Annotated in this window: 209 protein-coding genes, 5 pseudogenes, 1 riboswitch and 1 other annotated feature (1 of these 216 running past the window's edge); of the genes and pseudogenes, 52 read left to right on the forward strand and 162 right to left on the reverse strand. The window is 48.6% G+C overall.

Translation table 11 applies throughout. The annotated features are described in order from the left end of the window. The first annotated feature begins 443 nt into the window (after window positions 1-443). Window positions 444-1472, forward strand: a complete 1029-nt coding sequence (locus NYE70_RS16665) for a CdaR family transcriptional regulator (protein ID WP_341046963.1) — start codon at window positions 444-446, stop codon at window positions 1470-1472. 76 nt (window positions 1473-1548) lie between these two features. Here the strand turns inward: NYE70_RS16665 and NYE70_RS16670 are convergent, their stop codons facing one another. Both NYE70_RS16670 and NYE70_RS16675 read right to left on the reverse strand, forming a co-directional pair. After that, the gene (locus NYE70_RS16670; RefSeq protein WP_341046964.1) at window positions 1549-2691 is read right to left on the reverse strand and encodes a glycerate kinase; all 1143 of its coding nucleotides are present in this window, start codon (window positions 2689-2691) and stop codon (window positions 1549-1551) included. A gap of 39 nt (window positions 2692-2730) precedes the next feature. Further along, the gene (locus NYE70_RS16675; RefSeq protein ID WP_290406789.1) at window positions 2731-4026 is read right to left on the reverse strand and encodes a GntP family permease; all 1296 of its coding nucleotides are present in this window, start codon (window positions 4024-4026) and stop codon (window positions 2731-2733) included. Window positions 4027-4222: 196 nt separating this feature from the next. Between NYE70_RS16675 and NYE70_RS16680 the strand changes: the two genes are divergently transcribed. Beyond that, entirely contained in the window at window positions 4223-5140 is a 918-nt protein-coding gene (locus NYE70_RS16680) for an aldo/keto reductase (protein WP_211024895.1), read from the forward strand. Between the two features lie 63 nt (window positions 5141-5203). Here the strand turns inward: NYE70_RS16680 and NYE70_RS16685 are convergent, their stop codons facing one another. Continuing rightward, a complete protein-coding gene (locus NYE70_RS16685; protein ID WP_211024893.1) occupies window positions 5204-6220 on the reverse strand; it encodes an SDR family oxidoreductase in 1017 nt (338 codons plus the stop codon). A 552-nt stretch (window positions 6221-6772) separates the two neighbouring features. On the opposite strand from NYE70_RS16685, the gene NYE70_RS16690 reads away from it, so the two are divergent. Next, window positions 6773-10720: a glycosyl hydrolase family 18 protein gene (locus tag NYE70_RS16690; protein WP_341046968.1), complete on the forward strand. Its 3948-nt coding sequence runs from the start codon at window positions 6773-6775 to the stop codon at window positions 10718-10720. Between the two features lie 54 nt (window positions 10721-10774). Here NYE70_RS16690 and NYE70_RS16695 read toward each other — a convergent pair whose 3' ends face one another. From NYE70_RS16695 to NYE70_RS16740, 10 genes are all read right to left on the reverse strand, one after another. After that, window positions 10775-11116: a DUF1801 domain-containing protein gene (locus NYE70_RS16695; protein WP_213653520.1), complete on the reverse strand. Its 342-nt coding sequence runs from the start codon at window positions 11114-11116 to the stop codon at window positions 10775-10777. Window positions 11117-11163: 47 nt separating this feature from the next. Then, a complete protein-coding gene (locus NYE70_RS16700) occupies window positions 11164-11562 on the reverse strand; it encodes a VOC family protein (RefSeq protein ID WP_341046970.1) in 399 nt (132 codons plus the stop codon). A gap of 149 nt (window positions 11563-11711) precedes the next feature. Continuing rightward, the gene (locus NYE70_RS16705; RefSeq protein ID WP_341046971.1) at window positions 11712-12995 is read right to left on the reverse strand and encodes an RNA polymerase sigma factor; all 1284 of its coding nucleotides are present in this window, start codon (window positions 12993-12995) and stop codon (window positions 11712-11714) included. Next, window positions 12995-13423 (reverse strand): YciI family protein, encoded by a 429-nt coding sequence (locus tag NYE70_RS16710; RefSeq protein WP_211024882.1) that lies wholly within the window; start codon window positions 13421-13423, stop codon window positions 12995-12997. The genes NYE70_RS16705 and NYE70_RS16710 overlap by 1 nt, the downstream gene beginning before the upstream one ends. Window positions 13424-13548: 125 nt before the next feature. Then, window positions 13549-14280, reverse strand: coding sequence for a hypothetical protein (locus tag NYE70_RS16715; protein ID WP_341046974.1), 732 nt, complete (start codon window positions 14278-14280; stop codon window positions 13549-13551). Window positions 14281-14354: 74 nt separating this feature from the next. Further along, a complete protein-coding gene (locus NYE70_RS16720; protein ID WP_341046977.1) occupies window positions 14355-16739 on the reverse strand; it encodes a GH36-type glycosyl hydrolase domain-containing protein in 2385 nt (794 codons plus the stop codon). A gap of 171 nt (window positions 16740-16910) precedes the next feature. Next, a complete protein-coding gene (locus NYE70_RS16725) occupies window positions 16911-18374 on the reverse strand; it encodes a protein adenylyltransferase SelO (RefSeq protein ID WP_341046980.1) in 1464 nt (487 codons plus the stop codon). Between the two features lie 147 nt (window positions 18375-18521). Continuing rightward, entirely contained in the window at window positions 18522-20600 is a 2079-nt protein-coding gene (locus NYE70_RS16730; RefSeq protein WP_341046981.1) for a carbohydrate-binding domain-containing protein, read from the reverse strand. A 25-nt stretch (window positions 20601-20625) separates the two neighbouring features. Further along, window positions 20626-21309, reverse strand: a complete 684-nt coding sequence (locus NYE70_RS16735) for a DUF4956 domain-containing protein (RefSeq protein WP_341046983.1) — start codon at window positions 21307-21309, stop codon at window positions 20626-20628. Beyond that, entirely contained in the window at window positions 21306-22055 is a 750-nt protein-coding gene (locus tag NYE70_RS16740) for a polyphosphate polymerase domain-containing protein (protein ID WP_341046985.1), read from the reverse strand. The genes NYE70_RS16735 and NYE70_RS16740 overlap by 4 nt, the downstream gene beginning before the upstream one ends. Window positions 22056-22352: 297 nt before the next feature. Here NYE70_RS16740 and NYE70_RS16745 point away from each other — a divergent pair, with 297 nt between their 5' ends. The 3 genes from NYE70_RS16745 to infC all read left to right on the forward strand — a co-directional run bounded on the left by NYE70_RS16745 (window position 22353) and on the right by infC (window position 25009). Beyond that, on the forward strand, window positions 22353-23030 hold the full coding sequence (locus NYE70_RS16745) for a response regulator transcription factor (protein WP_211024868.1): 678 nt from the start codon (window positions 22353-22355) through the stop codon (window positions 23028-23030). Further along, window positions 23030-24367, forward strand: coding sequence for a sensor histidine kinase (locus NYE70_RS16750; RefSeq protein WP_341046986.1), 1338 nt, complete (start codon window positions 23030-23032; stop codon window positions 24365-24367). The genes NYE70_RS16745 and NYE70_RS16750 overlap by 1 nt, the downstream gene beginning before the upstream one ends. Window positions 24368-24493: 126 nt before the next feature. Then, window positions 24494-25009 carry a translation initiation factor IF-3 gene (gene infC, locus NYE70_RS16755; protein ID WP_341046987.1) on the forward strand — a complete coding sequence of 172 codons (516 nt, stop codon included), beginning with the start codon at window positions 24494-24496 and terminating at the stop codon, window positions 25007-25009. An 86-nt stretch (window positions 25010-25095) separates the two neighbouring features. Here the strand turns inward: infC and NYE70_RS16760 are convergent, their stop codons facing one another. From NYE70_RS16760 to NYE70_RS16775, 4 genes are all read right to left on the reverse strand, one after another. Next, window positions 25096-25668: a hypothetical protein gene (locus NYE70_RS16760; RefSeq protein WP_211024860.1), complete on the reverse strand. Its 573-nt coding sequence runs from the start codon at window positions 25666-25668 to the stop codon at window positions 25096-25098. Beyond that, window positions 25649-26161, reverse strand: coding sequence for a hypothetical protein (locus NYE70_RS16765; RefSeq protein WP_211024858.1), 513 nt, complete (start codon window positions 26159-26161; stop codon window positions 25649-25651). Before NYE70_RS16765 ends, NYE70_RS16760 begins: the two co-directional genes overlap by 20 nt. 159 nt (window positions 26162-26320) lie before the next feature. Further along, window positions 26321-27097 (reverse strand): TerC family protein, encoded by a 777-nt coding sequence (locus NYE70_RS16770; RefSeq protein ID WP_341046990.1) that lies wholly within the window; start codon window positions 27095-27097, stop codon window positions 26321-26323. Window positions 27098-27422: 325 nt separating this feature from the next. Next, window positions 27423-27980, reverse strand: a complete 558-nt coding sequence (locus NYE70_RS16775) for a hypothetical protein (RefSeq protein ID WP_290406776.1) — start codon at window positions 27978-27980, stop codon at window positions 27423-27425. A gap of 99 nt (window positions 27981-28079) precedes the next feature. Between NYE70_RS16775 and NYE70_RS16780 the strand changes: the two genes are divergently transcribed. Then, window positions 28080-28994, forward strand: coding sequence for a phosphatidate cytidylyltransferase (locus tag NYE70_RS16780; RefSeq protein ID WP_290406775.1), 915 nt, complete (start codon window positions 28080-28082; stop codon window positions 28992-28994). Window positions 28995-29099: 105 nt separating this feature from the next. Continuing rightward, on the forward strand, window positions 29100-30965 hold the full coding sequence (locus NYE70_RS16785; RefSeq protein WP_341046992.1) for a sialate O-acetylesterase: 1866 nt from the start codon (window positions 29100-29102) through the stop codon (window positions 30963-30965). A 363-nt stretch (window positions 30966-31328) separates the two neighbouring features. On the opposite strand, the gene NYE70_RS16790 is transcribed toward NYE70_RS16785, so the two are convergent. The 10 genes from NYE70_RS16790 to NYE70_RS16835 all read right to left on the reverse strand — a co-directional run bounded on the left by NYE70_RS16790 (window position 31329) and on the right by NYE70_RS16835 (window position 38769). Then, window positions 31329-31814, reverse strand: coding sequence for a pyridoxamine 5'-phosphate oxidase family protein (locus tag NYE70_RS16790; RefSeq protein ID WP_211024849.1), 486 nt, complete (start codon window positions 31812-31814; stop codon window positions 31329-31331). An 89-nt stretch (window positions 31815-31903) separates the two neighbouring features. Then, window positions 31904-32299: a tetratricopeptide repeat protein gene (locus NYE70_RS16795; protein WP_211024847.1), complete on the reverse strand. Its 396-nt coding sequence runs from the start codon at window positions 32297-32299 to the stop codon at window positions 31904-31906. Window positions 32300-32491: 192 nt separating this feature from the next. Continuing rightward, on the reverse strand, window positions 32492-33124 hold the full coding sequence (locus NYE70_RS16800) for a hypothetical protein (RefSeq protein WP_290406772.1): 633 nt from the start codon (window positions 33122-33124) through the stop codon (window positions 32492-32494). 11 nt (window positions 33125-33135) lie between these two features. Beyond that, a complete protein-coding gene (locus NYE70_RS16805; protein ID WP_341046997.1) occupies window positions 33136-33702 on the reverse strand; it encodes a matrixin family metalloprotease in 567 nt (188 codons plus the stop codon). Between the two features lie 180 nt (window positions 33703-33882). Continuing rightward, window positions 33883-34914, reverse strand: a complete 1032-nt coding sequence (locus NYE70_RS16810; protein ID WP_341047000.1) for an NADH:flavin oxidoreductase/NADH oxidase — start codon at window positions 34912-34914, stop codon at window positions 33883-33885. A 74-nt stretch (window positions 34915-34988) separates the two neighbouring features. Continuing rightward, window positions 34989-35417 carry a MarR family winged helix-turn-helix transcriptional regulator gene (locus NYE70_RS16815; protein WP_341047001.1) on the reverse strand — a complete coding sequence of 143 codons (429 nt, stop codon included), beginning with the start codon at window positions 35415-35417 and terminating at the stop codon, window positions 34989-34991. Window positions 35418-35615: 198 nt separating this feature from the next. After that, a complete protein-coding gene (locus NYE70_RS16820; RefSeq protein WP_341047003.1) occupies window positions 35616-36383 on the reverse strand; it encodes an AAC(3) family N-acetyltransferase in 768 nt (255 codons plus the stop codon). A gap of 108 nt (window positions 36384-36491) precedes the next feature. Beyond that, window positions 36492-37622, reverse strand: coding sequence for an SGNH/GDSL hydrolase family protein (locus NYE70_RS16825; RefSeq protein ID WP_341047005.1), 1131 nt, complete (start codon window positions 37620-37622; stop codon window positions 36492-36494). Window positions 37623-37751: 129 nt separating this feature from the next. Beyond that, window positions 37752-38174 carry a YugN family protein gene (locus NYE70_RS16830; RefSeq protein WP_213653483.1) on the reverse strand — a complete coding sequence of 141 codons (423 nt, stop codon included), beginning with the start codon at window positions 38172-38174 and terminating at the stop codon, window positions 37752-37754. A gap of 109 nt (window positions 38175-38283) precedes the next feature. Continuing rightward, the gene (locus NYE70_RS16835; protein ID WP_341047008.1) at window positions 38284-38769 is read right to left on the reverse strand and encodes a hypothetical protein; all 486 of its coding nucleotides are present in this window, start codon (window positions 38767-38769) and stop codon (window positions 38284-38286) included. A gap of 449 nt (window positions 38770-39218) precedes the next feature. Here NYE70_RS16835 and NYE70_RS16840 point away from each other — a divergent pair, with 449 nt between their 5' ends. Then, window positions 39219-40607 (forward strand): glycine--tRNA ligase, encoded by a 1389-nt coding sequence (locus NYE70_RS16840; RefSeq protein ID WP_341047010.1) that lies wholly within the window; start codon window positions 39219-39221, stop codon window positions 40605-40607. Between the two features lie 84 nt (window positions 40608-40691). Here the strand turns inward: NYE70_RS16840 and NYE70_RS16845 are convergent, their stop codons facing one another. Next, on the reverse strand, window positions 40692-41033 hold the full coding sequence (locus NYE70_RS16845) for a hypothetical protein (RefSeq protein ID WP_341047011.1): 342 nt from the start codon (window positions 41031-41033) through the stop codon (window positions 40692-40694). Between the two features lie 656 nt (window positions 41034-41689). Here NYE70_RS16845 and NYE70_RS16850 point away from each other — a divergent pair. Both NYE70_RS16850 and NYE70_RS16855 read left to right on the forward strand, forming a co-directional pair. Further along, window positions 41690-42130: a carbohydrate deacetylase gene (locus NYE70_RS16850; protein ID WP_341047012.1), complete on the forward strand. Its 441-nt coding sequence runs from the start codon at window positions 41690-41692 to the stop codon at window positions 42128-42130. Beyond that, window positions 42033-42461 (forward strand): ChbG/HpnK family deacetylase, encoded by a 429-nt coding sequence (locus NYE70_RS16855; protein WP_341047013.1) that lies wholly within the window; start codon window positions 42033-42035, stop codon window positions 42459-42461. Before NYE70_RS16850 ends, NYE70_RS16855 begins: the two co-directional genes overlap by 98 nt. A 256-nt stretch (window positions 42462-42717) precedes the next feature. On the opposite strand, the gene NYE70_RS16860 is transcribed toward NYE70_RS16855, so the two are convergent. Together NYE70_RS16860 and NYE70_RS16865 are read right to left on the reverse strand one after the other, a co-directional pair. Next, a complete protein-coding gene (locus NYE70_RS16860; protein WP_341047617.1) occupies window positions 42718-43803 on the reverse strand; it encodes an L-dopachrome tautomerase-related protein in 1086 nt (361 codons plus the stop codon). A gap of 253 nt (window positions 43804-44056) precedes the next feature. Beyond that, a complete protein-coding gene (locus tag NYE70_RS16865; protein ID WP_341047015.1) occupies window positions 44057-44338 on the reverse strand; it encodes a hypothetical protein in 282 nt (93 codons plus the stop codon). 183 nt (window positions 44339-44521) lie between these two features. Here NYE70_RS16865 and NYE70_RS16870 point away from each other — a divergent pair, with 183 nt between their 5' ends. Genes NYE70_RS16870 through NYE70_RS16890 form a run of 5 tightly spaced genes read left to right on the forward strand, consistent with a single transcriptional unit; the run spans window position 44522 to window position 46831 of the window. Then, window positions 44522-44764, forward strand: coding sequence for a spore gernimation protein GerQ (locus tag NYE70_RS16870; protein ID WP_341047016.1), 243 nt, complete (start codon window positions 44522-44524; stop codon window positions 44762-44764). Window positions 44765-44775: 11 nt separating this feature from the next. Then, window positions 44776-45162 carry a spore coat protein gene (locus NYE70_RS16875; RefSeq protein ID WP_341047017.1) on the forward strand — a complete coding sequence of 129 codons (387 nt, stop codon included), beginning with the start codon at window positions 44776-44778 and terminating at the stop codon, window positions 45160-45162. After that, window positions 45159-46295, forward strand: coding sequence for a zinc-dependent alcohol dehydrogenase (locus NYE70_RS16880; protein ID WP_341047019.1), 1137 nt, complete (start codon window positions 45159-45161; stop codon window positions 46293-46295). The genes NYE70_RS16875 and NYE70_RS16880 overlap by 4 nt, the downstream gene beginning before the upstream one ends. Window positions 46296-46323: 28 nt before the next feature. Further along, entirely contained in the window at window positions 46324-46524 is a 201-nt protein-coding gene (locus NYE70_RS16885; protein WP_213653478.1) for a hypothetical protein, read from the forward strand. Between the two features lie 10 nt (window positions 46525-46534). Next, window positions 46535-46831: a spore coat protein gene (locus NYE70_RS16890; RefSeq protein WP_341047022.1), complete on the forward strand. Its 297-nt coding sequence runs from the start codon at window positions 46535-46537 to the stop codon at window positions 46829-46831. A 118-nt stretch (window positions 46832-46949) separates the two neighbouring features. Here the strand turns inward: NYE70_RS16890 and NYE70_RS26030 are convergent, their stop codons facing one another. From NYE70_RS26030 to NYE70_RS16900, 3 genes are all read right to left on the reverse strand, one after another. Then, a complete protein-coding gene (locus NYE70_RS26030) occupies window positions 46950-47195 on the reverse strand; it encodes a TetR-like C-terminal domain-containing protein (protein WP_213653476.1) in 246 nt (81 codons plus the stop codon). Window positions 47196-47216: 21 nt separating this feature from the next. Further along, complete coding sequence (locus tag NYE70_RS16895; RefSeq protein ID WP_341047023.1) at window positions 47217-48320, reverse strand: amidohydrolase family protein; 1104 nt, start codon at window positions 48318-48320, stop codon at window positions 47217-47219. Between the two features lie 152 nt (window positions 48321-48472). After that, complete coding sequence (locus NYE70_RS16900; protein WP_341047025.1) at window positions 48473-49354, reverse strand: MerR family transcriptional regulator; 882 nt, start codon at window positions 49352-49354, stop codon at window positions 48473-48475. A 226-nt stretch (window positions 49355-49580) separates the two neighbouring features. Between NYE70_RS16900 and NYE70_RS16905 the strand changes: the two genes are divergently transcribed. After that, complete coding sequence (locus NYE70_RS16905; RefSeq protein WP_213653473.1) at window positions 49581-49955, forward strand: hypothetical protein; 375 nt, start codon at window positions 49581-49583, stop codon at window positions 49953-49955. A gap of 71 nt (window positions 49956-50026) precedes the next feature. Here the strand turns inward: NYE70_RS16905 and NYE70_RS16910 are convergent, their stop codons facing one another. From NYE70_RS16910 to NYE70_RS16920, 3 genes are all read right to left on the reverse strand, one after another. Beyond that, the gene (locus NYE70_RS16910; protein ID WP_213653472.1) at window positions 50027-50656 is read right to left on the reverse strand and encodes a hypothetical protein; all 630 of its coding nucleotides are present in this window, start codon (window positions 50654-50656) and stop codon (window positions 50027-50029) included. Between the two features lie 45 nt (window positions 50657-50701). Then, complete coding sequence (locus NYE70_RS16915; protein WP_341047028.1) at window positions 50702-51466, reverse strand: SMI1/KNR4 family protein; 765 nt, start codon at window positions 51464-51466, stop codon at window positions 50702-50704. 161 nt (window positions 51467-51627) lie between these two features. Beyond that, a complete protein-coding gene (locus NYE70_RS16920; RefSeq protein ID WP_211024810.1) occupies window positions 51628-52395 on the reverse strand; it encodes an SDR family oxidoreductase in 768 nt (255 codons plus the stop codon). Window positions 52396-53050: 655 nt separating this feature from the next. Between NYE70_RS16920 and NYE70_RS16925 the strand changes: the two genes are divergently transcribed. Together NYE70_RS16925 and nspC are read left to right on the forward strand one after the other, a co-directional pair. Then, window positions 53051-54289: a saccharopine dehydrogenase family protein gene (locus NYE70_RS16925; protein ID WP_290406756.1), complete on the forward strand. Its 1239-nt coding sequence runs from the start codon at window positions 53051-53053 to the stop codon at window positions 54287-54289. 1 nt (window position 54290) lies between these two features. Then, the gene (nspC, locus tag NYE70_RS16930) at window positions 54291-55418 is read left to right on the forward strand and encodes a carboxynorspermidine decarboxylase (RefSeq protein ID WP_213653468.1); all 1128 of its coding nucleotides are present in this window, start codon (window positions 54291-54293) and stop codon (window positions 55416-55418) included. Window positions 55419-55498: 80 nt separating this feature from the next. On the opposite strand, the gene NYE70_RS16935 is transcribed toward nspC, so the two are convergent. After that, a complete protein-coding gene (locus NYE70_RS16935) occupies window positions 55499-56398 on the reverse strand; it encodes a 3-hydroxyacyl-CoA dehydrogenase (protein ID WP_341047031.1) in 900 nt (299 codons plus the stop codon). 173 nt (window positions 56399-56571) lie between these two features. Here NYE70_RS16935 and NYE70_RS16940 point away from each other — a divergent pair, with 173 nt between their 5' ends. Further along, window positions 56572-56787 (forward strand): hypothetical protein, encoded by a 216-nt coding sequence (locus NYE70_RS16940; protein ID WP_211024802.1) that lies wholly within the window; start codon window positions 56572-56574, stop codon window positions 56785-56787. A gap of 15 nt (window positions 56788-56802) precedes the next feature. Here NYE70_RS16940 and NYE70_RS16945 read toward each other — a convergent pair whose 3' ends face one another. From NYE70_RS16945 to NYE70_RS16970, 6 genes are all read right to left on the reverse strand, one after another. Further along, window positions 56803-58206: an enhanced serine sensitivity protein SseB gene (locus NYE70_RS16945; protein WP_341047034.1), complete on the reverse strand. Its 1404-nt coding sequence runs from the start codon at window positions 58204-58206 to the stop codon at window positions 56803-56805. A 176-nt stretch (window positions 58207-58382) separates the two neighbouring features. Beyond that, on the reverse strand, window positions 58383-59099 hold the full coding sequence (locus tag NYE70_RS16950) for an ABC transporter ATP-binding protein (RefSeq protein WP_341047036.1): 717 nt from the start codon (window positions 59097-59099) through the stop codon (window positions 58383-58385). After that, window positions 59099-60220: an ABC transporter permease gene (locus NYE70_RS16955; protein ID WP_341047038.1), complete on the reverse strand. Its 1122-nt coding sequence runs from the start codon at window positions 60218-60220 to the stop codon at window positions 59099-59101. Before NYE70_RS16955 ends, NYE70_RS16950 begins: the two co-directional genes overlap by 1 nt. A 124-nt stretch (window positions 60221-60344) precedes the next feature. Further along, complete coding sequence (locus NYE70_RS16960) at window positions 60345-60911, reverse strand: TetR/AcrR family transcriptional regulator (RefSeq protein WP_341047040.1); 567 nt, start codon at window positions 60909-60911, stop codon at window positions 60345-60347. Window positions 60912-61142: 231 nt separating this feature from the next. After that, on the reverse strand, window positions 61143-62561 hold the full coding sequence (gene aspA / locus NYE70_RS16965; RefSeq protein WP_445323802.1) for an aspartate ammonia-lyase: 1419 nt from the start codon (window positions 62559-62561) through the stop codon (window positions 61143-61145). A 2-nt stretch (window positions 62562-62563) separates the two neighbouring features. Beyond that, a complete protein-coding gene (locus NYE70_RS16970) occupies window positions 62564-63568 on the reverse strand; it encodes an asparaginase (protein ID WP_211024792.1) in 1005 nt (334 codons plus the stop codon). A gap of 185 nt (window positions 63569-63753) precedes the next feature. Here NYE70_RS16970 and NYE70_RS16975 point away from each other — a divergent pair, with 185 nt between their 5' ends. Then, window positions 63754-64107: a helix-turn-helix domain-containing protein gene (locus NYE70_RS16975; RefSeq protein WP_211024790.1), complete on the forward strand. Its 354-nt coding sequence runs from the start codon at window positions 63754-63756 to the stop codon at window positions 64105-64107. An 86-nt stretch (window positions 64108-64193) separates the two neighbouring features. After that, window positions 64194-64580, forward strand: coding sequence for a DUF3221 domain-containing protein (locus tag NYE70_RS16980; RefSeq protein WP_211024788.1), 387 nt, complete (start codon window positions 64194-64196; stop codon window positions 64578-64580). A gap of 74 nt (window positions 64581-64654) precedes the next feature. On the opposite strand, the gene NYE70_RS16985 is transcribed toward NYE70_RS16980, so the two are convergent. The 6 genes from NYE70_RS16985 to NYE70_RS17010 form a co-directional block, all read right to left on the reverse strand. Continuing rightward, on the reverse strand, window positions 64655-66094 hold the full coding sequence (locus tag NYE70_RS16985; protein ID WP_211024786.1) for a S1 family peptidase: 1440 nt from the start codon (window positions 66092-66094) through the stop codon (window positions 64655-64657). Window positions 66095-67196: 1102 nt separating this feature from the next. Next, the gene (locus NYE70_RS16990) at window positions 67197-67673 is read right to left on the reverse strand and encodes a nucleoside deaminase (protein WP_211024784.1); all 477 of its coding nucleotides are present in this window, start codon (window positions 67671-67673) and stop codon (window positions 67197-67199) included. A 15-nt stretch (window positions 67674-67688) separates the two neighbouring features. Further along, a complete protein-coding gene (gene mqo / locus NYE70_RS16995) occupies window positions 67689-69206 on the reverse strand; it encodes a malate dehydrogenase (quinone) (RefSeq protein WP_341047043.1) in 1518 nt (505 codons plus the stop codon). Window positions 69207-69405: 199 nt separating this feature from the next. Further along, the gene (locus NYE70_RS17000; RefSeq protein ID WP_341047045.1) at window positions 69406-70059 is read right to left on the reverse strand and encodes a hypothetical protein; all 654 of its coding nucleotides are present in this window, start codon (window positions 70057-70059) and stop codon (window positions 69406-69408) included. Between the two features lie 131 nt (window positions 70060-70190). Beyond that, the gene (locus NYE70_RS17005) at window positions 70191-71759 is read right to left on the reverse strand and encodes a stalk domain-containing protein (protein WP_341047047.1); all 1569 of its coding nucleotides are present in this window, start codon (window positions 71757-71759) and stop codon (window positions 70191-70193) included. 163 nt (window positions 71760-71922) lie between these two features. Continuing rightward, window positions 71923-74829, reverse strand: coding sequence for a glycoside hydrolase family 3 C-terminal domain-containing protein (locus tag NYE70_RS17010; RefSeq protein WP_341047049.1), 2907 nt, complete (start codon window positions 74827-74829; stop codon window positions 71923-71925). A gap of 209 nt (window positions 74830-75038) precedes the next feature. On the opposite strand from NYE70_RS17010, the gene NYE70_RS17015 reads away from it, so the two are divergent. Further along, window positions 75039-75899 (forward strand): hypothetical protein, encoded by an 861-nt coding sequence (locus NYE70_RS17015; RefSeq protein ID WP_290406749.1) that lies wholly within the window; start codon window positions 75039-75041, stop codon window positions 75897-75899. Between the two features lie 84 nt (window positions 75900-75983). Here NYE70_RS17015 and NYE70_RS17020 read toward each other — a convergent pair whose 3' ends face one another. The 7 genes from NYE70_RS17020 to NYE70_RS17050 form a co-directional block, all read right to left on the reverse strand. After that, window positions 75984-76811, reverse strand: coding sequence for a TIGR02452 family protein (locus NYE70_RS17020; protein WP_341047051.1), 828 nt, complete (start codon window positions 76809-76811; stop codon window positions 75984-75986). Between the two features lie 40 nt (window positions 76812-76851). Next, window positions 76852-77403, reverse strand: coding sequence for an NADAR family protein (locus NYE70_RS17025; RefSeq protein WP_211024770.1), 552 nt, complete (start codon window positions 77401-77403; stop codon window positions 76852-76854). Then, window positions 77400-78293 carry an NUDIX hydrolase gene (locus NYE70_RS17030; protein ID WP_290406747.1) on the reverse strand — a complete coding sequence of 298 codons (894 nt, stop codon included), beginning with the start codon at window positions 78291-78293 and terminating at the stop codon, window positions 77400-77402. The genes NYE70_RS17025 and NYE70_RS17030 overlap by 4 nt, the downstream gene beginning before the upstream one ends. A gap of 215 nt (window positions 78294-78508) precedes the next feature. Next, the gene (locus NYE70_RS17035) at window positions 78509-79519 is read right to left on the reverse strand and encodes an AAA family ATPase (RefSeq protein WP_341047054.1); all 1011 of its coding nucleotides are present in this window, start codon (window positions 79517-79519) and stop codon (window positions 78509-78511) included. Beyond that, window positions 79516-80196 (reverse strand): nicotinamide riboside transporter PnuC, encoded by a 681-nt coding sequence (gene pnuC / locus NYE70_RS17040; RefSeq protein ID WP_341047056.1) that lies wholly within the window; start codon window positions 80194-80196, stop codon window positions 79516-79518. The genes NYE70_RS17035 and pnuC overlap by 4 nt, the downstream gene beginning before the upstream one ends. A 112-nt stretch (window positions 80197-80308) precedes the next feature. After that, window positions 80309-80965: a deoxynucleoside kinase gene (locus NYE70_RS17045; protein WP_247682009.1), complete on the reverse strand. Its 657-nt coding sequence runs from the start codon at window positions 80963-80965 to the stop codon at window positions 80309-80311. A 63-nt stretch (window positions 80966-81028) separates the two neighbouring features. After that, a complete protein-coding gene (locus tag NYE70_RS17050; RefSeq protein WP_290406744.1) occupies window positions 81029-81784 on the reverse strand; it encodes a spermidine synthase in 756 nt (251 codons plus the stop codon). A 142-nt stretch (window positions 81785-81926) separates the two neighbouring features. On the opposite strand from NYE70_RS17050, the gene NYE70_RS17055 reads away from it, so the two are divergent. Further along, entirely contained in the window at window positions 81927-82871 is a 945-nt protein-coding gene (locus tag NYE70_RS17055) for a copper amine oxidase N-terminal domain-containing protein (protein ID WP_290406743.1), read from the forward strand. 86 nt (window positions 82872-82957) lie between these two features. Here NYE70_RS17055 and NYE70_RS17060 read toward each other — a convergent pair whose 3' ends face one another. The 3 genes from NYE70_RS17060 to NYE70_RS17070 form a co-directional block, all read right to left on the reverse strand. After that, entirely contained in the window at window positions 82958-84286 is a 1329-nt protein-coding gene (locus tag NYE70_RS17060; protein WP_211026252.1) for an IS3 family transposase, read from the reverse strand. A 117-nt stretch (window positions 84287-84403) separates the two neighbouring features. Continuing rightward, a complete protein-coding gene (hprK, locus tag NYE70_RS17065; RefSeq protein WP_211024925.1) occupies window positions 84404-85318 on the reverse strand; it encodes an HPr(Ser) kinase/phosphatase in 915 nt (304 codons plus the stop codon). Window positions 85319-85384: 66 nt separating this feature from the next. Continuing rightward, on the reverse strand, window positions 85385-86059 hold the full coding sequence (locus NYE70_RS17070; protein WP_341047059.1) for an HAD family hydrolase: 675 nt from the start codon (window positions 86057-86059) through the stop codon (window positions 85385-85387). A gap of 297 nt (window positions 86060-86356) precedes the next feature. Between NYE70_RS17070 and NYE70_RS17075 the strand changes: the two genes are divergently transcribed. Genes NYE70_RS17075 through NYE70_RS17090 form a run of 4 tightly spaced genes read left to right on the forward strand, consistent with a single transcriptional unit; the run spans window position 86357 to window position 90297 of the window. Next, on the forward strand, window positions 86357-87451 hold the full coding sequence (locus tag NYE70_RS17075) for an iron-siderophore ABC transporter substrate-binding protein (RefSeq protein ID WP_341047061.1): 1095 nt from the start codon (window positions 86357-86359) through the stop codon (window positions 87449-87451). Continuing rightward, the gene (locus NYE70_RS17080) at window positions 87444-88460 is read left to right on the forward strand and encodes a FecCD family ABC transporter permease (RefSeq protein ID WP_341047063.1); all 1017 of its coding nucleotides are present in this window, start codon (window positions 87444-87446) and stop codon (window positions 88458-88460) included. The genes NYE70_RS17075 and NYE70_RS17080 overlap by 8 nt, the downstream gene beginning before the upstream one ends. Beyond that, entirely contained in the window at window positions 88457-89488 is a 1032-nt protein-coding gene (locus NYE70_RS17085) for a FecCD family ABC transporter permease (RefSeq protein WP_290408704.1), read from the forward strand. Before NYE70_RS17080 ends, NYE70_RS17085 begins: the two co-directional genes overlap by 4 nt. After that, the gene (locus tag NYE70_RS17090; RefSeq protein ID WP_341047066.1) at window positions 89488-90297 is read left to right on the forward strand and encodes an ABC transporter ATP-binding protein; all 810 of its coding nucleotides are present in this window, start codon (window positions 89488-89490) and stop codon (window positions 90295-90297) included. The genes NYE70_RS17085 and NYE70_RS17090 overlap by 1 nt, the downstream gene beginning before the upstream one ends. Window positions 90298-90411: 114 nt before the next feature. Here the strand turns inward: NYE70_RS17090 and NYE70_RS17095 are convergent, their stop codons facing one another. The 13 genes from NYE70_RS17095 to NYE70_RS17155 form a co-directional block, all read right to left on the reverse strand. Then, window positions 90412-91806: an MATE family efflux transporter gene (locus NYE70_RS17095; RefSeq protein ID WP_445323803.1), complete on the reverse strand. Its 1395-nt coding sequence runs from the start codon at window positions 91804-91806 to the stop codon at window positions 90412-90414. 149 nt (window positions 91807-91955) lie between these two features. Continuing rightward, window positions 91956-92339, reverse strand: coding sequence for a RidA family protein (locus tag NYE70_RS17100; RefSeq protein WP_211024947.1), 384 nt, complete (start codon window positions 92337-92339; stop codon window positions 91956-91958). 47 nt (window positions 92340-92386) lie between these two features. After that, the gene (gene nhaC, locus NYE70_RS17105; protein ID WP_213653442.1) at window positions 92387-93877 is read right to left on the reverse strand and encodes a Na+/H+ antiporter NhaC; all 1491 of its coding nucleotides are present in this window, start codon (window positions 93875-93877) and stop codon (window positions 92387-92389) included. Between the two features lie 33 nt (window positions 93878-93910). Then, complete coding sequence (locus NYE70_RS17110) at window positions 93911-95089, reverse strand: MalY/PatB family protein (protein WP_341047069.1); 1179 nt, start codon at window positions 95087-95089, stop codon at window positions 93911-93913. A gap of 35 nt (window positions 95090-95124) precedes the next feature. Then, on the reverse strand, window positions 95125-95802 hold the full coding sequence (locus NYE70_RS17115) for a helix-turn-helix transcriptional regulator (RefSeq protein WP_341047070.1): 678 nt from the start codon (window positions 95800-95802) through the stop codon (window positions 95125-95127). A 244-nt stretch (window positions 95803-96046) separates the two neighbouring features. Next, window positions 96047-97723 (reverse strand): 2-isopropylmalate synthase, encoded by a 1677-nt coding sequence (locus NYE70_RS17120; protein ID WP_341047071.1) that lies wholly within the window; start codon window positions 97721-97723, stop codon window positions 96047-96049. Window positions 97724-97787: 64 nt separating this feature from the next. Then, window positions 97788-98053, reverse strand: a binding site (T-box leader). A 290-nt stretch (window positions 98054-98343) separates the two neighbouring features. Beyond that, window positions 98344-99063, reverse strand: a complete 720-nt coding sequence (locus NYE70_RS17125) for a Crp/Fnr family transcriptional regulator (protein WP_211024957.1) — start codon at window positions 99061-99063, stop codon at window positions 98344-98346. A gap of 222 nt (window positions 99064-99285) precedes the next feature. Then, entirely contained in the window at window positions 99286-99453 is a 168-nt protein-coding gene (gene rd, locus NYE70_RS17130; protein WP_211025080.1) for a rubredoxin, read from the reverse strand. Between the two features lie 32 nt (window positions 99454-99485). Continuing rightward, entirely contained in the window at window positions 99486-100718 is a 1233-nt protein-coding gene (locus tag NYE70_RS17135; protein WP_211024960.1) for an NAD(P)/FAD-dependent oxidoreductase, read from the reverse strand. 16 nt (window positions 100719-100734) lie between these two features. Beyond that, window positions 100735-101967: an FprA family A-type flavoprotein gene (locus NYE70_RS17140; RefSeq protein WP_211024962.1), complete on the reverse strand. Its 1233-nt coding sequence runs from the start codon at window positions 101965-101967 to the stop codon at window positions 100735-100737. Between the two features lie 190 nt (window positions 101968-102157). Next, the gene (locus NYE70_RS17145) at window positions 102158-103537 is read right to left on the reverse strand and encodes an amino acid permease (RefSeq protein WP_341047072.1); all 1380 of its coding nucleotides are present in this window, start codon (window positions 103535-103537) and stop codon (window positions 102158-102160) included. Window positions 103538-103681: 144 nt separating this feature from the next. After that, window positions 103682-103762: riboswitch (glycine riboswitch) on the reverse strand. A 144-nt stretch (window positions 103763-103906) separates the two neighbouring features. Then, window positions 103907-104404, reverse strand: coding sequence for a DinB family protein (locus NYE70_RS17150; protein WP_213653436.1), 498 nt, complete (start codon window positions 104402-104404; stop codon window positions 103907-103909). Between the two features lie 76 nt (window positions 104405-104480). Next, a complete protein-coding gene (locus tag NYE70_RS17155) occupies window positions 104481-105035 on the reverse strand; it encodes a TetR/AcrR family transcriptional regulator (protein WP_290408699.1) in 555 nt (184 codons plus the stop codon). A 125-nt stretch (window positions 105036-105160) separates the two neighbouring features. Between NYE70_RS17155 and NYE70_RS17160 the strand changes: the two genes are divergently transcribed. Continuing rightward, a complete protein-coding gene (locus tag NYE70_RS17160) occupies window positions 105161-106663 on the forward strand; it encodes a DHA2 family efflux MFS transporter permease subunit (protein WP_341047074.1) in 1503 nt (500 codons plus the stop codon). 52 nt (window positions 106664-106715) lie between these two features. On the opposite strand, the gene NYE70_RS17165 is transcribed toward NYE70_RS17160, so the two are convergent. From NYE70_RS17165 to NYE70_RS17235, 15 genes are all read right to left on the reverse strand, one after another. Then, window positions 106716-107081, reverse strand: coding sequence for a GntR family transcriptional regulator (locus tag NYE70_RS17165; RefSeq protein WP_341047076.1), 366 nt, complete (start codon window positions 107079-107081; stop codon window positions 106716-106718). 1 nt (window position 107082) lies between these two features. Further along, a complete protein-coding gene (locus NYE70_RS17170; RefSeq protein WP_341047077.1) occupies window positions 107083-107739 on the reverse strand; it encodes an ABC-2 transporter permease in 657 nt (218 codons plus the stop codon). After that, entirely contained in the window at window positions 107732-108586 is an 855-nt protein-coding gene (locus tag NYE70_RS17175; RefSeq protein ID WP_341047078.1) for an ABC transporter ATP-binding protein, read from the reverse strand. Before NYE70_RS17175 ends, NYE70_RS17170 begins: the two co-directional genes overlap by 8 nt. A 163-nt stretch (window positions 108587-108749) precedes the next feature. Further along, window positions 108750-109682 (reverse strand): alpha/beta hydrolase, encoded by a 933-nt coding sequence (locus NYE70_RS17180; RefSeq protein WP_341047079.1) that lies wholly within the window; start codon window positions 109680-109682, stop codon window positions 108750-108752. 179 nt (window positions 109683-109861) lie between these two features. Continuing rightward, a complete protein-coding gene (locus NYE70_RS17185) occupies window positions 109862-110827 on the reverse strand; it encodes a carbohydrate kinase family protein (protein ID WP_341047080.1) in 966 nt (321 codons plus the stop codon). 45 nt (window positions 110828-110872) lie between these two features. Further along, window positions 110873-112351, reverse strand: coding sequence for a glycoside hydrolase family 32 protein (locus NYE70_RS17190; RefSeq protein ID WP_341047081.1), 1479 nt, complete (start codon window positions 112349-112351; stop codon window positions 110873-110875). A gap of 28 nt (window positions 112352-112379) precedes the next feature. Continuing rightward, the gene (locus NYE70_RS17195) at window positions 112380-113222 is read right to left on the reverse strand and encodes a carbohydrate ABC transporter permease (protein WP_445323805.1); all 843 of its coding nucleotides are present in this window, start codon (window positions 113220-113222) and stop codon (window positions 112380-112382) included. Further along, entirely contained in the window at window positions 113222-114106 is an 885-nt protein-coding gene (locus NYE70_RS17200; protein WP_211024984.1) for a carbohydrate ABC transporter permease, read from the reverse strand. Before NYE70_RS17200 ends, NYE70_RS17195 begins: the two co-directional genes overlap by 1 nt. Before the next feature lie 104 nt (window positions 114107-114210). Further along, window positions 114211-114927: an extracellular solute-binding protein gene (locus NYE70_RS17205; RefSeq protein WP_341047083.1), complete on the reverse strand. Its 717-nt coding sequence runs from the start codon at window positions 114925-114927 to the stop codon at window positions 114211-114213. Window positions 114928-114961: 34 nt separating this feature from the next. Then, complete coding sequence (locus NYE70_RS17210) at window positions 114962-115522, reverse strand: extracellular solute-binding protein (RefSeq protein ID WP_341047085.1); 561 nt, start codon at window positions 115520-115522, stop codon at window positions 114962-114964. A 114-nt stretch (window positions 115523-115636) separates the two neighbouring features. Beyond that, window positions 115637-116611 carry a LacI family DNA-binding transcriptional regulator gene (locus NYE70_RS17215; protein WP_211024988.1) on the reverse strand — a complete coding sequence of 325 codons (975 nt, stop codon included), beginning with the start codon at window positions 116609-116611 and terminating at the stop codon, window positions 115637-115639. A gap of 175 nt (window positions 116612-116786) precedes the next feature. Further along, window positions 116787-118208: an MFS transporter gene (locus tag NYE70_RS17220; RefSeq protein ID WP_341047087.1), complete on the reverse strand. Its 1422-nt coding sequence runs from the start codon at window positions 118206-118208 to the stop codon at window positions 116787-116789. Window positions 118209-118400: 192 nt separating this feature from the next. Next, complete coding sequence (locus NYE70_RS17225) at window positions 118401-118940, reverse strand: TetR/AcrR family transcriptional regulator (RefSeq protein WP_341047088.1); 540 nt, start codon at window positions 118938-118940, stop codon at window positions 118401-118403. 121 nt (window positions 118941-119061) lie between these two features. After that, complete coding sequence (locus NYE70_RS17230) at window positions 119062-119856, reverse strand: SDR family NAD(P)-dependent oxidoreductase (protein WP_341047090.1); 795 nt, start codon at window positions 119854-119856, stop codon at window positions 119062-119064. A gap of 101 nt (window positions 119857-119957) precedes the next feature. After that, on the reverse strand, window positions 119958-120758 hold the full coding sequence (locus NYE70_RS17235; RefSeq protein WP_341047092.1) for a hypothetical protein: 801 nt from the start codon (window positions 120756-120758) through the stop codon (window positions 119958-119960). 275 nt (window positions 120759-121033) lie between these two features. On the opposite strand from NYE70_RS17235, the gene NYE70_RS17240 reads away from it, so the two are divergent. Then, on the forward strand, window positions 121034-122527 hold the full coding sequence (locus tag NYE70_RS17240) for a peptide MFS transporter (protein WP_341047094.1): 1494 nt from the start codon (window positions 121034-121036) through the stop codon (window positions 122525-122527). 140 nt (window positions 122528-122667) lie between these two features. On the opposite strand, the gene NYE70_RS17245 is transcribed toward NYE70_RS17240, so the two are convergent. Together NYE70_RS17245 and NYE70_RS17250 are read right to left on the reverse strand one after the other, a co-directional pair. Then, window positions 122668-123516, reverse strand: coding sequence for an AraC family transcriptional regulator (locus tag NYE70_RS17245; RefSeq protein ID WP_341047096.1), 849 nt, complete (start codon window positions 123514-123516; stop codon window positions 122668-122670). Between the two features lie 97 nt (window positions 123517-123613). Next, window positions 123614-124300, reverse strand: a complete 687-nt coding sequence (locus NYE70_RS17250) for a TetR/AcrR family transcriptional regulator (RefSeq protein ID WP_341047099.1) — start codon at window positions 124298-124300, stop codon at window positions 123614-123616. A 137-nt stretch (window positions 124301-124437) separates the two neighbouring features. On the opposite strand from NYE70_RS17250, the gene NYE70_RS17255 reads away from it, so the two are divergent. Further along, window positions 124438-125793 carry an MATE family efflux transporter gene (locus NYE70_RS17255; protein WP_341047622.1) on the forward strand — a complete coding sequence of 452 codons (1356 nt, stop codon included), beginning with the start codon at window positions 124438-124440 and terminating at the stop codon, window positions 125791-125793. 104 nt (window positions 125794-125897) lie between these two features. On the opposite strand, the gene trpB is transcribed toward NYE70_RS17255, so the two are convergent. The 13 genes from trpB to NYE70_RS17320 form a co-directional block, all read right to left on the reverse strand. After that, window positions 125898-127058 carry a tryptophan synthase subunit beta gene (trpB, locus tag NYE70_RS17260; RefSeq protein ID WP_341047101.1) on the reverse strand — a complete coding sequence of 387 codons (1161 nt, stop codon included), beginning with the start codon at window positions 127056-127058 and terminating at the stop codon, window positions 125898-125900. Window positions 127059-127246: 188 nt separating this feature from the next. After that, the gene (gene sigJ, locus NYE70_RS17265) at window positions 127247-128155 is read right to left on the reverse strand and encodes an RNA polymerase sigma factor SigJ (RefSeq protein ID WP_341047102.1); all 909 of its coding nucleotides are present in this window, start codon (window positions 128153-128155) and stop codon (window positions 127247-127249) included. Window positions 128156-128179: 24 nt separating this feature from the next. Beyond that, window positions 128180-129475 carry a phytoene desaturase family protein gene (locus tag NYE70_RS17270; RefSeq protein ID WP_341047103.1) on the reverse strand — a complete coding sequence of 432 codons (1296 nt, stop codon included), beginning with the start codon at window positions 129473-129475 and terminating at the stop codon, window positions 128180-128182. 134 nt (window positions 129476-129609) lie between these two features. Further along, on the reverse strand, window positions 129610-130068 hold the full coding sequence (locus NYE70_RS17275) for an OsmC family protein (RefSeq protein WP_341047105.1): 459 nt from the start codon (window positions 130066-130068) through the stop codon (window positions 129610-129612). A 101-nt stretch (window positions 130069-130169) separates the two neighbouring features. Then, on the reverse strand, window positions 130170-130511 hold the full coding sequence (locus NYE70_RS17280) for an antibiotic biosynthesis monooxygenase family protein (RefSeq protein ID WP_290406512.1): 342 nt from the start codon (window positions 130509-130511) through the stop codon (window positions 130170-130172). 47 nt (window positions 130512-130558) lie between these two features. Then, window positions 130559-131635: an ankyrin repeat domain-containing protein gene (locus tag NYE70_RS17285; protein ID WP_341047108.1), complete on the reverse strand. Its 1077-nt coding sequence runs from the start codon at window positions 131633-131635 to the stop codon at window positions 130559-130561. Window positions 131636-131659: 24 nt separating this feature from the next. Next, window positions 131660-132400 carry a hypothetical protein gene (locus NYE70_RS17290; protein WP_341047109.1) on the reverse strand — a complete coding sequence of 247 codons (741 nt, stop codon included), beginning with the start codon at window positions 132398-132400 and terminating at the stop codon, window positions 131660-131662. Window positions 132401-132430: 30 nt separating this feature from the next. Then, a complete protein-coding gene (locus tag NYE70_RS17295; protein ID WP_341047624.1) occupies window positions 132431-133645 on the reverse strand; it encodes a hypothetical protein in 1215 nt (404 codons plus the stop codon). Between the two features lie 18 nt (window positions 133646-133663). Further along, a complete protein-coding gene (locus NYE70_RS17300; RefSeq protein ID WP_341047112.1) occupies window positions 133664-134689 on the reverse strand; it encodes a hypothetical protein in 1026 nt (341 codons plus the stop codon). 14 nt (window positions 134690-134703) lie between these two features. Then, complete coding sequence (locus tag NYE70_RS17305; RefSeq protein ID WP_290406508.1) at window positions 134704-135318, reverse strand: hypothetical protein; 615 nt, start codon at window positions 135316-135318, stop codon at window positions 134704-134706. A 62-nt stretch (window positions 135319-135380) separates the two neighbouring features. After that, entirely contained in the window at window positions 135381-135947 is a 567-nt protein-coding gene (locus NYE70_RS17310) for a hypothetical protein (RefSeq protein ID WP_341047115.1), read from the reverse strand. Between the two features lie 52 nt (window positions 135948-135999). Next, window positions 136000-136566, reverse strand: a complete 567-nt coding sequence (locus NYE70_RS17315; protein WP_341047116.1) for a hypothetical protein — start codon at window positions 136564-136566, stop codon at window positions 136000-136002. Window positions 136567-136804: 238 nt separating this feature from the next. After that, window positions 136805-137290, reverse strand: a complete 486-nt coding sequence (locus NYE70_RS17320; RefSeq protein ID WP_290406505.1) for a DUF6022 family protein — start codon at window positions 137288-137290, stop codon at window positions 136805-136807. A gap of 154 nt (window positions 137291-137444) precedes the next feature. Here NYE70_RS17320 and NYE70_RS17325 point away from each other — a divergent pair, with 154 nt between their 5' ends. Continuing rightward, window positions 137445-138149: a MerR family transcriptional regulator gene (locus NYE70_RS17325; RefSeq protein WP_341047121.1), complete on the forward strand. Its 705-nt coding sequence runs from the start codon at window positions 137445-137447 to the stop codon at window positions 138147-138149. Here NYE70_RS17325 and NYE70_RS17330 read toward each other — a convergent pair. The 29 genes and pseudogenes from NYE70_RS17330 to NYE70_RS17470 form a co-directional block, all read right to left on the reverse strand. Beyond that, window positions 138128-138463: a thioredoxin family protein gene (locus NYE70_RS17330; RefSeq protein WP_341047123.1), complete on the reverse strand. Its 336-nt coding sequence runs from the start codon at window positions 138461-138463 to the stop codon at window positions 138128-138130. The two genes, NYE70_RS17325 and NYE70_RS17330, sit on opposite strands and share 22 nt — an antisense overlap. 76 nt (window positions 138464-138539) lie before the next feature. Further along, window positions 138540-138956, reverse strand: coding sequence for a VOC family protein (locus NYE70_RS17335; protein ID WP_341047125.1), 417 nt, complete (start codon window positions 138954-138956; stop codon window positions 138540-138542). A gap of 20 nt (window positions 138957-138976) precedes the next feature. Further along, window positions 138977-139402: an SRPBCC family protein gene (locus NYE70_RS17340; RefSeq protein WP_211025035.1), complete on the reverse strand. Its 426-nt coding sequence runs from the start codon at window positions 139400-139402 to the stop codon at window positions 138977-138979. A gap of 71 nt (window positions 139403-139473) precedes the next feature. After that, entirely contained in the window at window positions 139474-140478 is a 1005-nt protein-coding gene (locus NYE70_RS17345; RefSeq protein ID WP_211025036.1) for a sigma-70 family RNA polymerase sigma factor, read from the reverse strand. Window positions 140479-140546: 68 nt separating this feature from the next. After that, window positions 140547-142166, reverse strand: a complete 1620-nt coding sequence (locus NYE70_RS17350) for a xylulokinase (RefSeq protein WP_341047127.1) — start codon at window positions 142164-142166, stop codon at window positions 140547-140549. 97 nt (window positions 142167-142263) lie between these two features. Beyond that, entirely contained in the window at window positions 142264-143457 is a 1194-nt protein-coding gene (locus NYE70_RS17355) for a sugar ABC transporter permease (RefSeq protein WP_341047129.1), read from the reverse strand. 1 nt (window position 143458) lies between these two features. After that, window positions 143459-144970, reverse strand: coding sequence for a xylose ABC transporter ATP-binding protein (locus NYE70_RS17360; RefSeq protein WP_282103193.1), 1512 nt, complete (start codon window positions 144968-144970; stop codon window positions 143459-143461). 71 nt (window positions 144971-145041) lie between these two features. Then, complete coding sequence (xylF, locus tag NYE70_RS17365; RefSeq protein ID WP_211025044.1) at window positions 145042-146145, reverse strand: D-xylose ABC transporter substrate-binding protein; 1104 nt, start codon at window positions 146143-146145, stop codon at window positions 145042-145044. A 185-nt stretch (window positions 146146-146330) separates the two neighbouring features. Continuing rightward, the gene (locus tag NYE70_RS17370; RefSeq protein ID WP_211025046.1) at window positions 146331-147911 is read right to left on the reverse strand and encodes a helix-turn-helix domain-containing protein; all 1581 of its coding nucleotides are present in this window, start codon (window positions 147909-147911) and stop codon (window positions 146331-146333) included. A gap of 19 nt (window positions 147912-147930) precedes the next feature. Next, window positions 147931-149367 (reverse strand): sensor histidine kinase, encoded by a 1437-nt coding sequence (locus NYE70_RS17375; protein ID WP_211025048.1) that lies wholly within the window; start codon window positions 149365-149367, stop codon window positions 147931-147933. Then, the gene (locus NYE70_RS17380) at window positions 149364-150260 is read right to left on the reverse strand and encodes a sugar-binding protein (protein ID WP_341047134.1); all 897 of its coding nucleotides are present in this window, start codon (window positions 150258-150260) and stop codon (window positions 149364-149366) included. The genes NYE70_RS17375 and NYE70_RS17380 overlap by 4 nt, the downstream gene beginning before the upstream one ends. 485 nt (window positions 150261-150745) lie before the next feature. After that, window positions 150746-151723, reverse strand: coding sequence for an NAD(P)H-dependent flavin oxidoreductase (locus NYE70_RS17385; RefSeq protein ID WP_341047135.1), 978 nt, complete (start codon window positions 151721-151723; stop codon window positions 150746-150748). A 31-nt stretch (window positions 151724-151754) separates the two neighbouring features. Next, complete coding sequence (locus NYE70_RS17390) at window positions 151755-152555, reverse strand: energy-coupling factor transporter transmembrane component T family protein (protein WP_341047137.1); 801 nt, start codon at window positions 152553-152555, stop codon at window positions 151755-151757. Beyond that, a complete protein-coding gene (locus tag NYE70_RS17395) occupies window positions 152545-153405 on the reverse strand; it encodes an ATP-binding cassette domain-containing protein (protein WP_341047138.1) in 861 nt (286 codons plus the stop codon). The genes NYE70_RS17390 and NYE70_RS17395 overlap by 11 nt, the downstream gene beginning before the upstream one ends. Continuing rightward, entirely contained in the window at window positions 153390-154190 is an 801-nt protein-coding gene (locus NYE70_RS17400) for an energy-coupling factor transporter ATPase (protein WP_341047140.1), read from the reverse strand. Before NYE70_RS17400 ends, NYE70_RS17395 begins: the two co-directional genes overlap by 16 nt. Beyond that, window positions 154191-155012, reverse strand: coding sequence for an SDR family NAD(P)-dependent oxidoreductase (locus NYE70_RS17405; RefSeq protein ID WP_341047142.1), 822 nt, complete (start codon window positions 155010-155012; stop codon window positions 154191-154193). It abuts the gene before it with no gap. Beyond that, window positions 155009-155368 carry a MaoC family dehydratase gene (locus tag NYE70_RS17410; protein WP_341047144.1) on the reverse strand — a complete coding sequence of 120 codons (360 nt, stop codon included), beginning with the start codon at window positions 155366-155368 and terminating at the stop codon, window positions 155009-155011. Before NYE70_RS17410 ends, NYE70_RS17405 begins: the two co-directional genes overlap by 4 nt. Further along, complete coding sequence (locus NYE70_RS17415; RefSeq protein ID WP_341047146.1) at window positions 155365-155742, reverse strand: FAS1-like dehydratase domain-containing protein; 378 nt, start codon at window positions 155740-155742, stop codon at window positions 155365-155367. Before NYE70_RS17415 ends, NYE70_RS17410 begins: the two co-directional genes overlap by 4 nt. Next, window positions 155739-156890: a thiolase family protein gene (locus NYE70_RS17420; RefSeq protein ID WP_341047148.1), complete on the reverse strand. Its 1152-nt coding sequence runs from the start codon at window positions 156888-156890 to the stop codon at window positions 155739-155741. The genes NYE70_RS17415 and NYE70_RS17420 overlap by 4 nt, the downstream gene beginning before the upstream one ends. Continuing rightward, window positions 156887-158377, reverse strand: a complete 1491-nt coding sequence (locus NYE70_RS17425) for a class I adenylate-forming enzyme family protein (RefSeq protein WP_341047150.1) — start codon at window positions 158375-158377, stop codon at window positions 156887-156889. Before NYE70_RS17425 ends, NYE70_RS17420 begins: the two co-directional genes overlap by 4 nt. 37 nt (window positions 158378-158414) lie before the next feature. Next, complete coding sequence (locus NYE70_RS17430; RefSeq protein ID WP_341047151.1) at window positions 158415-158963, reverse strand: biotin transporter BioY; 549 nt, start codon at window positions 158961-158963, stop codon at window positions 158415-158417. Window positions 158964-159166: 203 nt separating this feature from the next. Beyond that, the gene (locus tag NYE70_RS17435; protein ID WP_341047152.1) at window positions 159167-162070 is read right to left on the reverse strand and encodes a glycosyl hydrolase 115 family protein; all 2904 of its coding nucleotides are present in this window, start codon (window positions 162068-162070) and stop codon (window positions 159167-159169) included. A gap of 274 nt (window positions 162071-162344) precedes the next feature. Continuing rightward, window positions 162345-162719, reverse strand: coding sequence for a collagen-like protein (locus tag NYE70_RS17440; RefSeq protein WP_211025073.1), 375 nt, complete (start codon window positions 162717-162719; stop codon window positions 162345-162347). A 130-nt stretch (window positions 162720-162849) separates the two neighbouring features. Beyond that, a complete protein-coding gene (locus tag NYE70_RS17445) occupies window positions 162850-169314 on the reverse strand; it encodes an Ig-like domain-containing protein (RefSeq protein ID WP_341047154.1) in 6465 nt (2154 codons plus the stop codon). Between the two features lie 257 nt (window positions 169315-169571). Further along, on the reverse strand, window positions 169572-172865 hold the full coding sequence (locus tag NYE70_RS17450; protein ID WP_341047157.1) for an Ig-like domain-containing protein: 3294 nt from the start codon (window positions 172863-172865) through the stop codon (window positions 169572-169574). Between the two features lie 196 nt (window positions 172866-173061). Next, a pseudogene (locus tag NYE70_RS17455) lies at window positions 173062-175356 on the reverse strand (preprotein translocase subunit SecA). 19 nt (window positions 175357-175375) lie between these two features. Further along, window positions 175376-176086 carry an ABC transporter permease gene (locus NYE70_RS17460; RefSeq protein WP_341047159.1) on the reverse strand — a complete coding sequence of 237 codons (711 nt, stop codon included), beginning with the start codon at window positions 176084-176086 and terminating at the stop codon, window positions 175376-175378. Then, window positions 176083-176928: an ABC transporter ATP-binding protein gene (locus tag NYE70_RS17465; protein WP_341047160.1), complete on the reverse strand. Its 846-nt coding sequence runs from the start codon at window positions 176926-176928 to the stop codon at window positions 176083-176085. The genes NYE70_RS17460 and NYE70_RS17465 overlap by 4 nt, the downstream gene beginning before the upstream one ends. Window positions 176929-177087: 159 nt before the next feature. Further along, window positions 177088-177963 (reverse strand): LytTR family transcriptional regulator DNA-binding domain-containing protein, encoded by an 876-nt coding sequence (locus tag NYE70_RS17470; protein WP_341047162.1) that lies wholly within the window; start codon window positions 177961-177963, stop codon window positions 177088-177090. Window positions 177964-178252: 289 nt separating this feature from the next. Between NYE70_RS17470 and NYE70_RS17475 the strand changes: the two genes are divergently transcribed. From NYE70_RS17475 to NYE70_RS17495, 5 genes are all read left to right on the forward strand, one after another. Continuing rightward, on the forward strand, window positions 178253-179233 hold the full coding sequence (locus NYE70_RS17475) for an ABC transporter permease (protein ID WP_341047165.1): 981 nt from the start codon (window positions 178253-178255) through the stop codon (window positions 179231-179233). 14 nt (window positions 179234-179247) lie between these two features. Next, complete coding sequence (locus tag NYE70_RS17480; protein ID WP_211024570.1) at window positions 179248-180162, forward strand: carbohydrate ABC transporter permease; 915 nt, start codon at window positions 179248-179250, stop codon at window positions 180160-180162. 66 nt (window positions 180163-180228) lie between these two features. Next, window positions 180229-181830 (forward strand): ABC transporter substrate-binding protein, encoded by a 1602-nt coding sequence (locus tag NYE70_RS17485; protein ID WP_341047166.1) that lies wholly within the window; start codon window positions 180229-180231, stop codon window positions 181828-181830. Window positions 181831-181909: 79 nt separating this feature from the next. Continuing rightward, window positions 181910-183646: a sensor histidine kinase gene (locus NYE70_RS17490; protein ID WP_341047168.1), complete on the forward strand. Its 1737-nt coding sequence runs from the start codon at window positions 181910-181912 to the stop codon at window positions 183644-183646. 8 nt (window positions 183647-183654) lie between these two features. Then, window positions 183655-185277: a response regulator gene (locus tag NYE70_RS17495; RefSeq protein WP_341047170.1), complete on the forward strand. Its 1623-nt coding sequence runs from the start codon at window positions 183655-183657 to the stop codon at window positions 185275-185277. 65 nt (window positions 185278-185342) lie between these two features. Here the strand turns inward: NYE70_RS17495 and NYE70_RS17500 are convergent, their stop codons facing one another. The 3 genes from NYE70_RS17500 to NYE70_RS17510 form a co-directional block, all read right to left on the reverse strand. Next, window positions 185343-185735 carry a VOC family protein gene (locus NYE70_RS17500; RefSeq protein WP_341047172.1) on the reverse strand — a complete coding sequence of 131 codons (393 nt, stop codon included), beginning with the start codon at window positions 185733-185735 and terminating at the stop codon, window positions 185343-185345. A 145-nt stretch (window positions 185736-185880) separates the two neighbouring features. Then, window positions 185881-186546: a DUF4386 domain-containing protein gene (locus tag NYE70_RS17505; protein WP_341047175.1), complete on the reverse strand. Its 666-nt coding sequence runs from the start codon at window positions 186544-186546 to the stop codon at window positions 185881-185883. Window positions 186547-186612: 66 nt separating this feature from the next. Then, complete coding sequence (locus tag NYE70_RS17510) at window positions 186613-188673, reverse strand: LuxR C-terminal-related transcriptional regulator (protein ID WP_341047176.1); 2061 nt, start codon at window positions 188671-188673, stop codon at window positions 186613-186615. Between the two features lie 235 nt (window positions 188674-188908). On the opposite strand from NYE70_RS17510, the gene NYE70_RS17515 reads away from it, so the two are divergent. Further along, window positions 188909-189601, forward strand: a complete 693-nt coding sequence (locus NYE70_RS17515) for a DUF421 domain-containing protein (protein ID WP_341047627.1) — start codon at window positions 188909-188911, stop codon at window positions 189599-189601. Between the two features lie 112 nt (window positions 189602-189713). Here NYE70_RS17515 and NYE70_RS17520 read toward each other — a convergent pair whose 3' ends face one another. Continuing rightward, window positions 189714-190565: an aldo/keto reductase gene (locus NYE70_RS17520; RefSeq protein WP_211024557.1), complete on the reverse strand. Its 852-nt coding sequence runs from the start codon at window positions 190563-190565 to the stop codon at window positions 189714-189716. Window positions 190566-190716: 151 nt separating this feature from the next. Between NYE70_RS17520 and NYE70_RS17525 the strand changes: the two are divergent. Continuing rightward, window positions 190717-191167 (forward strand): annotated as a pseudogene (locus NYE70_RS17525) (MerR family transcriptional regulator). Window positions 191168-191319: 152 nt separating this feature from the next. On the opposite strand, the gene NYE70_RS17530 reads toward NYE70_RS17525, so the two are convergent. The 3 genes and pseudogenes from NYE70_RS17530 to NYE70_RS17540 all read right to left on the reverse strand — a co-directional run. After that, window positions 191320-191643 carry an AzlD domain-containing protein gene (locus NYE70_RS17530; protein ID WP_341047177.1) on the reverse strand — a complete coding sequence of 108 codons (324 nt, stop codon included), beginning with the start codon at window positions 191641-191643 and terminating at the stop codon, window positions 191320-191322. Next, window positions 191634-192368 (reverse strand): AzlC family ABC transporter permease, encoded by a 735-nt coding sequence (locus NYE70_RS17535; protein ID WP_290406467.1) that lies wholly within the window; start codon window positions 192366-192368, stop codon window positions 191634-191636. The genes NYE70_RS17530 and NYE70_RS17535 overlap by 10 nt, the downstream gene beginning before the upstream one ends. Before the next feature lie 100 nt (window positions 192369-192468). After that, window positions 192469-193197, reverse strand: a pseudogene (locus NYE70_RS17540) (AraC family transcriptional regulator); the annotation flags it as partial. Window positions 193198-193359: 162 nt separating this feature from the next. Between NYE70_RS17540 and NYE70_RS17545 the strand changes: the two are divergent. Further along, window positions 193360-194417, forward strand: a pseudogene (locus tag NYE70_RS17545) (bifunctional transcriptional activator/DNA repair enzyme AdaA). Window positions 194418-194449: 32 nt separating this feature from the next. Here the strand turns inward: NYE70_RS17545 and NYE70_RS17550 are convergent. Then, a pseudogene (locus NYE70_RS17550) lies at window positions 194450-195202 on the reverse strand (NADP-dependent oxidoreductase); the annotation flags it as partial. Window positions 195203-195259: 57 nt separating this feature from the next. On the opposite strand from NYE70_RS17550, the gene NYE70_RS17555 reads away from it, so the two are divergent. Together NYE70_RS17555 and NYE70_RS17560 are read left to right on the forward strand one after the other, a co-directional pair. After that, window positions 195260-195868 carry a CPBP family intramembrane glutamic endopeptidase gene (locus NYE70_RS17555; RefSeq protein WP_341047179.1) on the forward strand — a complete coding sequence of 203 codons (609 nt, stop codon included), beginning with the start codon at window positions 195260-195262 and terminating at the stop codon, window positions 195866-195868. Continuing rightward, window positions 195861-196343, forward strand: coding sequence for an anthrone oxygenase family protein (locus NYE70_RS17560; protein ID WP_213653378.1), 483 nt, complete (start codon window positions 195861-195863; stop codon window positions 196341-196343). The genes NYE70_RS17555 and NYE70_RS17560 overlap by 8 nt, the downstream gene beginning before the upstream one ends. Before the next feature lie 91 nt (window positions 196344-196434). On the opposite strand, the gene NYE70_RS17565 is transcribed toward NYE70_RS17560, so the two are convergent. After that, window positions 196435-197628, reverse strand: a complete 1194-nt coding sequence (locus NYE70_RS17565; RefSeq protein ID WP_341047181.1) for an MFS transporter — start codon at window positions 197626-197628, stop codon at window positions 196435-196437. A 181-nt stretch (window positions 197629-197809) separates the two neighbouring features. On the opposite strand from NYE70_RS17565, the gene NYE70_RS17570 reads away from it, so the two are divergent. Further along, window positions 197810-198403, forward strand: coding sequence for a TetR/AcrR family transcriptional regulator (locus tag NYE70_RS17570; protein WP_341047182.1), 594 nt, complete (start codon window positions 197810-197812; stop codon window positions 198401-198403). A 44-nt stretch (window positions 198404-198447) separates the two neighbouring features. On the opposite strand, the gene NYE70_RS17575 is transcribed toward NYE70_RS17570, so the two are convergent. Both NYE70_RS17575 and NYE70_RS17580 read right to left on the reverse strand, forming a co-directional pair. Further along, window positions 198448-199026 (reverse strand): TMEM175 family protein, encoded by a 579-nt coding sequence (locus tag NYE70_RS17575; protein WP_213653375.1) that lies wholly within the window; start codon window positions 199024-199026, stop codon window positions 198448-198450. A 191-nt stretch (window positions 199027-199217) separates the two neighbouring features. Then, entirely contained in the window at window positions 199218-199790 is a 573-nt protein-coding gene (locus NYE70_RS17580) for a Crp/Fnr family transcriptional regulator (RefSeq protein WP_211024526.1), read from the reverse strand. A gap of 115 nt (window positions 199791-199905) precedes the next feature. Here NYE70_RS17580 and NYE70_RS17585 point away from each other — a divergent pair, with 115 nt between their 5' ends. Further along, window positions 199906-200868 (forward strand): NAD(P)-dependent alcohol dehydrogenase, encoded by a 963-nt coding sequence (locus tag NYE70_RS17585; protein WP_341047186.1) that lies wholly within the window; start codon window positions 199906-199908, stop codon window positions 200866-200868. A 73-nt stretch (window positions 200869-200941) separates the two neighbouring features. Here the strand turns inward: NYE70_RS17585 and NYE70_RS17590 are convergent, their stop codons facing one another. The 7 genes from NYE70_RS17590 to NYE70_RS17620 all read right to left on the reverse strand — a co-directional run bounded on the left by NYE70_RS17590 (window position 200942) and on the right by NYE70_RS17620 (window position 204995). Then, window positions 200942-201055 carry a zinc-binding dehydrogenase gene (locus NYE70_RS17590; protein ID WP_290406529.1) on the reverse strand — a complete coding sequence of 38 codons (114 nt, stop codon included), beginning with the start codon at window positions 201053-201055 and terminating at the stop codon, window positions 200942-200944. A gap of 33 nt (window positions 201056-201088) precedes the next feature. Beyond that, window positions 201089-201799: a DUF4386 domain-containing protein gene (locus NYE70_RS17595; protein WP_341047188.1), complete on the reverse strand. Its 711-nt coding sequence runs from the start codon at window positions 201797-201799 to the stop codon at window positions 201089-201091. 5 nt (window positions 201800-201804) lie between these two features. Next, the gene (locus NYE70_RS17600) at window positions 201805-202032 is read right to left on the reverse strand and encodes a helix-turn-helix transcriptional regulator (protein ID WP_290406455.1); all 228 of its coding nucleotides are present in this window, start codon (window positions 202030-202032) and stop codon (window positions 201805-201807) included. Window position 202033: 1 nt separating this feature from the next. After that, window positions 202034-202480 carry a hypothetical protein gene (locus tag NYE70_RS17605; protein ID WP_290406454.1) on the reverse strand — a complete coding sequence of 149 codons (447 nt, stop codon included), beginning with the start codon at window positions 202478-202480 and terminating at the stop codon, window positions 202034-202036. Window positions 202481-202632: 152 nt separating this feature from the next. Further along, window positions 202633-203064 carry a rhodanese-like domain-containing protein gene (locus NYE70_RS17610; protein ID WP_290406453.1) on the reverse strand — a complete coding sequence of 144 codons (432 nt, stop codon included), beginning with the start codon at window positions 203062-203064 and terminating at the stop codon, window positions 202633-202635. A 92-nt stretch (window positions 203065-203156) separates the two neighbouring features. Continuing rightward, window positions 203157-204044 carry a LysR family transcriptional regulator gene (locus tag NYE70_RS17615; RefSeq protein WP_290406452.1) on the reverse strand — a complete coding sequence of 296 codons (888 nt, stop codon included), beginning with the start codon at window positions 204042-204044 and terminating at the stop codon, window positions 203157-203159. A 63-nt stretch (window positions 204045-204107) separates the two neighbouring features. Continuing rightward, window positions 204108-204995 carry a LysR family transcriptional regulator gene (locus NYE70_RS17620; RefSeq protein WP_290406451.1) on the reverse strand — a complete coding sequence of 296 codons (888 nt, stop codon included), beginning with the start codon at window positions 204993-204995 and terminating at the stop codon, window positions 204108-204110. Window positions 204996-205138: 143 nt separating this feature from the next. Between NYE70_RS17620 and NYE70_RS17625 the strand changes: the two genes are divergently transcribed. The 4 genes from NYE70_RS17625 (at window position 205139) to NYE70_RS17640 (ending at window position 207713) form a co-directional block, all read left to right on the forward strand. After that, entirely contained in the window at window positions 205139-206158 is a 1020-nt protein-coding gene (locus NYE70_RS17625; RefSeq protein WP_290406450.1) for an alpha/beta fold hydrolase, read from the forward strand. A 214-nt stretch (window positions 206159-206372) separates the two neighbouring features. Beyond that, on the forward strand, window positions 206373-206714 hold the full coding sequence (locus NYE70_RS17630) for a PadR family transcriptional regulator (protein WP_213653365.1): 342 nt from the start codon (window positions 206373-206375) through the stop codon (window positions 206712-206714). Next, window positions 206707-207189: a hypothetical protein gene (locus NYE70_RS17635; RefSeq protein WP_290406448.1), complete on the forward strand. Its 483-nt coding sequence runs from the start codon at window positions 206707-206709 to the stop codon at window positions 207187-207189. The genes NYE70_RS17630 and NYE70_RS17635 overlap by 8 nt, the downstream gene beginning before the upstream one ends. Further along, entirely contained in the window at window positions 207186-207713 is a 528-nt protein-coding gene (locus tag NYE70_RS17640; RefSeq protein WP_213653363.1) for a permease, read from the forward strand. Before NYE70_RS17635 ends, NYE70_RS17640 begins: the two co-directional genes overlap by 4 nt. 145 nt (window positions 207714-207858) lie before the next feature. Here the strand turns inward: NYE70_RS17640 and NYE70_RS17645 are convergent, their stop codons facing one another. Beyond that, the gene (locus tag NYE70_RS17645) at window positions 207859-208095 is read right to left on the reverse strand and encodes a DUF6953 family protein (protein WP_114498669.1); all 237 of its coding nucleotides are present in this window, start codon (window positions 208093-208095) and stop codon (window positions 207859-207861) included. A 163-nt stretch (window positions 208096-208258) separates the two neighbouring features. On the opposite strand from NYE70_RS17645, the gene NYE70_RS17650 reads away from it, so the two are divergent. Beyond that, window positions 208259-208729: a pyridoxamine 5'-phosphate oxidase family protein gene (locus tag NYE70_RS17650; RefSeq protein ID WP_213653361.1), complete on the forward strand. Its 471-nt coding sequence runs from the start codon at window positions 208259-208261 to the stop codon at window positions 208727-208729. A 53-nt stretch (window positions 208730-208782) separates the two neighbouring features. Here the strand turns inward: NYE70_RS17650 and NYE70_RS17655 are convergent, their stop codons facing one another. The 11 genes from NYE70_RS17655 to NYE70_RS17705 all read right to left on the reverse strand — a co-directional run bounded on the left by NYE70_RS17655 (window position 208783) and on the right by NYE70_RS17705 (window position 223981). Further along, window positions 208783-208947, reverse strand: coding sequence for a hypothetical protein (locus NYE70_RS17655; protein WP_341047194.1), 165 nt, complete (start codon window positions 208945-208947; stop codon window positions 208783-208785). A gap of 83 nt (window positions 208948-209030) precedes the next feature. Beyond that, window positions 209031-209648, reverse strand: a complete 618-nt coding sequence (locus NYE70_RS17660) for a hypothetical protein (protein WP_341047196.1) — start codon at window positions 209646-209648, stop codon at window positions 209031-209033. 84 nt (window positions 209649-209732) lie between these two features. Then, on the reverse strand, window positions 209733-210608 hold the full coding sequence (locus NYE70_RS17665) for a DUF4261 domain-containing protein (protein WP_290406447.1): 876 nt from the start codon (window positions 210606-210608) through the stop codon (window positions 209733-209735). 130 nt (window positions 210609-210738) lie between these two features. Continuing rightward, on the reverse strand, window positions 210739-211932 hold the full coding sequence (locus tag NYE70_RS17670) for a winged helix-turn-helix domain-containing protein (protein WP_341047197.1): 1194 nt from the start codon (window positions 211930-211932) through the stop codon (window positions 210739-210741). Between the two features lie 136 nt (window positions 211933-212068). Continuing rightward, entirely contained in the window at window positions 212069-212452 is a 384-nt protein-coding gene (locus NYE70_RS17675; RefSeq protein ID WP_341047198.1) for a hypothetical protein, read from the reverse strand. A 271-nt stretch (window positions 212453-212723) separates the two neighbouring features. After that, complete coding sequence (locus tag NYE70_RS17680) at window positions 212724-213146, reverse strand: DoxX family protein (RefSeq protein WP_341047199.1); 423 nt, start codon at window positions 213144-213146, stop codon at window positions 212724-212726. Window positions 213147-213327: 181 nt separating this feature from the next. Then, window positions 213328-213732 carry a VOC family protein gene (locus tag NYE70_RS17685; RefSeq protein ID WP_290406443.1) on the reverse strand — a complete coding sequence of 135 codons (405 nt, stop codon included), beginning with the start codon at window positions 213730-213732 and terminating at the stop codon, window positions 213328-213330. 140 nt (window positions 213733-213872) lie between these two features. After that, window positions 213873-215417, reverse strand: coding sequence for a tetratricopeptide repeat protein (locus tag NYE70_RS17690; protein WP_290406442.1), 1545 nt, complete (start codon window positions 215415-215417; stop codon window positions 213873-213875). Then, window positions 215418-215780, reverse strand: coding sequence for a nucleotide excision repair endonuclease (locus NYE70_RS17695; RefSeq protein ID WP_290406441.1), 363 nt, complete (start codon window positions 215778-215780; stop codon window positions 215418-215420). Between the two features lie 176 nt (window positions 215781-215956). After that, entirely contained in the window at window positions 215957-219439 is a 3483-nt protein-coding gene (locus tag NYE70_RS17700; protein WP_341047201.1) for a stalk domain-containing protein, read from the reverse strand. A 237-nt stretch (window positions 219440-219676) separates the two neighbouring features. Then, window positions 219677-223981 (reverse strand): AAA family ATPase, encoded by a 4305-nt coding sequence (locus NYE70_RS17705; RefSeq protein WP_341047202.1) that lies wholly within the window; start codon window positions 223979-223981, stop codon window positions 219677-219679. 340 nt (window positions 223982-224321) lie between these two features. Between NYE70_RS17705 and NYE70_RS17710 the strand changes: the two genes are divergently transcribed. Further along, window positions 224322-224678, forward strand: a complete 357-nt coding sequence (locus tag NYE70_RS17710) for a DUF4190 domain-containing protein (RefSeq protein WP_290406438.1) — start codon at window positions 224322-224324, stop codon at window positions 224676-224678. Window positions 224679-224765: 87 nt separating this feature from the next. On the opposite strand, the gene NYE70_RS17715 is transcribed toward NYE70_RS17710, so the two are convergent. Continuing rightward, complete coding sequence (locus tag NYE70_RS17715; protein ID WP_341047203.1) at window positions 224766-225485, reverse strand: formylglycine-generating enzyme family protein; 720 nt, start codon at window positions 225483-225485, stop codon at window positions 224766-224768. Window positions 225486-225967: 482 nt separating this feature from the next. On the opposite strand from NYE70_RS17715, the gene NYE70_RS17720 reads away from it, so the two are divergent. After that, complete coding sequence (locus tag NYE70_RS17720) at window positions 225968-229543, forward strand: S-layer homology domain-containing protein (RefSeq protein ID WP_341047205.1); 3576 nt, start codon at window positions 225968-225970, stop codon at window positions 229541-229543. A 314-nt stretch (window positions 229544-229857) separates the two neighbouring features. Further along, window positions 229858-230686: the 5' portion of a coenzyme F420-0:L-glutamate ligase gene (locus tag NYE70_RS17725; protein WP_290406436.1), read on the forward strand. 362 nt of this gene lie beyond the right edge of the window; 829 of the gene's 1191 nt are visible here — the first part of the coding sequence; the start codon lies at window positions 229858-229860; its stop codon lies beyond the right edge, outside the window.

Below are 230686 nucleotides of genomic sequence, written 5' to 3' on the forward strand. Positions count from 1 at the left end.
CTAACGGACACCAGAGCCGTTATCTCCTCCAAATTCGCTGTTTTGAAAATCTAACGGACACAGCAGACCTTATTCGGAGAAAAAGAGACTCTGCGTGGCAATAATTACCCTAATAAGAGCTGTGGTGTCCGTTAGAAATCAAAACCGGCTTAAATCGCCCAAATAACGGCCGCTTTGTCCGTTAGAATAGATAAAAACCCGGCGAGACCGATGCGGAGGCCTTCCCGCCATCCGTTCACAATGACGCCCCTCCTCTCATCTCCATAAAGCATGCTGCACTCGCCCGCACCGCCTTCAAATACTCGGACAATCCAATCGCTCCCAAGTCACCATCTGATATACTTCTCCTAAATCGGCTATAATTTAGTTCAGATGAACAATATAAATGGCAGGTTATCCATTCCGAACCAGCATGACTAATTCAAACAGAAGGAGGGCCTCCGTTGTTTCAACTTTCCGAGAAACAGGCTCAGGAAATCGTGGATAAGATGATGAAAGACATCCCATATAGCATTAATATTATGAACGATCAAGGCGTCATCGTCGGCAGCGGTAAAAAGGAGAGGATCGGCACGGTCCATCCCGGAGCGGTAAAGGCTTTGTCTACGGGGAAAATGGTCGAGGTATGGAAAGACGGGCGTTTTGAAAAGAAGGGCACCAACGAGCCCATCGTCATTGACGAGGAGCGCGTGGGCGTAATCGGTATCTCCGGCAACCCGGACGAAGTACGCCCGTTTTGCAATATTGTAAGAACCACAGTGGCGCTTCTGATCGAGCAAAAGACCGCCCTTGAGAATTTGGCTCACGAGGCTAATCGTAAAAAAGCTTTCCTGGAACTGCTGCTGAGCCATCACGGCGCCTATTCCCAAAAGTTAAAAAAGGAAGCCGCCGCTTATAAAATCGACTTGCTGCTAAAAACCGCCGTGCTTTGCCTGAAGCACCTTGATTTGAACAACGAAGCCTCCAGGCTATTGCTGCCGTATCCTTCTTTTCGCATGGAACAGGATTATGATCTGCTTCTAATCCAAAATCCGGCCGAGGTGGACAAGCTCATCAAGCAATTGACCAAAAGCCAACCAGGCCTGCTGATTTCCATCGGCAACGTGGAGGCGAGCATTTCGGAAAGTTTCCGCCAGGCCAAATCCGCCATGAATGTAATGCTCGCCTTAAAGCCGCCCTCACAGGTTATCCGTTACGAAGAGGCGGCCTTCCTGGTCAGACTGAGTCAAGCCAATCTGGCCCCGAATCAGAACGTTGTCGGCAAATTGGAGGATGCATTTGACCTGATGGAAACGTTAAGAAGCTTTATTCATAATAACTGCAGTATCTCCACTACGGCCGATGAATTGAATATCCACCGCAATACGTTGCAATACCGCCTTAAGCGGATTCAGGTGCTGACCGGCAAAGATCCCCGGAACCTGCTGCAGCTATTCGAACTCACCCACGGCTTGCTATCGCTGTACAAATAAAGGGGCTCCGAAGAGGGCCCAAAGAGACACCAAAGCGGACCCGGGAAAAAGCTCCCCCGGGTCCGCATCCCAATCTCTATTCGTTAAACTTAAGCACTCTGGCAATATTCTCGCAGGTGCGCTCCACATTTTCCGGCCCTTCGGCCAACAGCTTATCGAGCTCAGCCGCTCCGGGGACTATGCCGAATACCGCATCGATCCCTTCCGCATAAAGCGTATCAATTCCCTCGCCGATATAACCGGCTACAGCTATGACCTTCTTGCCTTCCTCTTTTGCCGCCTTGGCTACTCCATAAGGGGTTTTGCCGAACTTCGTCTGGAAGTCGATGCCGCCTTCTCCGGTGAACACTAGATCCGCCTCAGCCACTTTTTGCTTTAAGCCAGTATACTCGATGACAATTTCGATGCCCTTCTGGAGCACGGCCTGCGTAAAGATCAGCAGCCCTGCGCCCAAACCGCCGGCAGCCCCTGCACCTGGGACGTCCCTCACATCTTTGCCCAGCTGCCGCTTCACGATATCGGCGTAATGCCCGAGCGCCGCGTCCAGATGCAACACCATTTCCGGCGTGGCTCCTTTTTGCGGACCGAACACATGGGATGCTCCGGTTTCACCGCAGAGCGGGTTCGTCACATCGCAGGCCACAATCAGGTCTACCTGCTGCAGCCGTGGATCAAGGGAAGATACATCGATCCGCGCCAGTTGATCCAGGCTGCCTCCGCCGCGGGGAAGCGTATTCCCCTCCGCATCGAGGAATTTAGCGCCAAGCGCCTCGGCCATCCCTGTGCCTCCATCATTCGTAGCACTTCCGCCGATACCGATAATGATCTTCTTGATACCCTTGTCCATACATGCCCGAATTAATTCCCCCGTGCCGTAGGTCGTTGTAATGAGCGGATTTTTGGTCTCCTTCGTCACGTAATGAATCCCGCTGGCCGAAGCCATTTCGATCGCCGCGGTCGTCCCGTCACCGAGAATGCCGTACTTTGCCGTGACCGGCTGGCCCAGCGGGCCCATGACCTCCTGTTCGAAGAGCTGTCCGCCGGACGCATCCACCAGCGATTGTACCGTCCCCTCTCCACCGTCCGCCATCGGCACATGAATATAGTTTGCAGACGGGTATACCCGGCGCAGACCCTTTTCCATAGCTACGCACACTTCTTTGGCCGTCATGCTCTCTTTAAAAGAATCCGGTGCCAGCACAAATGTCTTCTCTCCCATGTTCTCACCCCATATAGAATCTATGATCTATTAATATATTTAGAAGAAAAATCCGTAGATTAACGTCGCAACAATCGCCATCGTTCCGCCGACTATAGCCTCGTAAGGAATGAGGCCCATCCGCTGCTTAATGGTCATTTTCATGGCGCCCGCCGTCACGTGGAAGTAGTTGCCTTGCGGCAAGGAGTCAATCACGGTAGCACCTGTGTGAACCATGACGGCCGCTGCCAGCGGAGCCGTTCCCATGTCCAGAATGGCCTGACCAAATGAGCCTGTTGCCAAAATAACGCCTGTCGAGGTTGAAGCTGTGGCCGCTGCCATCAAGATACCGGCAATCGGTGCCAGGAATGTGCCGGAAATCCCGGATGCTTCGATCAGACCCACCACCTGCGTGGACAGGTCGGAAGCGGAAATCAGCCCGGCAATCCCGCCCGCACCGATCAGGATCAATACAGTGGCCGTCATTTTATTCAAACCGGAAGCGGTATACTCCAGAAACTTCTTGCTTTGACCCATGGCTAGCATGCCTACGATACCGGCGATCGGCAGAATGTACATGGCATCCACTTTGAACTTGGCCAAAGCGTCGATGCCGGAGATTGAACCGATCGGGTTGATCATGAGCAGGATAACCGCTACGAGCGGAGCGACGATCGCTTTCCCGAGCGACGGATATTTCGAAGTGTCGGTCTCATGGTCTACTGCTTCTTCGTCCGTCACCTTCACTCCTTTATTTTTCAGGAGAGAAGCGACGATCACTGTGACGATAAGTCCGCAAATTGCCGGAATGACACCGGCCAGCATGACATTGCTCAAATCCAGATTAAATCCCCGTGCCGCCGCAATCGTATTCGGATTGGGAGATATAATATTCCCCGCCTTACCGCCGCCGGACAATGCCAGAAGCAGAGCAACCTTGGAGATTCCCATCTTGTTCCCTACCGAGAGCGCAATCGGCGCTACGATCAACACGGCGACTGGAATGAACACGCCCACCGCAGTAATGATCATGGTTGCCAAGGCCAGCGCGAGAATCGCTTTGCTGCCGCCGAATTTTTTAACGATGGCCTGGGCAATCGTCTCAGCCGCCCCCGATTCCATCATCACCCCGGCCAGCACACCCGCTGCCAGAACCCGCAGAACCGTCCCCATCACGCTTTGCGTCCCGCTGACCAGTACGCTAACAGTTTGTTCCAAATTGGCGCCGCCAATTAAAGCGCCTACAATTGCTCCAAGAAATAAAGCGTATACAGGATTTAATTTTCTTAATATCAGAATGATTGCAATCGCCAGACCCGCCAACGCGCCAATCCAACTAATCGTTAATCCTTCCATCTGTCTTACCCCCCAAGCTAATGTTGAATACGCTTTCATTATATAATCCGTCCCGTTAAAAAAATATTGATAGAGGGACGAAATGTATTGTGCACTTGCACAAAGCCTCGTGGGGTGCCGTTGAAATCGGATACATAAATGTGGGACAATAAGGGCGGAACGCACTTGATTCTCACTATTGGGAGGTTTACATACGATGAAGACCCAGAAACTCGGAACCAGCAATCTGGAAGTGCCTGTAGTCGCAGTCGGCTGCATGCGGCTGAACTCATTGGATACAACGGAGGCCGAGCGCTTCGTTCAAACTGCACTTGAGGAAGGTGCCAACTTCTTCGATCATGCGGATATCTATGGCGGAGGCTCTTGCGAGGAGATCTTTGCCGAAGCGATTCATATGAACAGCTCGATCCGCGAAAAGATCATGCTTCAATCCAAATGCGGTATTCGCCAAGGCATGTTTGATTTCTCCAAGGAGCATATCCTGAATTCGGTCGACGGAATTTTGAAGCGCCTGAACACGGAATACCTGGATGTCCTCTTGCTGCACCGCCCGGATGCCCTCGTCGAACCGGAGGAAGTCGCGGAAGCGTTCGATCAGCTTGAGGCTTCGGGGAAAGTCCGCCACTTCGGCGTATCCAACCAAAACCCGATGCAAATTCAATTGCTGCAAAAATACGTGAAGCAGCCGCTCGTTGCGAACCAACTGCAATTGAGCATCACCAACGCCAACATGATTTCCGCAGGCATCAACGTCAACATGGAGAATGAAGCCGCCGTGAACCGCGATGGAAGCATCCTCGATTTCTGCCGCCTGCACGACATCACGATTCAGCCATGGTCGCCTTTCCAATACGGCTTCTTCGAAGGCGTCTTCCTCGGCAGCGAGAAATTCCCTGAGCTGAACCAGGTTATCGACGAGATTGCAGCCGCCTACGGCGTCAGCAACACGACCATTGCCATCGCCTGGCTCTTGAGACACCCTGCGCATATGCAGCCGATCATCGGCACAATGAATATCGATCGGCTCAAGGACTGCATTCGCGCCGGAGAGATTTCACTCACCCGGGAAGAGTGGTACGGCATTTATCGTGCCGCGGGAAATGTACTGCCGTAAATTGCTATATATAATGTACAGAAGAAGGGGCCTGATTATTCAGGCCCCTTCTTTATTACTATCCTATTCCAGTATAGATTTCTTCGCCGTCTCCAGTGCGGAGATCACTTTATCGCACCAGGCGTCGAACTCCGGATCCTCTACTTGATGCTCCTTGTGGGCGAGAATGTACTGAATCGTTTGCTTGATCCCTTGATCTACCCGTGTAGTTGCGACAAAATCCGGCACCAGACGCTTCAGCTTTGAATTGTCGAATACAACGGTGTTGGATTTATCCCCCAGCAATCCTCCCTCCAGATCGTCCTTGCTGCAAGCCGCCAGGAATTCGGATGAAACATGAACCGCGTTTAGCTTCACGCCGAGGGCGTCCGCAATCACTTCATAGATCTGGTTCCAGGTTACACTCTCATCCGACGTGATATGAATCGATTCGCCGATGGCGTGAATATTGCCCATTAATCCGATGAAGCCCTTGGCAAAGTCGCTGTTGTGCGTCAGGGTCCACAAGGAGGTTCCATCACCATGAATAATGACCGGTTTATTCTCCAGCATTCGTTTGGCCACCTGCCAGGATCCCTTGCTCCCGTGAACGCCCAGTGGAATGGACCGCTCGTCATACGTATGGCTCGGTCTGATGATCGTAACCGGAAAACCGTGCTCCCGATACTGTTTCATCAAATATTCTTCACAGGCGATTTTATTCCGGGAATATCCCCAGTATGGATTTGAGAGAGGAGTTCCCTCTGTAATTCTATAATCGGTCAAAGGAGTCTGATAAGCCGACGCCGAGCTGATGAACATGAACTGCTTCGTTTTTCCGTTAAACAACCGGTAATCCCGTTCCAGCTGCGCCGGTTCAAAAGCGATGAAGTCGGCAACCACATCGAACGTATGGTTCTCAAGAAGCTTGGCTACTTTCGCCTCGTCATTAATATCCGCTTGAATCGTTTGAACCCCGGCCGGCAAGCTTTTGTTCCGGTTCCCCCGGTTCAGTAGATAAAGCTCGCAGCCACTCTCCGCCAGCTGTCTTGTTATGGCTGAACTGATAATTCCCGTTCCCCCGATAAATAGCGCTTTCATTTTATCCGCCTCCTAGTCGTTAGAACTCTAAGTAATCCTGATATAGGCCGTCATGCTAATGATAATACGGGAGTTCGGATAAGACAAATGCAGCTTCTTTTCATTCCAAATTGTAAGAATTGTAAAATATTATCCCTATTTTAGTTAAATTTTCCCCTTCTCAATTAACTATATTACTTCCATGATTAAATTGGTGAACTTTATGTGAATATTCACCAGTCCGTAGAAAAGGAGGATGATGATACTTCGATTCGAAGCTTTAAAGAATAAATGCGGGGGGATTGATACTCTACGCCACTAAAGAAACGCATCCCTGATAACTTTGATTTCGAGTAAGCTGGTTGCTGCAAGTCATCCATACCGTTTTTGAAAGATTGCGATTGACGTAAGCAGAGTCGTTACGGTCAACACATCATTTCATAACCCGATGACCCCTATTCAACGGCATTTTGAAGAGCTATCGAAATTTATAATTATACAGAGGTGAAAACGTTGAATCCATGGATCCCCAGGAAATGTCCGAAATGGATACTTTATTTTCTTATATTTGCAATGATTATTACACCGCTGTTTTCTTCATCCGCCAATGCGGCAGAGGATGCCACGCCTCCTCATTCAACCTCCATAGATCTCCCTGCAACTGTAACCGCTTCAACTTATGAAAACCAAGACCCTTTAGCTCCGCAAAACTTAAGGGTAGTGCCATCTTCGATTACATCGACTGAAGCCACAATAGAATGGGATTACGATCCCGAAAATCCGAATCACAAGCTTGATATCGATGTTTGGTACGCCAATAACGACGCCTATTATACTTGGGGAAACAGCGGCAGCCGGACCCTGGATAAATTGACCCCCAACACTACCTACCAACTTTATATTACGTGGCTGGAAAGACCTGCTCCGGAAGCTGAATTAAGACATAAAAGCAATGTTATAGAGTTTACGACTCTCGATGGACCGGAAGCACCCGTGAAAACTACAGGGCCTGCCAATCTCCGGCTTGTTGAAGCCACACATAACAAAGCAACGATAGAATGGGATTATCTCCCCGGTGATAAAAATAATATCGACATCTGGAATGCAGATACAGACGCCTGGATTACATGGGGAAATTTGACCACTCGTGTAGTCACCGGTCTGCAGCCGGAAACCACCTACAGAATTTATATTACCTGGGATGATCACAGACCTTCCAAAGAACTTAAGAGCAATATTCTCGAATTTAAAACTACCGCCGATTTGACCGAATACAAAGATGCTCCGCTGGCACCTCCAAGCTATCTCAAAATAACGGAGGTTACGGAAGATACGGTGACCCTGAACTGGGGATCCAGCCCTCGTGCGACCGGATACGATATTTATGTAAACGGAGCCTGGAAAGGCGGCACTTGGAGCAATACCGATACTACCAAAACCTATGGTCCACTGGAAACGGGCGAAACCTATACTTTCGAAGTTGGAGCACAAAATCCGGGAGTGGAGGATGTCTCCAAAAACAGCAATTCCGTTACGATTAAATGGGGAGAGCTTGCACAGCCTGAGGGCCTCCAAATTGTGACGTCAACCCGATCATCCGCCGCTTTAGGGTGGGCACCGGTCCCTGGCGCCACGAGCTATGACATTTACCAAGACGGCGTTAAAATCGGAACCAGTAATGAAAACCGCTATGTGGCCACAGGACTTACGGAGGGCACATCCTACCGTTATACCATCGTAGCCAACAACAGCTTATGGTCGTCTCCGGAAAGCGGAGAAATCACCGTAGTCCCAGGCAGTAATTATAATAACATTACCTATTACACTTCCTGGTCCGCCAGCACGACCGCACGGAATTTCCATCCGTCGGATATCGACGTATCCCAAATCACGCACATCAATTATGCGTTCGCGGATATTTGCTGGAAGAAATCCGGAAGTGCCGCAAGAGAGTGCCAAGATCCCGAAATCCCTTCCCAAGACCGTTACGTTTATGACGGTGAAATGATTATTGGCGACCCGGAATTTGACTTTACAAATTTCGCATCCCTGGTATCCATCCGGGAACAGAACCCGCATCTCAAACTGCTCATCTCCGTGGGCGGCTGGTCCTGGTCCAACAATTTCTCCAATATAGCGAAGACGGAAGAAACCCGGCGCACCTTTGCCGACTCCGCAGTGGAATTCCTGCGGGAGCATCAGTTGGATGGCCTCGATATCGACTGGGAATACCCGGTTGAGGGCGGAGAAGACGATAACGCAAGAGGACCGGAAGATACGGAGAACTTCCCGCTGCTGATGAAGACTGTCCGCGAAGCGCTGGATGCGGCAGGATCCGAGGACGGCAAGTACTATTTGCTGACGATCGCATCGGGCCAAGGAGACAACTTTGTCAAAAATGCGGATCTCGGAAACTCCGTGAGATATATCGATTTCATCAACATCATGACTTACGATTACAGCGGAAGCTGGGAAACCCTGGGCCATCACAATTCGCCTTTATTCTTTGATAAAGACCACCCTAGAGCTTCCACAACAGCACCAAGAAACAATGTGCTCGGCGGCTTGCTGGGTCATTTGAACGGCGGAGTCCCTCAGCAAAAACTGGTTGTAGGCGTACCGTTCTACGGTAAAGCCTGGGGCGGATGCCCGCCGAATGGCGAGTATCAAACCTGTGCCCGCGCCATCCCGGGAACTTGGGAGACCGGCATATTTGATTACACGGATATTGAGGATAATCTTCTGAATAAAGAAGGCTATGTCCGTTACTGGAACGAAGCGGCCAAAGTTGCTTATCTGTATAACGAAGAAACTCAGGACTTCATCACCTACAATGACAAAACTACGATGATGTATACCGCTTCCTTGGTGAAATCACTGGACATCGCAGGCGTAATGAGCTGGGATATTAGCGGCGACCGAAATCGGACGTTGACCACCCAGTTGGCGCAGGACCTGCCGACCGACGGGAGCATAAACCCATTGGCACTAGACGCGCCTGGTAACCTTACTTCCGGTTCCAAAACCGCGAACTCCATTCAAATCGGGTGGGATGCGGTTGCAGAGGCGGAAGAATATGAAGTCTATGTAAATGACGCTATGGCGGGAGTTACAACCGATACCAAGTACACAATTACTTCACTCGCTCCTAGTACGACGTACAAAATCCATCTGCTGGCGATCGATAAAGCGGAAGACGAAATCGTACAGGTATCCCCGGCATCGAGTAAACTGAGCGTTCAAACCTCGGCCGCTCCGAGTCCGGGCGGAAACGGTGGCGGATCGGGTGGATCGGGCGGTTCCGGAGGGTCTGGCGGTTCAAGTACGCCTGCTCCAACTCCGCAGCCTCCTAAGCCCGAAGGCCAGTTAGAGGCGAAAGTGACGCTGAGCGGAAATAAAGCCGTCGTCACCTTGCCTGCCGGCCCGGCTGCCATCCAGGCAATCAACAATTCAACTACGTTGAACTTCCAAATCTCTGCCGGAGACCAAGCGCAGCAAGCAGAGGTAGAAGTTCCGCAGGAAATCATAGCGGCTATTGCCAAAAAAGGCGCGGAGGCCAGCTTATCCATCCTTGTCGGCGGGAAAGAATACCGGATCCCGGCGGCATTGATTACCGGAGGCAAAGTCAAAATATCGATCCTTGCTCCGGCTGAAGCCGATCAGGCAGCCTTCTCGAAATTGCTGGGAAGCAAAAACGTATTGGCTGAACCGACCGTATTTAAAGTCGAAATTTCAAAACCGGATCAACCGGCAGAAGTCCTCGGGTCATTCGGAGCTTCTCCGGTAAGTGAATTTATTACCTTTGACGCTGGTAAGGTCAATGTGAAAAATCTGGCCGTCATCGTCTATATCCCGGGTACAAATGAAATCCGCCCTGTCCCTGTGCTGACTCGTGTGAATTCCGACGAGACGATCACCGTGGAAATCAAGAAAACAGGCAGCGGAATCTACGCCCTGATCGAATCCCCGGCTCCGGCCTTATCTGACGCCTGGTCTGCTTGGGCTAAAGAAGATGCTGCTCTGGCTGCAGCCAAAGGAATCATCAGCGGAGATAACGGAGGCAAGCTGAACACGACTCGTGCCGAGATCATTTCCATGATCGTGAGAGGCTTAGGCATCCTTCCGGATCCGGAGCATCCTTCCGCATTCTCGGATGTGGATCCAGGGTCGAAATTCGCCTCTGACATTAACGCCGCTTCCGCTCTGGGTCTTATCAATGGCAGAACGGACGGTACATTCGATCCTAATGGATTCGTCACCCGCCAGGAACTGGCCGTGATGCTGGCCCATGCCATGGAATATGCCGGACAGAAGAATGAGGCAGCCAGTTCCGTGCTGAATTCATTCAAAGACCAGTCTGCCGTAGCTTCCTTCGCTAAGGATGCCGTAGCTTGGATGGTGGATCAAAAGATCCTTCGCGGCATGTCGGGCAACGAGCTGGCACCGCAAGGAAACGTGACTCGCGAGCAAATCATCGTTACCGTGATGAGAATGCTCCGCGCACTGGAACTATCCAATTAATGCAGAAACAGCAAGCCCCGGTTGGGGCTTGCTGTTTTTACTTCCGCTATGAATTTATATAGCTTCTGCCGCCTGACTAACCAGCGAGGATAGTACCTCGTAATCAACCGGTTGGCCTTCGCGAATTTTGATCGTTTTTCTTTCGGGCGGACCCTCGAACACCGTTCCCTCCGGCAATGTAAGCTCGCTTGCATTAAAGATCGTAAAGCTGACTGCGTCCTTGGAGGTGGAGATCACGGCTGCATATTTTCCGTTTTTTAAAAAGTGAGGCTTCTTATACTGTATGCGCTCCTGTACCTCCGGTACAGACCGGTGAACCATCTCATACAGCCGGGTGCACACCTCGGCCTGCCAGGGTACTTTTACCTCGCTAATAAAATCCTTAACTTCGCTCATCGTCTAACCTCCGATTTTTAGTCTGTATAGGCTCTATGCATAACCAACTACGGTTGCGAAACGATTTGCCAGGTAATGCCGAACCGGTCCTCGATTTCTCCGTAGTAGGCTCCCCAAGGCTGCAATTCAAAAGGATACTTGTTAGTCCCGCCTTGACCCAATTGGGCATACGCTTCTCTTGCCTGCGTTTCATCCCCGAATGAAAGCCCAAGGGCAATACTGCGGTTCGAGCTCAAGGATTCGAAGGCATCGCTCAAAAACAAAAGATTCCCGCCCGCTACCGACAGAGTCATATGCATTACTTTATCCCTGATTGCTTCCGGTGCACCCGGAAGTTGACCGTGTGTCATGATCGATACGATCTCACCGCCAAGCGCCCGGATATAAAACTCCGCTTGCGCTCTCGCATCCTTCGAGGAAATGTAAGGGGTCAGTTTGGCTGTCATATTCATATTCAACATCCTTCCAAATGGTTGTTTTTGCCGAAGTTCCGGGACCCGGATTTGCGGCTTATATAAATACGACGAACACCGAAATGCCAAATCGACATGTTCTCAAAAAAAATTAAAAAAGTTTTTTTGCACGAATTAACCCCTTACTCCGTTCCCATTTCCGACTCCGATTCGGTAACGCAATCGGAAGCCCGTTTAAGCAGCATGACCCGTTCGCGGGCGTTGCTTGTAAGAGAGGCGGCACGTTTAAACTCTTCGCATGCTTCTTGGACTCGCCCCAACTTCATCAGAAAATCGCCGCGCACGCTCGGCAGGAGATGATACTCCTTCAAGGCCGGTTCCAAGGCTAGCGCATCGACAATCTCCAAGCCTACCTCCGGGCCGAACGCCATCGCGAGCGAAACGGCGCGATTCAGCTCCACGACGGGCGAAGGAGCAGCTTGCGCCAATGCCTCATAGAGCGCCGCGATACGAATCCAATTCGTTTCCGACGGAGTTCGGGCCCGGGCATGGCAAGCCGATATCGAAGCCTGCAGCGAATACGGGCCCAGCGCGCCGGGAATTCGCCCCGCACGTTCCAGGGCTGCAAAGCCGCGGCGAATGAGCAGTTGATCCCATTGCGCCCGATTCTGATCCATAAGAAGGATCGGCTCGCCGGAGGAATCTACCCGCGTTCTTAGCCGCGAAGATTGAAATTCCATCAGCGCTACCAAGCCGTGGACCTCCGATTCGGACGGGACGATTTCCGCGAGAATGCGCCCGAGACGAAGCGCCTCCTTGCAAAGCAGGGGGCGCGTCCAGTTCTCGCCCGAGCTCGCGGAATATCCCTCATTAAACATGAGGTAGATGACCTCGTACACCGACGAGAGGCGACCCTTTAACTCCGGCGCCTGAGGAACCTCGAAGGGAACCCGGGCCTCCGCCAGCGTCCGCTTGGCCCGGACGATCCGCTGGGCGACGGTAGGCTCCGGCACAAGGTACGCATGCGCGATTTCCACGGTGGTCAGCCCGCCGAGCAGCCGCAGGGTAAGCGCGACGCGCGCCTGCGAGGACAGAAGCGGATGACAGGTCATGAAGATCAAGCGCAGCAGATCATCACCGATATCCTCTTCAACCACGGCGTCATATTCCTGATCCTGCTGCCGCATATCCATCTCCCGGCCAATTTCCTCGTACTTGCGCCCAAGTACCCGGTCTCGCCGGAGATAGTCCAGCGCCCGGCGTTTTGCGGCCGTCATGAGCCATGCGCCCGGGTTGTCCGGAATCCCCGTCTCCGGCCACTTCTCCAGAGCCACGATAAGCGTATCCTGCGCCAGATCCTCAGCGATTCCGACATCTCGAACCATCCGGGTAAGTACGGCGATGATTTTTGCCGCTTCCATTCTCCAGATGGCGTCGACCGTGCGATGGATGGAGGACGCCATCACTAACTCTTCGGCCGTCCCAGATCTCGAAGCTGGGCATGCAATGCCAGAGAATCGGGGTTTGAGGTCAACTCGGGCGTTTCAATCACTTCACGAAGCTCAATGACACCCTCTCCTCTGCCATGCGGATCCGGCATACGCATAGCCCACTCGATCGCCTCTTCCCTGGAGTTCACCTCGATGAGCGTAAAGCCCGCAATCAGCTCCTTCGATTCCGTAAAGGGCCCGTCCATAATTTGCGGCTTACCTCCGGGTTCCGGGTACGAGATGCGGATTCCGCCCGAGCTTGCATGAAGCCCCTCCGCGGCCAGCATAACGCCGGCTTTCACCAGTTCCTCGTTATATTTCATCATAGCGTCGACGAGTTCCTGGCTGGGCATGATTCCCTCCTCCGAATCCTGCGTAGCCTTGACAATCATCATAAATCTCATAGCTCATTCCCCTTTCTTGCTCATATATGTATACGACGAACAAACTACGGCAAAATCGACAGGCATATGGGAGAAGCGGCTGCAGAACCCAAGATTCTACAGCCGCTTTTGTATTTCGCATTTCTTTACGGAGTCCATTGATCGTGGATAATGCCCACAAGCGAATGGTCTTCCCCGAAAGCCTTGAATACCAAACGCAGTGTGCGCCAATCCTTGCTTTCAGCGTCGTCCGGATCGCTAGCCTCGATATAATATTCAACAAAATCATATTGGTCTTTGGGATAGACATCATATAAATTGCTGATCTTTTCTGGACCGTTGCCCTCGTTTTCCGAGATCTTGGCTTCTTTGATAAAGTCCGCATCGTAGACAAACCGCTCATGATACTCCGCGTAAGTCAACTCGATTTTGTCTCCGGTGCCGGGGAACTCCCGCCAAATGCGCTTCGTTGTATCCTTCATTAACCCCTTCAGTTCGTCGCGCGAGAACACGAGGTCCTTCTCCTGGTCAACATTTCCGTAGGGGGAGAATCGAACCCCTTCCTCCGCATCCGCCCAGTTTGATACGGTGTTCATATTGCCAGATTTAAGGGCTCTGATCACCGTTGATGCCGCTTCAAGCGCAGTCGGCGGAGTCCCCTCCTCCGGAATCTCGCTTGGTTCCTGGTTCGGTGCGGAATTGTCCGGAGTATTCCCTTCCGCCTCATTTTGAGGTTGATTTTGCATTTGATTTTGTGGCTGGTCTTGTACCGGTCCCTTTGGTTCCGGCGCCTTATTGGAATTTCCGCTGCAAGCTGCAAGCATAACCACCATTAGGGCACCGATCACCATCCATCCTATCCTTCTTGGTGAGTACATGATCTCTCTCCTCTCTTTGTCATCACCCTTTCAGACGATTATAGTTACGCAAAAGTTTCTATTTAATGGAATTTTTATTCCAATACCGGTATTTTTACGGACACTTTATATTCCGTACCCGGCTTTAAATCGCTAAGAACACCATTTTCTAAATAGACGCCGTTATCGTAAACCTCTGTTGCCGTTACGCCCGGCTCCCGCTTAATTTCAATCTGCAGCGTAGCGCCTCTGAATTCACGCCGGACCTTAGCCTCACTCCATTCGGAAGGAAGCTGCGGACGAATGGCGATGCCCTCGGGAGTTCCCTGCACTCCGAACAAGCCGTCGATCAGACAGCGATACACCCAAGGAACCGTCCCCGTATTGAACAAATGGCTGGAGCGTCCCGCCGTACGCGGAAATTGACGGTAGGCGCCGCGGTAATAATTCGGGATAAAGACCGGCAGCTGGCCGCGTTGAACGATATCCTCCATCGTCGGTCCCGGCAGCATTTTTCGCAGCAAACGGTACGCATCCTCCCGCTCTCCCACGGAGTAAAGCGCATAAATATAGAATGCCGCGGCATGATTGTAGACGGCGCCGTTTTCCGCCGAGCCCGGATGCTTCTGGGTAACGCGGCCCACATCCTCCCGCATGGAGGTGTAAGACGGAGCAAGCTTTTCAACCCCATACGGCGTCTCCAATTGCTCTCTTACGGCACGCATCAGCTTCTCCCGCTTCTCTTCATCGGCAGCCCCGCTGAGCAGCGACCATCCTTGCGGATTGATGAATATCCGGCCTTCCTGATCCGTGCTGATCCCGAACACCACATTGTCATCCGTGATCCCCCGGGCATACCATTCGCCATCCCATAGATATCGATTGATAACCTCGTTCGTCTCTTCAGCCGCTCTCCGGTAATCCTTAGCAATCTCCGCCTGCCCGCCGTGTTCGCAAATATCCGCCCAAACCTTAAAGGCGTACGCTGTCGCAATGGTCAGCCACCCGGAGACTCCTTTGCCTTTGTAACCCACCATATTCATCGGATCGCACCAATCGCCCTGATTGATATAGTTCAGTCCGCGCTCATCCCGGTCACCCGCAAGCCATTTCATGGCCTTATGGATATGCTCCAATACGGTTTCCGTCCCGGATCCGTCGGCATAAGGAACCTGTTCCTCCAGAATCGAATAATCGTTGCTCTCATCTAAATAAGTGCTGAGGCATATAGGCAGCCAAACGCAATGATCCGTATGGGGAACCTGATTGATATATTTCAGCTCGGCATCCTTATGGAGAATGATACCGTCTGGCATAGACCCGTCCGGTTTTTGCTGGCTCAATGCAAGGAGAAAAGACTCCCTGGCCACCTGCGGTTTGATATAGCTCATCCCCATATGATCCTGCAGAAAGTTCCGGGTTTGCGGATCGGTCGTCAAACGGTTCGTTTGCCCGTGATAGTACACCTGCCGCGGCAGCCAATGATTCACGAATTGATCAAGGTCGGGATCCGGGGTCGAGATTTCGATACAGCCTCTGCCTTCTCTAATGTACTGGTCATATTCCCGCTCAGCCGCTTCGAATCCGTCCTCACCGTTCACGTCAATTTTTATAAAATAATCTTCGCGGATTTGAGCAACTTGCTCCTCATTCTTGGCCGGGCCGAAAATAAACCGGTAGGCCTCCTCCTCGCCCGGAGCCAGCTTAATCCGGTACTGCAGAACGCCGACAGGCGTTTCATACCGAGCGTCTCCTTTGGACAGCTCCTCCTCTTGAAGAGCCGACGGCCCCGTAATGCCACCTTCTCCCTCGAAGGCTTCCTGGTTCACTTCCCAGGCGACCGGTTTGCGGTCCGCAAGCAAGAAGGTTTTATCGCTGAATTCCTTGATCTTGGCGTAATCCTGATATTTCTGATAAGGCGTAACCGAAGAACAGACAATGGCCTGCAGCTCTTCATGATATTCTCCGGACTGATTCATCCAGGACATATAACCGACCGTAAAATACGGATAGATGCTCAATTTTCTTTGTTTTTGCGAAAGGTTGGTTACCTTCACGCGCCACAGCTCCATGGCCTCCTCTTTGGGCAGGCTCAAGCTCATTTCGACGAGTACGCCGCCGCACTCCACCTTCCATACGATGCTGCTTTTCCCTACGGCAAACGTATAACGATCCGCCGGAACCCGGACAGGCTCATAAGGCGCTGAAAAAATCTCCCCAGTCTCCTCGTCCTTTACGTACACAAAACGGCCGGGGTGATGAGCGTAGTAAGGCTGCTCAGGCTGCATAAACGTCTTTGCTTCCAGATTCGGCGCATACGAATATTTTGCCGGTTCCGGCTGCATGAACTGTGCCACCGCATATCCGCGGCAGTTCATATGAATCATCATCTTCTCGTTCCATAGAAACCCGGAAGCCTTCGGGAGAAGGGTCGGGCTCGACAGTTCATAAAATTCATTATCCTCAGACGCTCTGATCATCGTATACCTCTTTTCCATATAGTCTTCATAGTCTTCAAAACGAAGCTTGCAGATTGGAAGCAGGGTGTGCCGGTATGTTTCCTATCAATCTACCTTGGATACTTTTGGTATACATTATAAATGAAAGAGCACCCAGTCGGGTGCTCTTTTTGCTATGAGGCATATTCTTTATCAGGTTCCGCAAAAGGTACGGTAAGCACAGTTCGATTCCGGTGGCAATTCGGCGTACTCGGCTTGCTCAGGGGAATGCGCGTAGGGGTGGGAAAGCACTTGGAGCAACCGCTCCATCAAGCTGTAGTCCCCTTGCTTCTCAGCAGCCGCAAGCGCTTCTTCTACCCGGTGATTGCGGGGAATGACCGCCGGATTGCTGTTACGCATTAGTTGCTGCCGGGCGGCTTCATCCTCCGGCTGGCGACCGATCCTCGCTTCCCAGCGCTCCCGCCAGTGGGAGAAGTCCTCGGTGCCAAACAGGCCTTCGCCCTTCATTTTGCCAAGCGTCAGTACCACAAATGTGTTGGTGTAGTCCGCCTGGTGTTCCTTCATCAGGCTGAGGAGGTCCGTGATCAGCGTCTCATCCTCCGGCTCTTCATGGAACAGGCCCAGCTTCGATCTCATTCCCGCCAGCCATTTCCGGTGAAACGCTTCGGCAAATCCCTCTATCGCATCCTCGGCGGCTTTGACAGCCTTCTCCTCGTCGTTATCCAGCAGGGGTAACAGACTTTCAGCCAATCTCGCCAGGTTCCACGCGGCGATCTTCGGTTGATTGCCATAGGCGTAACGGCCATGGCGGTCAATGGAGCTGAACACCGTTGCCGGTTCATAAGTATCCATGAAAGCGCACGGACCATAATCGATGGTCTCTCCACTAAGGGTCATGTTATCGGTGTTCATTACGCCGTGCACGAATCCCACGAGCTGCCATTGGGCGATTAACCCGGCTTGGCGCTCGATTACCATTTTGAGCAGGGCAAGATAACGGTGTTCCTCTTTCCCCGCCTCGGGATAATGCCTTTGAATTGTATAATCAGCCAAGGCCCGGAGGTCGTCGATTCCCCGCTGCCGGGCGTACTGAAACGTGCCGACCCGAATATGGCTGGCTGCCACGCGGGTAAGGATCGCGCCGGGAAGATCCTGCTCCCGGATCACGGGCTGCCCGGTCGATACCACAGCCAGGCTTCGCGTTGTGGGAATGCCCAGCGCGTGCATCGCTTCGCTGATCAGATATTCGCGCAGCATCGGCCCCAGCGCTGCCCGGCCGTCGCCCGAACGGGAATAAGGCGTTCTTCCCGCGCCCTTTAACTGAATATCGACCCGCTCGCCTGAGGGTGTGATCTGCTCACCCAGCAGTATGGCCCGGCCGTCGCCCAGCATCGTGAAGTAGCCGTATTGGTGCCCGGCATAGGCCTGGGCCAGCGACAACGCTCCCTCCGGCACCTTATTGCCCGCCAGCGCCGCCACGCCGTCTTCGCCTTGCAGCGCCTCTGCATCCAGGCCGAGCGATTCGGCCAATGGGCGATTTAACATCGCCATTTTCGGTGACCGCACCGGGGTTGGAGAAAGCTTGGCAAAAAAAGATTCCGGCAAAGTAGCGTAACTGTTATCGAATTTCCAGCCTGCATCCGTTATTTTTTGCATTCTAGATTCTCCTTCTCTTTGTCCATCATTATCTTATATTTTAGTTTTTTCCAAGGCATAAAACAAAATGCAATATCCAAGGCAGAAAATACAAACAAGGAAAGGGTCTGTTCAGGACCCTCTCCTTGTGTTTCAACAGCGTCTCGGTCAGCTTTGGCTCTGGTCCGTCGTCCCGGTACCGGACGGCGCCTTCACCCCTTGGCCGCCTCGCGGTCCTCCGCCGCCTTGGCCTCGACCGCCTCCGCCTCCGCCAAACCCGCCTCCGCCGGTGGTAACGCCCGACTCGTTGACGTAAGTGACGGCGTCACCCAGCGTAAAGCTGACAATTTTCGTTCCATTCTCCAGCTTGCCGCCTTGGACCAGCCCATTTTTGACTTGTCCCGTTGACGTTCCGCCCGTGTAAATCGTATAGGTCTCGCCGGACTTCAGTTCCGGCGCGGAAATCACGATGCTCTGGATCGATTTCTCCGGAGTAAAGCTCAGCAAGGGCGTGCCTTTGCTATCTGCCAGCGTAACCAAAGTGCCTGCCTCCAGGGTGCCCGGGAACGTCATCAGTACGGAACGCTGGGAGGAAGACTCCGACGGCGCTTGCGCCATGCCCGAGCTGCCTGCGGCTACAAGTAAGCCTCCGGTTTGTTCAAACGTGCCGTCATAGTCGAGACTGCCGTTGCCGCCGTTCGTCGGTCCGTTCACGATTGCGGTCCCGCCGGACATGGTGATGGAACCGTTGGAATCCAGTCCGTCGCCAGCCGCGTTCACGGTGAGATATCCGCCGCTGATGGCCAGCTTCGCATTACCTGCAGCCCCTGGACCTCTGCCTCCCGCTTCCGTAGTGGTCGTCGCGTCATTACCCTCGGTAGCATTCACGCCATCATCACTGGCCACGACATGAACCTCGCCGCCGGAAATGGCGATATCCGCGCCCTCAATCCCTTCATAGCTCTTCGTGATGTCCACCGTTCCGCCGGAAATTGCAATCGATGTTTCGGCGTGCAGGGCGTCGTCGCCGGTCGCCAGGCTCAATGCTCCGCCGGAGATGGCGAGACTTCCGTTGCTGTGGACCGCGTCATCCGCAGAGTCGATCGTTATCGTGCCGTTATTAATGGCAATAGCTGTCGCCGCTTTAATTCCCTTAGCGCTAGTCGATTCGCTTTCTTCAGTTGTTGAAGCAGCATCGGTTTCCGTTTGGTCCGTGTCCGTGGTTGCAGCCTCAGGCTTAGAAGAACCGGCCTGCGCTTGCGCTTGATCTTGGGCTCCGAAGCCAGGGCGCTGCATCCGCTCTTCCTGATGCGGTTCGGCTTTGGCGCTTCCTCCGCCCGTCACCAGGCTAAAGGTGCCGCCCTCGATCAGCATCGAGGCTGCCGTTTGGAGCCCGTCATTGCCGGATTCGATTTTGAACGTGCCGCCTTCAATGACGAGATTGCCCTTGCCATCCTCACCGTCATTGGTCGTCTTGATCCCGTCCCCGCCGGCTTGAATGGTGATGTCACCTTCCTTGAAGGCAGCCACATCCCGTCCAAGGAGACCGTCATCGGCAGCCGTAACCTTGAGCGTGCCGCTAACGATTTTCAAATCATCCTTACTGACGATCCCATCCTTGTAATTGCCTTGAACGCTTAGCTTGCCCGTACCATTGATTGTTAAATCGTCTTTGCTGTAAATGGCCGCCGTCAGCTCTTCTTCCGAAGCAGCATACGTCTTGCCATCGGAAACTTCATTTTCCGTTCCGTCGGCCAGCGTCAAAATCGTCTTGTCCGCACTCTTCACCACGATCGCCGAGCTGGCGGAATTGTGGACTTGAGCCCCGTTCAACACCAGATGCAAGACATCGTCGTCTCCGGCATCGACCACAACGCTGCCCTCATCCAGCTTGCCGCTCAGCACGTAGGTACCGGCTGCGGAGATGGTGACGGTCCCGCCTTGCGCTTTGGCCCCCGAACCGCTTACCGTAGCGGATGAACCGTTCATGTTAATGGATGTCGCCTTATCCGCGCTCCAATCGGCATTCGTATCGTTCTCATCGTATTTCACCAGATCGTCCAGCTTCAGGCTGGCCAATTGTACGTTTGCCGTGTTGCCTGTACCTGTCGTCGTTGTATTTACATCGATGGAAGATTCGTTTGCATCGTTCGTAGAACCTGCAAGCGTGGTCGTGCTGCATCCCGACGCCAGCAGGGCGGACAGGAGCAGAAATGCGGCGGCTTTAACGTTATAGGAATTTTTCATGGTCTTAACCTCTTTTCTCTTCTCATTAATATTCCTGCATAGCAGGATTCATCGTAAGCGTGATATCCAGATTGCCGTTGCGAGTCCGGATCGCGTCCAAAAACGCCTTCTGATTCGTAGCCGGTCCCAGGTTGACGGAGTAAACGAGTTCATACAGACTGCCCAATTCGGTGGTTTTGACCTTTTTCAGCTCATAAGCGACGCTATGCTGGCGGAATACCTCGTCGAAGGCTTCCTCGTACCCCAGATTTTCCGGGATGGTTACTTTCAAGGTTTTTTGCGAGTCTTTTCTCATGCCGAATTTAATCACCTTCAGAACATACATCAGCACGCAAAGTACCACTGTGAACAGCACGGCGTAACCAAAAGCGCCAACCCCGGCGGACAATCCGGCCGCCATGGAGAACAGGACGTAGGAAATATCCTTGGAATCGCCCGGCGCGCTTCGGAACCGGATGATGGAGAAGGCCCCTGCCAAGCTAAAGGCCCTTGCAATGTTGCTGCCGATCAACAGAATGATGATCGCCACGATCGCGGGGAGAATCATCATGGTGAGCGTGAAGCTTTGAGAGTAGGCCGGCTGGGTTTTCATATAAGTAAAGCTGATTATTGCGCCCAGCACGATGGCAATCGCCAAGGTGATCAGGGCATGCGATAAAGATAGGGTTGTATCCGTAGCAGCGGTTGAACCAAAAATGGACTCGATCATAAAACAACTCTCTCCCTTTCCGTAACAGGTGCATTATTATTGCGTATCGATTTTTTGTACTCATTGCCATATTTCGAGAAGCTTGTACGGTACATCTGGTGCTCGGACAGCATCCTGGACAGCCACACCGGTATGGTCTTCTCGGCTTTGACCTCCATTAGCCATTGGCCCCGTTCCAGCAGCTGCTCGCCGTAATCCCCTGCTTCCAGCTTCAGATCATGACGACGTGACCGGATGTTCGTATCAAACGTAATCCGCAAATCCCGGTTTCCCTTGCAAAAGAGTGCGATCCGGTCATAAGCCAGGTATACCATCGGCTGCAGCTCGTACCGGCTCAGGAAATATTCGATCTCCTGCATGACCTGCCGGTTCATGCCTTTCCGATAAGCGGGCGCCTGGCCCGTCCGGACAAATTCGTAAGCCTCATTCAGCTTGAGCGCCGTTCTTCTTTTGTTGACCAGGCCGAACACCTTTTTTTTCAGCTCCAGATAAACCTTGTCCTCGCACCCCGGCACTCCATAAGAACGGATCCTCAGCTTTTCCCGGTATTTGGGCTTGGCCAGGCTGGTGCGGATGAGGGAGTGATGCTCCGAGTCATAATATAAATTGCTGATCGTGTAGAACTTGTCATCCTTGTTGTTCTCATCCGGTTCCATATATGCCATCAGATCATTGTAGATGTTGTAGAATGCCTTGGTATCCATCAGATATTTGTTCTCGTAACGGTTGAATACTTCAATCGCCATTCTTTATGCTCCTTTCCTTCGCTTTGGCTCTCGCTTGCTTCCATGTCTGTATCTTACAACCCCAACCTTTAACGAAACTTAAAAAGGTTGTTCAAAAAGTCATCTTTCCACGACGAAGCAGATCATGCAAAAAAATTGCCGGGCCCCGGCCGGTTGATGCTATCATTAAGTACATGTTCAAAGGGTCACTGTTGGAGTGACTTTTGGACAACTTCATTAAGATTGATTAAAGGTTTCCTTCCTATAATGAACTTACATAGCCACACAAAATGAAGGAACGAAGGAGAACAACATCCCATGCGCATCTTAATCGTCGAAGATGAAGTGCATCTTGCCGAGGCACTGACTCAAATATTGAAGAAGAACAATTACTCCGTCGACACCGTCCATGACGGCCGGTCCGGATTGGACAATGCCCTCAGCGGAATCTATGATTTGCTGCTGCTGGACATCATGCTGCCCGAGATGGACGGAATCACTTTGTTGAAGACGATCCGCTCCGAGGGAATCGCCACACCCGTCATCATGCTCACCGCCAAGGGCGAAATTTCGGACAAAATCTCCGGCCTGGATTACGGCGCCGACGACTACGTCGCCAAGCCGTTCTCGACCGGCGAGCTGCTGGCCCGCATCCGGGCAGCCTTAAGACGTAAAGGCGAGGTCGTTCCCGACGACAGCCTCAAGTTTGGAGACATCGAATTGAATACCTCAACCTTGAAGCTGAGCTGTAACGGGAAAGAGCTGAAGCTGATTTTGAAGGAAAGCGAGCTGCTGGAACTGCTGATGACGAGAAAACAGGCGGTAACGTCCAAGGAGCAGATCATCGAAAAATTGTGGGGGTTCGATTCCGAAGCGGAGTATAACAACGTGGAAGTGTATATTTCGTTTTTGCGGAAAAAGCTGACCTTTCTGAACGCCTCCGTCAAAATCCATACGATCCGGGGCGTAGGCTACGTGCTGGAGGTGATCTCCTGATGTTCAAGAAACTGCGTAACCGGTTCCTGCTCATGAATATGGTCATCATCTCGATTATCATGCTCGTCGCCTTTACGGCCATTTACACGATTACGTATCAAGACGTGCGCCGGGATATCGGGATAGAGCTTCAGCAGGTTTCAGAGTTCTACCGGAAACCCGGCGGAAATATCGACAAGGGCGGCATGGGCATGGGAAGCGGCATGTCCGGTGGAATGGGCGACATCCTCACCGATAAAGAAGAAACCGTCCAAAGCATGCAGCAAATGCCGGGAGACCGGGCCCGCCGCTCGTCGCGGGGACAGAATCCTCCCCCCGAGCTCTCCGTCTCGTTTGCGCTGCAAACGGACCGGGACTGGAACCTGTTATCGGTCAATTCCCGCTTCGATATGGATGAAGAATTCTACGAGCTCGCCAAGGAGAAGGCCGATCTCCATCCGGCCCTAAACGGCCGGTTCACCTTGGACGGGAAGCAGTGGGCATACACCGTGCAGCAGAGCAAGGACGGGTACTCCGTCGTCTATCTGGATGTTTCCGCCCAGCTCAAAATCCTTACCAATCTGATCTACACCTTTTCCGCAGTGGCTCTGATCATGCTGGTAGTCATCTACTTGACGAGCCGTTATTTTGCCAACCGTTCCATCGCACCCGTCAAAGAAGCCTTCGACAAACAAAAGCGGTTTATCGCCGACGCCTCGCATGAGCTGAAGACGCCGCTTGCGGTCATTAACACCAACGCCGACGTTCTGCTGGCGAACAGCGAAGATACGATAGAGGAACAGGCCAAATGGCTGCATCATATCAAATCGGAAACCGAGCGTATGAAGACGCTGACGAACGACCTGCTATACCTTACGCAAATGGATGATGCCCGCGAGCAAATGATTCATGTCCCGTTCAACCTGAGCGAAGCCGTCGAGAGTATCATTCTTACGATGGAAGCCGTCATATTTGAAAAGGAAATCGATCTTGCCTATGAAATCGAACCCGGCCAGACGTTGACGGGTAACAGCGAGCAGATCAAACAGGTAGTCATGATCCTGCTGGATAATGCGATTAAATACACTCATTCGAAGGGCACCATTGAGCTGTCATTGAAGAAACAGCATAATCATCTGCTGCTAAAGGTGAGCAACACGGGCGAAGGCATCGCCCCCGAGCATCTGGGCAAAATCTTCGACCGCTTCTACCGGGCGGATACCTCCCGCTCCCGCAAGCACGGCGGCTACGGACTCGGACTTGCGATCGCCAAGTCGATCGTGGAGCAGCATAAGGGGAAAATTTACGTGAAAAGCGTACCGGGGGAAACAACGAGTTTTTACGTACAATTGGGCTGAGGATCGGTCGATTATGATTATTCACGGAATTCCCAGCCATGAGGATGACCATTTGATATAATAGCGGCATCGCCGCCAGTGTGCAGACCGGTATAACAAGATGATGGTATAGGAGGATTCGCAAAAGTGGCCGTACTAATCAATCAACAAATTAGAGCATCCGAAGTGGTTCTCACCGGGTTGCGGGGGGAAAATATCGGCATCGTATCCAGATCAGAGGCGCTCGCCATGGCCCGTTCCGCAGGAGCGGACCTGGTCTGCACCTCCCTGATGAGCAGCCCGCCGCCCTGCAGCCTGATGGCGAAAGGCAAGGCAAAAGCGGCCGCCCAGAAGGAATCGGCCGCACGTAAGGGTGATGCCGGCCGGTCAGCCGGTCGCGGCAGCAAGGAAAAAGTGAAGGAGCTTCGCTTCACCGCTCATATCGAGGAACATGATTACGACACGAAGCTGCGCCAGGCGGACAAGCTTCTCCTCTCCGGCAAGCCGGTCCAATGCGTCGTCAAGGCCTCCGGCGCGAAGGAATCCGCCGCAGCCAAAGCAGTCCTGGAGCGGCTGTTGGCCGACCTGAAGGAAGTCGGCGTGAAGGAAACCGGCATCCAAACGAGCGGCAAAGGCTCGCAGGTGAAGGTGAATCCGCGCTAAGGTACGCGCAGCTAGTCATCTAGTCATCTAGTCAGCTAGTCATATAGGCGCAACACCACACAGTGCCGGACCCGGCCGGAATCTCTCTATCCAAGCTTAATCGCTTGATACAGATCCTCCGGCCGGGCACGGTATACTTGAAACTTCTGTCCGAAGAAGTCGACCTTCTCCGCGGCGGTAAAACCGATGCGCTTCAAAACCCTTCGTCCGTCATCCGTAATCGCAATAGCGCCAATCTCATCGACGATGATACCTTCGCTCTCCAGACGCCGCAGTTCGTCGGGAATGGCTTGGATCAGCGCTTTGGCATATGCTTTTCGCAACGGATCATGAATGTCGACGATGAAGGATATCAGATAAAGGCAAACATGCCTGGGGGCATCATACGGTAACAGGTGCCGGGGCAATTCTTCTTCCTCCAGCGTACCGCACAGCATGGATTCATAATCATCGCGGGTCAGCGGAAACAGGCTGAAAATCCCCTTGATTCCGCCCGATGCCGGCAGCACGTTATAGACCTCATCGTTTATCTGCATATTTCGCTCCACATAGCCTTTATCCACATGCCACTCTTCCGGGTATATTGCATAATTGAGTGCCAGCATACCGTTAATATCGGAGCTCACAGCTTTCCGGACCTTATACAACGAGCTTTCCATGGCTCTCCTCCGTCTCCTTGCCCGGTTCGTACTTCTCAATGATGGAACGATAGAAATTCGATAAATCATTTTCATACAGATTATACGACCGCTTAATAATCTCCCGTGCTTGTGACGACCGCCCTATAAAATATTCTATGTATTCCTTCCAAGCATCCCAAGTCTGCTTATCGGTCTTGTTCTTGATGATATGTTTGTTGTAAAATTCGCACACCACGTCGAAATAATTTAGGTAATAGTAGATCAGCGCTTCTTTCTTGGCCTTAAGTTCCGGAGTCTCCTCGATCTGATCCGTCAAGGGATGATCATCGTAAATCGTCCACAGCAGAGGATCGGCAATCATCATTTTGTTTACTTCCAGCAGCATCTTCTGATGTTCCTGCTTCGCTGTATTACGGATAGTAATCCGGTTGAAGCGGTAGGTAAAAATCACCGTCAACGCGGTCAAAAAGAATGAAATCATGGATATGGCAAACGATACGGACGAAAGCAATGAAACTCCTCCCTAGCAAAGCTAAAATGGTTAGACATGAAACCCGGCTCCTCGGGTGCATGAGCTAATCTATTCTACCAAAAAAAAGACACCCCTTGGGTGCCTTTTCAACTTTATTTTCCGTATAGCCTTTCCGAGCCCGGAATCCTTTGCATTACATTATTGCTCTGCCGGGGAGTGCTCTTTAGCCTGCTCCTTCGTCAAGAACCATCCCGCTACGCCGATCACGATCAGAACGATATAGAAGATCAGTTTCCACAGCGTAGAATGGGCAAATTCATAAGGGATAATTCCTACGTCTTCATGCCCTAAAGTCAACACGGCCAGCTTCACGCCGACCCAGCCCACGATGGCGAAGGCGGCAATCTCAAGGCCCGGTCTGGAATGAAGCAGCTTAACGAACAGATTGGCGGCAAACCGCATAATAATGAGTCCAATCAACCCTCCGAGAAATACGACGATGAATTTCCCTCCGTCCATGCCGCCGATCGCCGGAAGCGTGGTGTTCGGAAGTGTCATGGCGAGCGCTACGGCGGCAAGAATGGAGTCTACCGCAAAAGCGATGTCCGCCAGTTCCACTTTAAGCACGGTGGCCCAGAATCCCGACTGCTTCTTTTCTTTCTTTTTCTTACCGGTATCTTTGTTCTTGAACGCCAACTTTCTCACAATATGGTTGATCGAAATAAACAACAGGTATAATGCGCCGATCGCTTGGATCTGCCACACGTCGACCAGGAATGAAATGATGAACAAGGAGGCCAAACGAAATACAAAGGCTCCTACAAGTCCGTAAAATAGCGCCTTCTTCCGGTCCGCTTCGGGAAGATGTTTTACCATGATCGCAAGGACCAGGGCATTATCCGCTGCCAGCAAGCCTTCAAGCGCGACTAACAATAACAGAACCCATCCATACTCGAACAATATCGATAACTCCATATAGTTCCCTCTCTCCTTTTAAATGCCTGTCTTTGGTTTATAATCCCCATAATTCTAAATTTCAAATTCCAAGGTCTGCATTTTGGACTTGATGGTTCCTCCCTTCATGATCATGTAATCAGGGAAACAAAAAAACCTTCACCGCACGCTCGGCAAAGGTTTCTATAAACAGAAAAGACCTTCGCCAGTAACAGGCAAAGGTCTTGCTAACAACGAAATTCGTCGCCAACAAAGCCGGGAGATGAATACCTCCGAAATGACGACTTTGTTGTAAAAGCTACTCCCCTTTAGGAAGACTATTAAATTTATTTTAAATATAAGCTATCTACTGGGGATTTGTCAAAGGATCCGGGTCATATTCGCTTAACTTTCCTTCATAGATCAAATCGAGGCGTTCGCTCTGCCTGAAATCATCCGGTGTAACCAGTGCGGGCAGCTTGTTCCACAGTTTGATACCTGACCGTTCCAAAATTTCCGCGACGAATTGCGAGCAGAAGTAGGAGTTGCTGAATTCGACCGGTTCTTTGAGCGCAATCCCGATCACGCCGAGAATATTGTATAGATACTTCTTATCCTTACGGATAAAGAGTTGAAGAACCCGCTTCATCTTTTCAACCTCGCGGTCAGTGACACGAAGCTCGTAAATCACGCACGTCGTATTCGGATATTTGCTGAATGTACCCGTTTTGAGATCCTCCTTTACGAACCCGCCGTTCAATGGATTGTTCGGATTCTTTCTACCGAAGCTGTAGAGCTCGGATAGCTCCCGGTTAAAGGAGATCGAGGCGTGATTATAGGGCGCTCTTGTGTAGCCTTGAATCATCTTCGTAAAGAGCGTCCCCGTATTCGTAAGCAAAATAAACACCGACCGATCAGCTACCATTACGAAATTTCCCCTTATCAAGATTAGACTATTCCTTCATAATAACATAGGATGCCTCTCAAGGAATCCTACCTGGCAACAAGGAGTGATGAATTGCGCATGAGCAGCTTGCTGATAACGCTGGTCGTGATTTTTATTAGCTTAACGGCCATCCACTCGATTTACTACGGACTGCGCCGGAGTCAGCCGGATAAGGACTACTCCGCCTTTGGCGTCCGACTTAGGACTTGGTGGGGCATGTTCCTGATCTTGTGTCTGGCGACCCTGTTCAATCCGGTCGTGTCCCTTCTGGCTATTATGATCCTTTCTTTCTTCGCTCTAAAAGAGTATTTCGCCATGATCCGGTCCAGAAAGGCCGACCGCCGGCTGTTCCTTTGGGCCTATCTGACGATTCCCGTGCAATTTTACTGGATCTATATCGAATGGTACGGCATGTTTATTATCTTCATCCCGGTTTATGTCTTCCTGCTCCTGCCGCTCCCGCGCATGATTAACAAAGGAACGGTGGGCTTTCTGCGCAGCGTCAGCAGAGTTCAATGGGGACTCATGCTGATGGTGTTCGGCCTTAGCCACCTCGCCTACTACCCTTTCGCCACTCCGAAGTACGGGGCGGGGCTGGTACTCTTTTTGGTCGTGTTGACGACGTTGAATGATATCGTACATTATGTGGCCTCTCTCTACTTCGGGAAGCACAAAATCGTCCCGACCGCCAATCCGTCCCTGACGTGGGAAGGGTTTGCCTTCGCTTTCCCTGTAACGACAGCGGTATCGTATCTGATCTACCCTTACCTGACTCCGCTGGACCCGGCGTTCGGGCTGTTTTCCGGCATGCTGATCAGCTTGAGCGGCTTTTTCGGCAGTCTCACCGTTTCCGTGCTGAAACGGGATTTGCTGATCGGTGATGATGATAAATCCCAGACGCTAGGTAAAGGCTACTTAAGCCTGGTCGACACTTTAACTTATACGTCGCCCGTACTTTTCCATGTGATCCGTTATTTCTTTGATTTTATGTAGCCATCGGATTATCCATCGACTCTGGATGAAACGGCAGGAAGGAAATCGGCTGCGCCCAACGAATGGAATATAAGATTAATGAAATCATACTTTAAGAGGTGGACCATGAGACTATCCAGCATTTTAAGCGACGGCATGGTACTGCAAAGAAATTCAGCCGTACCCCTATGGGGAATGACCGGTGCCGACCAGACCGTGCAGATCTTTTTTAACGAAAAAGAATACAGCATTCAGAGTGATTCGGGCGGCGTATGGCGGACGACCCTGAAAGAGATGGAAGCGGGCGGCCCGTATGAAATGAGACTCTTATCCGGTGATCAGGAGGTCGTCATTCGGGATATTCTGATAGGCGATGTGTGGGTGCTGGGCGGGCAGTCCAACATGGAGCTGCCGATCCGCAGAACGCTCGATTTGCTGGCGGATGAAGTAAAGCAGGTCAACCTGCCGCTGATTCGCCAATTCGCTGTACCTCAAACTTATAATTTCCATGCTCCGCAGCAGGAGTTATCGGGTGGGCAATGGATCGCGGCAACGCAGGAGCATATTCTGAATTTCAGCGCGGCCGGCTTCTTCTTTGCGCGGGAGATCCAGGAGCGTTATGGCGTGCCGGTGGGACTGATTCACGCCGCGGTAGGCGGAACGCCGGTCGAAGCCTGGATCAGCGAGCCAACGCTGCGAGGCCTCGGCGGCTATGAAGACATATTGGATCAATGTAAGGACGACAACTATGTAACCGGTACCAAAGTGAAAGAAGAGGAACGTAACCAAGCCTGGTACGGCCGACTTAACGAGACCGACTTGGGCCTTAAAGAAGGTTGGTTCCGCGACGCGTGGGATACTTCGGATTGGGAAGACTTTGTAGTGCCCGGTTCCTGGTCAGGCAGTGAACTGGAATCGCTGCGCGGCACAGTCTGGTTCCGAAAGGAATTCGAAGTCCCTGCCTCCCTGGCGGAAAGCGAGGTTCTGCTGAAGCTGGGAACGATCGTGGACGCGGATGATACGTATATTAACGGGGTTTGTATCGGTAATACGGGATACATGTACCCGCCCAGACGCTACCCTGTTCCCGAAGGGCTGTTGAAGCCTGGCGTTAATTCCATTGCCGTTCGCGTGATCAGCACCCACAGCACCGGGGCCTTCATCAAAGACATGCCTTACAAGCTGGTGGCCGACGGACAGGAGCTGGATTTGGAGGGCGTATGGAAGTACCGGATCGGCACGGTGACCGAGGCGATGCAGCCCCAAACCTTCTTTCAATATATGCCTTCCGGCGTTTACAACAGCATGATTTCGCCTTTGCGAAACTATGTGATCAAGGGAGCCTTGTGGTATCAGGGAGAATCCAATGCCGGGCAGCCTGCCGGGTACAGCGAGAAGTTTGCCGCCATGGTTGGCGATTGGCGCCGCAACTGGGATATCGGCGAATTTCCGTTTATCTTTACGCAACTCGCCAATTTAGGCGAGGCGGACGGCCCTCAAACCGATTGGGCCGAGCTTCGGGAGGAGCAAAGAAAGGGCTTGCGAATTCCGGGCACCGCGATGGCAGTGACTTACGATATCGGGGAATATAACGATCTGCATCCCCAGGATAAGAAATCAGTGGGACAGCGGCTTGCGCTTGGCGCCAGAAAAGTCGCTTATGGCGAGGAAAGCCTGGTGTACAGCGGCCCGTTGTTTCATTTGATGGAACGCAGCGGGAATTCCCTGATTCTTCATTTCGATCAGACCGGGACTGGGCTTACTGTTCGTAATGGAGACAGCGAACTTCGGGGATTCGAGGTGTGTGGTCCGGACGGCACCTTCGTCCCTGCCAAGGCCGCGATCTCCGGCAATACCGTTATCGTTACACACGACAAGATCGACCAGCCGTCCCATGCCCGGTATGCCTGGTCGAATAATCCGGCCAAAGCCAATTTATATAATCGGGAGGGTTTACCGGCCTCGCCGTTCACTACGGAAACTCCGGTATAACTAGAGGCCCCGCCACAGGCAGTGATAGGGCCAACTTCTAACGGACACAGAAGCCGTTAAACCGCGCAAAAATGTAAGTTTGGAATTTTAACGGACATAGGAGCCGCTAAAATGTAGAAATTCGCCCGAAATCTAATGACCAAGCCCCGTTAAGGGCTGTGGCGTCCGTTAGAATATATAAAGAGCCAAATTTGAGGAAATAGCGTTCCTGGTGTCCGTTAAAAGAACTTGGCCGCCTGGAGAACAAGTTCGGTGTCAAATGGCAGATCAGCACGGAAGCTCCAGGAGCTCCAGGGTAAGGTTAAGCAAAAAATAAAGGCCGTCCCGGAGATGTTTCTCCCGGACGGCCCTTTTCATCTTATTTTAAAGATCGACGGTTTTGTTAATCTCCGTATCGGAATGTTTTCCCGTCAATTTGGAGAACAGACGCTTCACCATTTTGGTTTTGCTGCCTGTTTCCCAGTACTCCGCCGTATCGGCTTTGACCTTGATCAATACCAGGTTCGGGTCGTCGCTGGTGGTTTCCAGCAGTTTCTCGTACGCCATATTCCAGAATTCCTTGATCTTGGCACGATCCCTCACCAGCTCCGCCGTCCCGCGTATGGACACGTAAGATTTACCCACGTAAGCCACATTTACGTTCGGGTTGTGCTGGATTTCCTCGTATTTGTCTGTGTCAGCCATCGTCAGGAACCACAGGTCGCCGTCAAATTCAACCTCCTGAGTTTTCAGCGGACGCGATACCAGCCCTTCTTCCGTGACCGTTGTCAGCATGGCGGTATCGATCCCTTTAATCAAATCCCGGACCGTTTCGATTGCTTCCTGGTTAGCTGTCGGTATATTCGACATGGTTTATCACCTCTCTAGGTTTTATCCATCACATGCTTCACTGTTATCATAAACAGAATGCCGCAGGACTAACCATAAGCGTCTCGGATTTACGATTCGGACTCTTCCGTTTCCTCTTCTTCATTAGCCTGAGCCGCTTCTTTCCGGCTCCATTCCAGAAACTCGAGGGTATCCTCATCTTCCGGATCCATTTGGTGCGCGATTTCGAATGCTTTGACCGCTTCCTCATTCTGATCCAGATAATAATGGGCATACCCGACACGGAAATGCCAGAGCGGGTTATTCCGCCCCTCTTCGTCTATCTTGTTGAACCATTTGAGCGCATCTTTATAACGTCCCAGGTTATTCAGAGCACGCCCCAAATGAACGGCCAACTCGTCATCGACCAATGGGGTTGGAATCGTTATAATTTCATCCACGATTTTTTGGTATTCGTCGTTCTCATGCCACTTATTCAATTGCGCGATCAGTTCTTCTCTTGTCATTACTCTAACGCCTCCCGGATAACATCCTAACTGTTCTCTAACCATTACTTTACCATTTTCAGGACAGGTTTCCCAATGGCGCTGAGGCGATTCATCCAAATTAACCGGTTCTTGAGGACAAGGGTCACGTAAATGTAAAAAAAACCGCCCCGGAAATAGGAGCGGTTTGGGTACGGACTCATTGTCTATTTGCTATTTATCTCCATATTTGTTTAGTGCATCTTTGAAGATTTGCTTTAGTTTATCAGTAGGTTCACCTTTATACTGTAAATCAAATGAATTAGCTTCATTGATGTTTTGTATCTTACTCTTGTTTGGCTCTTCAAGAGGTACCTTCCCATAGTAAACACCTTTAACAAAGTAAATATTGGGGTCAGTTAGACTCTTGTCTAAAAAGAGTAAATATTCCTCGTTTTCATTCATCATTTGGTATCCCTCTACACCATAGATAGCTATACCGTCTTCTGTTTTTTCAGTTGCTCCATTTTCTTGAATAACGACTTCTGAACCCTCAGTAATATTTTCATTATTAGTTTTAAAAACTTTATTTACTTTTATAGCTGATTTAGTTCCGTAACTTATAACATCTCCCATTGAGTCCTTATCAAGGATTGTTTCTATCACACGATCCTTGGCTCCTTTGATAATTAGCTCTGCAGTAGTATCTAAATTATTAAAATCGCTGTAACTGATGATTTTAGCTGAAGAGTTAATATATTTCACCCTATCATGGGCTTTCTCATCCTTATTATTTAAAAGTCCAATTGATGAAATAGCTATTATGGTGATTAAGCTTATAGCAAGAAATATATTGCGCCGTTTCATAGTTTACCTCCTTAATCAATATATATATGATAAATACCATCTTTATCATCTTGTACAGGATAGACACTATTTTCCCATCCGGATGATACCATTATCGCAGGAACATCGTCTTCGTGGTCTAAGCCTAGAGCATGCCCCATTTCATGAGCGGTAGTTTCCTTTTGTTGGTCAGTATCTATATTCTTAAATCTTGCAGTGTTGATACTAATTACTGATCTTGAAGCCAGCCCGCCCGACCACTCACAATGCGCGTAAAACTGTCCAAGGTCATTATTTGCACTAGCTGCATACCATTTAACATCAGCAGAAGATGCTGATGTTGTAGCAGTCGCATTAATCTTTAAGTTCACACCAGGGACTCCATTCCATGCTGTGCTACCATGAGTAGCCGCAGAGGTGTATCCAATTTGTGAAATTGAACTATCGAACCAATACTTAATTTGGTTTGGCCTATCCACTCTTGAACCATTTAAGTGATAAGCATCTACCTGGCTATTTAATAAAGTAGTACTTAATAACGGAAGTAATAAACTTAGAGGCTTCCAAATTTTATAAAACGGTTTCTTTGATAACTGCATTTTTTATTTACCTCCTTCTATTTTTATATATTAAAACTCATATTTTACCAAAAAAGTTTCGTTATGGTTAGGAAATAATTCCAAAAATTCAACCTTCTCCCGTGGACAAGGGTCACGTAAATGTAAAAAAAACGCCCCCGAATCAGGAGCGGTTTCTATATAAAGGGTCTTCGTTTCTTTTTACGATCTAGGGAATCCGGTAATAAGTTGTTGAGGAATCACGTTGCCCTGTCCGAGCTTCACGGAAGCCTCCAGTGTCCAGAACGGATTTCTCAGCATGCCTCTTCCCACGGCAACCAAATCGGCATCTTCGTTTCCGATGACGGCATTGGCCAGGACCGGCTCATCCAGTCTGCCGACGGCGATCACCGGCACATCCAGCGCCTGCTTGATGTCTCTAGCCAGCGGAACCTGGTACGCAGCATGGGTACCCGGTCTGCCCCAAGCGGCGATCGGGCCTTCTCCCCCTGCGCTGATGTGGAACATGTCCACACCAGCCTCTTGATAGGCCTTCGAAATGGCGATGCTCTCTTGAATGCCATATCCGCCTTCCACGTATTCTTGCGCGGAAATCCGCATAATGAGCGGCATGTCGGCAGGCATCTCACTCTTCGCGGCCTGAATAACTTCTCTTCCGAACAAGGTCAAATCTTTCCCGAATTCATCGGTTCTTTGGTTCGTCAGCGGCGAATGGAACTGATGAATCAGGTAGCCATGAGCGCCATGAAGCTCAATCGTATCAAACCCGGCTTGAACGGCACGTCTTACGGCCAGGCGGAATTTCTCCACCATTTCCTTCACTTCATCCGTGGAAAGGGCTCTAGGCGTCTTCGATTTCTCGTCAAAAGGAATGGCCGAAGGCGCAACCGGAACGGCGGCATCCTCCGCTTTACGTCCGGCATGGGCGATTTGAATACCTATTTTTGCCCCATGCTGATGAACAGCATCCACAATGCGGGCCAGGGCCGGAACTTGCTCATCGGACCACAAGCCCAAGTCGTAGTCGGAAATGCGCCCGTCGGGCTCCACGTCCGTCATTTCTATGATGATAAGACCCGTGCCGCCAATGGCCCGGCTCACATAATGATTATAGTGCCAGTCGTTGGCGATTCCGTCTTTTTCGGTTACGGAGTATTGACACATCGGGGGCATAACGACGCGATTCTTTAATTCTAATCCCTTCAAACTGTAGGGGCTAAACAGCTGGTTCATCGTATTATCTCCTCCAATATTAAAATGCATGCGCATGCATATAAATTAGCATGCCTGAGTCTCAACGTCAAGCATCAAGGTTTTGTTATGAATTGCTGCAGCAGGTTTTGAAACTTCACCCCGGACAACTCTTCGGTAAGTACCGCCTGAAAGGTAGGCAGCGCCTTCTCCAGCTTGGCTTCCCCTATAGGTGTTATCGAAGTGTACACGGCTCTGCGGTCCTCTTCGCAAATCGTTCTTTGCAGAGCTCCGCAGCCTTTGGCTTCAAAGCGGCTCACCAGCCTGGATACCGCACTTTGGCTCAAGCCCACCATATCCTCCAATTGTTGCAGCTTCAGCTTTTTCTCAGGGGCCTCCGAAAGAAACAACAGCAAATAAAATTCGTTGAGCGGTAACTGGTGCTTCTCTTGCAAGGCAGCCTCCAGCTTGCTGGTAATGCCCATTTGCATCTGAGTTAAAGATAGCCAATTCCCGAGAAGACTATTCATCGGTTCTTTACCCATATAACAATCACCCATTTTCCGGTTATATAGCGGCTATACGCGCTTATTGTCGTTATTATTGTAACATTGTATCCAAAGCAATAACTATATACAAGAACTGCTGTAGCTCCCTAAAAATATTTATATATGAAAAAGGGGAGCCCCAAAAGGTCATGCGGAGAAGACCGGGACGCCCCTTTTATGGATTAAAGTGTATTATTATGCCAAGGTCTCCAACGGCTCATTATCCGAGAATAAATCCGGATTGGCCCGCAGCATATCGCTAAGAATCTCCGTAGTCTTGACCGTATCGCATACCAGCACTTCCGCATCTCCCAAACGAGCACGGCTTAGCGCGCCTTGCTCTTCTAGCACGCTCTCGACTTTCCAAAAATGCTCCGACCAGGGCAGTCCAGAGTGGCGTCGCGAAGGTACAGAAATTTCAGTGCCGTCTCCCAGCACGGTATATAGCTGTTCCTGTTCGTCCGTCATTCTTCCCGGGATGTCCACCCATTCCTCGATGCCGTGGATGAACGTATTTCTGCGCAGGTCGACACCCACGAGTATAATTGTAGCCTGCCTGTCGAGCAGTCTTCCCCAAGCGGACTGACGGTGACAAGGCGTATCCCAGCGTTCATCCCCCGTCGTAAACTCAGCCGCGTCCTTGCCGAGCGCAGCTACCGAGTGGGTCGGGTGAAGCGAGCGAATCACGCCCGGACGCTTGCGGAACAGCTCCGGAAGAATGCCGACGCAGACTTCGGACGTTTTGACGTAAAATTTGGGATTATCGGCATTAATCGTAGACCAGGTATGGGTGGGCAATACCAGTAATCCGTCTTTCATATACTCCGAAAGCGCATCCAATACAGTGTCTGCTCCTCCATCCACTTCCCCGATCTTCTTCATTGACGAATGCATAAGCAAGGTGCCTTGACGACGGATCCCCGCATCCTCCAGTTGCTTCATCAAGGATAACTTCGTGTGCATGACAAACCTCCGGCTGTACGTATTTTTATTCTTTTTGATGGTGCTGCATCCATTCTATCATGTTCCGGAAGGGGAATGTCCGACTACAAGATTTCCTTCGATGATTTGTCAAACCTGCCGCAAAATCTCCTGCAGATACCCGGACAGCTCCTTGGCTGCCTTGTGGTGAGCCTCTACGCCCGGATGGCTCCGGGAACCGACAGTTTCCTCCGTCATGTTGGGGAGCTGAAATACGGATACCCGCTTGTCTCCCGTTTCGCGGACATAAGCATCCACGCCCCGGTAGATCGCCGGCAGCATCGGGATCCCCAACATGCCATAAGCCCAGACTAGATGTGCCTGTTTGTTATAAGTTCTGAGTTTCGCAAGAAATCCGGAGACGGCCTGCTCAAAAGATTTTAAATCCTCTTCATGATAGGTTCCGTCTTCCAATAACCTCTGCTTGCGGGTTTCTCCCGTTACGGCGTCCCTCCATTCCGGGGATTGAAAGGCGCCCCCATCGTTCGTTCCAAGATTGATAACTACAACATCCGGCTGCCAGGCGTCAAAATCATGGGCTTGAAAGGCTCCGAGAGCTTCATTCTTCGGTCCGGCAAGAAGACCGCAGACCTGCTCATAATGGTCGGGAAGATTACAATTCGGATTGTTATCCCAACCGGTAAGCACGCCCCAACCGCTTTGGGAAATGACCCGGTACTCGGCATTCAAGGCGTCAGCCGTCATAGCCGTATAATTGTCCAGGGCGCTAAACCACATCGGAATCCAGTCTTCTTCGGCTTTACCCCCGACGGTTCCTTCGCCCGAGGTGATGCTGTCCCCTATGAATTCCAGCTTGTAGGGCTTGTCTTCCACGGGGAGAAATTCTCCGTCAAACTTCACCGCATGGATTTGCAACATGCAGCCGGGATCCCCGCTCATGGCTTGCAGTTCTTTTACAATGCGCACGTTCTTTACTGCATCCGGATTCATGCCCCTGAACACGCAGACCCAGTATCTTCCCGCTACAAGCATTTGCCGGCTTACCTTCGTACCGTTGATTACGATGCCGATCCAGGGTTCGTACACCTCATAGTCAACCTCGAATTCAATCCAAAGCTCCGATCCTCTGGCATTAAACTCCACGGCGCTCCCTGTCCAGAACAGGGTTAAGGGCGAACGACTTCCCGTGGTTCTGCCGTGTACCTTAAAATGCTCAATATCTAATAATCCCTGCTGTTTTAAGTTCTTATTAGGCTGCATGGTTATTTTCCATCTCCTTCGGCGCTATTCACTAAGTTATATATAGTTTAATGCATTAGCGGCAAAAGGGCTGTACTAAACCGATCTTTCAATTTCTATTTCCAATAAAAAAGAGAAGCCGAAGGCTCCTCATATCTTCTCGTGGACGTATCCGCTGATTCGGTTGATGGCTTGCTCACCGATCTGCCGCCATTTCGCTTCCTGTTCAATCCGGTCATCGGGGTCGATCGGCTTTTGGAATTGGTTTAACCCGACCGCGGCCAACGCTCCGAAATCCGTCTCGGTATCGATCCCCGTATGGACGATATGCTTGATTAAGAAGGGACGGTCAAATTCCAGCAAGGCATTGTCCCGGTCCAAACGGCCTTCAATGACTCTTGTCGGCAGCCTCAAATAGATAGTAATGCCTTCATTCTGATAGAGAATGGAATCGAAAAAGGCGGAATAATACTCCCAGCTCCCGCAAATATGGAAGCCCTCCCTCTCTACATTTCTACAAAAGTCACCGTAAAATGCGCGTTTTCCTTCAATACTGGACGGGATACTTAACATGACAGCTTCCTCCTGAATCGGATGTTATAACATCTATTCATTCCCAGGATGCCGCGCTTTAAAACACAAAAAGCCGGAAGCAGCTCCGGCCTTTTCGACTTAACTCCCCTTATTCAAGCCCCGCTTGGGCCTTGGTCAACAGCTTCCCCTTGTGAAACGAGAACACGGCGTTCGCGCCAATATCTCCGGCGCCCTGGTAAGAGTAAATCACCATATCCTCCGCCTCGCTGACCGCCTCTCCGTCTCCGCCTAGAATCTCAGCCACTTCTTTGTAGGTCATGCCTACTTCCGTTTTTTCATACTGCGCCAGGGTAATCAGAACGCCGTCCCCTTTACCGGTCGGAACCTCGACTACCGGAGTGAGCGTAGAGGTGTCTTCACCTTCCGGGACATCGACACTCGCCGAGGCCGCGTTCGACTTCATGCCTTCCAAGTCCTTCTCCAGCTCGGCCAACTGCTGCTCCAACCCGGCGACCTTTTCGTTCAAGCTGTTATATTCAGCCTGGGACGGGCCCGAAGAACCGCATGCCGCAAGCATAAATATCAGAATCAACAAAATTGGAAGTCCAAACCATAACCTCAGTCCTTGTTTCACAGAAACACCCCATTATGAAAATTTTAACATTAACAATTTTAATAATTTTATCATAAGGGGTTTCGGGCTGTAACTGAGACTTTGGCTCTGGGCATATATGCTTAAGCCAAAATTTATTGCCGCTTGAGTATTGCTTCACTTTGATATAATATTACTGCAAATAATGATACTGGCTATGATGGACCAATAGTACTTGATTGACTTGCACATTCAGCGATCCGGGGATGGTGAAAGCCCGGGGGCGGCATCAAGGAAAAGGCAGTCCGGAGCCGGAGTCTCGGAAAAAGAGGGCGATCCCGCAGGGATCGTCAACTAGGGTGGAACCGCGGGTGCATACAGCTCTCGTCCCTGGGCATCGGTCGTAGGATGCCTTTGTGACGGGGGCTTTTTTTAACGTTTCCGATTAGCGGGCATCTGAAGCAACTTAATAATCGAAGGAGAGATCAACTATGAGCAGTACCAAAACTATGGATCAAGTCGTCGCGCTGGCCAAGCATCGCGGATTTATTTTTCCGGGGTCGGAAATTTACGGCGGTCTGGCGAACACTTGGGATTACGGTCCGCTCGGCGTCGAGCTGAAGAACAACATCAAACGCGCCTGGTGGAAAAAATTCATTCAAGAGTCCCCTTACAACGTCGGTCTGGATGCAGCGATTTTGATGAATCCGCGGGCTTGGGTGGCCTCGGGCCACGTCGGCAACTTCAACGATCCGATGATCGACTGCAAGCAGTGCAAAGCGCGCCACCGCGCGGATAAAATTATCGAGAATGCCCTTGATGCTAAAGGCATTGAGATGGTCGTCGACGGCCTGTCGTTCGACCAGATGAAAGCCCTGATCGATGAGCACCAAATCGTCTGTCCGGATTGCGGCAGCCGCGACTTCACGGATATCCGCCAGTTCAACCTCATGTTCAAAACGTTCCAAGGGGTTACGGAGTCCAGCACCAACGAGATCTATCTTCGTCCGGAAACGGCGCAGGGCATCTTCGTCAACTTTAAAAACGCACAGCGCACCATGCGGAAGAAAATGCCATTCGGCATCGGCCAAATCGGCAAGAGCTTCCGGAACGAGATCACCCCGGGGAACTTTACGTTCCGTACGCGGGAGTTCGAGCAAATGGAGTTGGAGTTCTTCTGCAAGCCTGGCGAGGATCTCAAATGGTTCGAATTCTGGCGCGGCTTCTGCCGCGATTGGCTTTTGTCGCTCGGCATGAACGAAGAAAACATGCGCCTGCGCGATCACTCGGAAGACGAGCTGTCCCACTACAGTAACGCTACGACCGACATCGAGTACCGCTTCCCGTTCGGCTGGGGCGAGCTGTGGGGCATCGCCGACCGGACCGATTATGACCTGAAGCAGCATGCGGAGCATTCCGGCGAGGACTTCAACTACATCGATCAAGAGTCGAACGAGCGCTATGTTCCTTACTGTATCGAGCCATCGCTCGGAGCCGATCGCGTAACGTTGGCCTTCCTCGTCGATGCCTATGAAGAGCAGCAACTGGAAGGCGACGACAGCCGGACCGTGCTCCGCCTTCATCCTGCGCTCGCGCCGTTCAAAGCGGCCATCTTCCCACTGTCGAAGAAGCTTAACGACGGAGCTCAGCGCGTGTTTGCGGAATTGACCTCCGATTTCATGGTCGACTATGACGATACCGGCTCCATTGGTAAACGGTACCGCCGCCACGACGAAATCGGTACGCCGTACTGCATCACCTACGACTTCGAATCCGAAACCGACGGCCAAGTCACCGTACGCGAACGCGACTCCATGACGCAGGTGCGGATGCCAATCGCGGACTTGAAGCAATTCTTAAGCGATCGGATCAAGTTCTAAAGCCCTCCCCCCTCTCGCCGAATAAGCGGAGGGGGATTTTTTTACCGCCAATCGTACGATACGAACACTCGCAAATTTTTAAGTTCAGATTTGCATCAGGAGGGTAGCTGCTGCACCCGCCTGCAGAGCATTCGGAGCTGTTACAAAAACATTGATTAAGTCGCATTCCGCCACTGGAACACTTCCCGTGACACTTCGGCAAGATTGCCCTTCATTGATCGTTACAGTAAGAGAAGTTGGATTGAAGTTAGCCCCATTATCGGTACTGATGAATACAGTCGCTGTAATCGGCCTAGCAACCTCTGTTCGGACTGTAAACACCAAAGTCGTGATTGTACCGCTTCGGGGAATAACCACATTGTTTGATTCTGCCCCTTGGGCACCTTGGCCAGCTGTTCCTAAACCCAAAAAGTTATTTGGGCTCAAGTTGTCCGAGGCAAGAAATATGGGCCATATTCCTGGGCCTGGAACACCCTGCTCTCCCCGAGGTCCTTGGGGCCCCGTTTCTCCCTGAGGCCCTTGGAGTCCTGTTGCTCCCTGAGGCCCCTGGGGTCCGATTGGCCCTGTATTCCCGTTCGCCCCGGCAGGTCCTTGAGGTCCTTGAGACCCAGGTATGCCCTGAGGTCCAGCGGCTGCCGTAACATTTACTTTTGGCGGGGGACACTTAACAATGAGCTTTGTGAAGTGACGCTTTCTTTTCTTTAAAACACAGTGCCGTTGCAATTTTCTTTTTGAAATTTCCGGTTTTTTTACACATCTAGATTCTATTATGAGAAACACCTCCTGTTTGGGTATATATTATGATTTCAATTATTTTTAGATTGGATTTCTACCTAGAGCCCTTCATTAAGTGCCTATTCCTAACTAGATGAAAAGGCCTTGCGGTAAATGCCCCTGTAATCGATCAGTGAATTGTAATGTCCAGTAGAATTTGTTCGTATGCCTATAACAAGGAATCATTAACGATACAAATTAAGCACACAAAACAAAACAAATAAAAAAGACAGGCATACGCCTCAACCCGTCGACCGATCCGCTGCATTCAATATTGTAAATGGATAAGAGAACGGAGCGAATGCCCTATGAAACATTTAATCATCAATGCCGACGATTTCGGCCTGTCTCCGGGCGTAAACCAGGGGATTGTCGAGGCTTATCAAGCCGGAGGAATCAGCAGCACGACGGTAATGGTGAACATGCCCGGCTTTACGGATGCGGTTCGGCTTGCAAGCCTGCACCCGGGCCTCGGGGTGGGCCTGCATTTTAACCTGACCTACGGCCGCCCCGTATCCGATCCGAGGCTCATCCCATCACTCATTCAAGCCGACGGTCGATTTCATTCTATCGGCGGAAATTGTAACAGAGAGCTGCGCGATATCGAGATCGAATTATCGGCCCAGTGGGGTCGGCTAGTGGGGTCGGCTCATGGCCTTTGGCTTGCGTCCGACTCACCTGGATGGGCATCACCATCTGCAGCAGGATTTTCCGAACGCGTACGAAGCTATGGCACGGTTGGCAGCTAAAGAGAACGTCCCTATGCGGCGGCCTCAGATATCACATTGGGAGAGAGAAAATGCCGCTCCGTTGCCGCTTACTACGAATCAGATTCTATTGGACACTTATGAAGCGGGTAATGGGTTACAGAAGCTACTCTCCTATCTCCACAATCTACCGGAAGGATCGACCGAGATCATGTGTCACCCCGGATATGTCGACGAGACTTTACGGGGAAGCTCCAACCTGACCAAAGAACGAGTGTCAGAGTTGGCCGTGTTTCGCAACCCGGTAGTCCGCGAAACCATCCGGGCGCTCGGCATTCAGCTGATCCATTATGGGATGCTTGGGTCCGTCTAGAACGGACCCCATCTCGCACAGTGGGAGCGAGGAATTCATTGGATTATGTACTCTGGGCCTGCTAAAGAAGGAATTCAAACCTCCGATTTGAATTCCGCAATGCGCCGAGGAGGAAAATTGACGATTCCTATAATTTGCTTCCCTGCAAATTCCCTCAACCTTGTAACGCTCCCGTTAAGCTAAACAGGCTGCCGAACGGCAGCCTACAATTTCTTAATAACTATAAGTCATAAAAACATTTTCAGTGAAGTATTTTCTAAAAGGTAGGAGCAGGTGGTTGGTCTATTTTCATACGGAGTAAACTATAAGGCTTCTGCCGCAGGTCATTTCCATAATGGAATCTCGACTGCCGATGTAATTGGTTCACGATGAAATATAAGTATTGATCTGGACCAATAGAAAAAGTATCCGGCCATAAAATTCTCGGGTCATGTGCAATGGTTTCCATTATTCCATTCGGCAATATCTTTCGAATACTATTGTTTTCATAGTCTCCAGCATAAATGTTTCCTTTTGCATCGGTGATCATTCCATCTGAAGCGCCTTTTTCCCCCCAATATTTCACGTGATACTGTAAATTCGTTTCCGGTATCGTTCGGTCTCTTAGGGCTTCCGTTGAAATCGAGTACAGATGACGACTGGAGAGAGGACAAAAATACAACATCTTGCCGTCCGGGGAAATCGCTATACCATCGGATGCCAATCTAAAGGGTGAAGTAGATCCGTCTTGGTTTCGATTCATCAGGATTTTACCTTCAACTTTTGGTAAGAAAAAGAGATCGGGCGAAGTTGCATAAGCCCCGTTTAACCTTCTCCAGGCATAACCGGTTTCTAAATCAACGACAATAATAGCTCCTGGTCCTCGGGAAGAGGAATCCGTTATATAAGCATAACCTGCTTTACCGACACGAAAATCAACTCGGACATCATTCAAATAAGTGGTTGGCAGGACAACATCTTCCGCAAATGTATACACCCTTTTTATAGTATTTGAATTTAAATCAACAGCGACTAACTTGGCCCCCCCTTTAATGGGTTCTGAGAAATTAGGCGCTCCTGTATCCAGTACCCAAAGCGTACCTTTTCCATCGGCAACGACACTTTGGACACTAATGAATGACGTTGTGATATTCGATGGGCTTACCACATTGGCTTCTAAACTAGGATAAGGCTGTAATGAACCATGAACAATTTCAGCCACCGTAAATCTAACGTCGTCTCCCCATTTTGGAAAGCAAATGAAAATACGCCCGGTTTCAGAAACAGTAACGCCTGTAGGCATGGCTCCGTAAAATAAAAAAACCGCCTCAAATTTACCAAAATACTTTTCACTCGGTAACATCACTTGTATAAAGTCCTCCTCAACAGGTTCGAACTTCTATCACTTATTTATATGACGGAACAGGGTTCAATTGCCCGGATAAAAAATAAAAAAATTTACAGGAACCCTGCAAGTTCGTATCGAAGACGGCTAGTACGACGCGTCCTAAATATGGGGGAATAGTGCAGAGCCCAGACCTGGAAATATATTGAAAAAGCCTTCAAAACCACTGCTAAAGTGGAATTGAAGGCTTTTGAAAAAATCTACCGGCGTTTTATTGTTGGTCCGGCAGACGTAATGCATTTGCTGAAGTCTGCGCTTGGTCTAAAAATTCCTCTGCTCGGGTCAATTGCTGCCGGGCCGTCTCCAGAGCTTGTGAATTTGTTGCCGCATTAGATTCACTTATCGAGCTTATCGCCTGATTTAAAGCCGCTTGCACCTCAGAAACCGCGTTAGATGCATGCAGCTCCAGCGTATTGCCGCTCGAGTGAAGTGTGCCTTCTGCCGGTTTTTTTGCATTTTCAGTGGCTAAATCAACTTTGTTTTCATTGGGCAAGGTGAGTCCCCCTTCCGCGAAGATCAATAATTATAACAGAAATAAATATGCGGTTGATATTTTGTTTGTATTCTTACGACTGCATGGGAATATACGGATCCCCCATTTCCGGCAATAGTTTAGTATAAGATCCATTGCGTAGGAGAAGATAATTTTGATGAAAAAAGGAGGGATCATTTCTTAATGAATATGCAACCGCTAGCGCCGCACGAATCGATGGAACTGCATGAAGCGTTAAACTTCAAAACGCTCTGCCTCGCTAAGTCAAAGCTTATGCAAGGCTTGGTCTTTGACCAAGAGCTAAAAGCGTTAATGCAGAAAGACGTAATTCAATCCACCCAACAGATTGCCGAGCTGCAAGCACTCTACGCAAGAGCTCCTTTCCAAGCACCTGTTCCGAATAGCCCGACACCTATAACACATTAAAGGGGACGCCAATGAATACCGATTATTTAGATCCGATTAATTCGTTAAATATGCCGGAGATGGCGGATATGACTTTTGCAATGGACTTCCTTCTTCGTGCCAAGGAGGGTGTGCGAAATTTGTCCATCGCCCTGACGGAAACGGCTTCTCCCGATGTAAGAGCGCGGCTGCGCAATCATCTTAAGCAGGGGATTGCAATGCACCAAGAAATCACGGAGCTTATGATTCGCAAAAAATGGTTCCATCCTTACGAGCTGAACGAACAGTACCAACTCGACCAGCTTTCGGCGAAAAATACATTAATGATCGGGCAGATGAATTTGTTCCCGGATGATACCTCCCGTAAAGGGATGTTTGATCGGACCCCGGATGAACATATTGGAGGACACAAAGCATGAAGGCGGTAACGTATCAAGGAATTAAAAATGTCGTGGTCAAAGAGGTGCCGGATCCAAAGATTGAGAAACCGGACGATATGATTGTAAGAGTCACCAGTTCCGCCATTTGCGGTTCGGACCTTCACCTGATTCACGGGATGATCCCTAACCTTCAGGAAAACTATGTTATCGGGCATGAACCGATGGGGATTGTAGAAGAAGTAGGCCCTGGTGTGACCAAGGTAAAGAAAGGCGACAGGGTGATCATCCCTTTCAACATCGCTTGTGGAGAATGCTTTTATTGTAAGAATCAGCTGGAAAGCCAATGCGACAATTCAAACGAACATGGCGATATGGGTGCATATTTCGGCTACTCCGGAACAACCGGTGGTTACCCTGGCGGGCAAGCCGAGTATTTACGAGTTCCGTTTGCTAATTTCACCCACTTCAAGATTCCAGAAAACTGCGAGCAACCAGACGAAAAGCTAAGCTTGATCGCCGATGCCATGACGACGGCATTCTGGAGTGTAGATAATGCGGGCGTCAAGAATGGAGATACGGTCATCGTGCTGGGATGCGGACCGGTCGGACTTCTGGCCCAAAAATTCTGCTGGCTGAAGGGAGCAAAGCGGGTCATCGCCGTTGACTATGTTGATTACCGCTTACAGCATGCGAAACGAACGAACAATGTTGAAATCGTAAACTTCGAAAAGGATATGAATATTGGCAACAATCTCAAGGAAATGACCAAAGGCGGCGCAGATGTTGTGATTGATGCGGTAGGAATGGACGGCAAGATGAGCGATCTCGAATTTCTAGCCAGCGGTTTGAAACTGCAAGGTGGGACCCTGAGCGCATTTATCATTGCAACTCAGGCTGTCCGTAAAGGCGGGACCATCCAAATTACTGGGGTATACGGAGGACGCTATAACGGATTCCCGCTCGGCGACATCATGCAGCGTAATGTGAATATACGGTCCGGACAAGCTCCAGTAGTTCACTATATGCCATATATGTACGAGTTGGTAACGTCGGGCAAAGTTGACCCTGGAGACATTGTTACGCACGTCATTCCGCTCAGCGAGGCTAAGCGCGGCTATGAAGTGTTTGATACGAAAACAGATAATTGCATCAAAGTCATCTTAAAACCTTAAAATATGGATACATGGGAGGACAAAACGAATGAATTCCAATTACGCTTTGCATGAGATGCTGGAGGTTCATGAAATAACCGCGTTCAAGACCGTTTGCATGACCAAATCAAAAACGATGCAAGCTCTGGTAACCGATCCGGAACTCATGCAAATTTTGCAGCAAGATGTTCAATTATCACAACAGCAACTTCAGGAGCTTGGTGGAGTGCTGTCCAAAGTGACTGTATAGGAGATAAAAAATGAACTCATTATTAGAACACCTGACAGGTCTTCATATGCTGACCGATGACGTGATCGCAATGGATTTTTTGATGAATGCCAAGAGCGGAGTAAGAAACTACGCCATGGCTGTGACCGAATGTACTTCCCCCGAAATCAAACAAATTTTGATGAAACAGCTCGATGAAGCCATAGACTCTCATGAAAAGATTTCAAATTACATGGTGCAGCATGGCTTATACCATCCTTACCATATTCCAGAGCAAATTCAGCTTGATCTGAAAAATATTCAGACCGCTATGAACATTTCGTCCTGACACTGTATTCATTCCAACAAAACGCGCAAACCACAATGGTTCAGGCGCGTTTTTTGATTTTAGCCGAATTAAGAGTACCACTTGCGCCACTACCTGCACAGCGCATATGCAAAATAGATTAGTGTGATACAAGGTGCCTGGTGTATGGTTCCAGCAAAAACATAAGTTGCTCAGTAGTTTCCTGCACATTGCAAGGCATAGAGTTATTGATCCACCATTCCAATACTCCAATAAACCCCGAAGTCAAAAAATGAGTGGTTACACTATTTGAAAATGCGCTGTTTTCTGACTTTACACCGATAACCTCGGTTACTGTCTGCGCAATGATATCATATAAGCGGTTGCGAAGCGCGCCATTCCCCAATGACGCGCCCCATTCAAATGCTTACTCTTCCTTTTTCCCCTCCAACTCAAAAATCAACTCATTCGCCATCCGTTTATTCAGTTCATATGTCTTGAACTTCCCGGCTTCGGCAGACAGCTTCTTAATGGTCTCGATCTGCGTTTCGGTCGGAGGCTGGCGCTCGATCAGTCCCTCGTAGTTCTGATAAGCGACCTTCAGGGCGGTTTCCGGGGAGAGCAGGTCGATCATTTCATAGATGGCTTTGGCCGCCTGATCCCTCGACAGGTCGAATCCCGCATCGGTGGACAGCATGAATTTGTCCGGGTACTTTTCCATTAGGGGCACGTAATCTTCTAATTTGTTGGTGCTGCCTGGGTTGTAGGCTGTGAATCCGGCAAAAAAATCGATGTATAAGTTAGGATGTTTGCTTAAGAGCGGTTCGATATTCTCCGGAGAATTATAGGCGTTGGCATGTCCGAAAATGATAGTCGCATCCGGATGTGCCTCCAGGGCTTCCTCCAGCTTCGCGATGGGCTCGCCGTTAGGAGGGTCGATATGCAGAAGGATGGGCACTTGATACTGGGCCGCAAGCTCATAAATTTCAGGAAGGTTACCGTCATTCGGATGCTCGGCCTTCCAAGGCAATCTGGACACGACTTCAGAGTACATAGAAGCGGCAGCCACTTCTCCGATGTTTAAATAACCCTTCTCCAGCTTGTTTCGGACGATTTCTAAGCCCTCCTCCTCATAAATCGGAAACCCCGCAAAAGAGGGATACACGTTTCCGGGTGCTTTTTGATATTCCTCCCAGGCTAATTGATCCGTGTACTTGGCGGTCGGTTCCGCAATACTTCCGAACAAAACGAGGCGGTCGATGCCAGCTTTTCTCCAGTTCTCAATGGCAACCGGATTGGGCGCATCGTGGTTATGTATATCGATCACTGTAAGATCGCGGTAAACCTCCTGCAGCTCCTTGTTAGAGTCCTTGTCTTTGCGGAGCTTCTCTATGAGGGCAACTTCATCTTTTGGGGTGTACTCGGTCAAAGGGTTGACGATCACTTCCGTTTGCTTCGGCGCGCATCCTGATAGTGTGACTGCTGCGAGAGCCAGCGCGCAAATTCCAAAATACCGCAGCTTGGCGGGCATAGGCGTTTCCTCCATCCTTAAATTCTTAATTCTTATAACTATTTTGAATATATAACAGTATGGAAAAAAGATACATTAGAAAATGACAAAAAGAGCGCCAACCTAAATAGGTTAAGCGCCCTCAGAATGAATACAAAACGAAGCTTGCGCATTTATACTGCCTTTACGGGTTCTAACAGATTCAAGTAATATTCGTTCCCGCATCCATCCGGTCTGTCATTACGAATATGTTCTTCCAGACATAATCTTGACTGGTCGGATTTGTACCTTTTGTCCTTCGCCAACTCATTCATTAGTGTTTTCCATGATAGACTCACATCCTCACTGCTCGCAAGCAGTGCAAAAAGACCTCCGGGCAGCACCATTTCTTTTAGATGCTCGGGAACAGAAATTCCATCAGGGATGGTGGCGCACATCCCATAGCCGTAAGGAGTTCCGGTACGGGTGGGCATCGGTTTTACGTTTCCTCCAAAGAATCGAGCCGTACTGAGCAAATTGGACGACTTGATCCATTCCAGCACGGGGCCCATCGCCTCATCTTCCGGGGATGTCCCTACAGCGATACTATAAGCTACCCTCATAGGAGGAAGGGTAATTATTTTGATTAAACTGTTTTCTTGCAAACTGCTCATCCATATATCCTCCATTTCGTTAAGGATCCTATCTAAATTTAAAAAACCATCTTCGGGTTGCTGTTTAAAGAACTTTAGGACCTGATCCAGCTGCTGTTGAAAAGAGACAACTTCAGCATTCCGCTGCTTCACTTCCGCGATTTTATTCTCAATAACCTTGCGTAATTGCGCCAAAGAAGGGTTTGCAATCACGGATTTAATATCCTTGATCGGGATATCGATTTTTCGCAATATCGCAGTAATTCGGATACATGACAGCGCATGCTCATCATATACTCTCCATCCGGAGGACGTATCCCGTTCACTCTTAAATAGTCCCTCAGATTCCCAGTGGCGCAAGGTGCGGCTCGTCAGCCCCATTTGCTCCGCCAATCTATGGATGGAAACAACAGATCTGTTCATTTTCGATCTCCTTTCCGAGCTCTAGGTTTATTGTAGCAGTTGACGCCGCGACAACTTCAAGCGTTTTCTTAAGCCGCTAATCTTTTTTATAAATCCTGATGCGGCCGCCATAACCTTTAATTTTCAATAAAAACATAGACTTCTCTTAACCGCTAATTTAAAATTCGAGATAAGTACAGGAACATTTTACCATCCCCGTCAGGGACGGACAGCGAGGTGTTTATCATTGAATAAAATAATTTGGATCATCGGCATTTTCTCTTTTATTACGATGGTAGTAACCATTATTCTGGTCACAAAGACGATCGGTACCCAGAGGAAGCGTTTCTCCGAACGCAAAGAGATTCTCGCGGAAGGCACCACCGCGCAAGCCGTGATTAACTCAATCCGGCAAACGAATCGGACAGTTGGCGATCAGCCGGAGGTCCTGCTTGACCTGACCGTCACAAAGCCGGATGGCGAAGTCGTTCATACTGTCTTAAAGACTGTCATTCAGATCGTGAACATCCCCGCGTTTCAAAAAGGCAAGGTAGTTGAAGTAAAGTACAAGACGATAGGCAACGAGCAAAAGTTCGAGGTCGTAGACGCCTATTTACCTTAAAAAAAAATAGCCCGAGCGTTGTCTTTTAACGCCGGGCCACTCTTATTTATCTTAAACCTCCGCGCACGGGCTCATGAAAACTGCCAAAAGCCGGCTACAGGTGTTTGAATTTTCTCCGTACCAAAGTTCGCGATAATATATAAGGCTCCAAACCCGAAAGGATAACTCCAGTCCTCCTGAAGCAGAGTATCGGGATAACCGTCTTCGTCTACCTGAAAGAAGAAAGACAACGATTCTTCATTCAAATCCTTGAAGTAATAGTCCTCTTCTTGAATCAGTCTCGGGTTCCCGCCCAGCTTGATGAAAAAGGACTGATCCCTAGCTGTCTTATCATCGTTCAATACCCCATCTGAAATGGCATGTCTGACCAGCCCGGGGTGAGTAAAGCGGTCTTTGGCGCTCTCTGCTGAAGCCGGATGCTCGAACACCTTGATCGAACAATGGGGATACATATTGTTGTCCAAATAATCCTCATATTCAGCGGGAATAAAGATGGAAATCATGCTGCCAGGCTTGAAGGGATTCAATAAACTTAGGTAAAAGTAATAGGTTTGGTCCCCTTCATGAATGTCTTGATCATCAAAATAGGCAGGCGCATTTCCGCCGACCCAGCTTGCACTATTTTCCGATACCGGACCCGGAATCGCTTGATACAGCATACACGCTGTTCTCTTTGCAAACATGTCCGTGAAGTAGTCCATAACCTTCTCCTTCCCAAGTCAATGAGTGTCCGTAACCGTGAAATGTTACGCTAAAAACTCGGCCAAATCGATTTCGCGCTTCTCATATTCCGCACCAATATTTTTCAATTGGGCCTCCACGTTTGCGGCACCCTGTTCAATCCCTTTATACACTAACAAAGGCACGTCCGATAAATAGGATCTCGCTTGCGGAATGTCGCAGGAGAAAGCTTTTTTGATGAACAACAAGGTTTTAAGCTTGTCCTTGCCTTCCCCTGTAATGAATACTTTGCAGTAATTGTATGATACTTCTTCATCAAGATCGCCATCGAAGCCTCGCGGTAATAAGGTGCTGCGAAGAAACTCCGCCAAACTGTCATATGCAATTTCAAAGTCCCATCGGCCCGTACCGTGCATCGCCGTATAAACGACGGTATCGCCTCTGGACAAATCGAGACAGTAGGGGTCGCCCTCATCCGAAGCAATGACAAGATGATGCTCAGGCCAATCCGAAATGGGTTCCTTCGTAACGGGATTATAGTTGTACCCCCATTGCCCCCCTGGCAGTTCCTTTGCCCCATAAATATCCAAATTAATATATTCGTCCGTGCTCCAGCCTACCGATTCGGGAATATAATTTCGTAAGAAGTAGGCATATTCCTCAGGCAAGCGCCATGTGTCGAAAACGGTGCGCAGGTCTTCTGCCTCGGCTTCCGTCCCAAGCTGCATGGGGTACTTCGCGTAAAATTCGGGATCTTGCTTGCGCATAGCTTCTAAAGTTGTCCGCATCTTCTCGATGACGTCATCGATTTCCTGGTATTTCTTCTCCAAAACTCATCCTCCTTTTCGGCAGATTCATTTGCACTATTCCGCAGTTGAATCATTCATATTCCGGTCCATAATTGTCGTTATTCTCATACCTAGGATACATCGATTTAGCAATCTTTTACAACTGCCTATCGACTCTATGGACCGGAATACAAAATCACAAATCAGAGATGAGATCCGCCGCTGGCATCTATGCATTGGCCGGTTACCCAGCGGCTGTCCGGTGAGGCAAGGAATGCAGCAATGTCCGCGACATCTTCGGGTTCTCCCCATCGATTAAAGACGGAAAGACCGGCCGCAAACTGTTGTCCCTGAGGATCTTGCAGCGTACCTGCATTCATTTCCGTGTTAATGATCCCGGGCTGAATGGCATTGACCGTAATATGGCGGCTTCCCAACTGTTTGGCCAGAAGAAGCGTAAACGTATCGATCGCCCCTTTTGACATACTGTAGGTGAATACGCTTGGAGATGCCGCCCTTGTCACGAAAGAGGAAATATTAATAATGCGTCCTCCGTCATTTAATCGCGGTAAAGCTTGCTGCGTAACGAAAAGCGGGGCTTTGACGTTAATCTTCATAACCTCGTCGAAAGATTGTTCCGTCGCCTCCTCCAGGCCCATGATTTGGCCGATTCCGGCATTGTTGACAAGAATGTCGAACCGGTGATCTTGGCCCCTATGTTCCTTGACGGCATGATCGAATGCTGCAAACAGCTCATGTACGCCTTCCAGCGTACTCAGATCAGCACCGATTGCGCACGCCTGCCCTCCGTTTGACTCAATCTGACGAACGACGTCCTCTGCTTCGTGTATTCTTGTTCCATAGTGAACGGCGACAAAGGCGCCCTCCGCGGCCAGACGCAATGCGATGCTGCGGCCAATTCCCCGGCTTGCTCCGGTGACCAGAGCGATTTTACCCTTCAAAATACTCATTGATTCAACTCCTTTGCTGGATTTGAATATAGGTATACCACGGGGTAAGATTTGAAATGTTGCTGTCTAATTCCGTTAAGAATGCCCGCAAAAAAAATATGCATTTGCTTAAAAAAAATTCTTGCTCATTAATCCCTATCCTGCTATTATGAAGGAGCATTAATTTTGGAAAGCTAATATTCAAGGTATGTAGGATCTTTCCAAGCAGATAATTTTGACCACTTCCCAAAGAAGTTAAGGCCATACGGACAGCCGGGTCAAATGCCGATTGGCAACTTTCGTTGCCTTATTGATTGAGTTAAAAGCTCAAATTTTATAAGTTGGTTACTTTACAACCAGTGCATATGCACATCAACTTGTGAAACGGTCAATAAGAGTGGTAAAAGTGATTATTTGCTATATAGACTCTGATCCTAACATGATATATCTGAATATTAAGTCCTTTCCATGAAACTATAAGTTTTATGGCTGACTGACGAGCGCACAAGTAGTTTGTCCAGTCATGCTTAAATGCTTATTGGGACTGTCTTAATATCTGACTATATCAAAGCAAGTGTGATGCGCATGGAATGCGTATTTCGCTTGCTTTTTTTGTTGCCGTTTTTACATTGAACCAAATCCAAGACAAAATCCAATTGAGTTAGGAGATCGAGAAATGGGAAAAGCACTTATCATTGGCGCCGGCGGCGTAGCATCTGTAGCAGTTCATAAATGCGTTCAAAACAGCGAGGTATTCGAAGAGATCTGTATTGCGAGCCGTACAAAGTCCAAATGCGACGACTTGAAGGCGAAGCTCGACGGCGGCAAAACGAAAATCACAACTGCCCAGGTCGATGCAGACAACGTGGATGAGCTGATTGCTCTGATTAACGAATACAAACCGGATATCGTCATGAATTTGGCTCTCCCTTACCAGGATTTGACGATCATGGACGCTTGCCTCGCGACCAAAACACATTACATGGATACGGCGAACTACGAGCCGGAAGATACGGCAAAATTCGAATATAAATGGCAATGGGAATACCGCGAGCGCTTTGAAAAAGCCGGCATCACGGCACTTTTGGGCAGCGGGTTCGACCCGGGCGTTACCGGCGTATTCTCCGCTTATGCGCTGAAGCACTATTTTGACGAAATCGAATATATCGACATTCTGGATTGCAACGGCGGCGATCACGGCTATCCGTTCGCAACCAACTTCAACCCGGAAATCAACATCCGTGAAGTGTCCGCCAACGGACGCTACTGGGAAAACGGGCAATGGATCGAAACAAAGCCGATGGAAATCAAGCGCGAGTACAACTTCGCCGAAGTCGGCCAAAAAGATATGTACCTGCTGTACCATGAAGAACTCGAATCCCTTGCACAAAATATCCCTGGACTGAAGCGCATCCGCTTCTTCATGACTTTCGGCCAAAGCTACCTCATGCACCTGAAGGCGCTTGAGAACGTAGGCATGACTTCCATCGAGCCGATCGAATACGAAGGAAAGCAAATTATTCCGCTTCAATTCCTGAAGGCCGTGCTTCCGGATCCGGCATCCCTTGGACCTCGTACCGTGGGCAAAACGAACATCGGCTGCATTTTCAAAGGCAAAAAAGACGGCCAAGACAAGACTTACTATGTCTACAATGTTTGCGACCACCAAGAGTGCTATAGAGAAGTAGGCTCTCAAGCTATCTCTTATACGACGGGCGTTCCTGCCATGATCGGTGCGGCCATGGTCATGACCGGCAAATGGAACAAACCGGGCGTATTCAATATCGAAGAGTTCGATCCGGATCCATTCATGGAAGAGCTGAACAAATGGGGACTTCCTTGGGTAGAAGACTTCAATCCGGTGCTTGTCGACGCCTTGCCTGAAGAAGCTAGAAAGCCGGAGCTCGTTCGCTAAGATGCGGTTCGAGGAATTACCGACACCCTGCTTTGTAGTCGATGAGGCGCTCATCGAGAAAAACCTGAAAATCCTGAACGGGGTTATGCAGCGTACCGGAGCCAAGATCGTGCTGGCACAAAAGGCTTTCTCCATGACCGCCATGTACCCCCTCATCGGACAATACCTGAGCGGCACGACCGCAAGCGGTTTGTTCGAAGCACGTCTGGGTCACGAGGAAATGGGCAAAGAAACCCACGTCTTTGCCCCAGCCTATCGGGAAGATGAAATCGATGAAATTGTATCCATTTGCGATCATATTATCTTCAATTCCTTCTCCCAGCTGGAGAAGTATAAATCCAAAGCGTTGGCTGCCGGCAGAAAAGTGGGAGTGCGCATCAACCCGGAATGCTCCACGCAAGAGGGTCATGAAATTTATGACCCTTGTTCGCCGGGATCCAGATTTGGCGTAAAGCGGGATGATTTCCGTCCGGAACTGCTTGAAGGCGTCTCGGGGCTGCACTTCCATACGCTTTGCCAGCAAAACTCGGACGATTTGGAGACCACGCTGAATGCGGTGGAGGAAAAGTTCGGGGAATGGCTGCCGCAGATGGAATGGATCAATTTTGGCGGCGGTCACCATATCACAAGAGAAGACTATGATATTCCGAGACTGGAAGCTTGCATTAAGCGCATGCAGGACAAATACGGTCTGGAAGTCTACCTTGAACCCGGTGAAGCCATCGCGCTCAATGCGGGCTATATGGTCACCTCGGTATTGGATATCCATAAGAACGGCATCGAGATTGCCATCGTGGACACTTCGGCCACATGCCATATGCCGGATGTCCTGGAAATGCCGTATCGTCCGCCGCTGTTCGGCTCGGGCGAAGCCGGCGAGAAGCCATACACCTATCGGCTTGGCGGTCCGACCTGCCTGACGGGCGATGTGATCGGGGATTATTCCTTCGATCAGCCCCTCAAGAACGGCGACCGGTTGGTGTTTGGGGACATGGCCATCTACTCCATGGTCAAAACCAACACCTTCAACGGAATGCCGCTGCCGGCTATCGCTGTGCAGGAGAAAGACGGCAATTGCCGCATCGTTCGCCAATTCGGCTATGAAGATTTCAAAGTAAGACTGGCGTAATGCCGTTGCAGAGAAAGACTCCCGCTATGGAACCAACATAGCGGGAGTCTTTTTGAATTAGAGAGAGGATCAGGCTATTGCTATGCTTTTAAGAAATCGGGCTTCAAGAAACTCGGATTCGGATATTTATAGAATCCTTCCCCTGCTGCTGCTCCGAGTTTTCCCTTATCGACGTACTCCGATTTGAGCATTTCTGCAATTTTCTTGAACTCGGGATCCCCGGAGGCCTCCGCTTTGGCCAAACCGATATTATATGCCGTGTTAATCCCTACCACATCCAAAATCGCAAATGGCCCCTGCGGGGCGCCCGTCGCTACCATCCACGTTTTATCGATCGTTTCGACGTCCGCTACCTCCCGGATTAAGAGCTGCTGGGCCGCTTCCAGCAAAGGAACCAGCAAGGAATTCAGAATATAGCCAGGTTGTTCCTTATGCAGCGGCAATGCTACCATGCCGATCGCCTTGGCAAAAGCGACGACATCCTGAAACACCGCCATATCCGTTCCCGGATGCTTCATAATTTCCGCCGTGTTGTTCTTCCAAATCTCGTTGGCGAAGTGCAAAGCGAGAAATTTCTGCGGCCGCCCTGTCGCCTCCGCAAATTGGCTCGGTAATAACGTAGAGGAATTCGTTGCAAATACCGTCTTCTCCGGAGCTACTTTTCCCAGATCCGTATAAAAATCGGTTTTAATCTGCACCACTTCGGGAACCGCCTCAATGACGAGGTCCGCCTCCGTAACTGCCTTGGACAGGTCACTGCTGAATGAAATACGATTATATGCCTCGTCCACTTCTTGCCCGGTCGCGTTCAAGTCCTGCCGATAATGAGACTTCAAGTCCGAAATTCTTTCTTTCGCACGTTCCAGGGCCGGGTCATTGATATCGTATACCGTTACATTGAAGCCTTTAAAGGCGGTTTGATAAGCGATTTGACTGCCCAGTACGCCGCTTCCGGCAACCGTAATATTTTTATAATTCATGACGGATTCTCCTGTTCGTTATTCTAAAATTCGCGTGAATCCCCCCTAGTTTCCTCGTTAGAGGCTGCGAATATTCCTCATCCTTTTTTATAAGCGCGTGGGACCTTCCATCTATTGACAAACTGGTTAAATAAATTATATTTAGATCATTCCATCGGGTCAGGAGGATGACTGTGAAGAAGCCTTTGTTAAACCTTATCGCCGGGATCTTATTCATCATCGTTGCGTTTCTCTCCGGAGCCTATGTTCTTGGCAATCTCATTATGAAAATGTTATTTGATGCCTACACAGATTTGTTATTTGTAATGCTTCTCGCCTTCGTTGCGTCTATCGCAGCTTCCGCTTATTTCTTAACGCAATATAGCAAAAAAGCCCGCAAAGCGGGCTAATAGCAGGCGGACCTTTTACAGCAGGCCGAACCGTTTCTTCTTATAAAATGGGGTGAGATCCTTCACCTCATTGTTGGCCCAGTCGTTCAGTTCGACCAAATCCAGAAGGTGTCCCTTCAGATGCGGGGAGGCTGCGGCGGCAATCCCGCCAAATACTTCTTCTTTATTTCCCTCAAAGTCCACGATCAGGAGATAGCCTTGTTCGTTACCCTTGACCATCCATCTTAAATAAGCCTTTTTTATAGCTTTCTGAGTTTTCATGTAAGCCTTCACCGCATCGATCATTTCCGTGGGGTACGCCTTAGGTTCCCCAAGCAATACCTCGGTATCTTTCGGCACGGTGATCTCTTGAATCGTTTCGCTCGGCGTCTCATCTTCAGCCTCGCTTGAAGTCTCGCTTGGTACTGTATTTGGAGCCTCACTTGGAGCCGCGCTTTGGGCCTCGCGTCGCTCCTCTTTATATGCTTCAATTCGCTGCTTATTCTTGTCATCGATCTGAAGCGGAATGCCCCGGTAATTGACCACGATGCCGTCCATGCTCTCGGATAAGGCGATCATATCTTCGTAAGTCACGATATTGCTGCTCCATACCGTCTTGTCGTATGCCTTTTCGAATTCAAGCCAGTCCGTAAATACCGGCAGCCAAGATGAATCCTCTTTTCCTCCCAGGACCGCAAAATGAAGGATGGTCCCTTCCTTCAATGTGGTCATGCCTTGCTCGTTAGGGGTCGATGGAGATTGTTCCTTCAATTGCATAGGCAGCAAATACTTCGCCTGAATGACCTCGTCGAGCATTCGGCCCTCCAGGTGTTGAAGAAGCTGCTGTTTGCCCTCAAAGGATTGTCCGGAACTCATCGTCTGAAAAAAGGAAATCAGCGCATGCTGCAAGCCCGGGTTCGTTACGGGAATGCTGATCTCAGGTGTATCGCTAAAATCCGGGGGCGGTAAAAGCTCGTCCCTGTCCAATTCGATCATGTACTGTCCATTATCCATGATGATTCTACGGATCCCTAAGATATGAAACTCTCCGAGCGTCTTCATGATTTCTTCTCTTTCGAGCTTCTTCATTTCAAGCATCAGGAGCTGCTGCCTGAAATAATCCTCCGCATTAGCGGCATACTCCTCCTTCGAAAACATCCAAACCCGGCCCTCGGGATCCAGGTAGGGATAGCCCGTTCTCTTTTCGTAGGCGATAAATAGCGATTCGGCGTCTTTAATCTTATCTTTCAGCACACCGAGGAATAGCTTGATTCTTTCATCCACTTGATCGCCGGGAAGGGCACCCTTCTCTTTGAAATATTTTGCGGAATGAATTAAGAAGATCAGCTCTTGAATCTCTAACTCGCCGCACTCCTCCAGTAATATATAAGGACTTAACAGAAACTTCTTCCCAATCTCGTCTTTTCTTGCTTCGTTCATCGAAAACGTCCCTTCCTATTTACTGATGATTAATCGAATACGGGCCTTGTTGCAATTCAATCTTCCCATGTATAAACCACTTCTTCAAGCAGTAAACATAATCCTGGTTTTCAGTGTATGATTTGTTCAGCTAAACAAAAAGCGCCACCTCGCGGTAGGCGCTTTAAAGCTATAAGCTAAACTTTAACCAAAGTACTTGTTTCTCTTCCATTCGTTTGGAACAAAGACAATGTGCCATCTTCCATCCGGTATATCTTGTCGCAGTATTCAAGCATACGCTCATCATGGGTAACCATGATTGCCGCCTTATGGCGTGATTTTACTTCATTCGCGATAAGCTCGACGACTTCATGGGCCCGCTTGGTGTCCAAACTGGCTGTCGGCTCATCCGCCAAGATGACGTTGGGGTTATTGCTTAAGGCACGTGCGATTGCCGTTCGCTGTTTCTCACCGCCGGATAGTTCTTCCGGATAGCTCTTCAGCTTCGATCCAAGCCCCAGTTCCTCCAGCAACTGAATGGCGAAGGCCTTATCCTCCTTACTTACACGTCCGGACATTCTCTTCACGATCAGTACTTGATCCAGGACGTTTAAATAGGGAACCAAATTGGATGATTGCATAATGAATCCGATTTCTTGCAACCGGATTTTTGACAGTTCCCGATCCGGTAGTTTGGAGATAAGTTGACCATTCACCGTTACTTCTCCCTCGGAGGGCCGGAGCAGCGCTCCAGCGATAGATAAAAAAGTGCTCTTGCCCGAACCGGACGGTCCGACTACAGCCACGAACTCACCTGGTTCCACCTTTAAGGATACATGATCGAGTGCGGCTATACGGCCGCTGCCTTCAGCATAATACTTAGTGACCCCACTAATCTGCAATCCCTTTGTCATTATTCGACCCTCCCAAGCGCCTTTAGCGGATCAATCTTCGTAATTTTGCGAACTGATACCAACGAACTTAATACAGCGATAATCAGCAAGATAACGGAATATATAATAACGAGGTTCGTTTCGAGTTTGAATGGCATCCCCTTGGGCATAATCGCCGCCGTCCCGTAGGTGAGCAAGATACCAACTACGATACTAATTAACGATAGCACGAACACTTGGGATACAATTGCCTTACTTAAGAATCCGTTTCTTGCGCCGATCGCTTTCATGATGCCGAACTGGTTCGTCTTCTGCATTGTAATTACATAGAAGAACACACCCAAAACAAATGCAGAAATGACCAGCAAAAAGCCGAGCATCATCATAATCGACCCGTTCTCTTCTTTGTAACCCGGCATTCCTTGCACTGCTTCTGCACGAGTAACCGTGTCCGTACCAGGGAGCTTATCATTTATGGCACTTGAATCGATATCTTTCCCCTGCAGCATTATTGCATTAACGGGACCCGCTATGCCTTTATCCGAGCCCGGCGCAGCAAAGGTGATCTTTCGCCATTCTTCCATCGGAGTAAATACCGCGGTAACGTGGTTATACGTCTGATTTTCCACAAAACCGACAATCGTTAGTGACTCCGTCGAGCCATCCAATTGGAACGTATCCCCAAGTTTGAAACCGTCATCCTTCATCGTCACATTCACGATAACATGATTCGGATTCTCTGCAGATAACCCGCTCCCTTCTACAATGGCTGGCTCCAGGAAGCTGCCGGGGTTAATTCCTATGATCGCAATATCAACCTTATCCTCATTCTTCGTGCTCTGTCCTTTAAGTGCCGTCGCCATCGTACTTCCCATAGGGGATGCCGCATTCACCTGAGGCAACTGCTCCACCTGCTCAACTAATTGATCGGACAACAGAGATTTACCCATTGCATTCTGCGATCCTTGTTCAAACAAGACATAATCGGCCTTCATGTTCTTGAATGTTGACGCAGCGAGCGTCGATAATCCATTGCCCAAACCCGATAGGATGAATACCAACCAAGCCAGGAGCACGAAAATAATGACGATCATTAAAAATCGCATTTTACTATGCATTAATTCCTTCATGGCTAAAAACATGATCTGTTCCACTCCCCCATTTTTATATCTGACACATGTGTCAAATTTGATATGCAGATACATTTGTCACTCTTATTAAACAACATTTTTGACACATGTGTCAAATTAAACTCGGGGTTCCACACTAACTGCGGGCCCCTCCAATCCACATTTGGAATAAGAGCTCACTCCACTGGGGAGTAGGGATATTCAGCATATTAGGAGTATTTATCAGGTTAAAGAAGACGCCAACAAGTACCGGAAGCGGAATATCATTCCTTAGCTTTTTGTCCTGTTGCGCTCGTTCAAATAATCGGGTCAATTGCAATTTAAGGGTTAGGTGCGCTTGCTCCACAAATTCCAGGTCATTTGCAGCTGCTGGGGAGTTCGCCGTATTGATTTTATAGGCATCTCCAAGAAGCTGATGAAGCTGTGATTCTCCTACGTAGATAAGAAGCAGCTGTTGGAGGGCGCTCATCGCATCGGTTTCATCAACGGCTGACGCTTGTTCTAATACAGTGACTATTACGTGCTTCATGCATGCGGCAACGATCTCTTCTTTATTGGAATAGTATTGGTAAATCGTGCTTCGTGCGCCAGGCAGATGCTCCGACAACAACTTGAGGTGAAAACCGTCATAGCCATGTTCAAGAACTAATCTCTTTGTCGTATCAAGCAGCTCAGTTGCTGTAAAAGATTGTTTTCTTCCCATGGTATCGCCTCCTTTCCATCTATTCCATGCCCTAGATAACTCGCCGACGCTTAGTATCATGTCCACAGTTTAGCATATAATCTACCTTATCGAGTACTTGCTCTATACAAATTACTCAGCCAGACTCGATACAATGCCGAAGAACCCGCTTCAGAAGATCCTGAATCGGGTTCATGCATAGACAAAAACTCATATAGCCCTTCATCCGGCCCCTGGGCCAGTTGCCACGGACTACTTTATCTTCGGTAATCCCGAGCCCGCGACCCCCGGATGGGTCATCTCATAAGGGTCCAGGATCAAACTCAGCTGCTCTTCGGTCAGCACCTTATATTTCAAGCAGAGTTCCCGGATCGACGCCCCGCTGGCGATGGCTTCCTTGGCAATTTGAGCCGCTACCTCATACCCGATATGGGGATTCACCGCGGTAATGATTCCGACGCTTTTTTCTACGTACTCTTTCAATCTGGCTTCGTTGGCCTGGATCCCGTTCAAGCAATAGTTGGTAAATACGCGGAACGCATGATTCATCATGTTGATCGACTGCAGCAAATTAAACACCAGTACCGGCTCCATCACGTTCAATTCGAGCTGCCCGGCTTCCGAGGCCAGACAAATCGTATGATCGTTGCCGATAACCTGGAATGCGACCTGATTAATAAGCTCAGGCATCACGGGATTCACCTTGCCGGGCATGATCGACGATCCCGGCTGGCGGGCCGGCAGCGTAATCTCGCCCAGTCCGGCTCTTGGACCCGAGGCCATTAAACGCAAGTCATTGGCAATCTTCGACATGTTGACCATGCAAATCTTTAAGGCCCCGGATACTTCGGTGTAGGCATCCGTGTTTTGGGTGGCATCGACAAGGTGATCTGTCCCCTTCAGCGGTAAGCCGCTGATTTCTTTGAGATGCAGCAGGACAGATTCGATATATTTCGGCTCGGCATTCAGGCCGGTTCCAACGGCAGTGGCCCCCATATTCAGCTCATATAGCTGCCCCCGAGATTGCTGGATTCGCCGGATATCCCGTTCGATGACCCGGCTGTAGGCCTCGAATTCCTGGCCAAGCCGAATCGGCACGGCATCCTGCAGATGGGTACGTCCCATCTTGATTACCCCGCAGAATTCCTGGGCTTTTTGCTGAAAGCCAATATGCATTTGTTCCATCGAGGTCAACAGTTTATCGAGCAGCTTCAAAGAAGCGATATGAATCGCCGTCGGAAAAGCGTCGTTCGTGGATTGAGACATATTAACGTGGGAATTGGGGCTGCAAAGTACATAATCCCCTTTTTCTCCACCCAGCAATTCAATGGCACGGTTAGCGATGACTTCATTCACATTCATGTTAATCGAGGTTCCGGCTCCGCCCTGAATCGGGTCAACGATAATCTGATCATGCCACTGGCCGGCTATCATTTCCTCCGCAGCTTCAACGATCTTGTCTCCAAGGGAAGCATCCAGCCGCTGCACTTCGACATTCGCAAGCGCCGCAGCCTTCTTGACCATCGCCATCGCCCGGATCAGTTCCTCATGGATACGGTATCCCGTAATCGGGAAGTTCTCCACCGCCCGCAGCGTCTGCACGCCGTAATAAGCGTCCGCGGGAACTTCTTTTGAACCTAAGAAATCATGCTCGATTCTCATCTTATTCATGATTAGTCCTCTTTTTCCGAATGAATTGTTAAATCTCCCGCAATCGGTGTTTCAACGATTCCCTTGACCTCTTCCAAGCTCTCGCTTTGTCCAAGCGCCCACATCAATTTGGCAACAAGCGCCTCCGTATTCATATCGCCGGATAGAATCACGTCGTATTGCGCTACCTTGTGCCCCACCTCATACAGAAGCAAGTCTTCTCCTTCTTCCAGGCACTGTGTCGTGATGACGACAGCCATTCCCATTTCCGTCAGTTCCTGAACCTTCGGGAGCAGATTTCTCCCTGCAAAAGGCAAGCCGCCGTTTCCAAAGCTCTCGATGATAACTCCTTTATACAACCCTTTCAGACAATCGAATATCTCCGGCTTCATGCCCGGGTACAACTTCATCAGAAACACATCGCTGCACAGGTTCGTATTCAGGGAGAAAGGCGCTTCAGCCTTCGCAGGCTTCCATTGGTATTTAACCTCATTCTTATTTATATAGGCGACATAAGGATGATTAATGCTCTCAAATGCATCATAGCTTTTGGTCCGCATTTTGACTGCCCGGGTCCCGAGAATCACCCTTCCGTCAAATACGATATACACCCCGCCGATCTCTTCGGAAGCGAAGCGGAGAGCGTCGGAGACATTTTTCCGTGCATCGGTTTTCTGGAAGCTGATCGGAACCTGCGATCCGGTAAGGACGACCGGCTTATCCAATCCCTGGAGCATATAAGATAGCGCCGACGAGGTATAAGCAAGCGTATCCGTCCCATGGGTGATAACAAATCCGTCGTAGTCGTCATAATATTTATAAACCGCCTCAGCAATAGTTACCCAATCTTCGGGCTGAAGATTGGTACTATCCTGGTTCATTAAGATTTTTCCGTCAATATGGAGGCCGCTGGACAGCTCGGGTAAGTAGTCAAGCAACTCCTCGACCGACAGCCCCGGCACAAGTCCTTCGTTTCCTTCCACCGATGCAATGGTTCCGCCCGTAGCCAGTAATAATATATTTTTCATTCGCAACCTCTCCATTACGGGATAATGATCAACTTCCGCAAAACGCGTATTTATACTAGTAATTATAGATTTAATTTTGTAGAAATCAAGATAATGTACTCGTTTCGCGCACTTTTTCTGGTCTAGCGTATCAAGCTTATGCTATGATAATGATGCCAAAATTTTAAATCATGGGGTTTGAGAGCATGCTAGAACATTTATCGGAGTTAAGAAAAAAGAGAAAATGGTCCTTGCAAGAGACCGCCGACCAACTCGGAATTGCAAAAAGTACTTACGCCGGATACGAAACCGGGTACCGTGAGCCTTCGCTTCAATCGCTGCTGCAAATGGCCGATTTATTTGAGACTACAGTAGATTATATTCTCGGAAGAACGGAAGAGGAACAAGCCGCCGCGGAATTAACGGAACTCCTCACCCGCCCGGAGCCAATGATCTCGGTTGACGGGGAACCTTTATCCGCCGATGAAATGATAGAGTTCGTGGCTTTTGTGAGGATGAAGAGAATGCTTCAGATGGAAAGCGGTCATCAAGGGGTGTAACCCTCCTTATACCTGAAAGGCGATCTGTGTTGAGTTGCAACCTTTTGACCAACATATTCGTCTTGATTGCTAAGGAGGTGTGAAGATTGAAGTATATTGTATTAACTTTAATTTCCATTTTATTGATTACTGGATGCGGTAGTAATACTACTATAAATAAAATTGAGCATGCTCCGGAAGAAGTTACCCTCGAAGCAATTATATTAGGAATACACGAAGGACGACAAAAATTACTACTTACTACGGACGTACAAAAAAGCAACTTAAATGAACTTACCCAACATTCAATTGAGGATATCTTGCGCACTAACGATGCAAGCTTGATTTGGCTGGACATAAGCAAAATTCCTGAAGAACAACTTCAAAGAGATGAGTTGAAAATTGGCTCTAAAATTCGCTATAGCAGCGAAAATGAACAATTAGACACTATGCCTCCTACTCGCATTGCCAAGAAAATCGAGCTAATCTCATAATGACATCATAAATAAAGCGGCAAATTCTAACATTGAATTTGCCGCTTTATTTTACATTGGAGCTACTGAAAATATTACTCTGCTGTATTGGATGTAAATGGTGTCCAAGCGCCACCATATGCTATTGCATTTGCAATATGAGTAAATCTCGTAAAAGGTGTTCCACTTACTTCTCCTGCAGTATGAATACCTATTAGTACATTATTATACCAATAAGTCCCCCCACTATCTCCTCCAGCAGAATCTATATCAGTCTGTATAAACCCAATATTACCAGATGAGTTGGCATTCAGCGCTGTAATTTCCCCACAACTAAAACCTGTGGTTGCCCCTGATAAACAAACATTGTCTCCTATATCAAGCGAGCTTACATTAGACTGATAGGATGTCACCTTTCCATCAGTCCAAGAATATTTATATACGTAATTTGAAATTTTCTTATTTGCAGTTACTTTAATTACTCCTACATCGGCGTAATCACCGTCATACTGATAATGCTCTGTTCCAACCTTCTCCCCACCTTGATATATATTACTTGACCATGACTCCAAACAATGGCCTGCCGTAATAATGAACCTATCACCATTCTTCTTTGCTGATGTACCTATAGAACAATAACCTAAGCTATTAGTAGAATTACTTGCACTGTCAGCAATTAACAAACCTCCAACCATGGTATCCAGTTTAGTTGTTCTCGCTTCAGGCTGCTCATTAGACTTACCAATTTCAAATTTATAAATTCCTGGGGAGGAAAACTTTAGTGAGTTTATCGAAATCCGGTTTGCATTCATCTTATCTTCAACCTGAACCTCTACGATATTATTCTTAATGTCCACTATTACATTCTCTAAGGTGATACTTAGCTCTTTACTTTCTGTTGTGATGTCTTCATATGCCTTCACCAACTCTGCTTCTGAGAAGTCTACATCTCTGAACTCCAAATATTCTGGGGGTACTATTTCCTCAATAGCTTTTCTAATTTGATCTGTCTGTTCACTTTGTATGGAAAAACTCACTACAAATTTCAAACCATTAGCTTTCTCTTGATAGAAGGTCCCAACATTGCTGTATCTTTCAGTAATCTCATTATTTGGACCTTTGAAAACAGTAACACCATTTTCTTTCATCATACTTGAAATTAGTTTCCCATACTTCTCCATAAGCCCATCTCTCTCTTGAATGTACTTTTCTTCTTCCTCTGTAAGGGCAATACTGTATTTAGTTATAGTCTCCCGCGCATTCGTAGAGGTTAGAGCATTCTTTATAGCCTCATCAGAAGAATCCAAGTTGTTAGCTTCACGATATCTCTTATGCTTTCGAATAACCTCCTCGCTAAATTCAAGTTGACGATTGATCTCTTCCTCAGAAAGAATATTAGCGTTGTAGAAATCTGGTAGTGTGACTTGCTTGTCGCTATTACCATAAGCTGACCCAGTAGCAAAGAAAATAGTTATTGAAAGAAAAAGTACAGACACAAAAAGTACACCTGCCGATTTCCAACCCTTTTTAATCAATGTTTACCCTCTCCCTTTTTATATAGTAGAAATGAAGTATAATTGCCCATGGTGAACTTATTCCTTAGTACTTTTCAAGAATTACCACCCCCTTTAAAATAAAAATTTTGTACTTTCAATATAATTGAGTAAAATCTTAATTACTTCCTTTTGTTCAGGACTTTACCTTAGGGTAATGGATGGACTAGGAAACGTTCCTTCAAAGCCACCGCTCAGAGCAAAAGGTGGTAGATAACTTAAGTAGAGGTTAGAAGCACGGGAAAACTTATAACTTAATGAAAATATGGCAAGTCAATTGGTACAAGTGTGTAACTCTATGTCTATAAAAAGCCCGCCCAAGATAACCAGTATTATTTAAAAGTTCCTTAAAATGGAATTAACCTTGTTCACCAAGCAAGAAACAGTCATTTAGAAGTATTTTTGTATTTATAAGCAAAATAGATCCCCTGGTTAATCACCGTAAGTAGTACATACATAGATGAAGTCATAACTCCCTTCCTGCAGAACGCTCACTTTATCTCTTTGGCCTATAAAGTAATCACTTACAAAATGTTGGCTTAGACAGGTATTGGCTAGTCGGATACACGATATAGTTTTCATGTATGGGACTTGCTTTTTCCTAAGATTGGACTTTCACCGGATAGAGTTTTGCACTTCCGAATAAATTGAAAACAAAACAAGCGCTCAGAACGTGATAGTTCCGAACGCTTTATTCAAACCAGCATTTATTGGTGACTCGGCTTTTTGATGAATAAGGACAAGATTAAGTTAGCAACAGACAACACTAATCCGATTTTAAAACTAAAGTAGATCCCAAAGCTACTGCTTGTGTTGACTCGTTTGCAAAACGGCTAAGTTTGCTGCCCTGTTTTGTTGAAAATATGGAGAATATAACCACGATCCCGATCACCCCTGCCACTTGCTGAACGGTTTGGTTAATGCAGGCCATCCGAATAGTACTGTTTCGGAAGACTACCAAAGCCTGCCCGGGGTAATCACCGCTATGTTTCTAAGTATTCCCCAACCTCCCCTCCTCATTTCAGGCCATAAAAAAGAGCGTTAATCCGAGTTGGATTAACGCTCAAACACGGCGGTTTCGCCGTTACTTTGCATGTAACTGACGGTGAAGCTCCCGTACCTGCTCTGCCAGTTCGGGAACCGGGCCGGCAAGGTCAGCATCGCGAATGACATCCTGAATCGGAAGATTCCGAACGCGCGACGCGGGAACCCCCATTTCACTCAACCATTGCGCCAGTTGTTCGGACGAGCTTGCATAAACAATCCGCCCTAAACCAACCCAGCCGTGGGCCGCCGCGCACATCGGACAATGCTCTCCCGAGGTATATACCGTCGCCTGTGCCCGCTCTTCCACCGTCATGTTGTTGGCCGCCCAACGGGCCAATGCAAATTCCGGATGCTGAGTATGATCGCCACCGGCTACATGGTTGTGATCTTCCATCAGAACATCTCCGTCCGCAGAGACCAGGATCGAACCGAAGGGCTCATCCCCTGCCTCCAGTGCAGTCTTGGCAAGTTCTACGCACCGGCGCAGATATTTCATATCGATCTCATTGATCATGGATAACCCTCCCGATTAATTAACGTTGACGCGGCTCTTATCCGCCAAACCAAGCGTAAGTGCCGTAGAAGCTTGAAGCTCGTGGAACAGTTTCGGGTTTTCCGCCAGGGATACGCCATACGAAGGGATCATTTCCTTGATCTTCGGCTCCCAGGCTTTGAGATGCTGCGGGAAGCATTTCCGGATGACTTCCAGCATGACGTGAACGGCAGTGGACGCACCCGGAGAAGCGCCGAGCAATGCAGCAACCGAGCCGTCCGCGGCACTGACCACCTCCGTACCGAATTGAAGCGTCCCTTTGCCTCCAGTAATCGTATCTTTGATAACCTGCACGCGTTGGCCCGCAACCACGATATCCCAATCCTCGCTCTTGGCGTTCGGAACGAACTCCCTTAACTCTGCGATCCGCTTTTCCTTCGATAACATCACTTGTTGAATCAAGTATCTGGTTAGCGCAACACTTTTTACGCCTGCCGCTAACATCGTAAGAACATTATTCAATTTCACGGAACTAACCAAGTCCAAATTGGATCCCGTTTTCAGAAATTTTGGCGAAAATCCGGCAAAAGGCCCGAACAGTAACGATTTTTTGTTATCGATATATCGGGTATCCAGATGCGGAACAGACATAGGCGGGGCACCGACAGCCGCTTTGCCGTATACTTTGGCATGATGCTGCGCTACGATCTCCGGATTGTTGCATACCAGGAAAAGACCGCTTACCGGGAAGCCCCCGATATTCTTGCTTTCGGGTATGCCCGTTTTTTGCAGCAACGACAGACTTCCCCCGCCGCCGCCGATAAAGACGAATTTCGCTGTATGATATTCAAGCTGACCTTGATCATTACGCACTTTCAGTCTCCATAAGCCGTCTTTGGTCCGCTTAATATCACTCACCATATGTTTGTATTTAATATCGACATGTTTATTGTTCAAGTGGTCAAATAACATACGCGTTAAAGCGCCAAAGTTGACGTCCGTGCCGGAGTCGATCTTCGTGGCCGCAATCGGTACATTCGCTGCACGGTCCTGCATAATGAGCGGAATCCATTCCTTCAGCTTATTTGAATCGTCCGAAAATTCCATGCCCTGAAACAAAGGACTCTTCGTAAGCGCTTCAAATCTTCTTCTTAAAAAGGATACATTATTCTCCCCTTGCACTAAGCTCATGTGGGGTAAAGGCATAATAAAATCCTGCGGATTGCGGATCAAATCTTGGCTTACAAGATAAGACCAAAACTGTCTGGACACCTGAAACTGTTCATTAATTTGCACCGCTTTGCTAATATCTACTGAGCCATCCGGCTTTTCTACGGTGTAATTCAACTCGCACAGAGCTGCATGTCCGGTTCCTGCATTGTTCCACTCGTTCGAGCTTTCCTCGCCTGCTTTGTCGAGCTTCTCAAACACGGTCATTTTCCAATCCGGCGCCAATTCCTTCAGAATCGTACCCAAAGTCGCGCTCATGATGCCGGCACCAATTAGAATAACATCACTTTCCCTTTTACTTTCCATGTGGCTCATTTTTAACATCCTTCTATTTAAAATTTGCACCACTACTTGTCATTGCCGCCTAACGATTTTATAAAAAATTATAGCATAAATTTTAATAGTTAGAAGCTTATCGGAGAAAATTGAGAGGGATTGGAAGCTTAAAGCGGAAAAGGGGTCTCCCAAAAGGGAACCCCCGTCTTCTTGCCATCGTGCAAGAGCTTTCAGAAATGGTTTATTCTTAGCGAGGCAACAATCTTCGCATTGAAATCCACAAAGAGGCAATGAGCACAAGCTCGAATACATTCGTCGTCGCTTTACTGTCAATCGGAATTGGGATGGCCGTTCCGGCTACCATCAGCAAAGTTCCCCAGAACAAAACGGACGTGATCTTGCGCTTCCACAAAATAAAGCCTGCCACAAATAAAAAGACCGTAATAATGATGATCATAATAGGGGGCCCCGAGTGCTCACCGGCCGGAACATAACGCAAGGCACCGAATTCCTGTACCGGTTTCATTTTTAGTCCGATGGTCTCTGTCACCAATTGCATAATGATAAGTGCTGCCGTCACAATCCAGGCTCCCCATTGGACAACCGTACTCCTCGCCCACGGGCTTCCAGCCCTTCGTATCAAATCGAACGCAACGACTACGAGTAACGGTGTGCAAAAGGCATGCAGCCAAAAACGCGCCAGATTCAACCCCTTAAGCAGTTCTCCCTCACCAATCCAATTACCGGCGGCCATTACGCCATTATCCCATACCAGCGCCGCCGTCACTAAAAACAGGAAATAGCGGGGCTCACGCTTGGCGTCTTTTCTCCATAAGACAACCCCATACCCGAGCAATAGAATGTACAACACCGTTACTATTCCATAGATGAACGTATCCAAAACTATCCCTCCTTACGTGGATAATAACCTCAATTTAAATAGTTAGAAGCTTATTCGTTGCAAAAGAGTTTCAAGTCGTAATGCAGAAAGGCACCGGCGATAAGCCGGTGCCGAAATGGGCAACATGTCTTCTATTTATCCTTATAAATGACAGGGGCTCCGCCCGCATTTGAGAAATATTCAATTTCTTTTCGCCCGGTTCCATCTTTTTTGACCGCATAGACGCGGCCTTCCAACCAGTAATACACATAGTCCCCCAAGGCACTTACGTTTTCGATTCGCTCCCAGTGGCTATTAAAATTGAGGTCTGTGAAGACCAGACGCTTTTTCACTCCAGTTGCGATGTCCATCTTCCACAAGGATTGCGTCCACTTTTTCGATTGATTATCTTCCGTGTAATAAATTGTTCCTCCGCTAATATCAAAAATCTCTACTGCGGATTCACTCATCTTGCCAACCGCCCTTTTTCCTGAACCGTCCAAATTCATCTCTCTCATCGTCTTGGTTTTAGCATCCATGTAGTAAATTTTGTTGTCGGAAATCCTAGAGTCCGCTACATCGGCATCACCGGTCAGCTTCTTTTTGCCGCTTCCGTCCATCTTCATCCGGTACAGTGTCCAGCGGTTGTTTTCATAGTAATTGTAGTAAATCCAATTGTTCTGAACATACTTCAAGAAGCAATCCGCCTGTGACAGCTTCGTTTTCTTCCCATTCTGAAGCTTGAAAATAGCATAATTGCCTTCATTGGAATAATCGGTGAACCAGATGACGTCATTATCGATATAAGCTGCTTCCTTAAATAAGTTGCCCTTGCCAATCACACGCTGCGAACTCTCACCGTAATTGATTTTAGCGATTTTACCGTCCACACTATTAAAATACATATCTCCTTCATGACCTATCGCCAAATAGTACCTCTCTGAATCCGAAATTTCAAATTTCTCAACCTCGCCCTGAACGGTGGTTCGATAATATTCATTCGTTGACCCATAAATATGTCCTATGTAATAGAAACGTCCATCCGTATTGACGAGACGCAGTGCAGACTGATCTCCAACCTCAAACTTGTGATAGCTCCCGTCACCATACAAATACATAAAAGAAAGATCGGAGGCGTAAATTATTTTCGGCCTCAACTCTTGTTCCAGTGAAGCCAGCTTCTCTTCCGTGATTTGATGATCCCCATCGCTGATAATGATCATTCCGTTGTTAAATGTCAGCTTCTTTTGAAACAGATCCTCGACCACGTTCCGCAAAGGCAGGTACGTCGTGCCGTTCACTACTTTGGCTGTAGTGCTCATTACGATCTTTTGATTATTTATGTAGAGAGCTGTATCGCCAACCCGCGTTTTGCCGGTCCGGCCATTTACCGTAATCGTGATTTCCCCCGTTTTCGAATTAAAAGACAACTGTGCACCCAGCTTGTCCGATAAAAAACGCAGAGGTACAAAAGTATTGCCTTGATCAACAAAGGGCGTTATCTCCGGATTAGCCATGTCGATCTTGGTCAACTGTCCATTGACATAGGCTTTGGAGCTGTCGACGTACAATAGGATAGCTTGATTCAAAGCTGTCTCGGAACCGGCGTCAGACTGTTCCACTGACGAGCTGTCCGTGACGGCAGATTCCTGTGCGGCAACGAGACTGTTCCCCATGCAGCCAACCAGTAAACTCACTGTAATTAACACTTTTTTAAACATCCTGTATTTCTTCCCTCTATGAACCATTCCTCAATCCCCTTCCCAGTCTTGTTATTACTTCCAAACTTTAGGATACAACAGCTTGCAAAACGATTCTATCCTCTTCTTGTCCCAAAACAAAAAAAGAGCCCCTTAAAGGGACTCCATTTCTTTCGAATATCGTTTATGAGAATTGAACTGTGCTCAGCGATACTTTGCCATTCAGAACGAGGTATACGTCCTGGCGTCCGCTTACACCGCTCACTTCGGTGCTGTAATCCCGCCATTCCTGCGCTCCGCCGGCTTTCAGCTCGGCCCGGCCAGCTAGCGGACCGTCCGGACTCTGCAGCCGGATCTCGATAGAGCCCGCCGTCTGACTGGCAGCGCGCAGCTTCACCGTGTTCGCGCCTGCGCCAAACTCGGCGTCTTCAAAAGCTATCCAGCCGGATTGCCCCGACACCTCGGCGGCGCTGCCGCCTTCCCGGCATTCGCCGATCAGCACGCCTTCGTAGGCGTCATAGTTGATCGCCTTCACCGGCTGCGTCAGGTCACGCGGTGGGATGGTCTCTCCTTGCACCTCAAGACCCGCACTCACCGGCAAGTTCGCCGACGAGGCCCCTGCCATGAAGGTATACGTGCCGTTCTCGATGCAGAAGCGTTCGCGGGTAACGTCCCACATAGCTATCTCGGACAGCGGCAAAGTAAAGCTCACGTCTGCCGACTCTCCCGATTGCAGCAGCACCCGGCGGAACGCAAGCAGCTGCTTCAGCGGACGCTTCACGCGAGACTCCTCCGCATGCCCGTACAGCTGCACTACTTCTTCGCCTGGCCGATCTCCGGTATTGGTCACGGTAATCGTAAGGCCGATTTCGCGATCTTGCTCCGCGGACACCTTCTTCTTATCCAGGCTCAGACCGTCATAGCGGAAAGAGCTGTAGGACAGCCCGTATCCGAACGGATACAGCGCTTCGCCTTCAAAATACCGGTAGGTTCTTCCGCCCTTAATGACGTCGTAGTCCATAAACTCCGGCAACTGATCGACCGATTTGTACCAGGTCATATTCAGGCGTCCGGCCGGGTTCACGTCCCCAAAGAGGACGTCGGCTACGGCATGTCCCAGCTCCTGGCCGGCATGCGTGGTATATACGATGGCCGGTACATGCTCATCCGCCCAGTTCAAAGCATACGGGTAACTGCCCACCACGACCACAACCGTGTTCGGGTTCACGGAGAGAACCTCTTTGATCAGTTGTTCTTGGGATGCCGGCAATGTAATATCCGGACGGTCGACCGTTTCCTTACCGTTAATCAGCGGATGGTTGCCGACGAATACGACGGCCAGATCCGCATCGGCCGCAACATCCTTCGCGGCCTGGAATTTGTCCGTCACCGTCTCCACTTCAAAGACATCAGCGGTAATCGGTTCTTCTTCCCCGCCTGCCACGGACGCAGCGCCCGCCACGTTGATCTCGTTTGCCGTTTCCTCCGCGCTGCCGCTTCCGACGAGCAGTTCGCCGCTGTCGCCCTTCACCGTTACCGGCGTATCGTTCCAGGTCGAGAAGGTTACATTGCCTGCTCCCTCTTGCGCAGAACGAACGAGGAATACCTCTTTCGTGAACCACTCCCAGATTTGATCGGCTGAAGCCTTCACGATCCGGTCATCCGTTGTCAGGTAACGGCTGTTCGATTCTGCGATGATCGTATGGCTGTTCCAGCCCCAATCGGTCACTTCAAAGACCGCCGCCTGTTCGGAAGCCTCGCCGGTTGCAGCCAGACCAGCCGCCTCGCCGTCCTGCACCTGCACGTAACGTCCATTGCGTTTTGCCTTCAGTTTGACGCGATCCGTGCCGCCGGAGAAGGCCGTTTTGCCGCCATGCGCATCCAGCTTCTCCTGAATGCCTTGCAGCGGCGTGATTGCGTAAGGAAGTGAACCACTGTACCAATCGCGGTATACCGTTCCGCCAAGCGGCCCGATCACTGCGACCTTCTTCAGCTTGTCGGCCTGCAGCGGCAGCATGCCGCCTTCATTCTTCAGGAGCACGGCCGCCTTGCCCGCCGCTTCGCGCGCCAGCTTCGCATGCTCCGGCTGCAGAATCGCCGACTCGTCAATCGCCGCATACGGATTGTCTTCCTCCGGATCGAACTCGCCGAGGCGGAAACGGACGCGGAACGTGTTGCGCAGCGCAACATCCAAGTCGCTCTCCGCAAGCAGCCCTTCCTCCAGCGCTTCGCGCAACGCCTGCTTGATCAGTTCGCCATCGTCAGTGATGCTGTCGATGCCGCCTTCCTTCACCGAACGGGCAACCGCCTCCTTGTGCGTCTCCAGGTAACCGTGGTCACGCACCGTACCGGATACGTCGAAAGCGTCGCTGACGACAAAGCCGTCCATGCCCCATTCTTTCTTAACGATCTCTCCCACTTCAGGCAACAGGTTGGCAGGCACGCCATTCACTGCGTTATACGCCGTCATCATGGACTGGGCGCCGCCTTCTTTGAACGGAATTTCGAACGCTTTTAAATAATACTCGCGCATATTCCGTGGGTCGATGCTGACCGATTGGTCGCCGCGGCCCACTTCATTATTGTTCGCAATGAAATGCTTTAGCGTAGCAACCGCTTTCAAATATTTCGGATGATCACCCTGAATTCCCTTAACGAGCGCTGCTGCCAGCTTGCCCGCCAGCACCGGATCTTCGCCGTAAGCCTCTTCGGTCCGGCCCCAGCGCGGGTCACGTTCCATATCCACGGTTGGCGCCCAAAGCGTCAGGCCGTTAATCTCCGGATTTCTTTTATAAAAACCTCTGGCCTCATCACCGATCGCGCTGCCAATTCGCTGCATCAAATCGGTGTCCCAGGTACATCCAAGGCCGATCGGCTGCGGATATCCCGTGGCTTCGCCAAGCCAGGCCATGCCATGAGCCGCTTCCGTGCCATGCTTATACGCTTTCACGCCAAGGCGTTCTACAGCGGTTTGATATTGAATCATGAGCCCCACTTTTTCTTCCAGCGTGAAGCGGGAAACCAGGTCGTTTACCCGTTCCTCCAGCGGAAGGGAAGTGTTCTGAAATGGATAATTGTTAGTTGTAGACATATTGAACCTCCTTAGTGTCAGTCCCTTACGCGTCATTCTACCTAAGATTGACCCCTCAGGCTACCCGACAAATTAGAGGCGTTTTCATAGACATTTAGGGATGGGGGACATTCAAAATTGACGAGCATTAAGGAATTGGAATAATATTCCGATACATCAGGTATAGGAAGTAATCCAAATTCGCTAGAAACGAAAAGGTGGAGGATTCTATGAAAATTAATAGCTCGACGCATTACGGCTTAAATTTATATGAACATTTGAAACAGCGCTCCGATCAACCGGCGGCCTTGGTCGAAGGCCATATTCAGGGGCTGTCCCATGACACCGATACCTTGGAAATCAGTCCGGCAGCCCGGCAGTTAGCCGAGTCCGATATCGTGGATCATCCGTTAAAATATTTTGGAACCGCTCAGATCAATGATTCTTTGAATCGCGTGCTGCAAAATCAGCCGTCCGAAGTGAAGGAAGCCGTGTACGGCATCATTCAATCCAATTTCATTAATGACATAACCGGGGAAGAGACAAGAACTGCTTTGTTGGAACTGGGACTCACTCAAGCGGAGTATATTGCGAAAAGTTACATGAATGAGGACGAAGCCGCTGAATTTATGGATACGATGACGTTTATCGGAGCAATCTCCAAAACGAGAAGCGTTGATCCTGAAACGAATAAGGTGCATTACGTAACCCCTCCGCAAAGACCCGTTGGGGCACCGGACGATTACATAGATTTGAACGACATGATGCGGAAGTTCGAACCGGAAACGTTGAGCAAGCTGCAGGAAGCGATTGCGAACGGAAAAGAAGATTGGAACCATATCCTCCAGTCTTTCGCCAAGAAAGTGGCGGGGCGTGAGGATTGGGTGAAGGAGTACAGAGAGGGGTCGGCCAAATTGCTTGAGGAGATGAAGCAAGGCATCGGCGAAAGCAGGTTCGGCAATACTTCCACGGCCGGCTTGACTGAGTTTGCCAAAGGGATCAAGGATATCATAGCCAATGAAGGACTTCGAAATAAGGAGTTTCTTGAGGACAGTTTAGGGGCTTTTCTTCGAAGATTAGGAGCAAAGTAGATGCGCAAAAAAAGAAACCTGGTCGTGGGTGAAATTGACCCGGCCAGGTTTCTTTTAATTTATCAGGCACACACTATATTCCGGTCAGCTACCGAACTCCTCTTCAAAAGCCTTCATGCACTTGCCGTCTTTTGAAGTGTCCAAGACCGCAAACCGGATTTCCTTAAACAGGGATCCGAAGCCTTCCTCCTCCAAAAGCTCGCGCCACCATCTCGCCACCTTCACCGGGTCGTTCCGGAATACGCCGCAACCGTAGGCTCCCAGGATAAGCTGCTTATCGCCTTTGTGGGCGAAGATCGCTAACGCTAAGCGCATTCGGTCTTTCATGACGCGTTCCGCCTCAAGCGGATCCTCACCCTTAAGCAGAACCTGCCCGTAGTTCACGGCGGGAAGCGTCAATACCGAAGCGATCACCGGCTCTTCCAGAAGTCCAAATCGCGGGTCTCGGAAGAACACCACGTCCGGCGAATAGATGGCATGATCGGTGTACATCATTGATTTACAAGCCCGATTCGCTTTATAGTAGCCTTCATTTCGCAGCTGCGTTTCGTACAGCCCGCTGGATGCCGCGAGGCTTTCTTCCTGAGCCATCGCTCCGTTCAGAAATCCGCCGCCCGGATTTTTGGCGCTGGCAAAGTTCAGCACGCCCACATGTTCTTTCCCGGACTCCGCAAAATCTAAAATGGCCTTTACCGTTGCCTCGTTAGCGACGGAACAGGCGGCCGCCTGCGACAACCGGGGCAGCCCGGCACTTTCGCGTACCAGCTCTTCCCCCCGCTCCGGCGTGATCAGCTCGCTGTGGTCCTCAGAATGCTTCTGGGCCGAGGCGAAGTCTATCCGCCGCCCTTCAACTTCATAGAAGCCTTGCCGCTGGATCATCAAAGTTTCCTCGGCAATTTCTTTTCGATTCATTTATCTTCCCTTCTTTCTTCATCAACTGTTTCTGCAAAAGCTAACTCCGCAGCAACTCGTCCCGCGCCTCGGTCAGCGCGAAGCCGAGCAGGTTTCTGCCCCGCCATTTCACTGGATTCTCTGCGTCCGGATTGGACTGGCCCATGCCGATTCCCCAGATGCGGTCCCGCGGACTGGCCTCGACGAGAATGCGGTTTTTCGTTGATTTGAGATATTCGCCAAGCTTCGGATTCTGCGAAAATTTGGCCAAGCTCGCTCTTTTGACGATGCCGTAGCATTCCTTGTCCCAAATCTCCTTGTCGAAGTTTCGGACCGCGCGCCCGTAGGCTTTCATCTCCTTGGGATGCTTGGCCTTCAGGATCGACTCCAGCATTTCCTCATCACCGAACAGCCTTGCCTTCTCGGCCATCATAAACTGCTCCGCGCAGGAATACTCCGTCCCCTCTACCGTGAACGGGCACATCCACCATTGACTGAAGCAGCTTTTGTCGACGCCTCCGTCTTTAGGCGGCGTATGGCCCCAAAAGAACACATACTTGAATGTTTTTCCCGCGTTATATGCTTTTCTTAACTCTTCGAGATTGTATATCATCGTGAATCCTCCAAATTTCTCCGATACAAGCGGGATGGGCGGTGCCCCGCGTTTTCGGTGTAATGATCGGTCTCCGTCACGAGGTCCGCCACCTTGCGCCGGAAGGCCGCCTTCAGCAGCTCTTTGTCCATAATGACCTCGTAAACCTGTTGCAATTCCGTTAAAGTAAACAGCTTCGGCATCAAGTGCAGCGCAATATCGGTATAATTCACTTTGCCCCGCAGCCGCTCGATCGCGCATGCTATGATCTTGGCATGGTCAAAAGCCAGTCCGTCATTCGATACAATCGAATAATCCGTTCCCGTCGATGTAGCCCTTGCTGTCACCGTCCTCGCCACGACCGCCGAGAGCTCTTCTCCTTCGCTGCTGAGCTTGAGCTCATATTCCAGCGTCTTGACGTATCCGTCTTCGACCAGTTCCTTCCGCTCCCGCAACAGCCGATAGGATAACTTGAACCAAGCCGCTTCGGCCGCGTCGTCTCCGGCCTTAAGCTCCAATTGGTCGCTGTTGATCAGGGCCATATAGCTGCAGCTCATCACCCAGGTTCGCGGGTCCCGCCCGATATCGCTGAACGTATACAACTGCTCCAAATAAACGTCGTCTACGCCGGTTTCCTCACGCAGCTCCCTTACCGCGGCCTGTTCCGTCGTCTCGTTCGGACGGACGAAGCCGCCGGGCAGCGCCCATTTGCCCAGAAAAGGGTGACCCCCCCGGCGAATGAGCAGAATGCGCAGCTCTTTTTCCGGCAGTTTGCGATAGCTGTCCGCCTCCGAATCCGTAACGGTGAAAATGACCATATCCGCCGCCACTGAAGGCCGCTCGAAATCCCCTGCCCGGTACTGCTCCAAAAATTCGTGTTCCGTAAGTCCATCGCGATCCAGCATATCCATCGGGTTCGCCTCCTTGTTTTGATTCTATATAAGTTGAACTATTGAAATGGATGTGGGGCAAGTACGTAAAATGTTCTTACGATCGCTGTTGTTCCCGGATTTCATGATTATATAAGATCTAATGAGGTAGAAATCTGATCACAAAGGCGAACGCTCCGCTTCTTCAGAATCATTTTACTCCCTTGCCTGCATCTTATTCTTTAGTCCACCTTATTCTAACCGTGCAGCTCCCCGAAATAGTTCCGGTAGGGCTCGAAATTGGCCAGCACCTCGTCTACCTTGCGCATGCGTTCCTCCAGGCTTCCCCGCAGCGTAATGTAGGGAATCCGCCTCGCCTTCAAGTCTGCGATAATCTGCTTATGAAAAACATGCCGCTTCTGATCCCCGCTGCGGTCCCACGTATCGTCGTAAGGAATGTCGTCATCGCATAAAAAGAACAGATCGTACCGCTGTGCGTTCTCCAGAGCGATTCGGGTCAAGAGCTCCGGCGCCCGGCCGTGGTAATCCAGGGCGAACATGTACGTCGTAATCGCATTCGTATCGACGAATAGAACCCGGTTTGCCGCAAGCAATGCCTGCTCCTCGCGTTCGATATGTCCCACCGCGATTTCATCGAATGCCTCCAGGCCGATTCTGCGGTCCACCTGATGCTCGGTCCAATAATCGCGTCCGTATTCGCTCGCAAAGGTCGTGTGATACCGCTGCGCCAGCGCTTCGGTAAGGGTCGACTTGCCCGTCGACATCGCTCCCACAAATACTACCTTCGTAATTAAATCCCGGTATACGATATCGCTTACGAACTCTCTGTACTTATATGGATCGGAACGGACCATCGTCGCCGAAACCGGAACCACTTCGCGGGCCTCATCCACCCGCCGGTCCACCGCACCCAGCGCTAGGCTCATATGCTCGCCGTAAAACTCACTGGAGTAGAAGTGTGTTACTTGTTCACCATTCAGCAAGCCCAAAATATACTGTTCTTCCCGGATCTCATGCTCCCGGTCGTTCGAATACCCGTCCGGTCCGTCCCAAGCTTCAATCACGCGAACCGCCGGATAGAGCTCCCGAATCCAGTTCGCCCGGATTTGAAGCGGGATCGGGGTGACCGTCGTCTCGTAAATCACCACGATCAATTCGTCGACCTCTTGCAGCGCCGTTTCGATCATGAACTGATGCCCTTTATGCAGCGGGGCGAACTTTCCCAGCGTTAATCCCAGCGTCTTCATACTGTCGCCTCCTTGGCCCCTTTGTTCCAATTGTAGTAGCCGTATCCCGCGTTCACCAGATAGGCACTCCACATGACGATCATCAACAAGCCTCCACCGCTGCCCTCCACCATCCGAATCACCCACAGCAGCACCGTGAACAAATTCAGCACGATATAGACCAACCATTGTTCCTTAAATCTTCGCACCATTAAAAAGGTAGCCACCACCGACAGCACCGTCGTAATGGCATCGATGTAAGGCGAGTTCTGCCCGGGGATGAACGAAAGCCCGAATCCCAGCAGCAGACAGCCCGATACGCATACCACCCCAACGAGCAGCAGACCTTTAAGCTCCATCTGGCGCATGGCGAGCTTGCCGTCTTGGCGGTTATTTTTCCACATATAGAAGCCAATAACGTTCATGGGAACAAAGAATAGCAGGTTCAACATGACCTCTCCAAACAGACCGTTAATATAAGCCAAGTAGGCATAACCGAAGGTATTGTACATGCCGAACACATAACTCATCAGATTGCCCTTCGCCGCAAGCACTACGCACAGCACCCCGGTGATAAACACCGTAAACCCGAATAACGAATCCTTGGAAATGAAGGTAAACCCGACAGCGATTGAGGTAAACAACACCAACCAGGTTATTTCGAACAGGTTCCAACTACCCGCCATCTTCTTCATCATGCATCCCTCACTTCGTAACTTTATGATAATAACAATTTGTTACTATCAAAAATAACAGAATAGCCTGCGAATGGCAAGAATATTTTTCCTCTCCGTCGCAGGCTCAAATTTACTATCCCAACTGGGCCATCTGTTTCATCTGAATCGTATCGCTAATCCGGTGAACTATATCATCCAGCGATGCCGGGTCGTTCACGTCGTATTCCTCGATATTCAGCCGCAGCACTGGGCATGCGGTAAACCCTTCAATCCATTCGGCATACCGGGTATGCATATGCTCCCAATACGATACTTCCGTCCGAATCTCCATTTCGCGGCCGCGATCCTGAATGCGGGACAAGATGGCCGGCAGACTGCCCTCCAAGTAAATCAGCACATCCGGGTGCGGAAAATAAGGTGTCATCACCATGGCCTCGAAGAGACTGGTATACGTCTGGTAGTCCGTCGCTGACATCGTGCCTTGATCGGCATGCATTTTTGCGAAGATTCCGGTGTCTTCGTAAATGGAACGGTCCTGGACAACCCCTCCGCCCGCGGCAAAAATAACTTTCTGTTCCTTAAATCGTTCAGCCAAAAAATAGATCTGCAAATGAAAGCTCCAACGCTCGAAGTCGGCATAAAACTTCTCCAAATAAGGGTTATGATCCACCTTTTCCAGCGAGGTCTTGAACCCCAGCCGATTCGCCAGCGCAGTGGTCAATGTCGATTTGCCCACCCCGACCGTGCCCGCCACGGTTATCATTGCATTATCCGGTATTCCGTAGTTCATTATTTTAGGCTCCTTTACCCTTACCTTGTATCTCTCATAAGTGTTGAATTATATCGTTCACAATCAGTATTCATCCATCCGATCCTGGATGATATACCCTTCCTCCGGTTTGAAGGCTACAAAGCCGGCCATCTCCTTTTCGCGAAAACGTATCGGCTGCTGCGCTCCCATAAGAAGTATATTTCTTTTATCGGCCGCGCCCGTCTGCGGCAGTTCAAAGCAACAGGTATAAGAAAATACAGACTCTAACGTGGTGTGCACGGCACGGATCAGGTTATCGGATGACCCGCGTCCAAACAGATTCATGATGAGCGCGCCCCGCTCGTTCAGCTTGTCCCTGCACAGCATGAAGAAGGGCTCCGACAGCAAATGAAGCGGCGTATCCTTCTCCGTAAAAGCATCAAGAACTACATAATCATAGGCGAGATTCGGTTCTTTTTCCAGCATGTTTCGTCCGTCGCCAACCTCTACATTAGTCGCGGAATACCCGAAGTAACGACGGCTGACCTCCTGAACCCGGGGATCGATCTCCGCCACCTTCACCCGTTTATCCTGAAGTCTCGCAGGTATGGTTCCGATGCCAAGACCGATGACGTACGCTTCACTGTAGTCCGGGAGATAGGTATCCATAAGATGAAGAATGGCCCGGGGATATTCGAATACGATGCTTTCCGGATCGTCTAAGTCCAATACCCCCTGAGCTGCACCGTCCGAAAATGCCAGAACGCGGTATCTTCCGGGCTCCCCATCCAACTGGGCTGTTTCATAAACCATCAGCTTGCCCCAATCCTCATCTTCCTCCTCGTACAGCACCTGCATCCGCCCTACTTCCTCTCCGTGTTTTATATCAAAATAATGTTGTTTATCAGGGAAATATTGGATAGTATTTAACGCCGGCTATGTTATATTTAAGAAATTAGTCCTATTATTTCGAAGCCATAAACATGGCAAAGGAGACATTATGAAAAAAATAGTTTACTTGACGCTCGTAGGGTGCCTGACTATCTTCGCAGGTCTATTCTCTTACGCTCCCTCGGCTTCCGCTGCAGCTTCCGCATCTTACACTCTTTATGTCGACGGCAACATTTCATCATCAAAATTGCCAACTATCGTAGAAAAAGGTACCACGTTAATTCCGATGAAGGCGGTTCTAACCGATCTAAAGTATACCACGACCGTAGATAGCAAGAGTAAGGCGATTACGGCAAAAAATTCAGCAGGCTCTTACATCATCGTAACCACAGGAAGCAAAAAAGCAAAAATCAACGGATCTGCAGTTCTTCTCTCCGTACCCGCCAAGGCGTTGAACGGAACTACCTACATTCCTTTATCGGCCGTCAAGCAATTGACCGGCAAAGCCATCGGGGCGGATGCTTCTATGGGAATCGCCTGGATCGGGGAAAAGCCGGCGTCAACCGCCTTTATTCCGCCATGGGGAATTACCACGGACCAAATGAAGTCGGTTTCCGGAGAAAAGTCGCTTCTCGATGAAGGCGGAACGGGCGATATTTACCTCCTTTTGTACCAAGAATCGCCGGAAGACTTTGAAGAATTATATATCTTTTACAAAGACCAACTGGCCGCATCGGCCTACTTCCCGGACATTTCCGGCCAAAACGAAGCCTATATATTGGGCGTTTATTCCGGCATGTTCCATAGTACGCTTCGGGATTACGGCAAGCCGGTCGCAGGCTCCTTTGTTATCGACAAGGATATCGATGCGGTAAAACTTGATCAATACCTTACGCTTCTTGCCAACGAGGGTTCCTTATCAAGTACTTGGAAAATGGGAGACACTAAGATCATCATCTTATTAAAACCCACTGACAGCGGATACGCCCTGAGCATGAAGTACGTGAATGCATCCGTTGAATCCAAAGTCAAAGTCGCTTTAGATGCGATCTGACTAAATTAGTCCGTACAAATAAAAAAAAGGAGCCGGCGTTTCCCTAAACTGGTACCCTTGTCAAGGACACTTAAAAAAGAGAAGGCTTAGGCAACAGACAATAGATGATTCCTGTACTGAACAGGGGTCATCTTTTTTAATCCCCATTGATACCTGTGATGGTTGTAATATTGAATATAGCGGTCAATTTCGTCTTGCAACTCTTCAAAAGTGATGCAACCTCGACTATCTACATGGTCTTTCATGTGGCCAAAAAATGACTCCTGCGGGGCGTTGTCCCAACAGTTTCCTCGTCTGGACATGGACTGACCTAAACCTTTCTGCTTCAATAGCTTTTGGTACGTGGGGCTTGTATAATGGCTTCCCTGATCTGAGTGGATGAAAGCCTCTTTATGTAATTTAACACGTCTTTGTTTCATGAGTTTATCTATAGTTTGAGTGGCAATGGATAAATCAATTCGCTTTGAAAGATGATGTGCCAGTAGTTCCCCCGTAGAAGCATCCAATATAGTCGACAAATAGCCTACCTCCGTACGGTTGTAGGGAAGATACGTAATGTCGGTAAGCAAGACGAACCCCGGAATACCCTTCTTGAAATTCCTCTGTAACTGGTTAGGAAGAGTTCGATGCTCCAGGGTAGCTTTGGCCATACGTTTGTAGGGGTTCGGCTTTCTATGCGGACACACCAGGTTTAGTTTTTTCATTAACCGGCGGATTCTCTTTAGGTTGTAGGTGATACCAAATTCATTCTGAAGAACCATCTTTATGGAGCGAGACCCCTTTTTGAACCCTCTCCAATAGAATGCTTTCTTAATCCAGCCACCTGCCACGACGTCGAGTCTTGCACGTTCTAAGCGGGCGTCTGCAGCCTTTACATAGCTGTAATACCCCGAACGAGATACGTTAAGGAGTTTACAAAGATAGCGAGTCATACGCCCAAGGCCTTGGTCTACGGCCTCTGCAATTAACTCAAATAATTTAGTTTTGCTCAGATTCATTCCTTTTGCTACCAACAACCTTTCGTTCGAGTCTAGCTTTTTTAGTAGTTCAAGTTGGGACTCCAGGAGTTTGATCCGAGCATCTTGCTTGGCAATGACCTCCTCTTGCGTCAGTTCTCGCTGCAAGGGACGCCCCGAGCTGCCTTTACGAGAATCCGTTAAGCCAACGATTCCATCGCGTTTATACGCTCTCCGCCAACGATCAGCACACTGTTTTATACGACTCATCCCTATGACATTTACATCAAATCCATTGGCCTCAAAAATCTCCCTAGGCGTTTTTTGTAACATATTTTGATCGATGAAAAGCTGCTTAAATTCATCTGAATAAGTTATGGCCTTCGCACTTACATTCACCACGTACTTGTTTTGTGATAGGACCTCACGGTCCTCTTCGGTAAATCTCTTCTTGCTCATGCAATCCCCCCCCGATGCTTATTCCAGTATACAAAAAGGTACCCACAGCCTGAACACCTTTTTTCAAAGTGTCCAAACTATGGGTACCAGTTTACCCGCCGGCTCCTTCTTTATTTCCTATTGCATCTCGTTCTCGATCCGCTGCATGAACTCTTCGGCCGCGCTGTAACCCAGTTGCTTGAGATACCAATTGTTAGCCGCTGCCTCGATCAAACCGGCTACATCGCGCCCAGGCTGAAGCTGGACTTCGATATGCGGAATTTGAACTCCGAGGTATTCGGTGAACTGAGGCACTACCTCCAGCTCGTTATTCAGGGAGTTCTCCTGCCACGGGGCAAGCTCAATATCGAGCACGATTCGCGTTTCGTCCTGAAACGCCCTGCGCCCGTATTGGCGTACGACGTTGATCAGCCCAATGCTTCGAAGCGCAAGGAATTCGCGTGTTGTCTCGTTATGCGTACCCAGAAGTGTGGCCGGGCCAAGCTTTTTGAGCACCACAATATCGTCGGCCACGAACCGGTGGCCTCTGCGGATGAGCGTATGCGCTGTCTCGCTTTTTCCGATTCCCGATTTGCCTCTGAGCAGAATGCCTATGCCCGATACGTTCACGCATACCCCGTGAATGGATATTTCGGGAGCCATCGCCTTCACCAGATACCTGTCCAGCTTGGCGATAAATTCGGTGGTCGTCTCCGGCGTCCGCAGCAGCGGAATGCCCTCCTGATCGCAGAACAGCTTCAGATAGGGAATCTCCTGCTGTCCTGACGTCACAATAAAGCACGGCGGATGGTATTTGACGATATTCCCGATATGCAGCTTGCGTTCCTCTATACTCAGCGTAAGTAAATAAGTAATTTCCTTGCGGCCGAGCACCTGCACCCGCTCCATAGGAAAGAAATCGAAATACCCGACAAACTCCAGTCCAGGCCTATGCGTCCGCGGACGGGTAATCGTCCGGTCCATTCGGCTGGCTCCCGCAAGCACTTCCAATTGGAACGTTTCCGTAAGACTTTGAACGGTGATCGACTTCATATTGTTCTCCTCCTGCAACTAGGGCGTACCCGGAATGCACCTGGTCATCTTACATTTATTTCAGTTCTACTCTCTGGAAAGCGAATCCTGCAATCGGGGTAAAATCGTTCTTAATTCTAGCAAATCATCAATGACGATGTCAGCCCGGGAAAGCTCGCTGGCTTGCGCAAAGTCAAAATTACAACCTATGGCTACTAACCCATTGTCCTTGGCTGCCTTTATATCCGAAAGCCGATCTCCCACTACCGCTGCATTCGTTATACCATATTTTTTTATAATATACCGGACTAAGTCTGACTTATTCAAGGATTCGATATGCTGGATACTGAATGTTTCGGTCACCCAGTGGTCCAAATCGTAATAATTCACAATGGCATTTAAATAGTCCGCTAACCCATTACTGGCTATGTAGATCGAGCAATTATTCTCTTTTGCAAAAGTGAAAACTTCCTTCACGTTAGGATAAAGAGCACCCTTTCCCCTTTTGATATTCTCAATTAACCTCTCCAGAAAATAAGCATCGGTCTTCTTCCGCACTTCATTGGAATGATGAGGTAACAAAGTTTCCCATACCTTCGGAAGGGGTACGCCCATAATTTGACGGTATTGATCGAGCGGGGTTGCCCGATCCCATTTATTTAGCGCACGCAAATGGTTAAACGTATCCTCCAGGGACCATTCCAGGATTTTATCGGTTTGAAATAACGTGCCATCCATATCGAAAATGATTGATTGCAGCATGGTTCCTCCCTAATCGTAATATAATCCTTTGGCCATTTCCATAACAGAAGACATTCCTCCAGGGGGCATTGTCGTATCCGAAGCGGTGCGATTTGCGCCGTCATTCCAATTATAGTAAACGATAAAATCCCTTTCTATATGAGTAATCAACGATATCAATGCACAAAACCAAGAGTTAAGGACGCTTCCAAATTTTCCATTGACAATTAACTCAAGCGATTATATATTTATTGACATTGATAATCATTATCAAATGGACAATAGAAACTAAATCTTATATAAGGAAGGGTACAATTCATGAAGCAGAAACAAGGGTTCCCCTTAAAAACATTATTATTTTCGTTTGCGTTTATACTCGTCCTTGCCGGTTGTTCCGGAGAGAAAACAAGCACTAATTCTACACCATCCGCAGCTGCGAACAATTCGGCGAATAGTTCAACAAACACCGAACCGCCGGCCTCTCAAGATGAAGCTTCCGGATATCCGATCGTGATCAAGCACGCTTTTGGCGAAACTGTTATTGAGAAAAAGCCTGAGCGCATCGCCACCATTCAATGGGCGAACCATGATGTCGCCCTTGCCCTTGGAGTTGTACCCGTAGGTTTCTCGGCGGCGAATTACGGCGTCCAGGATGACAGCGGACTTTTGCCATGGACAGCCAAAAAGCTGGAGGAACTTGGCGTAAAGGACCCTAATGTATTTCAAGATACGGACGGCCTTGATTTCGAAGCGATCTCGGACTCAAATCCGGATGTAATTCTTGCAGCTTACTCCGGCATTACGCAGGAAGACTACGATATTCTTACTCAAATCGCCCCGGTGGTGGCCTATCCGACTACGCCTTGGCTGACTACATGGCGTGAGCAGGTCCTGTTGAATGCAACCGGTATGGGTATGAAAGCGGAAGGCGAACAGCTCATTAAAGACACCGAGAACTTAATTAAGGAAAAATCAACCGCTCATCCTGATATGCAAGGCAAAAAGGTGGTTTGGGTGAACTTCTCGGCTAAGGATATGTCCAAGTTACATATTTATACCCCTGCGGATCCACGCGGCTCATTCCTGCTTGAGTTAGGCATGGTTTACCCTGAAAGTGTTACGAAACAGATTACGGACCCTACCAGCTATTCCATGAATTTAAGCGCTGAAAATGCCGACGTTTTGAACGATGCCGATATCTTGATCGGATATGGCGGCGAGGACTTGTATCAAGCGGTTAAAGCGGATCCTCTGCTTGGCAAAATCCCGGCGATTCAACGCGGTTCCGTAGTGTTCATTGGTGACGGTACCCCTCTGGCGGCTTCCGGGAATCCGAACCCGCTTTCGATTTCTTATACTATCGATGAGTATTTAGGTTTAATTGACGGAGCTATTAGCAAGATCCATGAATAGTTCTAACTCTCTTATTCCGCGGAATTTTACGAAGGTGCTTATCATTTGTTTAGTCTTGCTGGGCATATGCGTGCTCGCCTCTCTGGTGCTGGGCTCCCGGCTGGTGAGAATTCCCGAACTGATCGACGGTCTATTTCACCCTGATGTCGACTCCTACGGGGCGAGCGTGGTCCGCAAGAGGATTTACCGAACGGTATTCAGTTTGTTCTGCGGTGCGGCACTCGGCGTTTCCGGAGCGCTTATGCAGGCGGTGACCCGTAACCCGCTCGCGGACCCGAGTATCCTGGGGGTCAACACAGGCGCGTCATTATTTGTAGTTTGCGGAATTGCATTCTTGAACATAAGTACCGCTAATCAATATATATGGCTGGCTTTAGCCGGGGCTGCGATTACTGCAGTGTTCGTATTCGGAATTGGCTCAATGGGGCGTGGAGGTGCCACGCCCATTAAGCTTATTCTGGCGGGCGCCGCTACAAGCGCTGCCCTTTCTTCCTTGGTTACGGCCATCATGATTCCGCGTTCTTATGTCATGGATCAATTCCGGTTTTGGCAAGTGGGAAGCGTCGGTTCGGCAACCTGGAGCGGGATTGCTACGTTTATTCCGTTTTTGGTCATTGGGGTATTAACCGCGATCCTTACCGCTCCTGCTCTGAATGCACTGGCACTGGGGGATGAAGTGGCTGCCGGACAAGGCGTTCGAACCGGAACGCTGAGACTGGTTGCGGCTCTGGCCGGTGTTCTCTTATGCGGTGCTACCACTGCGCTTGCAGGGCCAATTGGTTTTATCGGACTTTTATCCACCCATGTCATACGGCTGATTCTTGGCCCCGACCTGCGTTTCGTTATACCCATGTCAGCTATTTCGGGAGCGATCATTTTGACGATATCCGATGTATGCGGCCGGCTCATCGGCAGCCCCGGAGAACTGGAAGTCGGCGTTGTTACGGCGTTTATCGGTGCTCCCATCCTAATCCTATTAGCCATAAAATCGAAAGTGCGTTCATTATGAATAATCAATCCATTCCATTTATTGTTACGGGACGGCGGCAAAGACGCCGCAGATGGATCCTTGTTACCGGCATCCTTGCTATTCTTGCAGTTGGTCTATGCTGCGCCATGCTTTTATTGGGGAACACGATCTATCCGGTTAAAGACGTACTCCGAGCCCTTACGGGAGAGCAGCTTAAAGGCGTGTCTTTTGCGGTGAATACGATTCGTCTGCCGAGAATGCTGGCAGGTCTGTTTGCCGGATTTGCCTTTGGCGTTGCCGGGTACACCTTCCAGACCATGCTGCGTAATCCGCTTGCCAACCCGAATGTCCTCGGGATTACCTCCGGTTCGAGTGCGGCGGCTGTTTTTTGCATCATCATCCTGCATACGAGCGGAGCGGTAGTTTCTGTTGCTTCGGTGATTGCCGGTCTGGCTACGGTGATCGTCATATATCTATTGTCCAGAGGAACGTCTTTCTCCATCGGGCGATTAATCCTTGTCGGGATCGGTATGCAGGCCATGCTTGACGCCTTAATCTCCTATCTGCTGCTAGTCAGCGCAGAACAGGATGTTCCCGCAGCGATCAGATGGCTTTCGGGCAGCCTCAATGGCTCTCAAATGCATCAGTTGCCTCCCCTTGTCATAACGGTGCTTGTTTTGGCCCTTGTCGTGATCCTGCTGGGAAGACATCTCGATATTTTGGAGCTTGGAGAACAATCGGCGTCTTCTCTCGGGGTTGCTACAGACAAGACTAGAATTGTACTCATTCTGGGTTCCGTCTTCATGATTGCTATGGCTACCGCCACCACGGGTCCCATAGCCTTCGTCTCCTTCCTTTCGGGACCGATCGCGAAAAGACTGGCGGGAGTCGGCTTCTCCAACGTCATTCCGGCGGGTCTTGTAGGCGTTAATTTGGTTTTGGCGGCAGATCTAATCGGACAATTTGCTTTTGAGTACAGATTCCCTGTGGGCATCATAACCGGATTACTCGGAGCACCGTATCTGATTTTCTTGCTGATCCAAATGAATCGAAAGGGAGAGTTATAATGAAGCCGACACATCTTTTTCAAGCCGAACAGCTCGTAGCGGGCTATGAGAATAAAACGGTGATCCAAGACGTAAGCCTGGTCATACCCAGCCATAAAATAAGCGTTATTATCGGGGCCAACGGTTGCGGTAAATCAACGCTTCTCAAAACACTGGCAAGGCTGATAAAGCCCACTTCCGGGACCATTACGCTCGACGGAAAGCCGCTGGGCAAGCTCCCTTCCAAGCCATTGGCCCGGGTAATAGGCATGCTGCCTCAATCCCCTATCGTGCCGGAAGGAATCTCTGTAGCGGATCTGGTTGGTCGGGGAAGGTTTCCGCATCAGTCCTTGTTCGGCGGATGGACTAAAAAGGATAACGAGGCCGTGGCCGAAGCCATGAGAATTATGGATATCATGGAGTTTGCCAACCATCCGATCGACGAGCTGTCCGGCGGGCAGCGCCAACGCGTCTGGATTGCCATGGCTCTCGCACAGGACACCGACATTTTATTTCTCGATGAACCGACGACCTTTTTGGATATCACCTATCAAGTCGAGATTTTGGACCTGCTCACCGATCTGAACCGGAAACACGGAACCACGATTGTCATGGTTCTCCATGACATCAACTTGTCCGCGCGTTATGCCGACCATATTTTTGCGCTTCATCAGGGAAAGCTTGTCGCTGAGGGCGAGCCGTCAGAGGTCATTACAAGCACCTTGGTTAAGGACATTTTCGGACTGGATTGCACCGTGATCGAAGATCCGATTTCGGGATCTCCATTGGTGGTGCCTAGAGGAAGGTATCATGTGAATCAGGAAGTTTAGAAAAAAGGTTAGGAAAGCGGAAATATAAAAGGACCAGCCTCCAGGCTGGTCCTTTTTTTGAACTATTATCCTAACCCGGCTATCAGGCGGTTGTTTGTGCGGGATTCCAAATCCTTAGGAAGCCAAGTCGTTCTCTATCACATGAACAGGCTTAACGAGCGCCTTCTTCTCCCAGGCCCGGCTTCTCCAGCGAAGCAGCATGATGAGCCCGCGCAGCCACTCGTCAACCGTAAAGGCGATCCATACGCCAATCAGCCCGAACCCGAGATGTACGCCCAGGAAGTAGGCGAGCGGTACCGAGACTCCCCACATCGAGAGTACGCCCATCATGACGGGAAAACGCGCATCCCCGGCGGCGCGCAAGGAATTGATAATGACGATGTTGAATGTCCGGCCCGGTTCAATGATGAGGGAGAGCAGGAAAATACTCGCCCCTGCCGCTATAATAGCAGGGTCCTCCGTAAACATGCCGATCAGTCCATGCCGGAAGATTACGGCGACGCCTACGACGGCGAAGGTTAATATGAAGCTGATTCTCACGCTCTTCATCAGTCTCCGGTACGCTTCTTTCATTTCTCCCGCACCGACCATCTGCCCGACGATAATTTCCGTACCCGCCCCGATCGCCAAGGCCAGAGCCATGAAGTAATTGGATACGTTCATTACATATACATGAGTGTTCAGCGCCGTGATGCCAATCATATTAACAAAGCTCATAATCATCAGGTACTGCGACTGCCAAGCGAGATGCTCGCCCGCAGCAGGCAGGCCCACGCTAAGAACCTGCTTCGCATAGGATCTTTTCCAAGTCACATAATCCTTCAAACGAATCGGCGCGGGAATGCGGCGGTATAAAATCACGAGGAGAACTATGATTCCCAGAAAACGGCTGACGACCGTCGAAATAGCCGCTCCTGTTACGCCCATCTCCGGAAAGCCCAGGTTACCGAAAATAAGTAAATAGTTTCCTGTCACATGCAATAAGTTGACGCCCAGCGTCACATACATCACGCTCTTCGTGTGTCCGCTGGCACGGATGACGGAGGAAACCGCATAAGAGAGTGCCTCAATCCAGATAAACCCGCCGATGATCCTTAGATAATGGCTGGCGATTCCGATTTGTTCGGGATCCAGTTTCAACAAGTGCAGAAGGGTCTCTCCGAAAAACAAGAGGGTCATACTGACGAGGATGCCGAAGATCAGGTTCATCGTAATGGCCATCGCCGAGATGCGGCTTGCTTCTTTTTCACGCCCGGCACCGATATACTGGGAGACCGCAACGCTCGTGCCGATGCCGACAAACCCGAACATCAAAATGCAGAAGTATATAATTTCATTGGCCAAACCTACCGCACCTGTGGCCTTGTCGGAAATGCGGCTTAACATAAACACGTCAACCGTGCCCAGCATCATCCGCAGTACGGAATCAACGAGAATAGGCCAGGTCACGGCAAAGAGACTAAGTTTTTTCCAAGATGGAATTCGATCGGTTACAGTCACGTTGTACATGCTCCTAATTGTTTTTTTGCTTTCGACTTTCCTAGTTTAGCGTTCATTGCGGAAATCGTCTACGGGTCGCAAAAAAAGTCTTCCATCTCCATTAGGAGACGAAAGACTTTATCTTATTTGGTACTCAGATTAATGCGCTTAGCATCTGATTATTTTACGGCGATGACTTCGATTTCAACAAGACCGTCCTTCGGCAGCTTGGCTACTTCAACGGCACTGCGTGCAGGGTAAGGTTCGGAGAAAAAGGTAGCATACACCTCGTTCACTGAGGCAAAATCGGTCATATCCTGCAGGTACACGGTCGTTTTGACGATCTGTTCCATACCAAAGCCCGCCGCTTCCAGAATGGCTTTCACATTGCTTAGCGATTGCTTGGCTTGCTCCTCCACCGTCGGCGGAAATTCTCCGGCGGAGTTCATGCCGAGCTGGCCTGAGGTAAATATCATGTTTCCAAATTGAACGGCTTGAGAATAAGGACCGATCGCTCCGGGAGCCTCGTTGGTTGCAATTGCTTTTCTTTCGGGTTGTGTCATGAAAGTTCTCTCCTTTGATAGGCGCCAATTAAGGGACGCCATTTTATTTATTTTTCACTCGCCAAAACAGTCTCTCCACTGTACTCCTTCAGCATTTCCTGTTGCTGGTCCGGGGTGAGCTTGGTAATCCCAAAGCCGGTAAATCCCCAAATGATTGCAAAGATGATGCCTGTCCAGCATAGTACAGCCCATGGCAAGTAGGACAGCGTGGCTACACCCAGCGTGCCGGCCATATAAGCCCCCGCAGCCGTCCATGGCAGAATAGGTTCAATGATTGTCGCCGAGTCTTCGACTGTCCGTCCCAGATTCTTCGGATGCAATCCCCGCCGGATATAAGCCTCCCGCAGCATTTCGCCCGGCATTAGAATCGATACCTGACCGTTGCTGGTAACCCCGATCATCGTAAGGCCGGTAGCAATCGTTGCAAGAATAAGGGAGCCCGTGGAGCGCACATGCTTGAGGATCTTGTTTACGATCAATTCAAGCGATTTCGTAAGCGAAATCGTACCGGCGAACGTAATAGCACTGAAACAGATCAACAAGGTGCCCATCATGGAGTTCATACCCCCGCGGTTCAGAAGTCTCGGAATATCCGGGATCACCGCTGCGGCATCAAAGCCTTGAACATGAACCATCGCAATGTCAAAACCGTTCACGACAGAGGTAACGACATCATGCAGGGTAAATCCCTGGAAGATCAGGGCATTCGCCATCGCGACCGCAGAGGAGATCAGCATGACGGGAACCGTTGGTTTCTTCCGGACCGATCCATAGAGAACGATCAGAATCGGAAGCACTAACAACAGATTCCAATGGAATACCGTGCTTAACGTATTCATAATTTCAGTAACCTTTTCAGGAATAGCCGTACCCGCGCCGTGCGTGTTCAAACCGGTAACTACAAATACCACACTGGCCACAATGAAGGAAGGAACCGTGGTGTAAAGCAAATGGCCGATATGCTCATAGAGATTAACTCCGGTAGCCAGCGCCGCCAAATTGGTCGTATCCGACAGAGGCGACAACTTGTCCCCGAAATAAGCTCCGGCAACCACCGCACCGGCCACAGCCGCAAGGTTGGCATCCAGTCCGGCACCTACGCCCATAAAGGCGATCCCGATGGTCCCGGCCGATCCCCAAGAGGTTCCGGTACACAGGGATACCACCGATGTTACAAGAAATGCGGTTATGAGCAAAAACTGAGGATTAATGATTTTAAGTCCATAGAATATCATCATCGGAATCGTGCCTCCGACCATCCAGGCACCGATCATAAAACCGACGGTGATCAAAATCAGAATGGCCGGCATTGTCTTGCCGATTTTTTGAGCAATCGAGCCCATGATATCGTCGTAGCTGTACCCCAATTTAATGGCAATGATCCCGGCTACGATGGTGGATGCAATAATAAGCGGCTCCGGCGGCAACTCGAATAATACATAACCCAATGACAGCAATAAAACCATGGTGATGATCGGTACTAGAGCCAAGAACAGCGTAGGCTGCTTAATGACTTTCTCTTTAATCGGCTTGGCCATGATAAGTTCCCCCTTATGATGTAAAAGAATAATTTATTGGTTATGACGTAACGGGTAATGTCTCGACATCCGTTCATACGCTTCCTTAAGAAGAGCCCGGGGCGCTCCGGCATTGAGACGGATATAACCCTCTCCGACCGCCCCGAACGAGGTGCCGAAGCTGACGCTTACCCGGCTTTTTTGCTGGATCCACTCCACTAAATCGCTTTCATTTCTGCTGCATGCCGAGCAATCTACCCACAGCAGGTAAGTCCCCTCCGGCTTAATAATCTTTAGCTCCGGCATATGCTCCGCAAAATAAGTTTCGGTAAAGACAATATTGTCCTCAATATAGGAGCGAAGCTCACCTAGCCAGTCGTCGCATTGCGTGTAGGCCGTTTCCAGCGCCGGTACCGCAAAAAAGGTGGGATTATGAATGCCGGCCTGTTTAAGCCCGAGTTGAAATTTTTCTCTTAACTGCTGATTCGGTATGACGATATTGGCGATCTCCAAGCTAGCCAGGTTAAAAGTTTTGCCCGGCGAGGTGCAAATAATAGAGCGATTCGCCACCTCTTCAGACAACTTGGCAATCACCGTATGCTCATGCCCTTCGTGGATAAAATCGGCATGAATATCGTCTGAGACAATCAATGCATCATAACGGCAACATAAGTCGGCCATGCGCTGCAGCTCATTCTTGGTCCATACCCGGCCTGTCGGATTATGGGGCGAGATGAGAAGGACCATCTTTACGCCTTCCTTCATCTGACGCTCCATGTCTTCGAAGTCGATCTCATATCGGCCGTCGATGAGCCGAAGGGGGCTCTCCGCCAATTGTCTTCCATTCAGCTTGACGGCATTGGCGATCGGCTGATATGCCGGCGTATGAATCAAGATCCGCTCTCCCTTCTCTGTGAACCGGTCTATAAGAATAGAGACCGCCTGAATGATCCGGGGACTGAACACGATCCATTCTGCGGGGACCTGCCAGTCATAAGCCTTGTCCAGCCAATGACGAACGCTTTCATAATAAGGCGAATAGAGATCCGTATACCCGTATATCCCGTGCCGGGCCGCTTCCGCCACTCTATCAACTACCGCAGGCGGAGCTTGCAGATCCATATCCGCCACGGAGAGAACCAGCATGTCGTCTCCCAGCTGCTGAGTGGTTCCGTCCCATTTTGCGCTATTCGTTCCCAGTCTGGAAATGACCTCGTCAAAGTTGTATTTCATGATGTCACCATCCTTAATATGTTGCCACGTAATTGTTATTTAAGCTTCTGTAAGTAACGATATACCGTCGGCTCCGAAATGGATAAGGCAGCCGCAGCCTCGGAAACGCCACCCTTCAATAAGAAGACGCCAAGATCATTGAGCTCACGAACAATGTCGATCTTCTCCTGGGACGATAGCCGATCCGGCGGTATGGCCAGCTTGCCGATCACCGAACCGATCATATGCTGCAGCAAGTCGTCGGGATTACCTTGGAGGTATTCGGCTGACGGCTTCTCTTGCTGGCGCGGGGGAGCTTCCGGTGAGGCTAGGAAGGAAGGCGAGCTGCCCTGTAAAATATGCTGCACCCATTCAGCCGCTACCTCCATGTGAGTAACGTCTATGTTCAAACACATCAGTCCGACCAACTCTTGATCGTCATTTTTGATGAAATAAGTAGAGGATCTGAAGTTCTGTCCAAATTTCCCTGTAGCCTTATAGTTAGCAATAAACGGTTCTTCCCGGTAAGCTTCGGTTTTTAGGATTTTCAATACCAGGTCGGTAGATCCGTCGCCTACTTTACGCCCGCTGATGAATCCGTTCTCAATGAAAATAATCGATCTCTCCGGATCGCTGATATCATGCACCACTACCTCACATTTGGGTCCGACAATCGCGGCGATAAAAGAAGCAACCGGAAAAAATCTCTCCAGATAATAGCGGTTGTTGTTCATTTAATGTTTACACTCTCCTTTCCGAATAACATTTATCTCTTTTATCGATATAATAATTTATTATCTTGATAAAAATATATTACAACGAGGATGAAACGTTTTCAAGAGTTAATTTTTTGAAAAAAAATTCTTTTTTTAAGTTAGTTACTATGGGGAAATTATAATAAACAAAAAAGGCGGGGCCTTTGCTTTTGTAAGCAAAGCCCCACCCTTTATGAAATCCTGCAACCGTGCTCTATAGAGATTAATGGTTCCCGTTAATACTCCGGCTCATTTGATTTACCGCACTGAATAAAGCTTTGATCGACGAGGTCATAATATCCACATCTATGCCGCAGCCCCAGTATACCTGGCCATTCGAAGCTTTGATGCCGATGTAAGAGACCGCTTGCGACTTAGAACCGATTTCCAAAGCATGTTCCGTATAGACCAGGTCGCTATATTCCAATCCCAGATAGGTTTGCAGTGCGTTGCTGACCGAATCCAGTCTTCCGTTCCCTGCACCTTTAATCTCCTTATCCCCGTCGCCCGTCCGTACCACAACGACCGTCTCAAAGTCTTCATCGCCGTTGATACGATATTTAACCAACTCGATAGGCGCTTTAAGATTTACATATTCCTTTAAGAAAATGTCGTAAATTTCATCCGGCATCAGCTCTTTTTGCTGGTGGTCCGATACGTTCTTAACGCAATATCCGAAGTGCTCGCGCATCTTCTGAGGAAGATCCAGCCCATACTTCTGCTGCAGCACGTAACCGATTCCGCCTTTGCCGGACTGGCTGTTGATCCGGATAATATCTCCCTCGTATTGTCTGCCGATATCCTTCGGATCGATCAACAGATAAGGAACCGACCAATACTGCGGATTCTTTTCTTCGCGCCATTTCATACCCTTGGCAATCGCATCCTGATGCGAACCGGAGAACGCCGTAAATACGAGCTCACCGCCGTAAGGATGTCTTTCGCTCACTCTCATCTTGGTCAATCGTTCATAAACGGCAAGAATTTCAGGAAGCGTCTCGAAATTCAGCTTCGGATCAACCCCGTGCGAGTACATGTTCAGAGCCAGCGTCACAATGTCTACGTTACCTGTACGCTCCCCGTTTCCGAACAGAGTGCCCTCCACGCGCTGAGCTCCAGCCAGCATCGCCAACTCGGCATCCGCTACCCCCGTTCCACGGTCATTATGCGGATGAACCGACAAAATGACATGTTCCCGATAATTCAAGCGTTCGCCTACATACTCAATCTGGCTGGCGTAAACGTGCGGCATCGACATGGATACCGTTGCGGGCAGGTTAATGATCACCGGATTTTCCGCAGTCGGCTGCCATTCGTCGAGAACTCGATTACAAATCTCCAGAGCAAACTCAATCTCCGTACCCGTGAAGCTTTCCGGCGAATACTGGAATTGGAAGTTCCCCTCCGTTTCCAATGCGCATTCCTTCAACAGCTTGGCGCCGCTCACGGCGATGTCGATGATTTCCTCTTTCGATTTGCGGAAGACTTGTTCCCGCTGCGCCAAGGAAGTCGAGTTATACAAATGCACGACGGCCTTTTTCGCGCCCTTCAGCGACTCGAACGTTTTGCGGATAATATGCTCCCTCGATTGGGTAAGCACTTGAATCGTTACATCGTCCGGGATCAGATCCTGCTCGATCAAAGTACGCAAGAAGGTGAATTCCGTTTCCGATGCTGCGGGGAACCCGACTTCGATTTCCTTGAACCCGATCTCCAGCAGCATTTTGAAGTATTCCAGCTTTTCCTCCAAATTCATCGGAACGATCAATGCCTGATTTCCATCGCGCAGGTCAACGCTGCACCAAATCGGGGCTTCCGTAATATATTCTTTGGTAGTCCATTTCAAGCTCGTTACCGGCGGTGCAAAGTATCCTCTAGCGTATTTTTCAACGTTTTTCATGGGTATCCAACCTTCCGTCATTTTTTGATTTAACACAAAAAAGCCTTCCATCTCCATTACAGATAACAGAGACGAAAGACTGTGACATCTTACGCGGTACCACTCCGAATTCACGCCATACACGGCATGCACTCTACGGATACGGTTTCCCGATGAACCGGTCAACTCATATCCTCCTGAAGATAACGGTCAGGACTCCGGCTCCGCCTACTTCACTGGTTCAGCGGGCAACTCCAAGGTGAGTTCAGTAATTCCTCGCGGCTGTTTCACACCAACCAACAGCTCTCTGATCGCTTAGAAAAGCTTACTATTCCTTTTCAACGTATTAGATATTATTGTCATGCTATAACGTCTAAGCCGCTTTGTCAATTGCCTTTTGTAATTTTTTATATATAAGATGAACTACTGAAATTGATGGTAGGGCAAGTACGTAAAATGATCCTGCGATCGCTGTTGTTTCCAGATTTCTTGATTTTGTAGGATCAAATAAGGTAGAAATCCGGAAACAAAGGCGACCACAGCTTATGCTTTCGATGCAGCTTTCTTTCAGAAAGCTTTTAGTTTCTTCGGATTCATTTTACTCCCTTGCCTGCATCATATTCCTTTGTCCATCTTATCTATTACTGAATATATTCGAGCAAAGCTTCTTGGTTCTTAACAAGCAGTTGTTTATTGCCCAGCAAGGATATGAACCCTAATTTCTCGAATTTGCTGAACTTTCGGCTAATCGTCTCCCGAGTAACCCCGACATAACTAGCTACTTCCTCACGCGACAACGGTAACTCAATCAGAACTCCCTCGCTGCGCTTACTGCCGAACTTTCGGCAAAACTCCAGAATCGTATAAGCCACGCGAACTTCCGAATTTTTCGTTGCGAGATTTTGCGCCAGGTTCTCGGTATGAGCCAGTCTTTGGGTCACAGCCGTTAATAGCTTAAGTGAAATTTCGGGGTTATCCGCCATGATCCGGTCCATAGATTCTTTGGTCAACAAGCATATTTCCGTATCTTCAATCGCATAGACACTGAAGTTATGGGTTTCATCCGGGTTAAATAAATGCAGCTCCCCGAAAAATTCCCCGCTAGTCAGCAGGTATAGTATTTGCTCCTTGCCATCCAGCGTAAATTTCGACACCTTAACTTGCCCATAGTTGACGATAAATAATTTATCCGAGTTCTCACCTTCATTTAAAAGCATCTGCCCTTTACTATACCGGATATGTCTGGTCATTTGAGCAATCTTCATGATCTCCTCATCGGACAAAGCTTGAAAGATCGGAACCTTCTTGGGACAAGGCACTTTTCGCCCTTTTGGATCATGGTTACAGGAATGTTCTTTCATAAGTGCATCCACCACCCTAATTCAAATAGTTTACGTTCTATATCTATCTTCATGGTATTTGATGATAATGAGTATCAATGAGAACAGTATACTCTAGGAATTGGGGTAGGCTTGTGCTCTCAAGCACAAACTACGCAGAAGCACCTCCCGGAATTGTTGTCCTACAATTCGATGGGAGGTGTCTGCGTTAAGGGGAATGTGCCCTATCCGGATAGATCCTTCCTATTCTTCGGGAACTTCTTCGAATTTATCTTGGTCTTCCCCGCATACAGGGCAGACCCAATCTTCGGGCAAATCCTCAAACGCAGTGCCCGGCTCAACATCCTCATCCGGATCTCCTACAGCAGGATCATAGATGTATCCGCAGGGGATACAGATGTACTTTTTCATCGATTCCATGTTGATCGTCTCCTTTATATTCGTTACGCAGTTATTGGTGTTGCAAGCCGTTCTTTGATAGCGGTCATAACCTCTTGAATCGACAACGCCTCCAGGTCCAGCCCAGCCAAGGATACTCGGCTCTCAATCGCTGTTTTATACGGCGCAGCCGCAATGACACTTTCAAATGAGATGACACCCACGATAGCTTGATTCGCAATAAACAATCTCGTATATTTTCCGGCAGCATCTTCTTCAACCAAGGTGGTATCACATTGCGACTCATCGACAAGCCCCATAGAGAATAAGGCAAGATCAAAGGCGTTAAATACCGTCATAGGAATCGTCTTCCGATAGACTTCCGTTCCTTGGGAGGCCATATTCTTGCCCGCTACTTTCCCTTGATCCATCGCACGGTCCCATAGACCTTCTACCGCGCCGTTCCACTCGGCAACATCTCCTGCCGCATATACATCAGGAACATTCGTCTCCATATAGTCATTGACGATAATCCCCTGCCGGGTAGTCACGGGCGTGTCCGCCACAAGGTCCAAGTTCGGAATGACGCCGATGGAGTAGATCACACTGTCACAAGGTATGGTTGCATCGTTGACTTGAATCCCTGCTACAGCTTCTTCCCCTGTAACCTGCTGAACTGCAGCCTGCAACCGGACATCAACTCCTGCTGCCTCAATCTTCTGTTGTAGCATGCAGCTTGCTTTTTCATCTAATTGTCTGGCCATCAGGCGCGGAGCGGCTTCCAGGATAGTTACTCTTTTGCCGGCCTTCACGATCGACCATGCGGTCTCCAAACCTTGAATGCCTCCGCCAATATTCACAATGCTTGATTTGTCTTCAATAAATTCCTTGAACGCCTCGGCCTCATGCAGTTCGCGGATCGTATACACCCCGCGCTTGTCAAAACCGGGAAGCGGCAGCTTTCGGTTCTTCGCACCTGTACAAATTAACAATTTATCATAGGAAATACGCTCACCTGAAGAAGTCATTAGTACATGGCTTTCTACATCGATTTGAGCAATAGCCGTGTTTGGAAGCGTCTGAATTTGTTGCTTCTGATACCACGCCTCTTTCTTGATCAGCACCTTCTCACTACGCAAATCGGCGAACAAATCCTTTGACAGCTTAATGCGGTTATAAGGCAACGAATCCTCAGATCCAAACAAGCGGATATTCCCTTCCGGATCTTGATCCCGAATGGCTTTTGCCGCGTTGACCGCAGCGACACCCGTGCCAATGATACAATAGTTCTTCGTCATAATTTCACCTCATCCCTTAGATCGCGCTTTGCAGCAAATCGGCAACAAAAGCGGCGGCGTGCTCAATTTTTTTCGACTGTTCATTTTTAGGGGAAAATCGGATCCGAACCGGAAACTCAACATGCGTCATTCCCGTTGATTTGATGACTTGGGAAGTGGTCTGTACATTCATATTCGTCTGTAAAAGATAGTCCTGGATGACCTCAATCGCTTCCCCGCTCCATCCGTAAGAACCAAATGCGGCGGCAATCTTGCCTTCTAAATTCATTTCCTTCAGATCCGTCAACAACTCTTCCAGGTTCCCGATGATATCCGCGTATTTGGTCGAGCTTCCGATCCATACGGCATCAGCGGCTTGAATGCTGGCGATGATTTCCGCTTTATCTGCTTTATCCGAATTAAATACCGTCGCCTGAATTTGGTTTTCTTCAAAGAATTGCTTGAGTTGCTCGGCTATTTTCTTTGTATTGTTCTTAATGGTTGTATAGACGATCGTTACTCGCTTGTTTTCTACGGCATTGGCGCTTAAAGTGGCATAGATGTCGATGTATTTCTGAATATCCGTGCGCAAAATATAGCCGTGCGAAGGGGCGATCATTTGAACATCCAGATCCTCCAGCGCCTGAATCAAGGTGCGCACGTATCTGCGGTGCGGGTGAATAATGGCATTATAGTAACCGATGAAATCATCCGTAATATCATAGCCGGCTTCATCTGCGAAGAGCGATTCTGTCGCGGCCACATGGGTACTAAAAATATCGCAAGGGAACAAAACCTTATCCTCGATACAATACGTTATCATCGTTTCTTCAGTATGCAGGTAAGGCGTTTCCTTGAATTTCAATGTTTTGCCGCCGATATCCAGCGTGTCGCCATCCTTTACAACCAGGAAGTTTCTCGAATGGAGCTTATACATTTCTTTCAACTCGCCAACCGCTAATTCCGTACACACAATCGTTGCGTTAGGCGCTCTGCCCGCGAGTGCTGCCAAACCGCCGGAATGATCAGGCTCCGTATGATTAATAACGATGTATTGGATGTCATTCGGATCAATAAATTCACTCAAATACTCCACAAACTCACGCCCGAATTCCATATCTACAGTATCGATAACGGTTGGTTTGGCTGTTTTGAGCAAATAAGCATTGTACGTTGTCCCTTTAGCAAGAATCAAACGGTGGAACGGCACCTCACGATCATCAATCTTTCCTACCCAGTATGTGTCCTTGGCTATCTCGATTTTGTTCATCTCTATGTCTCGCCCTCCTATTGGCTCGTTGTGTTTAACTGACTGACCCCATCCTATCCCACTTTCAAAAAATGAATCAGGATTTGAATCACAAAATGAGAAATTTATCACAGACTCATCTAACTGTTAAAAAAAGCAGGATCCCCCTTTCCAAATGGAAAAGAGTATCCTGCTTTAATCTTGCTCGTCCTTACTGCTTATGGATCATGTTCTGATCCTGACTGCTTCTTCCCTTCCTGCTTCCGATCGAATACAAGATGAACAACAGGACAAACCATAGCGGCGTAAACAATAAAGCCGGACGCGTTTCCGCTGCGATCAGCATAATGATGAGAATTCCGGCGAACAGCGTTAAGACGGCATAGTTCACGGCCGGCGTGAAAGGAGCCTTGAACTTCGATTTAGCCTGCAACTCAGGCCGGGTCTTCTTATATTTGATATGACATACGAGAACGACGCCCCAAACCCAGATGAAACAAATGGCACTTATGGTCGTCACAATTCCGAAGGCCTGCTCCGGAACGAGCTTGCTCAAAAGAGCCCCCGCAGAGATGACCAGCGTAGAAATGAATAGCGAATTCCCCGGCACATGATTTCTATTCAACTTTCCGAAGTGCGGCGACGCCTGCCGGTTCTTGCTCAAATTATAGAGAATCCGGCTTGTCGAGAACATCCCGCTGTTGCAGGCCGAAGCGGCCGAAGTCAATACAACAAAGTTAATAATGCCTGCGGCAAGCGGAATTCCTACCAAACTAAAGGTTTTTACAAAAGGACTTTCCGACGCCGTGAGCTGAGTCCACGGGTTGATGCACAGCAGAACGAAAAGAGCGCCAACGTAGAAGAACAAAATCCGCAGCGGTATTTTATTGATTGCCGATGGGATGTTTTTTTCCGGATTGGACGTTTCGGCTGCCGATACGCCTACCAATTCCACGCCAACATAAGCGAAGACCACCATTTGAAAGGAAAATAAAAAGCCTGTGACACCGTTCGGAAATACTCCTCCATGTTTCCAGAGGTTCGTGATCGTGACCGATCCGGCATCCGTTTTGAATCCCATAATCAGCAAAATGATCCCGATGCCGATCAAAGCGAGAATTGTGATGACCTTGATTAACGCAAACCAAAACTCCAGTTCTCCAAAGTTTTTGACGGTTAACAGATTGAGCCCCAATAAAATGATCAGGCAGATGACGGCCGGTATCCACTGCGGGATATCAAACCAATATTGCACGTATACGCCCACAGCGATAACGTCGGCCATCGCTGTCATGATCCAGCAAAACCAATAAGTCCAGCCAGTGATAAATGCGGCTCGCGGTCCGAGATAATCTTCGGCAATGTCCGTAAACGATTGATAACCCGCTTTGGATAACAGCAGTTCTCCCAGCGCTCTCATTACGAAAAATACGGCGATGCCCACGAGCAGATACGTAATCATGATGGACGGACCCGCCTGTTGAATCGCTTTGCCCGAACCCAAAAACAATCCTGTACCGATGGTGCCGCCAATGGCGATGAGTTGAACATGCCGATTGGCCAGCTCTCTCTTTAATTCCGGTTGTGCCATACCTAGTTCCCCCTTAATGTTTGCATTACTTTGGTAAAAAACAAAAAAGAGATTGGATGTCATCCAATCTCCCGGTTCATAAAGAATATGAAATAGTATTTGCCCTGCTAATAGCGATTGCGATCAGCATGACAAATAAATATTCAGTACTCTTCTGTCCTTTTGCCTGAGATTGTGAACCCTTCGGCGCCGCGGAAATCCCGCAGTCTCTCCAGAAGCTGCTCCTGCTATAGTGTGATCCATAGCAATCATAGCTTGCGAATTATGAAATTATTGAAGTTCTGTTGCCGTTCTGATATTTTACCATAATACTTGCGATGTGATGATTTAATCAGTGATAAAAGTCGCTATACCGGTGAATCACAAGCCTCAACGCGGAGGAGTGATCCCCATTAGAGCCCAACCTTCTTTCGAGGGGCCATATACAGCAGGTATCGGCAATCCGGCTTGGCGCATCAATACAGTAACTTGACCGCGATGATGGGCAATATGCTTGATCAATCCCATGAAGATGGTTGCGTTAGACTCTTCTCTTCCGAAGGCATTCTGGGTTTTCTTCAACGTACTATTACTCCACTGCTCTTGAAGAGCGTTCACCACTTGAGAGCTAACTGTCTTAAAAGTTTCCGCCATCTTCTTTGCACTTGGTACTTCATCTTGATTCGATACTTTCTCCATCGAGACTCCAAACTCCGTTAAATAATCCGGAATATTCGTAACGAAATGCCACGCAATCCTCCCTAACGTGCGGCCATCGGAGTACACCGGCTGCGAGAGCGATTCATCGGTCAAGCCGTCCAGCACCTTCTGGGTTAATGCCGCTTCGTTCTTCCATTCGACGATAAAATCTCCAACTGTGTTATACATCATTTCATCTCCTTATTTCGAATATGTTATCTTTCAAGTCTATCTTAAACGCTAATAGTGACAGACCTTGTCACTGTTACAAATATCTCCTTTTGTACATCAGGGTAATCTGATCCGCGATGTATTCAGCGCTATATTCAGTATCCTCCTTAATCCACCAAATAATAATTCCCAGCAGCGATGCTGCAACAATATCGACGGAGGCCACCCTCTCTGTGGAATTTATGTTCCTTTCTCCTCTACGTTTTTCTATAGAGCTTTTCAATAAGTTGGACAGGTGGGTTTTGAAGCCTGTGTGCTCAACCAATACGGCAAAAATGCTCCGGTATTCATAAAAGTAGTTTAAAAATGTAACCAGCTGCTGTTGTTCGTCGTTGCTTGGCACCTGTAACAGCGGCTCGACTTTCATGGATAAGTCATCAAAGATCTCATGTACAATCTGGCGCAGCAAGTCATTAATATCCTCATAATGCAAATAAAACGTTGCCCGGTTTAGTTCTGCACGGTTGGCAATTTTTTGGACGGTCAATTGGGAAATTTCCATATGTTCGGCCAGTAATGAAAATACGGCATTCTTCAGCATCTTTCTTGAGCGAACGGCCCGTGGGTCGATTCTTTTTTGTTCAGGCATTTCATCCCTCGATTATCGTTTAATTGTCACTTCATCAACCAATCCGCTTCTTCTGTCGATTAGTCGACATTTTCAGGAAAATTGCAAATAGGCATCAATCTTAAATATTGATAAGATATATTTTATTGACACTATGTCGAAAAAGCAAAAGCAACGAGGAGAGGACATCAGCAATGCAAGAAGACATAAAGAAAATCAACAAAGGGATTTTACTCACCATTTTAATCTTTGGCTGTTTCTTATCCACACTTAATCAGACATTATTGAATGTCGCCTTGAGTAATCTGATGGATGTATTTGATGTCACGGCAACGACCGTACAATGGATTTCCACGGGATTCATGCTGGTCAACGGAATATTGATTCCGGTTACGGCTTATTTAATGAAACGCTTCTCGACGCGTCAGTTATTTATTAGCGCCATGGCGTTCTTATTAATCGGTTCCATCATTTGTGCGGCGGCGCCAAGCTTTATGGTGCTATTGTTGGGTCGAATGATCCAAGCTGCCGGTGCAGGAATCGTCATGCCGCTCATGATGAGTGTCGTGCTGGCGATTTTCCCCGTTGAAAAAAGAGGCAGTGCTATGGGGCTGCTTGGACTGGCCATGATTTTTGCTCCTGCGATTGGTCCGACTCTCTCAGGATTTATAGTCGAGTATCACTCTTGGCGCTGGTTATTCATCGGTCTCATCCCGCTTGTCCTTATTGTCATAGCGTTAGCCTTCAAGTATTTAGTCAATGTATCCGAAACGTCTAAGTCGAAGCTTGATGTCATAAGCGTTCTTTTATCCACCGTCGGATTCGGTTTGATGTTATACGGATTCAGCAGTGCGGGCAGTAAAGGCTGGGACGATCTAATCGTCATCCTGTCCTTAGGCATCGGCATCGTCATAACCGCCCTATTCTGTATTCGGCAAGTCAAGTCCGGCGATCCACTGCTAAACCTGTCTGTCTTCAAAAATAAAGTCTTCACGGTAACCTCTATCATTAACGTATTAGTTACGATGATGATGTACGCAGACATGATCTTGCTGCCTATTTATCTGCAGAACGGCCGCGGATTCACGGCATTTGACGCAGGGCTGCTCTTATTGCCGGGTGCGCTTGTAAATGCGTTTATGTCCCCTGTCACCGGCCGATTATACGACCGTTACGGCGCGAAGCCGCTGTTCATCATTGGTTTACTGTTCATTATTCCTTCGATGTGGGCGGTAACGGATTTATCTCAATCCACAACGTATATGTATCTGATGATTCGTACCATTGCCCTGCGGATTGGATTAAGCTTTATCACGATGCCGCTGAATACGGCCGGGTTAAATGCGCTTCCTAGACAACTCGGTACACATGGTACGGCAGTGAATAATACCGTTCGCCAGATCGCCGGTGCCATTGGTACGGCTGTCGTCATTACGATTTATACAGCGCAGGCAACAAGCCATGCGGCGACAGTGATGCAGAATAACCCTTCCACTACTTCCGAGCTTCTTAAATCCCTTTCCTCCATTCTGGGGGCAAGCGACGCCTATTACTTCATGATGATTCTGGCTGTTGTCGCACTCGTCATAACCTTATTTATGCCACTGAAAAACAAGATCACGGCAGAAGAAAAAAGCCACTCCGCTTAAGGAGTGGCTTTTCTTAAATTTACGTTCATCCGTTTTCGTCTCAGACAGACTCTTAATAAATCTTCCTCAACAGGTCGACAACCTCGTCTAACGTGAGGCCAAAAGATTTGTAATAGGAGATGTCGCTTTCCATTTGCTTCAAGATCATTTCGTTGCGGGTTTGCAGCATCTCTTCGGACGAGAAATCGGCTACAAAACAACCCTTTCCTGTGACGGTATTGATCAATCCGCTTCGTTCAAGTTCTTCCCAAGCCTTCTTTACGGTGATGACGCTAACGCGAAGCTCTTGGGCCGCCTGCCGAATCGGCGGTAAACAATACCCGCTTTCGAGTTCCCCCTTCAGGATTTGGGCGCTGATCTGTTCGAAAAGCTGCTGATAAATCGGTTTTTCCGATGTATTCGAAATCGATACGTTCATTTCATAAAATCTCCACTTTGAGGAATCGCTTAACCGCAATCCGATAGGCGATCATGGTCAATGCAATAAATATCACGATACCTGCAGCCAGAATTAATATTTGAAGCCCGGTGTTATGGACACCGGAACCTGTGAATAGGTCGGATACAACCGGACTGGCAATTCCAATCCATTGAGCAACCCCGGCAAACAGCATAGCGGCCGCAATGGACACAATTCCCGCACTGCCGAATTTATACGCTGTCTTGTAGTACATAGGAATAAAGACCACGTTGAAGACGGCAAGCATAACAAAGCACAGTCCCCAAAAGCCCAAATGCGGACCGAAGAAAAAAGGAGTCAGGCTCGAATATAACTGAATATTAATCATACCAAAAATCATAGCCATAACAATATGCAATAATTCCATGATGACAATAACGAGCACTCTTGCTTTTACAATATCTTTTTTGGTGACAGGCATCAACGAGGTAAACATCAGATCATTATGTGCTTTGAATTGACCGAACACACCCGGTACCGTGATCCAGCAAAAATAAAGAATGACGATAAAGTACAACCAGCCGGGAATCAGCATTAAGGCGCCTAAAATAACAGGCAAGAGAAAAAACATGGGGTTTACCCCTAATTTCAAGTCTTTCATCACCAAGTTATACATACATAACCTCCTTTCTCGCGAAGTAAATCATGATCTCCTCGAGGCTCGGCGTAGCCGCTCTAATACCGGAGCCGGAATCAAAGTCACTGGAGCGAATCAATCCGGTAAAACCGAAGGAGTTTACTTTGTAGGAAATCATTTTATCTTTGACCTGGTTTAGCTGGCTTTCGCTGCCGTTAAGGAGGCGATAGGACTCCAACAGCTCGTTTTTCTCAGAACTGGCGACGATCTGCCCATTATCGATAAAGGTAATATAATCCGCACACTTCTCCAAATCCGAGGTGATATGAGTAGAAAATAGAATGCTGATTTCGCCATCCACAACAAGCTCCTGAAAAATATCCAACAGATCGTCTCGTGCGGCCGGATCGAGCCCGCTTGTCGGCTCATCAAGAATGAGAAGTTTCGCTCCATGCGATAAGGCTAGGGCCAGATTGTACTTGACTCTCATTCCTGCCGACAATTCGGCTATCTTTTTGTTCTCATCCAATTTGAATCTTCTCAGATATTTGTAATAAGTGTCCTGATCCCAATTCTTGTAGAACTTCTTAATGACCCCGGTCATTACTTTTAATTTGCTGCGAGTGTAGAAATCAACGCCGCCAAAGGCGAGCCCGATTTCCTGCTTCAGCTCGGTTTCATGCTCGGCGATATTCTTGCCCAGAATACGCACTTCGCCGCTATCGATGCGAATCATATTCAACATCGACTTTATGGTGGTCGTCTTTCCCGCGCCATTGGCACCGATAAACCCCATAATATAGCCCTTTTCTAGTTGAAACGATATATCTTTTAACTGAAAATTCGGATATTTCTTATTTAAATTTCGAATGTCTAAGGCCAGCATACCGTACCTCCCATTAAATTGTGTATGTTGTGTATGCACAATATATCACGGTGTTTAAATCCATGTCAATTAACCTAAAGCCTGATTATGGATTTTTTTTATGAATAGACAAAGAGGAAGGCTATCCATCGCACCCTCGGACAGATAGCCTTCCTTTATATTTCTATTCTTCTTCGTGTTGTAACGGTGGCTTATTCAAGAACGGCCGATGTAAACTGGAGGATAGAAATTTCTCCGTAATATCAAGCACCTGAGGATTCCATACGCCTGTTCCGTGGTCCGCACCTACTACCTTATAGAACAAGACCTTCTGTCCATGCTCTTTGAGAGCTTTGTACATCTCTATGCTTTGATTCACGTGTACTACATTATCGCTATCTCCATGGATGATGAGAAACGGCGGAAGCGTTTTGTCCAAATTCTGATGCAAAGGGCTTGCCTTTTTCGCAAGGTCCAAATGATCCTTGACCCTACCTCCAACAAACAAACCTTCCGGGGAATCGGCAGCATCATGATCCAGAATATCATTGTATCTGCCTAAGGTAAGCAAGTCCGAGACCCCGTAATAGTCGATGACTGCACTGACTTCGTCGGACTGTTCACTATATAGGCCGTTATCATATTCACCCGCCGTTAATCCGGTCATCAGGGAAAGGTGTCCGCCTGACGAATCCCCCCATACCGCTACTCGGGCAGGGTCTACCCCATACTTCTCCGCATGCATGCGCATAAACCGGATGGCGCATTTTACATCCTCCAAGGCTGCCGGGAATCGTGCAATATCGGTGTCCCTAATTTCAACGCTGGCTATCACGTAACCCTTAGCGGCAATATGCGAGAGATTAGGGATGGCGGCGTACAAATCCTGTTTTCTCCAAGCGGAGCCTTGTACAAAAACGATCAGGGGAAAAGTGTATCCGCTGCGACTTGGCACAATGATCTGAAGTCTTCTTTCCAAATCGCCGTATTTGGCGTAAACCACGTCCGGATGGTATGTACAAGAATAGTAGGAACCTCTCTCCGCAAACTCCCCGTAAATCACCTGCGTCCCTTCGGGCATTTCATTGGCTGCAATACTCGCTGCTTTTTTATCCACTCTTAATAACCCCCTAATTATCGCGTAATCGGTCAAACTTAATTAAATTCTACTAAACTTATTGCATGCAGAGAGCCCAACATTTAAAGCTGTTATATTTGAAATTTGATATCCTGGGCAAATGAAAAAGTCCCTTGGATGGTTTCTTCTAATCCAGGGGACTTTCTAAAGCTGTTAAATTAGGTTTCCTTATAAAGTTCCAGTACCGTCTCCAGTGCAGGAAGGGCCGGAATCGCGCCTTTGCGCGTGGTCGTTAAGGCACCGGTGATGTTCGCGAACCTCAACATATTCCGAAGCTCGTCCAGCGAAAGCTCCATTTCGGGCTTATTTGCTTCCAGATACGCATGCAGCCATCCGCCTAGAAACGCATCGCCCGCCCCGGTCGTATCCACGGCCTTCACGGTAATTCCCTCTACAAGACAGGTGTCGCTGCCCCGGCGGCAAAAGCTGCCCTCCGCGCCGAGCGTGACCAGAACTACGCTGAGACTGTATTCCTCGGCGAGCTGCCGGCTGCCCTGTTCCAAATTTGAAGTGCCCGTTAGAAATTCAAGCTCCTCTACAGAGAGCTTTACTATATCGGCAAACCGCATTCCCTCCAGAATCAGGGTCTTCGCTTCCCCTAAGCCGGGCCATAGAGCTTCCCTTAGATTCGGATCATAGGATACTTTGATGCCATGCCCTCGCGCGTACTTTAAAGCGGCCCAGGTGGCGCTTCGCGCCGGTTCATGGGTCAGCGAAAGCGAACCGAAGTGAAACACGGAAGACTGCCCGATCAACAAGTCGCCAACCTCTTTAATATCCTTTGCGCTCAGCAATTGATCCGCTCCCGGATTTCGCACGAAACTGAAGGAGCGTTCGCCATTCTCCCCCAGATGTACGAAGGCGAGGGTCGTGCTGGCTTCAGGAATCATCATCAAGCCGCGCACATCAATGCTATTATCGACAAGGACGTTTCTTAAATAGTGGCCGAATTCGTCCTCACCCACTTTCCCGATCAACGCCGTCTCCCTCCCGAATCGGCTCAGCGCCGCCAGGACATTGGCCGGTGCTCCGCCTGCATTTTGCTCGAACAACCGATTTCCTTGAGGGGAGCTGCCTGCCGGAGAAAAATCTATAAGGATTTCACCGAGTGCCGTCACATCCATCCTAATCCCTCCAAACGATGATTAACCAGGATCCCAGTTCCTTGCTTATTGCAACGTCCAAAATTGAAGATCATGAATATAAGCCGTCCCGCCTTTTGCGGCAAAACGAATGCCTATGCTTTCCGGATTGGGGAATACCAGTCCCGACATGACCCTGTCTCCGTCATTGATAAAGAGCTCCACCGTGGACCGGTCGAGGAAAATATGAAGTTGAAGCCTATCTCCGAGCCCGGCCTCCAGACGGCATTCTTTGATCCCCCCTGGCCCCCGGCCGGAACGGGTTCGGTCAAAGCTAACCTTCCCTTCGGACAGATTCACATGAAGAACGGTACATTCTTGACTGTCCCAAGAGGAGCGAACGTGAATGGCTATTTCGCTGGCGTCCGATCGCTGGAGATCGAATTGAAGTATCATTTCCACGCAATCGCCCTCTACTCCCGGAAACGAGTGAAGTTCTCCCTCCGTGACCGCGTAGTCCCTAACTGAACTATGCCGCTTGCGCAGCTGCTTGAGCTCCTCCGCAGGCCGGAAACGTAACCGTCCGTCTCCCTCGTGCAATAATTCTCTAGGGAGTGTCATGCACCCTGCCCACGTCTTCCCAAGCGAATGACCGTCCATCGGCATCCAACCGATCATGAGTCTTCTGCCGTTTGCATCCGTCATGGTTTGCGGGGCATAAAATTCGAATCCCTCATCCAGCTTGGTGAAACCGCCATGTTCATAAGTTCCTGCGGAGTAATTTAGAAGGCCGGAATAATACCCCGCAATTTGCCCCTCTCCTTCCATGCCTTCCGGGCAGAGCAGAAGGAAGTCCTTCCCTCCAAGCGCAAACAAATCGGGACACTCATACATATAGCCTTCTGCCCCTTGGCTCTCGGTAACTACGCTCTTAAACTCCCAATGAAGCAAATCATCGGATTGATATAGCAATACTTTGCCGAGATGACTGTGCCTCGCTCCCAGAACCATGTACCATTTCCCGCCATGACTCCATACCTTCGGGTCCCTGAAATGGTTGGTCTGACCGATATGTGCCGGAGGGGCGGGGATCACTGGATTCGCGGAATCCTTCCGGAAGTTGACCCCATCTTCGGATACTGCCACACATTGCTGTTGAAGCAGATCGTCGGGGAGTCCTGTCGGCGTGGTAAAGACGTTCCCCGTATAAAATAAATACAGCTTGCCCTCGTGTTCCACCGCACTCCCCGAGAAGCATCCGTCTTTGTCATAGTCCTCGCTAGGCGCAAGGGCAATGGGAAGCTGCTCCCAATGGATCAGGTCCTTGCTCTTGCAATGGGCCCAATGAATATTTCCCCACTGCGGAGAGAACGGATTATGTTGATAAAACAGATGGTATTCGCCTTTATAAAAGATCAAACCGTTAGGATCGTTCATCCAATTCACGGACGGGCTTACATGATAAGCCGGACGATGCGGATCGGCCGGGGCTATTTCCAGCGACTTTTCTACGGAATGGACTGCCGCTTCTATAGCCTTGCGATGGCAAAGCTGATTCTGAGCCACTTTCTCCACCTCTATCTCTCTGTACTTTTTACTTCACGGATCCCTGGGTAACGCCTTGGATAATAAATCTCTGCGCAAACAAGTAAATGATCAGGATCGGCAGAATAACCAGCAACACCGCAGGCAGAAACTTCTCATTGTCCGTAGTGTAGGTTCCCTTAAATACCTGAATCGCCAGAGGCAACGTATAGCTCTCCCTCCCTGCGTTCTGCAGAACAAGCAGCGGAAGCAAAAAGTCGTTCCATATCCACAAAACATTCAGGATACCGATGGTAACCGTAGTCGGCATAAGAATCGGCAAAATGATGCGGAAAAAGGTCTGGCGACGATTACAGCCGTCCATAAAGGCGGCTTCCTCCAGCTCCAGAGGGATGCTCTTGATAAAGCCGTGATAGATAAAGACCGCAAGCGGACTGCCGAATCCCAGATACATAAAGATCAGCGTCGATTTCGGCACAGTCTGGATCCAGCCCAGTTTCGCTCCATACAAAGAGACGAGGGGGATCATAATCGCCTGGAACGGGATGATCATCGAGGCCACCATGGCGAAGAAAAGCAAGTTGTTCGTTTTTGTCTTGTTCCGTACGAAATAATGGGCTGTCATGGCTGCAAAGACGCCAATCAGCAGCACGCTGCCGAAGGTGATCAACAACGAATTGGTGAGGCTATGAAAATAACTCATTTCTTTCATCGAAACGAAGAAGTTATCGAAGTTAAAGGATGTCGGCCAGGATAACGGCGACTCAATAATTTGCGCGTTTGTTTTAAAGGCATTGATAATGATTAACAGAAACGGAGTAATGAAGGCGATGAGCGAAACAACAAGGATAGCGTAGACGAGAAGCTTCATCAAGGACCTTGCGTTGATCACTAGGCTTCAACCTCCATTCTTTTTCCTAAATACACCTGGGTTATCGTAATCAATGCAGCCAACAAGAACAGTACGAAAGCTTGAGCCTGACCGGCCCCGTAATCAAAGCGAATGAACGCTTTGTCGTAAACGAACATGGAAGCCATGACCGTACTGCCGAACGGACCTCCGCCCGTCAAGCCGTAGTTCACGTCATAGACCATGAACCCTCTTTGAAGCGAAAGGAATATCGTCACGATGAAGGAAGGAACCATGAGCGGAAGCACCATGCGGGAAAGCCGTTTCCAGCCGTTGGCGCCATCAATCTTGGCCGCTTCCATCACGTCCTTCGGCAAGCTCATCAAACCGGCAATAAAGATAACCATCATATACCCGGCATACTGCCATACCGTCACAATGACTAATGCCCAGAAAGCCAGATTTTCGTCTCCGAGCCAGGTTTTGCTGAAGAGATCCAGGCCCGTTTTATCACCGATCGCGGTAAAGAGGTTGTTGAACATAAACTGCCAGATGAATCCGAGCACCAGTCCCCCGATCAGGTTCGGCGTAAAATAAGCGGCCCGGAAAAAGTTCTCCCCTTTAATTCCGTTCGTGACGAGATAGGCCAAGAGGAAGGCGACTCCGTTAATTAAAATGACGGTAGCCAGCACATATTTGATCGTAAGCCAGACGGATGCCCAAAACTTGCTGTCCTGAATTACTTCCACGTAGTTGCTGCCGCCTACGAAAGGCATGCTCGAGGATATCCCGTCCCAAGAGAAGAAGGTCAGATAGATGCCGTACAGAAACGGGATGATGATGACAGCCGTAAACACCAAAACAGTCGGTCCTGTGAAAAAAACTTGATTCCCCAAGCGTTTCATCCGATTTTTTTCTGCGATCACAGGAGACGCTCCTTTCTGAAATTGCGAGATTAAGCCGCTCTAAATAATGAATGTCGATGGAGCACTTCCTTCTCCACCGACACTCTGCTTCCTGTTCTCGTCTCTTACTTCACGCTAGTCCAATAGCTCTCCACTTCGCTTGCCAGCGCAGGACGATCCACTTTATCCACCAAATATTTCTGCATGGAAGCGCCAAGCACTTTCCAGTGGTCGCCAGGTACGTAGTTGCCTGCGAACGGAATCGATTTGCCTGCATTATTGTAGTCTTTCAGGGACTTGGCCAAAGGATTGGAAAGCTCGGTCGTGTTATTCTTAAAGGCCGGAATGACATTGAATTTATTTACCATGATTTCTTGGCCCGCCGCATCAAACACCAGCCAGTCCAGGAATTTCTTCGCAGCATCCTGTTGCTCTGGAGTTGCTTTAGTCTTGTCGATAAACACTTGCTTGGTCGCTCCAATCGCGAGCGATTCATTCGCAGCATCACCGGCATTGTTGCTGACAGGCACCGGAAGGAAGCCAAATTCGCCGTCCGGGCTCGTCTTCTGCATTTCGGTAATCAACCAGTTACCGTTAAAGGTCATGGCCGCCTCGCCCTTCGCTACGTCTGCAGCCGTTTGCTCCAGCACGACCGCTAAGGGGTCTTTGATGCCCTTGTTGTATTTTTTCATAACATCGAACGTATCCAGCAATCCGTTAAATACGGCGTTCTCCGCAAGTTTGGCGTCGCCGGATTTGAGCGTCCCTAAGTATTCTTCTACGGGAACAGACTGATTGGCATAAGCAAGCGCGAGGTAGTGATTGCCCAAGGACCAATCCATGCTGCCGATCGTGATCGGCGCAACGCCGGAAGCTTCAATCTTCTTTGAACAAATCTTCTAACGCGGTAGTGGTATTGATCGTTGCCGGATCAAATGTACCGCCGACCGCCTGATCGAGAATCTTTTGGTTATAAATCAAGCCGTAACCTTCGACCGCGAACGGGAAGGCGATGGTTTTGCCGTCAAGCTCATTTGGCTGTGCCAGCTCGGCTACCCATTTCTCACCGGAAAGATCCAGTGCCTTATCGGCAAACTTGGCAATATCCCCGGCATCCAGCATAGCCATCGTTGCCGGTGTACCGGCGGCATAAAGAGAAGAAGCTCTCTCTACAGGAGACTGGCTCTCGCTCGCCGAAATTACATCGACTTCAATTCCGGGATTGGCCTTTGCAAACTCTGCCGCCGCCTCCGCCATTTGCTGTTGAATTTCAGACTTCGAGTTGAGGAAAGTGATCTTTACTGCTTTTGTGGAGACATTTCCGCTTGACCCCTCATTGGTTGCGTTCTTGTCCGCATTGTTACCGCCGCATGCCGATAGAAGCACTGACAAGGCAAGCAGCAAAAGTAAAGCGCTACCAAAACGAGACACTTTCATGTTCATTCTCCCTCTCTTTTGTAGGAAAGTTTAAATCTCACTTGAAGTATATATGTTAAGCGTTTGACATGTCAATCGGTTGACATATAGTTTATAAAAATTTATTTCTCCGTTTTACGTAGTACTTCTCTCGACTAAAGTAACCGGCAGGACATTATCATGTTGAACCTCTTCCCCGCGAATAAGTCCGTCCAGCAATTGAACCGCCCTCTTTGCTATCTCTTCCAACGGCTGCCTGATCGTCGTTAAAGCAGGGGACACCAAGGAAGCCATCTCAATATCATCGTAGCCGATCAATTTGATGCGACCGGGGATATCGATTCCTTTACTCATGCAAACCTTGATTACATTCATCGCCAAAATATCGCCGCTGGCAAAGATCCCGTCAATATCGGGATACTGTTCCAGAAGTTCCGTGATAACCCGCTCGTAACCCTCGCTGTCAAACACGTCCGGTCCCAATTCGAAAACAATCGGCTCCACACCCCGGCCGCGAAGACTTTCTACAAACCCGTTCGTGCGTTGGTTGCTCAACAGATCGAGTCCCAAATTACCGGTAATATGCGCGATTCTTCTGCATCCCTTCTTCAGCAAGAGTTCCGCGGCATAGATTCCCCCCTGTTCATTCTCCGACGATACGTAAGGGATATCCGCGATTCTTCTATCAAACGTGATGATCGGCTGCTTCAACTTTTTGTACTCATCTACTTCAAGCGTATGGCTGCTCATGAACATCCCATCCACGCGATTGCTTGTGAGCATATCGATATACTCTTTTTCCTTGCCTTGATCCATCCGTGAATTGCACAGCAGAATCTTGTAACCCAATTTCGAAGCATGCTTCTCAATATAATTCGTCAACTCCGCAAAAAAGGGATGCGCAATCGTCGGGATGATCATGCCTAATATCATCGTTTTCTTCCGGGACAAGGAGCGTGCGATCTCATTAGGCTGATACTGCATCTCCCGCATTACACGGTATACTTTCTCTCTGGTTTCTTCGCTAATGTAGCCGCGGTTATTCAAAACCCGGGACACCGTCGTCACCGTAACGCCGGCCTTCTCCGCTACATCCTTAATCGTTGCCAACTCCCATTCCTCCTTCCATACTGCTCCCCTAGCATCATACCAACAAAATCGTTTGTTATCTAGCGCATTAGCTATAACTTTCAAGTTTTATCCAGCTATGATTTGAAAAAGAGAAGCGAGGCGCGCAAAGCGCGATGCCCGCTTCTCTATGAAAGGAATTTAGCGCTACACTCTGTTAGCCGCGAAGTTCCGCGCCGGAGAGAGTACCCTTTTCAGCGTCGCCTTTGGCTTCAACAGCGGCTGTTTTACTCCGGTCGTTTCGCACAAAGAAGGCGACGGAGAGGAAGCCTAGGGCGATCATCGCGGCAAACACGAAGAGCGCCGGCACAAGATGATCGCCGAAATCGTTCGGCGTTGCGATAGCGCTGCCGCTCGCGAACACCAGGCCGCCGAGGGCGATGCCGAACACGCCGCCGAGCTCGCGGGCCGTGTTGCTCAGGCCGCTCGCTTCACCGGCGGCTTTCTCCTCCACCGAGCTGAGCAGCCCGTGCGAGAGCGGCGTGAAGCTGAAGCCCATGCCGGCACCGGCCGCCATCATGAGCGGAACGATGTATCCGAACGGGAAGATGGCCCCTTCCCGAATAATGACTAAGGCAATTCCGAGCAAGCCGACAAGCTGCAGGAACAATCCGAACATCAGCACCCGTTTAGAGCCGAATTTCCCGACAAGCAGACCAGCCAGCGGCGCGGCGACCATCGTGCAGGCGGTCCACACCATCTCTCTTACCCCGGCGCCGAGGGCCGAATAGCCCTGAGCTTGCTGCAGGAACAACGTAAGCAGGAAGATCGCCCCGAAGATGCCGGCGTTCAGCCAGAACCCCGCGGACAAATACGCGCTGTAATTCCGTTCGCGGAAATGCTTGAACTGAACGAACGGCTGCTTGCGGGTTCGTTCCCAACCATAGAAGGCAATTAGCAACAGAGCGCCACCTGCGATCGGACCCCAGACGCTAAACGCGCCCCAGCCTTCGTCGTTACCGCGGACCATACCGAAGACCAATCCGAACAAGCCGGCACCGAGCAGCGTAATGCCGAGCGGGTCGATCGGCTTGCGTTCTCCCTTCGACTCCTTCAGCCAGCGCATCCCGAACAGGACCGCCAGCACGCCGATCGGAACGTTGATCCAGAAGATCGCCTGCCAAGGCGCCCCCTCAATAATCGCTCCGCCGACCAGTGGTCCGACGGACAGCCCAAGGCCGGAGACGCCGGACCAAATGCCAATCGCGGCCGCCCTTTTTTCCGGCGGGAACGCGCCGTTCACCAGCGTTAAGCTGATCGGCATAATGGCCGCGGCGCCGACGCCTTGCAGCGCGCGAGACAGCGTCAACAACAGGGAGCTGTCGCTGAGCGCCGACGCAAGAGAACCTAGCGTGAACAGGACCACGCCGATCAGGAACATGCGCTTGCGTCCAAAGCGCTCCCCGAGCGCGCTGAAAGGAATAAGCAGAACGGCGAACGCCAGCGTGTAAGCGTTCATGAACCACTGCAGGTCTGACATCCCTGCGTGAAAAGAGGTCTGAATGGACGGCAGCGCCACCCCAATGACCAAATTATCCAGCATCGCCATGAACAGCGTAACGCAGGTAACGACTAACAATCGGATTCGATCTCCAGCAGACATCATTTCAAATACACCTCGTCTCAATTTATTTATTGATAAATAAATAATGACCCAAAAAAAAGAGCTCCTCCCTCGCTTGCCGAATCAGATATACCCGCTTACCCCAAGCGGGACCGGCCAGACCAGCCCGTTCGAGCCGATCTGCTGTCGCTCCGCACACAATCTGACTTAACAATGATCCGGTTCCAACTGCCCTAACTGCGGCAATTCAAGCACCTCACCCATCGATTTAGCCATTCCGTAAGCAATGAATAAGGACGCTTGCGGACCAGGATTCGACAAGCCGGCGTCCGCGAACCGTTTGGTAACAAATTCGTGAATGGACGCAAACTGCTCGCGTACAAAAGCCCGCACTTCCGGTTCCGGCGTGGCGAACGAATGCATGCAAAGCAGCATTTCGTCGCGGTGTGTCTTCATCAGAATGTTGAACTCGTTGCCCATTCGTTCGGCTAAATGCTCAGGCTCCGCTTCGACGGACTGAAACGCCTCGACCAGCCGGCTAACCGCACGCCCCAGCACCGCCAGGTACAGTTCCTCTTTAGACTTAAAGAAATGGAACACATAAGGCTGAGTAAGTCCAAGTTCAGCAGCCACCATGGCCGTCGTCGTCTTATAGAAGCCATTGTTCGCAAACAAGGTCGCCGCTGCGTTCAATATCTGATCCTTGCGATTGAGGGAGCCGAGGTCTTGATCTTTATGTCTGGCCATTTTTGCACCTCGTTTATTTATTTATCAATAAATTAATTCATTCCGAGGTCATTGTCAACCCTAAACCGGCCCAACTTGGATGGACAAAATCCCCTTCACGGGGCGCGATACAACTCTTTTCTTAAAACACACTCCGGACTAATCCCCCGTCGATTCGTAACGCAGAGCCATTAATGGCCGAGGAAAGAGGACTGCTTAGGAAGGTGACAAGATGCGCAATTTCTTCCGGCCGGATCAGCCTTTGAATGATGGAGGTTGGCCGGTTTTCTTTCATAAACCGCTTCTCCGCTTCTTCCACTGTTAATTTTTCATCAGGGTAAAGGGTGTTTAACATGGTCTCTACGCCTTCCGTTAAAGTGGAACCCGGCATAACCGTATTGACCGTCACATGGGTTCCCTTCGTCAACTCAGCTAAACTGCGGGAGAGCGAGAGCTGCATCGTTTTGGTCGCACTATAATGAGCCATTTCCAGAGAGGGCATAATCGCTGCTTCGCTGGCAATAAAGATAACTCGGCCTTCATTTTTTTGAATCATTTGTTTCAGGTACCATCTGGTTAGCCGGACTCCACTCATGATGTTGGTCTCAAACAGCTTAAACCAATCTTCATCCGGAATATCGAAGTATTCTACAGGCTCAAAAATACCCAAGTTGTTAATAAGAATGTCTACTTCGGAATACTTCTCAATAACTTCCCGACAACCTTGTTCTGTCCCTAAATCAGCCACTACCGGCTGAAGGTCGGCGTCCGGATACTTTGCATTAATTTCTTGAATCGTTTCCTTCACCTTTTCTTCGCGGCGGCCATTAATCAGTACTGTGGCTCCTTCCGCAGCTAATGACATGGCGATAGCTTTTCCAATTCCCGACGTGGATCCTGTTACCAATGCCGTTTTTCCTTTTAGATTTAATTGCATGTTCGTCCCTCCGAGATTCTAGTCTTATTTATCTATCATATGCATACACGCAATTAAGAAAAGTACGCACTTTCGAGTAATATAGGCACTTTAAAGTACCCCTAGTGATGCGATTCCCCTTGCTGGCTGCGACAAGTCATATCGATCAGTTGCCGGATTTCAGCGCTTAACCTCGGATTGACAGGATACACTTCCTCTATGAAGTTTAAGATGCAAAGGGCGGAATCGGGAACATGATGATATCCCTGAAGCATGCCTCCTAGTCTTTCAGCCAAACGAGGGTATCTTTGCTCCACCCGCCGCTCCAATCCAAAGGGATCCGGGTAGCACTCTTCCTCTTCCTCCAATAGGTGCATTACGGAAAGAATCCGGTCCACAGCATAACCTTGAATAAACCTCATCGCCGATAAATGCTCTCCCCGGGCATAGCGACCGAGCCCCACGTATAAGTTTGTTAATGCTTCATTCATAGGAAAGTCCAAGGAGTCCCTCTTGAGACTGGGGATAGGAATGGAAGACTTTGCGATTTCTATATTCAAGTAGAACGGATCCTTCCAAACAATCCGCCCCTCCGGGTAGGGAGCATCCTCCAGGTCTCGTTCCTCAAATACCGCGTATTCTCCATAAATTCCGTCTTCGAACAAAATTTTATACCCGACATCCGTATTCTTAAAGGAATAGGCTAGCGGATGCACTTCCTCAAGCCAATCCAGGTGATCGATATACCTTGTTTTCTGCCCGTCCTTCACAATGACAAAGAAGTCTAAATCCGAATACTCATCCATCCGATCCGTTTCGATACCGACGGAGCCTACTCCCAACAGTAACAGCACTCCTCCTTTGCGTTCGAGTGACTTGCCGATGTCGTCCAGCCGCCGAAGCAGCAATTCAGTTTTCAACATACATATCCTCCTTCGAGTTTTGGAATACAAAAAGGGCTCAACCCACTTCTCAGCGAGGTTGAACCCGAAGGTTGCATTGCCTTTAATTTTCTAGGAAGAAATTAACATGGAATTTGGCTGCTGTCAATTGCGCGGATTGCGGCGAAACTACTGTTATTTTCGTACCTGCTTTGGAGCCTGTTATGAATATGGAAAATTGAAACGACTTATAATGGGCATTCTTACTAAGGGATGATGCTTTTTGCAGAACATTTGTTGCAGGAGGAAGTTACAGCATGGCTGATTTAACCAAGCAGAAAATAGTCGAAAGTGTTCCGCAACGGGGGTTTTTTGGACATCCCAAAGGGTTGTTTACCTTGTTCTTTACGGAGTTTTGGGAGCGTTTCTCCTATTATGGAATGAAAGCAATTCTGGTTTATTATATGTACTACGAATTAAGCAGGGGCGGACTCGGCATGGAGGAGAGCATGGCTCTCGCCATTATGTCCATTTACGGCTCCCTCGTCTATATGTCCGGGATTATTGGCGGCTGGTTGGCGGACCGCATGTTCGGAGCATCCAAAGCCGTATTCTACGGCGGCATATTAATTATGCTGGGGCATATCGCTCTGGCCATCCCTGGAAGCATGTCCTTATTTTTTGTATCCATGGTCCTGATCGTACTGGGCACGGGCCTGCTGAAACCCAATGTATCCAGTATGGTGGGAGAGCTTTACAGCAAACATGACCGGCGCCGGGATGCAGGATTCAGCATTTTCTACATGGGCATCAACCTGGGGTCGTTCCTCGCTCCGCTGATCGTGGGCACCGTAGGCATGGATTACAACTTTCATCTCGGCTTCGGCATCGCCGCCGTCGGCATGTTTCTGGGACTGGTCATATTCTTGTTTACCAAAAATAAAAACCTCGGCCTTGCGGGCACTTACGTAGCCAGTCCACTTTCACCGGCGGAACGAAAAAAAGTGTTTCGTCGAATCGGGGTCGTTGCCGTCCTTCTCGTGGTGATTGTTGCAATTACCATTCCGTTGGGTCTATTAACGTTCGAATCGCTCATCGTGATCGTAGGCATTCTGGGCATTCTGATTCCAACCTTATATTTTATTTTCATGTACCGCAGTCCGCGAACCACCAGCATTGAACGCTCCAGACTCATCGCTTATATTCCGCTGTTTATCGCGGCGATTATGTTCTGGGCGATTCAGGAACAAGGATCGACCATCCTTGCCAACTATGCGGATAAGCGGACTCAATTGGACTTTGCCGGCATTCATATTTCGCCGGCCTGGTTCCAGTCCTTAAATCCGCTGTTCATCATTATTCTGGCTCCCGTGTTCGCCTGGCTATGGATAAGGCTTGGCAAGCGTCAGCCTACGATCCCAATGAAATTCGCCTTCGGCTTGCTGTTTGCCGGATTATCGTTCCTGGTGATCCTCTTGCCCGCTTACTTTGGCGGCGAGGAAGCCCTGGTGAATCCTTTGTGGCTCGTCCTTAGTTATTTTATCGTTGTGCTGGGAGAATTATGTTTGTCACCGGTAGGGCTGTCGGCTACGACAAAATTGGCACCCGCCGCCTTTTCGGCCCAGACCATGAGCTTATGGTTCTTATCCAGTGCGGCTGCCCAAGCGATTAATGCACAAATCGTTAAATTCTATTCGCCAGCCACCGAGATGGCATACTTTGGCGTCATCGGAGGAGTCGCTCTCCTCCTTAGCATTCTGCTCTTTACGTTCTCCCCGAAGATCCAAGGGTATATGAAAGGGATACAGTAAAAGCAAAAGCAGGGCATATTACAAAACGAGCCGCAGCTGCTCCAAGACATAATCACCTGAACCTGCCTGCTATAACCAAACCAGATAAAAGCCATCCTTTTTGCAGGATGGCTTTTTGTGCTTTTTACTCATGTATATATTTATTTCTTCTTAACCGGTATCCATATCTCCCCTGCTTCATACCCGGCCATACCGTAATACATTTCGAAGCTAGGGCCTTCTACCTGTTCGTACCCGGATGTCGGAAACCACTCGGAATAGATTCGTTCCCATAGTTTTTGCAAATCACATTGCGGTTCCGGGAAGATAGCCCACGTTAATGCCGGGACAGACAGCTTTGTAAATTTCTCCGGGATTTCAAGCCCCTTGGGCAGATGATAACAAATCATGTTTTTAAAAGACTCTCCATTATCATCATATAACGCAGCGTGCAGCAGGGTGTCGCCAAACCGTCCCAGTAATTCGTTCATTAGATCCACACTGCCGTCATCGTCACATTTTTTACGGAACTCCGGAACTTCAGCAAATGCGGTCTGTCTGTTTGAATGGACAAGGCCATAAACTCCAAACATCTCAAAAGGCCCTCTTTGTTCAACGCGATAATTCATTTCGACATCTCCCTTTATTGAAATATGGAAGGACATTCGAGGATAGGCCTTAAGAGAAGCCCCTTTATCGCGCGCAGATATCGGTATGATCCCATGAAGATTTTTAAACGCCCGTGAAAAGGCCTCCGGCGAGTCATATCCATATTTCATAGCCACATCAATAACCTTGGCATCTGTTGTCTGCAGTTCAAAAGCTGCCAAAGTCAACCGCCGGCGCCGGATGTACTCGGATAACGACACCCCCGTAATGAACGGAAACATCCTTTGAAAATGATAAGTTGAGCAACAGGCGATCTGCGCTATTTGATCATAAGAGATATGGTCCGCCAGATTTGTTTCGATATATTCCATGGCGTTATTCATCCTGTCTAACCAATCCATCGTGTTCCCTCCCTTCAAATCAACTTTAAGGCAGATAAGAAATGAAAGCCGTGCTTTTTGTGCACGAAAAAGTCAGTAGGTCGTCAACTTCCACATTCTACTTCTCCTGCTCCTGCTCCTTGATCACCTGCTCAATTCCAAGCAAAATCAGCTTCAATCCGAACTCGAACGCTCGGTCTGTCCCCATCAACTCGAACAACCCGTTCGTGAACATCCTCCGGAACAGTCCCGCCTCGGAATCGCTCATCGAATCAAGAAGGCGCACCATCTCGTCGCCCGGAAGATCCTCCAGTTCCTTAAGAGCAACGGTGACATTGCGCTCATGCTGATAATCGTCCAGGACGAAGAAGTAGACGTAGTTCACAAGCGTAGTGACCACCTGCATCTTCTGCTCTTGCTCAAGCGGCGTTTCCTCCACGCAGAGAAGCATTCGGTTGGTGTACCGGATGATGTCCGGTTCATGGGGCAGCGTCATCATCATGAGCTGCGTGGAGCAGGGATACCGGCTGAGCACAGCTCTAATCGTTACCGCAAGGCCCGTCAGTTGCTCCTTCCAATCCCCGTCGGAGTGGAACTCCTCCAGAATCACTTTCGATACCTGGTTGGCCAGACGCTGATAGAGATTCTGCTTGCTCTTGAAATACCAGTACAAAGAGGGTGCCTGGATCCCCAGCCGGTCGGCCAGTCGCCGCATGCTGAGCTTCTCGATCCCTTCCTCTCCAAGAAGCTCCCACGACGCCTCTAATATTTTATCCTCTGAAATCTGAGGCTGCTGCTTTTTCATTGGTATCCGTCCTTTTATCTAACAGTGTAAGTTTATGCTTTACAGGTTCTTAAGGCCATGATATCATCTAACACTGTAAGGCACAACCTAACACTGTTAGATTGAAGCCGAAATAAATGATGAAAGTAGTGATCTTCATGGATTCAGAAAACCTTCATTACTTCGAAAAGGCACCCATCGGAAAAGCCGTAGCCCACTTCGCTGTACCGATGATGCTAGGCACGTCAATGAGTGTCATCTACTCCATCCTGAATGCCTATTTCCTTGGCACCCTGCACAATACGGCCATGCTAACCGCTCTCGCACTAACCTTGCCGTTATTCGCAGCCATCATGGCGTTAGGAAATTTGATAGGTATCGGCAGCGGTGCATTTATCTCCCGTTTGCTGGGAGAGAAACGGTATGATGATGTAAAGCATGTGTCATCCTTCGCCTTTTACAGCAGCCTTGTTCTTGGCCTGATTGTAATGGCCGTCAGCCTCCCGTTAATCAATCCCATCGTTCATGGACTGGGGGCAACGCCGGACTCCTTCGGATTCACGAAGGACTATGTCACGGTGATGTTAATCGGCTCACCCATCGTCGTGTTATTCTTCACGCTGGAGAATATCGTGCGCTCCGAAGGAGCGGCAATCACCTCGATGATCGGGATGATACTTAGTGTAATCGTAAATATTGTGCTGGATGCGATAGTCATCTTCGTTTTCCATTGGGGCGTGATCGGTGTTGCGTCCGCTACGGTTATTTCTAACTTGGTTGCATGTGTATTCTTCCTCTTCCATATGGGATCTAAGAGCCAATTTTTAACCGCCTCCGTCAAATGGTTCAAGGTCTCCAAGGACATCCTGAGCAATGTACTTAAAATCGGGGTTCCCGTCTTTATTATGAGTATCTTCTTGGGCGCCATGTCGCTCATCTTTAACCACTTTCTTGTCGATTATGGAGATCAGGCCGTAGCGGCCTACGGAATTTCATCCCGTTTATTGCAATTTCCTGAATTTATTCTGATGGGCTTATGCGAGGGAGTCGTGCCGTTGATCGCCTTTACTTTTACAGCGAATAAATTACGCATGAAGCATACCATCGGATTCACGATTAAGGCGATTCTGGCGTTAGCCGTCGTGTTCGGCGTCCTCGTCTATCTGATTTCCGACCACTTGATCGGTTTATTTACGAATGACCCGCAATTAATCCAAATGGGCAGCTACATTCTGCATGTGACGTTCTTATCCTTGTTCATTACAGGAATGACCACGTTGTTTACGGGGATCTTCCAGGCAACCGCGCAAGGAACCGCTGCGTTTATCATGTCGGTTATTCAAGGGATTACTCTGATTCCGGTGCTGTTTATCGCCAATCGTATGAGCGGCTTCCACGGGGTAGTCTGGTCGCTTGTCATCGCGGATGCCGCCGCATTCCTTGTCGGTGCCATCATGCTCTATGTCCTGCGGTCGAAATTACAACAGCCGGATCTGGAAAGCTTAGTACATTAAGAACATATAACCATGGACGGTAAAGGGGCTAATTATCATTCAAAAACGGAAAAAGGGCACCTTTGGGGTGCCCCGTGCTTTCCTTCCGATCATTGATCCGTGTTTTATTTGAGCATTTGATACACTTGTTCTACATCCTTATCCCCGCGGCCAGACAGATTGACGATGATTATTTGATCCTGCCCCATCGTCGAAGCCAGCTTCTTCGCGTATGCAACTGCGTGCGCGCTCTCTAGGGCAGGAATGATTCCCTCCGTGCGGGACAGTTCTTTGAAGGCTTCCAGCACTTCCTCATTGGTGACAGTTGCATATTCAGCCCGGCCCGTCACCTTCAGGTGGCTATGCTCCGGTCCAATGCCCGGGTAGTCAAGTCCCGCGGCAATCGAATAGGTCTTCTTCGGCTGGCCTTCCTCGTCCAGCAGCACTAAGCACTTGAAGCCGTGAAGGATACCCGGGACACCCTGGGTTAAGGATGGCGCCTGATCAGGCTCAACGCCGATCAAGCGAACGCTTGGCTCGTCGATGTAGTGGGCAAATGCACCAATTGCATTACTTCCGCCGCCCGCACAGGCCACTACAGCATCCGGCAATCGACACTCTTTCTCCATAATCTGTTGCTTCGATTCTTCGCTAATAATAGACTGGAAGTGCTTGACCATTGTCGGAAACGGATGAGGGCCAACTGCGGAACCGAGCAAATAAAACGTATTTTTATAGTTGCGAACTAGATCGTCCAGTGCCTCATCGACCGCGTCCTTCAGTCGCCCCTGGCCTTTTTGGACCGGCACTACAGTTGCGCCGAGCAGTTCCATTCGGAACACGTTTAGCGCCTGACGACGGGTATCTTCAGCTCCCATGTAGATGACGCATTCCATATTAAACATGGCGCAGGCCGTTGCTGTGGCAACACCATGTTGTCCGGCACCGGTCTCGGCGATAATCCGCTTGGCTCCCATCCGCTTAGCGAGCAGAATCTGACCGATAGCGTTGTTGATCTTATGCGCTCCGGTATGATTCAGATCCTCACGCTTCAAGTAAATCTTCGGCCCTCCCCAAGCCTTGGTCAGCCGCTCCGCATACGTCAGCGGATTCTCGCGCCCCACGTATTCTCGCAGATAAAAGCGAAGCTCTTCCTTATAACCCGGGTCATCTTTAAACTTGTAAAATTGCTCACTCAGATAGTTCAAGACTTCCTGCAATTCCGGCGGGACGAAGCTGCCCCCGAACTCCCCAAAGTATCCTTCTTGCTGAAATTGTTGGTCCATAGGTAAGCGCCTCCATTAATTTAATTGAACTGGCAATCTGCACCTTTGATCTACGCAATTCTGTGGCGCCAGCTATGTATCGGTAGCTCTATTGCTCTATTATAAAACATTACTTTATATAAGGAGCAAGTGAAATCGTGATGCTCTACCGGAATTTTTACGCCGCTGATCTTAAAAACAAGCTATTTTTATCCCAAATTTAAATGCAGCATTTTATCGGGATTACGAAGGAAATAAATTTGCTGGATACGATCCTCTTTCACTTCCAGACTGATAAGGGTCGGGAAAGGCTCGGAGGAGCTGCGCAACACAAAACCCAACTGTCCGTTTATCTTGACCAGACGCACGCTGCCTGTTGTATTTTCCTTCGACAAGAGTCCTTGAATAAAGGCGAACACGCGCTTGCTCGATGTAACCGGATGAATGGCCGCCATGACTTTGCCTCCGCCATCCGAATAGAGCACAATATCATCGGCGAGCATCGCAAATAACCCTTCCATATCGCCGGTTGTCGACGCATGGAGAAATTGGAGAATGAGCTGTTCGGAATGAGGGCTGGCGGAAACCTCGGGATAGGGCTCGTCATCCTGGATTTTTCGTTTGAGGCGGCTATAAATTTTACGGCAACCCAGCTCGGTTCTATTTACAAATTCGGCAATATCCCGATACTCGTATTGAAAGGTCTCCCGCAAAATGAACACGGCCCGCTCCATGGGGGTCAATCGTTCCAGCATGACAAGCAAGGCATAGGATATGGTATCCTCCAGAACAATTCTTTGGAGCGGGTCCTCACCGGCAGCATAACTGGGAATGTCCGTATAGTCCTGAACAAGAGGCTCCGGCAGCCAGGGGCCGACGTACACCTCTCTCTTTTTGCTTGCGGATTTCATGTAATCGAGACAGCGGTTGGTAACCATTTTGCATAAGTATGCTTTGAGATTACGGATCCCATCCTCTTCCAGATGGGTGCCCCGCTGCTGCACGGTTACAAACACATCCTGCACCAAATCCTCGGCATGGGTGACAGACCCTAAAATTCGATATGCAATGGAAAGCAATAAAGGCCTATATTCCTTGTATACAGAATCCAGCTCCACGTTGTACCCCTCTCTAAACGTCTTTCAATACTTTTGTTCGTAATTGGTTATTAATGCTGCCGCTTCTTTTGCGCTCGCCAATGAAGCGTTTAGCAGTAACCCTTCAGATCCGACCCAATCCCCGGCGACATACAGACCCGGCCGCCCTTTGACCTGAGACCCGGGTCTGTTCGGGAGCCCCCCGTTCGCGGCCATAACCATACTATGCGATACAAGCATAGAAGGCAGAAAGCGCTGCTTAATGACATGCTTACGCCACCCGGGCTGTATGCTGTCGAGAAAGCCTTGAAGTTCGCGTTCATCCTCCTTGGAGTTTGTTTTGTTCAAAGCGGGCAGATACTTCATGACATGGATTACCTCTGTTCCGGGCTGATCGGAGAGTGCTGCGACAGCGGAATGATTGGAGTAGTACCACGGAATATCAGCACCAAGTACAAACTTCGTTTTGGGCCTTGGCATCCCGGATACCACAAGATCGAGGCATGCTGCATGAACAGGAATAAGCTGCTGATAAATGGCCGCCTCGTCCGGGTTCAGAGCGGGATTAAGAAGAGACATCGTATCCGCCGGTCCGGCCGTGGAGACAATGGAACTGGACGTCAGCTGTGTCCCATCCTTCAAGATGAGGCTCATCTTCGGGTAGCTCCCTTTAATTTCCCGGACGGGTGAGCTTGGGCGAATCGACACGCCCGCTTTCTTCGCTTGCTCCACCAGCTTGTTCACAAGCGTCTGCCAGCCTCCATCAATATACAAAACCTGGCCATGCTGGAGTTGATGAATAGCAGCCCCGGCGCTCAGTAAATCAGGAGCTTCGCAGTAAGTGGATAAACGAACCAGCGCTTCCAGGACACTGCGCACCCGCGGACTGGAAAGTTGAGATTCCAGATACGCCCGAAGCGGCACATGCTGCAGCGCGGAAGTGTCTGTCTTACGAAGGCTGCTGTAAAAGCGAACCAGCTGAATTTTCTCCTGAAACGACAAGAAGGACCCTAGTAATAATTGCGTAAGCGGCACAGCTCTTTCCTTACCGTCCGCTTCTTTGAACATAAGCAGGCCTGGCGGCTTCGGAGCCGTCCCTTCCACAGGGACGCCTACCTCGTGCAGAATTCGGAAGGCGTTTCTAAAGAGGGCATGACCGCCCAAATTCACACGCGCGCCTGCCATCTCCGTAGAAATGGCCCGACCTCCCGGATAGGATCCTTTTTCGAGAAGCAGCACATTCTTTCCTGCCTTTGCCAAATAAATAGAGGCTGTTAATCCTGCGGCGCCGGCTCCGATGATGATAACGTCCCATGGGGACCCGTAATTATTTTCTGTCATGTGTACCATTCCTTTCGGGTCTGATACATACAAGACGATGAACGTAAATCTTCTGTGACTTGATCAGCAAAAAGAGCAGCACGCCCGTTTACCGCTGCATGCTGCTCTCTCTTCATCTTCATCAGATTCGGAGCTTATACCTCTACTGACTTTTCAATTATAATGTTCTCCAGTTTAAGATTTACCGGATTTGCAATGGTATCGCCAACAGGGCATTTAGTCTCCAAAAACTGTACGAATTCTTCCACCTTCTCTTTGGGCGAGTCGGTTTGAATCCGGAACGTATAACGGATATCGGAGTAACCGGGACGAACGGAAGATCTGTCAAAAAAACCGTCGAGATCAATGTCGCCTTCAACCTCCACACGGAAGTCATCCAGCTTTACGCCAAACTTAGGAGCATAAACCCTTGCCACAATAGACTGGCATGCCCCTAATGAGGCAAGAAGCACTTCGACCGGATTCATTCCCGTGTCCGTTCCGCCTAAGCTCTTCGGCTCGTCAATGGTGATTTCGAAATTTCTGGACGTAGTTTTGACTTGAACTCCATTTTGTAAATGTGCCGTTGCTTTGAAAGTATGTACATCAGCCATGTTAAACACTCCTTAAGTTATAGTTAAACAAAAGAGCCATAACCTCAACTAATTAATCCCTAGTATTATACTATGTATTATAGGAATAACGATCAGAGTTGTCAATATAGCGGTTCAGCATTTTTCTCAAACCCATAATCCCGTTCGACCTTGCAAACTCTCGTTCTATATGTGAGATACCAATCCGACATCCCCCGCCGCTGGGCAATCAAATGTCGTTCGTTCTGCTTCCAATTCCTAATATCCTCGAGCGACTCCCAATAGGAAACCGTAATGCCTAAGCCTTCCCGGGCGCTTTCTACACCTAGGAATCCAGGCTGGGAATACGCGAGCCTCTCCATCTCTTCCGCCATTTCTGCATATCCTTGATCCCCATCCGTTCTTTCCGATGTAAAAATAACAGCGTAATAAGGGGGTTCGGGTGTCCGCACTATTCCGTTCATAAATCATTCCTCCAGATCTTAAGGATACCCTTCGTTGTTAGTTTCTTTTATGCACCCTCAAGAAAACGAATAAGATGCATTTCAGGCTGTGCGAGGAACTCGGTAAAGCTGCATAAATCCGCATAAGTCTGATGCTCCACATCATAACAGCCGATCCGGCCTTTGTTCTTCGGATTCCAAAGAAGCAGCAAATCGGAGTAATTGTCGATATCGGCGGATAGACGCAGGAGCTTTTGCCTGCCGACTTTCATCTCGATCGTATCGGTCAATGCGAAAAAGTCGATAAATCCGATTTCATGCTCATTTTGCGCCAATTCAAGACGCAGCTTGTCTCCAGTAAGAAAACGGACCAGTTCATCGGTTAATTTGTACTTTTTCAGCTCATACTTTTTGTTCTCCAAATTATGAAATTCAGCCGGCTCCAGCGATTTCAAATAGTCCGCCATGACGGTGTCCTTATTGCTCACCGCAATCGTGTACGGCCGATCGCCGTCCTTTTCAGCCAAAGTCACGTCAGCGCCGTGTTCAATCAAAAATTTGACCATTGCCATATTGCCCATACGGGCGGCAACGGTCAATGGGGTTGCCCGATAAGGATACACCATATCCGGTTGATTATAGTTGATGTCCACCCCTTGATCGAGCAGATACGTGAGTGTCTTAAGGTCATGGTCCGACACGGCTTGGCGCAATACGTCACCGCCATGCTCCTTGATATCCAAACCCAGCTCATGGATAAGCGGGATATTCTTCTTGTTGCCGTAGTAGGCCTGTGAATAAGCGCCTGATCCCACTTGATTGACCATATCCAGCTTGGCCCCTTGCGCTGCTATGTAGCGAACGAGGTTCTCCTTGCAATAGCGGACAGCCCGCAAAAAGGCCGGATTCTGTTTCACATTCAGGTTAGCGCCGTGCTCTACCAGCAGCTTTACAACATCGGCTCTCTGCGATACAAGCGCCAGATCCAACGGACTTAACGTACTGTACTTGCTGAGTACGATGCCCTCCTCGATATCCCAGCCTGCCGCAAGAGCAGCTTGTAAAGCCGGGATATCTCCTTGGTAAATATGCATTGCGATTTCCGGCAGCTCCTTGAACTTCCCGATATCTTTTAGAACGATCATCCGTTACCACTCCTAGTTCAAATCTTATGTTGTTTCACACCCTTTAGACAAGAGCCAATGCTTTAAAAAGGAAAACGTCTGTTGTGCGTCCTGTTCATAGAAAACGGCCACCTCTTGCCCATAGGCATAATTCAATCGGATATAACCGCCAAGTTTACGATAGAACTGAAAGCAAACAAACGGGGTCTCCATGGTCATATCCGGTGGAAAGTCGGCTCTGCACGCTTCAGCCAGCTCGGACAACGAAGGCTGGCCTTGGCCAGGCTGCAAACGCAAAAAGAGATGGCTTCGAGTCCCCGTCCAAGGTTCATAGTAGACGGCTTCCTCTTGGCTTCTTCCATATACCTGCCGGTATATTTCGTCCAACACTAAGGCGTACATCTCGTCGTCTTCCTGCTTCTGATCTAGCGTCTGCAGCGAGATCGCCATTACCTGCTCCGCATGCCGGGGCAGCCAGAGCAGTCCTCCCGTCCGGGGATGTACCGCCAGAAAATCACCGTCAACCGTTGTGCCTAACGCGATACACTCGCCGATCTGTTGCTCCGTAATGGGGCTGTCTTCGTCAAACTCCCATAACTCGTACTCGGTAAAAGGCTTCAGCACTTCCGGATCAGGCAATTGGACATTCATCCATCCTCTGTAGGTCCCTTCGCCGAATCGCCGTAAAAACCGAAGATAGCCTGGCGGAAAAACAGAAGCATCTTCCTTTGCAAGCATTTGATTTTGGCCCTCAGACAGCGGCTTTGGCTGAGATACGATGTACATGAATACCCCCCATTCATAGGCTCGTGCAAATCAGTATTCGCGCGCGGAATCAAACCAGCCTTGAGCCATTTCCTCGGTTATAGGCTGATCAATCCTATGTTCGGACTGGCTGAGTTGCCATACCGCTTCGCCAAGGTCTTCCCTTTCGGTCGTTTCAATGCCTTTGAGGGTATTAAAACGCACGGTGAAAGCCGTAATGGCCGCCTCGGCGTCGGCCAAGCTTCGGGCCTGAGCCAAAGCTGCCTGTGCAGCGTCGTAAGCCTCGTTAGCTATCTTAGCCAAACGTTTAGGCCAGGACGAAAATGGACGTCCATACTCGGTCATCCACCACTCCAGCTTTCGCAATTGGCTTACTGAAACATAGCCGGCCCACGGGCGGGTCTTGGCGCGTGCCTTCATTTGCTGCTTGAGGCGCTTGCCGCCGGCATCCTCCACATTGTAGGCGATAAATCCATCCAGTAACGGCCACACGTCCAGGGCCGGCAAGTCCTCTAGATCCGGCATGAAGCGAAGCTCAAGATTCGTTAAGCGGGCCTGACGAGCCAATAATTCCAGGTCGGAGAAGTTCCCCCACAAACTCAGTGAATCCAGGTTGGGGAACCGATCCAGACACCTTAGCGAGATGGGCTGTCCCAAGGGTGTGCTTTGCAGCGTCAGACTCGTCACCTGATACAAATCACCCAGGTCGGGCAGCACAAAAGGAGGGTCATTCTTGCGTCGGCTAGTACGCGGCGCTAGTGTCAGAGAAGATGGCAAATCGCCAGTGGCCGAGAATCGGGATAGATCGCCGGAGACGCTCAGGCGTAAGGAACTCTTCGGGAGCTTCAAACTCAGATGAGCCCCGGATTGACCCAACCCGATATGCAAGCTATGTATAATGGACTCGCTGGCATCCGCGATCATATCCGCAGACAGGATCGGTGTCCACGTTATCTCTTCAATGGGTCGGTTCTGCGCCCAATCCAAGAAGCCTGCATCGCTGCCTGTATAGTGCAGAAACCGCGGCCAAGGCGAGCCCGCCGGCGTGGCAAAGGGATCGAATACGCTCCAGTCGATGTCGGCATCGGGCGGGACGTGAAGGTCCGCCTTTTTCCCCAAATCCGACGGTCCCATGGACAGACTGCCCACACCGGGCCGACGGACAAGCGTGTGGCTACGGGGACCCGTCAGGTCAATGGTATAACGGCCATCTTCTCTAATAGAAGAAGGAGGGCTAGCATGGTTATCATTTGGCACTTCCGTCATCCTTTCTTCTACCACGTATTAGATACTCCATTTTTGAAAACCCAGCTTCAATAAAGAATCTTGTATTTCCTGATCCGCTTTACTTTTGAAGGTCATGAATTCCACTTCGGACAGCGAACCCGGAAGCTTTTGCCGGATAAAGGAATCAAAATCGACAGCCGTTCCGGAAATGCGCAGCTTACGCAGCGATGGCAACCGCTCCATTCCCGATAAAGTAGTCAGTCCTTTACAATTTGAAATGGTGATCTCCTCCAGCTCCTCCATCTCCCGCTCAAAATCAATTTCCTGTAGCCGGACTTGATCCTCGATTCTAAGTCTTGTCAGCGCCCGGAAATTCGTAATATTGCTCAGGTCATGAAAACCCCGGATTCTGCAAATCTCCAGATCGCCGATTTCATTCTCTTCGATTTCCTGTATATTCTCCCGGCCTCCAAGCAAAAGGCGAAGATACTTCAACTTCTTCAACCGGTTTACAAAATGAAGCGGCAATTTGCTGATCGAATGCAGCGCAAGATAATTCAAATTTTCCAGATCGCCGATCGCATCCAGGTTCTTCACCTTGCCCCCGACATGCAAATTTTCGAGGCGGGAAAACCCGCTAAGATATTGCAGGTTGAGCATCTTTTTATCCGACATAATGACTAAATCTCTTAAAGAACGCAACGAGTCATATCCGAGAATATCCGAGTTCTCCAATTCATATATGCCCACATGCAGGATGGTTAGGTGTTCAAGTGTGGCCAATGTTTCGGTGTGATGTGCCTGGACGAGACTATCGAGATTCAGCATTTTGACATGGGGGATCCTCAGGAGCGTACGGCCGTCGAAAGAGAGGGAATAATGCCCGTAGAACCGTACGCCGAAGTTTTCATCCAAACTTGCGCACAGCTCATCCACTTCCTCCAAAATAGAGCCACTATAAAAATCCGGGTGTGAGAACTGGACGATCACCTGGTTCCCTTCGAGTAAGTCCTGCTTGATCTGAGCCCGGTCCAGCGTGGCAGGATCATTGATCAAGATCCTTCTTTTCCATTTCTTCCGCATTCGCGAGCCTCCCCTTACTTGCCAGCCATAACAAGACTATATTTCTTGAAAATCCAGGAGTTCATAATGTCATTCACCGTATTTTTGCTTATGCGAACCGCCGGCTTTTGCTCTTGCAAAGCATCCCCAGCAGGTGCAAAGAAACGAAACGGTGTTGTCATTTTTTTAATAGAGTCTGCTACTTCGTTAAAAAACGCATACGTAAAGGGCTGATGTTCCCGAAGATCCTCGTAAACGTAATACTTCCCCTTTTCGTCCTCCAAATCAACTCGGACCCCTTTCGGTAAGGAGAACAAGAGGCACGGCATTTCATCCTCTGCCCATTGTTCGCCATAGGGAAATCCGAAACTTTCATTTCTGGCAAAAATCCCAGAGCTTTCATTACCTATGATAAAAGAAATAGAATATACAAAGAACGGGTGGTAATCGGGCTTTTCTTGAGCTGTGATATACCGGTAGAACTTTTCATAAGCCTCATACACTTGGGTGTGGTCATGTATGGTCCGGGCATGATTGGTACAATTAAATTGCGCTTGTTTCTGCTCGAACCGTTTTAAGACATCCTTAAATTCCTCTGGTGTTATTAAAAATTTAAGCTTATAGAATCCGCTATGTTTTAATTTATTCATTTACTCCGCCGCCTCCTCAAGCCAGGCTTCTCTTGCGTCGGTTTCATGACCATCCCCCTCTTTTACAATGGATATGGCGGGGCTTTTTCCGCGGCGATGTTGTCCGGATGAGGTTCGGTTAGCTCATAATCATGCATGCGGAGAAGGATATACTCAATTTCTTCTAACGGCATTTGCAATTGTTGGCTGACCTCATAAAGCCCCGTATCCTGCGCAAGCAGCTTCCTTGCCCTATTAATCTTTCCATCCAGCCAATTGTTTTCGTGCATCCAATTCTTTAAGCGGGTCAATAATTGATTTTGTGTTTGCTTATCTGCGTGCTGTTTATATTTCGCAACGGACTCTGACATGTAATCATAGAGATACATACCTAATGCTTCGCGTTGTTCATTTTTGGACATCCGTTGATACTGCTCATAGATGATGCTGATGTCCAGATATAGAACATGATCCTTGCTGTCAAAGCGTCGGAATGTTTTTCGGTCGTAACTTTCAGGTAAAACACGCAGTATAAGATAAATATCATACGGAAACTCCCATGTTCCTGCCAATTCCACTAACGGCAGCAGTTCGTCTCTCAATTGACCGACGCATGTTCCATGGGTATCTAATGAGAAATCCAGCCTCATTTCTGCCTCCTAGGACCATTTTCAAATAAAGTAGGAGTCCTTAATCGCCCATTCAAAATTCATACTTCACAAATCGCTCTCTTAGATCTTCTTCATACGGGATCCACTCCGCATCGCTCCATAAAGACATCCCCGCAAGCTCCGACAGCTTATTTACCGCCTGTTCCGGGCTAGTAATCTCTATAAGCTCATCAAGCTCCTCCTTACGGAGACCCAAGACTTCCCCCAAGTAGTCATCTTGAAGACGTTCTTCCCGGAGTTCTTCATATTCTTCTCTCGTCCATGGCTCGCAAAAGATTCTTTCGGCTTGTATCTCTCCGTGCGCGAACATCGACAATTCGAGTATTTCCTCATTCATATATCCGATGGTCATGATGGGATCATCGATCAACCGGGACAACGTTAGACCGATTTTCTTCACCGTCCCCCATACAAAATATTCATGGAGCACGCTGATCCAATTCTCATTGCTTTCGCTTATGTACATGACAACCTTGGTCTCCCGCACCTCCTCTTCACCTAGGACTTTGGGGTGCCTTTCGATCAACTCTCTTAGGGCTTCGACCGTCTTCTCCGGATTGTTCGACTTCATATGCAAATTTGCAAATGATCTTCCCACAGGATAACCTCCTAGAACCAAGGATATTTTATGCTCATTACTTAAATATTGATGTATTTGATATGTATCTAATTTCCATTATAGAGATCGTTTGTCCCAAATCCTACCTACTTATTACCTGGATTCTGGAAATTAATGCGAGTCACTACCTCATGGAATAAGAGAGTGCAAAAAAAGAGTCGCACCCAGATTGGGGCAACTCTTTAAATTTAGCATTGGTTTTTCGGTAAATTTATTCTTATTCCTTGATCCGTCGAATTCCTTGGGCGATAGGTTCCCTCTCGTACTCTCTTAGCGAATATAGTACAGGCGCCGCAGGAATGTCGAACTTCAGATGCGAATGAGGAATTTCCATCAGTAAAGTGCCAATCGGTTGTTGACTATTCTTACTGCGGATCACATTCCAGAAAATTCGGGATCTATGATCTTCGGTTCCCCATTTTTCAAGCGAGTTGCGAAATAGCAGACAGTTCCCGATCACGAAATCATCCTCTTTGAGGGGCTCCGTGACTTCGAACCCGGCGTCTTCAAGACCTTCAAACAATGCGGGCATCAACCGGTCCAAATAGCGGCCATAGGCGGCGTCCTCAATTTCTTGAAAAGCGATCGTTAACTCATCGAGCATCGAATCGTATAATGCCTTCCATACCAGATCGATATACTGATTTCCTATCTCGCAAATCTCCTCGATGGTCATGTCGTGACGGAATACTGGTTTTGTCATACTTATTCCTCCTTGAAATGGATTATCTCCATCATACGACATGCAAGCCAATTGGAAGGTTTAGGATATACAAGTGAAGGATTTCAATAGGATAACCAGAATAACATTACAAGGGTTTTAATGTTTATGTATTTTATTACGAAGGCGGGATAGCATGGACTTTCGACCAAAAAAACTGGCTGAAAAATACGGATTAAGCGCCAACACCTTGCGGAACTATGAAGCGAAGGGGTTAATTCCTCCTGCGGATCGATCCGCAAATGGATACCGTATATATACGGAACGGCATGAGGCTTATCTGGCATGTATTCAAGCCATGGCTTCCGCATTCGGTATGGAGGTAACGAGCGAGGTGATGCATTGCCTTGGGCGAAGTGAATTGGACGAGGCATTGTGGATCGTCAGAGATAAGGAGGTCATGCTCCATCGGGAAAAAGCAAGCCTGGATCAACTCGTAAGGGAGCTGAAATCGTATTCCGAAGACAATCAAGCATACGACTTTAAGCAACAGTTCAGCATCGACGAGGTTTCCAGAAGGACGGGGGCTCCTAAATCCGCAATCCGTTACTGGGAGAAAACCGGTCTGTTCACTGCGGGGCGAGATCCTGATAACGAATATCGTCTATATCATGAGGCGCACCTTTTTAAAATCAGAATGATTCAGGTACTCCAGAGCTCCGTTTATTCCGAGGAAACCGTGAACTTGAAAAGATCTATTGCAATCATGGAACTGGAAAACATCGAGCATGCGATGAGGATTTCTGAAAATATCCGTGCTTACCTGCACAAAACGATCCAGCTCCAGATGCGGGCTGTCTATTTTCTTTACCGCCTAATTCATCCCGTCGCTAAATCATAAATTTTGCGGATTTTCTCGTCCAGCAGATCCAGATGCACGATTCTCGCTTCACGGATATACTCTTTCTCCTCCACATAAAGCAATAATACGGGCGCAGTGAAAACAGAAAAGCTCCCCGCGACCGCCGGAACTTCTTGCGCATTGATCGTCCCGAGTTGAATATCCGGGTATTTCGTTAGTAATTTCTGCACCTGCGGCTGCAATGCATGACAAACACTACAGCCCGTCATCGTGATATAGAGAAACGATAACCGATGGCGTCCTATAAATTCATATGCCGATTCGACACTCGTTAATATTTCGAATTCTCGCATAGGTCTCTCTCCAATCATCAAACAAGTATTGAAAAAGGCCTCCCCGCTAAGAGGGCGGCCTTCTTCTATATTAACCCTAAACTTCCGTATATATTTGAAAGGTAACTCCGAATTTGTCCGTGACATCCCCAAATCCAGGGCTAAACGGCTCTTCCTTAAACGGCATATTGACTTGGCCGTCTTGCCGCAGGGCCTCGAAGAAGCGCTTTGACGTTTCCACGTCGTTCGTTGTAATACAAATGGTAACCTTTTTACCGCTGGCAATAGGCGAACCAAACGGATCATCGGAAAACATAAGTTCCGCTTCGCCTACTTGCACCTTTGCGTTGGCCACCAGGCTCTTCAGTTCTTCATTAAAAGTATTGGACATGTCCGGCATATCTCCGTAAGTAATGATGGAAACAACCTTAGCGCCGATCGCCTGTTCATAAAACTGAATAGCTTCCCTGGCTCTTCCCTCTAATGTGATATATGGGGTGAGTTTTACTGCCATCGACTGTACCTCCTTTATACTTAGGATTCTTCCGTGTACTTTTTGAAATTGTTCATAATCGCTTGCCAGCCCGCTTGCTGGACCTCAACCGGATGTGTGCTTTCGGCGTCAAAAGTTTCGACGACCTTGGTTTCACTGCCCTGAGCCGTAAAGGTAATGTCCACCCTTCTCCCGTCTCCCATCGTATATGAAATCAATTCATGCGTTTTCACTTCGTCATATACACCGCCCATATCAAACCCCATGCTGCCATCCTTGGCTTCCATCCGGGTCAAAAACTTGCCGCCGGCCCGCAAATCATTCTCTGCCCTCGGGGCATGCCAGTCTTCGGAAGCCTGGTTCCATTTCGTAATGTGCTCCGGCTCCGTCCAACAGTTCCATACCTTTTCAATAGGCGCCTGAACGACTGCCTCGACAGTTACCTTCGTCGGATTACTTGTTCCCATTTCAAAAACACCTCGCTAATTTTCTCGTTTTTTTAGTTTTCAATAATATAGACGTACTTCATATTCGAATTTCATCGGTCGATTTGCTCCGGAAGTCCAAATCGTGAAAATAATTTGGCGTTAATGAAATTTTGGAGGTGGACGATCTTCCCGTCTTTGACTTCAATGACGTGAATTCCCCAAGGGACCAGGACGGATGCTTCAGGACCCGGCATGTACTGGGCAAAAGCCGGATAGCCGCCGTTTACCGTGACCGGCAAAAAGCGGGAGCCCTCGCAATGCCATCGGGTAAGCGAGAAAAACTTGAACAAATCGTCCTTGCCCTGCACCCACATGGCAAACGGCGGCATGGACATGCAGCCTTCCTCATGGAATAACGCAACCAGGGCATCGATATCGAATTGTTCAAAGGCATCCACATACCGTGACAGCAGCTCATGATCAGGTTCGGCATCCACCGTCCGGCTGAGCTCTTCAGAACGGAGCCGGGTTCGGTTCATCGTCTCCCTGGCTCTTTGCAGGGCACTGTTTACGGCGGCCGGCGACATCCCCAAAGTTTCCGCGATCTCTTTGGAGGACCAGTCGAACACATCCTTCAAAATAAGCACGGCACGTTGGCGCGGAGGCAAGGCTTGCAAGAGCGCGATGAAGGCGAGCTGCAGGGTGTCTTTGCGAATAAGCGCTTCTTCGGGATTCTCCCCCAAATCGGGGGTAAGCCAGATCCAGGAAGAGTCCGGCAATGTTTCACTGGGTGGGATGATGGAGACCGCCGGATCCGACAGATCGACGGGCAGGGTACGGCGTTTGGCTTGTCTTAGTTTGTCCAAACACAAGTTGGAGGCAATCCGATAAATCCACGTTTTGTGTGACGATTCCTGCCTGAATGAATTCCAGCTTTGCCAAACACGGATGTAGGTTTCCTGAACCGCATCGTCTGCGTCTTCGATGGACCCCAACATTCGGTAACAAAATGAGGTTAATTCCGGCTTTAAATGATCCAGTAACTGCAGATCCAGTGCCGCATCGCTCATAGCAGCCTCCTTTTGACGAGGAAATAGATTTGTGCTTTTTGTCATAGTTTACCACAGGAGGGTTCGGAGATCATGATTATCGGTTTACCGTAGGCAGATTCCATGGTGGTTTGTTACTTCTTCCAATTCTCCACAAAGTAATCTACCGCAGCCTGCTCAATTGCTAGACCTTTTGTATAACGCTCCATAAACAAAGCAAAACCATTCACGTCCGTGCTGTTAGGGTATACCTCTTGCCCTTCTGTATCCGCATCAATGAATACTTTAGTGGTAAGGTAATCAGCTAAATTCTCGTGCTGCTCCTTATTAACCATATATGAAGCCAAAATGGCCATCCCCCATGCGCCGCCCTCACCAGCGGTAGACATGACAGAAACAGGGACATTCAGTGCCGCAGCACACATTTTTTGGCCAACCAGCGGCGTTTTAAACAACCCGCCATGCGCCAGAATCCGGTCAATCGTTACATTCTCCTTCTGTGTCAAAATATCCATCCCAAGCTTTAGTGCAGCAAACGCGGTGAACAGATGTACTCTTATAAAGTTTGCCAGATTGAAGCAGCTTTCCGGAGAACGAACGAACAGCGGACGACCCTTGGCAAGCCCGGTAATGTTCTCGCCAGAATAGTAGCCGAAGCTCAGCAACCCGCCCCCGTCAGCGTCTGCTTCCAGCGCTTTGTTGAACAGGACGCTGAATAGCTGATTCATATCCGTTTTCAGTCCCATTGCTTCACTAAATTCACGGAACAAGCCGACCCATGCATTAATATCGCTCGAACAGTTATTAGCTAGAACCATACCGACAGGGCTGCCATCCGGTGTAGTCACGATATCAATCTCAGGATACACCGCGGATAAGTCTTTCTCTAGGACAAACATGGCAAATATCGACGTGCCTACGGAAATGTTGCCTGTACATTTTTTGATACTGTTCGTAGCGACCATGCCGGTTCCGGCATCGCCCTCTGGAGGACATAATGGAATACCTGCTTGAAGGTTGCCTGATGGATCTAATAGTCGGGCACCAGCTTCACTGAGAAAGCCAGCGGCTTCACCTGCAGTATATACTTTAGGTAAAATATCCTTTAGATTCCACGGGTAGCCTTTATCGGCGATTAAATCGTCAAACAGCTTGACCATATCTTCATTGTATTGCTGTGCAGATATATCGATCGGGAACATCCCTGAGGCATCCCCCATGCCAAGAGCCTTGGAACCGGTCAACAGCCAATGAATGTAACCCGACAAAGTCGTAATATAATCTATGTTAGGGACATGCTCTTCATCGTTTAAAATCGCTTGATACAAATGTGCGATGCTCCAGCGTTGGGGAATTTTAAAATTGAATTTCTCAGTTAACTCCGTTGCAGCAATACTCGTTGTGGCATTGCGCCACGTACGGAACGGAACCAGTAGCTCCCCCGCATGATCAAGTGCGATATAGCCCTGCATCATGGCGGAACATCCGATGGATCCGATTTTTTGCAATGTTACACCATAATTATTAGCGACCTTTTGCCTTAGTTGATCATAGGTTTCTTGCAACCCGATAATCACTTCATTAAGATCGTAGGTCCAATAACCGCCGATCAATTGATTTTCCCACTCATAACTGCTGGATCCGATTGTTTTAAAATGGTGATCCATCAGCACAGCCTTGATACGGGTAGATCCAAATTCGATGCCAAGCGAGGTCTCTCCCCTGACTATCGCTTCTTTTATATTTTGGTCCACGGTGACGTTCTCCTCTCTAAAATAAGTATAAGAGGCTAGCCCCCTTGCTTCGGTGATCTAAGGGGCAGCCTCTTCCTATAAGCCATATGAGTGAGTCCTACTTTACTCCCTTTCGGCGGTTAGAGATATCAAGCCAAACGGCGATAACCAGGATGGAGCCCTTAACTACGTACTGCCAGAAGGATTCCAACCCCATGAGTGACATCCCGTTATCGAGGGTGGTCATCACCAATGCGCCTATAATGGCACCTATGACGGTACCGACCCCGCCCATCAGTGAGGTTCCACCGATGACGCAAGCGGCAATAGCGTCCATCTCCGCCATATTGCCGGCAGTGATGGTCGCAGAAGCTAGGCGGGAAGTCAGGACGATGGCCGCAATCGAAGCGAGCAGTCCGTTTAGTACAAAGATCAGCATCGTCTTCCGCTTAATAGGAATACCCGACAAGCGGGCAGCCTCCATATTCCCTCCAATGGCATAAATATGACGTCCAAAGGTGGTCTTAGTTGAAATAAAGTAGAAAATGATCGCCAATACAATAACGAAGATAATAGGAAAAGGAATCCCCTTGTAATTGTTCATGACGAATACAAACGATCCTACCAGGAGTGACAGGAAGAAGACCTTGATGATATCCACGCCGAGCGGCGCAACCTCGAAGCCGTATTTTTGCCGGGAGCTTCGCTTCCTATAGGCACTCCACAGAAGGAATCCCACGGCCAGCAAACCGATCACGATACCGAACCCTTTAGCAAAATAAGCATTTCCCAGCAATCCAAGCACCGGATCGGATATGGGAATTGTCTTCGACTCGGTGACACCCATTAACACGCCACGGAACACCATCATGCCACCCAAAGTGACGATGAAAGCAGGAATTGCTTTGTAAGCCACGAGCCATCCTTGAAGCAGACCCAGTACCGCTCCGGCAGCCATGGTTGCAAGAATGACGATAATCGCCGGCAGTCCCAGCCAATTACTCAGTATAGCGGCTATGCCTCCGGTCAAACCTACGATCGAACCTACTGAAAGATCGATATGAGCCGCTACAATGACCAGTACCATCCCAATAGCCAATATGGAAGTCACGGACATTTGGGTGAATAGATTAGATAAGTTTCGCGAGGTCAAAAAGGTAGGATTCAGAATACCGAACAGGACCCACAGCAATACCAACGCCCCTACCATGGTATATGCACGTACGTCCATTTCACCAAACAAGCTGCTCCAGAGTGACTTTCGGGTCGCAGGGACATCTCTTCGATCTTGAAGTTCCTTTTGAAGCTGCATATTATTTACCTCCCGCGGCGGCTATCATGATATTCTCTTGGGTAGCCTCACGCCAATGAAATTCCTTCACAAGTTCCCCTTCGCACATCACCATAATCCGGTCGCTCATGCCAAGCACCTCCGGCAACTCCGAGGAAATCATAATAATGGCTACACCCTGATCTACCAGCCGATTCATTAAATTGTAGATTTCGTATTTCGCTCCAACGTCAATCCCCCGGGTAGGTTCGTCCATAATCAGGATTTTCGGATCGGACATCAGCCATTTTCCAAGTACAACCTTCTGCTGATTTCCTCCCGAAAGGGTGCCTACCAACGTTTCCAACGAAGATGTTTTCGTCTTTAACTCCTGCACATACTGGCGTCCCCACTTGATCTCTTCATTCTCGTTAATAACACCAAGCTTCGATACCTTGCCCATCGCAGCCATCGTAGTATTTCGTTTCACATCCATGCCCATCACTAGTCCTTGGCGTTTGCGGTCTTCCGTCACTAGAGCAATCCCTGCTTTGATGGCTTCAGCAACGGATCTGATCCTTACCGCTTTCCCTTCGATTCGTACATCTCCCTCAGCCCTGCCTTCATAAGCCCCAAAAAGGCTGCTCGCCAACTCGGTTCGTCCCGCACCCATCAGTCCGGCGATTCCAAGAATCTCCCCTTTACGCAATGTGAAGTGGATATCCCTAAGCACTCTTTGATTACGCTTTTCAGGATGCCATACGTTATAATGGCTTACCTCAAGCACGGTATTTCCCGGTATATGATCAACTCGCGGATATCTCTCCGTCAGTTCCCGGCCCACCATGAGGGATACAACCTTATCATCATCCGTCTCCTCACGATCCAGAGTCGCTATCGTGCGCCCATCACGGAGTACCGTGATGGAATCTGCAAGAGCAAAGACCTCGGGCATTTTGTGCGAGATATATACACAGGAAACGCCCTCACTGCGCAGCTGATTCAATATCCCCATCAGGATGGAGACTTCACTTTCAGTCAAAGCCGCTGTCGGTTCGTCCAGAATCAGAATTTTCGTATGCTTGGAAAGTGCCTTTGCGATTTCAACGAGTTGCTGCTGTCCGATCCCCAGATGGCCGATTTTGACGTTTGGGGAAATATTCAACCCTACCTTTTTCAACCACACAGAGGCGTTATGGTACAATTCATCCCACTGAATCACCCCGTGCCTGCACGGCTCGGCTCCCAGAAAGATATTCTCGCCTACCGTCATCTCCTTGACGAGGGCAAGCTCCTGATGAATGATGGCGATCCCGGCTTTCTCAGCATCCGATATTTGCTGGAACTGCCTGCTTTGTCCCTCAATAATAATCTCCCCACTATAGGTTCCTGCCGGATAGAGGCCGCTTAACACTTTCATAAGCGTTGACTTCCCGGCCCCATTCTCCCCGCAAAGAGCATGGATCTCTCCCTTCCTGACCTTAAAATTCACACGGTCCAGGGCCTTAACTCCAGGGAATTCCTTGGTGATATCCGACATTTCTAATACATGCATCATTTCCGCACCCTTTCTGACCAGGAATCAGCAGAGAGCGGAACCCTAAGGTTCCGCACCCTTGCACCTAGTTATTGTTTGGGCCATTGGTCCTTAGGAACGTTCTTGTATACATCCTCCAGCTTGTGGAATCCATCTTCGATAAGGACGTTTAAATTGTCCTTGTTCACCGCAATCGGGTCGAGCAGCACGGAAGGAACATCAATCTTCCCATTGTTTACAGTCTTTTCAGTAGTGATCTTTTCGCCCTTGGCCGCAGCCATTGCCATCTCCGCAGCTTCTGTTGCGATCGCATTAATCGGCTTATACACGGTCATCAGCTGGGTGCCTTCCGCAATCCGTTGTACGGCGGCTAAATCCGCATCCTGGCCGGATACCGGAATTTTGCCGGCCATCCCCTGAGCGGTTAAGGCTTGAATCGAACCCCCTGCAGTTCCATCGTTGGCTGCAACCACGCCTTGAACATCATTGTTGTTCGCAGTTAGCGCATTTTCCATATTTTTAAGGGCCTCTTCCGGTTTCCAGTCCTTGGAGAACTGGTCATAGACAATCTTGATATCCCCTTTCTCTTCAAGAGGCTTCAGAATATTCATGGCCCCTTCCTTGAACATATGGGCATTGTTGTCCGTATCGGCTCCGCCGATATAAACGATGTTGCCTTTCGGTGCCTTTTCGATCACCGCTTTCGCCTGGAATTCCCCTACCCGTACATTGTCAAAAGAAATATAGTAGTCCACATCCGCGTTATTAATCAGACGGTCGTAAGCGATAACCTTGATTCCTTCTTTGTGCGCTTTTTCCACAATCGGCGCTGTGGCTTCAGCATTGTGGGCAATAACGACAAGAACGTTTACTCCCTGAGATATTAATTGCTCCGCCTGGCTCATTTGCGTAGCATCGTCCCCGTTGGCCGCGAGCACCTTAACCTCGCCTCCGAGCTCTTCTACTTTAGCGGTGAAAATATCGCGGTCCTTTTGCCAACGTTCCTCTTTCAAAGTGTCCATCGACATTCCGATAACAATTTTGTCTCCGTCTTTCGCGGCCGTCTTTTCCTTATTTCCGGTATCCCCATTGGAGACCAATCCACAGCCTGCAAGTGATAATGCCAATAATAGAGCTGCCCCTAGACGAAAAACTTGACCGTACTTTCTCACTCTTTCATCTCCCCTTTTCATCAGCTGAAATAATTGGTTGCGCTTACAAAAAAAGCTTAGCACGGGAGTGATTTCGGCGGCGTGTTCATTTCCAGCACTTCTTTCCTCTCCATCTTCATTTCTTTGCTTCCTCCTGGAAAGAAGGCCACTTGCGTTTTTATTTACAGGACAATTTGGTTATAAAGCACAAAAAAGTCCTTGTTGGTTTAACAAGGACTTTTCTTCTCGATTTGCTGCCGATATTCGCTTGGCGTAATTCCTGTCGCTTTCTTGAAGACCCTGCTAAAATAATTAGGGTCCTTATAACCTACCTCGTAGCATATCTCTTTTAAACTGAGACTTTGTTCCACAATCAATTTCTTAGCCTCCTTAATGCGAAGCCCGGTGACATGATCGATAAAAGTCTCTCCTGCATGCTGCTTGAATAATTTACTGAAATAATGAGGGCTAAGATTCACGTATTCCGCAATGTGCTCCATCGAGATGTCTTTCTTATACTTTTGCTCAATATAGAGAAGCGCCCTCCGGAATACATGTGAACGACTCTGCTCCCGCTCTTCCATCAAACCATCGATGAAAGAATCGAGCCAATATAGGGCCGTTTTACGAAGAACTTCGCGATCCTCTACTACACTCAGGGTTCTAATCAGATTAGCACTTTCACCAGATTGAACCGCGCGGCACAGAAACATCAGAAGCCCTATGACCTCTGCGCGCAAGGTAGCCAATGAACCGAAACTCTTCTCTTCCAAGATGGAATATAAAGAGCTAAGTCTCTCTGCGCTTTCCTGTTTATTATGCCGCAGCAAAGCATCCAAGAGCTTCTTCTCGTCATCCAGTGAGATCTTCGTCTGCCCTGAGCTGAGGAGCATATCATCGTAATGCCGTACATTCAGGAGTACGCTATCCTCCGCGCAAACCCGAACGGCTTCCCGGTAGGATCGGCTGATTCCGTCCCAGCCCTCCTGAACCGATCCAATCCCAATGGAAAGAGACAACTGGAATCTCTCCTCGATAATCCCCCTAATACGCTCACCCCATTCCAGGGAAATAATACGCTGGGAATAACCGTGCCTGCCGGGTGGAAGAGGAATGAATAAAGCCATCTGATGTCCAACGATAGGCCCGACAATCGGGGACAAATTGGGCTTCGTGAAATGCTTAACCGCTTCATAGATGTCCCGCTTGAGCAGTTGAAATTCGTCCCACTCCTTTTTGGATTTCCTGAAAAAAGATAATACCATCGCATAGCCCTTATACCACTGTATATCTAACAGACTTGCAAGCTGTTCAAGCTCCACCTCTTGCACCGACTCCAGCATGAGCATAAGAGAGAGCTCGTTCTCGGCTAGCGGAATCAGCTGCGACAGTTTCTCCTGAAGCTCTAATTGCTCATTACGCACACGCTTCTCTTCTTCCTTTTCCGCAACTAACAGCTGTAATACGTGGAGTATTTCCTCCGGCCTTGCCGGCTTAAGCAGATAATCTCTGACTCCTAGAGCCAGGCCCTCTTTCGCGTAAGAGAAGTAATCGTGAGCCGTGATCATCACAATTTTGGTTGAGGGAACTAGGGCAGCAATATGACGTACAGCTTCAAGCCCTTGAATTCCCGGCATCTTAATATCCATAAAGATAAAATCAGGCCGTTCCTCTTCCGTAATCTGAATGGCCTTTCGTCCGTTTTCCGCATGAAGGAAATGAAAGGTGTCCGGCATAAGATGCCTGATCATCAGCTCAAGACCCTCCCGCTCCAGCGCTTCGTCATCTGCAATAAGTAAGCTGAACATGAGCTATCATCCTTTCTTGTCATGTGGTTACCGTACGAAAGGGAATCCTGAAGAATATAGCGGTTCCTTTTCCCTGGGTGCTATCTATTTCGATGCGCTGCTCTCCGTTGAAGAATAAATGCAGTCTTTTGAATACATTGTGTGTCCCTAGTCCAGTAGATTGGCCTCTCCTGCCAAAGCTGGAGGATTCCTCCCGGAAAGATCTGAGAAGCAGTTCTACCGTTTCCTTGCTCATACCCACGCCGTTATCTCGAATCTCAATTCCTACACCTTCATCCTCATATTGAATGGTAAGCCTGAGCTCGCCGCCCTCTTCCATCTGCTCTATCCCATGTAAGAATGCATTCTCCAGAATAGGCTGCAGAGTCAGACATGGAACCATTCCATCCAGTGCTCTCTCATCAATTTCCATGACAAAAGAAATCCGGTCACGAAACCGCGCCCTCTGAATGTTGATATATTCGGTCACATGTTCGACTTCTTCACGTAACGGTACCGCTTGGTCCAGCTTTTGCAGGTTATATCTCAATAGCCGGGATACCGATACCGTAAGATAGCTTGTCTCGGTAGCCCCCTCGATATATGCCAACTTGGTAATCGCATTAAGAGTATTAAACAGAAAATGCGGATTAATTTGGCTCTGAAGCATCTTTAGCTCCAGCTCCTTAACGAGACGGTCCTTCTCCAGACTTTTCATGTTATCAGCCATTAAGCTTTGAATATTATCGATCATGCTATTAAAGGTTCGGCACAAGATGCTAATCTCATCATTGTTAATGCTTTCCGGCGCCTTGGTGTCCATTCGCCCCTTCGATATTAACTTGGCCGTTGCCACCAGCCGCCGAATCGGCCCCGTTATGCTATTCGACAGCCATATGGCCAGAATGATACTAAGGACAGCGACCGTAACAACCAGTTGGGTCCCTAGCGTATTCAATTTGTCCGTGGTAGACATAATCTCCTGATAAATCGGCTTGTACTGATCGAGCTCGATATCGACTAATCCCTGAGCCTCCTCGCGTATAAAGCGTTCGGTCTTCTCCGCTTCGATGTAAGCTCCTGCCATAGTATTCGAATCTTGATCGTCGATCTTGCCAATCATAGTCTCAACTTGCTCCAAAAACGTATCAATAATATTTCGATAATTTACAAGCGGCAGATCGCTGCCGCCAATCGTTTCTAGTCCATCGAGCTCTTGTCTTAACTGCTGAACACTGCTCAGGTGCTGTTCCACTTCAGGAAGGCTATCCGCATCGACTTGCATAATAAAACGGTTCATCGATCGCATAATCTCCCCGACCTCATAGGACACTTCCTTATACAATAAAATACGATTCATCATTAAATGATAGCTCTCCTGCACACTTTTTCCGCTTTGGAACAAGAAAAAGGAAACCGTGCTCATCAAGACTACCAGGAACGGAATACAAACCAACAGCTTTTGGCGGATACTCACAGGCCTTCTCCCTTCTGGGCATTCTGCTTATCTAACACCATTACCTCTGTGTAATATTCAGACAGCAAGGCTTTTCCTTGGAAATGATCGTTAAGCAGCTTGACTGCTGTATCCCCCATTAAAAATGGCTGCTGTGCTATAGTCGCCTTAATTTCACCCCTGAGAATGCCGTCTAGCGTCTCTTCCTGATTATCAAAGCCAATGATCGTAAGAGCATCCCGTTTCAAGCTCTTCGCAGCCTGTAGGACACCCAGGGCATCTGTTGCACTGGTACCCACCATGATCGTAATGTCCGGGTGCATCTCCAGCATGCCCGCCGCTTGCTGAATCGCCTCCATATGTGAAATGTTGGAGCTGCGGACATCCACAATCTCCAGATCCTCGTATTGTCTAACAATGTTTTCTAGCCCTTGCAGCCGCTGCAATTGGTTCTCGGCAAGCTCACTCCCAATAATGACGCCTATTTTTCCAGTTCCGCCTGAAGTTTCTACAACAAGACGCCCCATGCTTTCGCCTGCCGCCTCGTTATCCGTACCTACATAAGCCAGTCTCTTGCTAGCTGGTGCATCCGTATCGATAGTTATAACAGGAATTCCACGCTGTACAGCTTTATCGATGACTGGAGTAAACCTCTCCTCGTTCAGACCTTGGACAATGATTGCATCCACTCGGGCAGCAATCGCTTTTTCAAGCAAGTTAATCTGCTCATCCATATTGTTGCGAACCGGACCGGTAAATTCAATATCTATTCCATACCTTTCTGCGGCCTTCTCTGCACCCTTCTCAACCATTTCCCAATAAGGATGATACCTTTCCTGCTCAATTAGTACGATGTGATAACGGTGTCCCGAATCTCCGGGATGACCATGTAATTCCTGAACAATGCTACCCATCTTTCCGGATTGGCGTGCAAATCCAATAAATTCATACGATAGTAATATTATTAGTATTACAGCCACACAAGATAGCCACTTTTTATTCATACTTATTCACCTCACTCATACCCCAATCAACATTGGCAGCGTTTTCAATTTAAAGTTAGGAAACGAATTGAGCGCATTGATTAGTTGTTTCCCCCGGATTCAGAAATGGCCTAGCATGAGCCGCTGCGCACTCGGTTCGGGTGTATCCAGGTTAATGGAGCAAGAAGTGAGGTGCTGAATTCTAATTCTGTATCTCTATAATCCGACGCGGGGTATTTAGAACAAGGCCGGCCATCAGTGAAACAATGCCGGGAGCCTTTTCTAGTTTTGTTCCTCACTCTGAAATTATTATTTTATTGTACTACAAAATGTAAGAAGTTCAATTTGGAGGGATGGGTAAAAGAGTACATTCTCGGGGATGGCTTCCATGGTATTAAATGTACCAAGAAGCCTTTTTATTCATCGGGGGAGTCTCCTGCTGTCCATTTGCGGCGTATTTCTTCCGCCTCTATAACCATTCTCTGAATCAGTTCAGACACTTCCGGAATATCATGGATCAGGCCGACGGCTTGCCCGGCCCAACCGAAGCCTTCTTCCTGAATGCCATCATAAATCCAGCGCCTGTTGACCTCCCCGCTGATATAAGGTTTCAGCGCTTCATAATCTGTATTCTTACGTTCAAGCTCAAGAATCTTATCGGTCACAGGGCTTCGCAGCGCCCGGGCAGGAAACCCGATGGAACGTTTGATAACCACGGTATCCGCCGAGGACGCCTCGACCAAGGCATTCTTGTAAGAAGAGGAGGCGTGCAGGCATTCCCGGGTGCCAATAAACCTCGTTCCCATCACGATTCCCTCCGCTCCCAGAGCAAGAGCAGCCATCCAGCCGCGGCCGTCTCCAATTCCTCCTGAAGCGATCACGGGAATACGGACCGCATCCACGACCTGGGGAACGAGAACCATCGTTCCTACTTCATCACGGCCCAGGTGCCCTCCTCCTTCGTGTCCGACAACGATGACTGCGGAGGCGCCGAGCTGCTCTGCTTTTTGAGCCTGCATCCGGGATGAGACAAGTACCAGGGTCTTTAGATTTGCTGACTGCAATACAGGCAAAAGAGGCGCAGGATTGCCTCCTGTAAGGGTAACTGCTGCAACCTGTTCCTCTATAGCTATCCGCAGTCTCTCCTCGAGGTCGCCCCGGTGCATACCGATGGCAAAGTTGACGCCAAAAGGCTTGTCGGTCAGAGTACGAGTACGTTTGATTTCACTCCGCAGGGCTTTGGCATCCGGCAGACTCATCGCTGTAATCTGGCCGAATCCGCCGGCATTGGAGACCGCCGCCGCCAGATCGGAGTAGGCCAAATAAGCAAGCCCTCCTTGAATGATCGGGTACTTGATCTTAAGAAGTTCGGTCAAACGCGTATTCCAATCCATTAGAATCCCTCCGTATCCTGCATCCGCGACATCAGCCGTATATCCGAATGAGGAGCATCATCAACACAAATATAACCGTAAACAAGGCTGCAACCAAGTCGCTCCGCTTAAATTCCAGCTGCCTGTAAGAAGTTCTTCCCTTTCCGGTTCCGAAAGCCCTCGCATCGATCGCATAGGACAGCTGCTCCGCACGTTGGATGGTCGTGGCAAACAGCGGAACAAGAATCGGAATATAGGCAAACACACGTTTAAATCCGGGAATAGACCTGATATCATATCCTCTGGCCTGCTGGGCCAGAATGATGCGGTCCATCTCCTGAATAATAGTAGGTATAAAGCGGATCGCGATTCCTATCATTAAAGAATAGGTTTCCGTCGGGAAGCCTGCTCTAGACAGCGGCTTTAGCAGTTTTTCAAGGCCTTGCGCCAAAACTAACGGTTTGGTAGTTGCCGTAAGGACAGACGCGATCAGAACCAGTAGAATAATCCGCCAGACGGTAATCGTCCCCTTCGTAAGCCCCTCTTCCGTCAGCTTGATGAAGGACCAGGACCATATCACCGTATCTCCTGTAAGCAGAACATGGTACAGAAAAGTAAAGATCAGTACCAACAGTAGCGGCTTCAATCCTCTGGCAAACCAGCCAAGCCGGATTCCGGACATCCGCAGCAACATCCCAACCAAGACGGTTGCTGCCAAATAACTGGCGAAGGATTTGAGCAGAAGGAAGCTCAGCATGATAACGAGCAGACTCAGCAATTTAGTCCTCTGGTCCAAGCGGTGAAGCACCGAATCCGTTTCCGTGAATTGACCCATTATGATTTTATTCGTCATGATGAAGACCCCTTGCTTCCCAGACCAAACGTACTTTATCGAAAATATCCCGCTCCCTGCAGCTATCCACTTCAATCGTGCGGCCCGATAATTCCTCTACCAGCCTGAGCAACTGAACAGGCTCGGGCAGAGGTAATCCCGCCCGCCTCAAGATTTCCGTGTTCTTCATAAACAAAGTGCCCGGGTCCGAGTGCCCCAAGAGCTGTCCCTCGTGAAACACCATCACCTCGTCCGAGTACTCGGCAACATCCTCCATTTGATGAGAAATAAACAGAACGGTACGATGGTTCGCTTGCTGCCATTCTCGTAACATCTGCAGCAGAGCATGTCTGCTCAAGGGGTCAAGTCCGGCTGTCGGTTCATCCAATATTAGAAGCTTTGGATCCGTGATCAACACCGAGGCAATAGCAACGCGCCTTTTCTGTCCCCCGCTTAAAACCAGGGGAGAGGCCGAAAGAATTTCGGCGGGTAAGCCTACCTGTCTTAATACAGGTTCCAAAGCCTCCTCGATTCTGCCCCGGGAATGTCCCAGCATTTTCGGTCCAAAGGTCAACTCCTTATAAACCGTGGTTTCAAATATTTGCTGCTCCGGATACTGAAACACATAACCGATCTCCCGGACGGCCTTCATGCGTCCTTTGCTGTCTCCGGGCAGCGGCTGCCGGTGAAGGGTATATTCACCTTTATAGGCAGGGATCAGCCCTTTGATCACTTTGGCAAAGGTCGACTTGCCCGCTCCAGTCGGCCCAATGATCGAAATCCATTTTCCTTCCTGCAGTGAGCAGCTTATGTCCCGGAGAACCTCCCGCCCTGCGAGACTCACGCTTACCTGTTTTAACTCGTAGGCCATTGGGTGCGGATCATCTCCTTCCAGTCGGCTTTCAGCCCGGTGTTTAAACCAAGAGCACGTTGCAGCCTTACGGCAAAGGGCTGATCCAATGGATGATCCGCAAGCGTTCCCGTTCGAAACAGCTCGGGCGGAGTTCCGTCAAATGCAATGGCCCCGCCATTCAGAAGCAGGACCCGTTCCGCCTCCAGCACCTCGTCCATATGGTGAGTGATATGGATGATCGTCATGCCTTGCCGATGGAGTTCATGCATCACCGACAGGACCTGACTTCTTCCCTGCGGATCAAGCATAGAAGTAGCTTCATCAAAGACAAGGATACGGGGACGCATGGCCAGAATCGACGCGATAGCGGTACGCTGCTTCTGCCCGCCGGACAGCTCATGCGGCATCGCTTCCGCATAATCCTTCATTTGGACAGCCCGCAATGCCTGTTTTGCACGGACGCTCATTTCTTCTCTGGGGACACGGAGATTCTCTAACCCGAATACCACCTCGTCCAAAACGGAAGTGGTAATAAATTGATCGTCCGGACTTTGAAAGACAAGCCCCACCTGCTCCCGAATCTTGATCAAATTATCGGTATTCCGCGTGCTCAGAGGCCCAAGGCGCACTTCTCCTTCCCTCGGCTGCAGCAATCCATTCATTAACCGGGCCAGCGTGGATTTGCCGCTCCCGTTTCCCCCCACAATAGCTACGAATTCGCCCTCCTGAATCTCGAAGCTCACAGAAGCGAGGAGGGGCTGCCCTTTACGATAATAATAATGAACCTGGTCGAAAATAAGCATCTATTGCTTCTCCTCCCGATGCTTCCATGCTGTAAAGAAATTCTCGGCTCCACCATTCACGGTCAAGACGGGCAGCGGCTTCTGCCAGCGGGTGATTTGGGAGCCATTAACGCCAAAGACTTCTCCGGTCAGATCCAGGTCCTCCTGCTCCAGAAGCAGACCCACAAACCGGGCTACATCATCCGCTTCGCCAACCTGCCAGAATGCCGGTAAGGGCTCATTCCGTTTTGCGTGCTTGTCCTTTAAATATTCAATAACAGGGCGAGTCATATCGGTCAGAGCGGCAGGAGCAATCGCATTAATCCTGATCCGATCCCGCCGCAATTCGGCTGCGAGCGTCCATACCATCCCGAGTATGCCGGCTTTGGCGGCGCTATAATTGACCTGACCTACAGAGCCCTTTAGTCCCGCCGTTGAAGTCATCAGCAGAATGTTTCCCCCTTGAGGGGCCATAAGAGGAAGAACGCGCTGAATACAGTAAAAAGCCCCATTCAAGTGAACATCCAGCACCGAATTCCACTCTGGATCCGTCATCTGTCCGCATTTGCGATCCTGTAAATTACCGGCATTGTGAATCAAGACATCAATGGCGCCATATCGCGCCGCAACCATCTCTACCATTGTCGAAACTGCAGAAGGGTCCGCTACATTAGCACAAAAGCCCTCGGCTACGCCTCCCCTTTGGCGAATTCCCTCGACAACGGCGTCGATCCGTTCTTCATGCAAGCCATTCACCGCAACCTGATAGCCGTTACGCCCGAGTTCCAATGCGATGCTGCGGCCAATCCCTCTGCTTGCTCCGGTAATCAACGCTGTCCTCATAGGGACAATCCCCCCTCTTTCACGGAAAAAACACCCGTAGCGATAACCTCCCCAGCTTCGTCTTCTGCGGTAACCTTAACTTGAATTTCACCGTTACAAGCTTCATAGGAAAAGCACGCCCATGTTCCCTGCACGAGCGGCCTGTGAAACTTCATGCTATAAGACTGAATCCAGTGGGTAGGATGCTCTGCCAAGTAAATCGACTGTGCCAATCCCATAACATACATCCCATGGGCAATCGGAGCTTGGTACCCGGCTTGTCTTGCAGCTTCGGCCTGAATATGAATCGGGGCTTGATCCCCGGTAATATCGGCATATTCCGTAATTGCCGCTGCAGTAATCAGCTTTCTCATCATTTGTCACCTACCGAGATCAACACCGTTTCCACGGTCACAATGCGTTTACCGGCGCAGGTGCAGATCAGGGAATGCGTATATAGAGTCAAAGCGCCCTGACGACCGGTCTTGTTCTCGACCCGGGTTAAAGATAGATCGCAATCCAGCTCCATACCTGCCGTCAGCGGCGCCTCATAGTGGAATTGTTGGGTTCCGTGAATCAGCGGCTCCGGCATATGGAGCCAAGGGGCGTCGGCTATTTTCCAGAACGTAATCGGCATGGTTGAAGGTGCGACTAATGCTGCGCCTATTCGCTGCAACGGCGCTTCAATAGAAGCTGCATATTTGACGATTGCCTCCTCGGACAGATGCACCCGAAATCGAAGGTTGTTCATTCAAACGCCTCCACCAAAACGGCAAGTCCCATTCCTCCGCCAATCCCCAATGTGGCTATCCCCCGTTTAAAAGGGTTCTGCAGCATCTCAGCGAATAAACGGGTAATCAGGATGGCGCCCGATGCTCCATAAGGATGACCTAAGGCCAACGCACCGCCTCCGGGATTCACCTTGTCCTGTGGAATTTGCAGCTCTCCCAGCGACGCCAGAACCTGGGAAGCAAAAGCTTCATTGAACTCGATCACGTCCAAATCGGTTATACCGAGTTGCCGGCGGCTTAGCAGTCTGTTTACGGCCGGAACAGGACCGAGCCCCAAATATTCGGGGTCCACTCCTGCCGCCTGCGCATCCACGAAGCGTAACACTGGCCGCAGATTTAGCTGCTCGCATTTATCGCGCGACATGAGCAGCACCAGAGCCGCCCCGTCATTTACGGGACAGGCATTGCCGGCGGTGACGGTGCCTTGGTCCAAAAAGACCGGCTTCAGCCTTTGCAATTTATCCAGGCTGGTATCCGCCCTTGGACATTCATCCTCGGCGACCCAATGTCCGTTCACTTGAAGAGGCACAATCTCCTGCCGAAACCGGCCTGTCTGCTTGGCGCGAACAGCCTTCCGATGGCTGTTCAAGGCGTACAGATCTTGCTCTTCTCTGGAAATCCCATACTTCCGGGCTACATTTTCCGCGGCCAGACCCATATCCGGGTCACCATAAACGCTTGGTGTAAAGGGAGCGCGTGTATACAGCCGGGGTGTGCCTGTAAGTGTCTCGGGCTTAAACATTTTCCAGGGTGCACGGCTAGTGCTCTCGACCCCGCCCGCCAGGTACACCTCTCCCGCTCCACTCTGAATGAGACGGGCAGCCAAATGAATAGCTTCCAGTCCCGACCCGCACTGGCGATCAATCGTCAGACCCGGTACGGTGACGGGAAGTCCGGCTTCCAGGGCGGCAACCCTTGCAATATTCCCCCCGGGTCCTACCACATTGCCGATAATTACATCATCAATCCATTCCGGGGGCACCTGCGACTCCGAGACGATGTGGCGAATTACCGGCGCAAGCAGTTGCTCCGGCTCAAGTGTACTGAATTGACCGCCAATTTTGCCGATGGGCGTCCGTTTTGCCATGACCATTACAACCTCTGTCATTTCGCCACTTCTTTCAAGACATATTCTCTCATCTGCCGACGTGCGATCTTCCCGCTGCTTGTATAAATGAACCGATCTACGCTGATCAGCTGCTTGGGAGCCTTATAACTTGCCAAATAGTTGCGGCAGTGGCCCTTCACTTCATCCAGACTCAAACGTTGATCTCCTTGCCACTGAATAACTGCAGTTATTCTCTCCCCCCAGCGTTCATCCGGCACTCCCAATATCATAACTTCCTGAATAGCGGGAAGCTGCTGCAATACCGTCTCCACTTCTTCGGGGAAAACATTCAAGCCGCCGGTGATCATCCTGTTTTTGGAGCGCCCGGCCAAGTATAAATATCCATCCTGATCGACGGACATATAATCTCCCGTAGTAAGCCACCCATCCTGGAATACCGCAGCCGTCTCCTCGTCTAACCGATAATAGCCCCGGAACACCATACCGCTTCGAACATAGAGCTGCCCCGTCTCTCCAGCGGGAACCTCCTGATCCTGCTCATTACGAATCGATAGTTCTACCCCGGGAAACGGGCGTCCGACCGACCCGGGTCTACTTGTCTCATAAACGTCCATATAACTGATATAACTAGCCTCGGAAGAGCCATAGTATTCATACAGCCTTGATTGTTCGAAAACTTCCCGGCACTTCTGCTTCGACTGCTCCGACCACTTGCCGCCTGAGCTGATCAGAGCTTGAATGGATGCTCTTCCGGGATTAGCCTGTTGCAGTAATGACTCAATCATCGTAGGTACGACAAACAAGATCATATCAGGAACCGCTGTGCATCGCTCCAGCACCTCATCCGCATGAAATTGCTCGACGAGATGGAAGGTGGCGCCAAAGTACAGACTTTGCATCAAGGCAAATAACGATAAGGAGTGAACAAGCGGACCGGGGGCCATACAATGCTGCATATCGAGCCGGAATGCTTCCCTCGTGGCTTCAAAGCTTGTTAGCCAGGACAGCGGAGTGCGCATAAATCCCTTTGGAACACCAGTAGTTCCCGAAGTAAAACCGATGAACAACAACTCATTACCGGCCTCCGGTTCGGCTTCCGGCGCGAAGGAGGCTACCCACGAGTCATAGTCACCCGAGTTTCCCTCAGATAACGTGATGATTTCAACTCGCCCGGCCGGTCCGTAAGACGAACCAATATGCTGGGAATAAGCCTCTTCCGCAAAAATAATCCCCGGTTCACACTGCCGTAACACGGCGTTTATTTCAATCGGGCTCCATTTGGGGTCCATAGGCACAGGGACATAACCTGCGTAGACAGCCCCTAGAAAAATCTCCACAAACTCCACCCGATTGCCGGTCAGTATCGCAACATTTCGGCGGGTATGGCCGCCTTGCTTCAGACCGTTAGCAACTCTCCGGACCCGCTGTGCCAATGCCGAATAAGTAAGGCTGCCCCGGTTATGGGCGATGGCGATCCGATCCGGAATTCGTGAAGAATGACGTATAAGAAAGGTTAATAAATTCATTTAGGTGATCACCTGCTTAAAGAATAATCCTTACGAGCTAGTGCGCCTTCTCTTCAATAGGACTGATCGCTCTCAACTGGAATGCCACCACCGCCGCTATAACCGCTTTAATAATATCGCCCGGCAGATAGACTGCCGAACCGATTAGTCCTGCCCAGATGGAGGTATGCGTGATCAGTGCCATAACAGGAGCTCCAATCAAGCTGACCAAGAGAACGCCAAACAGAATATTAATGGTCAGCAGCTTCCACATTCTTAGCTTGGGCCAAATCTTCTCCGAAGCGTAACCAATCAGAAAGGCAGCGATCGGCCAGCTGAATATGTACCCTGCAGACGGTCCCACGAGTGGAGCCACCCCCCCGCGGCCGCCCGACAAGATCGGCAAACCTATAGCCACCAGGACGATAAACAAGATTAAGCTCATCGCGGCCGGTTTTTTCCCTAAAAAGCAGCCCGCAAGCATAACACCAAGCGTCTGTGCGGTCACAGGGACCGGAATAAAGCCTAATGGAATCGGCGGAATCATTCCAAGTACAGCCATGAATGCGGTAAACAATGCAGCATAAACAATTTCCTTAGTCTTCAATTTGGGCTACCTCCGTTTTGTTAATTGGCTATCAGAATCGGCTGGAATCTAATTACAGCAACGTTGCGCAAATGAATTATAGTCTCTTAAATTCTCTATTGTCAACCATATTAAATTTTTAGGTTTACAATTAAAACATCCCATTTACCCACAGGAATATTTACTTCGGAATTAGAAAAGGGATGCCTCGGCATCCCTTTCGTCTAACCCTTTTTACCTGTGTAGTAGGTTTCTGTTGGCCCCAGGTAACTGTCCGCAGGCTTCTTTCCTGCCGGATAGATGACCAGCTTTTCCAAGACAAACCCTGGACTTACAGCAAAAATCCTCAAGGTATTCAATCCTGCCGAACAGCTTGCTGTCGTGCTGCGTCTGCGAATGTGATTCAGTACGCCTTGCGCCCAATTCCAGTCATCCACCCGATACCCCTCAGGAAGTGCATTGACGACGTTAATCGCTTCCTCGTTCACTTGAATCCCGTAGCGCAGCGTTCCGTCATTGGTAACCGGATTCGATGGCTGCATGTAGAGCTCCACATCATACAATCCGCCTTCCTCAACGGCAAAACGATACTCCAGATATGGTGCGTCCTTCCCTGCGGTAAAGTATTGCGTGGTTGGATAAGCCTTCACGGCGGATAAGGTTTTGCCATAACCCTCAATCACTTCAAATCTGCTGACGTCCCCATTTTGACGGGGTGCTTCCTGGTTCAGAGCATAATGCTCAGCCTCGATGGAAATGTACCCCTTCGTGTCCACAAAGGTCATATCAGGCAGCTCACTGTAATCATGTTGGGCTGCATTGACGACGATCGTGCAGGAACCCAGCGGCATTTGTATGGAAATATACCCTTCTGTCTCGCCCTTCATCGCACTACGGTCAATACGTACTTGTATAACTTCCGTCGTATTCTCGTTTCCATCCAGGGTGCCGCCTGTCTTCGAGCAGGTTAGCCACGGATCATCACATGTAATCTTATACTCCGCAGGAAGGTCACTGATGCTCGATATAGTGAAAGAGGCTTCCTCCACATCCGGCTGCAAAAAGTCGTCCATCCCTAATTTGTTAATATGCCAGGAGCTTCCTTCACTGCGCTGGGTCGTTCCATCCACCGTCACCAGCAATCTGGGTTTATTGGCAGGCAGTACATTCATGAGAATCGGATTCTGAGCTTCGTCCTCATTCCATTGCGTGAAGCCGATATGCTCGGAAAGCCCCATGCCATACCACTTGCCGCCCTCTATTGCATGAAACTCCGCCACAAGCTCTCTGTCTCTTTTCAAGCACGCTCTTATTTGTTCGGTAAGCTTATTGGCTTCCATCTCTCCAAGCTTTGCTTTGTAATGGTTTTTGCCGGTGAGCAGCCACATCTTCTGTAAATTGAGATTGCCTACAACCGGATAATACACTAACGCATAATAAGCAGATAAATGCGCTTCATCTACCCTCTTGTATAGTTCATCCGCCAGTCCCAACAGATCATCGATTCGCTGTAACAATTCATCACTTTCTTTGTAATTCACGGGATGGTATACATTTGAATTCATATGTTCCGGCCTGCGAATATGCGCAATCTTGGTATAACCGGTCAAGAGATCAAAGATCTTGCTCCGATCCCGCTCGCTCCACCCGTAGGAAAATTGTCTTTGAATCCATTGCTTCGTATATAAATCTGTCTTGTTAATGGCCTGGGTTCCCCATTTTTCAAAGTCATAGGCCAAATCAAGGAAATAAGATAGCGGAAACTCCTGCGTGCCAATATCGCCCACATTGACGATCCAAAGATCGCGGATTCCAAAATCGTAAGCCATCGTCATCTGCTCCCAAATTTTCGGGAGGTAGGAACTGTTAATCCATTCGTAAGAGATCGGACCGCCATGGTAATCAAAATGATAATACATGCCGTAACCGCCTTTATGGCTGCGCATCTCTTCCGTCGGCAAGGTCCGGAGATTCCCATGATTATCATCGCAGAGCATTAAAATGACGTCCTCCAGCTCCTCGGAGTTGATCAGCCCCGGCGTGTCCTTATCACCATAGAAGAAAGGCTCCACCTCTTTATATAAAGCCAGCATTCTTGGAACTTCCGAAAGGTTTGAATACACATTTTCCCGGATCAGCCGGTTTTGCGTCTGCAGCACCTCTCGCAGCAGCTGGATATTGTCCGCAAGTGTAGCTCCTTTTCCCATGATAGCCGTATCCGCCTCGCCGCGCATGCCGACCGTAATCACACTCTCAAATTTGCCGCTCCGTTTCAGGCCGTCTTCCCAGAATCTCGTAATCCCTTCTCTGTTCTTGATGAAATTCCAGGCATCGCCATAGATCGAATCCTTCCCGCGGAGATATTTATACTCCTCCCCATAACGCAAACAGGGCTCATGATGGGACGCTCCCATGACGACTCCATACTCATCCGCTAATTCCGCATTGGCCAAGCCCGGTCCGTCATCATAAAAACGGGCAGACCACATCGCAGGCCAGAGATAGTTTCCTTTCAACCTCAGCAGCAGTTCAAACACTTGCTCATACATTTTTGCATTAAAACCGCCGAAATTGGTCGTAGTCCAATTGCCAAAGGCCGGCCATTCATCATTGATAAAAAAGCCGCGGTATCGAACGGACGGTTCCTTTGAGATATATTTCAAATCCTCACTTAGAGAGAAGGATTCCTTCCGCTCCGGCTTCACGTTCGCCCAATTTACCAATGGGGAAACCCCAAGCCGCTCGGACAGATGAAAAAGGCCGTAAATTGTGCCGCGTTTATCGCTTCCCGCGATCACCAACGCCTTCTCAACGCCGTCAAAGGGACGATCAATGACTTGGAATAAAAAAACCTCCCGCTTCCCTTTGATTTCGGACAAATCAATCAACCTGTTCTCTTCGAGCTCAAGCAGCATAGGACTGTGGCCCACTGTTCCGTACAGAACCACATTGGTTCCCAGTTGATTTCTGTCTGTAGTTGCTTGCGGGGCATATCCAAAGACCTGCTCCATATCCTGCATAACCTTCTGGGCTATCTTATTCACACCGCTAAACGCTTCCTCTTCCCGGTAAAATAAAGCATCCGATACGGATGGGCTCTGATTTGTAGCGCTTTCATTTTTTGGCATCCGCCAAGTAATAGTAAATTCCATAAGACTTCCTTTCTGCTGTTATTCATGCAGCGTATGCTTCTAGAATTTTTATTACAGCAAGTATACAAAGATCCGATATTAAAAGATATGTATCTATGCAAGATGGATTCTTGTAAATTTCACATGTTTTTATACGAATCCCTACGATCCATTGCAAGCTTAAACCCGTTGACCTTGGATGACAGCGGAAAACTTGAACAGCCGCACAACAAAGAGAACAGCCTGCAGGCTGTTCTCTTTGTTGTCTGCCTTAGAAGCAGGTGAACGAGCTGATCCGTTTCAGGTCAATACCGAAGTATCCCCAGAAGAAACCGAACCATCTGAATCCTGCAATAGAATTACGTCCGACGAATACCGGGAAGAACCAGAATTGTTCGCCGTTGTTCAGCCAAATGTATGTGTTGCGGAACAGGCACCGTCTGATCCCTCCGGGGTCAACGGCATACGCGGTGGCCGACATTTGCGGTACGAATTGCGGTGGAGGAGACGTAGGCGGTTGAATGCCTCCCGGAGCACCCGGAGTCCCGGGAAATCCACCTGCTCCCCCCGGTCCTCCCGGCACGCCTGGTCCGCCCGGGAATCCCGGATATCCTCCGCCGGGTCCCGGCGATGGAAAAAATCCCATATGTGATCACTCCTTTTCAATGAGTAGGCATAATCATCATATGCATTCGCGGATAAGGCGTTTGGGCGGATGCCAATAAAAAAATCCCCGCCCGGCCGAAGCCGAACGGGTTGGTTGATTCATTCACTGACTATATTCCCAACGAGGTCAGTAATTTGTAAATCATTGCGGCTGCTTCGCCTCTTGTTGTTGTTTGGCCCGCGCGGAAAGCGCCATCCTCGTAACCATTCAGGATGCCTGCCGATAGAGCCTTATCGATCGCTGGCTTCGCCCAGGACGGAATGTCCGCAGCGTCTTTCAGGCTCGGTGCTTTAATTGTCGAGCCTGCAGCGCCCTCTTCGTAGATCTGCAAGGCCCTCGCCACCATCACGGCTGCTTCCGCCCGAGTCACGGTGAGCTGACCCTTGAAGCTGGTTGTGCCTGCTTCCTCGTAGCCCTCGATCAAGCCCGCTTCCACAGCGGCCGCGATATGTGGCTTCGCCCAAGATGGGATATCGGCCTCATCCGAGAAGTTGGTTTCACGGGAAGCTGCTTCAAGACCCAAAGCCGAAGACAGCATCTTCGCAAACTCGGCCCTCGTTACGGTTACATCCGGATGGAAGTTTCCATCCGGATATCCGGCTATAACTTTCATTCCCGTGAGGCGTTGAACGAAGGTAGATGCCCAATGACTTGCCATGTCCTTCATGTCTGCCGGTTTGTAAGAGAAGACCGCGAACTTTCCGATATGATCGACATTCACTTTGATCGTTCCGTCACTAACGATGGCTCCGCCAATGAATATCCACCGCTTCTGTCCCTCGTGGTAATAGTAAACGGCAGGTTCACTGCCCGGCTTCAAACTCTTAGTGTCATAGGTAAAGAAAAGCTCAAGCGGTTTGGCAAACCGATTGCCTGTTGTACTGGTCAGTTCGAAAACCGGACTGACTGCTTGGAGATCACTGCCCGCAGGAGCCTGATCAGGTTCGACGACAGAGACCTCAATCGTACCCTTCGACGACACGGCGCCCTGAGGAATATTAATCTTTACTCCGCCTTCCAGTTCCAGTTGCTGACTTGCATCGGGACTCACATCCGCTTGTTGCTTTTTGTCCCCTGATGCCGATTCGCTGTTCCCGCCGGATGAAGTTCCCTGCCCTCGCTGCCCCCCGGTAGAAGGGGTTCCCCCCGTTTGACCGTTATTATTGCCGCCCGGGGTTCCTGGGGTTGGATTCTCATTGCCGCCCGGCACCTCAGTGTCGTCGCGACCGGAAAGCTGTCCCGATACGTCAAAGCCGGTAAAGGCATTGTAGGTCGCCTGGATTCCATCCGTATACAGGCCTGTCTGTGCGGGTTTGTTGTCGAACGGATCCACCGCGTCAAAAATTAAATTGTTATTCACCCATACATAGATTCTGCCGTTCGAACGAACCACCTTGTAGAAGTTTTGCGCGCTAATCTCTTCGCGAAGCGCGAAGGAGAATGGGCGATTCAAATCCGAAGGCACGCTCAGTCGAAGCTGACTGGTTGTTACAGGGTTTGTAAAATCGGCGACATGATAAGCGCCTACTCCCTTATCTTGATATCCGAACGGTACCGCGTTCCAACCATTCGCCCAGCTGTCGAATTTGAATTCCGCCGAGTTCGATTGAGGCAGTTCAAAGTTCTTGTTCATATACGGGAACGAACCGTGGAACCACAGGATCTTGGCCGACGAAATTTCAGTCTCCGCACGTAAATCGTACACATATTCGCTCTGGCCGTTCTCTGCGTAGTTGCTGTGCCCGTAGATCGTATCTCTCGCTGTGGAGGCGACAGCCATGATCTGCTCCTGGCCATCCACGACCTTGCGCAGCTCAAATTCCTTTGTGGCATAATTCGTGCTTACCGTCACGTAATTCCGGTCGTCGATGTACTCGAGAATGACGCCCGCTTTACCGTTGCCCGGCAAGTCTCCCGTATTCACATTCACCGAGAATTCATGTTCAAGCATCGGATCGCCCTTGACCGTGAGCGCTTCTCCGCCCGCTGGGGACTGCAAGCCTTTATCGGAAACCGACCATGCATCATCCCAACCGTTGATATACGTACCGTATTCGCTCCAACCGGTCGTCACGGTCACGTTGTCCATCCGGACCTTCGCCTTGTTGCTGATCAAGCCGATTTGCCCTGGAGCATCCATCGCCTCATGCTCGAACACCGGCCGATCATCGTTAAGAGTGTAATGATCCAGTTCCGCAAACAATTTGGACCCGTTCTTGTATACCCGGAGCGTATGGTATTGCTCCGCAAAGTCTTTAGCGCGAGGATCATCGCTAAGGAACGCGAATGTCGTCGGCAATTCTGTGGTTAAGCTATCCGAAACGCCGTTGATGCTGGATTGCACGATAAGCTTCCGGTCATCGCGGTCGATCAACACATTCACATAGTTGTTCTCATCTTTATGCCATGCAACAATACCGGCCTGCCCCTCATCTCCGAAATCGTTGTCGTCGAATCGAAGATTAGCTTCAACAAAGACGTTTTCCGCTTTGTATCCGTTCAGCATCACCTGTTTCGAATCGCCCGATGCGTTGAAGTACAACTCCTCGTTGTCTATCGTTACGCCTGCCACCGGGATTTCGTAATGCTGCAAGCTGGCTCCAGAATCGAACCGGTCTTGGAACGTCGGTGTCCAGGCCTCCGGATGAATCCCTTCGGAATCATAGGAAGTCGGTCCGTCAACAACCATCTCCTGATCCCAGAAATAGACACGATCCTTTCCTTGCCCTTCGTTACTATTCCAGAATGCTTTGTAGGTAGTCCAAGTCTCAAACCCGTTCGGTCCCATAATGATATTCGGCTGCGACGGTCCGATGATGTCCGGTTCAACCGGATGACCGTTCGTATCGTACAGACCGAAATCCAGATGGTAGTAATTCAATTTAGCGCCGCCGTCTTTGCTAATGTCTACGGAGATCACATTCTCCCCCGTTTGCAGCAGATTGGCGGGAACTTCAACCATCTTGTAAGCTCGTTGCTGACCATTGAACGCAAAGAACTCCTTGCCGTTCACATACAGCTTGCCATACCCCTCCAGACGGTAACGCAGAACCGTAGTCTCCGGAACGGCATCCAGATTGAAGGCGCGTTTCGCCCACATGGAAGCCTGACCGTTCGGATGCGCCCAAATCTCGGATGGCGCGGTTTTGCCGTCATTTAAAATGGTCGGAATTTTGCCTGTTCTTGTATCCGGCCAGCCAAAGCCGCCCTCCCCGGACACCCACCCGTTCAGTTCGGAGCCAATATCATTCCAGCCCGCCTCAGGCTCCTTGAAGGTATATTGATACGGTTGACCGCCATGCTCCGCAGTCGGCAGAATGACATTGTACTTCAGAAGCAAGCCCTCAATATTGCGCGCCAGCAGCTTGCCCGGGTACTTGGAATCGTTCGTAATTTTATCGTAGCTGTCGGCCTGTGCTACCCCGGTCTCATAAAGACCTGTTTCCGGGAACATCTGATTTCCGACATACAGCATGTAATACTGGCCATTATGGTAAAACAGCTCCGGTCCCTCGAAATTGACGAAGTTCACATTAGCCCAATGGCCCTTCTGCGTATGCACCGTCTCGATCGCCTGGCTTCGGCCCGGATTGCCCTTTTCGTTAAAGAACGATTGCACGTTCCAGAGCCAAGCCCCCGCATCCGCCGGCTTGGCCGCCCCGGTGTTGGGGTTCACTTCGTCCGGATTTACCTTGCGCAAGAAGATCAAATCCCCGTTGTGCGCAACGAACATCTGCGGGTCAATTCCGTCGTCAAACTTCTTTTCCCAGAAAGCATTGCGGAAATCGGGTACCGTGTTCATCTTGCTCGGATCCCCGTAGAGTAACGTCGTGCCATTAAAGGTATAGAACATTACCCCGTTATGAAAGAGCAAGTCGGATGCCCCTAATTCGTTGTAATCCGCCGGGTTCACCACTGGGGGAGCCTGACTCGGATCGTTCGAAATTAATCGATAAGGGCTTTCCCAATGAATCATATCCTTCGATCGATACACATTGCCCAAGGTTCCGGTTCCCATCGCATAATAGTAGCCGTTATACTTCTCGATCGTTCCGTCATAGAGGGTTGCCTTCTTGCCCAATTCGGGCCCCGAATCCACACGGAACATGTTATCTACTATTTCTATAGCTGACGGACTTACCGTGACTTCACTGTCCGCCGTGAATCCTCCGTCCTCGGTTGTTGCCGTAATGAGCGCGCTGCCCAGTCCTACGGCCGTTACCCTGCCGCTCGCATCCACAGCAGCCACGGATGAATCGGAAGTCGACCAGGTTACATTAAGATTCGATGCATTCTTGGGTAAGATTGCGGCTGACAACAGATGTGTCCGGCCCAACGCTAACTCCACCTTCGGGTGGTTCAGAGAGAGCCCCGTTACCGGTATGCCGCTGACTGTAACAGTCGCAGAAGCCGTATATCCACCCTCCGCTGTCGTTGCAGTTATCGTTGCTTCACCTGGCTGAATCGCTTTAACGATACCCTTATCGTCAACGGCAGCTATAGACGAATTGTCGGAGGACCAGCTTACCCGCTGATTTGTCGCATTCGCCGGCTTGAATACCGGTGTCAACGCCCCCGTCGTACCCACCATGATTTCCAGGTTCCCGGGTTCAAGACTTACGCCCTCAACCGGGATATTCTCAACGGTCACGTTGCTAGTCGCCGTGTATCCTCCATCGACCGCGGTCGCAGTAATGATGGCCGTCCCTTCCAATATTCCTTGTACGGTAGCCTTCGGGCCGCCATCGGTTACAACCTTCGCGACGGATTCATCGCTGGAGGACCAAATCACATCCTGGTTCGTTGCATGCTTAGGGGAAAACATTACAGCAAGCTCCTCGGAAAGGCCCGTTCCAAGTGTAAACGCCTCCCGATCCAGGCTGATGCTTTCCGTATGGACCGGTCCTACGACGGGTTCGACTACCGCATTGTATAACCGAACCTCATCGATGATCCCGTTGAAGTTGGCCCCTGTCGCTGATCCCTCGAAGGCATCAACGGCGAATCTCGCACCGAGCGCCCCTTCGTTAGCCGCTGCGGGAACCGTATCAAAAGACGTTGCCGTTTCTTTGACCAAATGTCCGTCAAGGAATAACTTGAAGGATTTGTTGCCAAAGGCAACCGCTACATGATGCCATTCGTCGGCACCGCTCAGCTCTGAGGAAATAATGACACGATCAATCTGAGGCTTGTTATTCACAACAGCAGCCTCAATCTTCCCTTCATTAATTTGAATCGCCAATCCTGCCCCGTTGCCTCCGCGCTCAAACAATACCTGTCTGGTGTTCAAGTCCTTCGGCTTGAACCACATCGCAGCGGTGAATGCAGAGAATTCATCTCTCAAGAAAGGCATTAAATTCGTATTGAGTTGAATGATGCTTGTCGATCCGTCGAAGGAGAAGGCGCCTCCATCAACCCCACCATTCGGCAGCCAGTTTCCAACAGCACTTATAGAATGATGCTCGTTACCTGTTGAATCCTCTGCAACCTGCCTGTTATTAAAACTGAAGGGCTCGTCCAGCTTGTACCAGGCATCCAATCCCTCAAAAGGCATAGAGATCAGCGCCGGAAGGACGGTTACTTCGCTGGAAGCTATATAGTTTCCATCCTCCGAAGTCGCGGTAACGGTCGCACTGCCGGCCCTTTTGCCTTCGATAGCAGCCTTATCGGGACCATAAACAGCGACTGTCACGACGGATTCATTGCTGGAAGCCCAGGTGATATTGGGATTCATCGCAAATGTCGGCTCAAGAGATGCGAAAAGATACACCGATTCGCTGACCGACGTGGTCACCTGCGGCTTGTTCAATTTTATCCCGCCCACTTCGACCGAAGGGGTGACCGCTCTGTCGTACAAACGCACATTATCGATCATCCCGTTGAACCAAGCTCCGGTCTTGTCATCTCCACCGAATGCATAGACGGAGAATTTGGCGCCGATGGCAGCTTCGTTAAGCGCGCTATTCACTTTATTAAACGACGTAGTAGTTGTGGCTGCGACCTGACCATCCAGGTACAGCGTGAACGTTCCGTTGTCGAAGGTAACCATGACCTGGTGCCAGGAAGTGGTGTCTTTAAAGTCAACAGACAAGGTTTTCAACACCCCTCCGCTCACTACAGCGGCCTCCAGCTTGTTTGCGTTCAATTGAATCGCCATACCCGCCGCATTGCCTCCGCGTTCGTACAACACCTGCAGCTTTTGCGAATCGTTTGCCTTAAACCATAATGAAGCGGAATGCTGAGTGAAGGCATCTTTCAGGAACGATCCTTGCGGATCCGACCCCAAATTCAGCTGAACCAGATCGGAAACGCCGTTAAACGATAGAGCCCCGTCGTAGACACCGCCATCTTGGGCCCATGTACCCGAGGCATTGATGGAATGATGTCCATTGCCGGAAGAGTCCTCAACTACGACTTTGCCGTTAGGTTGGTCAGGACTGTCCATTTTGTACCAGGCCGTCAATCCAGGCTCCTCACTTTTTTCCAAAGCATGAGTTTTGCCAACCGGGATAGCGCTGCCCACCAGCGCTACGATGAGAATGAATGCAAATAACTGTCTTAAGTTCTTGCTCAATTTACCCCTCCTCCACATGATTGGTATTGCCTCCTGATTGAAATCGCTTTCATAAACATTTTTTATTATAGTTTGCAATTCCCCCCAGAGAGCTCCAATAATATGTACTCCACTCCAATCTTTTGACTATTTCATATTCTTCAGCGGACTAGCAGCCTCTCCTACCCTCGATTTGAATGCAAAAAGGGTTCAACCCGCTTCACAGCGAGATTGAACCCCTCAAGATAATTCCCGGTATTAAACTTATTTCATCATTTTCACCGATCTATCATATTTATCAAAACGATTACTGCCTCTGCTCTTGTAGTTTGGGAGCTTGGATGAAACTCGTTGGCACCCGTACCATTTACAATCCCCAGCTCCTTCAGGGCGGCCACTGAACCTTTGGCCCAAGCAGGAATCTCCTTATCATCTGCAAAAGAGGTTGAGGCATTCTCCTTATCAGCTAACTTAAGTGCCTTCGCAATCATCGTAGCCATCTCAGCGCGGGTTATATTTGCATTCGGACGGAAAGAGCCATTTTCATAGCCACTAATGATACCCGCTTGAACGGCCTGCGAGACTGCCTGCTTGGCCCAGGTCCCGATTTCCGCTTTATCCGTAAAAGTCAGATCGGTTCCAGGTTCTTGCCAGTTTAGTGCATTCATTAACATAACTGAGAATTCCGCACGTGTTACGGTATTACCCGGCTTGAACGTTCCATCCGGATACCCCGTTACGATTCCGTCGCTAATGGCTTGCTTGATGCTTGCCTCAGCCCAGTGACCGGAAATATCGCTAATGTTGATGTCGACTTTTATGGGCTTGTCATTGACTGGCACTCCTGTATCGTTATCTACCACGAGGACCGCAAACTTCGTAAAATGATCTACATCTACTGTGATTTGATTCTCTTTTACGATGCCGCCTTTAACTTCCACCCATAACTTCTTCACTTCATCATAATAAAATACAGCCACCGTTTGATTGCTCTTCAAGCTCGCGGGATCGAAGGTTAAGGACAATTTTACGGGTTTGCTAAAGTTCTCCGGAAAGTTCTTCAGAATTTCGAAGACTGGACTTGCTAACACCTCTTTATTCCTTAATAAGGCTTCAGGGTCGGATACTTTCTCGATCGATAATTTCAGTTCTTGGAGTGAAGCGCCTGCGGGAATCGCAATCTTGATATCGTTCCCCAAACTGACTACTCCCGATTTGCCCGAAGGAAGCGTTATTTTCCCATTCGTTTCAGTAACAGTACTGTTATTCGGAGCGGGTGGTGTGATTACAGGAGCAGTGGAACCGCCGCTTGAAGAACCACCGCCGTTAGTTGCCGGCACAGTCCGTACCGAATAGGAATTGGATTCCGTGGTTCCCTGCCCCGCATTACCTGCGCTATTGTACACACCGCTATTCTGAAGCGTGATGACATTGGCGGCAGCACTTACATTAGCTTGAGGTGTCAACGTCGCCGTCCACGTAATATCTCCATCCGACGAACTGAGGCCGCTTAATGTACCGTTAGGGACAGTCAGGTCTGCTAATGTAAAGTCACTAACCGCTTCCGAGAACGTGATTGTCACGAGGGATGTCTCACCGATAGTCAGCGACGTGTCGGCGATCACAATGGTAGCCGTGGGCCGAACTGTATTGATCGTATAATTGCTGGACCCGGTCGTGCCCGCCCCCGTATTGCCTGCAAGATCCATTACACCCGTGTTGTCGAGCGTAATGGCATTAGTCGCCTCAATAACATTCATATCCGGTGTGAACGTCGCCGTCCATGTGATACCGCCATCGGAAGAGCTGAGGTCACTCAATGTACCGTTCTCGGCAGTCAGGTCCTCTAGTGTGAAGCCACTCACTGCTTCCGAGAATGTAAACGTCACTGCGGAAGTCTCGCCGATCTTCAGAATCGTGTCAGTGACTACAATGGTCGCCGCGGGCCGGACCGTATCGATTGCATAATTGTTGGATTCGGTCGTGCCTGTCCCCGCATTGCCTGCGGAATTAACCACTCCCGAGTTATCGAGCGTGATGACATTCGTTGCATCGGTAACATTCATGTTCGGGGTCAACGTTCCCGTCCACGTAACGCCGCCGTCGGAAGTACTGAGGTCACTCAGTGTGCCGTTATCGATTGTCAGATCAGCAACCGTAAAGCCACTCACCGCTTCCGAGAAGTCGAACGTCACCGTGGTAGTTTCGCCGATCGCCAGCGACGTGTCGGCAACTGCAATGGTAGCCGTTGGCCCGGCCGTATTGACCGCATAATTGTTGGAATCGGTCGTACCTAATCCGGCATTGCCTGCGAGATCCATTACACCCGTGTAGTCGAGCGTGATAACATTGGTCGCCTCCGTGACATTCATATGAGGTGTTAATGTTGCCGTCCATGTGATGCCGCCATCGGATGAACTGAGGCCGCTCACTGTACCGTTTGCCACATTCAGATCAGCCGGCGTGAATCCAACAACCGCCTCAGAAAAAACAAATGTCACTGTGGAAGTCATTCCAGCAGTTAGGGAGGGGTTGGTGACTGTAATGGTCGCCGTAGGGCGAACCGTATCGACTGCATAATTGTTGGAGGTCGAGATGCCTCCTCCTAAATTACCTGCGGAATCAGCCACACTCGCGTTGTCGAGCGTGATAACATTAGTCGCCTCCGTGACATTTATATTCGGCGTTAATGTCGTCGTCCATGTGATGTTGTCGGAGGTACTCAAAGGGCCAACTGTTCCGCTCATCACCGACAGGTCCGCATTCGTAAAGCCTGTCACAGCTTCCGAGAACTTGATCGTAACTGTAGCATGCTCTCCGACCTTTAGCGTCGTGTCGTCGACCTCGATGGACGAGGTTGGCCGATCCGTATCGATCTTGAAATTGTTGGAATCGGTAGTACCTACCCCCGTATTACCTGCGAGATCCGTTAGACGCGTGTTGTCGAGTGTAATTACATTGCTTGGATCATTGGTATTCATGTCCGGCGTGAATGTCGCCGTCCCGAGGCGGCCCCCGGAGGGCAAAACAAGCCCGCTCAATGTGCCGTTAGGGACAATCAGGTCTGCTAGTGTGAAGCCGCTCACCGCTTCCGAAAATGTAAATGTCACCGTGGTGGTTTCACCGATCTTTATTTGCGAGCTGTTGGTCGTAATGACCACCGATGGCCGAATCGTATCGACATCATAAGGGTTGGAGGTGGTTGTGCCAATGCCCGCCTCGTCTCCGGCATTGATCACTCCCGAGTTGTTTAGCGTGATGACATTGTTCTGCTTTTCGACATTCGAGTTCGGCGTTAAAGTCGCTGTCCATGTGAGGCCGCCATCGGACGAACTGAGGCCGCTCAATGTGCCGTTCGGAACAGTCAGGTCATGAGTTGTAAAACCACTCACCGGTTCCGAGAACGTGATTGTCACCATGGCAGTCTCGCCGATGATCAGCGACGTGTCGGCGACATTAATGTTAGCGATTGGAGGCACAGCGTACACTTTATCCAATGGTCTTAAATACACTAGCCCTATAAGGATAGATAACACAAGAAAAAACGATCCTATCTTTTTCGCAAAATTCATATGAACCTCCCCCGGTTACACTTCAATTATCTAATCTTTCAGTCAACACAAGTTCTTTCATTCGACACACAGCTTCAAATCCCTACATTAACCAATAAAAAAATATGAGATATATCATAAAAACCCCCTCTTTTGAGGGGGTTAATTGAAAATTTCTGTGAATAACGAGTCCGAGTTTGCTTGTAATTCGCCACCATCAAAACTTTTGCCACCGAAATACCGGTTTCAACATTTGACGGAGCCATAAGGCGAGTACCGTCCCTGGAGCCCAGGAGCTGCGATTTTGCAAGTAATCCATGTATTGATCGTTGATCATATAAGTCCGCGTGGAGGAAGGGCTCTCCAGACCAAACTGTTCCCACTGCGCCGGATCATTCGAACCTTCAAGCTTTGCGAGCATATTTGCCGTCTCCCTGTCGATTTCAGCCGGAATTTGCTCAAAAGCATGAATAATTTGATCATGAAAATCGTTGAGCGGATAGCGGTTAGCCAGGCTCGTCAAATGGATGCTTTCGCGGATGTAAGAAACGTATGCCAGATGTTCCGCCCAGAACTTGTCGATATAATAGAGGCGTACCCGTTGTTCCGATGGGCTCATCTTCTTCTCGCCTTTCAAAATTCCGAGCCGCTCCTCATATAGAATACGTCTCTGTTTCTCCACCGTATCCTAATAACGGTTCAGCTCCAGGCGAATATCGAAGTTTTGGCCCATCACTATGCGCTGAATTTGTGTGATTTTGCTGTGAAGCCCCAACTCCTCCAGAGGATCATCCTGCCTGAGATCGCGATAGGCGGACGGGATTACTCTATCCACGCCGAACCTTAGCATCAACTCGTCCTCCAGGCTTACGAAAAATACGGACGCCCCCGGGTCGCCTTGGCGGCCGGCACGCCCCCGCAGTTGGTCGTCGATCCGCAAGCTTTCATGCACATGCGTACCGATTACATACAACCCGCCCAGCTTGGCTACAGCTTCTGCTTGCGCGGGGTCCCCGCCGCCGAGCCGAATGTCGACCCCGCGTCCCGCCATATTTGTAGACACCGTCACGGCGCCGATCTCTCCCGCCTTAGCGATGACTTCGGCTTCTTTTGCGTCGTTCTTCGCATTCAGCACATGGCAAGGGACTCCAAGAGCCGCAAGCTTCTCCGCAAGCATGTCAGACTCCTCGACGCTTGATGTACCAATCAGAATCGGACGCCCCGTCTTATGGATCGATGAGATTTCCTGTACAAGCGCCTTAAGCTTAGCTTCTTTATGGGTATAAATCCGGTGCGGATGGTCGATCCGTATGTTCGGCCGGTTCGGCGGAATTTGCACGACCTGCAGCATATATATATCTTCGAATTCAACGGCGGAAACGTGCGCGGTAGCCGTCATTCCGCAAATCTTCGGATATAGGCTAAGAAAATGTTGAAGGGTGATCGTACCGAGAATTCTCCCGCCGGACGAGTGCTCCAGCCCTTCTTTAGCTTCAAGCGCGGCTTGCAGCCCGTCCGGCAGATGCCGGTTCTCCGCCACGCGGCCGGTATATTCGTCGATCAGCTCGATTTTACCGTCCCGGACGATGTAATCGACGTCCCTTTTCAATAAATATTCCGCATGCAGCGCGCAATTTAACGTCGATAATAAATGACTATTATAGCTTTCGTACAAATTGCCGCATCCCAGCAAGGATTCCGCTTTAGCAGCGCCCGCTTCGTTCAAATAAACATTCCGCTGGAACTCGTCGAAGTCGTAATGCACATCTTGCTCAAGCTGCCGAGCCACTTCTGCGAAGCGAGTGCCGTCACTTTTGGAAAAGCCCGGCTCACCGGCGATGACCAGCGGCACCCGTGCTTCGTCGAGAAGCAGCGAATCCGCTTCGTCGACGATGACGTAATGGAAAGGACGATGCACGGTATCGGTTACGCTCAGTGCGATCGTGTCGCGCAAGTAATCGAACCCGGCCTCTTTGGCCGTAACATAGGTGATATCCGCGGAATAGGCCTCCCGTTTCTCGGGCAAACTCATGCCCGCTTGAACCGACTTTACCGATAACCCGAGAAAGCGATAGACCGGGCCCATCCACTCCGCGTCCCGATATGCCAAATAATCGTTAAACGTCAGCACATGAACGCCTTCGCCGGTAAGCGCATTGAGATAAGCGGGCATCACCGCTGAGAGCGTCTTTCCTTCACCGGTTTGCTGCTCGATCAGAAATCTCTCGTGCAGTGCGATAGCGGCCATGATCTGGACATCATAGGGCTGTAATCCGAGCGTTCTCTTGGCAGCCTCGCAGACTAGCGAATAGGCATCTACAAGTAGGTCATCCAAAGGCGTGCCCGATCTTGCTTCCTTTTTCAGCCGGAGAGATTCCGCTTGCAGCCGCTGATCGTCCCATGCTTCCAGGTTCCGCTTCCTGATGAGCTCCGCCTTTTCCCGATAGCCCTTCAACCTGAGCCGGTTATCGCGGTCCTTGAATTCTTGCATCCATTTAACGGCTAAATTCATGGAATCCCCCCTCCGTTTTCTACTCGTCCTTTAACCGTCGCTGATATAGAACAACAGACCAGATCGTTAATGCAACGGTCCACGCCAAAATAATAAGCAGGGGTTTCAATAATTCTCCTGTCGTAAAGCCCGTGCCCTGTATGCCCAGCAAATGCACAAGCTGGCTGCTTGGCAAGTAATCCAGTACTTTGAAGATTGGAAAATCATCCGCTAGTAATACTCCGGATGGCGCAACAGTGAATATAATCAGCACGGGCATTATAGATAATGTAGCTTCAAGCAACGTTTTGGAGAATAGACCACATATCGTCCCGGCTGCGGTGTATAGAATAATCGAAAAAATAATCGCTGCCGTAAACGCCCAAATACTTGCTGGCTCATAGCCAAATATAAACGTAGTAATACCTAGAACAACAGCAGACATTACAAAGGTTAAGGCACTTTTACCGATTAAAACATCCATGGTCGAGGCCGGAGTCATCATTAAGGATCGTAAAGTGTTATGCTCCTTTTCCTCCGCAATCAAGCATGCCTGCGTAAAGCACGGTAATATCACAAACGAAGTATTTAGAACCAGGGCAAAGGCTTCTGTCAAAGGCGTGGGTGCACTTCGAAGAATAAACGCGAAAATAATTGGGAAAAGCAACATAATAGAAACCGCGTAATTACGTGAGAACTCTTTATAATCCTTCATAAATATCGCACGGGCTCGTTTTAATGAGATACTCATAGTAACTCACTTCCTGTCATTTTAATAAAAATATCACCTAGACTTGGCTCTTTCGTCTCCAATCGATCAATGACCCCTCGTTTCATCCAATCGGCGATTTGATCCGCCGTTCTCTCATCGATCGGAAGCTCGTAGGCTTCCCCATTGATTAATTCAACGCACATGACGTTTTCTCTATGCTGTTTTTTAAGCTCCTTGGGTGATCCGATGGCTTGGATTTCTCCTTGATACAAAATGGCTACACGATTACACATCAATTCCGCCTCAGCCATATCATGTGTCGTTAAAAAAATCGTTGTCCCGTTCTCATTTAAGTAGCGTAAGCCTTTATAAATATGTGCCGAGTTTACTGGATCCAAAGCCGAAGTAGGCTCATCCAGAAATAATAATTCCGGCTCGTGGATCACTGCACATGCCAACATGACACGCTGGCGCATCCCTTTCGATAAGCGGTTGACTTTCTTCTTGCGTTCTCCGCTTAAATTTACAAAATGCAGCACCTTATCGATCGAGGATTTAGGAAGATCATATAGCTGACGATACAGCTCCAGATTTTCCTCAATCGTTAATCTCTCGTATAAACCGCTGTTATCCGTCAAAATGCCAAAGCGCATCTTCTGTGCAGATCGATGCATCATCTCCGATGGCTCGTTAAATACCCTCGCCTGCCCGCTTGTCGGATTTAACTGCGCCGTTAAAATCTTAATTAATGTCGTTTTGCCCGAACCGCTCGGACCCAGGAAACCAAAGATTTCCCCTTTCGGAATGGAAAAGGACACGTCCGACAACGCATCCTTATGTCCAAATCGCTTGCGGATACGTTCTACTTGGATAACATCCATGACATCACTTCCTTAGGATTGATGCCTTAAGCATATAAAGATTGCATGCTACCAGCTATCAAAACCCGCCGAAATGTACCTATGTCCGCCTGAACGGTACCATGGAATGCTTGACTGGTTCGATGCGGATTAGTTCGGTATTTCCCCGGAAATGGGATTTTAAATGTTGAGAAGGGCTTTTAATTCATGCAATTTTGAACGGGATAATGGAACCACGGCATCTTTACCGGTATGTAGGCGCAAGCTGTAACTATTTTTCGTCCATGTAATAATTTCTCTTACCTTTTGCAGGTTCACGATGTAGGATCGGTGGCACCTGAAAAATCCGAAGTTTAACAACCTCTGTTCAAGCTCGGATAACGTCAAAGCACAAACATAGTTTTCTCCACCCACATGAACAAGGATCGAGCCGTCCATGCTTTCTATATAATCGATTTCAGGCGGATCAAACAGGATCACTTTGTCGTTTCTTTTTGTAGAAATCTTCTGCAAGGTTATATTGGCCTGGTCTTGTTCCTGCACTTCCTGCTTCTCCTCTTCGGAGTCCCGAATATCCAAGGGGTGGAATCCCAATTCGTTCAATCGGTAAATGGCATCACAGGAAACGAGAGCATCCTCTAAATTAGAAGTTAAAATTATGATTCTCTTCTCTTTCGAAAGATCATCCAAAATCCGTTTGAAATGGCGACGATCCTCTTCCTCCAAGTAAAAATAGGGTTCCTCCAGGACAAGTGTAGGCTGATGCGCAAAAAAGGCACGCAGCAAGGTTACATACATCCTTTTCGATGAAGGCAGATTCCGGACTCTTACCTTCTTTTCTTCTTTTAAAGCAAAATAATCCATTAACTGAGCGACATGGTCATTCCTCTCCGTTACCTTGATCAGGAAAGTGATCAGCTCTTCCACCGTTAAACGCATATACTCGTTTTGCCCGGCTCGAAATAAATAATATTGGGAATGATCCTGCAATTGATTCATTAAAAGCTGCTTTCGCTTTAAGTCCGTTATAATGCCAATCGAATGGTTCGATGTCATATCTAATTCGATTTTCGGTAGAATTAACTTCCCATCTTGATACATCGGTTCAAATTTCATGCCGTCCTCCATTTATAAGCTTGGGTCACTATCTGTTATACGAATGTATTATCCAAAACGACTCATAATGTGCTCTAGCGGCTGGTCCCGTTCGCCTGGGGCCCTTTGAATTTCCTTGCACAGGAAGAGGTAACTTTTGAATAAACGAGGTCACCTGCGATAGAGAATTCCCCCGTTTCTCTCACTTATAATGAAGCCATCCTGATTAACAAGAGTGAGGTTAAATACTATGGCTATCCCATCCCCTGTAAAATCTTCGACCCGGCAAACGCAGGTAACGCAACCGCGGAGACATGTCCGGTTACTGCGAAATATTGTGAAATACCGCGTCCTGCTGTTCATGCTCTTGCCGACCGCCATTGTCTTTTTTATCAATTGTTACATTCCCATGTTCGGTCTCTTCATCGCTTTCAAAAATATTAATTACGTCGATGGAGTAATGGGCAGCCCTTGGGCCGGGCTGGACAATTTCCGATTCCTCTTTGCCACGTCGGACGCTTGGCGAGTGACCATCAATACGGTGGCCTACAACGTTGTTTTTATTATTTCCGGATTGATTCTCTCGGTTGCGGTCGCCATTTTAGTGAATGAAGTCCACGCCAGGTTCGCTTCCCGGTTCTATCAAACGGTGATGATTATGCCGAATTTCTTGTCCATGGTCGTCATCAGCTATATCGTTTACGCCTTCTTGCATCCGGAATACGGCTTTTTGGTCAAATATGTTCTCCCTTTATTCGGTCACGAATCCGTCAATGCTTATATGCACCCTCAGGCATGGCCTTATATTCTATGGATCACGAAAATGTGGCATTCCGTCGGCATAGGCAGTGTTATCTATCTGGCGGCGATCACCGGGATCAGCGAGGAGCTTTACGAGGCTGCCGTGATGGATGGCGCAAGCAAGTGGCAGCAAATTTTCCGAATTACACTGCCCCTTCTGACCCCTATCATGGTCATTTTAACCATTCTGAATTTAGGCGGCATTTTCCGCTCCGATTTCGGCTTGTTCTATCACGTTACGCTCGACTCCGGCGCACTCCGCTCAACGACGGATGTTATCGATACTTATGTGTATAGAGGCTTGATCCAGCTCAACGATTTGGGAATGTCTTCGGCAGCGAATTTCTATCAATCTGTCATCGGGTTTTTCCTCGTCGTGGGAGCCAACAGCTTGGCTCGTAAACTAAATCGCGATACGGCACTTTTCTAGAATGGAGAATCTATATGAACAAGGCATCGAACGTTAAATCGTATCAGAAGGTCTCCAAGTGGGCCGATATTCTGATTCATACTTTTTTCATCGCTCTCAGTCTCGCTTGTATTCTTCCTATATTACTGATCGTCGCCATCTCGTTTTCCAGTGAAAAAATGCTTACGTTAAATGGCTACAAGTTTTGGCCGGATGAGATCGATACGTCCGCTTATCACCATCTGTTCACCAACTCGGCAACTCTCGTTAAAGCCTATGGAGTTAGCATCATGGTGACGTGTATCGGGGCCTCTCTGGCAGTTTTATTAATTGCATTGTATGCGTATCCCCTCTTCCGCAAGGATTTTCCGTTCAAGAGAACCTTTAATATTTACCTTCTGATTACCATGCTGTTCTCTGGAGGGCTTGTTCCGTTCTATTTGCTGTACGTGAACTTTTTGAACCTGAAGGACTCCCTGATCGCCCTAATCCTTCCGGGACTGTCGAATGCGTTTTATATCTTCATTACTCGGACATTTTTTCAACAGACGGTACCTGAAGAGATGATTGAATCCGGCAAATTGGATGGAGCGTCGGAATGGAGGATCTTCTTCCAGCTCGTTCTTCCCATTTCCCTGCCGGTTCTCGCCACTATCGGTTTGTTCACCACGCTGATGTATTGGAACGATTGGTTCAATTCCATGTTGTTCATTAATAATACCGACAAGTATTCCCTGCAGTACGTCATGATTCAAATGATCCGGCAAGCCGAATTTTTTAAAAATCAATTAGCGGGAAGCGGCGTAGCTCTGATGGTACAGGAATCCGTTCCGACGGAAAGTCTTCGTATGGCGATGGTAGTCGTCTCAATAGGCCCTATTCTATTCGTCTATCCGTTCTTCCAGAAGTATTTTACCAAGGGGCTAACTGTAGGAGCCATCAAGGGTTGAACTGTCTAACTCTGGCACAAAGGCCGGTTAGAATATATGATATGACTAATGAGGAGGGTCAACAAAATGAAATCATCGAAAAGATGGAGTATGGCGCTTGCTTGTCTTACAGCGATCATGCTGGTCATTTCCGGTTGTGGCGGCAGCAGTAAAAGCTCGAATTCAACCGGTTCAACGAACGTGGAGTCCACAACGAACAACAAGGGTTCCGAGGATCCCGCTGCCGGGAATCCCGATATTTCCACGTTCCGCAAGCTTACCGTATATACGGTAGGGAATTTTCCTCAGAACAACACGAAGGAAGTTGTAGCCGAAATTAATAAATACCTGAAAGAGAAAATCAATGCCGAAATTGACTTCCAAGGACTTCCTTGGTCCTCCTGGGCCGAAAAGATGGCTCTGGTCTACCAGTCCGGGGAACAAGTAGATTTGACCTTTGCTCCAAACTGGGCCGATTTCGCCAATAACGTAGCGAAGGGCGCTTTTCTCCCGCTCGATGACTTGTTGGCTAAACATGGTCAAGGAATTATGGAGACGTTGGACCCCCGTTTTCTTGACGGCGGCACAGTAGACGGGAAAATCTACGCAATTCCAACCAATAAGGAAATCGGCGAAAGCCACACGATTATGTTTAGAAAAGATCTTATCGATAAATATGGATTCGATGTCAACTCCATCAATACACTGGAAGATCTGGAACCATGGCTGCAAACCATCAAGGACAATGAGCCCGGCATCGCCCCAATCTGGCTCTCAGGCAGCGGTTCCGACACGCTTGGCTACTTCGACAAAACCAAACCGAGTCTGGAAGAAAACTTCCGATATGAATTGGTGGCAGGCGCACCTGCCGGCATCGTGCTGGATACGAAGACGGATAAAATGATCATCAGTTCCATGGAATCCGATATTGCTATTTACCGGTTGAAGCTCTACAACGATTGGTTCAATAAGGGCTTCATCAATAAGGATGCCGCAACGACCAAGACAAGCACGGAGGATGCATTCAAGGCAGGTAAGACCTGGATGAAGTTCGGCTCCGACAAACCCGATTCCGATAAGGAAGATTCTATCGCTACAGGGATTGAGCTCGTTAAACTTAAAGGGAACGATCCGGAGATCAGCACGGCCAGTGTGAGCAACTCCATGATGGCCATCGGTCGTACATCTGTCGATCCGGAACGGACGATGATGCTCTTAAACCTCCTCCATACCGACCCACACCTGATCAACCTGATCGATTTCGGTGTGGAAGGCAAGCAGTATGTCAAAGTGGAAGGCAAAGATAATTTCATCAAACTCCCCGACGGCGTCGCTACCCGGGCGGATACGGGATGGGCACCGGGTATTGAATGGATGTTCGGTAACCAGACGCTGACTTATTTATGGGAAGGTGAAAGCGCAGACAAATGGGAGAAGTTCAAAGCTTATAACGAGAAAGCCCACAAGGTGAAATCATTCGGCTTTAACTTCAACACCGACCCCGTCAAAACGCAGGTCTCCGTGGTCAGCAACATCATTAAAGAATACCGCCCGCTGCTTGAAACGGGAAGCCTTGATATAGACAAGGTGTTGGCGGAATATAACCAAAAGTTAAAAGCCAACGGCATTGAAGATATCCGCGAGCAGGTTCAAAAACAGTACGATGAATGGAAAACGAAGCAGCCATAAAAAGCCAAGGGGAAAGACTGATGAGGTCTTTCCCTTTCGTGCGGCCCAGGCGTCTATTAACCCGAAAAGGAGAGGGACCGTGAAATTATCATTACGATTTAAAGTGAGCGCTCTCGTCCTGCTTCTAGTGACGCCTCTTTTTCTTTTTCTTTACTATACCAATATTTACTCAACAAACATCGTCCGTGAGAAAGTCGCGAAATCCGCATCGGATACGCTGACCCTGCACTTAGGCTCTCTCGACGAATTGCTGGAGCAGACCAGCATTTATTTGCTGCGCTCGGCAAACGAAAACATGCTGCTGGAGCTATACTCGGAGAGCCCTCCGGACAGTGTCAGTTATTACTTATCGATCCGTAAGCTGATGGATCAGTGGTATAGCGATGTCAGCTACTACACCATTATTCGAAGTGTATTCGTCTACCATCTTGACCGGAAAGAATTGTTTCTCAGCAGCCAAAAAGAGTATTACCAAGAGAAGGACGCCATTAGTTCCGGGTTATCCTCCCAATTGAAAGGTTCCCAACTTCCCGCCTCCCTGAATTGGGAAATCGTGAACATCGGTGGTGAGCCTGTGTTGTATAAGGTGTTGCCGGATAAAAGCGGAAGGCTTCTTATCGGCGTGCTTGTCAGCATTGACTCATTAGCCCAGCCTTTAATCCAATTGGAATCCGCAGAGGGTGACGACGGGAGGGTTGGCATCATTTCCAAAGACGGCAAATTGCTGTGGGGGGAATTCTCCAACGAGGACCTCCATCGGATCCGCAGCCATTTGAATGATCAATCCCACGGTACCGGTACCTCCATTCGCCTCAGTAATGGAAGCAACTACCTATTTGTGGACAAACCATCTCTATTTTCAAATCTTAACGTTTTTATTCTACTGGACGAAAAATCGATATTGGAAGAGCTGCCTATTTTCCAGCGAATCATTAAGAGTATCCCCATTGCCATTGTTATCATCATGGTCATTCTGCTTATTCTATTGAGCCGGCTTGTGTTTAAACCGATTCAGCAGTTAGCAAGCGGGATGCGCATACTCGGCAAAGGACATCTGGAACACCGTCTGAAGGACGGGAAAAGCAAGGAGTTCCAGCTAATTACGCAACAGTTCAACCGGATGGCCGAACAAATCGGCGATCTTAAAATTGACGTATACGAAGAGCAAATGAAAGTGCAGCAAGCCGAGCTGAAGCATCTTCAAGCCCAGATTAATCCTCATTTTTTTATGAATTCCTTAAATATCGTCTATCATCTCGTAGAGCTTAAAAAGTATTCACTAATCAAGAAAGTGATCAGCCATTTAGTATCTTATTTCCGGTTCATCATGAGCACCAACGATACGTGGATAACGCTGGGAAGCGAGTTAAATCACATTCGCAATTATATGGAAATTCAGATGGTCATGTACCCGGACAGGCTGGACTTTCACGAACAGATTCCAAAGGAGCTTGAGAACGTACTCGTTCCGCCATTACTCATCCAACCATTTGTAGAGAATGCCATTAAGCATGGATTTATAAACAACTCACATCCATTTAGAGTCAGCGTCAGCGTAAAAGAGGAGACTTTGAACGACGAAGAATCCTGCGTATCTATCCAAATCAAAGATTCCGGGCCGGGATTCTCCGGGCAGCAACTTGAAATCCTTAATCTTGGATTATATGAAAAGGATCCGACGGATCGCCAAATTGGAATTTGGAATGTTCGCAGACGATTGATTATGTTCTATGACCAACGAGCGGAGCTCTCCTTTCATAACGATCCTCAGGGGGGCGGAGTTGTGAATATAAAACTGCCTATTAGAGGAGGCTGAGTGAAAATATGTACCGAGCTTTGATCGTCGATGACCAGTACTTCGCCTTACTCGGTTTGCAGCAAGGCATCGACTGGAGCGAGCTAGGCGTGACGGACGTCTTCCTGGCGGAGAACGTGGAGCAAGCAATAGAGTGTCTGAAGCAGCATCCGGTGGATCTGCTGATTTGCGATATCGAGATGCCGGGGAGGAACGGATTGGACTTGCTGGCCTGGGTGAAGCAGCACTCGCCAGTGACGCTTACGATTATGCTCACCTGCCATGCAGATTTCGAGTACGCACAGCGGGCTCTCCAGCACGGGGCATTCCATTATTTGCTGAAGCCCGTTGATTATGAGGAACTAAAGAAAGTCGTGTGTGAAGCGATAGCGGGAATCGACAGGCAGAAAGAACAACAGCAATTTGAGGCGCTTATGCGGGAGTATCGGAGAAAGTGGGAGCATCAGCTGCCTATTTTAGTGGAACGATTCTGGCAGGACATTCTTAGCCAACGAGTTTCGATCCGTCCGGATTCGTTGCAAATAGTTGCGCAAACGTACAATTTGGATTTAAAGCCGGGGGACCGTTATTATATCGCCCTGTTAGGCTTGGAACAATGGAAAGAAAACCTAAGCGCGCGTGATGAGACCATTATGGAATATGCGCTTCGCAATTTGGCCGAGGAACTACTCCTAAATGGGTTGGAAGGCGCCATATTGCAGGATCATGTAGGCCACAATCTGGCGGTCGTATATGAGAGATGTGAAGGAAGCCCTGTAAGCAACCGACTTGAACAAAATGGCAGGGCATTCTTGAGTGCGTGTGAACGGCTGCTTCAATGCTCCCTGTCTATCTATATCAGCCCGGCGGTTCACCTGCAAGATATCGTTGGCGCCTACACATATGTTACGGAGAGAGAGCAGCGCAATTTAAACAGTTCTCGCCAAGTATTCACTCCGGTCTGTCCGCCTTCGGAAAAAGTCCTTGATCAAATCCCAACGGCGGCTCCAATGAACTTGTTTGCAGAGTGGGCAACCGTGTTAGAACTCGGCGAACTGGAGGAGTTGGACCGGCGTGTTAAGCAATGGTTCTCGAACATCAGGGGAGATCAATGGAGTAATGAATCGCATCGCCAGCTCTTCCATGGCGTTCTCTTCATTATTCATACAATTTTGGCCAAAAAAGGTTTATCCCTGCACAAATCGGAGGAGTTAAAAACCTTGACGGACAAGGAAAATTACCCGAAACACCCCGCCGCCCTGCAGAACTGGACGATGGAGTGTCTCGCGGCCACTGTACGTGTGCTTAGGACAAGTAACAGCGTATCCTCCGCTGTTGTCGCCAAGATCAGACAATATATTCGTTCACGTCTGAATCAAGAGATCACTCGGGAAGAGCTGGCTGCACATGTCTACCTGAACCCGGCCTATTTATCACGAATGTTCAAGAAGGAAACGGGTTTATCCTTATCGGACGTCATTATTCAGGAACGAATAGAAGAAGCCAAGCGTTTGCTGGAAGCAACCGAATACAAGATCACTGACATTGCAGAAAGTGTAGGTTATATCAGTTTAGGAAGCTTTTCAAACTTATTCAAACGAGTTGTCGGAGTAACGCCGCAGCAATATCGAGCCCGAAAAAAACTTGAGTAGCCAAACAAACGTTATTTCTTGCAGCTGTCCCATACAGTAACCGATTAATAACCCGGGTTCCGGGATCACACACTTATGTACCAATAAACGCCATACTTATCTATTACTTCAGCACAACAAGAACTCCAAGGGAGAGAACCTAACTCAAAAAGAACGTTTCCGCCTTCTGCCAGCATGGAGAATGCTTTGCTTACTTCATCTTCGTTATCAAAATTAATTCCATAACTCATGGTCGGACGCGACTCTTGTAATGAGGATGCTAACATAACTTGAACAAAGGCGTCATTTTGAGATTCGCTGACAGCGAATACTTGTTGTCCGTCTCTTAGCAGCTCCGCGTGCATGTATGTTCCATCCGGAAATTTCTCGTTATATCCCAGCGTCATTCCGAAGGCTTCCTTGTAAAACTCTACAGCTTCAACCGTATTCTTAATGTATAACGTAGCTCCCAGTTTCACGGCTATTCCTCCCTGAGTCATATTATATAAGTAATATAACAACCCTTTAGGAAGGCCGCCAATGCGATAGAACACTCACGCACCCATAAAAATATGAAGCTCCGCATCCGGCCAAAATCCGAGTGAGGAGCCTTTTTGTATTGCCTTATTTGGCGGGAGCTTGCGTATGCCGATTAAACCCCTTCACTATGAGCCAAACCGGTAAGGCGATTTCGAATATCGCTCCAGGGATATAAAGAACCTCCCCAACATCCAGTCCGGCTACGGACAGAGAACTGCTTGCTAACAAACCGGTATATCCAATCAAGCCGATAATGGACAACAATCGTGGAACTAGTCTCGATCGATAGAGAATACAGCAAAATAACAAGCTTCCTAAACTCAGCACGAGCATGGCTATATCGAACAGCAAATAGTGGGCCTCCACCGCTAAATTTCCTAACGCTTGCAGGTATGCATCCCCGGAGGTTCCTGCGGATACAGACTGCTTGCTTAACGCGAGAAGGATCAGCGGACCGATTAAACTTATCATCAACAATGACGACTCCATGACACGAGAAGCGAAGTAACCGAACGCAAACACCTCATGATATTTCTTTAACGTCGGCTGCAGCAACATGGCAATCCCCACAACCGCTATGGCATTGATGAGCTCTAAGAACAGCGCTGCAAAAACTCTCATTCGATCCGAATCCACACTGACAAGCAAGTCCGTTCGATGCAAAATAGGTTCCAACATCCCGCTGCCTATCAGAAATGAGCATGTCGATAACAAAAACAATGCCCCTACCACTCTCTCCGTCCTTTTCATGCCTGATCCCCTCTCCCAGCTAATTGATTGCAGTATAGCTCAAAGAGGATGGGACCTATAGACACTTTAGTGTGGTTTTGGAGTCCTCGTTATTAAATTCAGTTCGCGGGCGCGGGCGAGCGCTTCTGTGCGTCGTTGCACATTAAGCTTTTCAAAAATCCTTCGATTATGGCCTTTGACCGTATCCAGTGCCAGAAATAGCTTGTCGGCGATCTCCCGGTTGGAGAGTCCCTGGTCGATGAGCTGCAGCACTTCCATTTCGCGCTGGCTAAGCGGCTCAATCAGGGTACCGTTCAGTCCGCCCTCAAGGACGCGGTTTATACGCTCCAGACTCATCTTAGCTTCTTCTATAGCCGGGTGAGGCAGATTACCTGCCACTCTCAGAACCTCCCGGTAACGCTCTGATGCCAGATCGGGCCGCCCCTCGGCTTCCCTGATCTGGGCGATTCCGACCATGGCCATCACCGCCATGAGTTGATGATCGATGATTCGGCAATTCGCTATAACTTCGTTATAAGCCGTACATGCTTCGGTATAATTCCCCCGCCGCTGACAAGCGACGCCTAGCATCCAAGCGGATGCCGTCCGGGCAGGCAGATTGTCCTGTCGCAAATAGGCAAGCGCTCGTCGTGATTGGGCGATGACTTGGTCTACTCCGTCTGTTTCACTCTTCACCGCATTTCGGGCAGGTGTAATCAATCCAACAAGATCAGCCGTCTTATCTTCGGGTTCCGAGACTTGCATAGCCGCTTCAGCCGCTTGTAGATTCGGTTCAGCACCATTGTAATTATCGGCTGACATCAAGGAGGCCAATGTCGCGCGAGTGGCCGCGATCCATCCGATCAGCTCCTTGTCTCCGACGTCTTGTTCAATGCCTTCCAATGCGGCCTCCGCTGCACGGAGCTTGGGTTCAACTTCCGTCGGCTTACCGGCAATCAATAGGGCGGAGCCATAATACACCCATAATTCCGGTCTTATGTCCAGTTCCTTGGCGGGCAACGACTTCAGCCAGTCGAGTGCCATTCTTGCAGCTCCTCGCAGATGCAACGGCATCCCGCCGCCTTGAAGCAGACGTGCGCTTCGCGCGATGTCCTGAGTCTTGACGGCATGGTGAAACGCCTCGATCTCAAAGCCTTGGTCTTCGTACCACATGCTCGCTCGCTGGTGCAATTCGGAGATATCACTCTCACTCATACTTTCCATCAGCCGTCTACGGAGGATATCCGCGAACAAGTGATGATAGCGATACCAGCGTCGTTCCTGATCCAAAGGAACAATAAACAAATTTCTTCGTTCGAGTTCGATTAGCATGTCTTTGCCGGAAGCCTCAGCATTAGCCATTAGGCCATCGCATAAAGATCCGCATAATCGCTCAAGGACAGAGGTTCGCAGCAAAAAATCCTGGACGGCTGAAGGCTGGCGTTGCAGAACCTCTTCTGCCAGATAATCCAGCACGAAATGGTGATTGCCGGTGAATGACTGAAGGAGCCGATCGGCATCGGAGTCCTCCTGAATAGATAGCGCGGCCAAACGCAGGCCCGCAGCCCATCCCTCGGTGCGTAATTGTAACTCGGTTATATGATCCGTGGAGAGTTGAAGATCCATGACATGGTTAAAGAAGGCTTCCGCTTCAGTGGGCGTAAATCTCAGATCTGCAGCGCGCAGCTCGGTTAGCTGATCCCGAGCTCGCAACCGTGGCAGAGAAATGGCAGGGTTCTCGCGGGACGTGATGACAAGATGCAGCTGTGTGGGAAGATGGTCCAGCAGGAAGCTTACCGCCTCATCGATCTCTCTTGAGCTCGCCGCATGATAATCATCAAGGACAAGGATAAGAGGAGATGGAATGGCTGCAAGTTCATTAAGAAGAGCTGTTAGGATCGACTCCGTCGGTGTCGGTTGGGGGGAATGAAGTACGGAAAGCACGCCTTCTCCTATATTCTCCTCTAAAGTCTGAAGAGCGGAAATCATATACGTCAAAAAGCGTGTAAGTTCGGTGTCTCCCTGTTCAAGCGAAAGCCATGCGGCCGGCCGCTTGCAACCGGCTAGCCATTCGCAGACTAACGTCGTTTTGCCATAGCCCGCCGGTGCAGAGATTAGGGTCAATTTGCGGTGCAAACCCTTGTTCAATCTTTCAGTTAAACGCTGGCGTAGTACCGTCCTCGACCGAAGCGCAGGGATATATAATTTGGTGGTGTTTATTGAGGTTGACATAGAACTATTATAGCAACTCCCATTATCCACCATCAATGAGATTATGAGTTCACTGCGCTGTCTCCAAATAGTAGGTTCCCCTTCACTTGCAAGTATAAGAAGTGGAAATGAAGGCCAATCTAAACTATCTGTTATGCAAGGAGCTCAGCACATGACGTATGGAGAAATTCTGTTTCGTACGGCAATATCCTTCGTTGCTTTACTCGTTTTGACGCGCCTGCTCGGTAAGAAACAGGTCGGACATTTAACTTTTTTCAACTATGTAACAGGGATTACCTTTGGCTCCACCACGGCCGAGATTATCGTCAACAGACACATCACGCTCCTGCAGGGAATATCCAGCCTGGTCTTATGGTCACTCTTGGCGTTCCTCATCGCATGGATCGGATTGCAGTCCGTCAAAGCTCGTGAAATTCTGGACGGCCAGCCTACAATTCTCATCAAACAAGGAATGATTCTGGAAAAGGCATTGGCAAAGCAGCATCTCAACATCGACGATTTAAGCATGTTGCTTCGGAACAAGGACGTCTTTTCACCCGAAGAAGTTGAATTTGCAATTCTGGAACCTGATGGTCAACTCAGCGTGTTGAAGAAAGAAGAACTACTGCCCTCAACAAAAAAAGATATAAAAGCAAACATTACGCCTATTCAAAGAATCCCGACTGAGCTTGTCGTTGATGGTAAAATCGTAGAAAAAAATCTTAGAAAATTGGATGTCTCCGAGGTCTGGCTCGATAGACAACTAAAGAAAGCCAAAATTGATTCTTTGGATCAAGTATTTTATGCAGAGCTCCAATTGGACGGCACGCTGTATATCGACAAATACCAGGATTCTATCCCATAAAATCTGTGATCCCATATCCATCAAAAGAGACAAATAGTTGCAATATCGCACCCTTGTAAATAGGGATAAAAAAAGGACAGGTACGCAACCTGTCCTTTCAGTCGTTCAAGGCTTACAGTTCGACTCTCCAGTTGCCCATCATCTTGGCGACTTCCGGATCACGGTACGATAAGAATAGGCTTTCCTGCGTATCGAGGGTGGAAATTTGTTCGATATCGTCCGCGCTGAGCTCAAAATCGAATATGTCGAAGTTTTCAACGATCCGTTCTTTGCGCACCGACTTTGGAATGACCACGACTCCACGCTGAACCAGCCAGCGCAACACGACCTGGGCGACGGACTTGTTGTGTCTTTCGGCGATTGAAACCAGTACTTCATTGCCGAACATGTTGCCCCGTCCTTCAGCAAACGGTGCCCATGACTGGTGCTGCACTCCTTGCTCTTTCATAAAAGCGGCGCTCTCGACCTGGTGGTAGAACGGATGCGTTTCGATCTGGTTGACGGCAGGTACGATTTCGTTATGCACAATGAGGTCCATTAGACGATCGGGTAGAAAGTTGCTGACACCGATCGCCTTGATCTTACCTTCCCGGTACAGTTCTTCCATCGCGCGCCAAGCGCCGTAGTAATCGCCGAACGGTTGATGAATCAGGTACAGATCGAGGTAGTCGAGCTGCAGCTTCTTCAGAGACTTGGCAAACGCCAGCTTGGCACTCTCGTAGTCGGCATCCTGAACCCAGAGCTTGGTCGTGATGAACAGCTCCTCACGCGGTACGCCGCTGCGCTTGATCGCGCGTCCGACCGCTTCCTCGTTTAAATAACCAGCGGCGGTGTCGATCAGGCGGTAACCAGCCATCAATGCTTCATATACGGCGTTCTCGCATTCTTCAGCGTTCGGAACTTGGTAGACACCGAAGCCGATGATCGGCATTTTCACTCCGTTGTTCAATGTTACAGTTTGCATGGTAATTCCTCCTATTGTTTAAATGTATAACTGCAAGATACTGCAAATTGGGGTTCCGCTTGCAGCCGATTTACAATACAATCAGCTTAGAACCTTCGTGTTACACGAAGTCAAGCGTCTTTAGAAATTTATTTTCCAAGGAGGATTTTACATGCATACGGTCAAAGAAGCTGCCCAGATCACGGGACTTACCGAGCACGCCGTGCGCTTTTACACGGATAAAGGCCTGGTGCCAAGCGTACAGCGCAATGAGAATAATATCCGGATGTTCGATGAAGAATCCATCAACTGGCTGCATGGCGTCAAATGCCTCAAGCAATCCGGTATGCCGATTGAAGTCATTAAAATGTACGTCGATTTATGCCTCGAAGGAGATTCAACCATTCCGCAACGCTACAAACTCATGATGGAGCATAAAGAAGCGGCTCTCGCCAAGCTCGAAGAAGCCAAACGGCACGTTGCCCACTTGGAAGAAAAAAACCGATCTATATCAGGCTATTCTTGAGCGCCGCTCTCCGGACACGACCAATCCCGGTAACTGGGGTAGAATTCAGCATATGCATAGTGACGTATTTTACTCGCCCCTTGTTCGGAAAGCGTGAGAGGTATCTTGAGCGGCCAAAGACTTTATTGAGGAGGAGGAGGAAGGTGACGACGATTGAGGTTTGTGCGGCATCCGGCCCCATCCAACAAAAAACGAAGGGGCCGGTTCTTGTCCCCCTCGTTAAATTTCTATCTACCTGCGACTATGCTGCTATAAGAAGTAGCGTAAAACCATAATCGAAACCATTCCCGCCAATACCGTTCCGAGCAAGCTTTTCGTCTTCATAGCGACGAGAACCGTAGGGATTGCTGCCAGTAGCTCAATATTGTTTAATAGAGAAAATTGTCCATCCTGCAGCAATAACTCCTGTCCAACCAATGCCGCCATGACGGATATGGGAACATAGTTCAGCCAGCGAATTCCCCATTCCGGGAGCTCCATTCGGCTCAATACCATCAGCGGCAATACCCGAGGCAAGAACGTCACCAGCGCAGACCCGATAATAATCAAAAAGACATCCCATCTTACTTCCATTTGTCTATCACCATTCCAATCGTAGAAGCGACTACCGTAGCTACAATAACCCCCACATTTCCGGGGAATATCATCGCAACGCCTACCGTAATGAACACCGCACAAATCGCCACGATAACATCAAGCTTCACCTTTTTACGGCTAACCATCGCGAGGATCAACAAACCGATAAACATAGCGGGCAGAGCAAAATCCAGCCCGAATTTTTCCGGGTCGGAAATCCATTGTCCCAAATAGGCGCCTGCAATATTGGCGACGATCCAGTTGAGGTACGCAGTCAGATTTAGACCGTGCATCCATTTTTCATGGATCTGCTTTCTTTTTGCAGCCTCATTAATCGCAACACCAAAGGTTTCATCCGTTAAAAGTGAGCCGATCAGCATATTTTTAAACATGGTAAGCTGCCGAAAATAGGGTGACAGCGCCGCACTGAGCAGAATATGCCGTAAATTCACAAAAAATATCGTGATTATAATGGCTGTTGCCGAGCTCCCCACAGCAATCATTCCGGCCGCAATAAACTGTGCGGAGCCTGCATACAGCAATACACTCAGCAGAATGATTTCCATGATGCTCATACCCGCGGTCTTCTCCAGAACACCCGCCGCAAATCCGATGCTCAAATAACCCAGCAAGGTTGGAATACAATCCTTCACTCCCTGCAGAAAGCTGCCTTTATCTTCTGTGGCTGTAAATGATTTTACTCGAACCCCTTCTTGACTCACTCTTCTCCCTCTTCTCCTGCTGTTCTATTTATATTAAAAGTGAATCGTTTCAAAATACGAAAACGTTCTAACCGGCCGATCCCAAAAGTCGGAGTACGGCTTAAACATGACGTACTTGCTTAATGATCTCAATATATTGCAGGTCGCCGTATCCAAGCGTTGGAAATACAGAAATCAGTTGTTTCACCAATTCAACCTCGGATAGATGGGCGTGGTTTTTAATATATTTCTTTACACTGTTATCTTCGGCTAACATACTTAAATGCAGCTCGATAGCTTGATACATGACTGGCAATAATTCTAGCGAAGGCTTCTGTTGATACAGTAATACATCTTCATAAACATTTAAATAACTACCTAAAGTTAGTTCCGTTTGATGTACTTTAAATTCATCATCCCGAAAGCTATTTAAAAAAACTTTACCCTTATAATTAGACTGCTCAAGATAAGCTAGTACGGTTAATAAATTCATTTGGCAAAATACATCTTCTCCAAACCATAAAACAATGTAATTATAGCTATTTTGAAATAAGGGTTTTAAAGGCTCTATGACTATTTTTTTATAGCCTTCTACTGAGCTTTGATGTCCTTCCGCACGAAGCTCAATAAATGGATCATCAAAAATGGGCTTTGAAGTTGGATGCACACACATTGCCTCATTAAATGGAACATAGTCTGACTCACCCATTATTTTATTGAAATGGAATTCATCATACATTCTTTGCCCATTAAAAATGTTTAGAACATCCGCATCAAATAACTCTGCTTTTCGATTCTGCAATTGTATTACTTCTTCTCTAAAATTCAAATTACTTCCATCCCCTTTCCTAATCATTCATTTGCTTCACTCCTGCTTACATTATAGACTGGAGGGCTTACATTTGTTTGATAGTTGTCGTGATCCCAAAAATAGATGCCTGATTTTCGGCTACGGCCATCGTCCGGGCGATATATAATAAACTCATTCTAATCTTAATATGTAGGTGGAATTATGATCCTTAACGAGGAACGCAAGGCCGAATACTATAAAGCACTTATCGAAAAAAGATCGGACTACGAAGGTGTCTTCTACGTAGGCGTCACGTCCACGGGCGTGTTTTGCCGACCTACTTGTCCGGCCAGGAAGCCAAAGTACGATAACTGCGAGTTTTACGAGACAGCCCAGCAGGCACTTCTGGCTTCCTTCCGTCCCTGTCAGCGCTGCCGGCCCTTGTCCCATCCGAATCAAGTCTCGGATATCATTCGCTTGCTCGTCGAGGCGGTTGAGGCAAACCCTGAAAAACGATGGAAGTCAAAGGATTTCCGGGCTCTATCCTCGATGAATCAACGGCCCGCCGTCAGTTTAAAAAGCGTTTTGGCATGACCTTTGTGGAATACGCTCGAGCCCGTCGAATGGGCCTGGCATTGAAGAGCATCCGATCGGGGGAGAAAATTATCGATACCCAATTAGCGTCAGGTTACGATTCCAGCAGCGGATTTCGGGATGCATTCTCCCGCATTATGGGCGCACCCCCTACGTTATTGGATGATAGTTGTATTCTTAAGGCAACATGGTTGGACACGCAACTCGGCCCTATGGTTGCTATTGCGGATGAAAAGGAGCTCTATCTCTTGGAGTTCGTAGATCGTCGAGGGTTAGAACGCGAAGTTGAAAGGCTGCGGATACGATTAAAAGCGGCTATTATCCCCGGACAGACAGCGCCAATTCAGTCTATTGAGCGAGAACTGACTCAATTCTTCGATGGATCTTTAACCGAATTCAAGACACCTCTCCATCTTATGGGATCGCCTTTTCAGAAGAGCGTGTGGGAACAGCTGCGACAAATACCACCGGGGGAAACTCGTTCTTACGCCGACATCGCACTGGCGCTTGGTAAGCCTACTGCCTATCGCGCTGTAGCGCAAGCGAACGGGGCCAATCAGCTCGCGATCGTCATTCCCTGCCACCGCGTGATCAACTCCGACGGCGGACTCGGTGGGTATGGCGGCGGAGTCGCACGCAAAGAATGGCTGCTAAATCATGAGAAAGCTAGAGGCCAATATGATTGATAGGGAAGCCGGTTATGGACGGTCTCTTCCATCTATTTTATTTTAATGACTACTTTTCCCTTGGCTCTTCCGCTTTCCAGGTAATTAAAGGCCTGCCCGGCATCTTTCAAAGGATACACCTTATCAATAATAGGCTTAATGAGTCCTCCTTCAATAAATTCCTTGATAACCTTCAATTGCTCTCCGCTTGGTTTCATAAAAAGGAAGTGATATCTGGTCTGGCTCTTCTTCTCTATGGCTGTGATCTTCCGGCTCACGATGGACAAAAGGGTTGTCTTCAGCCATCCCAGTTTCGCTTCCTTTCCAAATCTTGCGTTTGGCATGCCGGAGATGGACACAACTTGTCCGCCAGGTTTCAGGACGCGGAATGATTTTTCCAAGGCTTCTCCCCCCAAAGTATCAAAAACAGCATCATATCCGGTAAGGACTTCTTCAAAATTCTCTTTTTTATAATTTATAATTTGATCGGCCCCCAACGATTTGACCAAATCAAAGCCTTTCTCGCTTGCGGTTGTGGCAACAAAAGCACCCATCTGCTTGGCCAATTGAATGGCGAAGGTTCCAACGCCTCCCGACCCTGCGTGAATCAATATTTTTTGATCTTTTTGAAGATGCAGTATATCAACAAAAGCTTGGTAAGTCGTAAGTCCAATTAGCGGAATCGATGCCGCCTCTTCAAAGGTTAGATTCTGCGGTTTTAGACAAATATCTTCCTCATGAACAGCAATAAACTCCGCTAATGTTCCGATTCTGTTCTTGCGGGGTCTGCCGTAAACCTCATCTCCGGGCTGACATACCTGGCCCGGCGGTCCACTCCGGAAATATCAATACACCGCGCAGGGATGGAAACTGTTCTGGGCGTACTGACAGGGTCCGTATTTATCATAGGGTCCGCTTTAATTATTATGGCTCTGGGAGGGTACTCCTTTCAGTGGGCAAGTTCTGCGGATACGAGCTCTATTCTAATATTCTCCATTACACCAGCTTTATCAGCAGCTATTGTCGAGGAGCTTATCTTTCGTGGACTTATGCTTCAAGCCATTGATAAAATAGGAGGAAAAACGCTCGCCCTTGCTGTGACCTCCCTATTCTTTGGAGTTGCCCATCTCGGAAATACAGGGGCAACATTATGGAGCGCGTTCGCCATTGTCCTGGAAGCAGGTGTTCTGCTCGGAGCCGCTTTCTTGTGGCGGAGGAACTTGTGGTTTGCCATGGGACTGCATTTTGCTTGGAATGCCGTCGAAGGCTTACTTGGTATCCCTGTTTCCGGACACCCTTCTGCCGGTCTATTTACGGTTAAGGTTCACGGTCCCGCACTTCTCACAGGGGGCGACTTTGGACTCGAGGGATCTATTATTCCGATTGTAATCAGTCTTCTGATCTCCATTCCTATGCTAATTGGGACTGCAAGAAATCGAAGGGCTGAAAAGGAGATGAATGTTCATGGATAATTGGATTATCATCCTCACCTATGTCACAGCGCTCGGCTCGGGGTTGATCGCTGGCATTTTCTTTGCTTTCTCAACCTTCGTGATGGTCGCGCTTGCCCGGCTCCCGGCGGCGCAAGGAATTGCCGCAATGCAGTCCATCAACACGACCATCCTGCAGACGTTTTTCAGTTTCGTTTTCATGGGGACGGCGCTTACCTCTCTCGTCCTGGCCGGCGTATCGCTTTATCGGTTCGATACGCCTGGCGCAATATACCTGCTGATCGGCAGCCTGCTCTATTTCGTCGGCGCGTTTCTCGCCACGATCGTCTTTAACGTGCCCCTTAACAATGCGCTCGCCGCCGTCAATCCCGACAGCGCAAAAGGTGCGGAAGTCTGGCAGCACTATCTATCTCGCTGGGTAGCTTGGAATCATGTGCGGACGATCGCTTCCCTGGCTTCTCTGGCTGCATTTATTCTTGGATTGCGCCGTTTCTAGGATCTTATAACACTAATAAAGGAAACATCCCCCGCTTACAATTATGGTGTTCGAACCAGTTTAGGTCTTACCAGTGCTAAGTGAAATAGATTTACTTCTTCTCAGTCGCAAAATAAAGGAGAGCTGCGATCGGGAAAGCCATTCCAATCCATAACACGGCACTCCATCCTCCTGTAGCATAGGTCCATCCCCCAATTGCAGATCCGATAGCACCGCCAAAAAAGAAGATAGCCATAAATAGCCCATTCAACCGACTGCGAATTTCCGGACTCAGCGAGAAGAGCGCACGTTGTCCAAGCACAAGATTGGCGGATACGCCGGCGTCCAATAAAATAGCTGAAACGACGAGAATCACAATTCCGGTAATTGAACCCGTACGGAACATAAGAGGCAGCAACATCGAACCGGCGACCGTGGCGAGTGCGATCCACGTTGCCGGTTTAGTCCAGCCGCGGTCGGCCAGCCGCCCGGCTATAGGCGCGGCTATTGCACCGGCGACTCCAACAAGCGCAAACAACGCGATGTTTATTTGCGAAAAGTGAAAGACCGGGCCAGATAACAGTAACGGAACTGTTGTCCAAAATAAGCTGAAAGTCGCAAACACAAATGCATGATAAGCAGCCCGGCGGCGTAAAATCGGGGTTGTGCACAGCAAGTGCCACATCGAACCAAGCAGAGCGGTATAGCGTGTGTCCGTCATGGGCTTTCTTGCAGGCAGCACCTTTGACAGTACGATTGCCAAAATGATTATCGCTGCGGCAGACAACGCGAATACGGCATGCCAGCCCAGGAAGTCGGCCACCAGACTCGACAACGGACGCGAGAGCATAATGCCAAGCAACAAACCACTCATGACATTGCCGACAACGCGACCGCGTGAAGCATCGGATGCAAGATATGACGCAAAAGGCACAAGTACTTGCGCGGCGACTGACCCTATCCCGATAACAAACGAAGCCGCCAGGAATGGCGCAGCTTGTTTTGACATTGCCGTGATTGCAAGAGCCACACCTGTCAGAAGTAAAGATGTCACAACCAACCTCCGATTATCAACGATATCTCCCAAAGGTACGATAAATAACAAGCCGACTACATAACCGATCTGTGTTAATGTAACGATCAAGCCGGAACTGTTTGCGGACAACCCGATGGAAGAGCTGATGATCCCAACCAAGGGCTGCGCATAGTAAAGATTTGCTACAATGATGCCGCATGCGGCAGCCAGAAGCAGAGTTAACCATTTTGAAATGTTGTTTTCGACCGTTTGCTTTTTTAAAGTAGGCATTTAAGCAGCTCCTTTTCCATTTTAAATACTGTACGTACAGTTTAGTAATTTTATAATTGAATAATATACTGAACGTATAGTTTTGTAAATAGGCGGCCACAATTTATTTTTTGATGTCCAATTGATATACTGAACGTATAGTTTGTTTTTCGTGATCAGATAGGTATGACGAAAGAGGTTGATGATGACGATGAATGGAAAAAGAGGCCGGCCGCGTAATCTAGAAGCTCAAAAGTCTATTCTTTCCGCTTCTTACGAGTTATTGCTGGAAAATGGCTTTCAAGCCGTCACAGTGGATAAAATTGCCGATCGTGCCCAAGTTAGTAAAGCCACAATATATAAATGGTGGCCTAACAAGGCTTCCGTGGTGATGGATGGTTTCCTGAATGCCGCCACGGACAGATTACCCGTGCCTGATACAGGCACAACATTTAATGATATTGTAATTCACGCCACGAATTTAACCGGGTTTTTAACAAGCCGGGAGGGGGCTATCATTAAGGAGTTATTAGGTGAGGGACAGTTCGATTCGGGATTGGCGGAGGCCTATCGCGATCGGTTTTTCCGTCCGCGCCGTCTTGAGGCAAGAGGTCTATTGGAAAAAGGGGTTCAACGCGGGGAACTGAAAAACAATCTCGACATTGGCACATGCATTGATCTCATTTACGGGCCGATCTTCTATCGTTTGCTTGTAACAGGTGAATCCTTGGACGACCCCTACGTGGAGAGTTTAGTTAGAAGCGCATTTGAAGGAATTGCGCACTCAACGGGCTAAAGCCCATAAATAAAGAGAACAGCCTGCAGGCTGTTCTCTTCGCTTTAGCGGCCTTTCAGAATATGCTCGATCCGTTTATCAGGCATGAACCAGATTAGGGCAACGAGTACAAAAAAGAAGCCGGATATCCAAGGAGTCACATATGCGGTCAAAGCTGCAGCTAAATAGAGTATAGGGGATAACTTCCCCTTCCAGTCTTTCCCCATTGCCAAAAAGAAGGAGGAATCGCTGGAATGCTGATTAACAATCGCCCGCTGAAGCAGCCAGTACGACAATGCTGCGAGTAGCAGTATAAAACCGTACAACGCAGTAGGAGTGGCTGCAAAATGGCTTTCTCCCATCCACGCTGTCGTAAACGGGATAAGGGATAACCAGAATAGAAGCAGCAAATTGAGCCACATCAACGGTCCGTTCATCGTTCGAACCATGTGCAGCAGATGATGATGATTGTTCCAGTAGATGCCGATATATACGAAACTAAAAATGTAGCTAAGGATCTTTGGGCCGAGCTCGATCAGCGCAGACCAGTCGTAGCCTTCCGGCACTTTAAATTCCAGTACCATGATCGTAATGATAATCGCCAGTACCCCGTCGCTGAATGCCTCCATCCGATTCGCCTTCATGGGTGTATCACCCTCTCTCGCTTATGTCTTTAGTATCTTTGCGACACTAGTAACTTTGCATAAAGTCCTTCATCTCGTCAAGCAAAGCTTTCTTACTCCCTCAGCTCCCATCAACACTCGGCTATTGACTTAAGTCAATGCAAGGAACCCTCCCCCTGCTTACAATTATGGTGTTAGAACTAGTTAAGATCTTACTGGATTCTCTTCTTAATTCGGCTTAACGACTCTGGAGTAATGCCGAGATAACTGGCCAGTTGATGTTGGGGTACCCGGTCAATAAGAGAGTGGCGTTTCATTAATAGTGTCTTGACGCGTTCTTCTGGAGAGGAAGCGATAAATGCAGCGAATTCCTCTTGGACTTGGCTAAAATTCTCCTCTATCATCCTGCGGGTCATTGTTTCCAATTGAGGGTGTTTGGTGTACATGTCCTTCTCTTTATCCAGAGCGCCAACGACCATAACCGAATCTTCTACGCACACGAAAGTGTAATCGGAAGATTTATCTGATTTATGTTGATTGAAAATCGCGATAGCTTGCTCTTCGGTATAAAAATTAGACGTAACCTCTCTGCCATCCTCATCGATCGAATACTGCCTTACACAGCCTTTCAAAATGAAATAGCATGCTGTCGGACTATCTCCTTGGTTAAAGAGAACGGTTCCCTTTGTGAACTCTTCTACACGGATTTCATTCACTATGGCTTGCTGATCTTCCTTGCTAAGAGAAGTCCATCTCGACATGTATTTGTACAGAATATCTTTCATTGTCTCTTGCCTTCAACTCCTTCTCAGCTTCTACCTGCTCTATCTATTTTCTTACGTTAAGAAGCCTCTTGTAAATGTCCATTGCAGTCAAATTACCGTTAGGAGGGGGAAACCCATGAGAGCCATGGTTCAAATTTCGTATGGTCCACCGGAAGTGATTGTTCTGCAAGAAATCCCGAAACCGTCCCCAGGAAGCAAAGAGTTGCTCATACGTGTTCATGCTGCCAAAGTAGGGCCGTCGGACTGTGCCTTTCGCAAGGGCAATCCGTTTATGATTAAACTGCTATATGGGCTATCCAGACCAAAGTTTGCAATCGGAGGAACTGAATTAGCTGGTGTAATCGAAGCGGTCGGCGAGGAAGTACAGCATTTTAAGCCAGGGGATCGCATCTTGGGAATGAGCGTCAAAAGCTTCGGTGCTTTCGCCGAATATAAGTGTCTTTCCGAAGAGAGCCCCCTTACGGTTATACCGGACAATATTACCTTTGAAGAAGCCGTCGGCGTCTGTGACGGTGGCGCCACGGCATTAACGTTTCTTAGAGATAAGGCAAAACTGCGGGAGGGCCAGAAAGTGCTGATTAATGGAGCCTCCGGGGCCGTCGGTATTTACGCTGTACAATTGGCAAAATCCTATGGCGCTGAAGTAACCGGTGTTTGCTCTGGTGCTAATGAGAGTCTGGTAAGAAATGCAGGGGCGGACTTCGTTATTGATTATACCCAGAAGGATTTTACGAGATCAGACAAAGCTTATGATGTCGTGTTTGATGCCGTAGGCAAACGCCCTTTCCCGGAATGCAGGCGTGTGCTTACGTCCAAGGGACTGTATCTGACCACAGCACCCAAATTGTCTACCCTAATGCAAATGATGTGGACATCTCTGTTTAAGGGTAAACGGGCTATCCTGGCCACAGCCGGGCTTATGCAAAATAAAGCAAACTTAACGTATCTCATGGAACTCACCAACAATGGAACATTGAATGCCGTGATCGATCGTCGATATCCATTGGAGCATCTGCCAGACGCCCACAAATATGTAGAGACCGAACGTAAAAAGGGTAACGTGATCATTGACTTTTAAAGCCACCGTTACCCTCTTGTTTAGAAGCTTGCCGTTATTTGTGGTCTGGTTCAGCATGCTGTCACTAACGGCACTAACGGCAGGCTTCTCTTACAGTTACGACGACATTCCCCTTCTTATGTTTCTGTTCGACATAACGATGGGCATCGGGAATTTGTTCCAACGGGTAACGACCCGTATTTGGCATATACAATTGCTTTCATATTCCCCTCCTTGTTCGCTATATTCCACTTAAGTGTTTGCTTGAATGAACTGCAGATTCATTAAATCCTTTCAGGATGAGCCACACCGCAAGGATCATTTCATTGGCGAATATCGGAAGCGCCAAGATCCCTCCCCATACAGAGACTTGATCAATGACCCCGAACATTTCTAGCAAGGAAGCAAGAAGGATCAATACTGACCCTGTCAAACCCAATATGGGGATGAACTTGGGTACAAGCTTTGACTTATAAAAGATATAACTATACATCATCGTATTCATTCCCAGAAAGAAATTAGGCCCGAGCAAAAATGTCCAATCATGCACTGCTTTTAGCAATGTACCCGAAACCTGATAAGAAGCGATATCCGGGGCCCCCGCTGCTACATAGGCCTGGCCTAAGGTAAGCAGGGACAATACACTGATGACCCCAATCGTAATAACAACAGCCTCCATAAACCGGAAGCAAACATGCCACATCGCAATCGTTCCATTATATTTTTTCAAGAACGGGAACATCAGGGTTGCCGTGCCGACCGCTGAAACGACGAGAATCAACTCCATAATCGCCCCCAGGGCGACCTGATCGGCATGTGCGGAGCCTTGAACCAGGTAGTCTGGATCGTTCAGAATCGGTTCATATAAAATAACACCTAATATAGCTGTTATGGCAGCAACAATAAACAGAACACCTGTGATTCTTGACGCTGTCTTCGTTGAGAAATCCATTTTCCTCACTTCTCCTCTGTGTTTTCTCCATAAAAGAATACCTCTTCAAGCGGTAATTCAAAGGCGTGAGCAATTCGAAAAGCCAACTCCAGTGACGGGGAATAGTTTCCTTTTTCAAGCGCCACGATCGTTTGTCTGGTTACACCTGCCTTGTCGGCCAGCTGCTGCTGGGTCATTTCATTATGATTGAACCGTAATTTTCTGATGTGATTGCCAACAAGAACTTTACCCATGTTAGACTCCTCTCCTGTAGTGATACAGTCTCGATATTGAACCTGTTATGTCTGAAAGAAATCCGGAGACGATTAAAATGATGAACATTACCTTCAAGGGCTGGTCAATAACCAAAGAGCCCATAGCCAGAAGGAAGCCAATGATAAACATTGCAAATGCATTTCGGAACGCCAACAAGTCGATGCGCTGATCCAGTTCATCCGCGAATGCGGGTTCCTTCTCCCCCGTCGTTATTCGGAAGACGATGTTAAAAATAATGCTGATCACGATATGCGGTGCGATGGAAACCAAGGTCAGCACAAGAACGAAGGATCCCCAGTAATGGAAGGTTACCTTCGAATCCAGCGCTTCCTGAGGATATGCCGGGTACTTGTACAGACAATACACGATAAAAATGAGTATGGTACTGATTAGCGTTACGATGCTCTTCTTTTCTTGATAAGTCATGCACGACACCACCTTTAACAAAGTTAAATAAACTAAACATAATGTATACTAAACTTTACACAGTGTCAATTGTATTATACAAAAAAATAGCCGATCCCTATCTGAGTAGATAGTTCTCGGCTACTGCGATTTTTTTGTACTTTCTCATCTCTTTACCCAATCATGCATGCCGAATTTCCCAATGTGCCTTCTACATCGTTGCCTTCCTTTCGCCAGTACTCCATGCCTCCGAGCATCTCCTTCACTTGGAAGCCCAGAGCGGATAGGCGTGCCGCGCCTTTGGTACCTCCATTGCAAGCCGGTCCCCAGCAATAGACAACAATGAGTTTCTCTTTGGAGAAAGCAGCGGTCGTCTCCGCGCTGATCTGGTTAGAAGGGAGATTAATCGCGCCTGGTACATGGCATTCTCCGTAGGCATGGGCACTGCGAACATCGATGAGCAGGAAGTCGGCGGTACCGTTCTTCATGTCGTGGCATACGTCCGAAACATCCGTTTCCAAGGACAGCTTGTTTACAAAATAGCGATGTGTATGCTCGGGAGAAGCGGCTGGCGTTTCGAGAACTAGAGAGTGAATGTTTGTCATTTGAATTACCTCCAATAGTGATGTCATTGTCTTGACATCACTATAGCACGGCTTCTTCTATTGGAGTTATCGATACAATTCAATGGATACTATCAATAATTTTGATGATTTATGCCGCCGAGGAGCTCAATAAATCCGACGAACGCATTCGACTTCCATTTTTTCTTCGGATAGATCAGTTGCGTATAAAATTGGCATGCCGGATCGACGAAAGGAATACCGATCACTTGACCATTCCTTATCTCTGCCGCTACCGCGATCCGTGGTAACAGAGCGATTCCCAAACCATTAATTACGCACTGCTTAATAGCCTCCAAATTCCCGAATTCGTAGGCGAGACGATAACTAATCCGGTTTCCCTTTAACATCCGAAGAAGCATCGCTCTATACGTGCAGCCGTCTTCCGTCAGGATCAAGGACTCACTCTCGAGCTCCCCAATGCGAATTTCAGTTTGCCCCGCCAGCTTATGGTCCGGAGAGACGATAATGTCCAAAGGTTCTTCCCTCAGAACGTGGATATCGAATTCCTCGTCCGCGAACGGCAGATCTAGAATAATGCCGAAGTCCAGTTCCCCTTCTTTGACCGCTTGAATGATCTCAGATTCGTTCCCCGGCTGAATCATGACATTGACGTCCGGAAAATCCCTCCGATACGCACCAAGATAGGGTGGAAGGTAAAAAGCCGCCAAAGTCTCGACTGTTCCGATGGAAAGCGTTCCTTTAGATTGCCGGGATACGGCTTCTTTCGACTCTTCGTGTATTCTATGAATCTCATTAGCGTATTGCAAAAGTGTCTCTCCAGCCAGCGTCAGCTTCATGTTCCGTCCAAAGCGCTCCATGAGAACCACGCCATAAGACTCTTCAAGTCTCTGAATCTGCGTCGTGACACTGGATTGAGCATATCCTAGGGCCTCCGCGGCGCGAGTATAGCTCCCCAGTTTCGCCACTTCGCGAAACGTCTTTAAGTAAGTAAGTTCCACAGGCTCCTCCTTTCAAATCCTCTGTAGCGGCTAATCACAACAATTCTACTTATGTCAGGCGGGCTATTGCTTTAGCACATCCCTAGCTGCTTCTATGAAAGATAACATGATCGGTGAAAGCCACTTGTCTTTATGCCACAACATCTGTGTATACACGTGCAGGTCTGGAATTTGCCAAGGAAGGGCAACAAGTTCTCCTCGTTCAACTTCGGTTGCTGTTACAATGTCAGGAAGAAAGGCAATACCGATCCCCGAAATTGCGCATTGTTTAATGGCTTCGGCACTTTGAAATTCTAAATACGTAATGCTGTCAATGCCCTCTTTTTCAAATGACCGGTCAAACATGGTCCGATAGGGACACCCCTTTTCATTCGTCAGGAACACTTCTCCGTGAAAATCTTCCAACTGCAGCACAGTTCGTTTTGCGAGCGGGTGGTCTGGAGCAGCGAACAAGCGGAAAGTTTCTTCCAACAACGGTTCCACGGTCAGACCGTTTGAGCGAATGGGTTCATCCAACATATAAACGATATCCGAAGTTCCCTCAAAAAGTGTTTGCTTGAGTTCTTGATTGGGAACGGAGCGGAAGATCAGACGAACGCCCGGATGCTGCAAACGAAACCGCTGAAAGACAGCCGGAAGCCGATAGGCGCAAATCACCTCATTGGCACTTATCGTTAGGGTGCCGCTTAGATTTTCATTGTTATGAACGTCGCTGCGAGCTTCGTCCAATTTATCAAGAACGCCTTGGATATGAGTTAAATAGCGCTTACCCGCGGTTGTAAGAACGAGCTGCTTTCCCAGGCGATCAAAGAGACGAACACCGAGCTCAGCCTCCAATGCTTTAATTTGCATCGTGACGTTGGAAGGGACGTAATTCAGCACTTCCGCAGCCCGAGTGAAATTTAATGTTGCTGCAACCGTGCGAAATGTATTCAGTTGGCGCAACTCCATCTTACTCCCTCCCTTTTAATTCAATATTATTGAATGCTATCTTTAATTTCATTCACTTTTATTGAAAGTACCACGGATCTATACTAAGTACAAGAAATCATCCGATGAACGTGTGGTTTCATTTGGAAGGGAGTGATCCTGCGATGGATTATGAAATTTTTGATCTGGGGGACGTAGCCTTACAATCAGGAGTGACGTTGCCCGGCGCTTTTCTTGCTTATAAGACGTATGGAAGTTTAAATGATAAAAAAGACAATGTCATCGTCTATCCAACTGCTTTTGGCGATCAGCACTTTCAAAATGAATGGTTGATTGGCAGCGGGATGGCACTGGATCCTGAAAAGTATTTCATCATTGTTCCCAATCTGTTGGGTAACGGATTATCTTCGTCTCCCAGCAATACACCACCGCCATTCGACCGGGCCCATTTTCCGCAGGTTACCATTTATGACAACGTAAGATTCCAGCATCAGCTGGTGACCGAAAAATTCGGCATCCAAAAAATTGCTCTGGTCGTTGGATGGTCTATGGGAGGTATTCAGGCATATCAATGGGGAGCAAGCTATCCGGAAATGGTGGAACGCATTGCACCTTTCGCGGGAATAGCCAAGCCTTGGCCTCATACATTCGTGGTTCTGGACAGTTTGAAAGCTTCGCTGATGTCTGCAGTTGGCTTCGATCTAAGCAGGCTAGACCAGCTGACTTCTGAAAACATGCGGGCCGTTGGCCGCGTATATGCGGGATGGGGATTGTCGCATGCGTTTTACCGAGAGGAGCTTTATCGTGAGATGGGATTTGACTCCTTGGAGGATTTTGTTACTGGCGTGTGGGAAGCTAGCTTTATGAAGATGGATCCGCACAATGTCCTGGCCATGTTATGGACAGGCCAACATGCAGATATTAGCGCTAACCCCTCCTATAACGGTGATTTCCATGAGGCGCTTAAAAGCATCAGCGCTCTTGCCTGTATCATGCCCGGGAGCACGGATCTCTTCTGCACAGCGGATGATAATCAATACGAAGCTAACCTAATACCTAATGCTATCCTTAAGCCCATCCCGTCGATCTGGGGTCACTTTGCAGGTCGCGGCATCAATCGTGCCGATAATCAATTTATTGATGATAACCTAAAACACTTGTTGGCACTTAGCACAAACGGGTAGATCTTCATTTACTTTTTTGATAACGACTCCTTCTATCTGCCATCAAATGAGCAATTAATAGTTCCTATTCCCCATCTTCATGATCCTCTATATCCAGCTGCAATATAAAATATTGACACTAAACTGTTATCGACAGTATAGTGTTATTGACACTAAACTGTTAATGACAGTTTCCACAAATCACTTTCGTTAAATTTAGGGGGGGGTATTTTTTATGAAACATACAGGGAGACATACAGGTGCATTTCTTTTGCTGTTTTTAACAGAGGGAGATAACTATGGGGGGAAACTTCTACAGAAATGTGAGGAAGAGCTTCCCGTCAACCCTATTGATAGTGCCATATTATATCGGACACTAAAAAAATTAGAGGAAGAAGGCGCTGTTGAATCCTATTTGAATACAACTACTCAAGACAAACCGATAAGGATGTATAAAATCACTACAGTTGGAAAGGACAGACTGGAGGATTTTCAAGTAGATATTGAAGAAAAAATGAGAAATTTAGCATTTTTTCAAGAGAAATATACGAAGTGGAAGGTTCAAAACAATGATTAGTGGCATCGTTCTCTATAGTATAGCCATTATATATTTGGGAATTTCCTTCATAAAAGACAAACACAAAACAAAAACGGCATTATTAAAATCATGGAAAATGTTTCTCAATGTTATACCAGATTTATTAGCAATCATGTTATTTATCGGGCTGGCATTATCTTTATTGACACCGTCATTCATTTCTTCAATTATTGGTGAAAATTCTGGTTTTCTAGGTATCATCTATTCTACAATTATTGGCTCAATTGCTTTAGTTCCAAGCTTTATAGTCTTTCCTCTCGGGCATACTTTAGTTCAAAATGGAGCCGCCCTTCCACAAGTAGCCGTATTAATGTCGACTATGATGTCTGTAGGACTTGTGACGTTAGCTATGGAGCAAAAAACTTTTGGAAAAAGCTTTGCTTATGCTCGAAATATTTCTTCCATATTAATGTCTCTTCTATTTGCATTGATAATTTGGGTGGTGTTGACATGATAAAGCTAAAAAGATATCGTCTTTTTTTCATTTTATTATTAGGATTACTTTTTATTGCATTTATGAATCAAGCTATCGCTATAAAAACAGTTCAGCTAACTGGTGAAAGTATCTTAGACATGTTGCTTCTTCTTCCTCCTATCTTCATATTAGTCGGGTTATTGGATCAATGGGTAAAGAAAGAAACACTTATTCGATATATGGGCGAAAAATCAGGTATATATGGTGTCATATTCACCTTAATATTAGCAACAGTAGCAGCAGGTCCCCTTTATATAGCTTTTCCAATTGCAGTTCTGTTATTGAAAAAGGGGGCTAGCGTCCGCTATATAGTATTTTTCTTAGGGGCTTGGTCAACAGTGAAATTACCAGTTTTAGTGTATGAATTCACATCATTTGGTCTTAAATTTACATTTATTCATATTTGTTTTGGCCTCGTATTTTATTATTTAACAGGAATTCTTTTCGAAAAAATATATAGTAAACAAAAGTTGCTAAAGTATGATACAACCGTTGAAGTATAGACTTTAATAAGACCACAAAAGGGCGAACGGACCACTCACGTGGCCGACCTTTCGCCTCCTCTGTTTTGTCTCTCTGTCGTGATTTTAGACTTTGTGATACCCGTATCAGTAGCTCATCGGCGCTAATTAATCGGCACAATACCCCTCAAGTCCAAGCCCAAAAGAATCCGTCGCGATCCCAAGCAATTCTGCCGCCGTGGAGTTTGCGGAAGGCCTTCTTCACCTCTTTAGACAACGATGTATTTCCATTCTCATTCACGAATACGAATTGTTCACCGAAATGGGTCTTCACATATTCAATCGCATCGGTCTGGTATAGCGTTCCCGTAGACCTGATTTCCTTAACCATCCATTCAGCCACTTCCTGTGCGGTTACTTCCATAGGATGATGCTCCTTTCTACTCACTTATTATCCCATTATCGGGATTCTTCATTAACCCACCATAGCCTTCTTGCAGTTTATCGTATTATTTTTCACATGCTATAAGATTTTACAATGATATGTTTAATCATGTATACCTTATTACACTTTGGGAGGTAATAAAGTGAGCAAGTACGACGAAGCCATGAAGCTGCTGGACGATCAAGTGGGCAACAAGGACGGCCTGATCACTCTGTCAACCATCGCGCTTGAACCGGGGGCCGATGGCAAAAGCCGTCCCGCCGCCCGCATTGTGGATGCCTATTATGAAGACGGCGCGTTCTACACTGTCACCTACGCGACTTCCAACAAGATGCAGCAGATCGCCCAAAACCCAGAAGTCGCCGTTTGTATTATCGTCGAAAACTTTACGGCCGATGGAATCGGTGAAAACCTGGGCTGGGTGTGTGACGAGAAAAACGCGGAGATGATGACAAAGCTGCGCAAAATATTTGCCGAGTGGTATTACGAAGCCAATAACGACGAAGACCCAAACACATGTCTGCTACGCATTCGCCTGACAAAGGGCCTGTGGAATGACGCCCACAAAGGGATCAGAAATGAGATTGATTTTGTCAATAAGACGGCAAGTTAAGTGGACATCTGATAACAGACCATGTTAGCCCAAAGGGAGTGTCCGTACACTCCCTATTTTTCATCCTCCCATGGTTTTGTATCTTCCCGTTTAAAACTTATCTCATTGCTATACCTAAGCGTTCTTTTAATTATATCTTCATGCTTTTTCAACACTTCAGGAATCTCATATTTTATCAAATTAGGTTCCTCCATCCTTATTATCAAAGCCGTTCTCACCGAACCGCCGCCCGGTTCAGAAAAAGAGAGCAGCACGAGTGTCTGCCGCTCCCGTGCTGCTCTCTTCGGTTTGTACGACAAGATTAGTGATTGGACTGTGACGCAAAAAAACGCTCCATCATTACTTTCGTCTCGTGTGGACTTCTCAACTGTACTGCCTTTCCGTCATCATCAAAAGTAAAATGCCCCTTGAATGCTTCCGGCATATCCTCATACTGTTTCTCAACTTGTTGAAGTGCTTTTTCAAAACAGGGATATCCGTAGGTTTTAATTAAGAAAGGCAGTCCGAAAGCAGATCTTAAAAACTCATATTCTTGGTAGTTATAAGGGGTATTCTCCGGCCTTTTGATCAAGATCTTAAGGAAATGATCAATGACCTTGTTGATCTCTTCCTCTGAGGCATAATGTGCCAGCCCACGAATCGCGAGGAGTCTCATGTCCAAGTATCGTTCCTTTTTATAGGCGTTTCGAAAAAACGATTCCAGCTCCAATTCCTTGCAGTGGATGAGACCATACAGAATTTTATTTCGCAGCGCGATATTTTTCAATTTAAAATACAGTTGCTCTATCCATTTTGATTCATCCGTTGTTAGTGACTCATAGTCTACATTACTTATTGCGGAGATAAACTTAGGATCATTTTCCCGAAGGGAGGCCGTCGTTAAGTACTTCATCGATTCCTTGTGAAGCTGTAAAGGCATAACATTATGACTCCTTTGCAGAGTTTTATCATCCAAAATACGAAGTCATTAAAGTACGGTAAACCTACCGCGTGCTCCCAATTTTTATTCTCGTCCTCCTGCCGCATATTCGACCGGACAGACGTCCATCACTTCTCTCGAAGGCTGGATCAGCGCCATTTCAAATCTGCAAGGCCATTGCACGTCCGGCGCCATTTCCCCGTCCAGCAAGCCGGCGATCGTCTCGCCGTCGCTCACCGGCACCTCCGCTTCAAACAAGTAGGCTGCGACATTGAAGGCATGCTGCGACACTTCGTTCGGATCCAAGGTATGAAAATGGTACTGGACATCCGGAAGGCCAAGCGCAAAGAGGCCAAGCGAATCGATCAAGCTGTCTTCGGTCCCATGAATCGTAAAATACCGGATATTCATGCCGAACTGTAAGAACCTCGCGGCACCTTCGAATGGGTTATCCGTAATTTCGTCTGGGTACAGCAATTTCCCGCTGGATGGAATCCAGATCGCTTTGCAGGTCGGGAACAGGCTTACGGCAGCCTCCAGCCAATCCGCCAATAAAGAACTGCGCGATTTATAGTCCAGCCCCGCCGCCATGAAATCGCTGATCAGCAGCTTATAGTGACATTCCTGCAGAACGTCCTCCGCATCCGGCATCGTCCAAAATTGAGTGCGCTCCAAGTCGGTAATTGTCTCCTGTTTAAACGGAGTAACGTCTGCCATCATGACCTGAGCCGGCAGTTCCCCCTCCTGGTAGGCTACTTTATAAGCCTCTACGGCAAACGACGACAATACGTCGTCTGGCGACACGGTATCCGTTTTCCCGCATCGGGATTCTAACGCGTTCCGGACAACTTCCGCATTTGGACGCTCCACCTTATCCTCAAATAGCAGATACATTTGAAACAACCGCTGAAACTCACTTTTTTCATCTAAATTTTGCTGAAGTACGCGTTCGCTCTCCATTTCTCCCTACCACTCCGTTCGTATGTCGTTCCCTCTACTATAGAGATAGCCGCACGATTCACGCAAGTCTGGAAAGGAAATTGATTCCAAAGTCTGATCTTAACCACTCTCTATACAAATGCAGGATATATCAGTTCATAGACTCCGTCAAAATCGTCTCACACCCGTTAAATGAAGCAAACTTTTGGAGACAACGGTTCAAGGCTGTTCGCAATTGCGTTGTTTGCTTTACACCGTTCTCGTACCAGATGTTTTTAACCACGAGCGTTCCGGACTTTCGCTCCGCGATGATCTCGGCTCGTCCAATGAAGCTCTCTCCATATAAAAGAGGCAGCACATAATAGCCGAATTTCCGTTTGATTGCAGGCGTGTAAATCTCCCAGGTGTAATCGAAGCCAAACAAATCGTTGATCAGCTTTCTGTCCCACATCAAATTGTCCAGCGGAGCAATCAGCTCGCAGCGAAATTTCGGCTCCGGGTTTTGCAGGACGGCTTCAATAAGCGGCAAGTCCTCGACGCGGCAGTACAGCATATCCTTCATATGTTCCACGGCAACAGCAACAATGCGGGCTTCGTCTAATAGCTGGCGAAAAACCTCGTTGCGCTGTGCTGCTTTCAACCCCCAAATATTCAGCAATGCATCTGACGCACGATTCCATAAAAGGCCGACAGCGCCGATCCGGCGCAATACCCGCCATTTATGATGCTCCAGCTCATCCTCCAGCGGCTCTGATGCATTCAGCAGATCTGCATGTATGTAATTCTTGGCCAAATCGTAGTATTTACGTGTTCCTTTTTTATGATGGACAATCAACTCACCCGTCGAATACATCTGTTCCAGCACGGATCGCGATGAATTGTTTCCAGCGCTCCAATGGATGGCAGATTGCCAAGAGAAATCTCCATCCAATTTCAAATCATCCGAACTTAGTACACCTTGATTTTGGATATGAGCCCGCACTTGCGCTGTCAGCGCTTCCATTTCCGGATAGCGTTCGGCATGTTGCCTCGCAGCCTGTCTGTAACGCTCAAAATACGGCCAGTCCTCGACGGGGATAATGGCCAGATTTTTATCGGGATAATCGACAAGTTTTCTATCCTCATACAGCAATTCGGCGAGCAATCCCTTGGTAAATCCCTTGATTCGCGACTGCAGCACCAATTCGGCATTTTTTCCGCAAACATCGATGGGATCGTATTGAATACAGCCGACCTGCCGGGCAAAATCCAATACGCCTTGCTTCCCACTAAATTTATACTCACCCAATAGTCCATGCTTCAACAACAGAAATTGCCGTGCCTGGCGGTTTGTTAATTGGATCATGTTTGCAAGGCTCCTCTTTCGTTCACTTTTCTTTTATCATACAAATTATTTACTCAAAAGAAAAGAAAAAACACAAACATTTGTTCTTGATCTGGAAAATACGTACAAATAATACTTACCAAGCGAAAGTCATTGTCTATTTTAGTGCAATCCCGTACCAGTTATCCTTCAGCTTATCCAACACGTACTCCATATGCTCACTGTCATAATCATTTACGAGTATATCGCGACTCTCGCAATACACAATGTGGTAAGGGTCCCCATAAGCGCTTTCCCAGTCGAACAAAAATTGAATCAGGCTCTCTCCACCTTGTTTACTGTACCGCAGAATACTCAGTTTGCCTTCAGACAATACATCAAGCTCCCGGATTTTGTTTTGCAGGCTTGGGTTCACAACCTCGTCGAAAGAATCTATTGAAGCATTGCCACCGGTGTTGTAGAGTATTGTAACCCCTGTATCACCTGCTTCCTCCTGCTTGTTCATCAGAAGCTCTGTCTCGTCTTTCACAGCTTCAAACAACTCGTGATGCTACTTGAAAATATCATATTTCGCCCTGTAATACATATCGCTAAACACGTATCCTGCCGCCACAACCAATACTACAACGGCAAGACCTATAAAAATTTTTTTGAAGCTCATGAAATTCACCTGCCTAAACTTACTGGATTATGTAATGAACGATACCTACTTTCCGTTAAAACGATCATAGTGCTGAAGCGTGAACCAATCAACTCTTACGAGTCTTAAGGCACCCGGCCGGGTGCCTTCTTTGTATAAATTCTCAATCCTATTAGAGCCTGCGGCTTTTCGGACGCAACGCCCAGGAGGCCATGCCAAGCGCGGCATAGAAAAGCGGAAGAATGATATTGAATCCGTAGTCGCCGTAATCGTTAGCGAATGCATGAGATAAAGCCGCCCCCGTCATTAGAAAAAAGATACCGCTATACGCCCATTCCTTAAGCCGTGGTAAGCCTGGCATTACGATCGCAATGACTCCAAGCAACTTCCAAGCTCCAAGAATGTTTGTGATATATAACGGGAAACCAATATCGGTCACTAGATCGACATTACCCCCATATCGCATCAGTTGCCCGATACCGCTTAATGTAATTGAGAATGCGAGTATAATGGTGACCGTCCAATAGGCAGCCAACCTTCCAACAGGGCGGGAATCTACTTTCGCGTTTTTTTCATGTGCTATAGTCGTACTCATTTTCATTCCTCCTATTATTTGATTTGGTCAAATGCTTTTTCCTATTTGATGTGTTTATAATAAACATTAATCATGTCAAATTATGATACTGTTTAGGAAACTAATTACAATTCAAATCGATCAGTGCGCAACGGGTCTATCGGCAAAAAAAAGAAGCACGTTCTAGCGTGCTTCTTGCCCGTCAATTTCTATCTTTAAAACGTTTAATCGCATCCTCGGTCACCGGCTCGAAGAGGTTAAGAAGATTACCGTCAGGATCACGGAACAGCATAGAACGGTTCCCCCACGGCATCGTGGTCGGTTCCATGACCCAATCATCGACAAACGACTTCAAGCGCACATATTCGGCCTCGACATCGTCGACGCGGAACTCCATGATGACAGTGTGATTGTTACCCCCAACTACGGAACCGGCACCGAATAGCTGCGCTGTCTGGGAGTGGCCGATGGCAAGTGTGCATGAGGGCACAATGAATTCGGCAAATACGGGCGCGGGCCGCTCCGCCGTAACCCCCATGACTTTCTCATAGAACTCGACGAGACGGTCCACGTCGTCAGTAATAATGCGTACAGAAGCGAAATTCACAAGATATCATCCTTCCTAGTAATAACAGGTTTGGCGTGTCATATTTACATGTCCAATTATAAAAAAGCGCTACTGACAACGTTATGTCAGTAGCGCTTTAAAGTTTTTCTGTCGTGATTTTAGGCTGTAAGTTACCCGTATCAGTAGCTCAATAGCGCTAATGCCTCTTCGTTTTCAGGCTCAAGTTCCAACAACTTTTGTAAGTACCTCTTGGCGTCTTCAACTAAGTCTAACTCGAAACAGCAAATGGCTAGACAATAAAATACAGTAGATACGACCTCGTCTTGCTCTTCGTGTACCGAAATCTCCAAATAATATTTGGAGTGTTCGTACATGTCCATCTCAAATAGGATCAATCCGGCATCAAGTGCCAGATCATATCGCTGCTCCATGACGTAGTACGATGACCACATCAGTTGAATGCCTCTAAGCAAATCCTGCTTTTCGTCTTCATTTGATTCAGGCAACAGGTTGGAAATCCGCTTCGTACTCTGAATGAAAAATTCCGCATCATAGCCGCCCAAACGCCAAAAGCTTAAGATTTGCTGCAACCCCATACTATCCAGATTGCGGTCCACCCACCATTTCATACTAAAAAAATCATCAGGACCAAAGCGTTCAATACAACGACGGTAAGCTAATCGCAGATTGTGATAATCCATTGGTTTATCCAAATGGAGAATACAACCCACATTAATATTTTTATAATGATGCGGAGGGAATAACGCCGCAGCTCCTTTTTGTTCATAGACATAATTCATCGCATGGTAGTTTGCCGTTAGTGAAAAGCTTCCATGTAAGATCAACTCGGGGGGTTCTGCAAATTTCCAGCTATCCAGCAAGTGATCTCCTTTGTCTGCGGTTATCAATACAAATCCACACTGGGATAACCGATTCAAATGCTCTAGACAAGCGATACCCGCAGCAGGAAATAAAATATGCGAGTCTTCTAGTTGTTCCTGATAAAGGGAAATTACATTGCGGTAAGGATAGGTTTCTTGTTCGTACTCGGGCGCTCGTCGATGCTCATAGCGTAAAGTGATTTGATCTAACCAATCTGCTGGTTTAAGTGAATCATGACGTTCGGATTGTTCAACGTAAACATCCGTTTCATAAACTTTCCCATCGCCAATGTAAATCAATTCTTGCGGTATGCTATCGAAGAAGTAGTTGGCCACAAGAATTAACGGTTGTTTTAAATCTCCTTCACGAATCGTTGTGCCTGATACAATGAGGTTCAGCACGGAATCATGCACCGCATCAAATCGCGCAAAGTCCAGTAACTCTTCGGCAATAAACTTTTGAAACGCAGGATGCTCCTTCCATGCCATAACATTGTCCATGGCCAAATCCGTCATGATATAGCGGAACGAAGGCAGTGGGATCCCGGCGTAGTCTATTAACTGACACAATTCGTGTAACAAATGGAAAGCAAACCGTCCCGCTCCTGCCCCAAGCTCCACAATATACACTGGCTCAGAGCCATGTCCCCTATTCGCTCGATCCTGTAGAAGCCCAAAGATCATTTCTGCATAGGCAGCAGCGATCATGGGATTACTCGTTATATATTGGGGAACTTGGTCATTATTCCAGGCCTTCGTGCCCTTCTCTTCATAATATTCACGCTGGACTTTCCAGATCGGTGCTTCACTGAAACGGTAACGTTGTTTAGGATTGCTTGTCATTTAGACCTGCCTAAAAAATACTTTGTCTTCGTTATATTTGGCCTTGCCTTCATTAATGATATACGTTTCATAAATTTCTCTGTGGACAGGATCTTCCACGATACAAACTTCGATTTTCGTCACTTCGTCTCTATGCATTCTGATCGGGGATACGGAATCCTCAAAGTGTTTCTTTATTCTCGGTCTTAGCTTTCTGGCTTTTCCGACGAACAACAATTCATCTTTATCGTTGTAAAACATGAAAATCCCACCTAACTCTCTAGTGATCAGGTGAAATTCGGTGAAGCCGTAAATGTTGCTTTCTTGAGGATCAACCTTTTTGGTAATAGTGACATTAGGGGTGGGAATGATGATATTGATCATAATAGTTACTTCCTTTGCCTTATTAGATTGTGTACGGTGCTCGTACACCGAGCTTACTACATGGTATCATTATACCCAACTTTTTACGATTCTCGCTTCACGGATATAGGTGCTCCATGAGCGTATATGGCAAGAGGGCACCCGAAGGGGTGCCCTTTAATAGCCGCTAGTGAATGTTAGGACGTAGGATCAGAGTCAATGGGCAGTGGGTTTGTCCTTACCGAATAGTCGCCGAACGCCTGGATCTCTTCGTCACCGTTCAGTGCGATTACCCGGAAGTTATAAACCGTATCCGGCTCAAGATTCTCAAGTACAATAGAATAGTTATCGACGGAATCGATCAGTTCGCCATTCATATAAACTTGATATGTTACCTCTTCTTCCCCATACTCATCCCAGTAGAGTCCAATGAAATCGGACGTGACTTCAGCCCTCAACTCTTGGATTTCTCCATAGTACGCGACACGGAAGGAAGTTTCAGTTACTCCGCCTGTTCCATCATCAGCCGTAATATGAATGTCCGAAGAACCCTTCCCGGTCGGCCTAATGATCAGCATAGCTTCCTCCACAACTGCCTCCGCAACTGCCTCATCACTCGAACGGACGGTAAAGGTTAACTCGTCTCCATCCGCATCATGGAACACCTTACTTAAATTGAATTCGTAAGGAAGATCAACGTTCACCATGATATCGGATATACGCTCAACCACCGCTGGGGCAGTATTGGTCGGTGTTGTCGGTGTTGTCGGTGTTGTCGGTGTTGTTGGTGTTGTTGGTGTTGTTGGTGTTGTTGGTGTTGTTGGTGTTGTTGGTGTTGTCGGTGTTGTCGGTGTTGTCGGTGTTGATGGTGTTGATGGTGTTGACGGTGAAGGAGCTGGTGCTGGCGCCGGACTCGGTGCCGGCGATTGTCGTGCTTGCTCCTGCTGAAGCCTTCTCTGCTCTAGAGCCTTTTGCTGCTCCTCGAAATTTTGCTTTTCAGCATCCGATAGACTTTGTTTATACGCTTCTTCTGCCTTCTTAGCAGCTTCTTCCTGTCTCTTTTTATTTTCCTGCTCGATCCGTTTTCTTTCCGCTTCCAGCTTGGCGATCAGGGATTGTTTTTGCTCGGCTAATTGACGCTCCTTGTTTTGCTCTTCCACTCGCCTTTTTTGTTCTTCTGCTAATTTTTTCTGCATTTCCTGCTCCAGCTTCTCCTCATCCGACAATTGAAGCGGCTGGATATTATTTAAATCAATCTTTTTACCGGATTGTTTATTGTACTCATCGATAAGTGCCTGCAATGGGCCTGATTCGATCTTTTTCTGATCAAGAGCCTGGCTTAAAATATTCGCAATCAGATTATCTAAGTTATTCTGGTATCGTTCCAGATCATCTTGAGTCAAGCCACCCGAATTTTCGCCAGACATAGTGCCGGTAATTTCGTTGCGCATTTTCTCCAACATTTCCGCATTTTCCTGATCTATTTTCTGCTTAGCCTTTAATAAGGCTTCGATGACAGCCGGTGAGGCTTGATTAACGAAATCAGCCGGGTCAACTATAGCTGGCAGATTTGGCATTGTCGAATCTGGTCCCGGGAAAAGGTTCACCTGCTGCGCAGGATATACAAGTGCCGGATTCTGACTGGATCCGTTACCGCTTGCCTGGACCAGGCCGCTGTTCACCGAAAGCGTCGGCAACCCCGTAACCGGATCGATGCTCACCATAAAATTTGTGCCGCGAACATTAGTCACAGCCGTCGGCGTCAGAATGTTGAAGGTATCCTTGGCATTTACCAGCGAGGACACATTGGCCGAAGCCAGCCCGCTCCATAACATAAAGCTCGTGTGCTTGATATGAGAGGTATTACTGGAACTCAAATTTGAAATATACAGCTTCGAGTTTTCACTAAGCGTAATTTCATCCTCACGGTCGGCTGTTTTGATGATCGCAGACGTATTCTTTTCCGTGACAATATGATCCCCTTGGTGAAGCTTCATCCCATTGTAGGCCCGATAAGTCAATGAACCTCCCGCCTGATTGATCCAGACCGTTCCTTTAATCTGATCCAGCACCGCCACGCGCGAATTGCGATTTACGGCAGGCAACTTATCGACAGCTTCCTCAATTTCACGCAGAATAACGGTTTTCGTAGAGAGGTCCCATTGCACATCCGCTCCGAATACTTCGCTGAACAATCTGACCGGAACGTAGATACGGCCATCTTTTGTATAAGGCGCTGCCTCAATCACCTGTTGCTCTTCCGTATCCTCTGCGGCATTCCGGATCGATACCAGTTCACTTTCCAGTTGCAGTTGGATGCTTACCTCGCCCTTCGTCAATTCAATGGTACGCTGGTTATCCGACAATCCAACCTTGTAGCCCAATTTTTCGCTTAAGGCTCTCAAAGGTACCATCGTATGACCCTTTACCACCTCGGGCTGTACGTCAAAGCTGATTACCGAGTCATCCACCGCCACCTTCACCTGCTCGTTGCGGGGCAGATTGGATGGAAGCCGGTAATATTCAAGCTCGCGGATTTTATTGTTGTAACTGTCCGCAATGAGCAGACTACCGCTTGGCAGCACCGCTACATCGGCAGGATTGTGAAGCAGGTTGTGACCGTTGATGCCATCTACTTGACCAAACTGCGCAGGCACACCGGCAATTGTACTCACATATCCATCCACAAGATAACGGATCGTTTGGTTCAAGCTATCGGCGATCACCAGTCCATTCTCTTCCGTTACAGCAATTCCCTTAGGAAACAGAAAACGCGATTCTGAACTTGATCCATCCGCATACCCGCCTTCGGCATACAGGCTTCCATTCGCATATACAGGTCTCTCCCCCGGGGCCAAGCCCGCTGCGGTTGTAACCATACCTTTGGCCAGGTCAATATAGCGAATCACGTGATTCCCTGTATCGCTTACATATAGATTGCCTTTATGGTCAATTGCAATGCTGGTAGGCTCATTAAACCGGGATGCCGACAATTCACCATCCGCATAGTCCCCTGCAGGAACCACATAGCCGGCTTCAACCTCTATCACGCGGTCAGACGGAGCGTTAAGCGTGGTCACTTGCCCATCTGGCGTGATTTGACGGATCAAATGATTTAGCGTATCCGCAACATACAGCGTTCCATCTGCAGCAACAGCCACATCCTGAGGATGGTGGAATCTCGCTCCTGCACCTAAGCCGTTCTCATCGCCGATGATGCCATCACCGGCAACCGTGGTAACCATTCCGTCTTTAGATATTTTCCGTATCCGGTGATTGTCCGAATCCGCTATGTAGATGTTGCCATTCGTGTCTATATCTATGCCCGAAGGACCGTTAAATACGGCATCCTGCTTAGACCCGTCCTGCCAAGCTCCCTCAGGAGTGACGTTGTCTTCATCAAGCACTAAACCTGCATAAGTAGTGACTTCTCCATTCTTTACTTGACGAATGAGATGATTTTGAGTGTCCGCCACAAGCACGGAACCATCTTTTAAGACAGCGATTCCTTGAGGTGTACGGAAAGAAGCCTTTGATGCCGCTCCATCCCAATCGTCAAAATTACCGCTTCCCGCAAAATTCGATACCCTTGAAAGAGCTTTCTGGCGGCGACCCCGGGACGGTTCGTCTTGAATTCCAGCAGCCCCTGCAGCAGTGCCTCCAATTAAAGTCATAATCATAACAACGATTAACAAACGACTAAACATGTTCCTCATATAGTTCCCCTTTCACCTCATCAGTTAGGCTTATCTCCTTACTAGATCCCCCTATCATTCGACACTATCTAGACATAATAATCGAATCCTAAGTGATTTAAGTCCTACTAAAGTAGTATTCAGGAAAAAAAGATAGACCCAGCATGGGAGATTCACCCTAAAACAAGGAAGCGGCCCCTATAAGGCTCACTCCCTTGTTTGTCACTCTATCAATCCTAGCTCTCTCGCTAGTACGACGGCTTGCCCTCTCCGCTTTACGCCCAACTTGCTGATGATTCTGGATACATGCGTCTTGACCGTTGTTTCAGCTATGCCGAGTAGATCAGCAATTTCCCGGTTCGATAATCCTTCCGTGATCGCCATTAAAATCTCATACTCTCGTTCGGTCAGCGGATCGGTCAACTCCCTTTGGTCGGCTGTTGAGACAGAAGTAGGGGCCGCTTCCTCGGTACCTGCCATTTTGGCGCCCCCAGCCTCATTTTCCAGCAGTTTGACATAAATGATGCGCGTCGCTGCAAGCTCCAACACCTTTACATCCCGCTCCGTAAACACACCCGGCAAATGCCGGTTTTCCAAGTAGAGCAAATAGGAAGTCCGCTCACCCGGAACTGCTACCGGCATACACAAGATCGATCGGAGCTGTTGTGCTTCAATATAGGGATCCTTGATCCAGAAACCCCGGATTGCATCATCGAGAACAAGCGGCTCACCCGTCATTGCCGTATGGCACAGGACGCTCTCTGCATACATTTCCAATGCCGCTTCCTTCCCTTGTATTTCCAACCCATTCGCTTCAATAGCGAACCCATCTTCTCGGTGACTCAACAAGAGGACTCGATCGGCTCCTGTTTGTTGAAGCGTCGCTTCTATAAGACTTGTCGTCCAGCTAGCCTGCTTGGGCTTGCCGGGTCCGTCGACGAGTTGCCGCAAAAGCTCGTATTCGCTTTCGCTCACTGCTTCTATATTTTCCGCTTGAGCGTTTTGCCGGAGCAAATCCATGCGCGTACGATCGCTTTTAATTTCCTTTCCCAAGGCTGGCCTTTCCTGCTGCGTAGAAACCCGATCCACCATCTCGTTATGTTGGATTCTGTTTCCGGTTACCTTGGAGGTTATGCCCCATTCGGCGTAAGCAGCGCTGGCATCCACCAAGGCGATCGCGGCTCCGGTCCGGCTGAATAGATCGTCTCTATAGCAGACTGCAAGCCGTTCGCAAGCGATCCCTTCCATTAATGCATACTTTTCAGCCTTCGCCTGCCCGATCGCAGCCATATACCCGGGTACCGCAAGCATCGGATTCCCGGCAATGCGTTCCACTTCCGCCTTCATCAGGAGATACGCCGAGGACGTATTGCCAAGAAATCCTTGCCAACTTCTCATTCTCCGCAATTGAAGGCGAAGAGTCCGCCTTATCTGCTTGCGCTCCTCCTCATCCTTCTCAAAGAATACAGCAGCTAAAGTCAAACTCTCATAGAAGCGTTGCTTTCGGATTCTCGTCCGGTCCAGTGGCAGTTCGTTAGTCCTTCCCTGCTTCGCCCAGTACAACGCTTCCCGATAATTGCCTGACAAGTAGGCGACTTCTAGCCTGCAACCACAGCTATAATTGTCTCCTTCCCTTGGTTCCAAATCGATACTGGACGGAGCCTGCGCAATAGCGATGAAGCTCTTTATCCGGGAACCGTCTTGCAGCGCCTTTAGATAGCTTCCTGCGATCCGCACCATCTCCATCGTCGTGTCGTTGGCGTTCTGACGCATATTCTCCTCGAAGTAATGTAGCAACTCCTTCAAAGCATACAGGTCTCCGTTATGCGTCACGAGACAGGTAATCAGGGCCAGGTTGGCAAAGTCCTTCTCCCCGGCTTCCAATCCTTGGCGCATCGACTTGTACAGCATGACTGAAGCTTCCGAGGGCTTGTCCAGTTGCTTGGACATGCCACCCACGAAAGTAGACAAATGCTGATTTCTGAACTTGGAGGTATCGGCCATTTGCTTAAACACCCGTTCGGCAATCGGAGGTGCTTGAACATAGCTCGGAAGCACCCTCTGCATGATCAGTTCGTATTCGCTGATCATGACGGCCAGTGACTCGTTTATCCCTTTACGGAGCCCGTAACGAATAAACCGCGCATACAGTTCAAGCAACGCTCCCGAGTCATGCATGAGCAGCGGAAAGAAAAGCTGCACCAACAGTAGACTTAACTCCGCATACTCCTGATCGGGAGGATCGGACAACCGATAAGGCTTGTTACGTTTTCGATACAACAGGATCCCTGTCCGCAAGACTTCCTTGGCGATAGACAACAGGGAACTCTTCTCCCGGAGCTTCCATCCGTAAGCCGCCAGAGCCTCTTTTCCGAATTGGATTGCCTTTTCGTTGTCCACAAACGCATGAAATTGAATTAAAGGTGACCATATGCGCGAACGCTCCGTTCGGCTCATCCACCCGCTGTTCTTGTTCAAATCCGACAAGATCCCTCTCGCTTGTTCAGAATGTCCGTCCATGTACTCCGTCCATGCCAAAACCAACCGCAGTTCAACATGGAGTTCTCCCGCCTCGAACTCCGCCGACAGACGAAGCCCGTTTTCGGCATACTCTTTCCCTTTTGCATACCGCCCTTCTGCCAATGCCTTCTTCCCCGCTTCAAGATTATGCTCAGCCAGTTGACGCACCTCATGCGTCGGCAGAATCGACGAGGCCAGATTCAAATGATCGATCGCCGTTACGATCAGATCATCTCCCCATTCCGGAGGACGGCGTTGTAGCAATTGACCTATCTTTCGGTGCCGATGCGCGTTACGTTCCGAGTCGATACCATAAACCATTTGGTGAACGGACTCATTTACGAACAAGTAGAATCTATCCTGTTCGTCCCCATGCTCCGCTTCATCCTCGCGACAGATGAGTCCTTCCACCTCCGCCTCTTGAAGCTTATGGAATGCGGCATCCGGCGACATGTCGCACGCTTCTGCAAGAATCGATAAGCGAAAAACCGGCCCCATCGCGGCAGCCATGACCAGAAGCTCCTTCATGTCGTCCGGGAGCCTGTTGAGGCTTGTCTCCATCAGGCGAAGATTAGCTTTCAGGTCGCCTATTTGCCGGGTTACTTCCGGATCCCAGGACCACTTACGCCGTTTCTCGTCAAAGCCGAGTCTTTTCTCTTGCAGCCAGCTTTCCAGCAAGAGACGTACGGCCCTGGGATTACCTCCGGTTTGATCGTAAACCGACCTTGCCAGAAGACGAATACGGGCGGACTTTTCATGCAAGGCATCAGAGACATATTGGCTCACGTCTTCATAAGTCAGCGGCAGAAGGGCTACTTGTTCCTCGGGATTCTTAGTCCATCTCTCGGATAGCCAGGAAGCCGCCGGAGCTTGGTCCGGGTCTGGTTCACCGAAACCGGAAGCGCCTCCCTCTTCCGTCCGGCAAGCTCCAATCAGGAACAATCCGGGTACCGCGCGCTCCAGCACTAGCGATCGAATCACATTGTGCGTTCCGGGATCGGCCCATTCCAAGTTATCAATATACAAGACAAGTGGGGGGCTGCATTCGGCCATACAACGAATCAATTCCGGCAGGCGCTCTCCCCAATGCTCCCAGCTCCTCTTGTCGTTGAGGGCTGTCGACGGCTCCATCTCATCCTCGAACAGCGGCTTTGCCTCGGGCAAAAAGGATACAATCTCCTGCGCTGCTCGTCCAAACTTGGCCTGCAACGTCATCCTTAGTTGTGAAATGATATTGGCCGGCTCGCTCCACAACTGATGCACCCATTGCCGCATGGCTTGAAGAATCGGCTCATATGGTGTATCTTGCTGGAGGGCTTCTGCCTTTCCCTCTACAAAACTGCCGCCACGCCGGACGACGCTTAATTGAAGTCTACGAACGAGCGCCGTTTTGCCGACTCCCTCCTGCCCCGTCACCCATAAAAATACACTATTACCTTGAGCAACCTGCTCAAGCCCGGCTTCCATCCGTTCTACTGCAGCGCTTCGCCCGTACCAGGCATCGGATACACCCAGCGAACGGATTTTGTCTAAGCGACCCAATTCAAATGACACGAGCCATCCGCTGCTTTTCAGCATTTCCCGACACGTTTTCAGGTCATCTAGTAACCCGTATGCGGTTTGGTAACGGTCCTCCGGAGATTTGGACAGCAGCTTCATCAATATGGCCTGGAGCGGTCCGTCTTCTTCCTGCCGAGTGTCGGACAGCGGCCGAGGCGTTCTGCGAATATGCGCAGAGCTCCAATCTTCACCGTCTTCAGGAAGAAAAGGCAATTGGCCGGACAGCAGTTCATAAAGAATGACACCTAATACGTAGAGATCACTTCGTTCATCCGGTACACCATGGATCCGACCCGATTGTTCGGGAGACTTGTAAGCCGGATGCCCTTCTCCGATCTCCGTTATGTATGCTTTCTTTTCTTCACATTGAATAATGACGTTGAAGGGGCTTAAGCATCCAATCAACGCACTTTGTTGATGTTCGTGGAGCACCATTTCCGACAACATAATGGAGAGTTCAATGAAACTTTTCAGCTCTAGGGGATGGCTAGTTATAAAGTCTTTTACTTTTCTATCACTGCTAATGATTATACACACCTGTCTAATTGTATTCTCAGCTCAAGTTATAGATGGTTTGAAGGCTACTAACTCTCCCTTGGCAGGTAATATAAATATCCATTTATTATTTAAATTTTAATCTCTCATATCTTCCGAGTCCAACACTTTTGTAATCAACAGTATAGGGAGACTCGATTCGGCAAAAATTATTAATTTACGAGATAGATTTACAATAATTTACTATGGAAAGTATAATAGGAATAATGACTCACTAATAGGGGGATATTCCTTGGATAACAATTACAAAGAGCCGCAATACGGGTTTTCTCCGCAACCCCAATCTTACGTTCCGCCACAGGCGAAGACGAGTGGCAAAGCAATTACCTCCTTAATACTAGGTATTATATCCTTAATTACTTTACCAATAGGAGGAATCATAGTTCTTGGAATTGTTGGCTTGTTCAGCGGTATCCTTGCGATTGTGTTCTCGTCTTTATCGTTTAAAGAAATCAAGCGAGTACAGGCGCGAGGACGCGGTATGGCAATTGCAGGATTGGTATGCGGAATTGTCTCGACGTCTGTGAATGTGCTTGCCTTTGTTATCTCGTTTGTGATTGGCTTCATGAGTGCTATGAATAATGTGTAGACATAACAAAACCGCTTTCCCAAAACTGGAACGCGGTCAGAATGTTTAGAAAAGCTAAGGAAGGTACGATCCGTCGATGTCGTGTTCTCAAGGTTTTGTAAGTGCTATTCTAAAACCAAGGTCATCTATCTTGAAATCAGGCATGCTTTTCCTTCTAATCGTTGAACCACAATTATTCTCGACCTCAGCCCAGCTACCTCCACGGAAGACCCTATAGTTCCCATATCGATTGGCATCATATAAATCCCAGCACCATTCCCACACATTCCCGATCATATCGTAAAGCCCCCAGGGATTAGGAAGCAGCTTTCCGACTTGTTGAGCTGATCCATTGGAGTTTTCCTGATACCAGGCGATTTGATCAATTGTAGCATACCGATATCCCTTGGTTCCCGCTTTACATGCATACTGCCATTCAGCGTCTGATAGTAATCGAAAGCCATTCGCCTCGTTGTTATATATCGTGTTCTCACTTTCACTGGTGATTGTGTAGCATTCAGTCCTGCCAAGCATTCTGGACAATTCGTTACAAAAGACAAGCGAATCTATCCATGAAACTTCCGTAATTGGGAGGTTACGCGCATTTGGTCCTACTTCGTCTTCGGTCATTACAAAATGATACAAATGCTGAGTTACCGGATACTTCATTACATAGAAAGGTTCGATCGTTTCCATCCATGTAATAACCTTTCTATTACTTCCACTTCCAGGGTCTGATAACGTGTAATCCGAACTAAGCCATTTATTAATATTAATAAAATCGCGTAGTTCAATGGATCCACCCTCTATAGGTACCATCAAATTCATTATGTCTTTTAGAAAACGCTCTCTGTCATTTCCGTACTTTTCGATAATCTTATTCCCCCCCTTCCAATTGCCTCCAATCTATTTCCATTTGCGAACGTATTATCCTGCTTAGTAGCTCTGAAATGCTTCAACAAAAAACTTGCCGTTTCACAAAGCATTACGCCCGCATCATTGGCATTCATTTATTTCTGCCCATTTTGTGCTGCGTACTACTTTAGTATGACTATTATTTGCTGAAATTCCCTTAAGATGTTCAGATGGAAGCGAAGTTCCGTCCACAGGTGAAATGACGGGATGTAGCGGTTGAACGAATATTCTATAAGCGGCCAAATAGTTCTTCACACTTTCTGCGTCCAGGGTAAGGCTTTTGACTGATCAGAGAATGCTACTTCGTTCAACATTAGAATAGAAAGGTTGGTATAAGAACGATGATGAGAAACAGGAGCCATCACAGGAGAACTTTATTTCATATCATACTAGTCATGGTGCTGCTGCTGAACGCAGTCCCGGTTGTTGCCGCAAGTGGAGGGAGCGAATTTACCCCTTGGCTCCCTAATAAAAACTACACTTTTGATCGTCCAGTCGATTCAGCGGTAGATAACGAAGGGAATGTATATATTGCAGATTCAACAAACAATCGGATTGTTAAAGTGGATCGTAATGGAATGTACCTTAACGATTGGGGGGGCTACGGCAGTGGACAAGGCATGTTTGACTTTCCTAGTGGGATCGCAAGTGATAGCAATGGAAATGTTTATGTAGCGGATCGCGGTAATCATCGGATTCAAAAATTTGATTCGAATGGAATTTATCTTACCGAGTGGGGAGCGTATGGCACCGGTAATGGACAGTTCCGCTCTCCGGTTAATTTAGCGATTGACTACAACGGCAATATTTATGTAGCGGATAGGGATAACTATCGAATCCAAATATTGGATTCTGGTGGGAACTTTCTCACCAAATGGGGAAGCATGGGCACTGGAAATGGGCAGTTCAATTTGATCTACGGCATTGCGGTCGACCAGACCGGTAATGTATATACAACAGAGAGTGAGAACCATCGAGTACAAAAATTCACTTCGGACGGTACCTATATTACGCAATGGGGAAGCTTTGGCACCGGAAACGGTCAGTTCAAATATCCCTTTTCAATTGATGTGGACAATAACGGCCATGTTTATGTAACGGATGCCCAAAATAATCGAATTAAGAAGTTTGATTACAATGGCGTCTATATGGACCAATGGGGGAGCTTGGGCACCGGCAGCGGACAATTAAATTTTCCCAATAGTGTAACAATAGCTCCCAGTGGCAACATCTATGTAACAGAAGCTGGGAACAACCGATTGCAAATATTTGATTCGAACGGAGAGTCTCTCGCCGTCCTGAACAGTGTTCGCGCTATTGTCCGGTTTAACGATCCGAGTGGAATTGCGTTCGATAGCAACGGTAGTGTCTATGTAATAGAGGGAGGAAGCCATCGGATCCAAAAATTCGATTCTAGTGGAGCCTATCTCTCTGGTTGGGGCAAAAGAGGAAGTGGGAATGGTCAGTTTGATCTCCCAACCCATATAGCGATTAATAGCGCAGGTCAGGTCTACGTAACGGATACCAGAAACCATCGCATTCAGAAATTTAATGCGGATGGAACCTATACGGGTCAATGGGGAGGACAAGGTTCCGGAGATGGCCAGTTCGTTACCCCTAAAGGCATAGCGGTTAATACGAATGGAGATGTCTATGTGGTGGATAGCGGCAACCACCGTATTCAAAGATTTGATGCCAATGGAAATTATGTAAGTCAATGGGGAATTCAAGGCGGAGGTAATGGCCAGTTCGAGTCTCCATCCGGTATAGCGATCGATAGCAACGATCATATCTATGTGACAGATAGCGGCAATCATCGTATTCAGAAATTTGATCGAGATGGTAGTTTTCTTGGTCAATGGGGGAACTTTGGTCATGATAAGGGTCAATTGAATCAACCTCAAGGCATTGCAATCGACAGCCAGGGTCAGGTCTACGTAGCTGATAGCAATAATGACCGAATTCTGAGCTTCACCGTTGATGGAGCTTATGTTGACCAGTGGGGCAGCACAGGTAATAGAGAAGGCCAGTTTAACAATCCGACAGATATAGCCATTGATCCAAGCGGCAAAGTTTATGCTGTAGATACGGGCAACCAACGGATTCAATGGAAAGTCGCAAAAGTGGATACGCCGACTTCTTATCCGGTCAGTGGGACTAGCATTGCGAATAATAGCGTAGTGACGCTCCATACAGCTACTGCAGGCACAACGATTTATTATACGACTGACGGTACCGTGCCAACGCGCAACAGTGCACGCGGAACAGAAGTTACGATCAACGGGATGCCAGGCGAATCGGTGCATGTGCGAGCTTTTGCCGTGAAGGCGGATATGATGGATAGTTCGCTGTTGAGCGCGACTTACACATTAGCTGCGCCAGCGATTACACCTCCAATTGGATTTTATGATAAAAATGTGGATAGTGCGCAAAATCAAAATTTAGAATTCATGCTGAATTCGAACGGTTATTTGTTGTCGGGTATTCGGAATAACGCAGAGTCCTTAATCAAAGGATTGGATTACGAGCTTACAGGCAACACGGTAATTGTGTATTCGAACTATTTGACGACATTGCCTCTCGGGGAAACAGTGCTTACATTCGATTTTAGTTCCTTATCTTCTCTGTCGTTAACCATTCAAATCAGCGATTCAACACCAGTGCCCGGGGCGCCGCAGCTACAACCAGCGGTTCCTGGCGATAGCCAAGTGAGTCTGGCATGGAGACCTGTAGCGGATGCTGCAAACTATCATATCTATCAAAGCTCGACGCCTTCTGTAAGTGGAACCAAGGTTGCAACGGTGGTCAGTTCTGTATATGACTATACAGCAACAGGGCTGACAAATGGGACAACCTATTACTTCACGATTCAAGGAGAAAATCATCAAGGAACAAGTCCTTTCTCCAATATCATAAGCGCGACGCCATTCACGTTGCCGGATGCGCCTGCTAATGTCGTGGCGGTGGCGGGTGATAGCCAAGCGACGATTACCTTCAATGCCCCGGCGTTTGACGGAGGCAGTCCCATTACCGGGTACGAGGTGATCGCCAATCCTGGCGGATTGACCGCTGTTGCAACGACAAGCCCGTTCACATTCCCTGGCTTAACCAACGGGATAGCTTACACATTCACTGTAAAAGCGATCAATGCTGGAGGCACCGGCACAGAATCGGCACCTTCGAATGCCGTAACGCCAACACCGGCGCCAACACCAACACCAACGCCGACGCCGACTCCAACACCAACGCCGACTCCAACACCGGCACCGGCACCGGCACCAACACCGACACCAACGCCGACGCCAGCACCAACGTCGGAGACAACCAAGCCAGGTATTTTTAAATCAGATATAATCGATTTGGAGAAGTTGACTTCCGCGATAAAAGAGAAGGTTCAATCAGCAGCTTCTGTTCCATCGTTTACGGATATTTCGAACAACTGGGCAATTACTTCAATTAATAAGCTAGTCAAGCTTGATGCGATACAAGGGTTCCCCGATAGAAGCTTTAAACCGAATCAAGTGATTACAAGAGCGGAGTTTGCATCCATGCTGGCAAGATTGCTGGTCATTGATGTTAAACATGCTGGCGAGGCCAAGTTTCCTGATGTACAGCAGCACTGGGCCAAGGATGCGATAGAAGCGTTAGCGTATTATGGAATTGTGACAGGCGATGAGCATGGCAGCTTCAAACCGAATGAGGCGATTACAAGGGAAGACCTTGTTGTCCTGATTGTCAGGTTGTTGAATGTAGAAGCTCTTCCACAATCAGGCAGCGTTGATTTTACCGATTTGACGAGTGCGGGGAACTATGCGACAGAATCGATTGAAGCCGCACTGAGGGCAAGAATCGTAACCGGCTATACGGACCAAACCTTTAAGCCTAAAGGTCTGACAACCCGCGCTGAGACGGCGACGATTCTGATCCGGTTACTGGCGCTGGATGCCTCCCTGAAGGAAATATTGAAGTAGACAGTAAAAAAAGAAGATTCATTTATGAGGCGATCGTATTCCGGTATTCTACCTGGGGACGTTCGCCTGTTTTCGTACGCAGAAGAAGATAATTAGTCCTGAGGTATGAGTAGCAAGGTTTTTCAAGTTAATCTTACTCAAGTAATCGTTTTCAGCATCTTGCACGTACTTACCAACAACGTCATCCGAGGAAACCAGGATATAACAAATATTAATTTCACTTATATTATTTTATAAAGATATAGTAAACTTATATTGTTTGAATATTAGTTATTAATTTTATATAAATGTACTCGATTAGAGGAGCGATTATATTGACAAGAGCAGTTGGTACAATAGTACGTGGGCTTCGCGGTCCAATCATCAACCAAGGAGATCATATCGAACAAATCGTAGTTGATACGGTATTAAATGCGGCAAAAAGTGAAGGATTCTCGATTGAGGATCGTGACATTGTAACCATAACGGAATCCATTGTCGCTCGTGCACAAGGAAACTATGCGTCCATTGACGATATCGCAACAGATATACAAGAAAAATTCGGTGATGACACCGTTGGTGTTATTTTCCCAATTCTTAGCCGGAATCGATTTGCAAACTGCCTGCGGGGAATTGCAAAAGGGGCAAAACGTATAGTCTTAATGTTGAGCTATCCATCGGATGAAGTGGGGAACCACCTGGTAGACATCGACGAACTAGATGCTAAAGGCATAAATCCATGGACGGATGTATTATCTGAAGCCCAGTTCCGTGAACATTTCGGTTATAAAGAGCATACATTTACAGGTGTTGATTACATCGAATACTATAAGTCTCTGATTGAAGCTGAGGGAGTAACTTGCGAGGTTATTTTTTCAAACCATCCAAAAACCATTTTAGACTATACAAAGTCTGTATTAACTTGTGATATTCACTCACGTTTCAGAACCAAACGAATTTTAACAAATAACGGTGCTGAAAAAGTATATGGACTCGATGATATTCTTTCAGAATCCATCAATGGCAGCGGCTTTAATGAAGCTTATGGTCTACTTGGATCAAATAAAGCAACTGAAGACAGTGTGAAGTTATTTCCAAACAACTGCCAACCCGTCGTTGATGGGATTCAGGCGAAAATCAAAGAACTAACAGGTAAGACCGTTG

Source organism: Paenibacillus sp. FSL R5-0407 (assembly GCF_038009185.1).
Taxonomy (GTDB): Bacteria; Bacillota; Bacilli; order Paenibacillales; family Paenibacillaceae; genus Fontibacillus; species Fontibacillus vini.

What these genes read in the sequence shown, in the direction of transcription:
- NYE70_RS16670 (WP_341046964.1), bottom strand. Translation starts at nt 2,691, where the DNA reads ATGGGAGAGAAGACATTTGTGCTGGCACCGGATTCTTTTAAAGAGAGC.
- NYE70_RS16675 (WP_290406789.1), bottom strand. Translation starts at nt 4,026, where the DNA reads ATGGAAGGATTAACGATTAGTTGGATTGGCGCGTTGGCGGGTCTGGCG.
- NYE70_RS16680 (WP_211024895.1), top strand. Translation starts at nt 4,223, where the DNA reads ATGAAGACCCAGAAACTCGGAACCAGCAATCTGGAAGTGCCTGTAGTC.
- NYE70_RS16685 (WP_211024893.1), bottom strand. Translation starts at nt 6,220, where the DNA reads ATGAAAGCGCTATTTATCGGGGGAACGGGAATTATCAGTTCAGCCATA.
- NYE70_RS16690 (WP_341046968.1), top strand. Translation starts at nt 6,773, where the DNA reads ATGATTATTACACCGCTGTTTTCTTCATCCGCCAATGCGGCAGAGGAT.
- NYE70_RS16695 (WP_213653520.1), bottom strand. Translation starts at nt 11,116, where the DNA reads ATGAGCGAAGTTAAGGATTTTATTAGCGAGGTAAAAGTACCCTGGCAG.
- NYE70_RS16700 (WP_341046970.1), bottom strand. Translation starts at nt 11,562, where the DNA reads ATGACAGCCAAACTGACCCCTTACATTTCCTCGAAGGATGCGAGAGCG.
- NYE70_RS16710 (WP_211024882.1), bottom strand. Translation starts at nt 13,423, where the DNA reads ATGAGATTTATGATGATTGTCAAGGCTACGCAGGATTCGGAGGAGGGA.
- NYE70_RS16715 (WP_341046974.1), bottom strand. Translation starts at nt 14,280, where the DNA reads ATGTACTCACCAAGAAGGATAGGATGGATGGTGATCGGTGCCCTAATG.
- NYE70_RS16720 (WP_341046977.1), bottom strand. Translation starts at nt 16,739, where the DNA reads ATGATCAGAGCGTCTGAGGATAATGAATTTTATGAACTGTCGAGCCCG.
- NYE70_RS16725 (WP_341046980.1), bottom strand. Translation starts at nt 18,374, where the DNA reads ATGCAAAAAATAACGGATGCAGGCTGGAAATTCGATAACAGTTACGCT.
- NYE70_RS16730 (WP_341046981.1), bottom strand. Translation starts at nt 20,600, where the DNA reads ATGAAAAATTCCTATAACGTTAAAGCCGCCGCATTTCTGCTCCTGTCC.
- NYE70_RS16735 (WP_341046983.1), bottom strand. Translation starts at nt 21,309, where the DNA reads ATGATCGAGTCCATTTTTGGTTCAACCGCTGCTACGGATACAACCCTA.
- NYE70_RS16740 (WP_341046985.1), bottom strand. Translation starts at nt 22,055, where the DNA reads ATGGCGATTGAAGTATTCAACCGTTACGAGAACAAATATCTGATGGAT.
- NYE70_RS16745 (WP_211024868.1), top strand. Translation starts at nt 22,353, where the DNA reads ATGCGCATCTTAATCGTCGAAGATGAAGTGCATCTTGCCGAGGCACTG.
- NYE70_RS16750 (WP_341046986.1), top strand. Translation starts at nt 23,030, where the DNA reads ATGTTCAAGAAACTGCGTAACCGGTTCCTGCTCATGAATATGGTCATC.
- NYE70_RS16760 (WP_211024860.1), bottom strand. Translation starts at nt 25,668, where the DNA reads ATGGAAAGCTCGTTGTATAAGGTCCGGAAAGCTGTGAGCTCCGATATT.
- NYE70_RS16770 (WP_341046990.1), bottom strand. Translation starts at nt 27,097, where the DNA reads ATGGAGTTATCGATATTGTTCGAGTATGGATGGGTTCTGTTATTGTTA.
- NYE70_RS16775 (WP_290406776.1), bottom strand. Translation starts at nt 27,980, where the DNA reads ATGGTAGCTGATCGGTCGGTGTTTATTTTGCTTACGAATACGGGGACG.
- NYE70_RS16780 (WP_290406775.1), top strand. Translation starts at nt 28,080, where the DNA reads ATGAGCAGCTTGCTGATAACGCTGGTCGTGATTTTTATTAGCTTAACG.
- NYE70_RS16785 (WP_341046992.1), top strand. Translation starts at nt 29,100, where the DNA reads ATGAGACTATCCAGCATTTTAAGCGACGGCATGGTACTGCAAAGAAAT.
- NYE70_RS16790 (WP_211024849.1), bottom strand. Translation starts at nt 31,814, where the DNA reads ATGTCGAATATACCGACAGCTAACCAGGAAGCAATCGAAACGGTCCGG.
- NYE70_RS16795 (WP_211024847.1), bottom strand. Translation starts at nt 32,299, where the DNA reads ATGACAAGAGAAGAACTGATCGCGCAATTGAATAAGTGGCATGAGAAC.
- NYE70_RS16800 (WP_290406772.1), bottom strand. Translation starts at nt 33,124, where the DNA reads ATGAAACGGCGCAATATATTTCTTGCTATAAGCTTAATCACCATAATA.
- NYE70_RS16805 (WP_341046997.1), bottom strand. Translation starts at nt 33,702, where the DNA reads ATGCAGTTATCAAAGAAACCGTTTTATAAAATTTGGAAGCCTCTAAGT.
- NYE70_RS16810 (WP_341047000.1), bottom strand. Translation starts at nt 34,914, where the DNA reads ATGAACCAGCTGTTTAGCCCCTACAGTTTGAAGGGATTAGAATTAAAG.
- NYE70_RS16815 (WP_341047001.1), bottom strand. Translation starts at nt 35,417, where the DNA reads ATGGGTAAAGAACCGATGAATAGTCTTCTCGGGAATTGGCTATCTTTA.
- NYE70_RS16820 (WP_341047003.1), bottom strand. Translation starts at nt 36,383, where the DNA reads ATGCACACGAAGTTATCCTTGATGAAGCAACTGGAGGATGCGGGGATC.
- NYE70_RS16825 (WP_341047005.1), bottom strand. Translation starts at nt 37,622, where the DNA reads ATGCAGCCTAATAAGAACTTAAAACAGCAGGGATTATTAGATATTGAG.
- NYE70_RS16830 (WP_213653483.1), bottom strand. Translation starts at nt 38,174, where the DNA reads ATGTTAAGTATCCCGTCCAGTATTGAAGGAAAACGCGCATTTTACGGT.
- NYE70_RS16840 (WP_341047010.1), top strand. Translation starts at nt 39,219, where the DNA reads ATGAGCAGTACCAAAACTATGGATCAAGTCGTCGCGCTGGCCAAGCAT.
- NYE70_RS16850 (WP_341047012.1), top strand. Translation starts at nt 41,690, where the DNA reads ATGAAACATTTAATCATCAATGCCGACGATTTCGGCCTGTCTCCGGGC.
- NYE70_RS16855 (WP_341047013.1), top strand. Translation starts at nt 42,033, where the DNA reads ATGGCCTTTGGCTTGCGTCCGACTCACCTGGATGGGCATCACCATCTG.
- NYE70_RS16860 (WP_341047617.1), bottom strand. Translation starts at nt 43,803, where the DNA reads ATGTTACCGAGTGAAAAGTATTTTGGTAAATTTGAGGCGGTTTTTTTA.
- NYE70_RS16870 (WP_341047016.1), top strand. Translation starts at nt 44,522, where the DNA reads ATGAATATGCAACCGCTAGCGCCGCACGAATCGATGGAACTGCATGAA.
- NYE70_RS16875 (WP_341047017.1), top strand. Translation starts at nt 44,776, where the DNA reads ATGAATACCGATTATTTAGATCCGATTAATTCGTTAAATATGCCGGAG.
- NYE70_RS16880 (WP_341047019.1), top strand. Translation starts at nt 45,159, where the DNA reads ATGAAGGCGGTAACGTATCAAGGAATTAAAAATGTCGTGGTCAAAGAG.
- NYE70_RS16885 (WP_213653478.1), top strand. Translation starts at nt 46,324, where the DNA reads ATGAATTCCAATTACGCTTTGCATGAGATGCTGGAGGTTCATGAAATA.
- NYE70_RS16890 (WP_341047022.1), top strand. Translation starts at nt 46,535, where the DNA reads ATGAACTCATTATTAGAACACCTGACAGGTCTTCATATGCTGACCGAT.
- NYE70_RS16895 (WP_341047023.1), bottom strand. Translation starts at nt 48,320, where the DNA reads ATGCCCGCCAAGCTGCGGTATTTTGGAATTTGCGCGCTGGCTCTCGCA.
- NYE70_RS16900 (WP_341047025.1), bottom strand. Translation starts at nt 49,354, where the DNA reads ATGAACAGATCTGTTGTTTCCATCCATAGATTGGCGGAGCAAATGGGG.
- NYE70_RS16910 (WP_213653472.1), bottom strand. Translation starts at nt 50,656, where the DNA reads ATGGACTACTTCACGGACATGTTTGCAAAGAGAACAGCGTGTATGCTG.
- NYE70_RS16920 (WP_211024810.1), bottom strand. Translation starts at nt 52,395, where the DNA reads ATGAGTATTTTGAAGGGTAAAATCGCTCTGGTCACCGGAGCAAGCCGG.
- NYE70_RS16925 (WP_290406756.1), top strand. Translation starts at nt 53,051, where the DNA reads ATGGGAAAAGCACTTATCATTGGCGCCGGCGGCGTAGCATCTGTAGCA.
- nspC (WP_213653468.1), top strand. Translation starts at nt 54,291, where the DNA reads ATGCGGTTCGAGGAATTACCGACACCCTGCTTTGTAGTCGATGAGGCG.
- NYE70_RS16935 (WP_341047031.1), bottom strand. Translation starts at nt 56,398, where the DNA reads ATGAATTATAAAAATATTACGGTTGCCGGAAGCGGCGTACTGGGCAGT.
- NYE70_RS16945 (WP_341047034.1), bottom strand. Translation starts at nt 58,206, where the DNA reads ATGAACGAAGCAAGAAAAGACGAGATTGGGAAGAAGTTTCTGTTAAGT.
- NYE70_RS16950 (WP_341047036.1), bottom strand. Translation starts at nt 59,099, where the DNA reads ATGACAAAGGGATTGCAGATTAGTGGGGTCACTAAGTATTATGCTGAA.
- NYE70_RS16955 (WP_341047038.1), bottom strand. Translation starts at nt 60,220, where the DNA reads ATGTTTTTAGCCATGAAGGAATTAATGCATAGTAAAATGCGATTTTTA.
- NYE70_RS16960 (WP_341047040.1), bottom strand. Translation starts at nt 60,911, where the DNA reads ATGGGAAGAAAACAATCTTTTACAGCAACTGAGCTGCTTGATACGACA.
- aspA (WP_445323802.1), bottom strand. Translation starts at nt 62,561, where the DNA reads ATGAATAAGATGAGAATCGAGCATGATTTCTTAGGTTCAAAAGAAGTT.
- NYE70_RS16970 (WP_211024792.1), bottom strand. Translation starts at nt 63,568, where the DNA reads ATGAAAAATATATTATTACTGGCTACGGGCGGAACCATTGCATCGGTG.
- NYE70_RS16975 (WP_211024790.1), top strand. Translation starts at nt 63,754, where the DNA reads ATGCTAGAACATTTATCGGAGTTAAGAAAAAAGAGAAAATGGTCCTTG.
- NYE70_RS16990 (WP_211024784.1), bottom strand. Translation starts at nt 67,673, where the DNA reads ATGATCAATGAGATCGATATGAAATATCTGCGCCGGTGCGTAGAACTT.
- mqo (WP_341047043.1), bottom strand. Translation starts at nt 69,206, where the DNA reads ATGTTAAAAATGAGCCACATGGAAAGTAAAAGGGAAAGTGATGTTATT.
- NYE70_RS17005 (WP_341047047.1), bottom strand. Translation starts at nt 71,759, where the DNA reads ATGTTTAAAAAAGTGTTAATTACAGTGAGTTTACTGGTTGGCTGCATG.
- NYE70_RS17010 (WP_341047049.1), bottom strand. Translation starts at nt 74,829, where the DNA reads ATGTCTACAACTAACAATTATCCATTTCAGAACACTTCCCTTCCGCTG.
- NYE70_RS17015 (WP_290406749.1), top strand. Translation starts at nt 75,039, where the DNA reads ATGAAAATTAATAGCTCGACGCATTACGGCTTAAATTTATATGAACAT.
- NYE70_RS17020 (WP_341047051.1), bottom strand. Translation starts at nt 76,811, where the DNA reads ATGAATCGAAAAGAAATTGCCGAGGAAACTTTGATGATCCAGCGGCAA.
- NYE70_RS17025 (WP_211024770.1), bottom strand. Translation starts at nt 77,403, where the DNA reads ATGATATACAATCTCGAAGAGTTAAGAAAAGCATATAACGCGGGAAAA.
- NYE70_RS17030 (WP_290406747.1), bottom strand. Translation starts at nt 78,293, where the DNA reads ATGGATATGCTGGATCGCGATGGACTTACGGAACACGAATTTTTGGAG.
- NYE70_RS17035 (WP_341047054.1), bottom strand. Translation starts at nt 79,519, where the DNA reads ATGAAGACGCTGGGATTAACGCTGGGAAAGTTCGCCCCGCTGCATAAA.
- pnuC (WP_341047056.1), bottom strand. Translation starts at nt 80,196, where the DNA reads ATGATGAAGAAGATGGCGGGTAGTTGGAACCTGTTCGAAATAACCTGG.
- NYE70_RS17045 (WP_247682009.1), bottom strand. Translation starts at nt 80,965, where the DNA reads ATGAACTACGGAATACCGGATAATGCAATGATAACCGTGGCGGGCACG.
- NYE70_RS17050 (WP_290406744.1), bottom strand. Translation starts at nt 81,784, where the DNA reads ATGCAGGTGCTGTACGAGGAGGAAGATGAGGATTGGGGCAAGCTGATG.
- NYE70_RS17055 (WP_290406743.1), top strand. Translation starts at nt 81,927, where the DNA reads ATGAAAAAAATAGTTTACTTGACGCTCGTAGGGTGCCTGACTATCTTC.
- NYE70_RS17060 (WP_211026252.1), bottom strand. Translation starts at nt 84,286, where the DNA reads ATGAGCAAGAAGAGATTTACCGAAGAGGACCGTGAGGTCCTATCACAA.
- hprK (WP_211024925.1), bottom strand. Translation starts at nt 85,318, where the DNA reads ATGAAGTCGATCACCGTTCAAAGTCTTACGGAAACGTTCCAATTGGAA.
- NYE70_RS17070 (WP_341047059.1), bottom strand. Translation starts at nt 86,059, where the DNA reads ATGCTGCAATCAATCATTTTCGATATGGATGGCACGTTATTTCAAACC.
- NYE70_RS17075 (WP_341047061.1), top strand. Translation starts at nt 86,357, where the DNA reads ATGAAGCAGAAACAAGGGTTCCCCTTAAAAACATTATTATTTTCGTTT.
- NYE70_RS17080 (WP_341047063.1), top strand. Translation starts at nt 87,444, where the DNA reads ATGAATAGTTCTAACTCTCTTATTCCGCGGAATTTTACGAAGGTGCTT.
- NYE70_RS17085 (WP_290408704.1), top strand. Translation starts at nt 88,457, where the DNA reads ATGAATAATCAATCCATTCCATTTATTGTTACGGGACGGCGGCAAAGA.
- NYE70_RS17090 (WP_341047066.1), top strand. Translation starts at nt 89,488, where the DNA reads ATGAAGCCGACACATCTTTTTCAAGCCGAACAGCTCGTAGCGGGCTAT.
- NYE70_RS17095 (WP_445323803.1), bottom strand. Translation starts at nt 91,806, where the DNA reads ATGTACAACGTGACTGTAACCGATCGAATTCCATCTTGGAAAAAACTT.
- NYE70_RS17100 (WP_211024947.1), bottom strand. Translation starts at nt 92,339, where the DNA reads ATGACACAACCCGAAAGAAAAGCAATTGCAACCAACGAGGCTCCCGGA.
- nhaC (WP_213653442.1), bottom strand. Translation starts at nt 93,877, where the DNA reads ATGGCCAAGCCGATTAAAGAGAAAGTCATTAAGCAGCCTACGCTGTTC.
- NYE70_RS17110 (WP_341047069.1), bottom strand. Translation starts at nt 95,089, where the DNA reads ATGAAATACAACTTTGACGAGGTCATTTCCAGACTGGGAACGAATAGC.
- NYE70_RS17115 (WP_341047070.1), bottom strand. Translation starts at nt 95,802, where the DNA reads ATGAACAACAACCGCTATTATCTGGAGAGATTTTTTCCGGTTGCTTCT.
- NYE70_RS17120 (WP_341047071.1), bottom strand. Translation starts at nt 97,723, where the DNA reads ATGAAAAACGTTGAAAAATACGCTAGAGGATACTTTGCACCGCCGGTA.
- NYE70_RS17125 (WP_211024957.1), bottom strand. Translation starts at nt 99,063, where the DNA reads ATGAAAGAACATTCCTGTAACCATGATCCAAAAGGGCGAAAAGTGCCT.
- rd (WP_211025080.1), bottom strand. Translation starts at nt 99,453, where the DNA reads ATGAAAAAGTACATCTGTATCCCCTGCGGATACATCTATGATCCTGCT.
- NYE70_RS17135 (WP_211024960.1), bottom strand. Translation starts at nt 100,718, where the DNA reads ATGACGAAGAACTATTGTATCATTGGCACGGGTGTCGCTGCGGTCAAC.
- NYE70_RS17140 (WP_211024962.1), bottom strand. Translation starts at nt 101,967, where the DNA reads ATGAACAAAATCGAGATAGCCAAGGACACATACTGGGTAGGAAAGATT.
- NYE70_RS17145 (WP_341047072.1), bottom strand. Translation starts at nt 103,537, where the DNA reads ATGGCACAACCGGAATTAAAGAGAGAGCTGGCCAATCGGCATGTTCAA.
- NYE70_RS17150 (WP_213653436.1), bottom strand. Translation starts at nt 104,404, where the DNA reads ATGTATAACACAGTTGGAGATTTTATCGTCGAATGGAAGAACGAAGCG.
- NYE70_RS17155 (WP_290408699.1), bottom strand. Translation starts at nt 105,035, where the DNA reads ATGCCTGAACAAAAAAGAATCGACCCACGGGCCGTTCGCTCAAGAAAG.
- NYE70_RS17165 (WP_341047076.1), bottom strand. Translation starts at nt 107,081, where the DNA reads ATGAACGTATCGATTTCGAATACATCGGAAAAACCGATTTATCAGCAG.
- NYE70_RS17170 (WP_341047077.1), bottom strand. Translation starts at nt 107,739, where the DNA reads ATGTATAACTTGGTGATGAAAGACTTGAAATTAGGGGTAAACCCCATG.
- NYE70_RS17175 (WP_341047078.1), bottom strand. Translation starts at nt 108,586, where the DNA reads ATGCTGGCCTTAGACATTCGAAATTTAAATAAGAAATATCCGAATTTT.
- NYE70_RS17185 (WP_341047080.1), bottom strand. Translation starts at nt 110,827, where the DNA reads ATGGATGTGACGGCACTCGGTGAAATCCTTATAGATTTTTCTCCGGCA.
- NYE70_RS17205 (WP_341047083.1), bottom strand. Translation starts at nt 114,927, where the DNA reads ATGGATTGGTCCTTGGGCAATCACTACCTCGCGCTTGCTTATGCCAAT.
- NYE70_RS17210 (WP_341047085.1), bottom strand. Translation starts at nt 115,522, where the DNA reads ATGAAAGTGTCTCGTTTTGGTAGCGCTTTACTTTTGCTGCTTGCCTTG.
- NYE70_RS17225 (WP_341047088.1), bottom strand. Translation starts at nt 118,940, where the DNA reads ATGGCCAGACATAAAGATCAAGACCTCGGCTCCCTCAATCGCAAGGAT.
- NYE70_RS17230 (WP_341047090.1), bottom strand. Translation starts at nt 119,856, where the DNA reads ATGCAATTAAATCTAAAAGGAAAAACGGCATTGGTAACAGGATCCACG.
- NYE70_RS17235 (WP_341047092.1), bottom strand. Translation starts at nt 120,758, where the DNA reads ATGTTGAAAACTGAATTGCTGCTTCGGCGGCTGGACGACATCGGCAAG.
- NYE70_RS17240 (WP_341047094.1), top strand. Translation starts at nt 121,034, where the DNA reads ATGGCTGATTTAACCAAGCAGAAAATAGTCGAAAGTGTTCCGCAACGG.
- NYE70_RS17245 (WP_341047096.1), bottom strand. Translation starts at nt 123,516, where the DNA reads ATGGATTGGTTAGACAGGATGAATAACGCCATGGAATATATCGAAACA.
- NYE70_RS17250 (WP_341047099.1), bottom strand. Translation starts at nt 124,300, where the DNA reads ATGAAAAAGCAGCAGCCTCAGATTTCAGAGGATAAAATATTAGAGGCG.
- NYE70_RS17255 (WP_341047622.1), top strand. Translation starts at nt 124,438, where the DNA reads ATGGATTCAGAAAACCTTCATTACTTCGAAAAGGCACCCATCGGAAAA.
- trpB (WP_341047101.1), bottom strand. Translation starts at nt 127,058, where the DNA reads ATGGACCAACAATTTCAGCAAGAAGGATACTTTGGGGAGTTCGGGGGC.
- NYE70_RS17270 (WP_341047103.1), bottom strand. Translation starts at nt 129,475, where the DNA reads ATGACAGAAAATAATTACGGGTCCCCATGGGACGTTATCATCATCGGA.
- NYE70_RS17275 (WP_341047105.1), bottom strand. Translation starts at nt 130,068, where the DNA reads ATGGCTGATGTACATACTTTCAAAGCAACGGCACATTTACAAAATGGA.
- NYE70_RS17280 (WP_290406512.1), bottom strand. Translation starts at nt 130,511, where the DNA reads ATGAACGGAATAGTGCGGACACCCGAACCCCCTTATTACGCTGTTATT.
- NYE70_RS17285 (WP_341047108.1), bottom strand. Translation starts at nt 131,635, where the DNA reads ATGATCGTTCTAAAAGATATCGGGAAGTTCAAGGAGCTGCCGGAAATC.
- NYE70_RS17290 (WP_341047109.1), bottom strand. Translation starts at nt 132,400, where the DNA reads ATGTACATCGTATCTCAGCCAAAGCCGCTGTCTGAGGGCCAAAATCAA.
- NYE70_RS17295 (WP_341047624.1), bottom strand. Translation starts at nt 133,645, where the DNA reads ATGACGGAAGTGCCAAATGATAACCATGCTAGCCCTCCTTCTTCTATT.
- NYE70_RS17300 (WP_341047112.1), bottom strand. Translation starts at nt 134,689, where the DNA reads ATGCGGAAGAAATGGAAAAGAAGGATCTTGATCAATGATCCTGCCACG.
- NYE70_RS17305 (WP_290406508.1), bottom strand. Translation starts at nt 135,318, where the DNA reads ATGAATAAATTAAAACATAGCGGATTCTATAAGCTTAAATTTTTAATA.
- NYE70_RS17310 (WP_341047115.1), bottom strand. Translation starts at nt 135,947, where the DNA reads ATGAGGCTGGATTTCTCATTAGATACCCATGGAACATGCGTCGGTCAA.
- NYE70_RS17320 (WP_290406505.1), bottom strand. Translation starts at nt 137,290, where the DNA reads ATGACAAAACCAGTATTCCGTCACGACATGACCATCGAGGAGATTTGC.
- NYE70_RS17325 (WP_341047121.1), top strand. Translation starts at nt 137,445, where the DNA reads ATGGACTTTCGACCAAAAAAACTGGCTGAAAAATACGGATTAAGCGCC.
- NYE70_RS17330 (WP_341047123.1), bottom strand. Translation starts at nt 138,463, where the DNA reads ATGCGAGAATTCGAAATATTAACGAGTGTCGAATCGGCATATGAATTT.
- NYE70_RS17335 (WP_341047125.1), bottom strand. Translation starts at nt 138,956, where the DNA reads ATGGCAGTAAAACTCACCCCATATATCACATTAGAGGGAAGAGCCAGG.
- NYE70_RS17340 (WP_211025035.1), bottom strand. Translation starts at nt 139,402, where the DNA reads ATGGGAACAAGTAATCCGACGAAGGTAACTGTCGAGGCAGTCGTTCAG.
- NYE70_RS17345 (WP_211025036.1), bottom strand. Translation starts at nt 140,478, where the DNA reads ATGACAAAAAGCACAAATCTATTTCCTCGTCAAAAGGAGGCTGCTATG.
- NYE70_RS17355 (WP_341047129.1), bottom strand. Translation starts at nt 143,457, where the DNA reads ATGCAGCTTCAAAAGGAACTTCAAGATCGAAGAGATGTCCCTGCGACC.
- NYE70_RS17360 (WP_282103193.1), bottom strand. Translation starts at nt 144,970, where the DNA reads ATGCATGTATTAGAAATGTCGGATATCACCAAGGAATTCCCTGGAGTT.
- xylF (WP_211025044.1), bottom strand. Translation starts at nt 146,145, where the DNA reads ATGAAAAGGGGAGATGAAAGAGTGAGAAAGTACGGTCAAGTTTTTCGT.
- NYE70_RS17370 (WP_211025046.1), bottom strand. Translation starts at nt 147,911, where the DNA reads ATGTTCAGCTTACTTATTGCAGATGACGAAGCGCTGGAGCGGGAGGGT.
- NYE70_RS17380 (WP_341047134.1), bottom strand. Translation starts at nt 150,260, where the DNA reads ATGGGTAGCATTGTTCAGGAATTACATGGTCATCCCGGAGATTCGGGA.
- NYE70_RS17385 (WP_341047135.1), bottom strand. Translation starts at nt 151,723, where the DNA reads ATGGATTGGAATACGCGTTTGACCGAACTTCTTAAGATCAAGTACCCG.
- NYE70_RS17390 (WP_341047137.1), bottom strand. Translation starts at nt 152,555, where the DNA reads ATGACGAATAAAATCATAATGGGTCAATTCACGGAAACGGATTCGGTG.
- NYE70_RS17395 (WP_341047138.1), bottom strand. Translation starts at nt 153,405, where the DNA reads ATGGCCTACGAGTTAAAACAGGTAAGCGTGAGTCTCGCAGGGCGGGAG.
- NYE70_RS17400 (WP_341047140.1), bottom strand. Translation starts at nt 154,190, where the DNA reads ATGCTTATTTTCGACCAGGTTCATTATTATTATCGTAAAGGGCAGCCC.
- NYE70_RS17405 (WP_341047142.1), bottom strand. Translation starts at nt 155,012, where the DNA reads ATGAGGACAGCGTTGATTACCGGAGCAAGCAGAGGGATTGGCCGCAGC.
- NYE70_RS17410 (WP_341047144.1), bottom strand. Translation starts at nt 155,368, where the DNA reads ATGATGAGAAAGCTGATTACTGCAGCGGCAATTACGGAATATGCCGAT.
- NYE70_RS17415 (WP_341047146.1), bottom strand. Translation starts at nt 155,742, where the DNA reads ATGAACAACCTTCGATTTCGGGTGCATCTGTCCGAGGAGGCAATCGTC.
- NYE70_RS17420 (WP_341047148.1), bottom strand. Translation starts at nt 156,890, where the DNA reads ATGACAGAGGTTGTAATGGTCATGGCAAAACGGACGCCCATCGGCAAA.
- NYE70_RS17425 (WP_341047150.1), bottom strand. Translation starts at nt 158,377, where the DNA reads ATGAATTTATTAACCTTTCTTATACGTCATTCTTCACGAATTCCGGAT.
- NYE70_RS17435 (WP_341047152.1), bottom strand. Translation starts at nt 162,070, where the DNA reads ATGCCAAAAAATGAAAGCGCTACAAATCAGAGCCCATCCGTATCGGAT.
- NYE70_RS17440 (WP_211025073.1), bottom strand. Translation starts at nt 162,719, where the DNA reads ATGGGATTTTTTCCATCGCCGGGACCCGGCGGAGGATATCCGGGATTC.
- NYE70_RS17450 (WP_341047157.1), bottom strand. Translation starts at nt 172,865, where the DNA reads ATGAATTTTGCGAAAAAGATAGGATCGTTTTTTCTTGTGTTATCTATC.
- NYE70_RS17460 (WP_341047159.1), bottom strand. Translation starts at nt 176,086, where the DNA reads ATGAGTATCTCATTAAAACGAGCCCGTGCGATATTTATGAAGGATTAT.
- NYE70_RS17465 (WP_341047160.1), bottom strand. Translation starts at nt 176,928, where the DNA reads ATGGATGTTATCCAAGTAGAACGTATCCGCAAGCGATTTGGACATAAG.
- NYE70_RS17470 (WP_341047162.1), bottom strand. Translation starts at nt 177,963, where the DNA reads ATGACATCGAACCATTCGATTGGCATTATAACGGACTTAAAGCGAAAG.
- NYE70_RS17475 (WP_341047165.1), top strand. Translation starts at nt 178,253, where the DNA reads ATGGCTATCCCATCCCCTGTAAAATCTTCGACCCGGCAAACGCAGGTA.
- NYE70_RS17480 (WP_211024570.1), top strand. Translation starts at nt 179,248, where the DNA reads ATGAACAAGGCATCGAACGTTAAATCGTATCAGAAGGTCTCCAAGTGG.
- NYE70_RS17485 (WP_341047166.1), top strand. Translation starts at nt 180,229, where the DNA reads ATGAAATCATCGAAAAGATGGAGTATGGCGCTTGCTTGTCTTACAGCG.
- NYE70_RS17495 (WP_341047170.1), top strand. Translation starts at nt 183,655, where the DNA reads ATGTACCGAGCTTTGATCGTCGATGACCAGTACTTCGCCTTACTCGGT.
- NYE70_RS17505 (WP_341047175.1), bottom strand. Translation starts at nt 186,546, where the DNA reads ATGAAAAGGACGGAGAGAGTGGTAGGGGCATTGTTTTTGTTATCGACA.
- NYE70_RS17515 (WP_341047627.1), top strand. Translation starts at nt 188,909, where the DNA reads ATGACGTATGGAGAAATTCTGTTTCGTACGGCAATATCCTTCGTTGCT.
- NYE70_RS17520 (WP_211024557.1), bottom strand. Translation starts at nt 190,565, where the DNA reads ATGCAAACTGTAACATTGAACAACGGAGTGAAAATGCCGATCATCGGC.
- NYE70_RS17530 (WP_341047177.1), bottom strand. Translation starts at nt 191,643, where the DNA reads ATGGAAGTAAGATGGGATGTCTTTTTGATTATTATCGGGTCTGCGCTG.
- NYE70_RS17555 (WP_341047179.1), top strand. Translation starts at nt 195,260, where the DNA reads ATGGAAACTGTTCTGGGCGTACTGACAGGGTCCGTATTTATCATAGGG.
- NYE70_RS17560 (WP_213653378.1), top strand. Translation starts at nt 195,861, where the DNA reads ATGGATAATTGGATTATCATCCTCACCTATGTCACAGCGCTCGGCTCG.
- NYE70_RS17565 (WP_341047181.1), bottom strand. Translation starts at nt 197,628, where the DNA reads ATGCCTACTTTAAAAAAGCAAACGGTCGAAAACAACATTTCAAAATGG.
- NYE70_RS17570 (WP_341047182.1), top strand. Translation starts at nt 197,810, where the DNA reads ATGATGACGATGAATGGAAAAAGAGGCCGGCCGCGTAATCTAGAAGCT.
- NYE70_RS17575 (WP_213653375.1), bottom strand. Translation starts at nt 199,026, where the DNA reads ATGAAGGCGAATCGGATGGAGGCATTCAGCGACGGGGTACTGGCGATT.
- NYE70_RS17580 (WP_211024526.1), bottom strand. Translation starts at nt 199,790, where the DNA reads ATGAAAGATATTCTGTACAAATACATGTCGAGATGGACTTCTCTTAGC.
- NYE70_RS17585 (WP_341047186.1), top strand. Translation starts at nt 199,906, where the DNA reads ATGAGAGCCATGGTTCAAATTTCGTATGGTCCACCGGAAGTGATTGTT.
- NYE70_RS17590 (WP_290406529.1), bottom strand. Translation starts at nt 201,055, where the DNA reads ATGCCAAATACGGGTCGTTACCCGTTGGAACAAATTCCCGATGCCCAT.
- NYE70_RS17595 (WP_341047188.1), bottom strand. Translation starts at nt 201,799, where the DNA reads ATGGATTTCTCAACGAAGACAGCGTCAAGAATCACAGGTGTTCTGTTT.
- NYE70_RS17600 (WP_290406455.1), bottom strand. Translation starts at nt 202,032, where the DNA reads ATGGGTAAAGTTCTTGTTGGCAATCACATCAGAAAATTACGGTTCAAT.
- NYE70_RS17605 (WP_290406454.1), bottom strand. Translation starts at nt 202,480, where the DNA reads ATGACTTATCAAGAAAAGAAGAGCATCGTAACGCTAATCAGTACCATA.
- NYE70_RS17610 (WP_290406453.1), bottom strand. Translation starts at nt 203,064, where the DNA reads ATGACAAACATTCACTCTCTAGTTCTCGAAACGCCAGCCGCTTCTCCC.
- NYE70_RS17620 (WP_290406451.1), bottom strand. Translation starts at nt 204,995, where the DNA reads ATGGAGTTGCGCCAACTGAATACATTTCGCACGGTTGCAGCAACATTA.
- NYE70_RS17625 (WP_290406450.1), top strand. Translation starts at nt 205,139, where the DNA reads ATGGATTATGAAATTTTTGATCTGGGGGACGTAGCCTTACAATCAGGA.
- NYE70_RS17630 (WP_213653365.1), top strand. Translation starts at nt 206,373, where the DNA reads ATGAAACATACAGGGAGACATACAGGTGCATTTCTTTTGCTGTTTTTA.
- NYE70_RS17635 (WP_290406448.1), top strand. Translation starts at nt 206,707, where the DNA reads ATGATTAGTGGCATCGTTCTCTATAGTATAGCCATTATATATTTGGGA.
- NYE70_RS17640 (WP_213653363.1), top strand. Translation starts at nt 207,186, where the DNA reads ATGATAAAGCTAAAAAGATATCGTCTTTTTTTCATTTTATTATTAGGA.
- NYE70_RS17645 (WP_114498669.1), bottom strand. Translation starts at nt 208,095, where the DNA reads ATGGAAGTAACCGCACAGGAAGTGGCTGAATGGATGGTTAAGGAAATC.
- NYE70_RS17660 (WP_341047196.1), bottom strand. Translation starts at nt 209,648, where the DNA reads ATGCCTTTACAGCTTCACAAGGAATCGATGAAGTACTTAACGACGGCC.
- NYE70_RS17665 (WP_290406447.1), bottom strand. Translation starts at nt 210,608, where the DNA reads ATGGAGAGCGAACGCGTACTTCAGCAAAATTTAGATGAAAAAAGTGAG.
- NYE70_RS17670 (WP_341047197.1), bottom strand. Translation starts at nt 211,932, where the DNA reads ATGATCCAATTAACAAACCGCCAGGCACGGCAATTTCTGTTGTTGAAG.
- NYE70_RS17680 (WP_341047199.1), bottom strand. Translation starts at nt 213,146, where the DNA reads ATGAGTACGACTATAGCACATGAAAAAAACGCGAAAGTAGATTCCCGC.
- NYE70_RS17690 (WP_290406442.1), bottom strand. Translation starts at nt 215,417, where the DNA reads ATGACAAGCAATCCTAAACAACGTTACCGTTTCAGTGAAGCACCGATC.
- NYE70_RS17695 (WP_290406441.1), bottom strand. Translation starts at nt 215,780, where the DNA reads ATGATCAATATCATCATTCCCACCCCTAATGTCACTATTACCAAAAAG.
- NYE70_RS17700 (WP_341047201.1), bottom strand. Translation starts at nt 219,439, where the DNA reads ATGATTATGACTTTAATTGGAGGCACTGCTGCAGGGGCTGCTGGAATT.
- NYE70_RS17705 (WP_341047202.1), bottom strand. Translation starts at nt 223,981, where the DNA reads ATGTTGTCGGAAATGGTGCTCCACGAACATCAACAAAGTGCGTTGATT.
- NYE70_RS17715 (WP_341047203.1), bottom strand. Translation starts at nt 225,485, where the DNA reads ATGAATTTGATGGTACCTATAGAGGGTGGATCCATTGAACTACGCGAT.
- NYE70_RS17720 (WP_341047205.1), top strand. Translation starts at nt 225,968, where the DNA reads ATGGTGCTGCTGCTGAACGCAGTCCCGGTTGTTGCCGCAAGTGGAGGG.